The 223,551-nt window shown below is 66.6% G+C and carries 214 protein-coding genes, 4 pseudogenes and 2 riboswitches (2 of these 220 running past the window's edge); of the genes and pseudogenes, 128 read left to right on the top strand and 90 right to left on the bottom strand.

The genetic code is table 11. From position 1 onward, the window contains the following. Window positions 1–85: the 5' portion of an alanyl-tRNA editing protein gene (locus M9799_RS18265; protein WP_231043814.1), read on the bottom strand. Its footprint begins 410 nt before the window's first position; 85 of the gene's 495 nt are visible here — the first part of the coding sequence; it begins with the start codon at window positions 83–85; the stop codon falls past the left edge of the window. 587 nt (window positions 86–672) lie between these two features. Here M9799_RS18265 and M9799_RS18260 point away from each other — a divergent pair. Next, window positions 673–2,442, top strand: coding sequence for an alpha/beta hydrolase domain-containing protein (locus M9799_RS18260; protein WP_231043815.1), 1,770 nt, complete (start codon window positions 673–675; stop codon window positions 2,440–2,442). On the opposite strand, the gene M9799_RS18255 is transcribed toward M9799_RS18260, so the two are convergent. Then, window positions 2,439–3,434, bottom strand: coding sequence for a DMT family transporter (locus tag M9799_RS18255; protein WP_255662644.1), 996 nt, complete (start codon window positions 3,432–3,434; stop codon window positions 2,439–2,441). The genes M9799_RS18260 and M9799_RS18255 overlap by 4 nt on opposite strands. A 76-nt stretch (window positions 3,435–3,510) precedes the next feature. On the opposite strand from M9799_RS18255, the gene M9799_RS18250 reads away from it, so the two are divergent. From M9799_RS18250 to M9799_RS18240, 3 genes are all read left to right on the top strand, one after another. After that, window positions 3,511–4,410: a LysR family transcriptional regulator gene (locus M9799_RS18250; protein ID WP_231043816.1), complete on the top strand. Its 900-nt coding sequence runs from the start codon at window positions 3,511–3,513 to the stop codon at window positions 4,408–4,410. Window positions 4,411–4,425: 15 nt separating this feature from the next. After that, complete coding sequence (locus M9799_RS18245) at window positions 4,426–5,670, top strand: SGNH/GDSL hydrolase family protein (protein ID WP_231043817.1); 1,245 nt, start codon at window positions 4,426–4,428, stop codon at window positions 5,668–5,670. Between the two features lie 209 nt (window positions 5,671–5,879). Next, window positions 5,880–6,356, top strand: a complete 477-nt coding sequence (locus M9799_RS18240; protein ID WP_231043818.1) for a DUF3046 domain-containing protein — start codon at window positions 5,880–5,882, stop codon at window positions 6,354–6,356. A gap of 65 nt (window positions 6,357–6,421) precedes the next feature. On the opposite strand, the gene M9799_RS18235 is transcribed toward M9799_RS18240, so the two are convergent. From M9799_RS18235 to M9799_RS18215, 5 genes are read right to left on the bottom strand one after another with little or no spacing between them, the layout of a single operon-like run. Continuing rightward, window positions 6,422–7,210, bottom strand: a complete 789-nt coding sequence (locus M9799_RS18235) for an enoyl-CoA hydratase/isomerase family protein (RefSeq protein WP_231043819.1) — start codon at window positions 7,208–7,210, stop codon at window positions 6,422–6,424. Between the two features lie 8 nt (window positions 7,211–7,218). Beyond that, a complete protein-coding gene (locus M9799_RS18230; protein WP_231043820.1) occupies window positions 7,219–8,382 on the bottom strand; it encodes an acyl-CoA dehydrogenase family protein in 1,164 nt (387 codons plus the stop codon). Next, window positions 8,379–8,780: a cupin domain-containing protein gene (locus tag M9799_RS18225; RefSeq protein ID WP_231043821.1), complete on the bottom strand. Its 402-nt coding sequence runs from the start codon at window positions 8,778–8,780 to the stop codon at window positions 8,379–8,381. The genes M9799_RS18230 and M9799_RS18225 overlap by 4 nt, the downstream gene beginning before the upstream one ends. Window positions 8,781–8,794: 14 nt before the next feature. Beyond that, window positions 8,795–10,021 carry a CaiB/BaiF CoA transferase family protein gene (locus M9799_RS18220; RefSeq protein ID WP_231043822.1) on the bottom strand — a complete coding sequence of 409 codons (1,227 nt, stop codon included), beginning with the start codon at window positions 10,019–10,021 and terminating at the stop codon, window positions 8,795–8,797. 2 nt (window positions 10,022–10,023) lie between these two features. Next, window positions 10,024–10,986 (bottom strand): Bug family tripartite tricarboxylate transporter substrate binding protein, encoded by a 963-nt coding sequence (locus M9799_RS18215; RefSeq protein WP_231043823.1) that lies wholly within the window; start codon window positions 10,984–10,986, stop codon window positions 10,024–10,026. 140 nt (window positions 10,987–11,126) lie between these two features. Here M9799_RS18215 and M9799_RS18210 point away from each other — a divergent pair, with 140 nt between their 5' ends. From M9799_RS18210 to M9799_RS18200, 3 genes are all read left to right on the top strand, one after another. Next, window positions 11,127–12,020 carry a LysR substrate-binding domain-containing protein gene (locus M9799_RS18210; RefSeq protein ID WP_231043824.1) on the top strand — a complete coding sequence of 298 codons (894 nt, stop codon included), beginning with the start codon at window positions 11,127–11,129 and terminating at the stop codon, window positions 12,018–12,020. 276 nt (window positions 12,021–12,296) lie between these two features. Continuing rightward, window positions 12,297–12,506, top strand: coding sequence for a hypothetical protein (locus M9799_RS18205; protein ID WP_231043825.1), 210 nt, complete (start codon window positions 12,297–12,299; stop codon window positions 12,504–12,506). 95 nt (window positions 12,507–12,601) lie between these two features. Further along, window positions 12,602–12,949 (top strand): RNA recognition motif domain-containing protein, encoded by a 348-nt coding sequence (locus tag M9799_RS18200; protein ID WP_231043826.1) that lies wholly within the window; start codon window positions 12,602–12,604, stop codon window positions 12,947–12,949. A gap of 173 nt (window positions 12,950–13,122) precedes the next feature. Here M9799_RS18200 and M9799_RS18195 read toward each other — a convergent pair whose 3' ends face one another. The 4 genes and pseudogenes from M9799_RS18195 to M9799_RS18180 form a co-directional block, all read right to left on the bottom strand. Further along, window positions 13,123–13,521 carry a YkvA family protein gene (locus M9799_RS18195; protein WP_231043827.1) on the bottom strand — a complete coding sequence of 133 codons (399 nt, stop codon included), beginning with the start codon at window positions 13,519–13,521 and terminating at the stop codon, window positions 13,123–13,125. A gap of 138 nt (window positions 13,522–13,659) precedes the next feature. Beyond that, window positions 13,660–14,538: pseudogene (locus M9799_RS18190) on the bottom strand (class I SAM-dependent methyltransferase); the annotation flags it as partial. A gap of 316 nt (window positions 14,539–14,854) precedes the next feature. Continuing rightward, window positions 14,855–16,132, bottom strand: coding sequence for a chromate efflux transporter (gene chrA, locus M9799_RS18185; RefSeq protein WP_231043829.1), 1,278 nt, complete (start codon window positions 16,130–16,132; stop codon window positions 14,855–14,857). Window positions 16,133–16,239: 107 nt separating this feature from the next. Continuing rightward, window positions 16,240–17,202, bottom strand: coding sequence for a DMT family transporter (locus tag M9799_RS18180; protein WP_231043830.1), 963 nt, complete (start codon window positions 17,200–17,202; stop codon window positions 16,240–16,242). An 89-nt stretch (window positions 17,203–17,291) separates the two neighbouring features. Here M9799_RS18180 and M9799_RS18175 point away from each other — a divergent pair, with 89 nt between their 5' ends. Continuing rightward, window positions 17,292–18,230 (top strand): LysR family transcriptional regulator, encoded by a 939-nt coding sequence (locus tag M9799_RS18175; protein ID WP_231043831.1) that lies wholly within the window; start codon window positions 17,292–17,294, stop codon window positions 18,228–18,230. Between the two features lie 42 nt (window positions 18,231–18,272). On the opposite strand, the gene M9799_RS18170 is transcribed toward M9799_RS18175, so the two are convergent. The 7 genes from M9799_RS18170 to imuA form a co-directional block, all read right to left on the bottom strand. Beyond that, on the bottom strand, window positions 18,273–18,443 hold the full coding sequence (locus M9799_RS18170; protein ID WP_231043832.1) for a hypothetical protein: 171 nt from the start codon (window positions 18,441–18,443) through the stop codon (window positions 18,273–18,275). A 70-nt stretch (window positions 18,444–18,513) separates the two neighbouring features. Then, the gene (locus M9799_RS20710; RefSeq protein WP_263726222.1) at window positions 18,514–18,639 is read right to left on the bottom strand and encodes an HVO_A0114 family putative DNA-binding protein; all 126 of its coding nucleotides are present in this window, start codon (window positions 18,637–18,639) and stop codon (window positions 18,514–18,516) included. Next, window positions 18,594–18,836 carry a hypothetical protein gene (locus M9799_RS18160; protein ID WP_231043833.1) on the bottom strand — a complete coding sequence of 81 codons (243 nt, stop codon included), beginning with the start codon at window positions 18,834–18,836 and terminating at the stop codon, window positions 18,594–18,596. Before M9799_RS18160 ends, M9799_RS20710 begins: the two co-directional genes overlap by 46 nt. Before the next feature lie 143 nt (window positions 18,837–18,979). Then, on the bottom strand, window positions 18,980–19,576 hold the full coding sequence (locus M9799_RS18155; RefSeq protein WP_231043834.1) for an alpha-ketoglutarate-dependent dioxygenase AlkB: 597 nt from the start codon (window positions 19,574–19,576) through the stop codon (window positions 18,980–18,982). 10 nt (window positions 19,577–19,586) lie between these two features. Further along, the gene (locus M9799_RS18150; RefSeq protein ID WP_231043835.1) at window positions 19,587–22,700 is read right to left on the bottom strand and encodes an error-prone DNA polymerase; all 3,114 of its coding nucleotides are present in this window, start codon (window positions 22,698–22,700) and stop codon (window positions 19,587–19,589) included. Window positions 22,701–22,706: 6 nt separating this feature from the next. Further along, window positions 22,707–24,011 carry a Y-family DNA polymerase gene (locus M9799_RS18145; RefSeq protein ID WP_231043836.1) on the bottom strand — a complete coding sequence of 435 codons (1,305 nt, stop codon included), beginning with the start codon at window positions 24,009–24,011 and terminating at the stop codon, window positions 22,707–22,709. Further along, on the bottom strand, window positions 23,956–24,753 hold the full coding sequence (gene imuA, locus M9799_RS18140) for a translesion DNA synthesis-associated protein ImuA (protein ID WP_231043837.1): 798 nt from the start codon (window positions 24,751–24,753) through the stop codon (window positions 23,956–23,958). Before imuA ends, M9799_RS18145 begins: the two co-directional genes overlap by 56 nt. Before the next feature lie 222 nt (window positions 24,754–24,975). Here imuA and M9799_RS20675 point away from each other — a divergent pair, with 222 nt between their 5' ends. From M9799_RS20675 to M9799_RS18130, 3 genes and pseudogenes are all read left to right on the top strand, one after another. Then, a complete protein-coding gene (locus M9799_RS20675) occupies window positions 24,976–25,167 on the top strand; it encodes a class I tRNA ligase family protein (RefSeq protein WP_422692690.1) in 192 nt (63 codons plus the stop codon). 294 nt (window positions 25,168–25,461) lie between these two features. Further along, window positions 25,462–25,947 (top strand): annotated as a pseudogene (locus M9799_RS20670) (class I tRNA ligase family protein); the annotation flags it as partial. Window positions 25,948–26,162: 215 nt separating this feature from the next. Continuing rightward, window positions 26,163–26,507: a hypothetical protein gene (locus M9799_RS18130; protein ID WP_231043938.1), complete on the top strand. Its 345-nt coding sequence runs from the start codon at window positions 26,163–26,165 to the stop codon at window positions 26,505–26,507. On the opposite strand, the gene M9799_RS18125 is transcribed toward M9799_RS18130, so the two are convergent. Continuing rightward, a complete protein-coding gene (locus M9799_RS18125) occupies window positions 26,501–26,962 on the bottom strand; it encodes an Rrf2 family transcriptional regulator (RefSeq protein WP_231043839.1) in 462 nt (153 codons plus the stop codon). The two genes, M9799_RS18130 and M9799_RS18125, sit on opposite strands and share 7 nt — an antisense overlap. A 97-nt stretch (window positions 26,963–27,059) precedes the next feature. Here M9799_RS18125 and M9799_RS18120 point away from each other — a divergent pair, with 97 nt between their 5' ends. From M9799_RS18120 to M9799_RS18110, 3 genes are all read left to right on the top strand, one after another. Further along, on the top strand, window positions 27,060–27,950 hold the full coding sequence (locus M9799_RS18120; protein WP_231043840.1) for an FAD-dependent oxidoreductase: 891 nt from the start codon (window positions 27,060–27,062) through the stop codon (window positions 27,948–27,950). A gap of 413 nt (window positions 27,951–28,363) precedes the next feature. Next, the gene (locus M9799_RS18115; RefSeq protein ID WP_231043841.1) at window positions 28,364–28,948 is read left to right on the top strand and encodes a DNA-3-methyladenine glycosylase; all 585 of its coding nucleotides are present in this window, start codon (window positions 28,364–28,366) and stop codon (window positions 28,946–28,948) included. A 36-nt stretch (window positions 28,949–28,984) separates the two neighbouring features. Beyond that, entirely contained in the window at window positions 28,985–29,686 is a 702-nt protein-coding gene (locus tag M9799_RS18110) for a response regulator (RefSeq protein ID WP_231043842.1), read from the top strand. Window positions 29,687–29,708: 22 nt separating this feature from the next. Here the strand turns inward: M9799_RS18110 and M9799_RS18105 are convergent, their stop codons facing one another. After that, the gene (locus M9799_RS18105) at window positions 29,709–31,037 is read right to left on the bottom strand and encodes a sensor histidine kinase (RefSeq protein WP_231043843.1); all 1,329 of its coding nucleotides are present in this window, start codon (window positions 31,035–31,037) and stop codon (window positions 29,709–29,711) included. Between the two features lie 168 nt (window positions 31,038–31,205). Between M9799_RS18105 and M9799_RS18100 the strand changes: the two genes are divergently transcribed. Then, complete coding sequence (locus tag M9799_RS18100) at window positions 31,206–31,598, top strand: diacylglycerol kinase (protein ID WP_231043844.1); 393 nt, start codon at window positions 31,206–31,208, stop codon at window positions 31,596–31,598. Window positions 31,599–31,622: 24 nt separating this feature from the next. Here the strand turns inward: M9799_RS18100 and M9799_RS18095 are convergent, their stop codons facing one another. From M9799_RS18095 to ku, 5 genes are all read right to left on the bottom strand, one after another. Continuing rightward, entirely contained in the window at window positions 31,623–33,218 is a 1,596-nt protein-coding gene (locus tag M9799_RS18095; RefSeq protein WP_231043845.1) for a phosphoethanolamine transferase, read from the bottom strand. Next, a complete protein-coding gene (locus tag M9799_RS18090; protein WP_231043846.1) occupies window positions 33,218–33,901 on the bottom strand; it encodes a phosphatase PAP2 family protein in 684 nt (227 codons plus the stop codon). Before M9799_RS18090 ends, M9799_RS18095 begins: the two co-directional genes overlap by 1 nt. A gap of 57 nt (window positions 33,902–33,958) precedes the next feature. Next, on the bottom strand, window positions 33,959–36,496 hold the full coding sequence (ligD, locus tag M9799_RS18085) for a DNA ligase D (protein ID WP_231043847.1): 2,538 nt from the start codon (window positions 36,494–36,496) through the stop codon (window positions 33,959–33,961). A 6-nt stretch (window positions 36,497–36,502) separates the two neighbouring features. After that, window positions 36,503–36,685: a DUF3606 domain-containing protein gene (locus M9799_RS18080; RefSeq protein ID WP_231043848.1), complete on the bottom strand. Its 183-nt coding sequence runs from the start codon at window positions 36,683–36,685 to the stop codon at window positions 36,503–36,505. 180 nt (window positions 36,686–36,865) lie between these two features. Further along, the gene (gene ku / locus M9799_RS18075; protein ID WP_231043849.1) at window positions 36,866–37,741 is read right to left on the bottom strand and encodes a non-homologous end joining protein Ku; all 876 of its coding nucleotides are present in this window, start codon (window positions 37,739–37,741) and stop codon (window positions 36,866–36,868) included. A gap of 135 nt (window positions 37,742–37,876) precedes the next feature. Here ku and M9799_RS18070 point away from each other — a divergent pair, with 135 nt between their 5' ends. Further along, window positions 37,877–38,158, top strand: a complete 282-nt coding sequence (locus M9799_RS18070) for a hypothetical protein (RefSeq protein WP_231043850.1) — start codon at window positions 37,877–37,879, stop codon at window positions 38,156–38,158. Window positions 38,159–38,161: 3 nt separating this feature from the next. Here M9799_RS18070 and M9799_RS18065 read toward each other — a convergent pair whose 3' ends face one another. Further along, window positions 38,162–39,181, bottom strand: coding sequence for an SDR family oxidoreductase (locus M9799_RS18065; RefSeq protein ID WP_231043851.1), 1,020 nt, complete (start codon window positions 39,179–39,181; stop codon window positions 38,162–38,164). A 188-nt stretch (window positions 39,182–39,369) separates the two neighbouring features. Here M9799_RS18065 and M9799_RS18060 point away from each other — a divergent pair, with 188 nt between their 5' ends. Continuing rightward, complete coding sequence (locus M9799_RS18060; RefSeq protein ID WP_231043852.1) at window positions 39,370–39,693, top strand: hypothetical protein; 324 nt, start codon at window positions 39,370–39,372, stop codon at window positions 39,691–39,693. Here M9799_RS18060 and M9799_RS18055 read toward each other — a convergent pair. The 6 genes from M9799_RS18055 to M9799_RS18030 all read right to left on the bottom strand — a co-directional run bounded on the left by M9799_RS18055 (window position 39,690) and on the right by M9799_RS18030 (window position 47,757). Continuing rightward, window positions 39,690–41,231 (bottom strand): superoxide dismutase family protein, encoded by a 1,542-nt coding sequence (locus M9799_RS18055; protein ID WP_231043853.1) that lies wholly within the window; start codon window positions 41,229–41,231, stop codon window positions 39,690–39,692. The genes M9799_RS18060 and M9799_RS18055 overlap by 4 nt on opposite strands. A gap of 42 nt (window positions 41,232–41,273) precedes the next feature. Continuing rightward, window positions 41,274–42,563, bottom strand: coding sequence for a PQQ-dependent sugar dehydrogenase (locus tag M9799_RS18050; RefSeq protein ID WP_231043854.1), 1,290 nt, complete (start codon window positions 42,561–42,563; stop codon window positions 41,274–41,276). Window positions 42,564–42,967: 404 nt separating this feature from the next. Further along, window positions 42,968–45,154: an aldehyde oxidoreductase molybdenum-binding subunit PaoC gene (gene paoC, locus M9799_RS18045; RefSeq protein ID WP_231043855.1), complete on the bottom strand. Its 2,187-nt coding sequence runs from the start codon at window positions 45,152–45,154 to the stop codon at window positions 42,968–42,970. Then, window positions 45,151–46,107 (bottom strand): FAD binding domain-containing protein, encoded by a 957-nt coding sequence (locus M9799_RS18040; RefSeq protein ID WP_231043856.1) that lies wholly within the window; start codon window positions 46,105–46,107, stop codon window positions 45,151–45,153. Before M9799_RS18040 ends, paoC begins: the two co-directional genes overlap by 4 nt. After that, on the bottom strand, window positions 46,104–46,760 hold the full coding sequence (gene paoA, locus M9799_RS18035; protein WP_231043857.1) for an aldehyde dehydrogenase iron-sulfur subunit PaoA: 657 nt from the start codon (window positions 46,758–46,760) through the stop codon (window positions 46,104–46,106). The genes M9799_RS18040 and paoA overlap by 4 nt, the downstream gene beginning before the upstream one ends. A gap of 130 nt (window positions 46,761–46,890) precedes the next feature. Continuing rightward, window positions 46,891–47,757, bottom strand: coding sequence for a LysR family transcriptional regulator (locus tag M9799_RS18030; RefSeq protein WP_231043858.1), 867 nt, complete (start codon window positions 47,755–47,757; stop codon window positions 46,891–46,893). Window positions 47,758–47,890: 133 nt separating this feature from the next. On the opposite strand from M9799_RS18030, the gene M9799_RS18025 reads away from it, so the two are divergent. From M9799_RS18025 to M9799_RS17965, 13 genes are all read left to right on the top strand, one after another. Further along, on the top strand, window positions 47,891–48,229 hold the full coding sequence (locus M9799_RS18025; RefSeq protein WP_231043859.1) for a DMT family transporter: 339 nt from the start codon (window positions 47,891–47,893) through the stop codon (window positions 48,227–48,229). 3 nt (window positions 48,230–48,232) lie between these two features. Beyond that, window positions 48,233–48,562, top strand: coding sequence for a multidrug/spermidine efflux SMR transporter subunit MdtI (gene mdtI, locus M9799_RS18020; RefSeq protein ID WP_231043860.1), 330 nt, complete (start codon window positions 48,233–48,235; stop codon window positions 48,560–48,562). A gap of 82 nt (window positions 48,563–48,644) precedes the next feature. After that, the gene (locus tag M9799_RS18015) at window positions 48,645–49,409 is read left to right on the top strand and encodes a YdcF family protein (RefSeq protein WP_231043861.1); all 765 of its coding nucleotides are present in this window, start codon (window positions 48,645–48,647) and stop codon (window positions 49,407–49,409) included. 94 nt (window positions 49,410–49,503) lie between these two features. Continuing rightward, window positions 49,504–52,059 (top strand): excinuclease ABC subunit UvrA, encoded by a 2,556-nt coding sequence (locus M9799_RS18010; RefSeq protein WP_231043862.1) that lies wholly within the window; start codon window positions 49,504–49,506, stop codon window positions 52,057–52,059. Between the two features lie 133 nt (window positions 52,060–52,192). Beyond that, entirely contained in the window at window positions 52,193–53,143 is a 951-nt protein-coding gene (locus M9799_RS18005) for a DMT family transporter (RefSeq protein ID WP_231043863.1), read from the top strand. Window positions 53,144–53,168: 25 nt separating this feature from the next. Continuing rightward, window positions 53,169–53,645 (top strand): GNAT family N-acetyltransferase, encoded by a 477-nt coding sequence (locus tag M9799_RS18000; RefSeq protein ID WP_231043864.1) that lies wholly within the window; start codon window positions 53,169–53,171, stop codon window positions 53,643–53,645. Window positions 53,646–53,677: 32 nt separating this feature from the next. Beyond that, window positions 53,678–54,214 (top strand): antibiotic biosynthesis monooxygenase, encoded by a 537-nt coding sequence (locus M9799_RS17995; RefSeq protein WP_231043865.1) that lies wholly within the window; start codon window positions 53,678–53,680, stop codon window positions 54,212–54,214. Window positions 54,215–54,322: 108 nt separating this feature from the next. After that, window positions 54,323–55,558 carry an exonuclease subunit SbcD gene (gene sbcD, locus M9799_RS17990; protein ID WP_231043866.1) on the top strand — a complete coding sequence of 412 codons (1,236 nt, stop codon included), beginning with the start codon at window positions 54,323–54,325 and terminating at the stop codon, window positions 55,556–55,558. Continuing rightward, entirely contained in the window at window positions 55,555–58,974 is a 3,420-nt protein-coding gene (locus M9799_RS17985; RefSeq protein ID WP_231043867.1) for an AAA family ATPase, read from the top strand. The genes sbcD and M9799_RS17985 overlap by 4 nt, the downstream gene beginning before the upstream one ends. A gap of 79 nt (window positions 58,975–59,053) precedes the next feature. Further along, window positions 59,054–60,640, top strand: a complete 1,587-nt coding sequence (locus tag M9799_RS17980; protein ID WP_231043868.1) for a sensor domain-containing diguanylate cyclase — start codon at window positions 59,054–59,056, stop codon at window positions 60,638–60,640. Window positions 60,641–60,682: 42 nt separating this feature from the next. Further along, entirely contained in the window at window positions 60,683–61,102 is a 420-nt protein-coding gene (locus M9799_RS17975; protein WP_231043869.1) for a lysozyme inhibitor LprI family protein, read from the top strand. Window positions 61,103–61,281: 179 nt separating this feature from the next. Beyond that, a complete protein-coding gene (locus tag M9799_RS17970) occupies window positions 61,282–64,104 on the top strand; it encodes a bifunctional diguanylate cyclase/phosphodiesterase (protein ID WP_231043870.1) in 2,823 nt (940 codons plus the stop codon). A gap of 134 nt (window positions 64,105–64,238) precedes the next feature. After that, window positions 64,239–64,745, top strand: coding sequence for a GAF domain-containing protein (locus M9799_RS17965; protein WP_263726178.1), 507 nt, complete (start codon window positions 64,239–64,241; stop codon window positions 64,743–64,745). Between the two features lie 28 nt (window positions 64,746–64,773). Here the strand turns inward: M9799_RS17965 and M9799_RS17960 are convergent, their stop codons facing one another. The 13 genes from M9799_RS17960 to M9799_RS17900 all read right to left on the bottom strand — a co-directional run bounded on the left by M9799_RS17960 (window position 64,774) and on the right by M9799_RS17900 (window position 77,697). Further along, on the bottom strand, window positions 64,774–66,126 hold the full coding sequence (locus M9799_RS17960) for an amidase (RefSeq protein ID WP_231043872.1): 1,353 nt from the start codon (window positions 66,124–66,126) through the stop codon (window positions 64,774–64,776). 27 nt (window positions 66,127–66,153) lie between these two features. Further along, window positions 66,154–67,143 carry an ABC transporter substrate-binding protein gene (locus M9799_RS17955; RefSeq protein WP_231043873.1) on the bottom strand — a complete coding sequence of 330 codons (990 nt, stop codon included), beginning with the start codon at window positions 67,141–67,143 and terminating at the stop codon, window positions 66,154–66,156. Window positions 67,144–67,165: 22 nt separating this feature from the next. Next, complete coding sequence (locus tag M9799_RS17950; protein WP_231043874.1) at window positions 67,166–67,984, bottom strand: ABC transporter permease; 819 nt, start codon at window positions 67,982–67,984, stop codon at window positions 67,166–67,168. A 61-nt stretch (window positions 67,985–68,045) separates the two neighbouring features. Then, window positions 68,046–68,858, bottom strand: coding sequence for an ABC transporter ATP-binding protein (locus M9799_RS17945; protein ID WP_231043875.1), 813 nt, complete (start codon window positions 68,856–68,858; stop codon window positions 68,046–68,048). 338 nt (window positions 68,859–69,196) lie between these two features. Then, window positions 69,197–70,177 (bottom strand): Bug family tripartite tricarboxylate transporter substrate binding protein, encoded by a 981-nt coding sequence (locus tag M9799_RS17940; RefSeq protein WP_231043876.1) that lies wholly within the window; start codon window positions 70,175–70,177, stop codon window positions 69,197–69,199. Between the two features lie 89 nt (window positions 70,178–70,266). Next, a complete protein-coding gene (locus M9799_RS17935) occupies window positions 70,267–71,208 on the bottom strand; it encodes a dihydrodipicolinate synthase family protein (protein WP_231043877.1) in 942 nt (313 codons plus the stop codon). A gap of 145 nt (window positions 71,209–71,353) precedes the next feature. Further along, window positions 71,354–72,025, bottom strand: coding sequence for an amino acid ABC transporter permease (locus M9799_RS17930; protein WP_231043878.1), 672 nt, complete (start codon window positions 72,023–72,025; stop codon window positions 71,354–71,356). Between the two features lie 3 nt (window positions 72,026–72,028). Beyond that, on the bottom strand, window positions 72,029–72,709 hold the full coding sequence (locus M9799_RS17925; RefSeq protein WP_231043879.1) for an amino acid ABC transporter permease: 681 nt from the start codon (window positions 72,707–72,709) through the stop codon (window positions 72,029–72,031). Further along, window positions 72,706–73,446: an amino acid ABC transporter ATP-binding protein gene (locus M9799_RS17920; protein WP_231043880.1), complete on the bottom strand. Its 741-nt coding sequence runs from the start codon at window positions 73,444–73,446 to the stop codon at window positions 72,706–72,708. The genes M9799_RS17925 and M9799_RS17920 overlap by 4 nt, the downstream gene beginning before the upstream one ends. Continuing rightward, entirely contained in the window at window positions 73,446–74,285 is an 840-nt protein-coding gene (locus M9799_RS17915; RefSeq protein WP_231043881.1) for a transporter substrate-binding domain-containing protein, read from the bottom strand. The genes M9799_RS17920 and M9799_RS17915 overlap by 1 nt, the downstream gene beginning before the upstream one ends. Window positions 74,286–74,341: 56 nt before the next feature. Then, on the bottom strand, window positions 74,342–75,817 hold the full coding sequence (hydA, locus tag M9799_RS17910; RefSeq protein ID WP_231043882.1) for a dihydropyrimidinase: 1,476 nt from the start codon (window positions 75,815–75,817) through the stop codon (window positions 74,342–74,344). Between the two features lie 10 nt (window positions 75,818–75,827). Then, entirely contained in the window at window positions 75,828–76,607 is a 780-nt protein-coding gene (locus tag M9799_RS17905) for an SDR family oxidoreductase (RefSeq protein ID WP_231043883.1), read from the bottom strand. 172 nt (window positions 76,608–76,779) lie between these two features. After that, complete coding sequence (locus M9799_RS17900) at window positions 76,780–77,697, bottom strand: LysR family transcriptional regulator (protein ID WP_231043884.1); 918 nt, start codon at window positions 77,695–77,697, stop codon at window positions 76,780–76,782. Window positions 77,698–77,835: 138 nt separating this feature from the next. Here M9799_RS17900 and M9799_RS17895 point away from each other — a divergent pair, with 138 nt between their 5' ends. The 3 genes from M9799_RS17895 to M9799_RS17885 are packed head-to-tail and all read left to right on the top strand — an operon-like array spanning window position 77,836 to window position 80,728. Continuing rightward, window positions 77,836–78,495 (top strand): aspartate/glutamate racemase family protein, encoded by a 660-nt coding sequence (locus tag M9799_RS17895; protein WP_231043885.1) that lies wholly within the window; start codon window positions 77,836–77,838, stop codon window positions 78,493–78,495. Between the two features lie 3 nt (window positions 78,496–78,498). After that, on the top strand, window positions 78,499–79,914 hold the full coding sequence (locus tag M9799_RS17890; RefSeq protein WP_231043886.1) for an FAD-binding oxidoreductase: 1,416 nt from the start codon (window positions 78,499–78,501) through the stop codon (window positions 79,912–79,914). Window positions 79,915–79,942: 28 nt separating this feature from the next. Then, on the top strand, window positions 79,943–80,728 hold the full coding sequence (locus M9799_RS17885) for an SDR family oxidoreductase (protein ID WP_231043887.1): 786 nt from the start codon (window positions 79,943–79,945) through the stop codon (window positions 80,726–80,728). Window positions 80,729–80,927: 199 nt separating this feature from the next. On the opposite strand, the gene M9799_RS17880 is transcribed toward M9799_RS17885, so the two are convergent. Continuing rightward, a complete protein-coding gene (locus tag M9799_RS17880; protein ID WP_231043888.1) occupies window positions 80,928–81,833 on the bottom strand; it encodes a nitroreductase family protein in 906 nt (301 codons plus the stop codon). A 29-nt stretch (window positions 81,834–81,862) separates the two neighbouring features. Here M9799_RS17880 and M9799_RS17875 point away from each other — a divergent pair, with 29 nt between their 5' ends. From M9799_RS17875 to M9799_RS17855, 5 genes are all read left to right on the top strand, one after another. After that, a complete protein-coding gene (locus M9799_RS17875) occupies window positions 81,863–82,762 on the top strand; it encodes a LysR family transcriptional regulator (RefSeq protein WP_231043889.1) in 900 nt (299 codons plus the stop codon). Between the two features lie 88 nt (window positions 82,763–82,850). Then, a complete protein-coding gene (locus M9799_RS17870; protein ID WP_231043890.1) occupies window positions 82,851–83,414 on the top strand; it encodes a GNAT family N-acetyltransferase in 564 nt (187 codons plus the stop codon). 80 nt (window positions 83,415–83,494) lie between these two features. Beyond that, window positions 83,495–83,968, top strand: a complete 474-nt coding sequence (locus M9799_RS17865) for a MarR family winged helix-turn-helix transcriptional regulator (protein WP_231043891.1) — start codon at window positions 83,495–83,497, stop codon at window positions 83,966–83,968. Between the two features lie 33 nt (window positions 83,969–84,001). Continuing rightward, window positions 84,002–85,213 carry an MFS transporter gene (locus M9799_RS17860; protein WP_231043892.1) on the top strand — a complete coding sequence of 404 codons (1,212 nt, stop codon included), beginning with the start codon at window positions 84,002–84,004 and terminating at the stop codon, window positions 85,211–85,213. Then, window positions 85,210–86,388, top strand: a complete 1,179-nt coding sequence (locus M9799_RS17855) for a multidrug effflux MFS transporter (protein ID WP_231043893.1) — start codon at window positions 85,210–85,212, stop codon at window positions 86,386–86,388. The genes M9799_RS17860 and M9799_RS17855 overlap by 4 nt, the downstream gene beginning before the upstream one ends. Window positions 86,389–86,846: 458 nt before the next feature. Here the strand turns inward: M9799_RS17855 and M9799_RS17850 are convergent, their stop codons facing one another. After that, on the bottom strand, window positions 86,847–87,545 hold the full coding sequence (locus M9799_RS17850) for a hypothetical protein (RefSeq protein ID WP_231043894.1): 699 nt from the start codon (window positions 87,543–87,545) through the stop codon (window positions 86,847–86,849). Here M9799_RS17850 and M9799_RS17845 point away from each other — a divergent pair. Both M9799_RS17845 and M9799_RS17840 read left to right on the top strand, forming a co-directional pair. Next, complete coding sequence (locus tag M9799_RS17845) at window positions 87,480–89,129, top strand: hypothetical protein (protein WP_231043895.1); 1,650 nt, start codon at window positions 87,480–87,482, stop codon at window positions 89,127–89,129. The genes M9799_RS17850 and M9799_RS17845 overlap by 66 nt on opposite strands. 137 nt (window positions 89,130–89,266) lie before the next feature. Continuing rightward, window positions 89,267–89,755, top strand: a complete 489-nt coding sequence (locus tag M9799_RS17840) for a hypothetical protein (protein ID WP_231043896.1) — start codon at window positions 89,267–89,269, stop codon at window positions 89,753–89,755. A gap of 123 nt (window positions 89,756–89,878) precedes the next feature. On the opposite strand, the gene M9799_RS17835 is transcribed toward M9799_RS17840, so the two are convergent. From M9799_RS17835 to M9799_RS17820, 4 genes are all read right to left on the bottom strand, one after another. Further along, window positions 89,879–90,298, bottom strand: a complete 420-nt coding sequence (locus tag M9799_RS17835) for a hypothetical protein (RefSeq protein ID WP_250621342.1) — start codon at window positions 90,296–90,298, stop codon at window positions 89,879–89,881. 247 nt (window positions 90,299–90,545) lie between these two features. Then, complete coding sequence (locus M9799_RS17830; protein WP_231043898.1) at window positions 90,546–91,517, bottom strand: thaumatin family protein; 972 nt, start codon at window positions 91,515–91,517, stop codon at window positions 90,546–90,548. Between the two features lie 225 nt (window positions 91,518–91,742). Next, window positions 91,743–92,555: a class I SAM-dependent methyltransferase gene (locus tag M9799_RS17825; RefSeq protein ID WP_231043899.1), complete on the bottom strand. Its 813-nt coding sequence runs from the start codon at window positions 92,553–92,555 to the stop codon at window positions 91,743–91,745. Between the two features lie 173 nt (window positions 92,556–92,728). Beyond that, a complete protein-coding gene (locus M9799_RS17820; RefSeq protein WP_231043900.1) occupies window positions 92,729–93,430 on the bottom strand; it encodes an SDR family NAD(P)-dependent oxidoreductase in 702 nt (233 codons plus the stop codon). On the opposite strand from M9799_RS17820, the gene M9799_RS17815 reads away from it, so the two are divergent. The 7 genes from M9799_RS17815 to otsB are packed head-to-tail and all read left to right on the top strand — an operon-like array spanning window position 93,429 to window position 98,656. Continuing rightward, window positions 93,429–93,725, top strand: a complete 297-nt coding sequence (locus M9799_RS17815) for a hypothetical protein (RefSeq protein WP_231043901.1) — start codon at window positions 93,429–93,431, stop codon at window positions 93,723–93,725. The two genes, M9799_RS17820 and M9799_RS17815, sit on opposite strands and share 2 nt — an antisense overlap. Further along, window positions 93,688–95,103 (top strand): alpha,alpha-trehalose-phosphate synthase (UDP-forming), encoded by a 1,416-nt coding sequence (locus tag M9799_RS17810; RefSeq protein ID WP_231043902.1) that lies wholly within the window; start codon window positions 93,688–93,690, stop codon window positions 95,101–95,103. The genes M9799_RS17815 and M9799_RS17810 overlap by 38 nt, the downstream gene beginning before the upstream one ends. After that, a complete protein-coding gene (locus M9799_RS17805; RefSeq protein ID WP_231043903.1) occupies window positions 95,100–96,047 on the top strand; it encodes an acyl-CoA dehydrogenase family protein in 948 nt (315 codons plus the stop codon). Before M9799_RS17810 ends, M9799_RS17805 begins: the two co-directional genes overlap by 4 nt. 1 nt (window position 96,048) lies before the next feature. Next, window positions 96,049–96,723, top strand: coding sequence for a PIG-L deacetylase family protein (locus M9799_RS17800; RefSeq protein ID WP_231043904.1), 675 nt, complete (start codon window positions 96,049–96,051; stop codon window positions 96,721–96,723). Further along, window positions 96,713–97,294, top strand: coding sequence for a class I SAM-dependent methyltransferase (locus M9799_RS17795; RefSeq protein WP_231043905.1), 582 nt, complete (start codon window positions 96,713–96,715; stop codon window positions 97,292–97,294). The genes M9799_RS17800 and M9799_RS17795 overlap by 11 nt, the downstream gene beginning before the upstream one ends. Then, window positions 97,291–97,980 (top strand): glycosyltransferase family 2 protein, encoded by a 690-nt coding sequence (locus M9799_RS17790; RefSeq protein WP_231043906.1) that lies wholly within the window; start codon window positions 97,291–97,293, stop codon window positions 97,978–97,980. Before M9799_RS17795 ends, M9799_RS17790 begins: the two co-directional genes overlap by 4 nt. Before the next feature lie 4 nt (window positions 97,981–97,984). Continuing rightward, window positions 97,985–98,656, top strand: coding sequence for a trehalose-phosphatase (gene otsB, locus M9799_RS17785; protein ID WP_231043907.1), 672 nt, complete (start codon window positions 97,985–97,987; stop codon window positions 98,654–98,656). An 81-nt stretch (window positions 98,657–98,737) separates the two neighbouring features. Here the strand turns inward: otsB and M9799_RS17780 are convergent, their stop codons facing one another. Continuing rightward, a complete protein-coding gene (locus M9799_RS17780; protein ID WP_231043908.1) occupies window positions 98,738–99,283 on the bottom strand; it encodes a ferritin-like domain-containing protein in 546 nt (181 codons plus the stop codon). Window positions 99,284–99,666: 383 nt separating this feature from the next. Between M9799_RS17780 and M9799_RS17775 the strand changes: the two genes are divergently transcribed. Then, window positions 99,667–100,530, top strand: coding sequence for a transglutaminase-like domain-containing protein (locus M9799_RS17775; protein ID WP_231043909.1), 864 nt, complete (start codon window positions 99,667–99,669; stop codon window positions 100,528–100,530). Between the two features lie 39 nt (window positions 100,531–100,569). On the opposite strand, the gene M9799_RS17770 is transcribed toward M9799_RS17775, so the two are convergent. Continuing rightward, window positions 100,570–101,484, bottom strand: coding sequence for a LysR family transcriptional regulator (locus M9799_RS17770; protein WP_231043910.1), 915 nt, complete (start codon window positions 101,482–101,484; stop codon window positions 100,570–100,572). Between the two features lie 162 nt (window positions 101,485–101,646). Here M9799_RS17770 and M9799_RS17765 point away from each other — a divergent pair, with 162 nt between their 5' ends. The 5 genes from M9799_RS17765 to M9799_RS17745 all read left to right on the top strand — a co-directional run bounded on the left by M9799_RS17765 (window position 101,647) and on the right by M9799_RS17745 (window position 109,061). Next, complete coding sequence (locus M9799_RS17765; RefSeq protein WP_231043911.1) at window positions 101,647–102,489, top strand: alpha/beta hydrolase; 843 nt, start codon at window positions 101,647–101,649, stop codon at window positions 102,487–102,489. Between the two features lie 167 nt (window positions 102,490–102,656). Then, the gene (locus M9799_RS17760; RefSeq protein ID WP_231043912.1) at window positions 102,657–103,856 is read left to right on the top strand and encodes an efflux RND transporter periplasmic adaptor subunit; all 1,200 of its coding nucleotides are present in this window, start codon (window positions 102,657–102,659) and stop codon (window positions 103,854–103,856) included. A gap of 27 nt (window positions 103,857–103,883) precedes the next feature. After that, window positions 103,884–107,102, top strand: a complete 3,219-nt coding sequence (locus tag M9799_RS17755; RefSeq protein ID WP_231043913.1) for an efflux RND transporter permease subunit — start codon at window positions 103,884–103,886, stop codon at window positions 107,100–107,102. 16 nt (window positions 107,103–107,118) lie between these two features. Continuing rightward, the gene (locus M9799_RS17750; protein ID WP_422689171.1) at window positions 107,119–108,570 is read left to right on the top strand and encodes an efflux transporter outer membrane subunit; all 1,452 of its coding nucleotides are present in this window, start codon (window positions 107,119–107,121) and stop codon (window positions 108,568–108,570) included. Window positions 108,571–108,704: 134 nt separating this feature from the next. Continuing rightward, window positions 108,705–109,061 (top strand): PRC-barrel domain-containing protein, encoded by a 357-nt coding sequence (locus M9799_RS17745; RefSeq protein WP_231043915.1) that lies wholly within the window; start codon window positions 108,705–108,707, stop codon window positions 109,059–109,061. Between the two features lie 215 nt (window positions 109,062–109,276). Here the strand turns inward: M9799_RS17745 and M9799_RS17740 are convergent, their stop codons facing one another. The 4 genes from M9799_RS17740 to M9799_RS17725 form a co-directional block, all read right to left on the bottom strand. Continuing rightward, window positions 109,277–110,872 carry a DHA2 family efflux MFS transporter permease subunit gene (locus tag M9799_RS17740; protein ID WP_231043916.1) on the bottom strand — a complete coding sequence of 532 codons (1,596 nt, stop codon included), beginning with the start codon at window positions 110,870–110,872 and terminating at the stop codon, window positions 109,277–109,279. Window positions 110,873–110,892: 20 nt separating this feature from the next. After that, entirely contained in the window at window positions 110,893–112,161 is a 1,269-nt protein-coding gene (locus M9799_RS17735; RefSeq protein WP_231043917.1) for an HlyD/EmrA/EmrK family protein, read from the bottom strand. A 73-nt stretch (window positions 112,162–112,234) separates the two neighbouring features. Further along, window positions 112,235–113,683: an efflux transporter outer membrane subunit gene (locus tag M9799_RS17730; protein ID WP_231043918.1), complete on the bottom strand. Its 1,449-nt coding sequence runs from the start codon at window positions 113,681–113,683 to the stop codon at window positions 112,235–112,237. Between the two features lie 48 nt (window positions 113,684–113,731). Then, window positions 113,732–114,223 (bottom strand): MarR family winged helix-turn-helix transcriptional regulator, encoded by a 492-nt coding sequence (locus M9799_RS17725; protein WP_231043919.1) that lies wholly within the window; start codon window positions 114,221–114,223, stop codon window positions 113,732–113,734. 159 nt (window positions 114,224–114,382) lie between these two features. Here M9799_RS17725 and M9799_RS17720 point away from each other — a divergent pair, with 159 nt between their 5' ends. Beyond that, complete coding sequence (locus M9799_RS17720; RefSeq protein WP_422692686.1) at window positions 114,383–115,669, top strand: multidrug effflux MFS transporter; 1,287 nt, start codon at window positions 114,383–114,385, stop codon at window positions 115,667–115,669. A gap of 240 nt (window positions 115,670–115,909) precedes the next feature. Then, a complete protein-coding gene (locus M9799_RS17715; RefSeq protein WP_231043921.1) occupies window positions 115,910–116,182 on the top strand; it encodes a hypothetical protein in 273 nt (90 codons plus the stop codon). Between the two features lie 30 nt (window positions 116,183–116,212). Here the strand turns inward: M9799_RS17715 and M9799_RS17710 are convergent, their stop codons facing one another. Beyond that, complete coding sequence (locus tag M9799_RS17710; RefSeq protein WP_231043922.1) at window positions 116,213–117,106, bottom strand: LysR family transcriptional regulator; 894 nt, start codon at window positions 117,104–117,106, stop codon at window positions 116,213–116,215. A 112-nt stretch (window positions 117,107–117,218) separates the two neighbouring features. On the opposite strand from M9799_RS17710, the gene M9799_RS17705 reads away from it, so the two are divergent. The 10 genes from M9799_RS17705 (at window position 117,219) to M9799_RS17660 (ending at window position 129,399) form a co-directional block, all read left to right on the top strand. Continuing rightward, window positions 117,219–119,336, top strand: a complete 2,118-nt coding sequence (locus M9799_RS17705) for a 3-hydroxyacyl-CoA dehydrogenase NAD-binding domain-containing protein (protein WP_231043923.1) — start codon at window positions 117,219–117,221, stop codon at window positions 119,334–119,336. Between the two features lie 336 nt (window positions 119,337–119,672). Then, the gene (locus M9799_RS17700; protein ID WP_231043924.1) at window positions 119,673–120,854 is read left to right on the top strand and encodes an acetyl-CoA C-acyltransferase; all 1,182 of its coding nucleotides are present in this window, start codon (window positions 119,673–119,675) and stop codon (window positions 120,852–120,854) included. A gap of 9 nt (window positions 120,855–120,863) precedes the next feature. Continuing rightward, window positions 120,864–122,072 carry an acyl-CoA dehydrogenase family protein gene (locus M9799_RS17695; protein ID WP_231043925.1) on the top strand — a complete coding sequence of 403 codons (1,209 nt, stop codon included), beginning with the start codon at window positions 120,864–120,866 and terminating at the stop codon, window positions 122,070–122,072. 10 nt (window positions 122,073–122,082) lie between these two features. Beyond that, a complete protein-coding gene (locus M9799_RS17690; protein ID WP_231043926.1) occupies window positions 122,083–123,222 on the top strand; it encodes an acyl-CoA dehydrogenase family protein in 1,140 nt (379 codons plus the stop codon). Beyond that, the gene (locus M9799_RS17685; protein ID WP_231043927.1) at window positions 123,219–124,022 is read left to right on the top strand and encodes an oxepin-CoA hydrolase, alternative type; all 804 of its coding nucleotides are present in this window, start codon (window positions 123,219–123,221) and stop codon (window positions 124,020–124,022) included. The genes M9799_RS17690 and M9799_RS17685 overlap by 4 nt, the downstream gene beginning before the upstream one ends. A gap of 131 nt (window positions 124,023–124,153) precedes the next feature. Next, the gene (locus tag M9799_RS17680) at window positions 124,154–125,395 is read left to right on the top strand and encodes a CaiB/BaiF CoA transferase family protein (RefSeq protein WP_231043928.1); all 1,242 of its coding nucleotides are present in this window, start codon (window positions 124,154–124,156) and stop codon (window positions 125,393–125,395) included. Window positions 125,396–125,462: 67 nt separating this feature from the next. Then, window positions 125,463–126,470, top strand: a complete 1,008-nt coding sequence (locus M9799_RS17675; RefSeq protein ID WP_231043929.1) for a tripartite tricarboxylate transporter substrate binding protein — start codon at window positions 125,463–125,465, stop codon at window positions 126,468–126,470. 37 nt (window positions 126,471–126,507) lie between these two features. Continuing rightward, the gene (locus M9799_RS17670) at window positions 126,508–127,257 is read left to right on the top strand and encodes an electron transfer flavoprotein subunit beta/FixA family protein (protein ID WP_263726148.1); all 750 of its coding nucleotides are present in this window, start codon (window positions 126,508–126,510) and stop codon (window positions 127,255–127,257) included. Window positions 127,258–127,403: 146 nt separating this feature from the next. Continuing rightward, window positions 127,404–128,336: an electron transfer flavoprotein subunit alpha/FixB family protein gene (locus M9799_RS17665; RefSeq protein ID WP_263726147.1), complete on the top strand. Its 933-nt coding sequence runs from the start codon at window positions 127,404–127,406 to the stop codon at window positions 128,334–128,336. Between the two features lie 82 nt (window positions 128,337–128,418). Beyond that, window positions 128,419–129,399 (top strand): Bug family tripartite tricarboxylate transporter substrate binding protein, encoded by a 981-nt coding sequence (locus M9799_RS17660; RefSeq protein WP_231044941.1) that lies wholly within the window; start codon window positions 128,419–128,421, stop codon window positions 129,397–129,399. 208 nt (window positions 129,400–129,607) lie between these two features. On the opposite strand, the gene M9799_RS17655 is transcribed toward M9799_RS17660, so the two are convergent. After that, window positions 129,608–129,775 carry a hypothetical protein gene (locus tag M9799_RS17655; protein WP_231044940.1) on the bottom strand — a complete coding sequence of 56 codons (168 nt, stop codon included), beginning with the start codon at window positions 129,773–129,775 and terminating at the stop codon, window positions 129,608–129,610. A gap of 95 nt (window positions 129,776–129,870) precedes the next feature. On the opposite strand from M9799_RS17655, the gene M9799_RS20605 reads away from it, so the two are divergent. Beyond that, complete coding sequence (locus M9799_RS20605) at window positions 129,871–131,577, top strand: methyl-accepting chemotaxis protein (protein WP_304505214.1); 1,707 nt, start codon at window positions 129,871–129,873, stop codon at window positions 131,575–131,577. Window positions 131,578–131,632: 55 nt separating this feature from the next. Here M9799_RS20605 and M9799_RS17645 read toward each other — a convergent pair whose 3' ends face one another. Both M9799_RS17645 and M9799_RS17640 read right to left on the bottom strand, forming a co-directional pair. After that, window positions 131,633–131,791: a hypothetical protein gene (locus tag M9799_RS17645; protein WP_231044939.1), complete on the bottom strand. Its 159-nt coding sequence runs from the start codon at window positions 131,789–131,791 to the stop codon at window positions 131,633–131,635. Then, on the bottom strand, window positions 131,788–132,807 hold the full coding sequence (locus tag M9799_RS17640; protein ID WP_231044938.1) for an Lnb N-terminal periplasmic domain-containing protein: 1,020 nt from the start codon (window positions 132,805–132,807) through the stop codon (window positions 131,788–131,790). Before M9799_RS17640 ends, M9799_RS17645 begins: the two co-directional genes overlap by 4 nt. 157 nt (window positions 132,808–132,964) lie before the next feature. On the opposite strand from M9799_RS17640, the gene M9799_RS17635 reads away from it, so the two are divergent. Both M9799_RS17635 and M9799_RS17630 read left to right on the top strand, forming a co-directional pair. Further along, window positions 132,965–133,162, top strand: a complete 198-nt coding sequence (locus M9799_RS17635; protein WP_231044937.1) for a hypothetical protein — start codon at window positions 132,965–132,967, stop codon at window positions 133,160–133,162. After that, a complete protein-coding gene (locus M9799_RS17630) occupies window positions 133,159–133,638 on the top strand; it encodes a DUF2243 domain-containing protein (protein WP_231044936.1) in 480 nt (159 codons plus the stop codon). Before M9799_RS17635 ends, M9799_RS17630 begins: the two co-directional genes overlap by 4 nt. Window positions 133,639–133,921: 283 nt before the next feature. On the opposite strand, the gene M9799_RS17625 is transcribed toward M9799_RS17630, so the two are convergent. Continuing rightward, a complete protein-coding gene (locus tag M9799_RS17625) occupies window positions 133,922–135,013 on the bottom strand; it encodes a DUF561 domain-containing protein (RefSeq protein ID WP_231044935.1) in 1,092 nt (363 codons plus the stop codon). Window positions 135,014–135,085: 72 nt separating this feature from the next. After that, complete coding sequence (locus M9799_RS17620) at window positions 135,086–136,105, bottom strand: zinc-binding alcohol dehydrogenase family protein (protein WP_231044934.1); 1,020 nt, start codon at window positions 136,103–136,105, stop codon at window positions 135,086–135,088. Window positions 136,106–136,293: 188 nt separating this feature from the next. On the opposite strand from M9799_RS17620, the gene M9799_RS17615 reads away from it, so the two are divergent. Both M9799_RS17615 and M9799_RS17610 read left to right on the top strand, forming a co-directional pair. Beyond that, window positions 136,294–137,211 (top strand): LysR family transcriptional regulator, encoded by a 918-nt coding sequence (locus M9799_RS17615; protein WP_231044933.1) that lies wholly within the window; start codon window positions 136,294–136,296, stop codon window positions 137,209–137,211. A 198-nt stretch (window positions 137,212–137,409) separates the two neighbouring features. Continuing rightward, window positions 137,410–138,387 carry a Bug family tripartite tricarboxylate transporter substrate binding protein gene (locus M9799_RS17610; protein WP_231044932.1) on the top strand — a complete coding sequence of 326 codons (978 nt, stop codon included), beginning with the start codon at window positions 137,410–137,412 and terminating at the stop codon, window positions 138,385–138,387. A 107-nt stretch (window positions 138,388–138,494) separates the two neighbouring features. Here M9799_RS17610 and M9799_RS17605 read toward each other — a convergent pair whose 3' ends face one another. Beyond that, entirely contained in the window at window positions 138,495–140,933 is a 2,439-nt protein-coding gene (locus M9799_RS17605) for a membrane-bound PQQ-dependent dehydrogenase, glucose/quinate/shikimate family (protein WP_231044931.1), read from the bottom strand. Window positions 140,934–141,395: 462 nt separating this feature from the next. On the opposite strand from M9799_RS17605, the gene M9799_RS17600 reads away from it, so the two are divergent. After that, window positions 141,396–142,049 carry a cysteine hydrolase family protein gene (locus M9799_RS17600; protein WP_231044930.1) on the top strand — a complete coding sequence of 218 codons (654 nt, stop codon included), beginning with the start codon at window positions 141,396–141,398 and terminating at the stop codon, window positions 142,047–142,049. Beyond that, the gene (locus tag M9799_RS17595; protein WP_231044929.1) at window positions 142,036–143,022 is read left to right on the top strand and encodes a Bug family tripartite tricarboxylate transporter substrate binding protein; all 987 of its coding nucleotides are present in this window, start codon (window positions 142,036–142,038) and stop codon (window positions 143,020–143,022) included. The genes M9799_RS17600 and M9799_RS17595 overlap by 14 nt, the downstream gene beginning before the upstream one ends. 24 nt (window positions 143,023–143,046) lie before the next feature. Here M9799_RS17595 and M9799_RS17590 read toward each other — a convergent pair whose 3' ends face one another. Continuing rightward, window positions 143,047–144,165, bottom strand: a complete 1,119-nt coding sequence (locus M9799_RS17590) for an MBL fold metallo-hydrolase (protein WP_231044928.1) — start codon at window positions 144,163–144,165, stop codon at window positions 143,047–143,049. 191 nt (window positions 144,166–144,356) lie between these two features. Here M9799_RS17590 and M9799_RS17585 point away from each other — a divergent pair, with 191 nt between their 5' ends. Beyond that, on the top strand, window positions 144,357–145,025 hold the full coding sequence (locus tag M9799_RS17585; RefSeq protein WP_231044927.1) for a response regulator: 669 nt from the start codon (window positions 144,357–144,359) through the stop codon (window positions 145,023–145,025). Then, a complete protein-coding gene (locus M9799_RS17580; protein ID WP_231044926.1) occupies window positions 145,022–146,455 on the top strand; it encodes a sensor histidine kinase in 1,434 nt (477 codons plus the stop codon). Before M9799_RS17585 ends, M9799_RS17580 begins: the two co-directional genes overlap by 4 nt. On the opposite strand, the gene M9799_RS17575 is transcribed toward M9799_RS17580, so the two are convergent. After that, window positions 146,424–147,407 (bottom strand): tripartite tricarboxylate transporter substrate binding protein, encoded by a 984-nt coding sequence (locus tag M9799_RS17575; RefSeq protein ID WP_231044925.1) that lies wholly within the window; start codon window positions 147,405–147,407, stop codon window positions 146,424–146,426. The two genes, M9799_RS17580 and M9799_RS17575, sit on opposite strands and share 32 nt — an antisense overlap. Window positions 147,408–147,545: 138 nt before the next feature. On the opposite strand from M9799_RS17575, the gene M9799_RS17570 reads away from it, so the two are divergent. After that, window positions 147,546–148,547 (top strand): Bug family tripartite tricarboxylate transporter substrate binding protein, encoded by a 1,002-nt coding sequence (locus tag M9799_RS17570; protein ID WP_231044924.1) that lies wholly within the window; start codon window positions 147,546–147,548, stop codon window positions 148,545–148,547. On the opposite strand, the gene M9799_RS17565 is transcribed toward M9799_RS17570, so the two are convergent. From M9799_RS17565 to M9799_RS17545, 5 genes are all read right to left on the bottom strand, one after another. Further along, complete coding sequence (locus M9799_RS17565; protein ID WP_231044923.1) at window positions 148,534–149,061, bottom strand: vWA domain-containing protein; 528 nt, start codon at window positions 149,059–149,061, stop codon at window positions 148,534–148,536. The genes M9799_RS17570 and M9799_RS17565 overlap by 14 nt on opposite strands. Window positions 149,062–149,192: 131 nt before the next feature. After that, a complete protein-coding gene (locus tag M9799_RS17560) occupies window positions 149,193–150,221 on the bottom strand; it encodes a magnesium chelatase ATPase subunit I (RefSeq protein WP_231044922.1) in 1,029 nt (342 codons plus the stop codon). Beyond that, window positions 150,218–154,030 carry a cobaltochelatase subunit CobN gene (gene cobN, locus M9799_RS17555; protein WP_231044921.1) on the bottom strand — a complete coding sequence of 1,271 codons (3,813 nt, stop codon included), beginning with the start codon at window positions 154,028–154,030 and terminating at the stop codon, window positions 150,218–150,220. The genes M9799_RS17560 and cobN overlap by 4 nt, the downstream gene beginning before the upstream one ends. Beyond that, window positions 154,030–155,088 carry a cobalamin biosynthesis protein CobW gene (gene cobW, locus M9799_RS17550; protein WP_231044920.1) on the bottom strand — a complete coding sequence of 353 codons (1,059 nt, stop codon included), beginning with the start codon at window positions 155,086–155,088 and terminating at the stop codon, window positions 154,030–154,032. The genes cobN and cobW overlap by 1 nt, the downstream gene beginning before the upstream one ends. A gap of 106 nt (window positions 155,089–155,194) precedes the next feature. Next, window positions 155,195–155,409, bottom strand: a riboswitch (cobalamin riboswitch). Window positions 155,410–155,441: 32 nt separating this feature from the next. Next, on the bottom strand, window positions 155,442–155,942 hold the full coding sequence (locus tag M9799_RS17545; protein ID WP_231044919.1) for a GNAT family N-acetyltransferase: 501 nt from the start codon (window positions 155,940–155,942) through the stop codon (window positions 155,442–155,444). A gap of 145 nt (window positions 155,943–156,087) precedes the next feature. Then, a riboswitch (cobalamin riboswitch) is annotated at window positions 156,088–156,285 on the top strand. Between the two features lie 121 nt (window positions 156,286–156,406). On the opposite strand from M9799_RS17545, the gene M9799_RS17540 reads away from it, so the two are divergent. The 5 genes from M9799_RS17540 to M9799_RS17520 are packed head-to-tail and all read left to right on the top strand — an operon-like array spanning window position 156,407 to window position 161,011. After that, a complete protein-coding gene (locus tag M9799_RS17540; protein ID WP_231044918.1) occupies window positions 156,407–157,417 on the top strand; it encodes an ABC transporter substrate-binding protein in 1,011 nt (336 codons plus the stop codon). Between the two features lie 13 nt (window positions 157,418–157,430). Continuing rightward, a complete protein-coding gene (locus tag M9799_RS17535; protein ID WP_231044917.1) occupies window positions 157,431–158,456 on the top strand; it encodes a FecCD family ABC transporter permease in 1,026 nt (341 codons plus the stop codon). Continuing rightward, window positions 158,453–159,247 carry an ABC transporter ATP-binding protein gene (locus M9799_RS17530; protein WP_231044916.1) on the top strand — a complete coding sequence of 265 codons (795 nt, stop codon included), beginning with the start codon at window positions 158,453–158,455 and terminating at the stop codon, window positions 159,245–159,247. Before M9799_RS17535 ends, M9799_RS17530 begins: the two co-directional genes overlap by 4 nt. After that, entirely contained in the window at window positions 159,237–159,677 is a 441-nt protein-coding gene (locus M9799_RS17525) for a pseudoazurin (RefSeq protein WP_231044915.1), read from the top strand. Before M9799_RS17530 ends, M9799_RS17525 begins: the two co-directional genes overlap by 11 nt. A 5-nt stretch (window positions 159,678–159,682) precedes the next feature. Next, window positions 159,683–161,011: an OprD family outer membrane porin gene (locus tag M9799_RS17520; protein WP_231044914.1), complete on the top strand. Its 1,329-nt coding sequence runs from the start codon at window positions 159,683–159,685 to the stop codon at window positions 161,009–161,011. Here the strand turns inward: M9799_RS17520 and ada are convergent. Then, window positions 160,999–162,090, bottom strand: coding sequence for a bifunctional DNA-binding transcriptional regulator/O6-methylguanine-DNA methyltransferase Ada (gene ada / locus M9799_RS17515; RefSeq protein WP_231044913.1), 1,092 nt, complete (start codon window positions 162,088–162,090; stop codon window positions 160,999–161,001). The two genes, M9799_RS17520 and ada, sit on opposite strands and share 13 nt — an antisense overlap. Window positions 162,091–162,385: 295 nt before the next feature. Between ada and M9799_RS17510 the strand changes: the two are divergent. After that, window positions 162,386–162,863 (top strand): annotated as a pseudogene (locus M9799_RS17510) (VOC family protein). A gap of 1 nt (window position 162,864) precedes the next feature. Here M9799_RS17510 and M9799_RS17505 read toward each other — a convergent pair. Continuing rightward, window positions 162,865–163,689, bottom strand: a complete 825-nt coding sequence (locus M9799_RS17505) for a GNAT family N-acetyltransferase (RefSeq protein ID WP_231044912.1) — start codon at window positions 163,687–163,689, stop codon at window positions 162,865–162,867. A 63-nt stretch (window positions 163,690–163,752) separates the two neighbouring features. Beyond that, window positions 163,753–164,655, bottom strand: a complete 903-nt coding sequence (locus M9799_RS17500) for a LysR family transcriptional regulator (protein ID WP_231044911.1) — start codon at window positions 164,653–164,655, stop codon at window positions 163,753–163,755. Between the two features lie 108 nt (window positions 164,656–164,763). Between M9799_RS17500 and M9799_RS17495 the strand changes: the two genes are divergently transcribed. Continuing rightward, window positions 164,764–165,531, top strand: coding sequence for an SDR family NAD(P)-dependent oxidoreductase (locus M9799_RS17495; protein WP_231044910.1), 768 nt, complete (start codon window positions 164,764–164,766; stop codon window positions 165,529–165,531). A 45-nt stretch (window positions 165,532–165,576) separates the two neighbouring features. Here the strand turns inward: M9799_RS17495 and M9799_RS17490 are convergent, their stop codons facing one another. From M9799_RS17490 to M9799_RS17475, 4 genes are all read right to left on the bottom strand, one after another. After that, window positions 165,577–166,554 (bottom strand): Bug family tripartite tricarboxylate transporter substrate binding protein, encoded by a 978-nt coding sequence (locus M9799_RS17490; protein ID WP_231044909.1) that lies wholly within the window; start codon window positions 166,552–166,554, stop codon window positions 165,577–165,579. Window positions 166,555–166,639: 85 nt separating this feature from the next. Beyond that, window positions 166,640–167,404: an SDR family oxidoreductase gene (locus M9799_RS17485; protein WP_231044908.1), complete on the bottom strand. Its 765-nt coding sequence runs from the start codon at window positions 167,402–167,404 to the stop codon at window positions 166,640–166,642. Continuing rightward, the gene (locus tag M9799_RS17480; protein ID WP_231044907.1) at window positions 167,401–168,129 is read right to left on the bottom strand and encodes a fumarylacetoacetate hydrolase family protein; all 729 of its coding nucleotides are present in this window, start codon (window positions 168,127–168,129) and stop codon (window positions 167,401–167,403) included. The genes M9799_RS17485 and M9799_RS17480 overlap by 4 nt, the downstream gene beginning before the upstream one ends. A gap of 10 nt (window positions 168,130–168,139) precedes the next feature. After that, entirely contained in the window at window positions 168,140–169,093 is a 954-nt protein-coding gene (locus M9799_RS17475; protein WP_231044906.1) for a 2-hydroxyacid dehydrogenase, read from the bottom strand. A 108-nt stretch (window positions 169,094–169,201) separates the two neighbouring features. Between M9799_RS17475 and M9799_RS17470 the strand changes: the two genes are divergently transcribed. Beyond that, window positions 169,202–170,368 (top strand): citrate synthase family protein, encoded by a 1,167-nt coding sequence (locus M9799_RS17470; RefSeq protein WP_231044905.1) that lies wholly within the window; start codon window positions 169,202–169,204, stop codon window positions 170,366–170,368. A 110-nt stretch (window positions 170,369–170,478) separates the two neighbouring features. Here the strand turns inward: M9799_RS17470 and M9799_RS17465 are convergent, their stop codons facing one another. From M9799_RS17465 to gntR, 5 genes are all read right to left on the bottom strand, one after another. Next, complete coding sequence (locus tag M9799_RS17465) at window positions 170,479–171,618, bottom strand: hypothetical protein (RefSeq protein ID WP_231044904.1); 1,140 nt, start codon at window positions 171,616–171,618, stop codon at window positions 170,479–170,481. Between the two features lie 192 nt (window positions 171,619–171,810). Beyond that, window positions 171,811–172,347 (bottom strand): P-loop NTPase family protein, encoded by a 537-nt coding sequence (locus tag M9799_RS17460; protein ID WP_231044903.1) that lies wholly within the window; start codon window positions 172,345–172,347, stop codon window positions 171,811–171,813. 66 nt (window positions 172,348–172,413) lie between these two features. After that, complete coding sequence (locus M9799_RS17455) at window positions 172,414–173,667, bottom strand: hypothetical protein (RefSeq protein ID WP_231044902.1); 1,254 nt, start codon at window positions 173,665–173,667, stop codon at window positions 172,414–172,416. Window positions 173,668–173,801: 134 nt separating this feature from the next. Then, window positions 173,802–174,887 carry a hypothetical protein gene (locus tag M9799_RS17450; RefSeq protein WP_231044901.1) on the bottom strand — a complete coding sequence of 362 codons (1,086 nt, stop codon included), beginning with the start codon at window positions 174,885–174,887 and terminating at the stop codon, window positions 173,802–173,804. Between the two features lie 308 nt (window positions 174,888–175,195). Continuing rightward, window positions 175,196–176,224, bottom strand: a complete 1,029-nt coding sequence (gene gntR / locus M9799_RS17445) for an HTH-type transcriptional regulator GntR (protein ID WP_231044900.1) — start codon at window positions 176,222–176,224, stop codon at window positions 175,196–175,198. Between the two features lie 210 nt (window positions 176,225–176,434). Here gntR and M9799_RS17440 point away from each other — a divergent pair, with 210 nt between their 5' ends. Genes M9799_RS17440 through eda form a run of 7 tightly spaced genes read left to right on the top strand, consistent with a single transcriptional unit; the run spans window position 176,435 to window position 183,047 of the window. Next, window positions 176,435–176,935, top strand: coding sequence for a gluconokinase (locus M9799_RS17440; protein WP_231044899.1), 501 nt, complete (start codon window positions 176,435–176,437; stop codon window positions 176,933–176,935). Window positions 176,936–176,950: 15 nt separating this feature from the next. Beyond that, window positions 176,951–177,463, top strand: a complete 513-nt coding sequence (locus M9799_RS17435) for a TRAP transporter small permease (protein ID WP_231044898.1) — start codon at window positions 176,951–176,953, stop codon at window positions 177,461–177,463. A gap of 10 nt (window positions 177,464–177,473) precedes the next feature. Next, window positions 177,474–178,754 carry a TRAP transporter large permease gene (locus tag M9799_RS17430; RefSeq protein ID WP_231044897.1) on the top strand — a complete coding sequence of 427 codons (1,281 nt, stop codon included), beginning with the start codon at window positions 177,474–177,476 and terminating at the stop codon, window positions 178,752–178,754. A gap of 58 nt (window positions 178,755–178,812) precedes the next feature. After that, the gene (locus M9799_RS17425) at window positions 178,813–179,820 is read left to right on the top strand and encodes a TRAP transporter substrate-binding protein (RefSeq protein WP_231044896.1); all 1,008 of its coding nucleotides are present in this window, start codon (window positions 178,813–178,815) and stop codon (window positions 179,818–179,820) included. 2 nt (window positions 179,821–179,822) lie between these two features. Then, window positions 179,823–180,587, top strand: coding sequence for an SDR family oxidoreductase (locus M9799_RS17420; RefSeq protein ID WP_231044895.1), 765 nt, complete (start codon window positions 179,823–179,825; stop codon window positions 180,585–180,587). 16 nt (window positions 180,588–180,603) lie between these two features. Further along, window positions 180,604–182,412 carry a phosphogluconate dehydratase gene (gene edd, locus M9799_RS17415; RefSeq protein WP_231044894.1) on the top strand — a complete coding sequence of 603 codons (1,809 nt, stop codon included), beginning with the start codon at window positions 180,604–180,606 and terminating at the stop codon, window positions 182,410–182,412. After that, window positions 182,409–183,047, top strand: a complete 639-nt coding sequence (gene eda / locus M9799_RS17410) for a bifunctional 4-hydroxy-2-oxoglutarate aldolase/2-dehydro-3-deoxy-phosphogluconate aldolase (RefSeq protein ID WP_422689539.1) — start codon at window positions 182,409–182,411, stop codon at window positions 183,045–183,047. Before edd ends, eda begins: the two co-directional genes overlap by 4 nt. A 38-nt stretch (window positions 183,048–183,085) precedes the next feature. Here eda and M9799_RS17405 read toward each other — a convergent pair whose 3' ends face one another. Next, the gene (locus M9799_RS17405) at window positions 183,086–184,030 is read right to left on the bottom strand and encodes a 2-hydroxyacid dehydrogenase (protein WP_231044893.1); all 945 of its coding nucleotides are present in this window, start codon (window positions 184,028–184,030) and stop codon (window positions 183,086–183,088) included. Next, window positions 184,027–184,440 (bottom strand): VOC family protein, encoded by a 414-nt coding sequence (locus M9799_RS17400; protein WP_231044892.1) that lies wholly within the window; start codon window positions 184,438–184,440, stop codon window positions 184,027–184,029. Before M9799_RS17400 ends, M9799_RS17405 begins: the two co-directional genes overlap by 4 nt. A 130-nt stretch (window positions 184,441–184,570) precedes the next feature. Between M9799_RS17400 and M9799_RS17395 the strand changes: the two genes are divergently transcribed. The 4 genes from M9799_RS17395 to M9799_RS17380 all read left to right on the top strand — a co-directional run bounded on the left by M9799_RS17395 (window position 184,571) and on the right by M9799_RS17380 (window position 187,247). Beyond that, window positions 184,571–185,455 carry a LysR substrate-binding domain-containing protein gene (locus M9799_RS17395; protein WP_231044891.1) on the top strand — a complete coding sequence of 295 codons (885 nt, stop codon included), beginning with the start codon at window positions 184,571–184,573 and terminating at the stop codon, window positions 185,453–185,455. A gap of 187 nt (window positions 185,456–185,642) precedes the next feature. Continuing rightward, a complete protein-coding gene (locus M9799_RS17390; protein ID WP_231044890.1) occupies window positions 185,643–185,993 on the top strand; it encodes a hypothetical protein in 351 nt (116 codons plus the stop codon). A gap of 179 nt (window positions 185,994–186,172) precedes the next feature. Continuing rightward, window positions 186,173–186,763 (top strand): hypothetical protein, encoded by a 591-nt coding sequence (locus tag M9799_RS17385; RefSeq protein WP_231044889.1) that lies wholly within the window; start codon window positions 186,173–186,175, stop codon window positions 186,761–186,763. Then, window positions 186,747–187,247 (top strand): hypothetical protein, encoded by a 501-nt coding sequence (locus tag M9799_RS17380; protein WP_231044888.1) that lies wholly within the window; start codon window positions 186,747–186,749, stop codon window positions 187,245–187,247. Before M9799_RS17385 ends, M9799_RS17380 begins: the two co-directional genes overlap by 17 nt. Window positions 187,248–187,279: 32 nt before the next feature. Here the strand turns inward: M9799_RS17380 and yghU are convergent, their stop codons facing one another. Further along, a complete protein-coding gene (gene yghU, locus M9799_RS17375) occupies window positions 187,280–188,059 on the bottom strand; it encodes a glutathione-dependent disulfide-bond oxidoreductase (RefSeq protein ID WP_231044887.1) in 780 nt (259 codons plus the stop codon). A gap of 184 nt (window positions 188,060–188,243) precedes the next feature. Here yghU and M9799_RS17370 point away from each other — a divergent pair, with 184 nt between their 5' ends. The 3 genes from M9799_RS17370 to M9799_RS17360 are packed head-to-tail and all read left to right on the top strand — an operon-like array spanning window position 188,244 to window position 189,120. Beyond that, the gene (locus M9799_RS17370; RefSeq protein WP_231044886.1) at window positions 188,244–188,417 is read left to right on the top strand and encodes a hypothetical protein; all 174 of its coding nucleotides are present in this window, start codon (window positions 188,244–188,246) and stop codon (window positions 188,415–188,417) included. Between the two features lie 12 nt (window positions 188,418–188,429). Next, on the top strand, window positions 188,430–188,561 hold the full coding sequence (locus M9799_RS17365) for a hypothetical protein (protein ID WP_255662808.1): 132 nt from the start codon (window positions 188,430–188,432) through the stop codon (window positions 188,559–188,561). Window positions 188,562–188,568: 7 nt separating this feature from the next. After that, entirely contained in the window at window positions 188,569–189,120 is a 552-nt protein-coding gene (locus tag M9799_RS17360) for a flavin reductase family protein (protein WP_231044885.1), read from the top strand. 498 nt (window positions 189,121–189,618) lie between these two features. On the opposite strand, the gene M9799_RS17355 is transcribed toward M9799_RS17360, so the two are convergent. Beyond that, window positions 189,619–190,512: a LysR substrate-binding domain-containing protein gene (locus M9799_RS17355; RefSeq protein WP_231044884.1), complete on the bottom strand. Its 894-nt coding sequence runs from the start codon at window positions 190,510–190,512 to the stop codon at window positions 189,619–189,621. 99 nt (window positions 190,513–190,611) lie between these two features. On the opposite strand from M9799_RS17355, the gene M9799_RS17350 reads away from it, so the two are divergent. The 16 genes from M9799_RS17350 to M9799_RS17275 all read left to right on the top strand — a co-directional run bounded on the left by M9799_RS17350 (window position 190,612) and on the right by M9799_RS17275 (window position 205,156). Beyond that, window positions 190,612–191,799 carry an MFS transporter gene (locus tag M9799_RS17350; protein ID WP_231044883.1) on the top strand — a complete coding sequence of 396 codons (1,188 nt, stop codon included), beginning with the start codon at window positions 190,612–190,614 and terminating at the stop codon, window positions 191,797–191,799. A 25-nt stretch (window positions 191,800–191,824) separates the two neighbouring features. Beyond that, the gene (gene dkgB / locus M9799_RS17345) at window positions 191,825–192,640 is read left to right on the top strand and encodes a 2,5-didehydrogluconate reductase DkgB (protein WP_231044882.1); all 816 of its coding nucleotides are present in this window, start codon (window positions 191,825–191,827) and stop codon (window positions 192,638–192,640) included. A gap of 187 nt (window positions 192,641–192,827) precedes the next feature. Then, window positions 192,828–193,205, top strand: a complete 378-nt coding sequence (locus M9799_RS17340; protein ID WP_340163031.1) for a helix-turn-helix domain-containing protein — start codon at window positions 192,828–192,830, stop codon at window positions 193,203–193,205. A gap of 186 nt (window positions 193,206–193,391) precedes the next feature. Then, the gene (trbB, locus tag M9799_RS17335) at window positions 193,392–194,351 is read left to right on the top strand and encodes a P-type conjugative transfer ATPase TrbB (RefSeq protein ID WP_231044880.1); all 960 of its coding nucleotides are present in this window, start codon (window positions 193,392–193,394) and stop codon (window positions 194,349–194,351) included. 70 nt (window positions 194,352–194,421) lie between these two features. Then, window positions 194,422–194,796: a conjugal transfer system pilin TrbC gene (gene trbC, locus M9799_RS17330; protein WP_422689532.1), complete on the top strand. Its 375-nt coding sequence runs from the start codon at window positions 194,422–194,424 to the stop codon at window positions 194,794–194,796. Window positions 194,797–194,799: 3 nt separating this feature from the next. Then, a complete protein-coding gene (locus M9799_RS17325; RefSeq protein WP_231044879.1) occupies window positions 194,800–195,111 on the top strand; it encodes a conjugal transfer protein TrbD in 312 nt (103 codons plus the stop codon). Then, window positions 195,108–197,645 carry a VirB4 family type IV secretion/conjugal transfer ATPase gene (locus M9799_RS17320; protein ID WP_231044878.1) on the top strand — a complete coding sequence of 846 codons (2,538 nt, stop codon included), beginning with the start codon at window positions 195,108–195,110 and terminating at the stop codon, window positions 197,643–197,645. Before M9799_RS17325 ends, M9799_RS17320 begins: the two co-directional genes overlap by 4 nt. Continuing rightward, the gene (locus tag M9799_RS17315; RefSeq protein ID WP_231044877.1) at window positions 197,642–198,385 is read left to right on the top strand and encodes a conjugal transfer protein TrbF; all 744 of its coding nucleotides are present in this window, start codon (window positions 197,642–197,644) and stop codon (window positions 198,383–198,385) included. The genes M9799_RS17320 and M9799_RS17315 overlap by 4 nt, the downstream gene beginning before the upstream one ends. A gap of 12 nt (window positions 198,386–198,397) precedes the next feature. Continuing rightward, on the top strand, window positions 198,398–199,288 hold the full coding sequence (trbG, locus tag M9799_RS17310; protein ID WP_231044876.1) for a P-type conjugative transfer protein TrbG: 891 nt from the start codon (window positions 198,398–198,400) through the stop codon (window positions 199,286–199,288). Then, window positions 199,285–199,761 carry a conjugal transfer protein TrbH gene (locus tag M9799_RS17305; RefSeq protein ID WP_231044875.1) on the top strand — a complete coding sequence of 159 codons (477 nt, stop codon included), beginning with the start codon at window positions 199,285–199,287 and terminating at the stop codon, window positions 199,759–199,761. Before trbG ends, M9799_RS17305 begins: the two co-directional genes overlap by 4 nt. Before the next feature lie 2 nt (window positions 199,762–199,763). Then, window positions 199,764–201,107, top strand: a complete 1,344-nt coding sequence (locus M9799_RS17300) for a TrbI/VirB10 family protein (RefSeq protein WP_231044874.1) — start codon at window positions 199,764–199,766, stop codon at window positions 201,105–201,107. Between the two features lie 11 nt (window positions 201,108–201,118). Then, a complete protein-coding gene (gene trbJ, locus M9799_RS17295; protein ID WP_231044873.1) occupies window positions 201,119–201,901 on the top strand; it encodes a P-type conjugative transfer protein TrbJ in 783 nt (260 codons plus the stop codon). An 11-nt stretch (window positions 201,902–201,912) separates the two neighbouring features. Beyond that, a complete protein-coding gene (trbK, locus tag M9799_RS17290) occupies window positions 201,913–202,224 on the top strand; it encodes an entry exclusion lipoprotein TrbK (RefSeq protein ID WP_231044872.1) in 312 nt (103 codons plus the stop codon). A gap of 12 nt (window positions 202,225–202,236) precedes the next feature. After that, a complete protein-coding gene (gene trbL, locus M9799_RS17285; protein WP_231044871.1) occupies window positions 202,237–203,964 on the top strand; it encodes a P-type conjugative transfer protein TrbL in 1,728 nt (575 codons plus the stop codon). An 18-nt stretch (window positions 203,965–203,982) separates the two neighbouring features. After that, window positions 203,983–204,555, top strand: coding sequence for a TrbM/KikA/MpfK family conjugal transfer protein (locus M9799_RS17280; RefSeq protein ID WP_231044870.1), 573 nt, complete (start codon window positions 203,983–203,985; stop codon window positions 204,553–204,555). 7 nt (window positions 204,556–204,562) lie between these two features. Beyond that, complete coding sequence (locus M9799_RS17275) at window positions 204,563–205,156, top strand: transglycosylase SLT domain-containing protein (RefSeq protein ID WP_231044869.1); 594 nt, start codon at window positions 204,563–204,565, stop codon at window positions 205,154–205,156. Here M9799_RS17275 and M9799_RS17270 read toward each other — a convergent pair. Continuing rightward, window positions 205,139–205,453, bottom strand: a complete 315-nt coding sequence (locus tag M9799_RS17270; RefSeq protein ID WP_231044868.1) for a DUF5710 domain-containing protein — start codon at window positions 205,451–205,453, stop codon at window positions 205,139–205,141. The genes M9799_RS17275 and M9799_RS17270 overlap by 18 nt on opposite strands. 110 nt (window positions 205,454–205,563) lie before the next feature. Between M9799_RS17270 and M9799_RS17265 the strand changes: the two are divergent. From M9799_RS17265 to M9799_RS17240, 6 genes and pseudogenes are all read left to right on the top strand, one after another. Beyond that, window positions 205,564–206,500 (top strand): annotated as a pseudogene (locus M9799_RS17265) (diguanylate cyclase domain-containing protein). 1,345 nt (window positions 206,501–207,845) lie between these two features. Then, window positions 207,846–208,910: a ParA family protein gene (locus M9799_RS17260; protein WP_231044867.1), complete on the top strand. Its 1,065-nt coding sequence runs from the start codon at window positions 207,846–207,848 to the stop codon at window positions 208,908–208,910. Window position 208,911: 1 nt separating this feature from the next. After that, on the top strand, window positions 208,912–209,916 hold the full coding sequence (locus M9799_RS17255) for a ParB/RepB/Spo0J family partition protein (protein WP_231044866.1): 1,005 nt from the start codon (window positions 208,912–208,914) through the stop codon (window positions 209,914–209,916). Beyond that, on the top strand, window positions 209,909–210,448 hold the full coding sequence (locus tag M9799_RS17250) for a hypothetical protein (RefSeq protein WP_231044865.1): 540 nt from the start codon (window positions 209,909–209,911) through the stop codon (window positions 210,446–210,448). The genes M9799_RS17255 and M9799_RS17250 overlap by 8 nt, the downstream gene beginning before the upstream one ends. Window positions 210,449–210,639: 191 nt before the next feature. Beyond that, complete coding sequence (locus M9799_RS17245; protein WP_231044864.1) at window positions 210,640–211,554, top strand: helix-turn-helix domain-containing protein; 915 nt, start codon at window positions 210,640–210,642, stop codon at window positions 211,552–211,554. Window positions 211,555–212,049: 495 nt separating this feature from the next. Further along, window positions 212,050–212,604, top strand: coding sequence for a DUF3455 domain-containing protein (locus M9799_RS17240; protein ID WP_231044863.1), 555 nt, complete (start codon window positions 212,050–212,052; stop codon window positions 212,602–212,604). Window positions 212,605–212,631: 27 nt separating this feature from the next. Here M9799_RS17240 and M9799_RS17235 read toward each other — a convergent pair whose 3' ends face one another. After that, complete coding sequence (locus M9799_RS17235; RefSeq protein WP_231044862.1) at window positions 212,632–213,564, bottom strand: LysR family transcriptional regulator; 933 nt, start codon at window positions 213,562–213,564, stop codon at window positions 212,632–212,634. Window positions 213,565–213,673: 109 nt separating this feature from the next. Here M9799_RS17235 and M9799_RS17230 point away from each other — a divergent pair, with 109 nt between their 5' ends. The 9 genes from M9799_RS17230 to M9799_RS17190 all read left to right on the top strand — a co-directional run bounded on the left by M9799_RS17230 (window position 213,674) and on the right by M9799_RS17190 (window position 223,226). Continuing rightward, on the top strand, window positions 213,674–214,507 hold the full coding sequence (locus tag M9799_RS17230; RefSeq protein ID WP_231044861.1) for a DODA-type extradiol aromatic ring-opening family dioxygenase: 834 nt from the start codon (window positions 213,674–213,676) through the stop codon (window positions 214,505–214,507). A gap of 104 nt (window positions 214,508–214,611) precedes the next feature. Further along, window positions 214,612–215,178, top strand: coding sequence for a sigma-70 family RNA polymerase sigma factor (locus tag M9799_RS17225; protein ID WP_231044860.1), 567 nt, complete (start codon window positions 214,612–214,614; stop codon window positions 215,176–215,178). Further along, a complete protein-coding gene (locus tag M9799_RS17220) occupies window positions 215,175–215,924 on the top strand; it encodes an anti-sigma factor (RefSeq protein WP_231044859.1) in 750 nt (249 codons plus the stop codon). The genes M9799_RS17225 and M9799_RS17220 overlap by 4 nt, the downstream gene beginning before the upstream one ends. Before the next feature lie 149 nt (window positions 215,925–216,073). Beyond that, window positions 216,074–216,370: a TrfB-related DNA-binding protein gene (locus tag M9799_RS17215; RefSeq protein ID WP_231044858.1), complete on the top strand. Its 297-nt coding sequence runs from the start codon at window positions 216,074–216,076 to the stop codon at window positions 216,368–216,370. Beyond that, window positions 216,367–217,140, top strand: coding sequence for a ParA family protein (locus tag M9799_RS17210; protein WP_231044857.1), 774 nt, complete (start codon window positions 216,367–216,369; stop codon window positions 217,138–217,140). The genes M9799_RS17215 and M9799_RS17210 overlap by 4 nt, the downstream gene beginning before the upstream one ends. After that, entirely contained in the window at window positions 217,137–218,231 is a 1,095-nt protein-coding gene (locus M9799_RS17205) for a transcriptional repressor gene korB (RefSeq protein ID WP_231044856.1), read from the top strand. Before M9799_RS17210 ends, M9799_RS17205 begins: the two co-directional genes overlap by 4 nt. A gap of 150 nt (window positions 218,232–218,381) precedes the next feature. Further along, window positions 218,382–218,882 (top strand): nucleoside 2-deoxyribosyltransferase, encoded by a 501-nt coding sequence (locus tag M9799_RS17200; protein WP_250621348.1) that lies wholly within the window; start codon window positions 218,382–218,384, stop codon window positions 218,880–218,882. Window positions 218,883–219,191: 309 nt separating this feature from the next. Then, window positions 219,192–220,742 carry a M28 family peptidase gene (locus tag M9799_RS17195; RefSeq protein WP_231044854.1) on the top strand — a complete coding sequence of 517 codons (1,551 nt, stop codon included), beginning with the start codon at window positions 219,192–219,194 and terminating at the stop codon, window positions 220,740–220,742. A gap of 330 nt (window positions 220,743–221,072) precedes the next feature. Continuing rightward, window positions 221,073–223,226 (top strand): putative bifunctional diguanylate cyclase/phosphodiesterase, encoded by a 2,154-nt coding sequence (locus M9799_RS17190; RefSeq protein WP_231044853.1) that lies wholly within the window; start codon window positions 221,073–221,075, stop codon window positions 223,224–223,226. A 2-nt stretch (window positions 223,227–223,228) separates the two neighbouring features. On the opposite strand, the gene M9799_RS17185 is transcribed toward M9799_RS17190, so the two are convergent. Next, on the bottom strand, window positions 223,229–223,551 hold the 3' portion of the coding sequence (locus tag M9799_RS17185) for a guanylate cyclase (protein ID WP_231044852.1). It continues 148 nt past the right edge of the window; only the last 323 of its 471 coding nucleotides appear in the window; its start codon lies beyond the right edge, outside the window — the gene reads right to left on this strand; the stop codon is at window positions 223,229–223,231.

Here is a 223,551-nt window from a genome sequence, read left to right as displayed (position 1 = left end):
CTTCGACGCGAACTATGCGTGTCAAAGCTTCGCACAAGAAGAAGTCTTGATAATACAGACGCTGGGTATTTCCTGAAAAAATCATTTTTCAATGCGAGATTGGTTGGTGTTCAAGCGCTGTGCGCAGGGATTTTTCCACCAGGACGGCTTTTATTTTCCAAAGTGCTGCGAAGAAAGCATGCGCTGATATCGCTTGTTTCATTGCAAGACATATGCGTTTCGATGGGCAAATTGCATCGAATTGTCACAGCTCCATTGCGGCGGCCCGTTGCTTCCCATAGGCAGATTACTGTTTGCTACCTCTGTCGGCAGGCGAAAAACTGCAGATTCCGGTTCTGCCAGCCGCTGCTGGCATCGATGCGAGAGTTCAGGGCAATGGCTCGATCAAGGTATACCCTATAACTGATTCGTGATATGGAAATTAGGATGCGCATATCGGTTGGGATAGCGCTATCCATTTAAATGCTCCGGCCGGTAACTGCGGTTCGAAGAATATATCGGGCCAGCCCGCAATGCGCGTGATGGTCGCGGATAAGTGCGTCCTTGAAATTCTCCCAATTTCCGGGATAGCGCTACCCTGACTGTTTCGATATCAATGTCATATTCCAGAGGAAATATATGAAACCGATTTCAAGGCAGTGGAAGCACGCAACTCTCCTCGTCGCGGTCATCATGGGATTATCTGCATGCGGGGGCGATGGGGACGGCTCGGCGCCAGCTCCGGCACCCGCGCCAACCCCGGTGCCGGGGCCGGTGGCAGATGCCTATCCGCTGATCGAGACGCCCAAGGTGTCCGCGCCGCTGCCCAGCGAGAGTTTCTCCAGCGCCAGCAGGAACTACACCTTCTTTGCCACCGATATCGCGCTCGGAAGCCTGGGGTACAAGGAAGAGGAGTTCTACCTCGAGGGCCGCGCGAAGGCCTACGGCACACCCAGCAGCACCCCGGTGATCACCAACGCCGGTACCACCGAACCCGTCCAGAATGCCGAGGTCATCGCCTCCGATATCCCCTACAAGACGCGCTTCGTCGTGCGGCGGCCGGTGGATGCAGCGAAATTCAACGGCACCGTCGTGGTGGAATGGCTGAATGTCACGGATGGATTCGATGGCGAGTATTTCTGGGTGCAGGCCAAGGACTACCTGCTTCGTGCCGGTTATGCGTATGTGGGCGTGTCCGCGCAGAACAACGCCATCTCCAACCCAACGCTGGGACTCAAGCAGTTCAGCCCCGAACGCTATGGATCCCTGGACGTGACCAACGGCGCAGCGGTGGCGCAGGATGCGCTGTCGTTCGACATCTACTCCCAGGCCGTGAAAGCGGCCCGCACCCTCCCTGGCGTGATGGGCGGCCTCGAGGTCAAGCGCGTCATCGCCGCCGGCATGTCGCAGTCCGGCAGCCGGATGGGCACCTACGCCAACTACGTTCACCTGCGCGCGCCGATCGTCGACGCCATGCTGATCCAGGTATCCAATCCGGTCGTGCGCGATGACCTGCCCACGCCCATGATCAAGGTGCTCAGCGAGTCCGAGGCAAATGCCGCCAACCTGGTGCGCACGCAGCCGGATACGCCCACCCGGCGCACATGGTGGATCGCAGGCAGCGCGCACGGCGACGCGATCCAGCGCATCGGCCGGACGGCGGTGCGCCTGCGCGACCTGGGCCCGGCAAAGACCGGCAATGACAACTGCCTGAACGGCACGGTGGCAACGCGCACCCGCACGCCGCTGAGCCATGTGGTCAGCGCCGCGGTCCATCATCTGAATCGGCAGATCGAGACCGGCGCACAGCCGCCCAGCGCCCCGGCGTTGACGCTCGCAGGCACGGCACCCGAGTCGGTGGCGCGCGACGTCTACGGCAATGCGCTTGGCGGCATCCGCCTGGCAGCGATGGAGGTGCCCGTGGCGCGCGCCGACGGCATCCAGTGCGGCAATATCGGTGCATGGGTACCCTTCAGCGACGAGCAGATCGCTGCGCTCTATCCGACGCACGCGGATTACGTGTCGAAGGTCAACACCGCCGTTCAATCGTCGATTGCCGCCGGCTTCGTTCTCCCCGAGGATGCCGCCAGGACGGTGGCCGACGCGCAGGCTGCGCTGTATGGCCGGAACCTGAAATGCGGCGCGCTGTGCCTGAGCGCCGGCCACTTCCGCGCCGATTACTCGACCACCGGCCTGCTGCGCGACAACCTGGCCTATTACAGCGTCGTGCGCGGTGAGGACCTGATGCAGGCGGTGGACGATGCCCACCGCTGGGTCGCCGCCAGCGAGACGGAAACCGGCGCTGCTGCCGCCTATGACCGCAACTTCGCCATCGCATCGCTGGAGCGCTTCACGGCGCTGGCCCAGAAGGCCGTGGATGAAGAGCGGCTCACCACCACCGCGGCGCAAGTGCTCACCAGCCAGGCCAATACCATCGTCCAGGCACTGAGGCAGGTTCCTTAAGCGGAAGCGGAGGTGCGGCACGCAGCTTCGCCGCACCTCCCGGCCCGCGCGCGCGCCTCGCGCTGCGCATACCAGATCGCCAGCCCCATCAGCGCGATCCCGGCCATCTGCAGACCGCTCAGGCGGCGATCGAAAAACTGCCAGTCGATGAGGATCGCCACGGCGGGATAGGCAAACTGCAGCACCGCGATGCGGCCGGTGCCGAGCCGGGCCATTCCCGCATAGATCCAGGTATAGGCCAGGCCGGTGTGGATCAGCCCGAGGCCTGCAAGCCAGAGCCAGGAAGTTCCCAACGCTGGCCAGCCGTGCTGCATCGGCCATACCCATAGAACCGCCGCGCCGACGGCGCACTGCCACCACGCCAGAACTCCCGCGGGGAGCTCGCGCAGCCGGCGCGCAGTGACCGTCACGCAGGCGGTAAGGAATGCTCCCAGCAGGCAGAACGCCACTCCAGCCCAGTAGCGCGTGTGGCTCTCGCGCGCTTCGGCGGCGGAGAACTGCTCCAGTACCCCGGTCGCAAGAAACAGCCCGGCCATGGCCGCGGACACCGCCGCCAGGCTGCGCTTTCCCGGGCGCTCGTGCAGCCACAGCGCGCCCAGCAGCATTACCCACATGGGCTGCGTGTGGTAGAGCACCACGGCCACTCCGGCGGAGGTGCGCTCGATGGCGCTGAAGAACAGCCCCCAGCCGATCACCATCAGGGCCGCAGCAAGAAGCAGCCATGGCGCGGTGGAGCGGGTGGGGCGCAGGGCTCCGAGCTGCCTGCGCCACGTGAACCAGACTGTGAGCCCCAGCAGCCCGAACGCACAGCGGAACCAAGTGGCCGTGAGTGCGCTCGTCTGGGCCATGTGGACGAACACGCCAATCGTTCCCAGCAGCGCGTTGCCGGCAAGAAACGGCAGCACCCCCGCGAGGCTGCCAGGGCGTGCCCTTGCATTTTGTTGCCTGCGGGCCGTTACATCGGTGCCCGCGTCAAGTCGATCTGTGCTCATGCCCGCAGTCTGCAGCGCGGACAAGGAATCGAAAAGCGCATAATTTTGCTGGCAACCATCTGATTATCGAAACCGTATGAACGTCACGCAGCGCGATTTCCAGCTCGACTGGCTCAAATGCTTTGTTGCCGTGGTGGATGCGGGTTCGCTGTCCAGCGCGGCGGGAGAAATCCATCGCTCGCAATCGGCAGTGAGCATGCAGCTCAGGAAGCTCGAGGACGCTGCGGGCCACCGGCTGCTCGAGCGCGACAGCCGCAGTCTGGAGCTCACGCCCGAAGGGCACAAGCTGCTGGGCTACGCGCGCCGCATGCTCGACCTGCAGGCGCAAGCGCAGGCCGCCCTGAAGGACGAGGAGCTCACGGGATCGGTGCGCCTGGGCGTGCCCGACGACTATGCCGCCAAATACCTCACGCCGGTGCTCAGGCGCTTTGCGCCCCGCCATGCGGGAGTCGACATCGTGCTCAGCTGCGAGCAGTCCACCGCTTTGATTCCACGCGTGGCCGCGGGCGAGCTGGACCTGGCGCTGATTTCACGCGACAACGCACGCCGCGGCACCTTGCTGTTCCACGAGCCCATGGTGTGGGTGGGTTCCGAGCAGTTCGAGCTGTGGCGCCGCGACCCCCTGCCGATTGCCGTCTACGAGGAAGCCAGCCTGGCGCGCCGCAGCGTCCTGAAGGCGCTGGCACTGCAGGGGCGCAACCACCGCGTGGTCTACAACAGCTCCAGCCTGGCAGGGCAGATCGCCGCGGTGGAAAGCGGGCTGGCGGTGGCGGTGCTCACGCAATGCAGCGCGCCACCGCATCTGCAGGTGCTGGGCAGCCAGCATGGGCTGGGTCCGCTGGAGCCGATGGAGGTGGCTGTCTACCGAAGCCGTGCCTCGCGCGGATCGAAGGCCGTGGACAGCCTGCACGCGCTGCTGGTCAACACGCTGAGGATTGGAGAGGCTGCCCTGGCACCGTCTCCCGGGCGACAATGAACCGCGGCATCCCGCTTGGAAAACAAACCACAGAGCCAAAAATCATTTGTATCATTTGGTAACTTCTGTTTAAACTGCTTTCACGTCCGAAGTTCCGGTTTCGGGGCCCAAGTCCCCGGCTTCATTGATCAATTGTCGTTGGCCACTGTCGGTCGTGTGGTCGGTGTGCTTCCGATTGGAGAAGGAGTCATCATGCGCGATGCTTGCCTGGACACTCCGCTGACCGCATCTTCCACAGCCGATGGCGGTGCAACCGTGGCCCTGCACCCCGGTCCGGTGGAGCCCGCCGTCATCCCGCGCGACGAACCGCGCTTTGCCACCCAGATCGTGTCTGGCGACAGCCTTTCGGATGTGGACACCTATGCGGTCGGGCCCGTCAAAGCCCTGGGTGGCGGCAAATTCACCATCGATGGCGACCACAGCGCCGTCAATCCGGCGCTGAGCGGACAGAACTGGGTGGGACAGCTGGCCAGGTTGGTGGAGCTGCAGGCACCGTGCGCTGCCCAGAGCGGCCTGGATGGCGACGCGGCGCTGGCCTGCAATGCCTTCGATCCCGCCGTGGCGGCTTTGGCGATCCGCGAAGCCATGGCACGCGCCCGCGCTGTGCCGGGCAGCACCGAGGAAAACGTGGGTCGGGCCACCATTGCCTCCGCCACTGGCCTGCCCGGCAATGCGGTGGGCGCCAATCCAACGCTGCACGTGCCCATGGTGGCAAAGGCAAAAAGCGACGCAGAGCTGGCGGGCAACCAGTGCCTGAGAGACGCCATGCAGGCGCTCGTGGCCGCAATGGGCACTGCAGGTGCCGAACTGGCCGTATCGGTGAAAGAGCAGATTCTCTCCGACGGCGCCGAATACGTGGTCGTCAACAATCTGCCGGATGCAGCCCTGACGCCCGCGGGCCGCGCGATGGGGCCCAAGATCCAGGCCTTGATCGCCCACATATGCCAGACCTTCAACGCGCGATTGCGCAACGCGCTGGCGCAGGACGCCCGGGTGCTGCTGGTGGATGCCTATGCCTTGACGCAGGCTGCCGCGGCCAACCCCGCGGCCTATGGGCCGACCAACATCCCCGATACGGCTTGCGACCTGTTTTCGCAGAAGAACCCCTTGCGCAGCTCGCTGGGCAGCAGTGCCTCGAGCCTGAAGGCGGGCGATGTCAGCCGCCATGCCTGTGCCGACGGCGAACATCCGACACCGTTTTTCTATGGCGTGCTGGCCAACCATGTGAGCGAGAGAATGCGGCAGCACCACTGGCTTTAGGCAGTGCCGGATCGGTGCATCGAACGCAGGTGAGGGCATGTGATGAGCTTGCGCAGCGGCCCTGTCGCCTGCCTCCAGAACTTGAACCGGGACGTTCATCCTTCGGTGGGGCCGCCCAGGCAAACTCAGGATCAGTACAAACGGCTTGTGGCGTTGTGGTCACCGATACAGGCAGCTTTGCGCTTGGAAGCGCTCTTGATGAAGATCTTATGAAAACACTTTCCCCAACATCGACCGTGACCGGGCCCCAGCGTTCGCCCTGCGATCCCGATGCGGTTGCCGATCCGTCTTCCTTTGTACCTGTCGCCCCGACCAGGACCCTGCTGGCCGGTAGCCTGGCTGCCCGGATGGCCCGCCTGGAATCCGATGACATGCTCAGCACCGATGGGGCCGCCGACCTGGTGGGTACCACCCGGGTGACCATCAATGCCTGGATCGCCAAAGGGCGGGCCATTGGATTGACCCAGACCCGGCGCGGTTTCAAGCTGCCCAGCTGGCAGTTCGAACCCGCCGTCTGGGAGGCTGTGCCCCAGCTTTCCAGGGCCTTGGGCACCCGTGAGGGCTGGGCACTGCTCACCTTCCTCGAGACGCCGCTGGGCGCCCTGGACGGCCGGACGCCGCGTCAGGCCATCGAGCAGGGACATGCGGCACGTGTTGTTGCACTGGCGGGCGTCGAGGGTTCGTGACCCTCGTTTCATGAAGCCTGCAGATATTCAATACCTCTCTCGTCTCTATCTGCCGGCACCCCAGCTCATTGCGTCACCCACCCGGCTGCCCGCTTCTCCAGGAAAGCCGCCACCCCCTCCCGCCCTTCATCGCTAGCCCTGACCTGGGCAATCAGGCCGGCGGTTTCGGTGATCAGCTCCTCGTCCAGCGAGCGATGGGCCACGCTGTGGATCAATGCCTTGGTCCGCGCCAGCGCCCGGGGGCCGCCGGCGGCCAGGGCCTGCGCGATGCGCGCGACGGTGGCGTCGATCGCGCCTTCCTCGCTCAGGGCCTGCACGAACCCCAGCCGGTGCGCTTCCTGCGCGCTCAGGCGTTCTGCCGTGAGCATATAGCGCTTGGCGGCCTGCACGCCCAGGGCCTGGAGGATGTAAGGCGAGATGGTCGAAGGGATCAGGCCGATGCGCACCTCGGAAAGGCAGAACTCTGCCGTGGGCTCCGCCACCACCACATCGCACGCGGCCGCCAGGCCCATGCCGCCGGCAAAGGCCGCGCCATGCACGCGGGCGATGGTCGGCTTGCCGATGCCGTGCAGCGTTTTCAGCATCTGGGCCAGTCCCATCGCGTCGGCCTGGTTCTGCGCGTCGCTGTAGCTGGCCATGCGCTTCATCCAGTTCAGGTCGGCGCCCGCGCAAAAGGCCTTGCCCCGGCCGGCCAGCACCAGCACGCGGACGGCGTCGTTGCGCTCCAGTTCATTCACGGCCAGGGTCATCTCGGCCAGCAGCACTTCATCGAGCGCATTGCGCACGGCAGGGCGGTTGAGCCAGAGCGTGGCGACCGGGCCCTGGATTTGCACTTCAAGGTTCTGATAGTTCATGGCATGGCTCAATACGACTTGGGCAGGCCCAGCACCTTCTCGGCGATGAAGCACAGGATCAGCTGCGGGCTCACGGGCGCCAGGCGCGGGATCCAGGATTCGCGCAGGTAGCGCTCGACGTGGTATTCCTTGGCATAGCCCATGCCGCCGTGCGTGAAGATGGCGTTCTCGCAGGCGTGGTAGCAGGCCTCGGCCGCCAGGTACTTGGCGCTGTTGGCCTCGGCGGCGCAGGGCAGGTGCTGGTCATAGAGCCAGGCGGCCTTCTGCACCATCAGGTGCGCCGCTTCGAGCTCCATCCAGGACCTGGCCAGCGGGTGCTGGATGCCCTGGTTCTGGCCGATGGGACGGCCGAACACCTCGCGCTCGTTGGCGTAGCCCGCGGCGCGCTGCAGCGCCGCGCGGCCCAGGCCCACGGCCTCGCTGGCGATCAGGATGCGCTCGGGGTTCAGGCCGTGCAGGATATAGCTGAAGCCCTTGCCTTCCTCGCCGACGCGGTCCTCGGCGGGAATGCGCAGGCCGTCGATGAACACCTGGTTGGAGTCCACGCACTTGCGGCCCAGCTTCTCGATCTCGTGCACCTCGACCTTGCTGCGGTCCATGTCGGTGTAGAACAGGCTCAGGCCTTCCGTGCCCTGGCATTCCTCGATGGGCGTGGTGCGCGCCAGCAGCAGCATCTTGTTCGCCACCTGCGCCGTGCTGATCCAGACCTTCTGGCCGTGCACCACGTAGTGGTCGCCATCGCGCACCGCGCGCGTCTTGAGCTTGAGCGTGTTGAGCCCGGTGTTGGGCTCGGTCACGCCGAAGCAGGCGCGGTCGGTGCCGGCGATCAGCGGCGGCAGCCAGCGCTGCTTCTGCTCGTCAGTGCCGAACACCACGACCGGGTGCAGGCCGAAGATGTTCATGTGGACCGCGGATGCACCGGAGAGGCCGGCGCCGGTCGCCGAGATCGTGTGCATCATCAGCGCCGCCTCGCTGATGCCCAGGCCCGCGCCGCCATAGGCTTCGGGCATGGCGATGCCCAGCCAGCCGGAATCGGCCAGCGCGCGGTGGAAATCATCGGGGAAACCGCCTTCCTGGTCCTTGCGCAGCCAGTAGTCGGCATCGAAGGGCGCGCAGACGCGCTCGATGGCGCCCTTGATCTGTTCCTGCTCGGGAGTCAGTGCGAAATTCATGCGGCAACTCCCGTGGCAGCAGGGCGGATCACCTTGTCCGGCGATTCGCCGTAGGGCGGGCTGTAGATCACCAGCAGCTTCACCGGCGTGTCGCTGGTGACGGTGAAGACATGCATCTCGTCCGCGGGAAAGAAGCAGGTGTCGCCGGGCACCATGTCGAAGGACTGGCCTGCCACCTCGACATGGGCCGTGCCTTCGAGCAGATGGCACGACTGCTCGATGCCCGGATGGGCATGGGGCAGGGCGCCGCCGCCTTTGTGCAGCGTGCCCAGCAGCACTTCCATCTGCTTCGCGCCCACGGTTTCGGGGCCGATCAGGCGCTGGTTGTAGGTGTGGTGGTGGTTGGCGGGTTGGTAGGCCGGTACATCGGCCAGGCGCACGAGGTAATTGGGGTGCATGGGGTATGGTTCTTTCAGGTGCTTGCGCGGCAAGCGCCTTGCGCGAGCAGGTTGTCGATAAGCTCCGGCGTGTAGCCGGCTTCTTCCAGCAGTTCACGGGTGTGTTCACCCAACTGCGGCGCGGGCGAGAAGCTGCGCGCCGGCGGCGTGGCCGACCATTTGGTGGGGTGGGCCAGCGCGTGGATCGGGCCTTCCGTCGGATGCACCGTGTCGCTGACGAAGCCCGTGGCGCGCAGCTGCGGGTTGTCCAGCAGGTCCTGCGGACTGTTCATCGGCATGTTGGGCACATCGGCGCTGTCGAGCAGCGCGCGCCATTGGGCAGTGGTGCGCGTGCGCATCAGACGCGCGACTTCGGCATACACCTCGTCGATATGCGCCGCGCGCGCGCCGTGCGTGGCAAAGCGCGGGTCGCGCGCCAGGCCTTCGCTCTCGCCAATCGCGGCAAAGAAACCCTTCCAGTGCTTGTCGTTGTAGATCAACACGCACAGCATGCCGTCGCTGGTCAGATAGGGCTTGCGGTGCGGCGTCAGCAGCCGGGCATAGCCAGGCTGGCCGATGGGCGGATCGAAGGTCAGGCCAGCCATATGGTCACCCAGGATGAACTGCGCCATGGCCTCGAACATCGGCACCACCACCGCCTGGCCCGTGCCGGACTGGCTGCGCGCATACAGCGCCGCAGTGACGGCGTACACGGTGTGCAGGCCCGTGACGCGGTCGGCCAGCGTGGTCGGCATATAGGCTGGCTCGGGCGCGCCGTATTGCTGCGTCAGCCACGGCACGCCGGTGGCGCCCTGGATCAGGTCGTCATAGGCGGGCCGGGCGGCATCGGGCCCGTCCTGGTCGAACCCGCAGCAGCTCACATGGATGATGCGCGGATTGCGCGCGCGCACCGCCTCGTAGTCCAGTCCCAGCCGCGCCAGCGCCTGGGGGCGCACATTGCTGATGAATACGTCGCAGCGCTCGGCCAGCTTCAGCGCGGCCTCGCGGCCCTCGGGGTGCTTGAGGTCCAGCACGATGCTTTTCTTGCCCGCATTGGCATGCAGGAAGATGGGCCCCATGCCGGCGTGGTTCATCGGCCCCACATGGCGCATGTTGTCGCCTTCGGGAGTCTCGACCTTGATGACCTCGGCGCCGAGCTGCGCCAGGATCTGGGTCGCAAAAGGGCCCATCACCACCGAGGTGAGATCGAGAATCCTGACGCCGGCCAGCGGTCCGGCGGCAGATGTCTGTGCAGCGGCCATGTTCATTGGGGAGTGATGCCGGCCTGCTTGACAAGGGTGGTCCAGTGGGCCAGTTGGTCGGACACGTATTTGGCGAACTCCTCGGGCGTCTTGGTCGGCCAGGTCTCGAAGCCCAGCTGGCCCAGCGACTTCTGCACCTCCTGGTCGGCCAGCACTTCCTGCAACTCCAGGTTCAGCTTGTCGACGATGGGCTTGGGCATGCCGGCCGGCCCGAAGATCCCGTTCCAGGAGGTGAGGTCGAAGCCCGGCACCTCCTTGACGATGGGCACCACATTGGGCATCGACTTCAGCGGCTCCTTGGTTGTGACGCCCAGCACCTTCACGCTGCCGGCGTTGATCATGCCCATGCCCGAGCCCAGATCGACCACATACATCTGCACCGATCCGCCGATCAGATCGGTGAGCGCCTGCGGGCTCGACTTGTAGGGTATGGCGACCACATCCAGGCCGGCAATGCGCTTGATGGTCTCGGATGCCACCAGCGAGGTGCTGTTGGGCGTGGCGTAGGAAAGCTTGCCGGGCTGGGCCTTGACCTGCGTGATCCACTCCCTGAGCGTCCTGGCCGGGTTGTCCTTGTTCACCACCAGTGCAAAGGGCAGCTCGCCCACCCGCGCCACCGGCGTGAAATCCTTGATCGGGTCGTACTTCAGGTTGAGCGTCAGGCTGGGATTGGCCGAGTGCGAGGTGTTGGTCGTCATGAACAGCGTGTAGCCGTCGGGCTTGGCCTTGGCCACGTACTGGGCGCCGATCTGGGCGTTGGCGCCGGCGCGGTTGTCGATCAGCACCGGCTGCCTGAGCCGCTCGCCGAGCTTCTTGGCCACCACGCGCGCCACGGCATCGGTGCCGCTGCCGGCGGCAAAAGGCACGACCATCGTGACCGGCGCGGAAGGGTAGGGTTGGGCGAGCGCGGCCGAGGCCGCCAGCAGGCTGGCCGCAAGGGCCAGGACGCGAGGAAGAAGTTGCATGTCTTGTCTCCGTTGTAATTTGTTGGCGCACCGTCCCGTCATGCGGTGCGTGGCCATCTTCCCTGGCGCGATCATTCGCGTCCAATCCTGTTTTTGGTTAGTGCGATTCATTTCGTGAATCGTTGGGAGACAATCAGGCCATGAAGCTTCACTTCCTGCGCTACTTCGTGGTCCTGGCCGAAGAGCTGCATTTCGGCCGCGCCGCCAGCAAGCTGGCCATCACCCAACCGCCGCTGAGCAGCGCCATCAAGTCGCTGGAGGAGGAGCTGGAGGTGCAATTGCTGATACGCGACAGCAAGCATGTGGAGCTGACGCAGGCCGGAGAAGCCTTCCTGGAAGAGGCGCGCCAGATCCTGGAGCAGGTGGCGCGAGCGTCGAGCGTGGCGAAGATCGTTGCCCGGGGCATGCGCGGGCGGCTGGAGATCGGCATGACCGGCTCGCAGGTCTACCGCGAGGTGCCGGAGATCGTGCGGCAGTTCAACGCGCAGATGCCGGATGTGGATGTGGTGCTCAACGAGATGTCCAGCGCCGACCAGATCAATCAGCTGCTGCGCGGCCAGATCCACGCCGGGTTCGTGAATGCCTCCACGGTGCCGCCGCAGCTCGCCTGCCTGCCCATGCATGAGGACGAGTTCGTCATCTGCCTGCCGCAGGGCCATCCCCGGGCACGCAGCAGTTCGGTGGAGCTGAAACAGCTGGAGCACGAGCGCTTCGTGATGTTCTCGCGGGACGTGGCGCCGGCCAACTACGACAACGTGATCGCCATCTTCTCGCGCGCCGGCATCCACCCGCAGATCGCCCACGCGGCGCGCCAATGGCTGACGATCATCGCCATGGTGGCCAATGGGCTGGGTGTTTCGGTGGTGCCCAGCACCCTGGCGCGCTCGCGGGTGCACGGGGTGCGGTTCGTGAAGATCAAGGGCGAGCAGGTGCTGGCGCCGGCGATGCTGGTGTGGAATCCGGCTTATTGCCCGCCTACGCTGCGGAGTTTCATTGGGTGCTCGCAGGGAGTGCTGGCGGCGGGGCAGGCATGAAGCCGCGCTTTTCAAGCAGCCATGAAGACAAGTCTTTTAACCAGTAATAATATAGATAAACAGTTTTATATAAAACTTGGTATAATTGAGCCAGGTGTCACGATGCGATGTTGATCGTCGTACAGCGCCTTCTTCGTACCGCTGCGCCAATGCACGGTCCCTTGCGACCTTGTCGCCCGTTGTCTGTAGAGCTGCAGCCAACCGAATCCTTGAAGCTCACGCAGCCGATTCATGCTGTGTTCCTGATTGAAGCAGATTCCACAGAATTTCATCTCCATGGGCAAGTACGTCGTCACGCCCGCGACACACCAGACCGCATGTGGCCGCTTTCGCGCCTCCTTCGCGGTCCAGCGGGCAAAGGGCAACGGCAGCTACTGCCGCGTGTTCCGCTTCGACAAGACCTTTGCCTCGCGCGAAGCCGCGCGGATCTTCGCGGTGACCCAGGGCTGGCTGCAAATCAGCATGCCGCAGACCGCCGAGTGCTGATGGCCGGCGTCCCATCCCCGCTGCGCACTCCCCTGCGCACAGCTGTTCCCACGGTGCATCGTTCGCCCTGCACCAGCATCAAAGAAAGCATTTCCATGAGCACCAAAATCTACGTTGGCAACCTGCCTTACTCCGTGACCAATGACAGCCTGGAAAGCAACTTCGCCGAGTTCGGCAGCGTTTCCTCCGCCAGGGTCATGATGGACCGCGAAACCGGCCGCTCCAAGGGCTTCGGCTTCGTGGAGATGGCCACTGCCGAAACCGCCCAGGCGGCCATCGATGCGCTGAACGGCGTGTCCGTCGACGGCCGCGCGATCACGGTCAACCTGGCCCGCCCCCGCGAAGAAGGCCGCTCGGGCGGCCGCAACGATGGTGGCTTCACTGCCAGCAAGCGCTCCGGTGTGGGCTATGGCAACGGCGGGTTTGGCGGCGGCCGCTACTGAGCCACCAACTTCGGTCAAAAGAACCGGCCCCCGCAGGCCGGTTTTTTTTGTCCTGGCCTATCTGTGCTCCTGGCTCACCCGGTAGCCGCGAAGCTGCACCATGGGACGATGCATTCGGCCGTGGTGCGGGTGCGCTGGCCGTGGCCGGGATTCCAATCGGTCTGGGCGGCCCTTCACGAACGCAGGAAGGGCGACCACCAGAGCCACGCGGCGATTCCCATTGCCATCCACAGCGCGATGATCAGGACGGCGCCCGCCCTGCTGCTGGGCTTTTTGCCGTTTTCAGCCATCCATGCATCGGCTTGAAGACGGCATTCGGAAAGCACCGCTGGTGGCAACAGCTTGACCGCCAGCCAGATGAGCGCCGGAAGCAGCAGGATGTCGTCCACGTATCCCAGCACCGGTATGAAATCCGGGATGAGATCAATGGGGCTGAGCGCATAGGCCACCACGAAAAGGCCCAGGGCCTTCGCATGCCAAGGCGTGCTGGGGTGCCTGCCCGCGAACCAGAGCGTCACGCCGTCGCGCTTGATGCGCCTTGCCCATACCTTGAGGTTGTCGCCGATGCCCATGGAAAATCCTGAAGAGGAAGCGAATCTTCTCATGGTTGTTTCTGGGCGGAAGCTTTCGTAAGCTGCCCGCAGACAGCTGCCATGCAGCGGTTGCGCAAGATGGCGATCCAGATGGTCGACGGGCCTCAGGCCATGAGGTCATACGGTGGCAAGCACCAGACGCGTTGAAACTCCTCCGATGCGCAGCCCATCGCAGCGGTTCGCCAGGTAGCGCTGGTTCAGCTCCTCGGGGGTCCAGGCATGGCAGTTGCTGAAACCCGATGCGGTGAGCATCGCGGACAGGGCAGCCGGCTCGAAGAAGCTTTTCCAGGGTTCGCCACGCTCGGCGATCTGCGCGATGAGCTGTTCCATGGCAGTGCGCACGGCGGGCGGCAGGCCCTGCAGCGGCAGGGCGTACTCCAGCAGCACGGCGCTGCCTTTGGCGCAGCCGCCGATGAAGCGCAAGGTTTGCTGCACCGCGGCCAGGTCGAGATACATGGTCACGCCGAGCCAGCTGAAAATGGCGGGTGCGTCCGTGTCGAAGCCGGCAAGTGCCAAGCCCTGCGCAAGGCCGACGCGCTCGAAATCGACCGGAACGAAGCGCAGCGACGGGGGCAGGGCAATGCCTGCCGCCTGCAGTCGCGCCTGTTTCCATTGCTGCATGGCGGGCAGATCGACTTCGAAGATGCGGCCCGCCATGCCGGGTTGGCGATAGGCGCTGGTATCGAGCCCTGCGCCGAGGATGACGTACTGCCCGATGCCGCGCCCGTTCGCCTCGAGCCAGACATCGTCGGCGAGCCGGCCGCGCACGACCACGGCGCCGCGCAGATCCAGCGACGCCTGATGGCGCAAGCTGCCCGGATTGTCACGCAGCGACTGCGCTTCGGCCGAATCCAGCAAGGCCAGGGCGACGGGGTCGTCGAGCACCAGGGGCCGGTCCAGCAGCTGGTGCGCGGCACGCTGCATGGCCACCAGCGTGGCGCTGGGCTTGGGGCCGGCGTTGGGGGTGGCCATGAGGTGACCGGCCATGCGGGCCTCGCGCCCAGGCCCGCTGGCGAGGAGCGTGCCGGGCTCATCATCGCCTGGATGTTTTTGGCACATGTTGATGCGCTCCTGAGTGCTCTTCCAGTCCATCGTCGTGCTCCCACTGTTCACGTCGATCATGTTGACGGGATGAGGCAGGCGGCGGATGGGGTGCTGTGCCTTCAATGCTTGTGCTTGCAGTTCGGCAGCGTGGCGTCGCGAAGTTCCCGGCGGCGTGCGGTCCAATGGCGCATCGGGGCAGGTCTTGGAGTCCCCCAGCGGCTTGCGGCCAGGCTGCACTGCCGGTATGCGCCCTCGGCGCTCACTGGCCTCAGAGTGACAGCAGCCACCCAGCAAGCGCCGTCAGCAGCACCACGAGCACCGGCGATAGCCGGGCGTAGACCAGCAGCCCAAAGGCAGCCAGAGCCAAGCCGAAATCGGTTCTCGAATGGATTGCATTCGTCCACACTGGGTCATAAAGTGCCGCGGCCAAAATCCCGACCACCGCCGCATTCACGCCTGCCATGGATCTTTGCACCCCCGCATGCCGGCGCAATGGCTCCCAATAGGGCAGTGCGCCAATGACCAGCAGGAAAGCGGGAAGAAAAATCGCTGCCAGCAGAGCGAGACCACCCATCCACCCGCCGAAAGGAGCGGGCATGGCCGCACCCAGGTAGGCGGCAAACGTGAACAAGGGGCCTGGCACGGCCTGTGCCGCACCGTAACCTGCAAGAAATGCCTCGTTTGATACCCCGCCGTCTGGCACCACGCTTGCTTGCAGCAAGGGGAGCACGACATGCCCGCCGCCGAACACCAAGGCTCCCGCCTGGTAGAAATCACTGAAAACGCTCAGGGCTGGAGAATGGCCCAACGAGTCTATGAGAGGCGGCAGCGCAAGCAGCAGCACAAAGATTCCCAGCAAGGCAGCTCCTGCCATCTTGCTCACTCCATAGTCGCGGTGCTGCGCCATGGGCAGCTGGTTCAGCTTCAGCATCCATCTGCCGACCGCACCACCCAGGGCAATGGCCGTGATCTGCCCGACGGCCGAAGGTACGGCAAGCACCAGCAGGGCTGCCGCAATAGCCAAGCCGGCGCGCAGACGGTCGGGACAGAGGGATTTGGCCATTCCCCACACGGCTTGCGCAACGACCGCGACCGCCACGACTTTCAGCCCGTGCAGGGCTCCGGGTTGCGCAAGCACTGCCCATTGCGAAACCCCGATGGCAAAAAGAATGAGTGCAATTGCCGAGGGAAGCGTGAACCCGAGCCACGCGGCCAGGGCTCCGCCCCAGCCGCAACGGCCCAATCCCAATGCCATGCCTACCTGGCTGCTGGCGGGGCCAGGCAGAAACTGGCACAACGCCACCAAATCCGAGTAGCTTCTGTCGTCAAGCCATTTTCGGCGATCCACGAACTCCGTACGAAAGTATCCCAGGTGAGCGACAGGCCCGCCAAATGACGTCAGGCCCAGCTTGAGAAACACCAGCAAGACTTCGAGAAACGAGCCTCGTGTATCGCCTGGGTTGGAGCCTTCATCGTCTGGGCGCGATGAATTGGCTTGGCCTGGATCAGGGCGTTTCGGATGGTTCATAAGGAAGAAATTGTCCATGCATTTCAAGCCTGGGGCTTGACCTTTGGCGTCCAGAACAATTTCAACGTGATCCAGCGTCCAACGCTTGCCCGCAGTGATGGTGCAGGCAGGCGCCGCCTGTGCTTCTATGGCTCCAGCGGCCGGCGGCGAAGACCTTTCATCACGGCTTGAAGCGGCAGCTTCGCAGTGCAGATGACAAGGCCTGCCAGGATCAACAGCGTGCCTTGCAGGTGATAGGGGCGCACTGTCTCGCCCAGGAGCACGGAGCTGAGGACGATGCCGAACACCGGCACGAGGTGGATGCACAGGCCCGCCCGGTTCGCACCGAAGGCACGGACCGACGAGGCATAGAGAAGCGTGGCCACGATCGAGCTGCCCACGGCCACATAGGCGATCGCGGCACCGGCGGACCAGCTCCATGCAGGGGCCTTGCCGCTGTAGAGCTCGAACAGAGCCAGTGGCAGCATGAGCACGGTGGCGATGAAGATCTGGGCGCAGAGCACGCTCAGGCGGTTCAGCGCCGGCGGTATGTCGCGCAGCCAGATGGAATACAGCGCAAAGGAGGCCACGCCGGCAAGCACCAGCAGGTCTCCTCCGGAGAACCGCAGATGCAGCAGCGTCTGCAGGTCGCCCCGTCCGACGATGGTCAGGATGCCTGCAGTGGAGACGGCCAGCCCCGCCGCTTGCCTGAGCGTGAGACGCTCGCGCAGCAGGACGAGCGACAAGGCACCGATCAGCAGCGGGATGGCGGAGTTGAACAGAACGGCATTGTTGGCCTCGGTCGACTGCAGGCCGAAGTAGAGCAGCACGTTGAACAGGACCATGCCGCACAGCGCAGTGCGCGCGAGCGCGTGGCGGGCCTGCCAGAACAGGGCCGCATCCTTGCGCAGATTGCGCCAGCAAAAGGGCAGTAGACAAGCCAGGGCAAGGAGGTGCCGCGCGAACGCCAGGGTGCCTGGGGGCAGGTCGTCGCGTATACCTCGGCCCACGATGAAGTTGCCGGCCCACAGCAGGGGCGGAAGCAGCAGCGCGAGAAGCGTCAGGAGGCGCGGCGCACCGTTGAAGGCACCTCTGGATGAGCGAAACATAGGGAAAACACTGAGCTGGACCAAAGGGCGCATTGTCCAAACATTCTGTGGAAGCAACAATGCGACTTCGCTTGAATGAATATTGCGTAATGCGTAAAAAACTTGATACCGGTCTGTTGCATGCGATGCAGGCCTTTCTTCGTGTGGTGGACAGCGGGAGCTTCAGCGCTGCCGGACATCAAATGGGCCTGACCACCGCACAGATCTCGCGCCTCGTGTCCGATCTCGAGGAGCGGCTGGGCATCAAGCTGCTGCAGCGCACCACCCGCCAGCGCGCGCTGACGGAAGCGGGTCAGGCCTACGCCGAGCGCTGCCGGGAGGTCATAGCCCTGGTCCAGGATGCCGAGGCCGATGCATCGGGCGCAACGATTCGCCCGCGGGGCAGGCTCCGGGTGCAATGCATGGCCAGCTTCGGCCAGCACTATGTCGCGCCGGCCCTGGCCGGCTTCTGCGCGAGCCATCCCGAGCTGGTGGTGGAGTACAGCGCGTCGCAATACGAGCCCGACTTGCTGGCGCGCGGCGCCGACGTCAGCCTCTACCTCGCGGAGACCCTGCAGAATTCCGGCACGGTGGCGCGCCGCATTGGCACCACTTTCGCCGTGCTGTGCGCGTCGCCGGCATACCTGGCCCTGCATGGCGAACCAGGCAATCCCGAGCAGTTGCACGGCTACGACTGCATCCGTTTAGTGAACCCCTCCATCACCACGGAATGGCGGCTGACCACTGGCGACGGCCGGGTCACCCCCCTGGAGCCCAAAGGCCAGGTCATTGCGGACACGCCGGAATTGCTGGTCGAGGTGGCCATGCGCGGCGGCGGCCTTGCCTTGCTGCCCCTGTTCTCGGTCATCGACCAAATCCGCGCCGGCCAGCTCAAAAGGGTCTTGCCGCAATGGCGCTCGCCGGACATTGGCGTGTATGCGCTCTACCCGACGCGCCATTTCATGGATGCGAAGACCCGGGCCTGGCTGGAGTGGGTGGATGCGGTGGTGGCGCCTCGGGTGCAGGCGGACGCGGCGTATTTTCTTTGAGGGTGGTGCTGGGCGGGGGCGGTGCGGGGCCCGATGCAGAACTCAAAGATTGCGCATCGTGCTTTCCATCTGGCCAAGGCGCACAGGCAATCGGTCCAGCAGCATGAGCTTCAGCAGTTCCCCATTGCCCAACTGCCAGTCGAAGAAATCGGAGAAGTCCTGGCGAGCAAGCGCACGAATGGTTCTGGAAACGAATCCATGCGCGACAAGCACGACGATCTTTCCTCAATTTTGCTTAAAGTACGACGCTGAGCGTGATTTTTTCAGCGACAACCTGAGCTTTCTAAATGATGCCGTGACCAGGATGCGGACGCGTTTTTACCGAAACGATTCCAGCCTTTTCCAGGATGGTCAGATCCCTGCTTACCGAGCTGCGGTCGCGATTGACGCGCTCTGCGAGTGCCGTAATGGAATCCGTTGGACTCGAAGCGCTTTGAACAGCTCCAGACGCTTTGGTGTGGACACCGCCAGCATATCCGCAGGGTCTGCAAAGGTCAGGAGATGGGTCTCTGGAATGGCTTTGCCTGCATCGGCAGCCTTGGCGATGTCGCGACCACGCTTGAAGAATTCGGCTTCGGTGCCGGTTTGGGTTTTCAACTGGGTCATCTTGTTTCCTTGAATACAAGCCAGTCAGCTTCAAATTTTTCTTCTGTATCTTCAAAGCTAACAAAGGGTTCTGGCGTCACGTTTCCAAAATAATGCTTGTGGTGATATCCATGGCCATTGAGTTGCCAATCGTCGATAGAAAATCATCCTTCAACTGTCCTCCCTCGAAAGTCTCTAAATGTGATTGACCACCTCAACCCCCGCGTAGCCTCTACGCAATGCTGCCACCCCCACCGCGCCTCGTCAGCCATCACATAGACAGACCGCGGCTGCACGCAAAGCTCCACCACTTGCCGCGGAACCTCAGCCCGATACGGATAAGGCCGAAACCGCAGCGTAGCCTCGCTCCCCAGTGAAATCCCGATAATCCGCTCGAAGTTAGGCACATCCCTATGCCACCCCAGTGGTGTGCCTGGCGCGTACTCGGCCACGAGCGCATGCACCAGCGATTCGGCAGGAACCCCTTGCCAGGCGGCGACGCGATCCCGCAGCGGCAGCAAACGCGCATCCAGCGAAGAAGCGGGGAGGAGCTGATTGGTATCGAAGTCATAGGACCCGCCAAAGCTCATCACTCGCCGCCGCGCCAGGTATTGCTTGTACTTGGCCGCGTGAAGAGGCAGCGTGCAGATGGTGTCGATAAGTTCCCGCTCCTCTTCGACGCTCAGAAATTCCGGCTGGTAAACCAACCCCGGAATCGAGGCGTGCACCTCCTCATTGCCAAATAAACTGCTTTGGTTCATGGGTAGTAACTCATTTGAAGTTTCGGCTCTCGGTACGCAAGCGGCCCAGCAGATGCGAAAGATCCGCCACCCGCTTGGCAACCAGATTGCAAACCATCCCCTCCCGCTGCCACCGCCCTTCCACAGCCAGCAGCCGGGCGCCCAGCAAGGTTTGGCGATGGTCCTCGCGCACGTCCTTCCAGACGATCACCTGCGTCACCCCATGCTCGTCCTCCAGCGTGATGAACAGCGTGCCCTTGGCGGTAGGCGGCTGCTGCCGCAGGGTGACGATGCCCGCGGTGCGCACTACGCGGCCATCGGGGGTGCGGCGCAGTTGCTGGGAGGTCTTGAGCTTGTGTCTGTCGAGCCTGGGCCGCAGCAGTTGCATGGGGTGGCTGCGCAGCGTGAGGCCGGTGGAGGCGTAGTCCCATAGCACCTCTTCGCCCTCGGGCGCCTCGGGCAGTTCCAGCAGCGTTTCGTCGACAGACGCCTGGGCCAGCAACCGGGGCGGTGCGTGCAGTGCTGCAGCATCCCACACCTGCTGGCGGCGATGCCCGGAAAGGGTTGCGAGGGCGCCGGCAGCGGCCAGGGCCTTCATTTCGGGCTGGTCCAGGCCGCAGCGCTGCGCCAGCTCCTGCGCGCTGTCGAAGGGGGCCTTTTGGCGCTCGGCTTCAATAGCCTGGGCGCTGCTGCTGCGCAGGCTGGCGATCATGCGCAGGCCCAGGCGCACGGCGGGGTGGTGGTCGATGTCTTCCAGCGTGCAATCGACGGCGCTGTGCATCACGTCGACGGGCCTGACCTCGACGCCGTGGCGGCGCGCGTCCTGGGTCAGCTGGCTGGCGGAGTAGAAGCCCATGGGCTGGCTGTTGAGCAGCGCCGCCAGGAAGGCCGCAGGTTCGTGGCGCTTGATCCAGCTCGATGCGTAGACCAGCAGCGCGAAGCTCGCCGCGTGGCTTTCGGGAAAGCCGTATTCCGAGAAGCCTTTGATCTGCTCGAAGATCTGCTCGGCAAAGCTGCGCTCGTAGCCGCGCGCCAGCATGCCGTCCACCAGCTTGCCGTGGTATTTTTCCAGGCCGCCCTTGCGCTTCCAGGCGGCCATGGCGCGGCGCAGGCCGTCGGCTTCGCCGGGGGTGAAGCCGGCGGCGATCATGGCGATCTGCATGACCTGCTCCTGGAACACCGGCACGCCCATGGTGCGGCCCAGCGCTTCCTTCAGGGCGTCGTTGGGATAGGTCACGGGCTCGAGGCCCTGGCGCCGGCGCAGGTAGGGGTGGACCATGCCGCCCTGGATCGGGCCGGGGCGCACGATGGCGACCTCGACCACCAGGTCGTAGAACTCCTTGGGGCGCAGGCGCGGCAGCATGCTCATCTGCGCGCGGCTTTCGATCTGGAAGACGCCGATGGTGTCGGCGCGGCTGATCATCTCGTAGGTCGCGGGGTCCTCGGCGGGGATGTCCTGCATGCTGAAGTCGAAGCCGCGGCGCCGGCTGATGAAATCCAGCGCGCGGCGGATGGCCGAGAGCATGCCCAGCGCCAGCACGTCGACTTTCAGCAGGCCGGCGGCGTCGAGGTCGTCCTTGTCCCATTCGATGACCGTGCGCTCCGCCATCGAGGCGTTTTCGACGGGCACCATGCGGCACAGCAGGCCGCGCGTGAGCACGAAGCCGCCGGTGTGCTGCGACAGGTGGCGCGGGAATCCGATCAGCTGCTCGGTCAGCGCGATCAGCTGCTGCACGGCCAGCGTGTCGGTGGCGATGCCCAGCTCCTCGAAGCGCTCCAGGCGGATGCTCTCGCCATCGAACCACTGCTGGCCCTTGGCGATGGCATCGAGCGTGTCGAGCTCGAAGCCCAGCGCCTTGCCGACGTCGCGGATGGCCGAGCGCGGGCGGTAGCTGGTCACGGCGGCGGCCAGGGCGGCGCGGTCGCGGCCGTATTTGCCGTAGAGGTACTGGATGACCTCCTCGCGGCGCTGGTGCTCGAAGTCGATGTCGATGTCCGGGGGCTCGTTGCGCTCGCGCGAGATGAAGCGCTCGAACAGCACCGACATGCGCGCCGGGTCGACCTCGGTCACGCCCAGGCAGTAGCAGACCACCGAGTTGGCGGCCGAGCCGCGGCCCTGGCACAGGATGCCGCGCGAGCGCGCGAACAGCACGATGTCATAGACGGTGAGGAAGTAGGGCTCGTATTTCAGCTCGCAGATCAGCTCCAGCTCGTGCTCGATCTGCGTTTGCACCGGGGTGGGAATGCCCTCGGGCCAGCGCCGGCCCGCGCCTTCGTAGGTCGCCTGGCGCAGGTAGCTGGCAGCGGTGTGGCCCGCGGGCACGACCTCGTCGGGGTATTGGTAGCGCAGTTCGTCCAGGCTGAAGCGGCAGCGCGCGGCGACCTGCAGCGTCTGCTCCAGCAGATCGGGCGTGAAGGTCTGCGCCAGCCGCAGCCGGCTGCGCAGATGGCGCTCGGCGCTGCGCAGCAGGGCGTAGCCGCATTCGGTCAGCGGCCGGCCGATGCGCGTGGCGGTGAGCACGTCCTGCAGCGGCTTGCGCGAGCGCACATGCATATGCACGTCGCCCACGGCGACCAGCGGCAGCGCGGTGAGCGCGGACAGCTCGCGCATGCGGTGCAGCCAGAGCTCGTCGTCGAGGCGGCGCGCGAGGTCCACGCCGATCCAGCAGCGGCCGGTGAATTCGGTCAGCGTCCAGCGGCCCATGGCTTCGAGCTGCGCGCCGCTGGCCTGGCGCTCGGGGCACAGCAGCACCACGCAGTTTTCGAGCTCCTGGCCGGTGATGTTGTCGAGGTCGAGGAAGTACGTGCCTTTGTCCGATGCGCGGCGCAGCTTTGTGATGAACTGGCACAGGTTGCCATAGCCATCGAGGTTCTGCGCCAGCACCACCAGCGTGAAGGGCGCTTCATCCTCACTGCGCGGCTGGATGCAGAACTGCGCGCCGACCAGCAGCGCGATGCCCTCCTGCTTGGCCGCGACATGCGCGCGCACGATGCCGGCCAGCGAGCATTCATCCGTGAGGGCCAGCGCGCCGTAGCCCAGCGCCTTGGCGCGCTTGACCAGCTCATCGGGCTGGCTCGCGCCGCGCAGGAAGGTGAAGTTGGAGATGCAGCGCAGCTCGGCATAGGCGGGCAGGGCGTGGTCCATGGCCGTTCATCCGTAGTGGCCGTGCAGGAACCAGGCGGTCTCGTCGCCGGCCAGCCGCGCCTGGAAGACCCACAGCAGGCCCGCGTGCTCGCTGCGCGCGAGCCAGTAGTCGCGCTGGACATTGCAGCTGATCTCGCTGCCGTCCGCCTGCGTGCGATGCCACCAGCCGCCCTCGACGCGGTCCGGGCCGAGCAGCAGCTGCAGCGGTCCCTGGTAGAGCGGACGGTTGAAGCGCTCGACCAGGCGCAGCGGGGTATCGAGCACCCAGGTCGGCAGCGGCAGGCCATGCAGCGGCTGGGGCCTGGCATTGCGGCGCGGCTCGGCGGAGGTCCACTGCTGCATCCATTCCAGGCGATGGTCGGCGCCGAGCTGCGGGCGGCGGATGCAATCCTCGCCCAGCCGCGCCTGGATGCGCTCGAGCGCGAGCCGTGTCGAGGCGCCCTGGTGCGCGGCGTCGGGGATCAGCGAGCGGCTGGCTTCGACCAGTGGCTCGACCTGGGTGGCGACGAGGATCAGCTCGCCCGCGGGCGCCAGCAGCTCGGTCTTGTCCAGATGTTCGCCCAGCAGCCGCGCGAAATGCTCGACGTTCTGCGTGGCCTCGGCGGTGCGGATCTGAAGTTCGCCGCCTTCGCCCGCGGCGCGCGAGCGCATGGCATCGTGGAGCCAGCGCAGCGTGAAGGCCGTGGCGCCAAGCTGGCGCGCGCGCAGCCAGCCGGCCATCTGCAGCAGCAGCACGCGTGCGCCCGCCAGCAGCTCGGGCGCGGTTTCCACGCGCGACATCAGCTCCAGCCGCACCTCGAAGTTCTCGGGCAGGCTGGTCCAGTCATAGGCCTCGGGGCGCAGGCCATAGGCCTGGTCGAGCGCGGCCAACAGCTGCGCATCGAAGCGCCGCGCCATGCCGCCGCGCGGCAGCGCGCGCACCTGGCCCAGGGTGCGGCAGCCGACGCGCGCCAGGGTTGCCTGGTGGCGCGCGACGGCGCTCAGGTGTTCGAGCGGCAGCGCGTCGAGCAGCGTGGCGAGCGGCCCGGCAAAGCCATCGTCCCGCCCCTGGCGCGCAAGGGCCAGCGCCGCCAGGCCCGTGGGCGCCCAGGCGACCTGCGCGCCGAGTTCGCTGGCGCCGCTTTCCACCAATGCATGCAATGCTTCGATCCCGCCAAACAGGCGCAGGCTGGCCTCGACCTCCAGCAGCACCGCTTCCTCGACGCTGGCCACGCGCGGCGTGAACTGCAGCGCCCACACGGCCAGCGCCCGCGGCTCAATGGGCGATGCGCAGCCGGGCAGCGGTCGCGGTAGCAGGGCGGCCCAGTGCATGGGTCTCCTCCTGGGGCTGCATCCCGGGCGCGGGCAGGGCGCGCAGCCGGGGGGGAAGAACGGAATGCAGGTTGCCGGGCACGGCCTCCAGATGCAGCACCGCGTCGGTGCTGGCGCCGCGGCGCTTGCGGATGCGCACCTCCAGCCCCCAGCTCTCGCCCAGCGCCACCGACACCCGCAGCGGCGCGGGCGAGGCATCGCGCAGGGCGGACTCGGGGCGGAACAGGAATACCGGCGCATCGCAATGCAGCGCCAGCACCTGCAGCCGCCGCACCTGCTCGGGCCGCGCCTGCGGCAGCCAGGCCAGCACTGCGCCCGAGGCTTCGGACTTGATCAACTGCTCGGTCACCCACAGGCTGTCGGCCGGACCCTGTACGTCTATCCAGACCAACTGCTCGGGCGCCAGGCCCAGCTGCGCCAGGCCCATGGCATGCGGTGCTTTTGGCGGGGCGACTAGGTAGATGCGGCTGTTCCTGTCCGCCAGAAAACCCGGCAGCGCGGGCCCCAGCAGCCGCCATTCGCATAGCGCGGCTTGCGCCAGCAGCACCTCGCTCAGGCCCTGGGTGGGCCAGCCGCCTCCTGGCAGGGCTGCGTCCAGCGCTTCGTAGCCCGTGGATAAAGCGCGCCCGTTGGTGCCTCCCAGCTCCGTTCCGCGCCAGACCGCCTGCGCCACATGCGCAGGCAGCTGCCAGCGGTCGAAGCCGCTGGCAGTGGGGGGCAGGGTGTGGACAATGGCGTTCATGATCGAATACTGTATTTAACCACAGTATATCGACCAAGTTGAAAATTTGTATCAAGGTTTTGCGTGCTTGGTGGCCAAGCCGGGCAGGAAATGACGGGTCTGATTAATCCGCTTCAGTCTTCCTGGAAGTTGGTTCCATTGGGGAAAGCATGGGAAGAAATGCTGGCAATCCTTATGCACCGGAAGCTGCCGTTGCTATAGATTGAAGTGAGTTCCAAGTAAATCGGCAGTCGTTTATCGATAGATCAACGCTTTTTCCATGCGGTACCTCATCACCAGTGGCATGCGCGCCAGGCGGATATCTATGCGCGCTTCAATATCGGCTTTGACCATTTCGGCCGCTCCTCCTCGCCAGCCAACCATGCGCTGACGCAGCAGATCTTTTTGCGCCTGCGCGAGAACGGCTTCATGTAGGAGCGAATCGGCCAGCAGTTCTTCTCCAAAGTGGGTAATCGCTTTCTTTCTGACCGCTATATCGTCGGGACCTGCCCGCATTGCGGTTATGGGGCGGCACGCGGCGACCAGTGCGATGGCTGCGGCCAATTGCTCGATCCTTTGGAACTGATTCAGCCAAGGTGCTGGCTGAACCCGAATGGAGAATTGGAGCTGCGCGAGAGCCGGCATATCTTTTTGAAGCTCGACGCGTTGCAGCCGGAGCTTCAAGACTGGATAAGCACGCGCAAATGCTGACCGCAGAACGTACGCTCCATTGCCAGGAAATGGCTCGATGCCGGGCTGCATTCGCGCAGCATCTCGCGGGACCTGGAGTGGGGCGTCGCGGTCCCGCTCGAGGGCTGGGAGGGCAAGGTCTTCTATGTCTGGTTCGATGCGCCCATCGCCTATATCGCCATGACCCAGGATTGGGCGCGAAAGCAGGGCGATCCGCAGGCCTGGCGGCAATGGTGGCAGCGGCCTGAAGAAGTCCGCCTGGTGCAGTTCATGGCCAAGGACAACGTGGCCTTCCACAGCATCTTCTGGCCGGCGATGATGCTGGGCACGCGCCAGCCCTGGACCATGGCAGACACCATCAAGGGCTACAGCTGGTTGACCTACGAGGGCCGCAAGTTCTCCACCAGCGAACAACGCGGTATCTTCACCGACGACGCCATCGGCCTGTTCAGCGCCGATTACTGGCGTTATGCGCTGATCTCGATGCTGCCCGAGTCGGACGATGCGGACTTCTCGTCTGCACGCTTTGCGGCCGCCATCAACAAGGATCTTGCCGACGGGCTTGGCAACCTTTTGCACCGCGTGTATATGCTGGCCAAGCGCCATTACGGCGGGCGTATTGCGCCATGCGGTGCGCCGCTTGCGGAGAGTGAGAAGGCACTGCTGCTGCAGCTGCGCAGCACGGCCGAGAACTATCTGGCCGCCATGAGCGCTATCAAGCTGCGCCAGCCCAGCAGGCGCTGCGCCGCATCTGGAGTCTGGCGGACGGGTTCATCACGCGCGAACAGCCCTGGCGCACGGTCAAGACCGATCCTGTGGCTGCCGAGCGCACCCTGGCGATGTGCCTGCATGCATTGCGCCTCGGCGCGGCCTTTGCCGCACCATTCATACCCGATGCGGCTGCGGCGGTCTGGCACTTCCTGGGACAGAAGGGCACGGTGCAGGGAGTGGCGCCAACAGCTGCACTTGCCGGCAGCCTGGAGCGCGTCGACGCGCCCTGGGTGCTGGAGGGCGCGCCACCGATGTTCGAGAAAATCACGCCGGAAGTCTGCAAGCAGCTTTCCGGGCACTTTGCAGGTCAGTGACCGTGCTGCTGGCCCCGGGCATGCGCCGGCTGCGCCTTGCACAGCCCATCGAATTCCTCGGCCAGATCGCCAAGCTTCACCGCGGCCAGCCGCTTGACCAGCAGTGCCTGGGCCTGCGCCAGCGCATCGTCCAGGGCCGCGTTCACCACCTTCTCGACACCGCATTCGGGGTTGTCGGTGGTATTGCCGATCGCAAAGATGCGCGGCCCGCCCACGGCCTCGTGGATGTCGAGCAACGAGACCTTGGCGAGATCGCACGACAGCTTCCAGCCGCCGCCATGGCCTTTTTCCGATTGGACATAGCCGGCTTTCTTCAGGCCGGCCATGGTGCGCCGCACGACAACCGGGTTGGTGTCCAGCATCCGGGCCAACTGTTCCGAGGTGAAGGGCGCCTCCTGGCGCGCCATGTGCAGCAGCACATGCAGCATGCGGGACAGGCGGCTATCGCTTCTCATGGGCATTCCAATTCAATGTCATGAAGCATTGTAGGTTGCATGAAAATCGGCATTGGGCTTATCATGAAACTACGAAAGTTTCTTGAGAGGATTTCCCATGGTCTATGACGCACTCATCATTGGTGGCAGCTACGCCGGTCTGGCTGCCGCACTGCCCCTGGCGCGCGCACGGCGCAAGCTGCTGGTGGTCGATGCCGGCCAGCGCCGCAACCGCTTTGCCGAGCATTCGCATGGCTTCCTGACCCAGGACGGCAGCAAGGCTGCCGATATCGCGGCGCTGGCGCGCGCGCAGCTCATGGCCTATGAAACCGTCGAATGGCTGGATGCCATGGTGCTGGGCGCGCAGCGCAACGGGCAGGACTTCCAGGTCGACATCGAGGGCGGGCCCGCGCGGATGGCCAAGCGGCTGGTGCTGGCCCTGGGGGTGGTCGATACGCTGCCCGAGGTGCCCGGCCTGGCGCAGCGCTGGGGGCAGCATGTGTTCCATTGCCCCTATTGCCATGGCTACGAACTGCAGCAGGGCCGCATTGGCGTGCTCGCCACCTCGGAGCTGTCGTTGCATCAGGCGCTGCTGCTGCCCGACTGGGGCGCGACCACGCTGCTGCTCAACGGCAGCTTCGAACCCGATGCGCAGCAGCGGGCGCAGCTGCAGTCACGCGGTGTAACCATCGAGGCCACTGCGGTGCGCGAGATCACCGGACATGCCGATGTCATCTTGGAGGATGGCCGGGTGCAGGCATTCGATGGCCTGTTCATCGCTCCGCGCAGCCATGTCGCCAGCCCGGTTGCGGCGGCGCTGGGCTGCGAGTTCAGCGAAGGCCCGATGGGGGCGGTGATCCAGACTGATGCCATGAAGGCTACGACAGTGCCCGGTGTGTTCGCCTGCGGCGATGCCGCCCGCTTTGGCGGCTCGGTGGCGCTGGCCGTGGGCGATGGCACGCTTGCGGGGGTGGCGGCGCATCGGTCGCTGGTGTTTGGCGGGCATTGAGTCAGAGTGAGAGGATTTAACCGTTCTTGGTGAGCCTGTCGAAAACCGTTCGTGGTGAGCCTGTCGAACCATGGACGTCCTGTCCTCAAACTTGACCGCAGGCCCGTCATCCTTCGACAGGCTCAGGACGAACGGATCTTGACGGGCCGCCCAGGCGGCTCAGAGCGAGTCGAGTTACACGTCCGTGGTGAGCCTGTCGAAAACCGTTCGTGGTGAGCCTGTCGAACCAATGGACGTCCTGTCCTCAAACTTGACCGCAGGCCCGTCATCCTTCGGCAGGCTCAGGACGAACGGATCTTGACGGGCCGGCCAGGCAAGCTAAGAACGAACGGTTTCACCGCATTTGACCTTCGCTTGCAGGTCAACGAAGATGGCGGCGCAAACTGTCCTGCCTCTGCTTCAACGATTCCTGCATGCTTGCTTCCATAGATTTTTCCGCCCCCGCCCACGAAGTCGCGCGCCTGCTGATCGGCGTGACGCTGCTGATCGATGGCGTGGGCGGCCGCATCGTCGAGACCGAGGCCTATGACCAGACCGACCCGGCCTCGCATACCTATGCCGGGCAGACGGCGCGCAATGTCTCCATGTTCGGCCCGCCGGGCCATGCCTACGTATACCGCTCGTATGGCCTGCACTGGTGCTTCAACACCGTGTGCCGCGAGGCGGGCCATGGCGCGGGGGTGCTGCTGCGTGCGATCGAGCCGACGCATGGCATCGAGACCATGCGCGCGCGCCGCGGCCTGCAGGAGCTGAAGCTGCTGTGCGCCGGGCCGGGGCGGCTGGCGCAGGCGCTGGGCATCGATTCGCGGTTGAATGGGCAGTCTCTGTCCGAACCACCCTTCGAGCTGCTGGCGCGCGAGGCGGGCGAGATCGAGGTGCTGACCGGGCCGCGCATCGGCATTTCCAAGGCGGTGGATGTGCCCTGGCGCTTCGGGCTCAGGGGCTCGCGCTTCCTGAGCCGCGGATTTGCGGCGGAGCCCGGGACGCAGCAGCGATAGCTGCCGCGGCACGCCACCTGCGGGCAGAATCCGCCCATGCGAATCCTCATTGTCGAAGACGATCCCGGCATTGCCGCGGGATTGCAGGAAAACCTCGAGCAGCGCGGCTACGCGGTCGATGTCTGCGGCAACGTGGCGCAGGCGTGGAGCGCGCTGTGCACCGAGCCTTTTTCCGCGGTGCTGCTGGACCTGGGCCTGCCGGACCAGGATGGCGCCGCGCTGCTGCAGCGGCTGCGCAGCAGCCCTGAAGCGCCGCCGGGAGGGCAGCGCTTGCCCGATCGGGCAACCCCCGTGCTCATCATGACGGCCAGGGACCAGGTGCATCAGCGCATCGCCGGGCTGGATTCGGGTGCCGATGACTATCTCTCCAAGCCCTTCGATGTGGCGGAGCTCGAGGCCCGGCTGCGCGCGCTGCTGCGGCGCTCCGCGGGCCGGGCGTCCCCGACGATCACCCACGGGGACCTCACGGTCGATCCAGCGACCCGGACCGTGCACCGCGCCGGGGTACCGGTGGACATGTCGCCGCGTGAATTTTCCGTTCTGCTGGTGCTGCTCGAAGCGCGCGGGCGCGTGCTCTCGCGCCAGCAGCTGGAGGAAAGGCTCTACAGCTGGCAGACTTCGCTGGACAGCAATGCCATCGAGGTGCATGTCCATCACCTGCGCCGCAAGCTGGGCAACGAGCGCATCCAGACGATGCGCGGTGTGGGTTATTTCATTCCCTGGGAAAGCGAAGCGTAGAAGATGCGCGGCGGCTGGCGTGTCAACCGCCTTGCCCTATATCCCGCAGCGGGCCCATCCTGTAGCCGGCCACGGCGCCATCCGCATGGGAGGTCTTGACGAAGTCCGCGCCATGGATGGCCGCCACCTTCTGCACGACCTGGTGGCCCAGGCCGAGGCCGAGAATTCCTTGCGCTGGAGCAGCCTGCAGCCCGGCTTGCGGGGTATCGCGCACTTCGACCGACACCGGGTCCGCTTCCACGCGCACTTCCACCAGGGTGCCGGCGGGCGTATGGGCCAGCGAGTTCTCGATCAGGTTGCGGATGGCGATTTCCAGCAGGGTGCCGTAGCCCCTAAGCAGCACCGTATCCGGTGCCGATACGCAAAGCTCATGGCGTGACTTGTAAGCCTTCTCGCCATAGTCGGCCGCGATCTTCCTGACGAGATCCGCCAGGTCGAAGCTGGCGGCAGCCTCTGCCAGCTGCGTGCGGCTGGCGCGCGCCAGCGCCAGCAGATGGTGGATGACCGCTGCGCTGCGCTGGGCATCCTTGTCCAGCTGCTGCACGATCGCGGGCAAAGCGCCGGGTTCCGCCGTCTTCAGCAGTTCGACCTGCAACTGAAGCGAAGCCAGCGGTGTCCTGAGTTCATGGGCGAACTCGTTGGCCAGCGCACGCTCGCGGTGCAGCGCCGAGGTATAGCGGCTGGACAGGGTCTCGATGGCCTTCACCATCGCCTGGAACTCCTCATGCGGCGGAGCCTGCAGCTCGAAGGCCTGCCCGACCTCGAGGGAGCGCACCTGCTCGCTGAGCCGGTTCAGCGGCCGCAGCCCGCGCCTGACGGCCAGCACCAATACCAGCGCCACGACGGGAAGCAGCCACAGCCCCGGCGTGGCGACCTGCTCGGCGATGTCCGTGGCCAGCGCATCGCGTTCTTCGATCGAGAGCAGCACGGCGACGCGCCGCGCGCGCTCGCCCTCGTTCCAGCGCACGAACAGGCGCCAGGGCTGGCGCTGCGGGCCCAGCTCCACGGTCTGGAATCCATCGGCCAGCTGGAAATCGGGCATCGGGGCTTCGCCGGTGCGCGCCAGCACCCGGCCGTTGCCGTCCCAGATCACGACACTCATCGAGTGCTGGTAGTCGTGGGCCTTGAGGCCCGGGCTGCTGAGCGCGGCCGCGTCCGGCCGGCTGCTGAACGCCTCGGCACGCTGGGCCAGCAGCAGGGAGGCGACGCTGGCCAGGTGGCCGTCGGTCAGCTCGTCGGCTTCATGCTCGCCGGTGAGATAGCCGAAATAGATAAAGGCCAGCCAGACCGCCACCAGGCCGCCCAGGGTCCATGCCAGCAGCTCGCGCTGCAAGGAGGGTCGGTATTTCATCGAGATCTCTGAAAGGATGCCCGCAAGCGTACCCGCACGGCCGCGCAGGGCGCAAGAAACCGGCGGATACAGAGCGATGATTAATGCGGGCTTAAGCTGCGCGCGCGAATCTCCAAGCTGTGGCCTTGCGTGGCAAGGCCTTTTATTCAAAAGCTTCAAGGAATATTCATGATCGCCGCACAACGAAAGCTCCAGGTCCCGCCCAAGCGCAAGGGGCTCACCCGGCTGTGGTTTGCATTGAACCATTCGCTCAGCGGCATGCAGATCGCTGCAAAGGAGCCCGCGGTCAGGCTGGAACTGGCGACGGCTGCGGTCCTGGTGCCCGCAGCGTTCTGGGTCGGAAAAGGCCCGGTCGAGCAGGTGCTGCTGCTGGCATCCGTCGTTGCCGTGCTGGTGGTCGAAGTGCTGAACACCGCCATCGAAGCCGCCATCGATCGCGTGGGTGCCGAATACCACCCCCTGTCCAAGGCGGCCAAGGACCTGGGCAGCGCCGCGGTGTTGCTGGCGATCGCCATGGCCTGCGCCACCTGGGGCATCATCGGGCTTTCGCACGGGGCTTGAGCCAGGGCCCCAGGGCAGAGATTTCTACCCCCGGCATGGCTGGTAGAAGTCCAGCGCCGGCTGGTACTCCCTGGCCGTGACCCCCGCCAGGCCCAGCACGGCATGGAAGTAGCTGTCATGCGTGACCTGCTCGCCGGCCTTCCTGCGCAGGCATTCGGACGAGAGCCTGCTTTCGCGCTCGAATTCCGGCGACAGCCAGGTGATCCACGGCACCTTCCTTTGCGTGGCCGGCGCGAAGGCATATGGCAGCCCATGCAGGTAGACGTTGGACTCGCCCAGGGATTCGCCATGATCGGAGACATACATCATGGCCGAGTTGCCGCCGCGGGCCTTGAGCCAGTCGATGGACTTGGCCAGGAAGTGATCGGTGTAGCGGATGGAGTTGTCGTAGGCGTTGCGCACCGACTCCTGGCTGCAATCCTTCAGCGCGTTGGTCGTGCATTCCGGCAGGAAAGCCTTGAAGTCCTGCGGGGAGCGCTTGTAGTAGGCCGGCCCATGGCTGCCCATCTGGTGCAGCACGATGACCGTGCCCTTGCTGCGCTGGCGTTCATCCATCGCCTGCAGGCGCTTTTGCACCGCGTCGAGCATCGCTTCGTCGAAGCATTCCGCATTCCCGCAGGTGTCGGTGACTTTCACAACCGGCACCCGATTGCAGACCTCCTTGCAACCCGACTGGTTCTCGGCCCACAGGACGTTCAACCCGGCCTTCTGCAGCAGGTCCAGCAGGTTTTCGTAGTTCATCTTCCGGCTGTTGAAGTCCTCGCGCCCGAGATGAGCGAACATGCAGGGCAGCGACTCCGCGGTGCTGGTGCCGCAGGACCAGGCGCTTTGCTGGCTGATCACGCCGCGCTGCTGCAATTCGGCATTGGTCTCGCGCTCGTAGCCATTGAGGCTGAAGTGGTCGCTGCGCGCGGTCTCGCCCACCACCAGAAGCAGGGTCAGCGGTTTGGCGCTGGCGCGCGCCCTGGCATCCTCTCCGATCGGATGCAGCACGCTGGGGTCGAGCTCCCAAGGCTTGAGCGCGACGCGGGCCGCGGAATAGACGCCGGCCAGCGGATTGAGCAGATAGCGCAGGTCCTTGTGGTTGCGCATGGTCGAGGCCATCGACTGGTAGGAAAGCGCGAGCAAGGCCATGATCGCCACAAGTGACAGCGCCACGGCGGCGAAGTTCTTCCAGAGCTGCCTGCCCAGCGTCCCGTAGGCGACCGGCTGGCGCCAGATCAGCCAGATGGGGATCAGCGCCAGACACAGCACGTTTGCCGCCAGGCCCAGGTTCAGCAGGGCGCTGGTTTCGCGCACGTCGGTCTGCACCGCGTTGGTCACCATGCTGGGGTCGATGACGATGCCGAAGCTGTTCATGAAGTGGCTGGCAAAAGCCGTCACCAGAAGGAGCACGGTCAATACCGGCTTGAGCGAGCGCTTCCATGCAAAGAGCGCAAGGATACCGGCCAGCGATGCCAGCAGCAGACCGCCCAGCGCCAGAACGAAGCCCAGGCCGGAGAGGCTTTTCATCAGCCCCAGGGCGGCGAGCCTCTGCCACAGGGCGCTGTTGCCGGCAAGGGTCATCCACAGGCTGGCGGCAAGGACAAGCCACAGGGAATGGATTTTGCGCCTGGTCATCAGCGGCTCCCTGGCGCAGCCTGCATGCGGCGTGAAAAGAGCGGGTCCGTGATCCAGCCGAGCAGCCAGCAGATCCAGCCGGTCCACAGGGTATGGCTCATGAAGTGCGCGCCGCGCAGCTGCTGCGCACCGCCGAGCAGCAGGCCGAGGGCAATCGAGCAGGCCAGCCAGATCCTTGCCAGCTCGGGCTTGTCTGCGCGCAGCGCAAAATAGCCGGCAATGAAAGCAAAGCCCGTGGAGGCATGCCCCGCGGGAAAGCAATGCCCGCCGCCGCCATCCGTGCGCAGCCATCCCGCCCAGTGCGAGACAGGAGTGGCGACCCCGCCGAATTGCTGCAGGTCCCAGGGGCAGCTGGTGTGGTTGCCGATCTTGAGCAGCGCGATCACGCCGCTGGCGGCGAGGGTGACAAAGGCCAGCTGGAGCCGGCGCGCAAAGGGGAGATCCCGGAACGGGCCCCAGGGCCAGACGGTCGATGCCGCCAGGGCCAGGACGCCCAGCCAGGCCAGATGCCTTGCCCCGTCATGGAAGACCGCTGAAAGGATCCAGCTGTCCCTGAGCGGAAATCCGGCGGAGGAGCCCGCCAGCCGGGCCAGCGAAGTATCGAGGCCCGAGGCATCCCACAGGGCGATCAGGCAGAAAACGGCCAAGGCACCGAGGCGCTGGCGATCCAGGTATCTGTTCATGCCCTGGAGTGTTGGACTCCGAGCTTAACGCCGTCTTAAGGCGCCAGGCAGCAGGGCTTACTTGAGCAGGCGCAGCCCTTCAGTGATGGTCTGCCTCGTCTTCCAATACGCGCTCCACGGGTCCTGCTCCCGCTGTTGCAGGTAATTGAGGGCAGTGAGCACCGTCCAGTGCGCGCCACCCGTGATGGTGGGCAACTGCTCCCAGGAGATGGGCATCGACACCCCCATGCCCGGGCGCGCGCGCGCCGAGAAGGCGGCCACCGTGGTCTGGCCCTGGCCGTTGCGCAGGTAGTCGATGAAGATCTTGCCGACGCGGTTCCTGTCGCCGGCCACCGCGACGAACTTCGACGGGATGACGCGCGCCATGTGCTTGACCAGCGCCTGGGTGAAGGCCTTGACCTGGGGGAAGTCGCGGCGCGGCGTGATCGGCACGACCACATGCAGGCCCTTGCCGCCGCTGGTCTTGAGCCAGCTCTCGAGGCCCAGCTCGGTCAGCATGACGCGCGTGAGTCCGGCGGCTTCGACCAGCATTTCCCAGTCCACGCCTTCGCCCGGGTCGAGGTCCAGCACGAAGCGGTCGGGGCGGTCGATGCGCGCGACCTTGGAATTCCAGGTGTGGAACTCGACGACATTCATCTGCGCCGCGCCTGCCAGCGCCTGGGCGCTGTCCACCGCGAGCAGCGGCTCGTGCTCGGGCCACAGCGCGGGATCGAGCTCCTTGATGCCGGTGAGCTTGCCCTCGGCATGCTTCTGGAAGAACAGCGCCTTGGCAATGCCCGAGGGCGCGCGCACCAGCGAGACCGGGCGCTGCTGGAGGTGCGGCAGCATCCATTGGGCAATGCTTTCGTAGTAGCGCACCAAGTCGATCTTGCGCAGGCCGGTGCTGGGGTCGATGATGCGCTGGCCATGGGTGACGGTGACCGGGCCGGAGTCGGTGCGCACTGCGCGCCGGGCCGGTGCGGGCGCCGGCGCAGTGCGAGCTGGCGCGGTGCGGGCCTCGGCTTTTCTTGCATATTCGCGCACGATCTCGTGCACCGGCTTGTCGGTGCGCAGGCCGCGGAACACGGCGTGGCGCACCTGGTGGTCCGGGGTCCAGGCGCCAAAGGCGACTTCGACCACTATCGATGGAGTGACCCAGCGTTCGGTGCCGGCCTTGCGCCGCGGCCAGCGCCCGGAGCCGGCATGCTGCACGCCAGCTGGGGACTTGGGGATCTCCAAGGGATGCAGCAGATCGTGCAGCTGCCTGCCGACCACCGAATCCCAGCCGGTGCCGACCGCGCCCGCGCTGCGCAGCACGCCATCCTCGTAATAGCCCAGCAGCAGGCTGCCGATCTCGCGCGCGGCGCCGGTGCGCGGCATGTAGCCGATCACCACGAATTCCTGGCGCAGCTGGCACTTGAGCTTGAGCCAGCTTTCGGTGCGCCCCGAGACATAGGGGGCGTCGGCGTTCTTGACCATCACGCCCTCGAGGCCGAGCTTGCAGGCGGCGCTCAGCAGATCGTCGGGCGTGGCGTCGATGACCTGGCTCAGCCGCAGATTGGCGCTCTCGCGGCCTTCGAGCAGCTGCTGCAATACCACGCGGCGCGCGCGCAGCGGCAGGTCGCGCAGGTCGCTGTCGCCCAGGTAGGGAATGTCGAAGGCGAACAGCACGATGTCCGAGGCCTGGGCGCTGTCGATGGCGTTCTGCAGACGGTGCAGGTTGGGCACGCCGTTGTCTTCCAGCACCACGATCTCGCCGTCGAGCCAGGCATTGGTGAGGCCCAGCGAAGCCACGGTGCGCGCCAGCGGCTTGAGCTTGTCCGTCCAGTCGTTGCCGTTGCGCGTGAACAGGCGCACGTCCTCGCCCTCGATGCGCGCCAGCACGCGGTAGCCATCGAATTTGCTCTCCACCAGCCAGTTGCCCTCGGGAATCTCCGAGACCAGCGTGGCCAGCTGGGGCTCGAGGGTGGCGGGCAGGGGGGCCTTGCGGGCCACGGGCGCTGCCGGTGCGCGCGGCTCGCGCTGCGAGAGCAGGCCCAGCGGGTTCTTGATGACGCTCTCGGGCAGCGCCGTGATCACCTCGTATTCATGGCGCAGGCGCGCCCACTCGTCGCGCTTCTTGAACAGCAGCCACTGGTTCTGCCTCGTGTCGCCCTTCCTGGAGATGCGCACCAGCTCCCACAGGCCGGCCAGCTTGTGCCCGTCCAGCGAGAAGACCAGCTTGCCCTTGGCCAGGCCCGCGCGCGGGTCGCCCACGGGCTCCCAGGTGCCATGGTCCCAGACGATGACGGTGCCGCCGCCGTACTGGCCCTTGGGGATCTCGCCCTCGAAAGTGTTGTAGCTGACCGGATGGTCCTCGACCTGGATGGCCAGCGACTTCACGGCGGGATCGAAGGACGGCCCCTTGGGCACGGCCCAGCTGAGCATGACGCCATCGAGCTCGAGACGGAAGTCGTAGTGCAGGCGCGAGGCCCAGTGCTTCTGGATGACGAATTTGAGCGCCGCATCCCTGGCCCCGCGCGCGAGCTTTCCCGCGGGTTCGGCCGTCTTGCCGAAATCGCGCTTGGCGTTGTAATCGGCCAGCGGCCCGGCCGCGGGAGCGCTCTTGCGGGGCATGGGGTGTCAGCGCTGCTTCTTCAGATGCTCTTCCACATCCTTGGCCTCGTTGCCCACCGCCTTGACGGCGGCCTTGAGCTGTTCTTCCGAGACATTGAACTTCTTCGACCAGTCGCGCACTTCATAGTCCTCGCTGAGGCTGATGCGGGTACGATCCTGGCCGCCGGATTGGGATTTGTTGTCTGCCATGGTTGCTCCTTGGGGTTGAAAGTTAAGGCAAATTTGAACAAACCGTTCATGGTGAGCCGTGCCGAACCACGGACGTCTCTTTGTCGGCCAGGTCGTTCATCCTTCGACAGGCTCAGGACGAACGGAATCGACCGTTCGTGGTGAGCTTGTCGAACCATGGACGTCCTGCCCTAAAAAACCTCAAGCAGCCTTTTTTTGGGTCGCGGAAGCCCGTCCACTGCTCTTCTTCGCCGCCGCCTTGGCCGGCTCCTTCGCAGGCGCCTTGCCCCCGCGCAGGCTGCGCTGCAGCAGCGCCGTCAGATCCAGCACCTCGCCACCCTGCGGCGCTTCCTCTTCGGGCTCAATCACGGTGCGGCCCTCGCCGGCCTTGGCTTTCTTGGTCACCAGCTTCATGACTTGGTGGCGGAATTCATCCTTGAAATCCTCGGGGTCCCATTTCCCGGACATCTCGGCCACCAGCTGCTTGGCCATCTTCAGCTCGGCGGCGCTGATGCTCTTGCTGCCCTCGGGAGGCAGGTCCAGCGATTCCAGGGTCTTGACCTCATCGCCCCAGCGCAGCAGGTTCAGCACCAGCGCCGGACCCGAGGGCACCAGCGCCGCGAGATGCTGCTTGGTGGAGATGACCACCTTGGCCAGGCCGATCTTGCCGGTCGCGATCAGGGTCTCGCGCAGCAGCGCATACACCTTGTCGCTCTTGTTGATCGGCGCGACGTAGTAGGGCTTCTCGAGGAAGATGAAGGGCATCTCGCGGGCGTCGATGAAGCGCTCGATGTCGATGACCTGCGTCGTGCGGGGGAAGACCGCCTCGATCTCCTCGGGGCTGATCAGCACGTACTTGCCTTCCTCGTATTCGACGCCCTTGACGATGTTCTCGCGGTTGATCTCGCGGCCCGTGCGCTTGTTGATGCGCTTGTAGCCGACCGGGTCCATGGAGCGCTTGTCCAGCCAGTCGAAGTCCACCCCCTGCTCGGTGGCCGCGGTGTGCAGCCCCACGGGGATATGCACCAGGCCGAAGCTGATGGCGCCTTTCCAGAGAATGCGGCTTCCAGTGGCCATGCGGTGCGACTCCTTTGGGACTTCGTTTGGTCAAAGTGTGCGGCGGGCCTGTAGGGGCATCTGTAGGCCTTTGCTTGCATGCCCAGTAGGCGGCATGCCCTTCGCGTCCTTGCTGGATCGGCCTATGCTGGCGGCATGTCCAAGCTGCTGCGCTCCATTGCCGTCTATGTCGAGGAACCCAAGCGGGGCAGCTTCGCCTGGGTGCTGATCGAGCGCGAGAACGCCGACACCTGGCGCGAGATCGAGCGCGCCCACCACCATGCGGACAGCTACCACGGGGCCATGGCCGACGGGCTGCTGGCGCTGCAGGCCATGACCGAGGATCTGGACCAGGGGCCGCGCGAAAGCGCCGGACAGCGCTCGGCGGGCCATGCGGGCGGCGAAGCCAGCTTCTTTGGCTTCGGGCCCGCGCGCTGAAGCCTATTCCCCGTGCGGCAGGCGGCGCGGCGAGCGCCGGCCCAGCCACAGCGCCGCGGCCACTCCCAGCACGCCCAGCGCCACCACGGTGCCTGCCGCCTTCTGGTTGGCCTGGCGCTGGCCGCCGTCGATCTGCGTGCCCTTGGAGGCTTCGAACAGATTGCCGTCGGTGCGCGCGGCCGGATTCGCGCGCCCCAGCGCCCAGCGCATGGTGCGGTGCATGGTGGCGCCCACCCACTGCGGGGCAATGGCATGCGCCAGGCGGCCCGGAGCGGCGGCGGCGCCCACCCAGGTCAGGGCGCGCGGACGGTTCACCAGCGCCACCACGCAACGCGCCACGCGGCGCGGGTCGACCATGGGAATGCGCGGGCGGATGTTGCTGCCCGTGTAGTTGGCGCCATGCAGCAGGCCGGGCGAGTCGACGAAGGTCGGCGCCACGTCGCAGACATGCACCTTGGGCAGGTCGGACACTTCGGCGCGCAGCGCCTCGGACAGCCCGCGCAGCCCGAACTTGCTGGCGGTGTAGGCCGCGGCATAGGGCGCCGGCACCCAGCCGCCGATGGAGATCAGATTGATCAGCGTGCCGCGCCCGCGCTGGCGGAAGTGGCGCAGCGCGGCATGCGCGCCGTTCATGTGGCCGATGAGGTTGGATTCGACCACGCGGCGGTGCGCGGCCAGCGGCGTTTCATCGAACAGCCCCACGGCGCCGACGCCGACCCCGTTGATCCAGACATCGATATGCCGGTGCTGGGTGATCGCCGCCTGCGCCAGTTTTCCCACGGCCTCGGCATCGGTGACATCGGTGGGCACGACCAGCGCCGAGGCCGCGCCCGCGCTGCGGCAGGCCTCGGCCACGGGCTCGAGCGTGTCGGCGTCGCGCGCCGCCAGCACCAGGCGCGCGCCGCGCTCGGCAAAGGCCAGCGCGGTGGCATGCCCGATGCCGCTGGAGGCGCCGGTGATCACCACCACCAGCGGGGAATGGGCGGCGACGAGGCCGGCGGAATGGGGTTCTGCTTGAGTCATGGTGTGGTTCGGTGAAAAGGAGAAATGAGACGCTGCCGGGACGCCAATGCCCCGGCTGCTGGCGCTGCGGTGTTCATCAAAGGTTGTATGCGCCGTGCCGGGGCCGCGCTGTAGGACGGCGGCGAGAACCCGGGAAGTGCTCTGCGAAATGGGCGATAAAGGAAGCCCTTGCATCCCCCTGGAACCCCGTGCCGCCTCTGAAAACCCCCGACGGAAGATATATCGTGGTGCGCGGGCGCCTGTGGCGCACCAGCAATCCGCATCTGGATGAAGCGCAGCGCGCGGCGCTGGTGCATGCGCTGTCCGCCGCGCGCCGGGAAGTGAAGGCGGCGCTGGCGCAGGAAGATGCGCCGCGCCTGGCGGCGGCCCGCGCTGCAGTCCATCAGGCCAAGCTGGGCCTGGGCGAGCGCGGCGCGCCATGGTGGACCGATGGCGCGCCGGACTTCAACCGCTTCCTGGCAAAGAACACGCCCTATGCGCAGTGGTATGCGCAGTCGGGCGAGGGGGCCTAGCGCGGCAGGCCGATGCTCAGCACGTCGAAGGGCAGCAGGGGCGGCGGGTCCTTCTGCTTGTCGGTCTGGCCATTGACCACCATCAGCGCATTGTCGGCCATGGCCGCCGTCGTCGGGTACTTCAGCCGATGGTCGCGCAGGCGCTGCTCGACGCGCGCGCTGCCCCAGCCATTGGCCAGCGACACGCGCACCAGTTCGTCGTCGGCATTGCGCACCACATACAGCTCGTTGGCGCCGTTCAGCACCAGGCCGTCGCCGTTGACCAGCGAGCCGCCCTCGACGCGCACCTCGCTCACGGCGCGGTTGCCGGTGTCGATACGCCAGAGCTGGCCGGTGGCCTGCTGGATTGCGAGCAGCCAGCGGCCGTCGCTTGATGCCACGATGCCGTTGAAGTTGTACTGGTTGGGCTGGTAGCGCACGGGGGTGTTGCGCAGGTCCAGCCAGGGCTCCAGCACCATGGCGGCGCCGGGCGCGGCATTGATGCGCCACAGCACAGGACGGAACGAATCCGTCACATAGGCATGGGTCGAGGTCAGCACCAGGTCGTTGAGGAAAGGCTGGCCTTCCTTGGGACCTTTCACCACGGCCAGCGTGGCGGCGCGCTGAGGATCGACGATGGCCACGGCGTTGGACGGGCCGCCCGCAACCCACAGGCGTCCCGAGGCATCGACCTTCATGCCGTAGGCGTTCAGGCGCCCGGCCGAGCCGCCCATCTGCAGCATCTCGGCCTTGGTGGCGCCCTTGGCGATCTTGTAGATATGGCCTTCGGTGCTCGAGCCCACATAGGCGGTACCGTCGCGGCTGTCGATGGCAATGCCTTCGGGGAACACATTGGCGCCCTCGAAGATCGTGCGCCCCTGGACCATGCCCGGTGCGGTGGACTCGATGATGCCGCAGGCAATGCGGCCGCCGGAGTTGCCGGCCGGATCGCTGGCGTAGTCGTCCTCGCGCTCGTGCACGATCAGCGTGCGGCCCATGACCGAGGTCTTGCCCGGCTGCAGCGTCACATGCGGATTGGTGAAGCGCAGCGTGCCCTGGCGGTTGGCGCCGACCGAGATGTTCGGCGCCTCGCCGGCATGGGCCTCGTGCGGGGACTGGCCGGGGCGGCCGTGGTTGCGCGTCATGTGCGGATCGAAATGCCCGCCGGCGGCGCCAAAGGCAACGATCTGCCCGGTTGCGGCATCGGGGCCGGGGGAGCAGGCGCCATGGGCATGGATGTGGAAGCCATGCGGGCCGGGCGCCATGTCGCGCACTTCGATGGCGATTTCCACGCCGCCGCCATTGGGCAGCTCGCGCAGCATGGCGTTTCCGGCGGGCTGGCCGGCGGGAGTCATCAGCGCCACACGGGCCTGGGGCATCTGGGCCTGGGCCATCGGCGTCTGTGGCGTGGCGCTGCCCAGGGGGGCCGTGGTGGACACCGGCGCCGGCGTGCCGGCCGCGGGCATGTCGTAGTTGCCGCTGGCGGCGCAGCCGGCGAGAAGGGCGGCGATTGCAGAGACCAGCACGCTGCTGGCGGACACGAAGGGACGTTGTTTCATGGCGGCAGATTCCTGGAGTGTTCGTTGGGTGGGCACAGGCATTTACCGGCCCGCGTAGCGAATGCGGTAGATCACGCCGTTCTGGTCTTCGGCCAGCAGCAGCGAGCCGTCACGTGCCTGGACCAGGCCTGCCAGGCGGCCGAAGTGCGCCGGGCGCTGGGACTTGGCCTTTTCCGCGGGCGTGCCGGCCGCGCCGGGCTGATTCAGCGCCGGGGGCAGCTGCGACATCAGCCAGCCGGTGGCGAAATCCTCGCTGCCTTGCGGCTGGCCATTGGCGTCGAAGCGCACGCGCACCACCTTGTAGCCGCTGGGCTGCGAACGGTTCCAGGAACCGCGGAAGGCCACGAAGGCATCGCCGCGGTACTCGCTGGGGAACTGCTGCCCGGTGTAGAACACGAAGCCTAGGGGCGCGGCATGCGCGGTGTAGTGCAGCGCCGGCGCCGTCGTGGTGGGGCAGAAGTCGGCCTTGGTGGTCTGCGGCGGTTCGTTGAACTGGATCGGCGTGACCTTGCGGTCGCCCCAGCAGAAGGGCCAGCCATAGTGCTGGTTGGGCTTGATGGCGTTGAGTTCCTCGGGCGGCTCGTTGTCGCCCTGGAAGTCGGAGCCATGGTCGAAGCCGTAGAGCTGGCCGCTCGTGGGATGCCAGCCGAAGCCGATGGTGTTGCGCAGGCCCTTGGCGTAGATCTCGCGCGCCGAGCCATCGGGGCGCATGCGCAGCATGGTGGCCGATTCGGGGTTGGGCTCGCGGCAGTTGTTGCAGGTCGAGCCCACCGTCACATAGAGCCAGCCGTCGGGCCCGAAGTCCAGCGTGCGGTTGGGGTGCTGGCCGGCATCGGGCAGGTCGTCCACCAGCGTGGTGGTCATGCCCAGCGTGCCGTCGGGCAGCACCGGCGCCATCAGGATCTTCTTGTCGGTCACGGCATAGAGGCGGCCCTCGCGCAGCGCCAGGCCGTTCACGTACATGACGTTCTGCATCACGATCTTCTGCTCGTCGGCCTTGCCGTCGCCATTGGTGTCGCGCAGCAGCAGCACGTCGCCCTGCTCGCGGCGGCTGGCGTAGACATCGCCGTTCGGCGCCACCACCAGCCAGCGCACGTTCTTCAGGTCCTTGGCAAACACCGAGACGCTGAAGCCTGCGGGCACGCGCAGGTTGGGCAGGAGGTTTTCATTGAATGGCACAGGCGTGGGTTCGACCACACCAGCCGTGACCTGGACCGGGCCATCGCCAGGCTGCAATTGCGCGCTGGCGGAGACAGCAATTGCCGCGAGAAGCAGGCCAGCGGCGCTGGCCCGCAGGCGTTGGAAGTCCGAGGTGGGAGGGCGTTGTGTCATATGAAACGGAGGGTAAAAAGGGTTGAAGGGCCGTATCGGTCGCTACAGCGCTCTATCCTGCGCATGCATGGGCAAACCCGGGCAGGATCAGTTCTTGATGCTTTGTAGGACGCTGGCGGGGGCGGGAATTCAACAAACCGTTCGTTCTGATCCTGGGCTCGACGAAGGATCGAAAGATGGGCGGCGTACTCTTGAGCCTACGGGCGTCGTCCTGGATATTGGATCTGGAGACACCCTTCGACAGGCTCAGGGCGAACGGGGAAAGGGGCGTGCGAGGATCAGCGGACGGAGCCTGGAATGAAGCACGCCAGAAAACCGTTCGTCCCGAGCTTGCCTGGGCGGCCCCGTCGAAGGATGGACGGCCTGCCCTCAGACAGAACGCAGCCGCCGCCCGTCCCTCAGCCTCAAGCCTTCGGCATCTTCTCCAGCAGCTTGTCCAGCGTCACCGGATAGTCCCGCACGCGCACCCCGGTCGCGTTGTAGATCGCGTTGGCCACCGCCGCGCCCACGCCGCATAGGCCCAGCTCGCCCACGCCCTTGGCCTTCATGGGCGAGGAGATCGGGTCGGTCTCGTCGAGGAAGATCACCTGCATGTGCGGGATATCAGCATGCACCGGCACTTCATAGGCGGCGAGATCGTGGTTGACGAAGAAGCCCTTGCGCTTGTCCACGGCGAGGTCTTCCATCAGCGCACCGCCCACGCCCATGGTCATGGCGCCGATCACCTGGCTGCGCGCCGACTTGGGGTTGAGGATGCGGCCCGCGGCGCACACCGACAGCATGCGGCGCACGCGCACCTCGGCGGTGTAGGCATCGACGGCCACCTCGACGAAGTGGGCGCCGAAGGTCGACTGCTGGTAGCGCTTGTCCAGGTCGCCAAACTCGATGCTGTCGGCCACCGAAAAGCCCTTGTCGCCCGCGATCTCGGCCAGCGTCCGGCTCTGTCCGCCGGCGCGCACCATGCCCTCGGCGAACTCTGCATCCGCGGGGAAACCGGCGCGCTGCGCGATGGCCTCGCGCAACTTCATGCAGGCCGCGTACACGCCCGAAGTCGAACTATTGGCGCCCCACTGGCCGCCCGAGCCAGCGGAGACGGGAAAGCTCGAATCGCCCAGTTCGACCACCACGCGATCGAGCGGCACGCCCAGCATCTCCGCCGCGGTCTGCGCGATGATGGTGTAGCTGCCGGTGCCGATGTCGGTCATGTCGGTCTGCACCGTGACGATGCCGCGGTTGTCGAGCAGCACCCGCGCGCCCGACTTCATCACCAGGTTGTTGCGGAAGGCCGCCGCCATGCCGATGCCGATCCAGGCATCGCCCTCGCGCCGGCTGGCGGGCTTGGCGCTGCGCTCGGACCAGCCGAACTCCTTGGCGCCGGTGCGCAGGCATTCCACCAGGCGGCGCTGCGAAAAGCGGCGCTCGGGCTTGGACGGGTCGACCTGGGTGTCGTTGCGCACCCGGAACTCGATCGGGTCCATGCCAAGGCGCTCGGCCATTTCGTCGATGGCGATCTCCAGCACCATCATGCCCGGCGCCTCGCCCGGCGCGCGCATCGAATTGCCCTCTGGCAGATCGAGCACCGCCAGCCGCGTGCCGGTCAGGCGGTGCGCGCCGGCGTAGAGGAACTGCGTCTGCTGCGTCGCCTCCTCGGGCTCGCCGCCGGGCAGATTGCCGGACCAGCTTTCATGCGCGATGGCGGTGATCTCGCCGCTTTTGGACGCGCCCAGGCGCACGCGCTGGATGGTTGCCGGGCGGTGCGTGGTGTTGTTGGCGATCAGCGGGCGCTGCAGCGTCACCTTGACCGGGCGCTGCGCGATGCGCGCGCCCAGGGCGGCCAGCAGCACATCGGTGCGCAGGAACAGCTTGCCGCCGAAGCCGCCGCCGATATAGGGCGAGATCAGGTGCACGCGGTCCTTGGGGATGCCCAGCGTCTTCGCCAGGTCGCTGGCGAACCAGTCCACCATCTGGCTGGAGGTCCACACCGTGAGCCGCTCGCCGCGCCACATCGCCGTGGTGGCATGCGGCTCCATCATCGCGTGCGACTGGTCCGGCGTGGAGTAGGTCTGGTCCAGCTGCACCTCGGCGCGCGCGAAGGCGCTGTTGAAATCGCCGACCTTCTTGTCCTTGTCGATGGTCTTGGCGCCAGAGCTGCGCGCCTGCTCCAGGTCGTATTTGCCGGCCGTGCTTTCGTAGCGCACTTCCAGCAGCTTTGCGGCGCTGCGCGCCTGCTCGAAGGTTTCGGCCACCACCAGCGCCACGGCCTGGTGGTAATGCTCGACATTCGGTCCGGCCAGCAGCCTGGCGATGTTCTTCTCGCCCTTGCCCAGCTTGCCGGCGTTCCTGGCGGTGACGATGGCGATCACTCCGGGCGCGGCCTCGGCGCGGCTCTGGTCGATGGAGGCGATGCGGCCCTTGGCCACCGTGGCGCCCACGACGTAGCCATAGGCGGCGTCGGGCGCCACATCGTGGCGTTCGTAGGCATAGGGCGCGGTGCCGGTGGTCTTGAACGGCCCGTCGATGCGGTCCACGGGCTGGCCGACGACCTTGAGCTGGTCGATCGGGTTGGTGGTGGCGGGGGTGTCGAATTTCATGCTTGGCTCCGTGCGGTGGCGAGCACGGCATCCAGCGTGCGCTCGACCAGCGTGATCTTGAAGGCGTTGTGCTCGGTAGGGCGGGCGCCGGCCAGCAGCAGGCTGCTGGCGGCTTTCGCGCCCTGGGGCAGCGCCTGGTCGGCAGCCTCGACGCGCCACGGCTTGTGCGCCACGCCGCCCAGCGCCACGCGGCCCGAGCCGTCGGGCTGCAGCACCGCGGCCACGGACACCAGCGCGAACGCATAGGAGGAGCGGTCGCGCACCTTACGGTAGATGTGCTTGCCGCCCAGCGGCGCGGGCAGGGTCACCGCGGTGATCAGCTCGCCCGGCGCCAGCGCGGTCTCGATATGCGGCGTATTGCCCGGCAGCCGGTGGAAGTCGGCGATGGGAATGGTGCGGCGCGCGCCGTTCGGCTGCAGCGTCTCGACGCCCGCGTCCAGCAGGCGCATGGCCACCGCCATGTCGCTGGGGTGCGTGGCGATGCAGGCCTCGCTCGAACCCACCACGGCGTGCTGGCGGCTGATGCCGCCGATGGCCGAGCAGCCGCTGCCCGGCTCGCGCTTGTTGCAGGGCTGGGCGGTGTCGTAGAAATAGGGGCAGCGCGTGCGCTGCAGCAGGTTGCCGGCCGTCGTTGCCTGGTTGCGCAGCTGGCCCGAGGCACCGGCCAGGAGCGCGCGCGACAGCACGCCATAGTCGCGGCGCACGCGTGCGTCGGCCGCGAGATCGGTGTTGCGCACCAGCGCGCCGATGCGCAGGCCGCCTTCGGCCGTGGCTTCGATCTTGTCGAGACCCAGGCCGTTGACGTCGATCAGGTGCTGGGGCGTCTCGATCTCCAGCTTCATCAGGTCCAGCAGATTGGTGCCGCCGGCAATGAAGCGGGCGCCGGGCGTGCGCGCGGCCGCGGCCAGCGCCTGTGCGGGCGAGGCCGCGCGTTCATAGGTGAAGGCCTTCATGCTTTCACCCCGCCGACTTCGCTGATCGCATCGATGATGTTGCTGTAGGCGCCGCAGCGGCAGATATTGCCGCTCATGCGCTCGCGCAGTTCGGCGGCCGACAGCAGCGGCTGGGCCGTGAGGTCCGCCGTGACATGGCTGGGAATGCCCTGCTTGACCTCCTGCAGCACGGCTGCCGCGGAGCAGATCTGCCCGGGCGTGCAGTAGCCGCACTGGTAGCCGTCGTGCTTGACGAAGGCTTCCTGCAGCGGGTGCATCTGCCCGGGCTGGCCCAGGCCCTCGATGGTGGTGACTTCGGAGCCCTCCTGCATGACGGCCAGCGTCAGGCAGGAATTGATGCGCCGCCCGTTGACGATCACCGTGCAGGCGCCGCACTGGCCGTGGTCGCAGCCCTTCTTGGTGCCCGTGAGGTGCAGGTGTTCGCGCAGTGCATCGAGCAAGGTGGTGCGCGGGTCGACGGCCAGGCGCTGTTCCTTGCCATTGACCTTGAGATGGACGGACATCGGCACGCCGGGGCGGCCGTTCTCCGCGGGAGCGGCCGGGGCGGAGGCGGGCGCGGCGGACGCGGCCAGCTGCGCAGGCACCGTCAGCGAGACGGCACCGGTCTGCAGCAGGCCGCGCCGCGACAGGGTGAATTCGGCGGGGTGATTCATGGGCGTGGGTCCTTGGTCTGGCCGGCCTTTGCTGCAAGCGCAAGGCCGGAATGGTTGTGAACCCATCCTAAAGGCGGGTTTTTACCAATCACGTCAGAAACCACCCCGTCCTGCGCCCGATTTCCGGTGGCTAGCGCAGCAGTTCGGTGAAGCGCGCCTGCACCCAGTTCGCCGCCGGGCCGGGCTGCCAGCCCTGGCACCAGAGCACGCGCACCGACAGCTGCGGCAGCGCCAGCGACGGGCAGTCCAACTGCTGCAGCGGCTGGCGATAGGAGTCATGGGTCGCGATGTTGACCGGAAGGATAGCCCAGCCCAGGTCATAGGCGACCATCCGCGCCAGCGCGTAGAAGCTGTCCGCGCGCCAGACCTTGGGACTGTAGGCGGTCTCGTGCACGTCATCGGCATGCAGGATCAGCTGGCGGTAGGGCACCAGGTCCCTGCGCTGCACCGTCTCGTTCCTGGTGAGCGGGTGGCCCATGGGCACGAACAGGCCCTGGGAAACGGTGCCCATGTGGCGCTGGTCGAAGCGTGCGGGGAGGGCGCCGCGCACGAAGTGGATCGCCATCTGCGCGCGCTGCTGGTCGACGTACTCCGCCACCTCGGTGGCCGTGCCGTTGAGCAGCGTCAGCTCGAGATCGGGAAAACGCTGCGCGATCTCGCGGATCAGCGTCCCCACCGCGGTGTCGGGCAGGGCCTCGTCCAGCGCCAGCGTGAGCTTGGCCTCGCCGCCGGCGCTGAGCGACAGCGCGCGCTGCTCCAGCGACTGCCCCTGGCGCAGCAGTTCGCGCGCTTCCAGCAGCAGCAATGCGCCGGCATCGGTGAGCTGCGCATTGCGCCGCGAGCGGTCGAACAGTTCCACACCCAGGTCGGCTTCCAGCAGCCCGATGGCCGTGCTGACGGCCGATTGCGCACGCCCCAGCCGGCGCGCGGCTTCGCTGAACGAGCCGCTTTCGGCCGTCAGCACGAACTGTCGAAGCTGGTCGAGGGTCCACTGCATGGCGCGTTATATCAATTTTTTAGATGGATGTTGACTTTTTCGATTCCGATGGAGCTTGGAAAATTCCCTCAACGCGCTGCAAGCCCGTGCCAACCCACTGACCGATGCGCCCTTTTCCACATGGAGGATTGCCATGACCTTGCGTCCCTGGATCTTTTTGCTGGCCGCCGTCGCCACCGAGATTGTCGGTGTCAGCGTCATGAAGCTGGTGTCGCAGGAGACGGCCTGGACGGCGCTGCTGTTCATGTACCTGATGATCGGCCTGTCGTTCTTCCTGCTGGCCACGGCCATGGAGCATATCCCCATGGCAGTGACCTATGCCACCTGGGAAACGCTGGGCCTTGCGGCCGTGGCCTTCATCGGCTGGCAGTTCTTTGGCGAAAGCCTGGGAGCTTTGAAGCTGCTGGGCATGGCGCTGCTGATGGCGGGCGTGGTGCTGGTCAACGCGGGCGGCCACGCGGCAAAGGAGTGACGCATGCAGAACGCCCAATTCATCCATTACGCCTTCATGGGGCTAGCAGTGCTGCTGGAAGTGGCCGCCAACGTGTTCATCAAATGCTCGGCCGGCTGGCGCCGCAAGGTCTGGGGCGTGCTGGGCATTGGCTGCGTGCTGGCGTCCTTCACCGCGCTGTCGCAGGCCGTCAAGGGCATCGACCTGTCCGTGGCCTATGCGCTGTGGGGCGGCACCGGCATCGTGCTCACCACTGCCGCCGGCCGGCTGTTCTTCCAGCAGGCACTGGCGCGCCGCGGCTGGGCGGGCATTGCGCTGATCGTGCTGGGCGTGCTGCTGCTCAAGTTGTCCTGAGCCTGGCTTCCCTGTCTTCCATCGAAGGAGTCCCCATGCGAGCCATCCGCCCCTTTTTCCTTCCCATGACCGCGAGGTGCCCATGATCCTGAGTCTGCTGATCATCCTCGCCCTGCTAGGCGCGGCCTGCATGGCCCGGTGCCGCAAGCGGATGGGGCAGATGCTGTACGCGCTGGCGCTGGGGCTGTTCTTCGCCGTGGGCTGCGGCGTGGTTCCCGCGTGGCTGTTGCAGGATCTGCAAAGCGCATACGAGGTCAAGCCATCCCATGCCTGGGGCCAGCGCAATGCCATCGTGGTGCTGGGCGGAGGCATGGAGCGCGTCGCAGCGACCGGCGGCCTGGAGCCCGGCCTGTTCTCCTATGCACGCCTGGTCGAGGCTGCCGCCTTGCAGCGCGAATGCGTGCGCAGCGGCGGGCAGTGCAAGATCCTTTTGAGCGGAGGCGACGCGCAGCGCACCGGAAGCTCCGAGGCCATGGTCTACCGCCAGGCGTTGCTGGCGCTCGGCCTGGCGGGCGACGATGTGCTGATCGAGCCCATCAGCATGAGCACTTGGCAGCATGCGCGCTACGCCAGTGACGTGCTGCAGCACTTCTGTGCCGACCATGTGGTGCTGGTGTCCTCGGGCGTGCACCTGCGCCGCAGCCAGCTGTATTTCGCGCATTTCGGCATCGAGGCCACGCAGGTACGCGCGGACTACCTGTGCGCGCAGAAGTCGCTGCTGCCACGGCCACACAATTTCGTGCTGGCCGATGCCGCGCTGCATGAGTACCTGGAGATCGCACGCTACAGGATCTACATCGCGCTCGGCGAGAGGGCGCCGCCGCCCGCGCGGCTTGCGGCGGGCTAGGGCATGCGCCCGGCGAGGATCGTCAACCTTCGGCATTGGATGACGCGCAGGGCGCCGCGGGCTGTGGATACTGGGACCAGAACGGAGGTCCCGCTTGTCCACCAAATCCTCGCCACAACCCAATGCTTTCATCCAGGTCCGCGGCGCCCGTGAGCACAATCTCAAGGACGTCGATGTGGACATCCCCCGCAACGCCCTGGTTGTCTTCACCGGCGTCTCGGGCTCGGGCAAGTCATCCCTGGCCTTCGGCACCATCTACGCCGAGGCGCAGCGCCGCTACTTCGAGTCGGTGGCGCCGTATGCGCGAAGGCTCATCGACCAGGTCGGCGTGCCGCAGGTGGAGAGCATCGAGGGCCTGCCACCGGCGGTGGCGCTGCAGCAGCAGCGCGGCGCGGCCACGGCGCGCTCCTCGGTGGGCAGCGTCACGACCATCTCCAGCCTGGTGCGCATGCTGTATTCGCGCGCCGGCACCTACCCCCGGGGCCTGCCGCTGCTGGTGGCCACCGAGTTCTCCCCCAACATGCCGCAGGGCGCCTGCCCGCATTGCCATGGCCTGGGGCGCATCTACGACGTGAACGAGGCGTCGATGGTGCCCGACGACTCGCTCACGCTGCGCGAACGCGCCGTGGCCGCCTGGCCCGGCGCCTGGCAGTTCCAGAACCTGAAAGACATCCTGACCAGCCTGGGGCACGACATCGACGTGCCCTGGCGCGACCTGCCGAAGAAGCTGCGCGACTGGATCCTGTTCACCGACGAGCAGCCGCAGGTGCCGGTGTACGCCGGCCTGCCGCTGGCCGAGGTGCAGCGGCTGCGCCGCGCCAAGCAGCCGCCGAGCTACATGGGCACCTTCATCGGCGCGCGCCGCTATGTGATGCAGACCTTCGCCACCAGCCAGAGCGCGATGATGAAGCGCAAGGTGGCGCAGTTCATGGTGGGCACGGCCTGCCCGGTGTGCCATGGCAAGCGGCTCAAGCCCGAGGCGCTGTCCATCACTTTCGACGGCCTCGATATAGGCGACTTCACGCACCTGCCGCTGGACACCCTCGCCGAGCGGCTGCGCCCCTTTGCGGAGGGCGCGGGCGCTGACCTCCCGCCGGAAAAGCAACTGGTCGCCCAGCGCATCGCGCAGGAGCTGCTGGGACGCATTGGCGCATTGACCGGGCTGGGCCTGGGCTACCTGTCGCTCGACCGCGCCACGCCCACGCTGTCGCCCGGCGAGCTGCAGCGCCTGCGCCTGGCGACGCAGCTGGCGTCGCAGCTGTTTGGCGTGGTCTATGTGCTCGACGAACCCTCGGCCGGCCTGCATCCCGCTGACAGCGAGGCGCTGCTGACGGCGCTGCTGCGCCTCAAGGCCGCCGGCAACTCGATCTTCGTGGTGGAGCACGACATCGCCACCATGCGCCGCGCCGACTGGCTGGTGGACGTGGGGCCCGACGCCGGCGAGCGCGGCGGGCGGGTGCTCTACAGCGGGGCGCCCTCCGGCCTCGCAAAGATCTCCGAATCCCGCACCCGGAAATATCTTTTTGCCACCGACGCGCGGCCCAGCCGCTCCCGGCGCGCGCCCCGGGACTGGCTCCTGCTGCAGGGCGTGCAGCGCAACAACCTGCACGGCATCGATGCCGCCTTTCCCATCGGCTGCCTGACCTCCGTGACCGGCGTGTCGGGATCGGGCAAGTCCAGCCTGGTGAGCCAGGCGCTGCTGGAGCTTGTCAGCGCGCACCTCGGGCAGCGCCCGCCGGTCGCGCAGGAGGAGAGTCCCGACGATATGCCGCCCGATGCATCAGCGGGCGATGACGACCCGGGCGCGCTGTCCGCCGTGGACGATGCCATGCGCGGCACGCTGGGCGGCGCCACCGACCAGATCCGCCGGCTGGTGCTGGTCGATCAAAAGCCCATCGGCCGCACGCCGCGCTCCAATCTGGCAACCTACACCGGCCTGTTCGATGCCGTGCGCAAATTGTTTGCCGCAACTCCCGCTGCGCGCAAGAAGCACTTCGATGCAGGACGCTTTTCCTTCAATGTCGCCAAGGGCCGCTGCCCGACCTGCGAAGGCGAGGGCTTCGTGAAAGTGGAGCTGGCCTTCCTGCCGATGGCCTACGCGCCGTGCACGACCTGCCATGGCGCGCGCTACAACCCCGAGACCCTGGCCGTCACCTGGAACGGCTTGAGCATCGCCGATGTGCTCGGCCTGACGGTGGAAGCCGCCTGCGAGGCCTTTGCCTCGGAGCCGGCGGTGCTGCGCCCGCTGCAGGTGCTGCGCGACATCGGCCTGGGCTATCTGCGCCTGGGCCAGCCGGCCACCGAGCTCTCGGGCGGCGAGGCCCAGCGCATCAAGCTGGCGACCGAATTGCAGCGCACGCAGCGCGGCCATACGCTGTATGTGCTCGATGAACCCACCACGGGGCTGCACCCGGCCGATATCGACCGCCTGCTGCAGCAGCTCGATGCCTTCGTGCAGGCCGGCAACACCGTCGTGGTGGTCGAGCACGACATGCATTTCGTCGCGCGCAGCGACTGGGTGATCGACATGGGGCCGGGCGCGGGCGCCCAGGGTGGCAGCATCGTCGCCAGCGGCACGCCGGAGGAGGTGGCGCGGCATCGGGGTTCGCGCACGGCGCCGTATCTGGCGCAAAGCCTGGCTGGGCGTTGACGCCGCGACTGCAGGCCAGCGGCGCAGTCAGATAAAGCGCGGGAGCGCTTCGTCCTGCGCCCGAAACGGTTAGGCTTGCGCCCTGCCTGCGAAGACTGGCTATTGCCCGCAGGCGCCTGTCTCGAGCCCGACCATGCCCTCTACTTCCGCTTCCATCCGCACCACCCACCTGCGCCTGCTCGGCATGGCCGCGCTCTGGGGCGCCTCCTGGCCCTGGGGCCGGGTGATCGCCCAGACCATGCCGCCACTGGCCGCCGCCAGCCTGCGTTTCGTCCTTGCCAGCCTGGCGCTGCTGCTGTGGATGCATTGGCGCGGCGGCCTGCAGCCCTTGCTGCGCCTGACCTCAAAGCAGTGGCTGGGCCTGGCCTGCGCCGCGGCGTTCGGCGTGCTGGGGTATTCCACCTTTTTCATGCTGGGCGTGCAGCTGGTGCCGGCCGGCAAGGCCTCGATCGTGGTGACGCTCAACCCCGCGGCCACGCTGCTGCTGGCGGCGCTGCTGTTTGGCGAGCGGCTCAACGCGCGCATCGCGCTGGGCATGGTGCTGGCCGTGGTCGGCGCCTGGATCGCCATTGCCGGCGGCGTCTCCATGGACAGCTGGCTGGAGCATTCCGGCCGCGGCGAGCTGCTGCTGCTGGGCTGCGTTGCCAGCTGGGTGGCCTATACCCTGATCGGGCGCGTGGTGCTCAAGGGGCTGGACGCGCTGACCACGACCACCGTCACCTCGCTGATCGGCGCCGCGATGCTGGGCGGCACGAGCCTGGCCATGGAAGGCACCGCCAGCTGGGGCCGCCTGGCCGCCACGCCCTGGACCTCCTGGGCCTGCCTGGCAGCGCTGGCGCTGGGCGCGACGGCGGTGGCCTACGCCTGGTTCTTCGACGGCGTGAAGACCCTGGGCGCAGGGGCCGCGGCCGGCTATATCTCGCTGGTGCCGGTGTTCGGCATCCTGTTTTCCAGCCTCTGGCTGGGTGAGGCGCTGCATCCTTCGCTGCTGATCGGTGGCGGCATTGCGGTGGCGGGCATGGCAATCATGCACTTCGCGCGCTACGGCTGGCCGCGGCGCCAGATCGCGGCGGCAAACACCTGAAGTTCGAACCGCCGAAGGGGTCGTCATGGCAGCACAGTTTCACTGGTCCCGGCTGGAATCGCTCACCGCCCTCGAGCTGCATGAGATCCTCATGGCGCGGGTCGCGGTATTTGTCGTCGAGCAGAACTGCCCGTACCAGGAGGTGGACGACATGGACCGTCAGGCCTGGCATCTGCGCATGCGCCTGGAGGGGGAGCTTGCGGCCTATATCCGGGTCGTGGACCCGGGGGTGAAGTATCCCGAGCCTTCCATCGGCCGCGTCATGACGCTGCCAAGGTTCCGAGGCCACCGGCTGGGCCGGGCGTTGATGGCAGAAGCCATCCGTTTCACGGAGCTGCAATACCCTGGCGCGGCAATACAGATCGGCGCGCAGGTCTATCTGCGGAGGTTCTATGGGTCGTTTGGCTTCGACGCCGTGGGCGAAGCTTATGACGAAGATGGCATCCCGCATGTCGATATGCTGCGGGCTGCCGGCAGCACGCCGCATCCGACCGGCGCATAGAATCACGCGCTTGCTGAATACGGAGTGCAAGTTTGATCGAGAAAACCCCCGTGGCGCGCATCCTGCGCTGCCACGCCAAGCCTGGCCGCGCAGAAGATTGCATGGCGCTGCTGGAAGGCCTGCTCCAGGGCTCGCGCCAGATCCCCGGCTGCGTCTTCGCCAGCCTGATTCCACCGGCCGCCGAGCGCGAGCCCCATCAGTTCGTTCAGCGCTTTGCCACGCTGCAGGATCTTGCGCGCTGGCAGGAGTCGGCCGGGCATGCGCAGTGGCGCGAGCGCCTGGAGCAGATGGCCGAGGTGGTGGATGCAGGCCCGATCGAAGGCCTGCAGGTCTGGACCGCGCCCCCGGTGCCGGTGGCGGTGCCACCCAAGTGGAAGCTCACGGTGGTCAGCTGGATGGGCATCTTTCCGCTGGTGGCAGTGAGCCTGGGGCTGCTGACGCCGCTGCTGCAGTCATGGCCTTTTCTGGCGCGGATCCTGCTCGTGACGGTGCTGGTGGTCTCGCTGATGTCGTATGTGGTCATGCCGCGGCTGGTACGCTGGATGGGCTGGTGGCTGCGCGGCAAATAGCCCAACCGCGCCGAGGGCTGGCGCGGGTGGGCAGGGCACAATAGGCGTTTTCTGCCCGGCCACCGAGCACCGGGCGCAGCGCCCGCCGGCGCCTTTTCTTTCCCTTCCATGCGCATCCTCCACACCTCCGACTGGCATCTGGGCCAGCATTTCATGGGCAAGAGCCGCGAGGCCGAGCACCAGACGCTGATCGACTGGCTGCTGGTGCAGGTCGAGGCCCAGGCCGTCGATGCGGTACTGATTGCCGGCGACATCTTCGACACCGGCGCGCCGCCGAGCTATGCGCGCGCGCTCTACAGCCAGCTGGTGGCGCGGCTGCATGCGGCGGGCGTGGCACTGCTGCTGCTGGGCGGCAACCATGATTCGGTCAGCGTGCTCGACGACAGCCGCGCGCTGCTGGCGTGCCTGAACACCACAATGATCGCGGCCGTCGGCGACGCCAATGCGCATGTCGTGACCCTGCCCGAGCGCGGCGGCCAGCCCGGCTGCATCGTCTGCGCGCTGCCTTTCATCCGCGCGCGCGACGTGGTGCAGAGCCAGGCGGGCCAGAGCGCCGAGGACAAGCAGCTGGCGCTGCAGCGCGCGATCCAGGCCACCTACCAGGCGGTCCACGCCAGGGCGCAGGCGCTGCAGGCGCAGCTGCTGGATTCGCTCGGACGCCGGCTGCCGATCCTTGCGACCGGGCATCTCACCACCGTGGGCGCGAGCAGCAACGAATCGGTGCGCGAGATCTATGTGGGTGCGCTCGAGGCCTTTCCCACCAGCGCCTTTCCCGCGGCCGACTACATCGCGCTGGGCCATATCCACCAGCCGCAGAAAGTGGGCGGCTTCGAGCACATCCGTTACTGCGGCTCGCCCATCGCGCTAGGCTTCGACGAAGCCCGCCAGGCCAAGCAGATGCTGCTGGTGGATGTCGGGCCCGAAGGGCTGCAGGCGGTCACGGCGCTGCCGGTGCCGGTGTTCCAGCCCATGGCCGCGCTGGCCGCAGACTTCGGCGCGCTGCCGGCGCTGCTGCAAGCCGCGGCGCAGCAGGGTACCGCCGAGCGCCCGGTATGGCTCGAAGTGACGGTGCAGGGCGATGACTATCTCAAGGACCTGGCAAGCCGTGTCGAGGCGCTGCTGCAGGGATTGCCGCTCGAGCTGCTGCGCATCCGGCGCGCGCGCGGCGCTGCGGCGGCGCAGCTCGGCGGCGCGGCGCGCGAATCGCTGGACGAGCTCTCCCCCGAGGAGGTGTTCGCGCGCCGCCTGGCCGAGGAGGCGCTCGCGCCCGAGCTGCATGCCGCGCTCAGCGAACGCTACCGGCACGTGCTGGCCGGCCTGCACGGCGAGGGAGCGGGCGCATGAGAATCACCCGGCTGCGCTTCAGGAACCTGAACTCGCTCAAGGGCGAGTGGGAAATCGACTTCACCCGGGCGCCGTTCACCGACAACAGCCTGTTTGCCATCACCGGCCCCACGGGCGCCGGCAAATCCACGCTGCTCGATGCGATCTGCGTGGCGCTCTACCACGAGACCCCGCGCCTGAACACCCTGAGCGCCTTGACCAACGAATTGATGACGCGCCACACCAGCGACTGCCTGGCGGAAGTGGAATTCGAGGTCAAAGGACAGCACTACCGCGCCTACTGGAGCCAGCGGCGCGCGCGCGACCGCGTCGATGGCGCGCTGCAGGCACCCAAGGTGGAGCTGGCGACGCGTGACGGGCAGATCCTGAGCACCCAGATCAACGACAAGCGCCGGCGCATCGCCGAGATCACCGGGCTGGACTTCGCGCGCTTCACCAAGTCCATGCTGCTGGCCCAGGGCGGATTCGCCGCCTTTCTCACGGCCAGCGCCAACGAGCGCGCGGAACTGCTCGAGGAGCTCACGGGCACGGAAATCTACGGCGAGATCTCGATTGCCGTGTTCGAGAACGCACGCGCCGCGCGCCAGCAATTGCAGCAGCACCAGGCGCAGGCCGATGGCGTGCAGCTGCTGTCCGACGAGGAGCGCGCGGCCCTGCAGGCCGATGACGCGCGGCTGCAGCAGGAACTCGCGCAGGTGCAGCAGGCCCATGCGCAAGCCCTGGGGCAGCAGCAGTGGCAGCAGCAGTTGGCGCACGCCCAGGCTGCCCTGCGCGCTGCCGGCAGCGACTGCGCCCAGGCCGGCGATGCGCTGGCCGCGGCCGCGCCCGAGCTGCAGCGGCTGGCGCTGGACGCGCCGGCACAGGCGCTGCAGCCCATGCACCAGGCCTGGCAGCGTGCCCGGGCGGCGCGTGCCGAGGGCCAGGTGCGGCTCGAGCAACTGACCGCTGCGCAGCAGGCGCAGCGCATGGCACAGGCCCACCATTACCGCCATGCGGCCGCGCTTTCGGCCCAGGCTGCCGAGGCCGCGCAGCTGCACCTGCAGCGCCTGCTGGCCGAACAGCAGGCGCTGCAGGATTACTGCCGAAGCCACGCGGCCGATGCCCGCCTGGGCGAGCAGCTGAGCGGCTGGCGCCAGCAGTTCGCGCAGCGTGCCGCACTGCAGCGGCAACACCAGGCAGGGCAGCAGGATTTGCAGGCACTGCAGCAACAGCTGGAGCAGGCGCAGCAGCGGGCGCAGGCCGCGGCAGGCAGGATTGCGTCCGCCACGCAGGCACAGGCCGATGCCGATTCCGCGCTGCGCGCCGCGCAGGCTGCCGTGCCCCCCGAGGACAGCAGCCTGCTGCGCACGCGCTGGCAGCAGCTGCAGGCCCAGGCGCACATCTGGCAGGACGTGCAACAACGTACGCAGGAGCGGCAACTGATCGCGCAGCAATTGCAGGCCCTGGCACGGCAGGAGCGCGAAGCCGCGCAGGCGCTGCAGGCCCATGGCGCCGAGCGCGCGCAGCTGCGCAGCCAGTGGAAGCTGCTGAACGAGCTGGTCGCCAGCCAGCAGCAGCTGCTCGAACGCGAGCAGCTGATCCAGAGCCTCGCCGAGCACCGCCAGGCGCTGCAGCCCGGCGAGGCCTGCCCGCTGTGCGGCGCGCTCGAGCACCCGGCCGTCGCCAGCTATGCGGCGCTGGATCCTTCGGCCACGCGCACCCAGTTGGCGCAGCGCCGCGCCGAGCTCGATCTGCTGCGCCAGCAGGGCGAAGCCGCAGCCACGGCGCTGGCGCGCTGCGAGAGCACCCAGCGCGCACTGCAGCAGCAGCGCGGGCAGCTGGCGGACGATCTGCAGTCGCGCTGGCTGCCGGCCTGGACGGCATTGCTGCAGCAGCTGCCGCCCGATCAGCGGCCCGATGCCGATGCCTGGATGCAGCCCGATCAGTTGGGCCAGGCCCAGGCGCAGTGCGCGCAGGCGCTGGGTGCGCTGGGCGAGGCATTGCAGGCGGCCGAGCGCGCCGAGCAGCGCCTGCGCGCCGCCAAGGATGCCTTCGGCCAGAGCGACAACGCGCTGCTGGCCGCACGCAGCGCCGATGCCCTGGCGCAGCAGGCGGCGCGGGAGCTGGCAACGCGCGCGCAGGCGGCAGCAGCCGCACTGCACGCCCAGGCCGAGGCGGGCGCGGTGCTTGACGCGCAGCTGCAGGCATCGCTGGCCGATGCCGGTCATGCCGCGCTGCCGGCGCCGGAGACGGCTGCGCAGTGGCTGCAGGCCCGGCAGCAGGCTTGGCAGCGGTGGCAGAGCAGCGAGGCGCAGCTGCAGCAACTGGCGCCGCAGATCGCGCAGCAGCAGCCCGCATGCGCGGCGGCGCAGGCCGAGGCGCTGCGCTGGGCCGAACATTGGCAGGCGCACCGGGAGCAAGCCACCGGGCCGGCGCCCACGCCCGCCGCGGATCTGCACGCCTGTGTGCAGCTGATCGAGCAGGGCGCGCAGCAGCTTGCCGGCCTGCAGGGCCAGGCGCAGCAGGCGCAGGCGATGCAGGAGGCCCAGGACACCGGCGCGGCCCAGGCCGAAGCCGCCTGGCAACAGGCGCTGCGCGACAGCCCCTGGACCGACGAGCCCGGCTACCTGCAGGCACTGCTGGCGCCCCATGAGCGCACGCGGCTGGCGGCGCTGCACGAGCAGTTGCAGACCGCGCTGCAGCAGCGCCAGGCATTGCAGGCCGCGGCGCATGCGCGCCATGCGGAGCTCCAGGCGCAGGCACTGACCGATGCGCCTGCCGAACGGCTGAGCGAAGCGCTGCAGCGGCTCGAGGAGCAGCGTGCCGAGCTGGCGGCGCAGCGCGGCGAAGCCCGCGCCCGCCTGGCCGACGATGCCCGGCGCCGCGCGGGCCAGCAGGAACTGCTGGCACAGATGGCGCTGCAGGCGCGCGACTGCGAGCTGTGGCAGCACCTCGACGGGCTGATCGGCTCGGCGCGCGGCGACAAGTTCCGCAAGTTCGCCCAGGGGCTGACGCTCGACCATCTGCTGCACCTGGCCAACCGCCATCTGCTGCGGCTGCATGGCCGCTACCGGCTGCTGCGCAAGCCCACGGGCGCGCTGGAGCTCGACATCGTCGACGGCTGGCAGGGCGACATCGCGCGCGACACGCGCACGCTCTCGGGCGGCGAGTCGTTCCTGGTCAGCCTGGCGCTGGCCCTGGCGCTGTCGGACCTGGTCAGCCGCAAGACCTCCATCGATTCGCTGTTCCTCGACGAAGGCTTCGGCACGCTCGATGGCGATACGCTGGAGGTGGCGCTCACGGCGCTCGATGCGCTCAACGCCAGTGGCAAGATGATCGGCATCATCAGCCATGTGGACGCGCTCAAGCAGCGCATTCCGGCGCAGATCCGCGTGGAAAAGGGAGGTGGAGTGGGGTATTCACGCCTGGTGGTGTAACATCATGTAACCCACGCTGTATGCCCGGCAGTTGCCGCGGTCCCTTCCCCTTCTTCCTCAAGACCCACCTATATCGCCCATGAACCTGAAGTCGATCGCCAAGATGGATCTGGGGCGCCTGATCCTGGCACTGACCATTGCCAGCGTGCTGGTCTCGCTGGCCAATGCGCTGCATGCCAGCTACCAGGTGCAGCGCCAGCAGCTGATCGACGCCGAGCTCAAGAGCAACCACGCCTATGCCGCCAAGATGGCGGCCAGCACCGATGACTTCTTCGACGAGGTCATGCAGCAGCTTGGCTACGCGGCGCAGATCATCGGGACCGATTTCGACAACCCACGCTTCCTCGCGGCAGAATCCGAGCGCCTGTTCCTGCAGACCGACAGCTTCAACTCGATTGCCATCATCGACAGCCACAATCAGGTGCTGGCGAGTTCGCCGCAAAGCCTCAAGCTGGTGGGCCGGCAGCTCAACACGCCGGGTCCGGTCGAGGCCAACGCGCGGCGCAAGCCGGTGATCAGCCAGCCGTTCCTGTCCGCCGTCGGCAACCTGCTGGTTTTCATCTCGCAGCCAGTGGTCGACGCCCAGGGCAACTACCTCGGAGCGGTGGCCGGCACGATCTACCTCAAGCACGAGAACTTCCTCAGCCGGCTGCTGGCCTCGCATTATTCCCAAGACGGCACCTACCTCTATGTGGTGGACCAGCAGCGGCGCCTGATCTACCACCCCGACAACGAGCGCGTGGGCACGGCCGTCAAAGGCAATGCCGCGATCGAAGAGGTCATCGACGGCATCTCCGGCAGGATGCAGGTCGTCAACAGCCAGGGCATTGCCATGCTTGCGGGCTATGCCACCATCCCGGCGACCGGCTGGGGCGTCGTCTCGCAACGGCCGCTGCAGGCCACGCTGGCGGCGCTCGACGCGCTGATGCTGCGGGTCCTGCTCGCCTCGCTGCCCCTGGCGCTGGCTTCGCTGCTGTTCATCTGGTGGTGCGCATGCCGCATCGCGCGGCCGCTGCAGCAGCTCGCCAGCGGCGCGCGCGCCATGGACGACCCGGCAACGGCCGAGGAGATCCAGCGTGTGAAGTCCTGGTACTACGAATCCGCGGAGCTGAAGAAGGCCATGCTCCTGGGCATCGGACTGCTGCAGAAGAACATCACCCGGCTGCGGCAGGACGCGCACACCGATCCGCTGACGGGCCTGGGCAACCGCCGCGCACTGGAGCAGACGCTGCAGTCCTGGGAGCGCGAACAGACACCGTTCACGGTGATGAGCGTGGACGTGGATTTCTTCAAGCGCGTCAACGACACCCATGGCCACCACGTGGGCGATGGCGTGCTGCGCCAGCTCGCGCAGCACATCCGCGAATGCGCGCGCGAGGACGACGTCTTCTGCCGCGTCGGCGGCGAGGAGTTCCTGGTGCTGCTGCCGCGCACCGGACCTCAGGTGGCGCTGCGGGTGGCCGAGCGCCTGCGCCAGCAGGTCGAGCGCGCCGACATGTCGCCCGTGCCCGGCGTGACGGTATCCATCGGCATTGCCCATTGGCCCGGCAGGGGCGCGAAGATGGCCGAGGTGCTGCAGCGCGCCGACGAAATGCTCTACCAGGCCAAGCGCGAAGGGCGCAACCGCATCGAGGTGGATGCGCTGGCCGCGCCCAGCGAATCGTGAAGCACGCGCGCGGGTAGGATGTGGGCAATCGAGGCCCCTACCATGCACTTACCCCTGCCATTCCCGAGTTCCCTGCGTTCCTCCCTCCTGCTGCTGTGCGGCGCCGCGGCCGTGCTGCCGGCGCTGGCGCAAGACAGCGAAATGTCCGCGCAATACACGGCCTGCATGGACAAGGCCGGCGGTGTCACGCTGTCCATGGTGGAGTGCATCGTCGCCGAGCATGGACGCCAGGACAAACGACTGAACACCGTCTACACCGCATTGATGGCCGCGCTCGAGCCGCCACGCAAGAAGCAGCTGCAGGCGGCGCAGCGGCTGTGGCTGCAGTACCGCGAGGCCAATTGCAGCTTCTACATGGACCCCGAGGGCGGCAGCCTGGCGCGCGTGGCCGCCAATTCCTGCCAGCTGCAGATGACGGCGCAGCGGGCCCAGGAGCTGGCCGGCCTCAAGCCCATGCGCTGACCTGCCTGCGCCATGGCCGCCAACCGTCCGCATTGGATTACATCGGCTGCATGGACCGCGTTCTACGATAACGACAAGCCATTGACAATGGATGGCATGTGTGGGCATTTACCGTAATATTGGGCTGGACAGAAAATCCAGGATGGATTGGATCCCTCCTTGTCTAGAAGGATGCATTAGTGATATTTCGCGCCGCAGCCGATGCCAGCCCGTCCCGGGGGAAGGCGCGCGCCCGCGGGGATTTTCTCGAGGTGCGGCCGGCATTCAGCGTCAAGGCGCTGGCGGTCGCGGTGCTGGCGACCCTGGTGGCGGCAGTGCTGCCGTCGGTTTACTGGATTTCCAGGAACCAGCTTGCCGACCAGGACTTGCGCAGCGGCATCGCCATGCAAAGCAGCAACATCAAGTATCTGCTGCAAAACCAGTTCAATGGCTTCGAGCTCATCGCGCGCAGCGTCAAGGGTTTCATCGATGGCTCCGAAAACGTCACGGCCCAGGAATTCCACGTTTTCATCGATTCCCTGAACCTGCAGATGATTTCACCGGGATTGCAGGGCGTGGGCTACGTGCGCTGGGTCACCGGGGAAGACGCGCCAGCGCGCGCCCTCGAGCTCGTGCGCAGCAAGCAAGGCAGCAGCGCATATTCGATCAGGCCGGCGGGCGAGCGCCCGTCCTATGCGCCCATCATTTTCATGGAGCCGGTCAAGGGCAACGAACATGCCATCGGTTTCGATATTTTCTCCGTCCCGGAAGCCAGGCTTTCCGCCGAACTCGCACGCGAGACCGGCGACCTGATCTCCACCGAGAGTATTCCGCTGGTCCAGGACGCGACCCAGCGCAAGCTGCCGGGATTCGTGCTGTATCTTGCCGCGTTCATTCCCGGTCCCGCCCAGGTCGCCGAGCTGCAGGAACTGCGCGGCTGGGTGGATCTGCCGTTCCGGCTCGATGATGTGCTGGCGCCGATTGCCAAGACGCTGGAGCCCGGCTTGCAGCTGGTGTTCTTCGAACGGCAGAATTCGAAGAACGTGCTGTTCTCGCATGGTTTTCCTCCCGGCGCATCAGCGGCGAACGCCAGTGCCGAGGAACTGGAGTTTTCCAGGACCGATTACCTGGCCTTTGCCGGCAGGCGCTGGTATTTCCAGGTCATCCCCACCGAAGCCTATCTGGAGAACAAGCACAAGTCCACGCACCACTGGATCGCCTCCATCGGCATCTTGCTGAGCGCCTCGCTGGGACTGATCCTGTTCCTGCTGCTGACCTCGCGGGACCGCGCGCGCGCGCTGGCCCTGGAGATGACCTCGAGCCTGCGCCAGACCACGGCCGAGCTCAACGGCACGCTCGATGCGATTCCCGATCTGCTGTTCGAGATGGACCTGGAAGGGCGCTACCTCGCCATCCGCACCAGCAACCAGGCCAGCCTGAACCTGCCTGCGGACCAGGTGCTGCACAGCACCGTCCATGACGTGCTGCCTCCGAAGGCCGCGCAGGTGCTGCTCAATGCCATCAGGGAAGCGCATGTGCTGGGACGCAGCACCGGCAACCGCCTTGAAACCGAGGTCCACGGCGAGCAGCGCTGCTTCGAGCTCTCGGTGGCGCGCAAGCAGGGCGTGGTGGGCACGCCGCCCAGCTTCATCGTGGTGTCGCGCGACATCACCGAAAGAACGCGCGCCGAGCAGCAGGTGCAGCAGCTGGCCTATTTCGACGTATTGACGGGCCTGCCCAACCGGCGCCAGTTCCTTTCCATTGCATCGCGCCTGATCGAGGACAACTCCGCGCGCGATGGCTATGGGGCGGTGCTGCTGGTCGATATCGACCATCTGAAGATGATCAATGACCACTGGGGCCACCAGTGCGGCGACGAGGTGCTCAAGCATGTGGCCTCGCGCACCAGCCGGGTGCTGGATCCGCGGCACGTGGTGGCGCGTTTTGGCGGCGACGAGCTGATCGTGGTGCTGAACCATCTGGGCCCGGCGTTCGAGCAGGCCAAGCATGCCGCCGAAAAGGCCTGCCAGGACATCCTGGGCAGCATTGCCGAGCCCGTGGCCTTCGACTCGCGCGAGTACCACGCGTCCGTGAGCATCGGCGTGGCACTGTTCGACGGCGACGGCAGGACCATGAACGAGATCATCAGCGGCGCCGACTCCGCCATGTACCAGGCGAAGAACGACGGCCGCAGCACCTACCGCTTCTTCGACCGGGAATTGCAGCGCGCCATGGCCGAGCGCATGGCGCTCGAGCAGGACATGCGCACCGGCTTGCATTCCGGCGAGTTCTATCTGGTCTACCAGCCGCAGCTCGACTCGCGCGGCCAGGTCATCGGCGCCGAGGCGCTGTGCCGCTGGAAGCACCCGCAAAAGGGGATGGTCTCGCCGGCGGTGTTCATCGACATCGCCGAGAAAAGCGGTTTCATCCTGCAGCTGGGCCAGTGGGTGCTGGAGCAGGCCTGCCGGACGCTGTACGGCTGGAGCATGGACCCAAGGCTCGCGCGCCTCACGCTGGCCGTGAACGTGAGCGCCCAGCAGTTCCACCACCCGGATTTCCTGCCGCAGACCCTGGACCTGATGCGGGAATGCCGGATCAATCCGGCGAAACTGGAGCTGGAGCTGACGGAAAGCATCTTCGCGCAAGACGTGGAGCAGATCGCCGAGAAGATGCAGGCGCTCAAATCCCTGGGCGTGTGTTTCTCGCTCGACGATTTCGGCACGGGATACTCGTCTCTGAATTACCTCAAGCGGCTGCCGCTGGACCAGCTCAAGATCGACCAGTCGTTCGTGCGCGATGTCATCACCGACAGCTTCGATGCCTCCATCGTGGTGGCAATGATCTCCCTGGGTGAAAGCCTGGGCCTCAAGGTGCTGGCCGAAGGCGTGGAAACCGAGAGCCAGCTGGAGTTCCTGCGCGGCAAGGGCTGCAGCCTGTTCCAGGGCTACCTTTTCGCCAAGCCACTGTCGGAGGCGGAATTCCAGAGCTATCTGCAGCAGGGCGGGCCGCAGGTCCACGCGTGAAGGGAAGATGGACGGCGCGGAAGCCGTTGCGGCATCCCTGGGGAATTCCTTCCGAATGGGGGAGCCGCCCGTCACCAATGGTCACAAGCCGGTAGCCAACCTGCCCTGCGGGTGCATTTAGACTCGACCGCATGATGATGGACTACGACCCCAACGATATCGACGTCAAGATTTCCGAACTGCTGGTGGCGACCAGTGACGAGGCGGATCCTGAGCTTCCGTCTGCCGTACCCGAGGTGTTGAGGCTGATCCGCAGCAAGCTGAACATGGATGTGGCATTCGTGTCCGAATTCACCGATGGCCGGCGCACCTTCAAGGCAGTGGACAGCGCGCCGGGGTTCACGCCGCATCTCGAAGCCGGCATGTCGGATCCGCTGGAAGAAAGCTGGTGTCAGCGTGTCGTCGAGGGCAGGCTGCCCGAGGAGATCCGGGATGCCGCGCCTTACGTCGCATCCGGGCAGGCGCCAAACCCGGGTTTTCCGATTGGCACCCATCTGAGCACGCCGGTGCGGCTGGCCGACGGCACGGTCTATGGCACGCTGTGCTGTTTCAGCCGGGGCGTGAAAGCCGAAGCCGACGCCGATCTCCTGCGGCGTACAGCCAATGTGCTTGCTGCCAAGTTGAGCGCCGGCAGGGGCTAGCCTGCAAAGCTTTGCAAGCGCGCCGAGTTCATCGTGCCACGGGCGGCCGCTGCAAATGCCAGTCGGTCGATTGCTGATAGAAACATCCCATGTCGATCAGCCGCTGCTCCTGCAGATGCGGCGCGATCAGCTGCATTCCGAGAGGAAGCGCATTTTCTGGGCTGAAGCCGATGGGCAGCGTGAGCGTAGGCACGCCCAGGTGGGTGAAGGGCAGGTTGAAGACGGGCGAGCCGGTGGCGCCGATGCCCGCCGGTGCGGTGCCCGGCGCCGTGGGCGTGACCAACAGGTCGGCCTCGGCGAAGGCCCGGGCAAACTCCAGGCGGTAGCTGCTACGCGCCGATTGCGCCTGCAGATACTGATCCGCGGTGATCTTCAGTCCCTCCCCGATGAAGGCCTGCAGGCTGGGGTCGAACAGTTCTCCCCGGGTCTTGAAGTTCTGCGCATGGTAGCTGGCCACTTCGGCCTGCATGGTGAGCTGCTGCGCCTTGGCCGAGTCCGCGAAGCCGGCGGGTGCCTTGACCCGCACCACCCGCACTCCGGCTTGCTGCAGGTGCGCCAGCGCCTGCATCATGGCGTCCACTGCCACCGCGTCGGCCGCAGCGAAGTAGGGATCTTCCAGAATGCCGATGGTGTAGTCCTTGCTGCTGCGAAGGCACAGGAGCTGGTGGGGAAGATGGTGCGTGCTTTCGTCCAGCGGGTCGGGGCCGGACAGGGCATTGAAGACCAGCGCCGCGTCTTCGGCGCTGTGCGTGAACGCCCCCACATGGTCCAGGCTGCGGCCGCAGGGAAACACCCCGGTCTTGCTGATGCGGCCAAACGTGGCTTTCAGGGCCGTGACGCCATTGAACGCCGCCGGCCGCGAGATCGAGCCCGCGGTCTGCGTGCCCAGCGTGAACAGGGCCATGCGCGCGCCCATGGCGGCGGCCGAACCGCTGCTCGAGCCGCCCGGGGTATGGCCGGGATTCCAGGCATTCGTCGTCGGCGGCGGATTGCCGAGGTTGGCGAACTCGGTGGTGGTGGTCTTGCCCAGCAGGACGGCATGCTGGGCCTTCAAGGTCTTGATGACGGTCGCATCCTCGTCGGGGACATATCCTTTCAACAGCTTGGAGCCCGCTTCCGTGGGAATCCCGGCGGTGCAGATGATGTCCTTGGCCCCGTAGGGAATACCGAACAGCAGCGGAAGCTCATCGAGCGTAGACAGCTTCTGGTCCAGGATCCTGGCCTGGGCCCTGGCTTCTTCCAGACGCAGCAGCTTCCAGGCCTTTACCTGCGGCTCTGCGGCCTCGATATTGCGGATGAATTCCTCCAGGAGTTCCGAAGGGCTGATGCTTTTGGTTTGAAGTAACGCCCGGGCGGCGGTGAGCGTGCTGGGTGAAGTCATGGGTATCTAGTCCTCGGAATGCTGTCGTCACTTCGCCGCCATCACGCTTTGCGTGAACGCGCCCTGGACGATGTCGCCATAGTGCATGTCGGTCTTGATGTTGCCGACGAATTTCTGCATGTCGATCGCCGTCTTGAACGCCTTCTCGGTGATCTGCACGTTGGCCGGGTAGACATTGCTGTCGAGCATGCGCTGCACCGCCGAGTTGACGACCGCCGCGTCGAGCGAAGCGAATTCCTTGCGTGCCACGGCCTTGGCTGCGTCTGGATTAGCCCGCATGTACTTCAGCGAGTCGTTGATGGCTTGAACGAAGCGGCCCACCAGGGCAGGGTTCTTTTCAATCAGCTGCTGCGAGGTATTGATGGTCGAGAACGCATATTCGGGATATTCGCCGGTGAAGGCATGGACCATTTTCATACCCTGGGCCAGGCCCTGCTCGACCTGGGGCTGGTAGGCGACGCTGAAGTCGGATTGGCCGGCCAGCACCGGGCCGAGCTCCGAGCCGTTCTGGACTTCGGTGACGGTGACGTCGGTCTTGTCCTTGAGGTTGTTGGCGATCAGGAAGCGCTTGAGCAGCGTATTGGAGGTGCCGGGCGCGAGGCCCACGGTGACGCGCTTGCCCTTCATGTCCGACGGTTTCTGGTAGGCCACATCCTTGCGCGCCAGGATCCAGACCGGCGCGCTGTTGGCCACGGCGCTCACCGCCTTGGCCTTGCCGCCGCGCTGCTGGGCGAAACCGACATGCTCGGGCCCATGCACGGAGAACTGGGCTTCGCCAGCCAGCACCGAGGCCAGCGCCGTGGGACCGGAGCCTGCCGAGCGCACGACCGGCACGTCGATGTTGTGCTTCTGGAAAATGCCCTCGTGCTTGGCGACATAGACCGGAAGATAAAGCAGGCTGTGGAAGGCTTCGGTCACAAGCACCTTGTCCACCGGTTTCCCCGCCTGCGCCAGGGCGGACTGGGATATTCCAAAAGCAATCAAGGTGCTGACAACGATCTTCGCAAGAGCTTTCATGATCAACCTTTCAGTGAGAGATTTACTTGGAATTCCAGGGGAGGATGTTTTTCTCGACGCGCGAGACGATGGCATAGAGCGTCACGGCCACGGCCATGAGCATCATGATTCCGACCCACACGGCATTGAGGTTGAACAGGTTGCCGGAGACGAAAATCATTCGGCCCAGGCCCCTGTCGGAGGCAATGAATTCACCGCCGATTTCGGCAATCAGCGCGAAGCCGATATTCAGGCGGAAGGAGGCGATGATCCAGGGCAAGGTGGCGGGTATCACCAGCTTCAGGAATATCAGCCTTTTGGTGGCGCCCAACGAGCGCATCAGATTCACCAGGCTGCTGTCGATCTGGTGCGTGCCTTGATAGGCGGACAGCAGTGAAACGATGAAGGTGGCGACAAATGCCAGCGCCACCTTGGACAGCATGCCAGAGCCGAACCAGATGATGATCATCGGCGCCAGCGCGATTTTCGGCAGGCCGTTGAGCGCGACAAAGAACGGGTCGAGAATTCTCGCCACATAGGGGAAGCACCACAGCAGCAAGCCGAAGAAAGCACCGGACAGGCTGCCGACAAGGAAGCCGATGATGGTCGCGTGCACGGTGGCAAAGGTGTCCTGCCACAGTTGACCGGTTTCCACCAGGCGCAGGGCCTCCTTGTAGATGCCGGCGGGCGAGCCCATCAGAAACGGATTGATCGCGCCCTGGTCGGCGGCGATCTGCCAGGCCGCCAGCACGGCGGCAATCATGGCAATGCGCAGCAGGTTGGCGATCCAGAAGCTGTTTTTCCATTGGAACGGCTTGCGTTTCCTTGGCGCGGCCTTGACGGCGGCGGCTGTGGAGGCCACCGCTTTGGTGGGTGAAGCCGAGGCAGGGATGGCGGCGGAGTGAGTGGCAATTGACATCGAGTCACCGTCCAATCTGAATGTCGAGGTCGGCCCAGATGGCATCGAAGAATTTCGAATACATGGGATCGTTGCGCGCCTTGAGGCAGGAGCCGTGCTTGCGCGAGAGGCCGACGTCGTAGACCTTCTTGACCGAAGTGGGGCGCTGCGTCATGACGGCCACCCGGTCCGACATGGCGATGGCTTCGCCGATATCGTGGGTGATGAGCACCACGGTCTTGCCCGATTCACGCAGGATGGAAACGATCTCCTCCTCCAGCACCAGGCGGGTCTGGTAGTCGAGCGCGGAAAAGGGCTCGTCCAGAAGAATGATGTCGGGGTCGGTGATCAGGGTCCGGATCAGCGCCACGCGCTGGCGCATGCCGCCCGACAGGGTATGCGGATAGGCATTGGCGAAATCCGCCAGCCCGTATTTGTCGAGGTACTCCAGTGCTTTCTTCTTGCGTATATCGGCCGGAATACCTTCTATTTCCAGCCCCAGCACCACGTTCTCGATAATCGTGCGCCAGGGAAAGAGCAGATCGCGCTGGAGCATGTAGCCGATGTTCGTGCCCACGCGCTTGTAGTTCATCTTGCGGTGAACTATGTCGCCGCTGCTCGGTGGCAGAAGATTGGAAATGATATTGAACATCGTCGTCTTGCCGCAGCCGCTGGGCCCGACGATGCTGATGAATTCGGATTCCTTGACATCCAAAGTGATATCCCTGATCACTTCGACCTCGTTGCCTTGTGCATCTTCGAAAGTCTTGTGGACTTTCTTCAATGAAAAGGCAACCTGCGCCTCGGCAACCGCCAAATCCTTTTCCAGAGTTTCCATGTGCTCTCCCGGGTTAGCGTCAGATTCACAGTCGTTCCGGGATCGATGGAGCAATTGACGTGCCAGCTTTTGTTCCTGAATATCGGTCGATATTTGCGGCATTTGCACCAGTTCAGCCCAACGCAGGCCGCAGGTGGAAAAGGCATGTGGCCAGGAGAGCGCACGGGGAGAAGCGCTGCCTATTCACGGCAGCGAATCAAGAAAGCAGCCTGTATTTTTCGGTGCGCACCGGTCGTTGATGGTGCGCCCGAAGTCCGGGAAGGCGCAGCCGGGGATTGCGCGCAATGCAGATCATCGTTGCACCTGCCCGGCACTGGACGCAGCCGGGCGCCTGGCCCTCACTGGCCCAGCGCGGTACCGAGTTGCGCCACCACCGGCTTCCACTTTGCCGTCTCGGCCTTCACATAGGCCGCGGCCGCGGCATCGCCAATATGCAGATCGGCGAAGATCCCCTGCTCGCCGAGCGTGGCCGCCATGGCCGGCGAGCCCATGACGGCCCTGGTGGCGTCCGCGAGCGTCTTTTTGACAGCAGCCGGCGTGCCGCGGGGCGCCGCCAGCACGTTCCACAGCATGGCCTCGAACGGGGCAGCGAGGTCTGCGGATTCGGCAATGGTGGGAATGTCCGGCGCCAGCGCCAGGCGCCTGGCGGTGGCCACGCCCACGATATGCATGCGGCCGCTGCGGTGAAAGGGCAGCATCACGCCCAGCGTGCCCACGGCCATTTCGGTGGCGCCGCCCATCAGGTCCTGCATCGAGGGACCGGTGCCCTTGTAGGGGATGTGCATCAGCGGCGCGCCGGTGAGCTGCTTGAAGCGCTCCACGGCCACATGCATCAGGGTGCCGGTACCGGGGGAGCCATAGTTGTATTTGCCGGGGTTGTGCTTGGCGGCAATGACCAGTGTCTTGAGCGTCTTGGGCATGGACGGAGCCACGGCAAATGCCACCGGCGCGCCGCCGAGCACGCCGATGTAGTCGAAGTCGTCGGCGGCGCTGTAGCGCGGCTTGGGCTCGGTCAGGTTGTACAGGGCATGGGTCGAGGCCGTGGCAAACAGCAGCGTATAGCCGTCAGCGGGGCTATTCTTCACCTCCAGGCTGCCCAGCGCGCCCGAGGCGCCGCCCTTGTTCTCCACCACGACCGCCTGGCCCAGCTGCTTGCCCATGGCTTCGGCGTAGAAGCGCGCGAAGCTGTCCACCGGGCCGCCGGGCGGGAAGGGCACGACCATGCGGACGGGTCGGGCCGGATAGGACTGGGCGCGTGCCGGCAGCGCGGCTGCGAAGGGGGCAGCGCTCGAAGCCTGCAGGAAATGTCGACGTTGCATGGCGCACTCCTTGAATCTCCAGCCGGCAGGCGCCGGTGGGTGGAAGAAAAGGGCACGCAGCGGTATGCAAGTCGCGTGCCCATGCGGGCTCAGAGGCCGCGTTCGCGCAGCAGTCTGTCCTGGCGCTCGATCAGGCGGCCGAGCTCGGCCATGTCGGTGGCGTTCAGCACCGGGCCGGGACGGCGCACATAGGCCGAGCGGATCGCGCCGCGGCGCTTGAGGGTCTCCTTGCGCAGCGCCAGGCCCAGGCCGTACTGGAACTCGTGGCGCAGCAGCGGCAGGTAGAGGTTGAAGAGGTCTTCGGCTTCCTCGCCGCGGTCCTGGTCGAACAGCGCGCACGACTGCACCAGCATCTCGGGGTAGGCAAAGCCGGTCATCGCGCCGTCGGCGCCGCGCAGCATTTCCTGGGGCAGGAACAGGCCGCCGTTGCCGACCAGGATGCTGATGCGCCGGCGCGCCGCAGCCGTGCTTTGCTCGCGCACCTCGCTGAGCTTGCGCATGCCAGGGAAATCCTCGTGCTTGAGCATGACGATCTGCGGGAAATCGTCGATCAGCTTGAGGATCACCGCCACCGACATGTGCACGCCGGTCACCTGGGGGAAGTCCTGCAGGCAGATCGGGATGTCGGGGCCGAGCAGCCTGGCCACCGTCGCGTAGTAGTTGTAGACCTGCTCGTCGGTCTTAAGGTTGGCGGCGGGCGCCACCATCACCCCGGCCGCGCCCTGGTCCATGGCGGTCTTCGACAGGCGCTCGACATGGCGGTTGGAGGCATGGCTCACGCCCACCACCACCGGCACGCGGCCGTCGATCCGCTTGAGCACGCGATCCATCACCGTGAGCGTCTCTTCCTCGGTGAGCTTGGGCGCCTCGCCCATCATGCCCAGGATGGTGAAGCCGGTGACGCCCTTCTCCAGATAGAAGTCGGTCAGGCTGTCGGTGCTCTCGAGGTCCAACTCGCCGCTGTCGGTGAAGGGAGTGGCGGCAATGATATAGACGCCCTTGGTTGTCTCGCTGATCTTTTCGGTTTGCATTGGGTTCCTTTGGGAAGAAGGGGGAGGGATCTCGAACCGTTCGTCCTGAGCTTGCCTGGGCGGCCCCGTCGAAGGATGGACGGCCCTCCCTCCAGTAGAGAGCTGGCCGTCCATGGTTCGACAGGCTCACCACGAACGGTTTTATTTACCGCCGCACGCGCCGGTGCTCCAGGCGGCCGAGCCAGCGCGTCAGCGGCCACAGCAGCGCCAGGTACATCAGCGCGGCCAGCATCACGGGCGAGGGGTTGTAGACCAGCGACTGCGCATCGCGCGCCGCGCGCAGCAGCTCGGGCATGGCGACGACGCTGGCAATGCTGGTGAGCTTGACGACCTCGATGCTGTTGCCGACCAGGTCGGGCAGCACGTTCTTGACGGCCTGCGGAATCACCACATGGCGGATGGCCTGGGCGCGCGTGAGGCCGGTGGAGCGCGCGGCTTCCATCTGCCCTTTGGCCACGCCTTCGAGCCCGGCGCGAAACACTTCGGCGTAGTAGCTGGCGTTGTTGAGCACGAAGGCCAGCGCCACGGCGGCCACCTTGCCCAGCTCCAGGCCCAGGAACGGACCGCCGAAATAGATCAGGATCAGCAGCACCAGCGGCGGAAAGGCACGGAAGAAGTCGATGTAGCCGATGATGCTCCAGCGCAGCCAGCGCCGGCTGGACTGCGTGAGCCCCAGCGCCAGCGCCAGGCCGGCGGCCGCGCCCAGCGGAATGACCAGCGCCGCCAGCCAGATCGTGGTCCACAGGCCGTTCAGCAGATGCGGAAACACCTGCGCGTAGACCTCGAGGTTGAAGAAGTTGTGAATCAGCGTTTCCACGTGCTACCTCTGCTGCCAGTGTTGTTCGAGCCAGCGCGAGAAGATCACCAGCGGCAGGAAGACGAGCAGATAGGCGCCCGCGGCCATCATCAGCGGCGTCGGATTGCCCGCATGGCTGCTCGCGCCCTGCGCGTTGTTGAGGATCTCGCCCAGCGCCACCACCGAGCCCAGCGCGGTGTTCTTGGTGATCGAGATCACGCGGTTGGTGAGCGGCGGCAGCGCGCGGCGCAGGGCCTGGGGCAGCACCACCAGGCGCATGGCCTGCGTCCAGCGCATGCCGGTGGAGCGCGCGGCCTCGAGCTGGCCGCCCGGCACGGCGCAGATGCCGGCCCAGATGCTTTCCTCGGCGTAGGCGGCCAGCACCAGCGACAGCGACAGCCAGGTCACGGCAAAGGCCGACAGCGGCAGGCCGAGCGCCGGCAGCCCGAAATACAGCACGATCAGCACCACCAGCGCCGGCAGCGAACGCATGATGTCGGCAAACGCGATGATCGGCAGCGATAGCGCGCGCAGTCCCAGCGCACGCACGATGGCCAGCATCAGCCCGAGCACGACTCCAGTGAGCACCACCGCCAGGCCCACGCCCACCGTGACCAGCGCCCCCGAGGCGATGACCGGCCAGTACTGGCGCGCCACCTCGAGGTTGAAGAAGGTGAAGAAGAAACCGCTGTCTGCGACTGTCATGTCAGCCGGCTCCCGTAGCGCGCCAGGAAGCTCTGCGTGCGCGCCTCGCGCGGATGCTCGAACATCTCGGCGGCCGTGCCCTGCTCGACGACCACGCCGCCGTCCATGAACACCACGCGGTCGGCGGCGGCATGCGCGAACGCCATCTCGTGCGTTACCACCAGCATCGTCATGCCACGGGCGCGCAGGTCGCGCATCACATTGAGCACATCCTCCACCAGTTCGGGATCGAGCGCGCTGGTCGGCTCGTCGAACAGGATCACCTTGGGCTTGAGCGCCACCGCGCGCGCAATGCCCACGCGCTGCTGCTGTCCACCCGAGAGCTCGGAGGGATAGGCTCCGGCCTTGGCGCCCAGGCCCACCTGCTCGAGCGCGGACTGCGCCAGCATGTGCGACTCGGCTTTCGAGCGGCGCTGCACGGTGCGCAGCGCCAGCGCCACGTTGTCGAGCGCCGTGAGGTGCGGGTAGAGGTTGAATTGCTGAAACACCATGCCCACGTCCTGGCGCAGGCGGTTGATGTCCACGGTGGGTGCGGTGACTTGGTGGCCGTTGGCCAGGATGGTGCCGCCGGTCGGAGTTTCCAGCAGGTTGCAGCAGCGCAGCATGGTGCTCTTGCCCGAGCCCGAGGGCCCGATCACGCACACCAGCTCGCCGGCGTTGACCTTCAGATCGACGCCGCGCAGCACCTGGTTGTCGCCATAGGACTTGTGCAGCCCGGAGATTTCAAGGATCGGCATCAGGCACACTTCGGCGTGACGGGGGTGGGGTCGTAGCCTTCGGTGCCGGGCACGCCGGTGCCGGGGGCGATCTTCACCGCGGCGTCGTCGGCGCCGGGCTGGAAGCCGAACCACTTCACCGCCAGCTTGGCCACCGTGCCGTCCTTCTTCATGCACTTGAGCGCGTTCGATGCGGCATCGCGCCCGGCCTTGTCGTCGGCGCGGAAGGGCAGCGCCCAGACCAGGCCGGTCTTGATGGTGTAGCTGGTTTTGAGCGCGGGGTTCTGCTTGGCGGCCCAGGCGACCACCGTGGTGCCGGCCAGGTTGTAGTCGGCGCGGCCCGACTGCACGGCCTGCACCGCGTCGGCATTGGCGCCATAGACGTCGTACTTGAAGCCGTACTTGGCGGCGTTGTCGCGCGCCCAGCCCTCGTAGTTCGAGCCCTTGTTCACGGCCACGGTCTTGCCCTTGAGGTCTTCGAGCTTCTCGATGGCGGGAGCGGCCTTGGTGCCGAGGAAGGTGTAGTCCGTGTCCAGATAGCCTTCGGTGAACAGCAGCGATTTGGCGCGCTCGGGCGTCACGGTGACGGGGGCGACCAGGAAGTCATAGCGCTTGCTGTTGAGGCCTGGAACCAGGCCCGAGAACTCCGCGCCCTCGATCTCGATCTTGCGGCCCAGGCGCTTGGCCAGTTCCTCGCCCAGATCGACGTTGAAGCCCTGCACGCCGCCGCCGAGCTTGGCCATGGCATGCGGCGCAAAGGTGGCATCGACGGCGCTGCGCAGCGGCGCCTGGGCAGTGGCGGCGGTGGAGGCAAGGCCCAGCAGCGCAAGCAGGGACAGGCCAAAGACGGAAGACTTCATGGTGCAACTCCTGGAGTGATCTAAAGAGGGCCGTGCGGCCCGGAAACAAAAGAGGGTCATTCGGCGCGCTGCAGGCCGACGAGTTCGCTGAAGCGCCCTCGCTCGAGCGACTGCGCCGGGCGGTTGCTCAGCGGATCGGGACGGCCGCGCGCGAGATACTTGCCGCTGCCGCGCTCGACCTGCAGCGCGTTGTCGCGTACGACGCAGCGGCCGCGGCTGAACACCTGCTCGGGCCAGCCCTGCAGCACGCGCCCTTCGTAGGGGGTGTAGCCGACGTTGTCATGCAGCATGCCGGCGCTGACCTCGACCCGGCGCTCGGGATTCCACAGCACGATGTCGGCATCTGCGCCCACGGCAATCGCGCCCTTGCGCGGTGCCAGCCCATACATGCGCGCATGGTTGGTGGAAGTCAGCGCGACGAATTCCTCGATCGTCATGCGTCCGGCCATCACGCCCTCGGAGAACAGCAGCGGCAGGCGCAGCTCGATGCCGGGCACGCCATTGGCCATTTCCTTGAAGGTGGTGGCATCGCCCTTGGGCAGCTTGCCCGAGGCATCGAAGCGGTAGGGCGCGTGGTCGGACGAATAGACACCCAGCGTGCCGTCCTTGAGGCCGTCCCAGACGGCTGCCTGCGAATCGGCATCGCGCGGCGGCGGGCTGCAGCAGAACTTCGCGCCTTCCATGCCGGGCAGGTCGCTATCCTGAGCTTCGAGAAACAGGTACTGCGGGCAGCTCTCGGCGTACACGGCGGCGCCCAGGCGGCGCGCATTGCGGATCACCTCCACGGTCTCGCGGCCGGCCACATGCACGATCAGCACCGGCACATCGGCCAGGCGTGCCAGCGCGATCGCGCGGTTGGTGGCTTCGGACTCGGCCAGCTTGTCGTGCGCCACCGCGTGGAACTTCGGCGCGGTATGGCCGCGCTCGAGCAGGCGGTGCGCGATCCAGCGGATCATGTCGTGGTTCTCGGCGTGCATCATGATCAGCGCGCCTTCCTCACCGGCGACCGACATGACTTCCAGCAGCTGGTAATCGTCGAGCTTGAGCTTGTCGTAGGTCATGTAGACCTTGAGCGAGGTGATGCCGTTTCGTATCACCTGCGGCAGGTGCTCGCGCAGCGCCGTCTCGTCCGGGTTGGTGAGGATCAGGTGGAAGCCGTAGTCGATGACCGCCTTCTCGGCCGCGAGCTTCGAGTAGGCCTGCACCACCTCGGGGATCGAATCATTGCGGTGCTGCGCCGCGAACGACAGGATGGTGGTGGTGCCGCCGAAGGCCGCCGACACCGTGCCGGAATAGAAGTCGTCGGCGCACATCACGCCCATGCCCGAGAGCTGCTCGATATGGCAGTGGCTGTCGATGCCGCCGGGCAGCACCCAGCGGCCGGCGGCGTCCACGTCCTGCGCACCGGGCGCCAGGTTCGGAGCGATCTCCACGATCACGCCGTCGCGCACGCCGATGTCGGCTTGGAAAGTGCGGTCGGCATTGCTGATGCGGCCGTTGCGGATCGTCAGGTCGAAAGGGGTAGCAGTCATGGCGTGAAACTCAGAAAGTGCCGGGGTACGAACCACCGTCCAGAAGCAGGTTCTGTGCCGTGATGAAGCCGGCCTGCGCGCTGCATAGAAAGGCACAGGCATCGCCGAATTCATGTGGCAGGCCGAAGCGCCCGGCCGGGTTGGCGGCGCGGCGGCGCGCCAGCACCTCGTCCTCGGGCAGGCCGTTGTCCTTCGCCCACTGGCGCGCGGTTTCCAGCAGGCGGTCGGTCTCGAAGGGGCCGGGCAGCAGGTTGTTGATGGTGACGTTGTGCGCCACGTTCTGGCGCGCGATGCCGGCGATGAAACCGGTCAGGCCCGAGCGCGCTCCATTGGACAGGCCGAGGATGTCGATGGGCGCCTTGACGGCGGCCGAAGTGATGTTGACGATGCGGCCGAAGCGCCGCTCGACCATGCCGTCCAGCGTGGCGCGGATCATCTCGATGGGCGCCAGCATGTTGGCGTCCAGCGCGGCAATCCAGGTGTCGCGGTCCCAGTCGCGGAAATGCCCGGGCTTGGGGCCGCCGGCGTTGTTCACCAGGATATCGGGCGCGGGGTGCGCGGCCAGCGCGGCGGCGCGGCCTTCGGCAGTGGTGATGTCGGCGACCACCGCATGCACCGTGACCCGATGCGTGCGGCGGATGTGCTCGGCGGTTTCCTCCAGGGCTTCACGGCCGCGCGCCAGCAGGGTCAGGTTCACGCCTTCTGCCGCCAGCGATTCGGCGCAGGCCCGGCCCAGGCCGCGGCTGGAGGCGCAGACCAGGGCGTGGCGGCCTTCGAGTCCGAGCTTCATGCGGCCACCCCGGCACCCGATTCAACGGAGGTGAGAGCAGGCGCAGGGCAGGCGGTGTGGGGGCGGTGGTGAAGCATGGAGCGCGGCCTTGGATGCGTGGAAGTTGCAACCATTATTCCGAGCACCCTCGGCCATGTCGTGTGACACTTTGACCGTCGTCATTAACACTGTGTTAATGGTCTTCAGTGGAAACCCGGAAGCCCTCGCGCTCCATCACGCGGGCAAGCACCTCGACGAAGGCCTGCGCCGGCTGCGACATCGGCTCGGTGCGCAGCCGCACCAGGGTGGCTTTGAGCACTGGCGCGTTGAGCACCGGCCGCACCACGAACTTGCTGGCCGCCCAACTGCTGGCCGAGAATTCGTCGACCAGCGCGATGCCCGCGCCGGCCTGCACCAGCGCGCAGGCGTTCTGCGGCGAGCCGGCCTCGATGGCAGCGCGCGCGTTCTCCCCGCTGGCGGAAAACAGCGCATGCACCATCGCGCCAAAAGGCGACTCGCGGTCATAGCCGATCAGCGGATAGGGCAGCAGGTCGGCGACGCTGAGCGTGGCGCGCCGCGCCAGCGGGTGGTTGTAGGGGCAGATGCAGACCAGGCGGCCGCTGCCCATCTCCTCCATCTCCAGATTCGGGTGGTTCACGGGGAGGATGGTGACGGCGAGGTCGGCCTGGCGGTTGAGCAGCCGCTCGGTCAGCGGCGCATGGCCCAGGTACTGGAAGGTGAGCTTGACCTGCGGGTTGCTGTGGCGGAACTCGGCCATGGCCAGCGGGATCACCGCCTGCCCGACGCTGGGGCTGGCCACCAGGTTCAGGATGCCCTCCTGGTGCTCGCTGAGCTCGCGCGCCAGTTCGTTCACGCGCTTGACGCCGGCATAGACCTGCTCCACCTCATGGAACAGCTTCTTGGCCTCGGGCGTGGCAAACAGCCGCCCCCGGATGCGCTCGAACAGGGGAAAGCCGACGCGGGCCTCGGTATGCGACAGCAGCCGGCTCACGGCGGGCTGCGACACGAACAGCAGCTGCGCCGCGCCGCGGATCGAGCCGGTGATCATGACGGCGCGGAAAACCTCTATCTGGCGGAGATTGAATGCCATGTGAAATGCGCTTGTGAATAACAAGGTGTTAATCATGACGCATGAATTGGCAAGTGTCGAAGTCCTGTTGCGCTCCTACACTGCAAAACCCCGGAGCCCGTTTCAAAGGCTCCAGCCAGATTCCAGGAAGGCCGTCCCATGCGCGACACGCTCTATGTCATCAATCCCAACAGCAGCCAGGCCGTCACCGCCGGCATCGACGCCGCCATGGAGCCGCTTCGCCGCGCCGGCGGCCCGCGCATCGAGTGCGTGACGCTGGCCGACGGCCCGCCGGGCGTGCAGACCCAGCAGGACGTGGACCGCGCGGCGCTGTCGGTGCTGCGCTTCGCGCAGGAGCACCAGGACAAAGCCGCGGGTTTCGTCACTGCCTGCTTCAGCGACCCGGGCCTGCACATGCTGCGCGAGCTGCCGGGCGTGCTGTCGCTGGGCATCAGCGAATGCGGCGCGCTCACGGCCATGACGCTGGGGCAGCGCTTTGGCGTGGTGGCCATCCTGCAGGGATCCATCGGGCGCCACTGGCGCACCTGGGGCGCGATGGGTATCACCCAGCGCGTGGCCGGCGAGGTGGCCATTGGCCGCGGCGTGACCGAACTGACGGACCGAGAAGCCACGTTGAGCGCCATGATCGCGGCCGGAAAGCGGCTGCGCGATGAACATGGCGCGAATGTGCTGGTGATGGGCTGCGCCGGCATGGCGGCTTACCGCGCGCCGCTGCAGGACGCCACCGGCCTGCCGGTGGTCGAGCCCACCCAGGCCGCGGCATCGATGGCCCTGGGCCGCATCCAACTCGACTGGTGAACCATGAGCAATCTGCACCCCCAACTTCTCAAGCGCCTGCATGCGGCCGTCGGCGACGCGGGCCTGGTCATCGACAGCGAAGGCAAGGCACCCTATGAAACCGACTGGCTGAAGAAATTCACCGGCAGCAGCTCCATTGTCGTGCGCCCGGCCAACACGGCCGAGACCGCCGCGGTGATGTGCATCTGCCACGAGACGCACACGCCCGTGGTGACGCAGGGCGGCAACACCGGCATGAGCGGCGGCGCCACGCCCGACGGCAGCGGCGCGCAGGTGGTGCTGAGCACGGTGCGCATGAATGCCATCCGCGCGGTCGATCCGCTGAACAACACCTTGACCTGCGAGGCCGGCGTGCTGCTGGCGCATATCCAGGCCGCGGCGCAGGAGGTCGACCGCTTCTTTCCGCTGAGCCTGGGGTCGGAGGGCAGCTGCACCATCGGCGGCAATCTCGCCACCAACGCCGGCGGCATCGCGGTGCTGCGCTACGGCAATACCCGCGAGCTGGCGCTGGGCCTGGAAGTGGTGCTGCCCGACGGCCGCGTCTGGCATGGCCTGCGCGCGCTGCGCAAGGACAACACCGGCTATGACCTGCGCGACCTGTTCATCGGCTCGGAGGGCACGCTGGGCGTGATCACGGCCGCGGTGCTCAAGCTCTCGCCGCGGCCCGTGGCGCGCGCCACCGCCTGGGTCGGCGCGCGCGACATCGAGGCGCTGGTGCAATTGCTGGCGCAGCTGCGCGCCGATTGCGGCGAGCGGCTGGTGGCCTTCGAGATGATGTCCGCGCCCTCGCTGGCGCTGATCCTGGCGCATGTGGCCGACGTGCGCGCGCCGCTGGGCGAGGAGCATGCCTTCCACGCGCTGATCGAGCTGGCCGACACCCAGGGCGAGGGCCTGGCGTCGCTGCTCGAAGGCAGCCTGGAAAAGGCGCTGGAAAGCGGCAGCGTGCAGGACGTGGCGGTGAGCGCCAGCGGCGCGCAGACCCAGGCCTTCTGGAAGATCCGCGAAGGCATCTCGCAGGCGCAGATGCGCGCGGGCAAGGCCATCAAACACGACATCGCGCTGCCGATCTCGGCCATTGCCGGGTTCGCGCACCGGGCCGAAGCCGCGCTGCGTGCCGCCGACCCCGATGTGCGCATCATCAATTTCGGGCATCTGGGCGACGGCAACCTGCACTACAACGTGCTGCTGCCGCTGGATTCCGCGCCCGAGGTGCTGGCTGCCGCCACCGCGCGGTTCAACCGCATCGTGCACGACATGGTGGCCGAGGCCGATGGCTCGATCAGCGCCGAGCACGGCGTGGGCCAGCTGCGCCGCGACGAGCTGCGCCACTACAAGTCGGAGGTCGAGTTCGATCTGATGATGCGCATCAAGCAGTCGCTCGACCCGAACCAGATCATGAATCCCGGCAAGCTGATCTGAGCTTGCCGCCACAACACAAGGAAAACACATGGACCTCGGACTCAATGGAAAGACCGCGCTGGTGCTGGGCGCCGGCGGCGGCCTGGGCGGCGCGATCGCGCGCACGCTGGCACGCGAGGGCGCGCAGGTCGCGCTGGCCGACATCGACCTGGCCGCGGCGCGTGCGGTGGCCGATGAGATCAACGCTTCGGGCGCAAAGGCGATCGCGCTGCAATGGGATCTGGGCGACCTGGCGGTGATCGAGCCCAATATCCTGCACATCGAGAGCGAGCTCGGCCCCGTCGACGTGCTGGTCAACAACACCGGCGGCCCGCCGCCCACGCCCGTGGCCGGCCAGAGCAGCGCGCTGTGGAGCAAGCACTTCCAGAGCATGGTGATGTCGGTGATCGCCATCACCGACCGCGTGCTGCCCGGCATGCGCGAGCGCAGGTTCGGCCGCATCGTCACCAGCACCTCCTCGGGCGTGGTGGCGCCGATCGCCAACCTCGGCCTGTCCAACGCGCTGCGCATGACGCTGCTGGGATGGTCCAAGACCCTGGCGCGCGAAGTCGGCCGCGACGGCATCACCAGCAACATCGTGCTGCCCGGGCGCGTGGCCACGGCGCGCATCCAGTTCCTCGACGAACAGAAGGCGCAGCGCGAGGGCCGGGCGGTGGAGGAGGTGTCGCGCGAGAGCACTGCGGCGATTCCGGTGGGACGCTATGGCGATCCGCAGGAATATGCGGATGTGGTGGCGTTTCTGGCGAGCAGCCGGGCGTCGTATGTGACCGGGTCGGTGGTGCGGGTGGATGGGGGCCTGTTGGCGAATGTGTGAGTCTTGAGGCTGGCGCAAGCCCTGAAACCGTTCGTCGTGAGCCCGTCGAAGGATGAACGGCCTGCCCTCAAGATTGAGGCTGGCGCAAGCCCTGAAACCGTTCGTCGTGAGTCCGTCGAAGGATGAACGGCCTGCCCTCAAGAAAAAGGCGCTTTTCATGTTCGGGAATTCTGCCTGTCGACGGGCAAGCCACAACGCATCAAAGCAAGTTGAATCCCCGCTCCACCATCGCCTGCCGCAGCTTCTCCCGCCCGTCCATATAGTCGAACCGGTTGTAGTGGACCACGGATTCCTTCCAGCTCCTCCGCGCCGATCCCATGTGCTCGCGGAACTTGCCGAACTCGGCTTCGTAGTCATCGAGTCCCGCCATGGAGCGCTGGAAGTCATAGCGGTCATGGTGCAGCACCACCGATTGCGGCGGGCGCGGCCGCACCGTTTCGGGCTTGCCGGGTAGATCGGCGGGCTTGCCCACCACCAGCCCGAAGGCCACGAAGCTGTACCGCGGCAGATGGATGAGTTCTGCCAGCGCCTGGGCCTCGTTGCGCATCGCCCCGATATACACCACGCCCAGGCCCATCGATTCGGCAGCGACGACGGCATTTTGCGCCGCCAGCGCCGCATCGATGCTGGCCATAAGAAACGCATCGAGGTAATCATGGACCTGTGCATCGCCACCGCCGTCGCAAGTGATGGCATGACTGCGCGACAGGTCTGCCACCCAGAGCAGCACCAGGGGCGCATCATTGATGAACCGGTTGGCATCCTTTTTCCGGCCCGAAGCCAGTTCGGCCACCCGGGCCTTGAGGGCGGGGTCGCCGACGGCCACCACGCTCCACTGGTGCAGGTTGGATGAGGTGGAGGCCGATTGGGCTGCCGCCACCATCGCTTCGAGGGCGCCCTCAGGCAAGGCTTCGGGCAGATAGTTGCGCACGGAACGGTGCAGCAGCAGCGCCGCGATCTGCGCGTTCCAGGCCATCCGTGCCGGTTTGGTTTGCGCGCCGTAGCGCTGCTCAAGTAGGGCTTGGTGTTCGGTCATTGCATGTTCCATATCGATGGCTTGAGCGTACGCATCGGAAGTTTTTGCATTGGTCACCAAAGCCGGCATGTCTATCCATGGTTGTGGACAATGCATGCATGGATCAACTACTCAGCATCCGTGTGTTCCAGCGCATCGTCGAGGCCGGCTCGTTCACGCTGGCGGCCGCGCACCTGGGCATTCCTCGATCGACAATCAGCAAGGCCTTGCTGGAACTGGAGGCGCATCTGGGTACCCCGCTGCTGCGCCGTACGACCCGCTCGGTGACGCTCACGGTGGAAGGGGCCGAGTATTACCGCCGGGTCTCGGGCGTGACTGCCAGCCTCGATGAAGCGGACGAAACGCTGCGCCATATGGGCACGGCGGCCCAGGGGCGGCTGCGCATCGATGTGTACTCGTCCTTTGCCAACCATGTGCTGATCCCGGCGCTCGGCTATTTCAAGGCCGAGTTTCCAGGTGTGCAGTTGGCTGTGGGCATCAGCGACAGGCCGGTCAACCTGGTCGAGGAAGGTGTCGACTGCGTGATTCGCGCCGGCGCTCTGGCCGACAGCACGATGGTGGCGAAAACGCTCTTCAAGGACCGGTTGCTGACCTGCGCCAGCCCTGCGTATCTTGAGCTGCATGGGGTGCCAAAGACACCTGAGGAATTGAAGGAAAAACACCAGTTGGTCGGCTACTTCGGCGCGGCTGCCCGGGAGGTCTGGCCGTTGCGCCTGCAATTGGGGGCGCGCACCCATGTGTTCTCGAACTTCGACTTCTATTCCAACGACAGCGCGGGCCAGATCGGCATGATGGCCAGCGGCCTGGGAGTCGGCCAGACCCATGCCCTGGTCGCGCGCCCACTGCCCCAGTCGGGAGCGCTGGTATCGGTGCTGGAGGACTGGACCCGGCAGACGGTCCCGATCTCGGTGATGTATCCCTCGCCCAAGCGCCTTAATCATCGCACCCGGGTATTTGTCGACTGGCTGGTGAGGTATGTGAGGCAGTACGCCAAATGACTTTTCAATCTTGCGATCGGACGACTCTGCTGCCAAGTCAGCGTGCTGCACTTACTGCGTACCGCGGGGTTCTTCAGGGGAGTAATTGATGGGCCAAATCCACGAACTGGAAACACGGAGATTGCTGCTTCGGCAGTGGCGCGACTCCGATTCCGCCCGGTTTGCACAGATGAATGCCGATGCGGAGACGATGCGCCATTTTCCTGCTGTGCTGACGGTGCAGGAGAGCAATGCCATGGCGCAGCGCTGCCGCGAACTCATCGCACAGCGGGGATGGGGTTTCTGGGCAGTCGAGGAGAAAGTCTCCGGAGAATTCGTGGGCTTCACCGGATTGCATGTGCCAACGGCCGAGTTGCCCTTTTCTCCCTGCGTGGAAATTGGCTGGCGGCTGAATCGGTCATTCTGGGGCAAAGGCTATGCCACAGAGGGGGCCGGCGCTGCACTCGTCTTTGCATTCGACAGCTTGGGCCTGGCCGAAATAGTTTCTTTCACCGCGTTGGGCAATACGCGCTCTGAACGGGTCATGCAACGGCTGGGCATGCATCGTGACGAGCAAACGTTTGAACACCCAGCCTTGCCCATGCATCACCCGCTGCGCGAACACGTGTTGTATAGAGCATTCGGAACCAAAGAAGCTGGTCCGGTGCCATAAGCACAGCTGGTGGCGTGACTTCGAAAAGGTCTTTTGCAAGCCTCCAGCACTCCGGGTAAACCCGTGGCAAAATACTTTGCATGCAAACTAATTCCGTGGTCGATTCTTCCGACGCGCCTGGGTTCTCCCCGGCGCGTTCGCGTTTCGGGCTGCTCGTTGCCAGCGTCTACCGGCAGTGGCGCCGGCAGGTGGACCTGAGCTTCAAGGACCTGGGGCTGTCGGATGCCACGCGCACGCCGTTGTTGGCGCTCTACGAGCGCGGCGGGCCGATGCGGCAAAAGGATCTGGCCGATGCGCTGTACCTGGACAGTTCCTCGCTGGTGCGGGTGCTGGCGCAGTTGCGCCAGGCACAGCTGGTGGACTGGGATTGCGACCCTGCCGACCGGCGCACCAAGTGCATCGCGCTGACCGACAAGGGGCACGAGACCGCTGGATTGATCCTTGCCAAGAGCCTGGAGATCGAGCGCACGCTGCTGGCCGGTCTTTCGTCCGAGGAGCAGCAGGTCACGCGTGCAGTGCTGCAGAAGATTTCGCAACGCTTTGCGGCGCTCTGACGCGCTTCCAACGAGAAACCAACGGTAGAGAAAATGAAATTGAAAGCATCGCCCTTTGTCTGGGTGAGTTTCGCGATGATCGTCGGCGTGATGGGCACCGCGCTGATCAGCCCGCTCTATGCGCTCTACAAGGAGGCCTGGAACCTGCAGGCCAGCGATATCTCGCACATCTATGTGATCTACATGGGCGGCGCGCTGTGCACGCTGCTGTTCCTGGGGCGCCTGCCCGACCGCGTGGGCTTCAGACCGGTGATGCTGTTCGGGCTGGCGATGGCGTTCATCGGCACCTTCATCAGCCTGATCGCCTGGAACGTCGCGTGCCTGAGCGTGGGACGGCTGATCGTCGGCGTCGCCTCGAGCATGGTCACAACCAGCGCGACGCTGGGCCTGGCCAAGCTCTCGCCGCCGGGCAATGCGCAGCGCGTGGCGATGATGAGCGGTTTCCTGATCGCCTTCGGCTTTGGCATCGGACCGCTGGTGGGCGGCCTGATCGGCCAATGGGCGCCGTATCCGCTGGTGACCACCTATGTGCCGACGCTGGTGCTGGCGGCGCTGGGCATGCTGGCGCTGGCGAAGCTGGAGCTGCCCGACGAAGCGGTGCCGAAGGATCCGCAGCCGCTGCAATGGAAAGACGTGCTGCCCAGGCTGACCTGGCCTGCGGGCGAGGCTTCGAAGGCCTTTGCGCTGACCAGCAGCCTGCCTTTCCTGGCCTTTGGCGTTTTTGGCCTGTATGCCTCGATGTCGCCGCTGTTCCTCGACAAGCTCGTGCCCTGGCATGGCCCGGTGGTGAGCGGTACGGCCATCGCGCTGATCCTGCTGCTGTCGGCCTGCACCCAGATCCTTGCGGGCCGCCTGCCCACGCATTGGTGCGGCGCGCTCGGCCTCGCAAGCCTGGCGCTGAGCAACGCGCTGCTGATGATCAACCTCTGGGCCGGCTCGGCCACGCTGTTTGCGCTGGGCGTGCTGTGCACGGCCGCGGGCCACGGCATGAGCATGCTCGCGGGCATGAGCATGGTCAACCGCATCGCCACGCCCGCCAACCGCACCGGGCTGCTGTCGACCTATCTGGTCATCGGCTACGTCGGCTCGATGGTGCCGATGCTGGGCATGGGCTGGATTGCCGACCACTGGGGCATGGAGCCGGCAGTGCGCATCTTCTGCACCGCCGTCATCGTGCTGGGAATGGCCGCCGCCGCGCTGTTCCAGCGCCACCCGCGCATGCAGCCGGCGCTGGCCACCGCATGAACGCGCGTGCGCCGCTGTGGCTGCTGGTGCTGGTCACGTTCAGCGGCACCATGGCGATGCATATCTTCGTGCCGGCGCTGCCCGTGGCCGGCGCGGCGCTGGGCGCTTCGCCCGCGAGCATGCAGCAGACCATCACGCTGTATGTGATCGGGCTGGCGCTGGGGCAGTTGGTCTATGGCCCGGTTTCGGATGCGCTGGGCCGGCGCCCGGCGCTGCTGCTGGGGCTGTCGGTTTATTTCTGCGCGGGCGTGATGGCGTTGTTCGCGCCCACGCTCGAGTGGCTGCTGGTAGCGCGGCTGCTGCAGGCGCTGGGCGGCGCGGCGGGCATCGCATTGGGCCGGGCGATCGTGCGCGACACCGCCGAGCCGGCGCGCGTGACGCGGGAACTTGCGCTGCTGAACCTGTTGACGCTGGCCGGCCCGGGCCTGGCACCCATCGTCGGCGCCTACCTTGCCGACCACTTCGGCTGGCGCGCGATCTATGTGTTCCTGGTCGCCATCGGCAGCGCCATGCTGCTGTTCACCTGGCGCCTGCTGCCCGAAACCAACCTGAATCCGCGGCCGCTGCGGGTGGGCGCCATTGCGCGCGATTACCGCCAGCTGCTGGGCAACCCGGGCTTTGCCGGCTACACGCTGGGCGGCGCCTGCATCACCTCGGCGCTCTATCCCTATCTCGCGTCGGTGCCCTATATCGTGCATGGGCAGATGGGCTTGCCGGTCAGCGCCATCGGCTGGTTCGCGGCCAGCACCATCGTCGGCGCCAGCCTGGGTACCTTCCTCACGCGCCGGCTCTCGGGCCGCTGGCCGGCCGAGTCTTTCCTGTTCCTGGGCGCGGGACTCGGGTTGGCTATGGCCTGCACGCTGCTGGCTTTCCAGGCGCTGGGCTGGCTCACGCCTGCCTGGCTGATTGCCATCACCGTGACCATGACCTTTGGCGCGGGCTTTGCCAGCCCGGCGGCGCTGGGCAGCGCGCTGTCGGTGATGCCTACGCTGGCGGGCTCCGCCGCGGGGCTATATGGCTTCGGCCAGATGGCGATGGGTGCGGTGGGCACGTTGCTGGTCGGCCATGGCGACGACCCGGTGGTGTCGTGTGCCGTCACGCAGATCTGCATCACCGGGCTGGCCCTGGCGAGCTTCCGCCGGGCGCATCTGCAGGGCGCGCCTGCCACGCGATAGGCCTGCAAGGCCGCATCTTCCGCTGTTGAGCGCCGGCAACGATTTCTCAAATAATAGCTTTAAGCTATTGCAAGACTATTTTTAATAGTTATAGTTGCGTTTGGTTGTGGCAAGCCGCTGCGGCTTTCGATGTTCGAGAACCTGTGACACGGGTTCACCGAGGACAGGAAAGCGGGTAGTGCTGAAAGCATCCACGCACCTTGTGTTTGTGGCGGCAAGGTGCGTTTTCGAGGCCGGCCCGTTGCAGGGAACGGGCCGGCCTTGCTTTTTCGAATCGGAATGCCCCGCAGCTTTGCCCCGCGCGCTCTTGGCGTGGGCTCACCTGATTCCACAACAAGGACACCATCGTTGAAATAATAGTAAAAAGCTATTGATATTTTAGTATCGATACGTATATTGGTTGTGGATTCGTTCAGTTCCCGGCAAGGAGTTCCTGCGGTCCGTACGTTTCAAACCATCTATCGAGAGGAAAAAGCATGGCAAATGACATTCTTGAAGCATCGGCATCTGTGCCAACGCAGATTGCGGAGCTGGAGGCTAAGGCCGAAGCCGAAGCCGAAGCGGCGGCTGCCGCGAAGTCGCAGGCAGAAGCCGGAGCAGCGGCCGCCGCCCAGGCCCAGGCGGAAGCCTTGGCAGCGGCTGCCATTGCGCAGGCCCAGGCTGAAGCAGATGCCGCAGCGGCTGCCAAGGCGCAAGCAGAAGCGGCGGCCGCCGCCAAGGCCCAGTCGGATGCCGAAGCAGCAGCTGCCATTGCCCAGGCCCAGGCTGGAGCCGATGCCGCAGCTGCCGCCGAGGCTCAAGCGCAAGCCGATGCCGCCGCCCAGACCCAGGCGGATGCCTTGGCAGCGGCTGCCATTGCGCAGGCGCAGGCTGAAGCCGATGCCGCAGCGGCCGCCAAGGCCCAGGCTGAAGCCGATGCCGCAGCGGCTGGCAAGGCACAAGCAGAAGCTGAAGCGGCGGCCGCCGCCAAGGCCCAGGCGGATGCCGAAGCAGCAGCTGCCATTGCCCAGGCCCAGGCTGAAGCCGATGCCGCGGCCGCCGCCGAGGCCCAAGCGCAAGCCGATGCCGCCGCCCAGGCTCAGGCGGATGCCTTGGCAGCGGCTGCCATTGCGCAGGCACAGGCTGAAGCCGATGCCGCAGCGGCTGCCAAGGCCCAAGCAGAAGCTGAAGCGGCGGCCGCCGCCAAGGCCCAGTCGGATGCCGAAGCAGCAGCTGCCATTGCCCAGGCCCAGGCTGAAGCCGATGCCGCAGCGGCTGCCAAGGCACAAGCAGAAGCTGAAGCGGCGGCCGCCGCCAAGGCCCAGTCGGATGCCGAAGCAGCAGCTGCCATTGCCCAGGCCCAGGCTGAAGCCGATGCCGCAGCGGCCGCCAAGGCTCAGGCTGAAGCAGATGCCGCAGCGGCTGCCAAGGCCCAAGCAGAAGCTGAAGCGGCGGCCGCCGCCAAGGCCCAGTCGGATGCCGAAGCAGCAGCTGCCATTGCCCAGGCCCAGGCTGAAGCCGATGCCGCGGCCGCCGCCAAGGCCCAAGCGCAAGCCGATGCCGCAGCGGCTGCCAAGGCGCAAGCAGAAGCTGAAGCGGCGGCCGCCGCCAAGGCGCAGGCAGAAGCTGAAGCCGCTGCCAAGAGCCAGGCGCAAGCCAAAGCGGCGGCAGCCGCTGACAACCTGCAAGCCGATGCCGAGGCTGCGGATGTCGCCACGATACAGGTGAAAATCGAAGCAGCCGCTGCCGCCATCGCGCAAGCCGAAGCCGGCGCAGCCGCTGCCGACAAGGCACAGTCCGAGGCCCGCGCAGCAGCTGCCTTCAAGGTGCAGGCGCTGAACGACGCAGTCGCAGCCGCCGAGGAAAAGCTGCAAGCCGAAGAGGCGATGGTGGTCAAAACGCGCCTGCAGGTCGAGAAACTGAAATCCTTGCAGACCGATGCCACCGAAGCAGGCGAGGCTTCGGCGTTCTCAAGTCTCGAGGGCATCAAAAACTTCGCTGCCATGGCCTATGGCAGCGCAATGGAAAAGGCGCCTCAGGCATGGGACGCGGCCCGCAGTTTCACGGTCGCCAGCATCAAGAGCCTGGGCGAAAACCAGCATTTCGTTGCAGGGACGCTGCTGCTGTCCACCGCGGCAGGCGCGGCGGCTTCCCTGCTGCCCGTTCCGGTGAAGGCCGCCTACTATGCCGGGGCGGCGACAACGCTCGCGGCCATTGGGTCACTGCATTATGAGAACGGTGAGAATTCCGTCTACAGCTTTGTCAAGAGCGCGGGAGATTTCAGCCATCCTGCTACTGCAACAGTGGTCACTGCCGCCACGGGACTGGTATCGGCCGGTATTGGCTACCTTGACGGGAGCGCCAAGTACGAGCAATTTGTCAGTACTGTAGCCGTCACCTATCAAGAGAAATTGCAGGACGTGGGCAAGAAGGCCGCGCAGCGCCTGATGGAACAGAGGGCCGAGGAGTACGACAAATACCCCTTGCTCTCCGCCATGCGGGCGCACGGCGTGCACGATGCACTGCAGGAAACAGTCAAGAGTGCTGTCATCGGCGTGGCGACCTCGGCCACTGTCCTGGCCTTGAGCAAGCTGGCGCATTCGACGTATGCATACGTGACTGGAATTGATGATCTGGTCAGCGATATCCCACCATCCGATGCTGCCGATCCCTATGCCCTGGCTCCGGTTGCCCCGCCGGAGCCTGAGCACCTGCACGAAATGCCGGCGCTCATCGGCACCGCGCAAGAGCAATACGCATAAGCGCGAAGCTCCATGCACCTGGCTTTGCGGGCGAGGTGCGTATTCAAGGGGGAGCGTTCCAGGCAATGGCCGGTCCTCTTTTTCGCCGCTCGGGTGCGGTGCAAGGGCGCTTGATATCTGGATTGCAGGAGGACTCCATGGATTGGCTGACTTTCACTGCCGAGATCTTCAAGGCCGCGGCCTGGCCGCTGGCTGCCGTGGCCATTGCGCTGATGTTCCGGGCGCAATTGCGCGCGCTGCTGACACGCATGAACAAGGGCCGTTTCGGACCTGCGGAATTCGAGTTCGAGCAGACGCTGCAGACCCTGGTCGCGCAGTCGGCTGCAGCCGGAACCCTGCATTCCCCGGCCACTGCCGCAAGCGCCATGCGCACATCCGTCCCGCCGCGCGAGGCGATCGCCGTGGCCTGGCACGCGCTCGAGCATGCGGCGCAGGTGCGTGCGCAGACCGTGCCGCGCCTGCCGCCGCTTCAGGCACAGGACATGGCGCTGTACCAGCAACTCGAGGCATTGCATGAGCAGGCCATCGGGCAGTCGCAGTTCCATCCCTCGGCCCAGGCGGTGAACAACTATGCGCGGCTCGCGCGCGGCCTGCAGGCACGCATGAAGGGCGTGCCGCCCGGATGAGGCGGCGCGCGCGCAGGAGGCTGCGCGGCTGGAGCGGCGGTGCTCCGCGCCGGCTAGGAAAAGCTGGAAATGGCGTCCAGCCCGAATCTGGCGCCGTGGGCCCCAGGGGTGGACGCCGATGCATCAGGCAAGGGCCGGTGCCGTTGCGGTTTCGCAGGACTGGAGCCCGACCAGCGTGACATCGAGCGGCTCCGGCTCGGGCTCGGGCAGGCGGCCGCGGTCGCAGACGATGCGGGCCGGCTCCAGCTCGATCGGTGTGGTGTGCAGTTCCCCCGGCGAGGCCGGTTCCGCGGGCAGGTGCTTCAGATGCGCATCGGTGTTCTTGAACGCTGCCTTGATTTCCCTCGCCGCATCCTTGACTGCTGCCTTGACCTCGGCGGCATTGTGCTTAAGTTCGTGTTCGGTATGCCGCAGCTCGGCGCGGAAGTCCTTGAAGGCCGGGCCGTCAGCCAGTTCCTTGAACGTGTGCTTGGCATCGGCGACCAGCTTCTTGAAGTCGGAGACCAGTTTGTATTGCTTGTGGTGTCGAACGGGTTTTGTCATCGGAGCCTCTTTCATGATGGTTGAAGGACGGTGGAGGCCTGGGCTGGCAGGATCGCGGCCAGGGCGTCCATGGTGGATAGCCATACTCAAATCTATCTATTGAGTTTATAAAGGCAATAGGTAAAAACTATATAGAGTCCAACCGTTTGTCCTTCAGGGAGCCGGATTCTTTAGCGGCTAAAAAAGCGCACATGCGCGAGCCCCACGGCGACGCGGGGCTCGCACGCATGAGGGCGCGGGCAGGTGATCAGGGGCCGAAAGTCGTCGGGTATGCGGGCCGTGGCCTGGGCTTGGGCGCCGATTGGGGCAGCAGCGTTGCCGTGGGACCCGAGCCGGTGCCACCGCAGAACACGACTTCGTACTGGGTCTGCGCCGGGCATTTGTGCAATCCAACCCTGTCGTCATACGAATATGCATAGACATTCGGGCAGACCTTGTTGATGTACTGCACGTACTGGGTGCTCAAGACCGGTACCTGGCGGCATTCCTCGGGGGTAACTCCCTCGGGGCAGCACAGCATGAGCCCATGCTCATCGTTTTCCGGCAGGCCCAGCCCGAAGGGCGGTGGGTAGTTGTGCGCCTTGCAGGGCGAGAGGCAGCCCACCAGCTTGGAGCGATCGTCGGGGGCGAACACGCGCAGGTCCAGGGTGCGCTTGCCGATGCGCTCGTTGCTCGGGCATTGCAGCAGGTCGAGCGCATCACAGCGCGACTCCACGCATTGCTCGATGCCCGGCGTGCCCGGCGGCTGCACGCCCGGTCCCTTGGGAAACACCGAGATCGGCAGCGTGTAGCCGTCGACCTGGCTGGCGTTCCAGTAGGTCATGCAGCGGTAGCCTTCGTTGGCGCAGTCGGTGGCGGCAAACGTCGCCTCGAACTTCGATTCGATGGGAGGCATGCAGCCGGTGGCAGGGCAGGGCGGAGACGACATTCCGATCTTGCAGTTCAGACCGGCCGCGTCGCAGCCGGTCTTGGGCCAGAAGCGCGTGGCCTCCAGGCGGCCGGGAGGAATCGGGTAATCATGCGATTCGCCCGACTGCAGCTGGATCTGTTGCGGCCCAAGCACATTGCCCTGGTCGGACGCGCCCGAGCCCACGGCATACTGCAGCCATATCGGCTCGGTGCACTGGTTGGTCACGCGCAGCCGCGTGGGCTGCGCGCCGGTGGCGAAGGCGCCGGGCGGCCTGACTGGCGCAACGGGGGCGATGGATTGGTCGGGCACCTGCGGCGCGGCGGGAGCTCCGGGGCCGATGGCCGCAGGGGGCGCAGGGCATGGGCACGGTGCCTTGCACGCGGTGGCCCACAGCAGGCAGGAAAGAACGCAGAGCAGACGGATGCGGAACATGGCAGGCTTCTCCGGGCTGGATCTTGCGCAAATTCTAGGGAGGGCGATGCGCGCCCGTCCCATTGCCTGCACTGGGGGAAGTCTCAATGTCGCGGCGCAGCGTCAGAGATTGACGATCACCTTGAGAAAGGTGGCGGGAATGACCGTGGTGTGGGCGCGCGCGCTGGTGTTGTGCGCACTGGCCAGCGCCTCGAGTTCGCGCTGCAGCACGTCCTGGGTACCGGCTTTCGTGGCGGCCTCGAAGGCATTCATGGCCGGGCCGTAGAACTTGCGCAAAACCTCGATCAAGGCTGTGGGCTCCATCGGCGCCCGGAACAGATAGGTTTCGCGCGAACAGCGGATCTGCTCCGGTAGCACGCCCGCGGCGGCGAAGCGCCCGCGCACGTTGATTTCCGAACCCCAGGCCAGCGGACTGATGAAGCCCTCGGGCGGTGGCGGCGCATACCGGGCGCTGATCTTGAGCACCTGCGAGATGAAGCTGGGATCGTCACTGATCCAGTTGCCCATGACGATGCGTCCGCCGCGCCTGGTGACACGCACCAGTTCGCGCGCGACGGCCAACGGGTCGGACGCGAACATGGCGCCGAAGATGCTGAGCACCAGGTCCGCGCTGTGGTCCGCCACACCCACCAGGCGGGCCGCATCCCCCTGCTGGAAGCGGCAATCGTCCAGGCCCTCGGCCTGCGCGCGCGCGTTGCCCGCGGCCACCAGGCTGCGCGCGATGTCGATGCCCAGCACCCGCGCGCCGCGCCGCGCCGCCGGCAGCGCGGTGGTGCCGTCGCCGCAACCCACATCCAGCACCTGCATGCCCGGCCGTATGTCCAGTCCCTCGACCAGCGCTTCCCCGCTGTCGCGCATGAAAGCGGCGACTTGCGTGAAATCCCCCTTTTCCCATAACGCCTGATTGCTGTCCATGCATCCTCCGTTGCTGTGGTGCGCAATGCTTCGCACGACGAGGCATTCCATCGACAACAACTTAAGTGACGCACGCTATTTGCGAAATAGGCATTGACTATTAAGCCTGTAGGCGTCCATGCGCAAGGGATGCGGTCAACGATCCGCCCTGGATGAGTCCGGGTGCGCCCTGCCTAGAGCCGCTCGTCGGAGCGCGCGCCGCGCCCGAGCGTCACGGGCAGTGCCGCGCCGGTCACGGCCACCGCGCCCGGGCCGAGGAAAAACAGCACCACGCGCGCCACATCGTCGGCGCGCACCCATTGGCGCGGATCGGCGTCGGGCATGTCGCGGCGGTTTTGCGGGGTATCGATGATGCTGGGCAACACGGCGTTGACGTTGATGCCGGCCTCTGCAAGTTCGGCGGCCAAGGCCTCGGTGAGCTTGATGACGCCGGCCTTGGATGCGGCGTAGGCCCCCATGCCGGCCGCAGCCGACAGTGCCGCCGTGGCACCCACGTTCACGATGCGCGCCTGCGGCCGCGCGCGCAGCCAGGGCAGCGCGGCACGCGTGGCCAGCACGGCGGTCTTCAGGTTCATGGCATACATGCGGTCCCAGGCATCGAATGCATCGCCGCTCGAGGTCTGCCACTGGAAGCCGCCCGCGACGTTGACCAGCGCATCGATGCCGCCCAGCAGGCCCGAGGCCTGCTGCAGCGCGGCCTGCGCAGCGTCGGGATCGGTGAGGTCGATGTTGCCGATGCTGGGCAGGGGCGTATCCGGCGCGTTGCCGTGGCCGATGAGGCAGACGCGCGCGCCGGCGTCGGCCGCCGCCATGCCGATGGCGCTGCCGAGCGCGCCGAAGCCGCCGGTGATCACGATCGAGGGAGAGGAGCTCATGGGTGGTTTCCTGCAGACAGCTGCCAATGTGGAGCCCTTCGGGCGGCGCGTCAAGCACCCTGGCGCCAGGACATTTGACGGGTTCGCCCAGAAGCAGCGATATCCGCAGGCGGGGCTTCGATTCAGTTTTCCGTCAGGTTTTATAGGCTTTTTTCATCTCCCACAGGTACAGGGCGAGCTCTCCTACATCTGGATTTCCATCCACGTCAATAATGGGGAACCCCTGCAAATATCAACCGTCATCCTCGAAATAAAAAATGAAACTGATTATTGTCTCGAACCGAGTGTGCCATGATGAAAAACCCCAGGCGGGCGGGCTGGCAGCCGCGGTGCAAGACACGTTTTCGTCGGTGCAAGGCCTGTGGATCGGATGGAGCGGGGACGTCAGCGATTCCTGCAAAAGAAAATCCGGCACTGTGGGGAATATTGAATTCGAGGTTTTCTCCCTGACCGAAAAGGAATATCGGGATTATTATCTCGCATATTCCAACGAAGTTCTCTGGCCGATATGCCATCTGCGGCCCGACCACCTGCATCCGGATGAGGAGGCCTTCCGCACCTACCGGCAGGTCAATGAAAAATTCGCTGCCGAGGTGCTGGCGCATGCGCACGAGGATGACGTCGTCTGGGTGCACGACTACCACCTGCTGCTGACGGCGAAGGCACTGCGCGATCGCGGCCACCTTGGCACGGTGGGATATTTCCATCACATTCCCGTGCCGCCAATGGACCTGCTGCGCATGGTGCCGCAGCATGCGGAACTGTTTGGCGGGCTGTTGAGCTATGACGTGGTGGGCCTGCAGACCGGTGGCGACCTGAAGAACCTGGCCGATTATTTCCAGGCGCTCAAACGTAAGCATCCGGACATGCTGATCTTCCATGCGGGCAGCGAGATGTTCAACGTGCGCCACCACGGCCGCACCACGCGCTTTGGCGTCTACCCGATCTCCATCGACACGGCGCGCATCGAAGGCGTTGCGCCGCAGGCCCGGGCGGAGTCCGCCGTGCAGCAGCTCAAGGCCTCGCTGGGCGACAGCCCGCTGGTCATCGGAGTGGACCGGCTGGATTACAGCAAGGGCCTGAAGCGCAAGTTCCTGGCGTTCGAACGCTATATCGCGCAGGCCAGGCAGAGCCCCTCCGAGGAGCCGCCGGTGCTGCTGCAGATCGCCAGCAAGTCGCGCAGCGAGCTGTCGAGCTACCAGCAGCTGTGCACCGAGCTCGAGTCGCTGGCCTCGCGCATCAATGGCAGCCACGGCACGCCCACCTATGCGCCGATCCGCTATGTCAATGCCGTGTATGAGCATGGGCTGCTGACGGGCTTCTACCGGCTGGCGCGCGCCGCGCTGGTCACCCCGCTGAAGGACGGCATGAACCTCGTGGCCAAGGAATACCTGGCGGCGCAGGACCCGGACGATCCGGGCGTGCTGATCCTGTCGGAGTTCGCCGGCGCGGCGCATGAGCTGAGCGAGGCGCTGCTGGTCAACCCCTTCGACCTGGACAGCGTGGCGCAGGCCATCGAGCGCGCGCTGCAGATGCCGCGGCTGGAACGCGTGCAGCGCCACCGCGCCATGCTCAAGAGGCTGCGCAGCCATGACATCCAGTGGTGGCATCAGCGCTATCTCTCCGACCTGTTCTCGCGCCAGGGACAGGCGCTGGAGAAAACCGGCTCATGAGCAGGGCCAGCGCCGAACTGTTTCGCCTGGCCCTGCAGAGTTCACCGCGGCTGCCGCGCCCGGGCGGCGGCGCCACCCTCGAGCGCTGGCGCGCGCTGGCAGCGCTGGCGGCGCAGGACCTCGCCGCGTGCAAGCTGGCCGAAGCGCACTGGGATGCGCTGGTGATCCTGGAGGATCTGGGCATCGAAGCGCCACGGGATGCGCGCAGCTGGGGAGTGTGGGCTGCGGAAAATCCCAGGGCGCCGCTTTCGCTGCAGCGTGCCGGCGATGGCGACGTGCTGGTGGGGTGCAAGTCCTGGTGCTCGGGCGCCGATGTCGTGAGCCACGCGCTGCTGACCTGCGAAGACGCCGAGCGCGGCCCCTGCTTCGTGCTGCTGGACATGCGGGCGCCGGGCATTTCCCTCGACCGCCAGGGCTGGCAGGCGCTGGGCATGCGCCATGTGCACACGCCGCAATTGCGCTTCGACCACACCCCCGTGCGCCTGCTCGGCGAGCGCTCGGAATATCTGCAGCGCCCGGGCTTCTGGCATGGCGGCGCAGGCATTGCCGCCTGCTGGTATGGCGCGGCCTGCGAGATCGCGCAGCTGCTGCGCACGCGGCTGCACGAGGACCAGCCGCATGCCGCGGCGCATCTGGGCACGATGTTCACCCAGCTGCGCGCGGCGCGCTCCATGTTCCATCAGCTCGCGCAGCGCCTGGATGCGCAGCCGCACGAGCCCTGGGTCGAGGAAGTGCAGGCGCTGCGCAGTTTCGTGCGCCGCGTGGCCAGCGACACCATCGAGCGCAGCGCGCGCGCCATGGGGCCCGCGCCGCTGTGCAACGATGCGGCACACGCGCAGCGCTGCGCCGATCTGGCCGTGTGGTGTACCCAGCAGCATGCCGAGAAGGACGATGCCGAGCTGGCGCGCCTGACGCAGGCCCCGTCCGTGGTGTGGGAGCTCTAGCGTGCAGGCGCCGCCATTGCTCGCGCAGCGCCTGGGCGGCTATCGCACGCTGGTCGTGCTCGCGCCGCATCCCGATGACGAGGTGCTGGGCTGCTTCGGGCTGATCCGCCTGGCGCAGCAGCTGGGCCTTGCGGTCGAGGTGCACATCGTCACCGACGGCGAGCGCTGCTTTGGCGCCTTGCCCGCGTCCGAGGAGCAGGCGCTGCGCGAGGCGCGCCAGCAGGAGTCGCGCGCAGCGGCAACGCTGCTGGAATGCCCGCCGCCGCAGTTCTGGCAGCTGGGCGATTCGCAGCTGATGGAGCAGGGTCCGCTGCTCGACCGCCAACTGCTCAACCATTGGCGCGCCGATGCGCTGTATGTCGCGCCCTGGTGGCACGACGGCCATCCAGACCACGAGGCGGTCGCCCACTGCCTGCGCCGCATCGCCACGCCGCAGAACTGCCTGTACTACCCCGTATGGAGCCTGGTGGACCCGCTGCGCCGCGCGCGCTTCATGGCCCATCCCCGGATCCATACGCTGGCGCTGGCGCCCGAGGCCCTGCAGCACAAGCGCAAGGCGGCCGCGCTGTTCCAGACGCAATTCAGCCGCAATGGCGTCGCCGAGGGCGCCATCCTGCGCGCCGAGTTCCTCGCGGCATTCACTTCCGATCACGAGCATTATCTTGATGAAACCTGATTTCGACGCCCCGCACCTCGACCCCGATCCCTGGGGCTACCAGAAGCACTGGTACGAAAGGCGCCGGCGCCAGCTGATTGCCGCCATGCTCCCCAACGAGAAGCTCGGCTGCGTGCTGGAGATCGGCTGCTCCAGCGGCCTGATGACGCAGCTGCTGGCACCGCGCGCCAGCCAGCTGCTGGCCGTCGATGTCTCGGCCAAGGCGGTGGAGCTGGCGCGCGAGCGCCTGCAGGGCTTGCCCCAGGTGCAGGTGCTGCAGGCCGACATCACCCGCGACTGGCCGCAGCAGGCCTTCACCCATATCCTGCTGTGCGATGTGGCGTACTACCTGGAGCAGGCGCAGATCCGGCAGCTGGCACGGAACATCGCGCGGCAGGCCACGGGCGTGCTGCTGCTGGCGCACTGGCGCCACGCCTTCGAGCAGGTCGCCACGCCGGCGCAGGCCGCGCATGATCTGCTGCGCGAGGGCACCGGCTGGCATGGCCTGGCGCACTACGAGGATGAAGACCTGTTGGTCGACGTGCTGGGCGCGGACGCCACCAGCATTGCGCGCAAGGAGGGCATCGCATGATCGGCGTCGTCATACCCGCGCACAACGAGGAGCAGCACCTGCAGGCTTGCCTGCTGTCGGTGCGCAAGAGCGTGCAGCATCTTGCGCGCCAGGGCCTTTCGGCGCGCATCATGGTGGTGCTCGACGCCTGCACCGACGGCTCGGCGCACATCGCGCGCGCGCTTGCCGACCAGGTGCTGGAGATCACGCAGCGCAATGTCGGCGAGGCCCGGCGCGCGGGCGCGCAGTGGCTGCTGGAGCAGGGCAGCGAATGGATCGCCTGCACCGATGCCGACACCCAGGTGCCCGAGAACTGGCTGTACGCGCAATGGGCCTGCCAGGCCGACGTGTTCTGCGGCATCGTGCGCGTGGAGGATTGGGGCGACTATTCGCCGGAGGTCGTTCGGGCCTTCCATGCCAGCGTGCCGCAAGACGGCCATCCGCACATCCACGGCGCCAACATGGGGCTGTCGCGCGAGGCCTACCTGCAGTCGGGCGGCTTCCTGCCCGCCGCCGCGCACGAGGACGTGAGCCTGATCCGGCGCTGCGAGCTTGCGGGCCTGCGCATCGCGCGGCGCATCGAGCCCTGCGTCGTGACCAGCGCGCGGCGTGATGCGCGCGCGCGCGAGGGCTTTGGCGATTTCCTGCTCAAGCTCGAGCGCAGCGTGAATGCGGCGCCGGCGCATGCGGGAGCTGCGCTTGGCTGAACCGATGGCATTGTTCCTGGACCTGGACGGCACGCTGATCGAGATCGCGCCCACGCCGGATGCGGTCCACGTCCCTCCCGAGCTGCTGCAGGTCCTAAGCGCGCTTTCGGCGCGGCTCGGCGGGGCGCTGGCCTGCGTCAGCGGCCGCGCCTTCGGGGAGCTCGAGCGGCTGGTCGGCAGCTCGGGCATCGCGCTGGCCGGCAGCCATGGCGCGGAACTGCTCGCGCCCGCGCTGCCCGACCCGCGCATTGCGCGGATGGTGCGCGAGTGCAAGGACGCGCTGCAGGCCTGGCCCGGCGCACTGGTCGAGCAAAAGCCCTGCGGCCTGGCGCTGCACTGGCGGCTGGCTCCGGCGGCCGAGGGCGCGGTCCGCGCACTGGGCGCGCAGCTGGCACAGCAGCTGGCCACGCACCATCTGAAGGAAGGCAAGATGGTGCTGGAGCTGGTGCCGCAGGGCGCCAATAAAGGCAGCGCGCTGCGCGCGTTGATGCAGCAGCCGCCGTGGCGCGGCAGGCAGCCGGTGTTCGTCGGCGACGATTACACCGACATCAGCGCCATGCAGGCCGCACGCGCGCTCGGGGGCCGGGCCATCGCCGTGGGCCCGCGCGTCGCGGAGCATGCCGACGCGGTCTTCGACTCGCCCGCCCAGGTGCTGGCGTGGCTGCAGCAGCAATGAAAACAGGCCCCAGCGGGGCCTGCGGCGAGGATTCACAGCGCGCCGGGCCGATGGCCAACCCGTGGCGCTGCGGCGCGGGCCTCAGGCGCGCTTCATCCAGTCCGACAGTTCGTCGGCATGTTCCTGCTCCTCCTCGAGGATGTGCTCCATCAGGCGGCGCGTCGTGGGATCCTTGTCGCCGATCAGCTCGATGATCTGCGAATAGGCCTCGATGGCGACCCGCTCGGCGATCAGGTTGGAGCGGATCATGGAGTGCAGGTCTTCATCGTCGTTGTAGTCGGCGTGGCTGCGCGCGGTCAGCGTGTCGGGGTTGTAGTCGGGCGTGCCGCCGAGCTGCACGATGCGCTTGGCGATCTTGTCGGCATGCGCTTCCTCCTCCTTGGCATGGACCAGGAACTCTTCGGCGATGGCCGGGGACTCCAGGCCGGAGGCCGTGAAATGGTGGCGCTTGTAGCGCAGCGCGCAGACAAGCTCCGTGGCCAGCGAGTCGTTGAGCAGCTTGATGATGGGCTCGCGCCAGGGTTGCACCTCGGGCGTGACGGCGCCCTGGTCCAGGCTCTGCTTGACGGCTTCCAGCCGCTGATGGTCCAGGGTCATCTGACCGTGCATTTGCTCGTTGTTGTTCATTGCTCACCTCGTGGGATTGGAAAAAGAGTTCCGGGGCTGCAAGCGCACCAGAGCTTCCCAAGGTAAATGATCCGGCTGCATCAGGCTGTGGGAATGGAGCTTGTCATGCCATGGGTGGACGCCGCGCGGCGCGGGCCAGCCAAGCCGCTGGCTCCGGCGCCTGCGCCACGCCCCTCGCGAGCATTTGACTGGCATGGATTCCGGGGCACTTCCGGCTTGCCAGGCTGATAGCCGATGGTGGTGTTTGCTGACAAACCGCGCAACCACCACCCCGCATACTCGGCCGTAGCGCATGGACCATTTGCCAGCCGACATGCGTGGCGCAAAAGGAGCATTCATTGGCGCGGGAATCCTCCTTGTAACGCTGGCCGACAGATACGACGATGATCAGACTTCAACTCCAGCTCGAGTTGTCCTATACGGTACTTGCACCCGGTGCGGAATTCTTCTTTTTCTTTCATGCCGCAAACACATCCCATCAGAGGGTGATCGACGAGAACCTGGTGATCAGCCAGCCCGATGCCGCCTGGCAGCTGCAGGAAAGCGACTGCATGGGCCAGCGCTGCCTGCGCCTGGGCGCCCAGCCCGGCCCACTGACGGTGCGCTACACCGCCGGCGTGGAAATGCGGCACCATGTGGCCGACCCCGCGCAGATCCCCGAGGTGCCGGTCTGCGACATTCCGCACGACGTGCTGCAATACATCTACCCCAGCCGCTATTGCCAGTCCGACCGCCTGTACAACTTCGCCGGCGGGCTGTTCGGCGGGTTGCCCCGCGGCTACTCGCGTGCCAAGGCGATCTGCGACTGGGTGGGCCAGCATGTGACCTTCCGCTCGAACAGCTCCGATGGCACGACTTCCGCGGTCGACACCCTGATCGAGCGCGTGGGCGTTTGCCGCGATTTCGCGCACCTGATGATCGCGCTGTGCCGGGCGGTGAACATGCCCGCGCGCTTCGTCACGGGCACGGACTTCGGCGCCGACCCGAAGATGGGCCCGCCCGACTTCCATGCCTATGTCGAGGTCTACCTCGGCGGGCGCTGGTACCTGTTCGATCCCTCGCGCACCGCCATTCCCATGGGCATGATGCGCATGGCGACCGGGCGCGACGCGGCCGACGTGGCCTTCGCCACGATCTTCGGCAGCGTCTACAGCGACCAGCCGCGCATCCTGGTGGTGGCTGGCGAAGACGCCGAGGCCGGGTGGGAGTTTCCCGAGCACACCGACCAGGCGGTTTCAACGGCCTGACAGGTCTGCTTGCAGCGTGGCTGCCGTCAGCCGGCCTTCTCAGGCGCGCTGCAGCAGCGGGTGGCGTGCAAACAGCTCGGCTGCCCAGTCGACGAAGGCGCGCACCTTGGCGCTCAGATGCCGGTTGGGCGGATACACCACATAGACCGGCAGCAGTGGCTGCGGCCAGTCGGGCAGCAGGGCCACCAGTTCGCCGCGCTCCAGGTACGGCTGTGCCTGGAAGGTCGTGATCTGCCCGATGCCCTGGCCCGCCGCCAGCGCGCTCATATAGGCGTTGCTTTCGTTCACCGTGAGGTGCGCGGCGCCGCCGATCTCGATGAGTTCGCCATCGCGGTGGAATTCCAGCGGATAGCGGCGCAGCGACACCGGCGAGAAATAGGTCACATAGCGGTGTCCGGCTTCCAGCTCCCGCGGATGCGTGGGCGTGCCGTGCTGCGCCAGGTAGGCGGGCGTGGCGACGGTGACGAACTCCAGGTTGGCGATGCGCCGCGCGACGAGCGACTGGTCGGTGAGTTCGCCCCCTCGTATCACGCAGTCGACGTTGTCGCTGATCAGATCGATGGTGCGGTCGGTCACGCCCAGGTCGATCTGGATGTCGGGATAGCGCTGCTGGAACTGCGCCAGATGCGGAATGATCAGCAGCCGCGCGACCGAGGTGCCGACATCGACGCGCAGCCGCCCGCGCGGAGTGGCGCGGGCCTGGGTCATGCTCGCTTCCATGTCGTCGAAGTCGGCCAGCAGCCGCACGGCGCGGTCGTAGTAGGCGGCGCCATCGGTGGTCACGGTGACGCGGCGCGTCGTGCGGTTGAGCAGCTTCACGCGCAGCCGCTCTTCGAGCGCCTGCACATGCTTGGTGACGGTGGCCTTGGGCAGCTCCAGAGAGTCGGCCGCGTGGGTGAAGGTGCCAGCCTCGACCACGCGCACGAAGGTACGCATGGCTTGAATCTGATCCATGGGTGCTCCTTGTGTGGTGGTGGTTCAGCGGAAACGAATTCTTACATGCGCGCAGCGCTTTGATTGTTCGGGAATTTGAAACACTGCGGCAGCATTTACCGGGTTTATGGGGTGCAATGCAGCGTTTACATTTGTGGCTCCACGGTTCAACCGGATCTCACCATGCCTGCACCCTTGACTGTCCGTCCTGCGCCATCGACCCATACCGACAACGCCATTGCCCTGGCATGCGGTCAGGAGGTCGTCGTGCGCACCTATGGCAGCAAGAAAGCCGGCGAGACCCTGCCGCTGGTCGTGCATTTCCATGGCGGGGCGTTCATCTCCGGCACGCTCGACAACGGCTGCACGGTCGCGCATCTGTTCGAGGCTGCCGGTGCACGCGTGGTGTCGGTGGCCTATCCGCTGGCGCCCGAGCATCCCTTTCCCAAACCGCTGGAGATCGGCTATGGCGTGCTGCAATGGGCATTCAAGCACCGTGCGCGGCTGGCGGGCAAGGGCGCCCAGGTCTATCTGGCCGGAGAAGAAGCCGGCGGGAATCTGGCGGCCGGGGTCTGCATGATGGCGCGCGACCAGCGCCATCCGCCGCTGGCCGGGCAGATCCTGCTGTCGCCGATGCTCGATCCCTGCGTCGGCACCGCTTCGGTGCGTGCCGCCACCGGTGCCGCCACCGACTGCAAGTGGGCCCAGGGCTGGCACCAGTTCCTGCGCTCGGCCTATGACGCGGTGCATCCCTATGCGGTGCCCAGCGCGGCCCAGCGCCTGGCAGGCCTGCCGCCGACGCTGATGCTCGTGGGCCAGGACGACCCGATGCGCGACGAAGCGCTGGCCTATGCGGCGCGGCTTGAAGCGGCCGGGTTGTCCGTGACGCGGCATGTCTTTGCCAAGGCGCAGCAGTGGCCCGATGCGCTGCTTGCGCCCGACACGCGGCCATGCCCCTGTGCGAAGGAAGTGCAGGACCAGTTCCAGCGTTTCTTCGCGACAACCCGATGTCCGCCTTCTCCCTGATCACCTGATCGCTGCCGATTGAACGCACCGCGCCCTGGCTGATGCCAGCGCGCGCTGGCGGAGCCGTTATCCCCTCTTTTTGCTGATTTTTCCGACCTTTGCGCCGGAAGGCTGCGTTGCGTCCAGAAACGCCGCTTCTCCGCGCTTTTCCATTCGAGAGACCGACCATGAAAACCGATTTCCTTTCCTCCGCGCCGGGCAGCTGGCGCACCGCGGCCATAGCGACGGCCGTCATTGCCGCCTTGAGCGTCGGCGCCTTTGCCCTGCAGGCTTCGGCCCAGGCGCCTGCCGAGGCCGCTGCGCCGCAAGCCGTTCCCGTGGCGGTGGCGCGCGTGGTGCAGCAGGACGTGGCGCTGTGGGACGAGTTCTCCGGCCGGCTCGAAGCCGTGCAGCGCGTCGATATCCGCCCGCGCGTGGCCGGTGCCGTGCAGGCGGTGCATTTCCGCGAGGGCGCGCTGGTGAAGAAGGGCGATCTGCTGTTCACCATCGACGCAGCGCCCTTTGCCGCAGAGGTCGACCGCGCCCAGGCCCAGGTGGTCGCGGCCCAGGCCCGGCTGTCGTACACCGCCAGCGAGATGGAGCGCTCGACACGGCTGTGGCAGGAGCAGGCCATTGCCCAGCGCGAGCATGACGAGCGCGTGAACGCGCAGCGCGAGGCCGATGCCAACCTGCGCGCCGCGCAGGCCGCGCTGCAGGCCGCGCGGCTGAACCTGGGCTATACCCAGGTGCGCGCGCCCATTGCCGGGCGCGCGGGCCGCATCGAGGTGACCGAAGGCAATCTGGTGGCGGCGGGCGCGGGCGCGCCGGTGCTGACCACGCTGGTGTCGGTCAGCCCGATCTATGCCAGCTTCGACAGCGACGAGCAGGTCGTGGTGCGCGCGCTGGACGGGCTGCAGGCGGGCCAGGGCGGACGTTCCCGTATCGAGCGCATCGCGGTGCAGATGGGCACCGGCACGGCCGGCGGCACCCCGCATGCGGGCCATCTGCAATTGATCGACAACCAGGTCAATGCGCAAAGTGGCACGGTGCGCGTGCGCGCCATGTTCGACAACGCCGACGGGGCGCTGATGCCGGGCCAGTTCGCGCGCATCCGCATGGGGCAGGCGCGCAGCACCGAGGCGGTGCTGGTGAGCGAGCGTGCCGTGGGCACGGACCAGAGCCGCAAATACGTGATGGTCGTGGGCGAGGGCGACGTGGCCGAGTACCGCGAGGTGCAGCTGGGCGCGCCTTTCGACGGCCTGCGCATCGTGACCGCGGGCCTCAAGGCGGGCGAGCGCGTGGTCGTCAACGGCCTGCAGCGCGTGCGGCCCGGGGCCCACATCGCGCCTCAGGAAGTGCCGATGGCCGCCAAACAGCCCGCTGCCTGAGCGTGCTGAATCCACAAGAAGAACATCATGAATCTTTCCCGCTTTTTCATCGACCGCCCGATCTTTGCCGGCGTGCTGTCGGTGCTGATCTTCCTGGCCGGCCTGATCGCGCTGCGCGCGCTGCCGATCTCGGAATACCCCGAGGTCGCGCCGCCTTCCGTGGTGGTGCGCGCGCAGTACCCCGGTGCGAGCCCCAAGGTAATTGCCGAGACGGTGGCCACGCCGCTCGAGGAGTCGATCAACGGCGTCGAGGGCATGCTCTACATGGGCAGCCAGGCGACCACCGACGGCGTGATGACGCTCACCGTCACCTTCGCGCTGGGCACCGACCCGGACAAGGCGCAGCAACTGGTGCAGAACCGCGTCTCTCAGGCCGAGCCGCGCCTGCCCGAGGAGGTGCGCCGGCTGGGTATCACCACCGTCAAGAGCGCGCCCGACCTGACCATGGTCGTGCACCTGGTCTCGCCCAACGGCCGCTATGACATCGACTACCTGCGCAACTACGCGGTGCTCAACGCCAAGGACCGGCTGGCGCGCATCGAGGGCGTGGGCCAGGTGCAGATCTTCGGCGGCGGCGACTACGCCATGCGCGCCTGGCTCGACCCGCAGAAGGTCGCGCAGCGCGGGCTGTCGGCGGCCGATGTGGTGGCCGCGATCCGCGGCCAGAACGTGCAGGCCGCGGCCGGCGTGGTGGGCGCCTCGCCCGGGCTGCCCGGCGTGGACCTGCAGCTGTCGATCAATGCCCAGGGCCGGCTGCAGACCGAGGAGGAGTTCGGCGACATCATCGTCAAGACCGGTGCCGATGGCGCAGTCACCCGGCTGCGCGACGTGGCGCGCCTGGAGCTCGGCGCCGCCGACTACGCGCTGCGCTCGCTGCTCAACAACGAGCCGGCCGTCGGCATGGGCGTGTTCCAGGCTCCCGGCTCGAATGCGCTCGACATCTCGGCCCATGTGCGTGCCACCATGGCCGAGCTGCAGAAGAACATGCCCGAGGGCGTGGAGTTCCGCATCGCCTATGATCCGACGCAGTTCGTGCGCGCCTCGATCCGCTCGGTGATCACGACGCTGCTCGAAGCCGTGGCGCTGGTGGTGCTGGTCGTGGTGCTGTTCCTGCAGACCTGGCGCGCCTCGATCATTCCGCTGCTGGCGGTGCCGGTGTCGGTGGTCGGCACCTTCGCCGTGCTGCACCTGCTGGGTTTCTCCATCAATGCGCTGAGCCTGTTCGGGCTGGTGCTGGCGATCGGCATCGTGGTCGATGACGCCATCGTGGTGGTGGAGAACGTCGAGCGCAATATCGAGATGGGCCTGTCGCCGCGCGAAGCGACGTATCGCGCGATGCGCGAGGTCTCCGGGCCGATCATCGCGATCGCGCTGGTGCTGGTCGCGGTGTTCGTGCCGCTGGCCTTCATCAGCGGTCTCACCGGGCAGTTCTACCGCCAGTTCGCCGTGACCATCGCGATCTCGACGGTGATCTCGGCGATCAATTCGCTGACGCTGGCGCCCGCGCTCAGCGCGCTGCTGCTCAAGGGCCATGGCGCGCCCAAGGATGCGCTGACGCGCGGCATGGACCGCGTGCTGGGCGGTTTCTTCGCGCGCTTCAACCGCCTGTTCCAGCGCGGCTCCGACGCCTACAGCGGCGGCGTGCAGCGCGTCATCGGCCGCAAGGCGCTGATGCTGGCGATCTACCTGGTGCTGGTCGGCGCCACCTGGGGCCTGTTCAAGCTCGTGCCCGGCGGCTTCGTGCCGGCGCAGGACAAGCAGTACCTGGTGGGCTTCGCGCAGCTGCCCGATGGCGCCACGCTCGACCGCACCGACGAAGTGATCCGCCGCATGGGCGAGATCGTCAAGCAGAACCCGAACGTCGAGGATGCGCTGGCCTTCACTGGCCTGTCGATCAACGGCTTCACCAACAGCTCGAATTCGGGCGTGGTGTTCGTCACGCTCAAGCCCTTTGCCGAGCGCACCCGCGCCGACCAAAGCGGCGCGGCGGTGGCCGGGCAGCTGAACCAGGCCTTCGGCGGCATCCAGGAAGCCTTCATTGCGCTGTTCCCGCCGCCGCCCGTGGCGGGCCTGGGCACCACCGGCGGCTTCAAGCTGCAGATCGAGGACCGTGCCTCGCTGGGCTACGAAGCCATGGATGCGGCCGTCAAGGCCTTCATGGACAAGGCCTACCAGACGCCCGAGCTGGCCGGACTGTTCACCAGCTGGCAGGTCAATGTGCCGCAGCTCTACGCGAATATCGACCGCACCAAGGCGCGCCAGCTCGGCGTGCCGGTGACGGACATCTTCGAGACGCTGCAGATCTATCTGGGCAGCCTCTACGCCAACGACTTCAACCAGTTCGGGCGCACCTACAGCGTGCGCGTGCAGGCCGACGCCGCCTACCGCGCGCGCGCCGAGGATGTGGGGCTGCTGCAGGTGCGCTCGACCACGGGCCAGATGGTTCCGCTGTCGGCGCTGATGAAGCTCGAGCCCAGCTTCGGGCCGGAACGTGCCATGCGCTACAACGGCTTTCTCTCCGCGGATGTGAGCGGCGGACCCGCGCCCGGCTTCTCCTCGGGCCAGGCGCAGGCGGCCATCGAGCGCGTGGCGGCCGAGACGCTGCCGAAGGGCATCGGCTTCGAATGGACCGAGCTGACCTACCAGGAGATCCTGGCCGGCAATTCCGCGCTGCTGGTGTTTCCGCTGGCGATCCTGCTGGTGTTCCTGGTGCTGGCCGCGCAGTATGAAAGCCTGACGCTGCCCATCGCCATCATCCTGATCGTGCCGATGGGCCTGCTGGCCGCGATGACCGGCGTGTGGCTCAGCGGCGGCGACAACAACGTGTTCACGCAGATCGGGCTGATCGTGCTGGTCGGGCTGTCGGCCAAGAACGCCATCCTGATCGTGGAGTTCGCACGCGAGCTGGAGTTCGCCGGGCGCACGCCCGTGCAGGCCGCGATCGAAGCCAGCCGGCTGCGCCTGCGCCCGATCCTGATGACCTCGCTGGCTTTCGTCATGGGCGTGCTGCCCCTGGTGCTGGCCACGGGCGCGGGCGCCGAGATGCGCAGCGCGATGGGCGTGGCGGTGTTCTTTGGAATGATCGGTGTCACGGCCTTCGGCCTGTTCCTCACGCCGGTGTTCTATGTGCTGCTGCGGCGCATGGCGGGCAACCGGCCGCTGCTGCAGCACCCCTCCACCGATACCGCCGGGTCGGGCGCCGTGGCGCATCCCGTGCTGGCCGCGCCGCGAGGCAACCATGAATAAGAACAGGAGCCATGCGATGCAGGCCATCAAGACTTTTCCCTCCAAGGCGCTGTTGACCCCCCTGTTGGCCGCGCTGGTGCTGGCCGGTTGCGCCAGTGCGCTGCCGATGCCGGCCGAGCATGCGGGCGTCGCCGTGCCGGCGGACTTCAGCGGCACATCGGCCGCCGCGGCATCGGCCGGCGCGGCATCGGCCGCCGCGGCCACCGAAGCGCAGCCACGCGGCGCCTGGTGGCTGGCCTTTGGCGACGCGCAGCTGACGGCGCTGGTCGAGCGCGCGGGCGATGCCAATACCGATATCCAGCAGGCGGCGGCGCGGCTGGCCGAAGCGCGCGCGCTGCTGCGTTCGGCCGATGCGCAGCGCCTGCCGCAGCTCGGTGCGTCCGCAGGCGTGGCCCGCCAGGCGGGCGCCCAGTTTGCCAATGGAGCATCCCCGGCAACGCTGGGCACGGCCGGCCTGAACCTGTCGTACGAAGTCGATCTCTCGGGCCGGCTGTCGCGCGCCAGCGAAGCGGCGCTGCTCGATGCCCAGGCGCGCGCCGCCTTGCTGCAGAGCACCCGGCTGATGGTGCAGGCCGATGTCGCCCAGACCTATCTGCAGCTGCGCGCGGTGCAGGCCGAACGCGCGCTGGTGGCGCAAAGCCTGGATATCTACCGCGACAGCCTGCGCCTGACCACACGCCGGGCCCAGGCGGGCGATGCGGCGGAGCTGGATGTCGCGCGCATGCAGACCGAAGTCTCGGCGACCGAATCGGAGCTGCTGGCGCTCGATCGCCAGCAGGCGGCGCTGGCCCATGCGCTGGCGCTGCTGGCCGGGGATATCGCGGGCCGCCTCGAGTTGCCCGAGGGCGCTGCCCAGGCCACGCTGCCGGTGATTCCCGCAGGCGTTCCTGCCGCGGTGCTGGCGCGCCGTCCCGATGTCGCGGCCGCGCAGGCCACCGTGCAGGCCGAACTGGCGCGTGTGGGCATCGCCCAGGCGGCGTGGTTCCCGGATATCGCGCTGACGGCGCAGGGAGGCTATGCCTCGCCCGAGCTGGGCGATCTGCTGCGCTGGTCCGCGCGCTCCTGGGGCCTGAATGCGCTGCTGTCGCTGCCGTTGTTCGACGGCGGGCGGCGCGCGGCGCAGGAGGAGGGCGCAAAGGCGCGGCTGGAAGCGGCGGTGGCCGCGCAGCGCGGCCAGGTGCTCACCGCCTTGCGCGATGTGGAGGACCAGCTCAGCGCGCTGCGCCTGCTGGCCGCGCAATCCGAGGTGCTGGAGCAGTCGGTGCGATCGGCGGAGCGCGCAAGCCATCTGTCCGATGTGCGCTGGCGCAATGGCTATGTGAGCCAACTGGAGCTGCTGGACGCCCGGCGCAACGCGCTGCGCCAGCGGCGCAATGCGCTGCAGGTGCGCACCGCACAGTACACCGGCACCGTGATGCTGATCCGCGCGCTGGGCGGCAGCTGGGAGCAAAGCGGGGCGCCAGCGTAGCAGGGCGCAGGAGGACGCAGGAGCGCGCTGGTTGTTTCCTACGCGGCTGCCGGCCCGCTGACTACCCTGGCGGCGCCTGGCGAACGATAGCCTTGGGGTTTGAAGCCATCCCTTCACTCACGCAAAGGAAACGTATGAACACCCCCAATACCATCTCCAGCGTCATCTCGTCCGACCGCGTCAACGGCACCAATGTCTACAACCCGGCCGGCGAGAAGCTCGGCACCATCGAGACCCTGGTGATCGACAAGATCTCCGGCCAGGTGCGCTATGCCGTCATGGAATTCGGCGGCTTCCTGGGCATCGGCACCGACCGCTATCCACTGCCCTGGAACACGCTCAAGTACGAGCCCGAGATGGGCGGCTATGTCGTGTCGCTGGCGCGCGAACAGCTCGAAGGCGCGCCGCGCTATGCGCGCGATGACGGGCCCGAGTACACCGACGATTATGGGCGCCGGGTGAATGATTACTACGGCGTGCCTTATCTCTGAGGCGGACTTGATGGGGGCGAGGCTCTGGACGAACGGATCGGGACGCAGCGTCTACTAAACCGTTCGTCCTGAGCTTGTCGAAGGATGGACGTCCCTACCTCAAGTACCAGGCGGAGGCTTCCCTGCGGAGCTTTCGCCAGAAACTCGTGCTCAGGCCCTTCATCCTTCGACAGGCTCATGACGAACGGATTGGGACGCAGCACCCCATACACCTCTCAGTGCGCCCCACCCGCATCCGCCCCTGCCGTACCAGGCGTGGGCCGCTTCGTCAGCCAGATCAGCCCAATCAACAGCAGGAACAGATAAGACGATCCCAAAAAGATATCGTCCGCCGCCCGCGTGAAGGCCTGCTGGTCGATCAACCGGTTGATCTGCACCAGCGCCTGCTCCTTGCCCAGGCCTGACGCCTGCAGGTTCTGCAGCATCACGCCAAACACCCCCTGGCCTTCGACCAGTCCCTCGGTCAGATGCGCATGGTGCATGGTCGCGCGGTCGCTCCACAGCGTGGTGGCAATCGAGGTGCCCATGGCGCCGGCCGTGATGCGCACGAAGTTGCTCAAGCCCGCGGCGGCGGGAATGCGCTCCGGCGGCAGCCCGGCCAGCGTCAGCGTGGTCAGCGGAATGAAGAAGAACGCCATGGCCGCGCCCTGGATCAGCGTGGGCAGCAGGATGTGCGCGAAGTCGGTGTCGGTCGTGAAATGCGAGCGCATCCACAGCACCAGCGCGAACACGACAAACGCGGCGGTCGCCATCTTGCGCGGGTCCCACTGGCCGACCTTCTTGCCGACCAGCGGCGTCAGCAGGATGGCAAAGATCCCCACCGGCGCGAGCGCCATGCCGGCCGAGGTCGCGGTGTAGCCCATCCACTGCTGCAGCCACAGCGGCATCAGCACCACGTTGCCGAAGAACACCCCGTAGGCCACGGACATCGCCACCGACCCCGCGGCGAAGTTGCGCCGCGCGAACAGCCGCAGGTCCACCACCGGATGTGCTTCGGTCAGCTCCCAGACGATGAACACCGCCAGGCCGACCACGGCCACCACCGCCATGGCGATGATCTCGCCCGAGGCGAACCAGTCGAGCTCCTTGCCCTTGTCGAGCATCAGCTGCAGCGCGCCGACCCACAGCACCAGCAGCGACAGGCCCACGGTGTCGATGGGCAGCCGGCGCGTCGGCGTTTCGCGCTGGCGGTAGATGCCCCAGGTGAGCGCCGCGGAAAACAGGCCCACCGGCACGTTGATGTAGAAGATCCAGGGCCAGGAAATGTTGTCGGTGATCCAGCCGCCCAGCAGCGGCCCCACGACGGGCGCGACAAGCGTCGTCACTCCCCACAGCGCCAGCGCCGTGCCGGCCATTGCCGCCGGGTAGCTCGACAGCAGCAGGGTCTGCGACAGCGGGATCATCGGCCCCGCCACCAGGCCCTGCAGCACGCGGAAGAAGACCAGCATCTCCAGCGAATTGGCGAAGCCGCACAGCCACGAGGTCAGAACGAACAGCAGCACGCTCATGGTGAACAGCCGCACCGCGCCGAAGCGCTGCGTGAGCCAGCCGGTCAACGGCACCGAGATCGCATTGGCCACGCCGAAGCTGGTGATGACCCAGGTGCCCTGGGTCGGGCTCACGCCCAGGTCGCCGGAGATCGCCGGGATCGCCACATTGGCAATCGACGAATCCAGCACGTTCATGAAGGTCGCCAGCGACAGCGCCATGGTGCCCAGCAGCAGCGCCGGGCCATGCAGCGGCGACAGCCGCAGCGCCGGAGCAGGCGCGCCGGGGCGGGCCGCCGCGGGGGCGGTGGAAGAGGTACTCATGCGGATGCTTTCCTGCCTGCTCAAACGCCGGTCGTCGCCACGGGCGGCAGCGCCTTCAGCGCAGGCAGGACCTCACCGGCAACGATGCGCGCGATGCGCTCATCCGCGGCGTTCAGGCCGGTGTCATAGACTGTGGTCGAGGCCACGGGCGCGCTGCGCGGCACGCTGGCCAGCACCGCACCCGCTCCCTCCTGATTGCCCACATCGACCTTGGCCTCCATCGACAGCCCCACGCGCAGCGGGTGGCTGGAGAGGTCCGCGGGGTCGAGCGCGATGCGCACCGGCACGCGCTGCACCACCTTGATCCAGTTGCCGGTGGCGTTCTGCGCCGGCAGCAGCGCAAACGCCGCGCCCGTGCCCGCGCCCAGGCCCAGCACCTTGCCGTGGTAGGTCACCTTGTCGCCGTAGACATCGGCGGTGACTTCGGCCGGCTGGCCGATGCGCAGCCCGGCCAGCTGGCTTTCCTTGAAGTTGGCATCGACCCAGAGGTCATTGAGGCCGACCACCGTCATCACCGGTGCGCCCGCGGCAATGCGCTGGCCCAGCTGCACGCCGCGCTTGGCGACATGGCCTTCGACGGGCGACAGCAGGCGCGTGCGCTGCAGCGCCAGGTACGACTCGCGCACCTTGGCCGCAGCGCGCACCACGTTCGGGTGCTCCTGCGCGGTGCTGCCTTCGGTCTGCGCCTGCGCGGCGGTGAGCTGTGCACGTGCGGCGCGCACCGCGGCCTGGGCGGCGTTCACCGCATTGCGGCTGGCAGTCGCCTGGGTCTGCGCATGCTCGAACTCTTCCTTGCCGACGGCGCCGGTTTCCAGCAGCGGGCGGCGGCGCGCCACATCCTGCTGGGCGCGCGCCGCGTCGGCTTCCAGGCGCTGCAGCTCGGCTTCGCGCAGCGCCACCTGGGCCTGCAAAGGCGCGTTGTTGGCGTAGAGCGCGCGCACCTCGCGCACGGTCTGCGCCAGCTGCGCCTCGGACTGCGCCAGCGCCACCAGGGCATCGGACGCGTCGAGCTGCACCAGCAGCTGGCCCGGGCGCACATAGTCGGTGTCGTCGGCGCCGATGCTGACCACGGTGCCGCCCAGCTGCGGCGTGATCTGCACCACGTTGCCCGCGGCGTAGGCGTTGTCGGTGGTCTCGAAGTTGCGGCCGTGGCTCCAGTGCCAGGCGCCCCAGCCGAGGCCGGCGACGGCCACGGCGGCGGCGATCAGGGTCAGGCCCTTGCGGCGGGCACGGGGGTTGCCGGCAGCGGGAGCGGCGGGGGCGGCAGCGGGTTGTTTGGTGTCGGTCATGGAAATCGGCGCTTTGTTATGTCGAAGGTTTTTGCGTCCGGGGCAGCGGACTGCCCGTCGGGAAATCTTGGGATCAGCGTTGGCTCACCTGCAGCTGCGCGGTGGTGTCGCTCCAGCCGCCGCCCAGCGCCTGCATCAGGCCGATGCGGGTGTCGAGCTGGCGCGCCTGCAGGTCCACGGCCAGGCGGCGCTGGGCGATGACCTGGCTCTCGGTCTGAAGCACGACCATCTGGCCGCTCAGGCCGGCGCGGTAGCGCTGCAGCGCAAAGTCATAGGCCTGCTCGGCCTTGCGCACCGACTCGGTCTGCAGCTGCTGCTGACGGCCCAGCGACTGCACCGAGGCCAGCGCGTCGCCCGCCTGCTTGACGGCATCGAGCACCGCGCCGTTGTACTGCGCAATGGCCGTGTCGCGTTCGGCTTCGCGGCCGCGCAGCTGGGCGCGCAGGCGCGTGCCCTCGAAGATCGGCAGGCGCAGCGCGGGTGTGACGCCCATCTGGCGCGAGCTGCCCTGCAGCAGCTGGTCCAGGCCGATGGCGTTGAGGCCGATGAAGGCGCCGAGGCTGATGTCGGGATAGAAGTCGGCGCGCGCACGGGCGATGTCCTGGCCCGCGGCTTCGACGCGCCAGCGCGCGGCGACGATGTCCGGGCGCCGGCCCAGCAGGTCGATGCCCAGCTCGGCGGGCACCTGCTGCAGTGCCAGTGCGCCGAGCTGCGGCTGCAGGCCCCTCTGTGCGTCGGGCGCCTGGCCGCACAGCACGGCCAGCGTGCGGCGTGCCAGGGTGATCTGCTCGTCGAGCATCTCGATCTGCGTGCTGGCGTCGGGCAGCCCGGCTTCGGCCTGGGTCAGCTCGACCTGGCTGTCGAGGCCGGCGCGCGTGCGCTGCTGGCTCAGATCCAGCAACTGCTGGCGCTGCGCCAGGGTGCGCGTGGCGACCTCGCGCTGGGCCAGCAGCCGGGCAAGCGCCACATAGCTGCGTGCGACCTGGGCGGCCAGCTGGTTGGCGGCGGCGGCGCTGTCGGCCTGGGCGGCGCGCGCCTGGCCCAGTGCCGCTTCGAGCTCGGCGGCATGGCGGCCGAAGAAATCGGGCGACCAGCTCAGGCCGACCTGCGCATTGCCGCTGTCATAGGTGTTGCCGGCAATGGGCGCGGGCACGAGGCCATTGGCGCTGTAGTGCTGGCGCGTGGCATCGATGCCGAGGGTGGCATGTGCCTGGCCTGCGGTGCTGCTGGCCGTGGCCAACGCTGCAGCGCGCTCGAAACGCGCGTGGCTTGCAGCGAGGCTGGGGTTGCCCTGCAGCGCCTGGACGATCAGCGCATCCAGGCGCGGATCGCCCAGCGCGGTCCACCACGATGCGGTGGGCAGCGCCTCGGCGGCGCTGGAGGCATCGGCCAGGCCGGCAGCGGCGGGCGTGATCGGTGCCAGCGCCGTGTGCTCCGGCCCGGTCTGGGCGCAGCCAGCCAGGGCCAGCGCCGCGCACAGCGCCAGCAGCCGCGGATGGCGCAGCAAGGGAAGTGATTGCATGGTGATGTTGTAAGTGGTTATGCAAGAGGAAATCGGTGGCCCGGGGCTTCAGCCCGCGGCGTCGGCGCGCAGCGCCTCGCCGTTGTGCAGCATGCGCCGCAGCATGTCGATCAGCAGCCGGCACTCTTCATGGCTGAAGCCGCCCAGATGGGCATTGAGCACGCTGGCCATGGCCTGCGGCACCTGCGCAGCCACCTCGCGGCCGGCATCGGTCAGCTCCAGCTGCACCACGCGGCGGTCGGTGGTGGAGCGCTCGCGGCGCAGCATGCCCTTGGCTTCCAGACGGTCCAGCGCGCGCGTGACGGCCGCAGGATCGATGCCCAGGTCGCGCGCCAGGCCGGCGCTGGTGGTGTCGCTGCAGACCATCAGCTTGTACAGCGGCAGCCACTGCACATAGGTCAGATCGTGCACCGCCAGCTCGGCATCGGCCTGCTGCAGGATCGAACTCAGCACGCGGCGCATCAGGAAGCCCACGCTTTCACCCGGGGTGTAGACACCCGCCTGGTAGAAGTCGGAGGGGGGCAGCGGTGCAGAGGTCATGTATTCAAATGTGTTTGATTGCTTAGGCAACTATTGTCGTGCATATGATTGTTGCGGCATGGGGTTGACAAGCTCAACATGGTTGGCATCAGGGTTTCCCGATGTGCCATTGCGCGGGTTGCCTTACCTCGAGAATCCACCTTCCGGAAGACAGAGTGGATGCCTGCCTTTCGCCGTTTCCCCTCAAGTCCGTATTCCGCCTGGCCTCGGGCCAGCTTTCGTTCCATGCATTCCAACGCTTCCCCGACGCGTCCCACTTTTGGCGCACCCTTTCTCTTTCTGCTGGCGATGATCACTGCGCTGGACGCGATGGCCATCGACATGTACCTGCCGGCGTTTCCTTCCGTGGCACGCGAGCTCGGCGCCTCGGCCGGCCAGATACAGCAGACGCTGTCGATCTTTCTCGTCGGCCTGGCGCTGGGGCAGGGCCTGTACGGGCCGCTGCTCGACCGCTTCGGGCGGCGCTGGCCGCTGCTCATCGGGCTAAGCATCTTCGTGCTGGGCTCGTTAATCGCGGCGCTGGCTCCCACCGTCGAATGGCTGCTGGCCGCACGCTTTTTGCAGGCGCTGGGCGCAGCCGCGGGGCTGGTCGCGCCTCGCGCCATCGTTTCGGATGTCTGCACGGTGCAGGAATCGGCACGCGTGTTCTCGGTGCTGATGCAGGTCATGATGATCGCGCCGATCCTCGCCCCCGTGGCCGGCAGCTGGCTGCTGACCCATGGCGGCTGGCGCATGGTGTTCTGGACGCTGGCGGTGGTCGGTGCGCTGGGTACGGCCTGGAGCCTGCGCGCGATACCCGAGACGCTGGCACGCGAGCGGCGCGCGCCGCTGCACCCGGGCGCCATCGCGCGCGCCTATGCGCAGCAATGCCGCGATGCGGGCTTCATGGCCTATACGCTGGCGGGCGGCTTCATCCTGGGTGCGCTGTTCGTGTACATCAGCGTCTCGCCCTTCGTGCTGATCGAGCACTTCGGCATGACGCCCGCGCATTTCAGCTATTTCTTTGCGGCCAATGCAGTGGGCATCGTTGCCGCCGGGCAATTGAGCCTGTGGCTGACGAAGCGCTGGGGCGAGCAGCGCGCGCTGCTCGCCGGCATTGCGCTGCATGCGCTGGCCGGGCTGGCGCTGCTGGCCGCGGTGCTTTGCGATGCGGCGCCGCTGCCCGTCTATCTCGCGCTGGTCGGCCTGTCGATCTGGGTGCTGGGCCTGGTTTTTGGCAATCTGACCGCGCTGACGATGGCACAGGCCGGCGCCCAGGCGGGCGTGGCCTCGGCGCTGATGGGGCTGCTGCAGTATCTGATGGGCGCGGTCGTCGGCGCGCTGGTGACGCTGGCCGCGCCGGGGCTGGTGCCGCTGCCGGCGACCATCATGGTCTGCGGCGCGCTGGCGATGCTGTGTTGCTGGGGCGCAGCGACGGCGGTGAACCGCCGGGCACGCGTGGCTTGAGGTGGCGCAGCCTGCATCTCGCCGGATCGGCCAGCTCCAGATTCCCGCAGCAGCCTTCATACCGGCCGCTGCGAAAGCTTGACCATACCCGGCAACACCGCCGCCTCGCCATTACCTGGCCGCCGTAGAATTTTTCGAGGCGCGAACGTGAGCAACTTGACCCGAGGCTCATGAGCGTTCCAGTTCAGAGGATTCAACCATGCGCATCGATCTGGGGTGGCCATTGCGGGTGGCACAGACATGCAGATCACCGATAACCGGCTATTTGCGAAAAAGCAGAGTTGCGCCAATGTGGGTATCTACGCCTGGAATCAAAAGGCTGCCAGTTGCGACCGCGTCGAAGTCCGGGGCAATACCGTGGGCTGGACCAACAAGGATGGCGTAGCCAACCCTTGTTGGGATGGCGGCAATTGCGGGGCGATCAGGCTGTCCGGCGATGATTTCAAGTCGGCGTATCAGGTGCCAGGCATTTCCAAGGGGGGGCCCCACTGGGCGCAGCCCGCGGATTTCTAGCCGGCGCGGCGCGTGGCGCAATGCCGATGTTCATGCTGCAGGCTTGGCCCGGCCCAGCAGATAGTCGATGCAAGTCCGCACCGCTCGCGTCTGATGCCGCTGCGGCATGTAAAGCAGGTACATCTGCGTGCCGAAGATGCTCAGGCGCCAGTCGTCCAGCGTGGTGAGCACCTCGCCGCTGGCGATTGCGTCCTCCACCACGTAATCTGGCACCAGCCCCACGCCCAGCCCCGCAAGAATGCCCTGGCGCAGAAAGGGAAAGTGTTCGGAGATCAGCGTGGGCTCCAGCATCACTTCCTCGCGCTGGGTGCCCTGGTAGGCGCTCACGCGCAGCTGGCGGCCGACGACGCCGGCGGTGATCAGCGGCGCGCCGCGCAGCGCGTCGGGCGTGGCCGGCAGGCCGTGGGCCTCGGCATAGGCGCGCGAGGCGCAGGCCAGGTAGCGCACCTGGCCCAGGTCGCGCGCGACCAGCGTGGGCGGCGGCTCGGGCATGACGCGTATCGCGATGTCCACTTCTTCGCGGATCAGATCGTCGACGCGGTTCTCGAAGCGCACATCGAGCACGATGAAGGGGTAGAGCCGCTTGAAGTCGATCAGCCAGTCGGACATGACCATCTGGCCGTAGCCGCTGGGCACGCTCAGCCCCACGCGGCCCTGCAGCCCCTGGCCCAGCGTGGTGATGGTCTCGCGCGCGGCGCGCATTTCGTTTTGAATGGCGAGTCCGTGCGCGTACAGGCGCAGGCCCACTTCGGTCGGCTCGACGCGGCGCGTGGTGCGGCGCACCAGCTGCGCGCCGACCGATTTCTCGAGCTGGTTCAGGTGGTAGCTGACATTGGCGCGCGTCATCTTCAGGTTGCGCGCGGCCTGGCTCAGGTTGCCAGCGTCAAGAATGTCGACCAGCAGCGTGAGGGATTGAAGTTCCATGGCAAAAAGCTGTCAAAAATTGTTTGACAGTCTGTCAACGGGCCATGTAATTGTCAAGATTGTTTGGCGTGTCCACAATGGTGCCAATTACTGTCATTTCGGAGACTCGTCCATGGGCAATGCCCCACAAGCTCAAGCTGTCACCACCGCCCGCGATGGCGCGGTTCTGGTCGTGACCATCGACAATCCCCCGGTCAATGCGCTGGGCCAGGCGGTGCGCCAGGGCCTGGTCGCCGCGCTGCAGCAGGCCGAGGCCGATGAAGCCGTCAAGGCGGTGCTGCTGGTCGGCGCGGGCAAGGCCTTCATTGCCGGCGCCGATATCCGCGAATTCGGCAAGCCGCCGGTGCCGCCCTCGCTGCCCGAAGCCTGCGCCAGCATCGAGAACTGCTCCAAGCTGGTGATCGCCGCCATCCATGGCGCGGCGCTCGGCGGCGGCCTGGAAGTCGCCATGTCGGCGCATTACCGCCTGGCGCTGCCCGCCGCCAGCCTGGGCCTGCCCGAGGTGCTGCTGGGCCTGCTGCCCGGCTCGGGCGGCACGCAGCGCGCGCCGCGCCTGATGGGCGTGAAGCCCGCGACCGAACTGATGCTCGGTGGCAAGCCCCTGAACGCCAAGGCCGCGCTGGGCGCAGGCCTGGTCGACCGCCTGGCCGAAGGCACGGACCCCGTGGCCGCGGGCCTGGCCTATGCCAACGAGCTGCTGGCGCAGAACGCGCCGGTGCGCCGCACGCGCGATATTGCGCTGGCCGATCCGGCCGCGGCGCTGGCCGATCTGGAAGCGCTCAAGGCGGACACGGCGAAGAAAAGCCGCGGCCTGTTCTCGCCGCTGAAGATCATCGAATGCGTGCAGGCTGCCGTGCAGCAGCCTTTCGACGAGGGCCTCGCCTTCGAGCGTGCGCGCTTCGTCGAATGTCTGAACAGCCCGCAGCGCGCGGGCCTGGTGCATGCCTTCTTTGCCGAGCGCGAAGTGGCCAAGGTGCCCGAAGCCAAGCTGGCCGCGCCGCGTCCCTTCAAGGCCATCGCCATCATCGGTGGCGGCACCATGGGTGCGGGCATCAGCGTGGCGGCGCTGGACGCGGGCTTCGCCGTGACCATGATCGAGCGCGATGCCGAGTCGATCGCGCGCGGGCAGAAGAACGTCGAGAAGGTCTATGATGGCCTGATCGCCAAGGGCCGTCTCACGGCCGAAGGCAAGGCGGCGATCATGGCGCGCTACACGCCATCCACCAGCTATGACGACCTGGCCGATATCGATCTGGTGATCGAGGCGGTGTTCGAAGACCTCGAAGTCAAGAAGGCCGTCTTCCGCGAGCTCGACCGCGTCTGCAAGCCGGGCGCGGTGCTGGCGACCAACACCTCCTACCTCGACATCGAGGCGATTGCCGATGCCACGCAGCGCCCGCAGGACGTGATCGGGCTGCACTTCTTCAGCCCGGCCAACATCATGAAGCTGCTGGAGATCGTCGTGCCCGCGCGCGTGTCGCCCGACGTGGTGGCGACCGCCTTCGAGCTGGCGAAGAAGCTCAAGAAGGTGCCGGTGCGCGCCGGCGTGTGCGACGGCTTCATCGGCAACCGCATCCTGGCCGTGTACAAGCAGGCCGCCGACTATCTGATGGAGGACGGCGCCAGCCCCTACGAGATCGATGCCGCGGTGCGCGCCTTCGGCTACCCGATGGGCCCGTTCCAGGTCACGGACCTGGCCGGCGGCGATATCGGCTGGGCCACGCGCAAGCGCCGCGCCGCCACGCGCGACCCGAACGCGCGCTATGTCGAGATCGCCGACCGGATCTGCGAGCGCGGCTGGTTCGGCCAGAAGACCGGCCGCGGCTTCTACCTCTACCCCGAAGGCGCGCGCCAGGGCCAGCCCGACCCCGAGGTGCTGGCGATCGTCGATGCCGAGCGCGCAAGGAAGGGCATCACCCCGCGCAAGTTCAGCGAGGACGAGATCCTGCGCCGCTACATGGCGGCCATGGTCAACGAGGGCGCCAAGGTGGTGGAGGAGGGCATCGCGCTGCGTCCGCTGGACGTGGACGTGACCTTCATGTCGGGCTATGGCTTCCCGCGCCACCGCGGCGGGCCGATGAAGTGGGCCGACATGCAGGGGCTGCCGAAGATCCTGGCGGATATCGAGGAATTTGCCAAGGAGGATCCGCTGTTCTGGAAGCCGGCGGCGCTGCTGGTGCGGTTGGTCAAGGAAGGCAAGGACTTCGATAGTTTGAACAGGGCGGAGTAAACGCGCTGGCTCCGTTCGTGACAAGTTTTGCTTTGAGCCTGTCGAACCCTGTCCGGCCCATCTCCACTGGAGGTGGGGCCGTCCATCCTTCGACAGGCTCAGGACGAACGGTTTTTCCGCCACGCCGGGCGTGTACCTGAGGCGAGCCCCTGAGCCACAGCTGAAAACCGTTCGTGGGGAGCCCGTCGAACCATGAACGGCCTGTCCTCAAGCTAGCTGGTTGTCCTTCGGCAGAGCCCCCGGGCAGTTCAGAACCCAAAATTTTCCAAACCAGAGCTCGCGCTGCACGGCCACTCGCCCCAGACGCCAGCCAATATCCACCCAGGAGACAACCCCATGCGTGAAGCCGTCATCGTATCCACCGCCCGCACCCCGCTGGCCAAGTCGCACCGCGGCGAGTTCAATGTCACCCCCGCCGCCGAACTCGCGGCCTTCTCGGTCCGCGCCGCCGTCGAGCGCGCGGGCGTGGACCCCGAAAGCCTGGAAGATTTGGTCCTTGGCTGCGGCAACCCAGACGGGTTCCAGGGCCGCAACCTGGGCCGCCAGGCGGCGCTGCGCGCGGGCCTGCCGCTGTCGGTCGCCGGCATGACCGTGGCGCGCTACTGCGCCTCGGGCCTGCAGTCGATTGCCATTGCCGCGGGGCGCATCGTGGCCGAGGGCGTGCCGGCGCTCGTGGCCGGCGGCGTCGAGACCATCTCCGGCCTGCGCCCGGGCAACAACCTGCCCACCGATATCGATCCCTGGCTGTACAAGCACAAGCCCGAGCTCTACATGGCGATGATCGACACCGCCGATATCGTCGCCCACCGCTACGGCATCAGCCGCGAGGACCAGGATGCGTTCGCGCTGCTGAGCCAGCAGCGCACGGCGCTGGCCCAGGAAAAGGGCCTGTTCGACGACGAGATCATCGCCTGCGCCACGCGCATGGCCGAGAAGGACAAGGAAAGCGGCGAGGTCACGCTGCGCGATGTCGTTGCCACCAAGGACAACTGCAACCGCCCCGGCACCACGCTCGAAGGCCTGGCCAAGCTCGAGCCCGTCAAGGGCCCGGGGCAGTTCGTCACCGCCGGCAATGCCTCGCAGCTGTCCGATGGATCGTCGGCCAGCGTGCTGATGGAAGCCAGGGAAGCCGAGCGCCTGGGATTGCAGCCGCTCGGCGCCTTCCGCGGCTTCGCCGTGGCGGGCTGCGAGCCCGACGAGATGGGCATCGGTCCGGTATTTGCCGTGCCGAAACTGCTGGCGCGCCACGGGCTGAAGGTCGAAGACATCGACCTGTGGGAGATGAACGAGGCCTTCGCCTCGCAGGCGCTGTATTGCCAGCGCCGCCTGGGTATTCCGTCGGAGCGGCTGAACGTCAATGGCGGCGCGATTTCCATCGGCCACCCCTTTGGCATGACGGGCGCGCGCCTGGTCGGGCATATGCTGCTGGAAGGCCGCCGGCGCAAGGCGAAATATGGCGTGGTGACGATGTGCATTGCCGGCGGCATGGGCGCCGCCGGTCTCTTTGAAATTTATTGAGAGAGCCCCATGGATCTGAATTTCACCCCCGAAGAGCTGGCCTTCCGCGACGAGGTGCGCGCCTTCCTGCGCGACAAGCTCCCCGCGGAACTGGCCGCCAAGGTCAAGGCCGGCCAGCGCCTGAGCCGCGAGGACCAGTCCGATTGGCATGCGCGCCTCAACGAGCGCGGCTGGTATGCCAACCACTGGCCCGAGGCCTATGGCGGCCCGGGCTGGACGCCGGTGCAGAAGTTCATCTTCGACCACGAGTGCGCGCTCGCGGGCGGCCCGCGCATCGTTCCCTTCGGCGTCAACATGCTGGGCCCGGTGCTGATCAAGTACGGCAGCGAGGCGCAGAAGAACTACTGGCTGCCGCGCATCCTGAGCGGCGAGGACTGGTGGTGCCAGGGCTACTCCGAGCCCGGCGCGGGCTCGGATCTGGCCTCGGTCAAGACCACCGCGGTGCGCGGCATCGATGCCCAGGGCGAGCATTACATCGTCAACGGCCAGAAGACCTGGACCACGCAGGGCCAGCACGCCAACATGATCTTCTGCCTGGTGCGCACCGACCGCGAGGCGCGCCCGCAGTCCGGCATCAGCTTCCTGCTGATCGACATGAATACGCCTGGCGTGGAGATCCGCCCGATCCGCACGCTCGACGGCGACCGCGAGGTCAACGAAGTGTTCTTCACCGACGTGCGCGTGCCGGCCGAGAACCTGGTGGGCGAGGAGAACAAGGGCTGGACCTATGCCAAGTACCTGCTGACCTACGAGCGCACCGGCATCGCCGGCGTGGGCTTCTCGGTGGCCGGCTTCGAGAAGCTCAAGGCCATCGCCAGCCGCGTGCAGCGCAATGGCCAGCCACTGGACCAGGACCCGCAGTTCGCCGCGCGTATGGCCAAGGTCGAGATCGACCTGGAGAACATGAAGACCACCAACCTGCGCGTGATCGCGGCGGTGGCCGGCGGCGGCGTGCCCGGTGCCGAGAGCTCGATGCTCAAGATCCGCGGCACCGAGATCCGCCAGGAGATCCTGTCGCTGATCCGCCGCGCCATGGGCCCCTATGCGCTGCCCTTCGTCGAGGAGGCGCAGTACTCGGATTACGCCGGCGAGAGCGTGGGCCCGAAGGAAGCGGCGACGGCCGCGGCCAACTACTTCAACTACCGCAAGCTGTCGATCTTCGGCGGCTCCAATGAAATCCAGAAGAACATCATCTCCAAGATGATCCTGGGCCTGTGAGGCTGCCGCAATGAACTTTGAACCTACCGAAGACCGCCGCATGCTGGCGGACACGCTCGAGCGCTTCGTCACCGAGCAATATGGCTTCGAGACCCGCAACGCGATTGCCTATGGCGATGTCGGCATGGCGCCCGCGCTGTGGGGCCAGTTTGCCGAGCTGGGCGCGATCGGCGCGCTGTTCACCGAAGCCGACGGCGGCTTTGGCGGCGCCGGCTTCGACATCGCCGTGGTGTTCGAGGCGCTGGGCCGTGGCCTGGTGGTCGAGCCCTTCCTGGGCGCGCTGATGGTCGGACGCGCGCTGGCTGCGGCCGGCACGCCGGCGCAAAAGGAGCGGCTGGCCGGCCTGATCGATGGCAGCACGGTGGCCGCGCTGGCGCATGACGAGCCTGGCAGCCATTACGAGTTGAACCGCGTGGCCACGCGCGCCGAGCGCAATGGCGAAGGCTGGGCTCTGTCCGGCGCCAAGGCCGTGGTGGTGCAGGGCGATCACGCCGATCTGCTGCTGGTGTCGGCGCGCACCGCCGGCGCAATGGACGGTGAAGACGGCATCTCGCTGTTCCTGGTGCCGGGCAATGCGCCGGGCGTCACGCGCCGCGGCATGGGCCGCATCGATGGCGGGCGTGTGGCCGAGATCACGCTCGACCAGGTGCAGCTGCCCGGCGATTCCCTGCTGGGCGGCGAAGGCCGGGGCCTGCAGACGCTGGAGATCGCCATCGGCGCGGGCGTGCTGGCGCTGTGCGCCGAGGCCCTGGGCGCGATGGAGATCGCCAAGCGCGACACGCTGGAATACCTGCGCACGCGCAAGCAGTTCGGCGTGGCGATCGGCAGCTTCCAGGCACTGCAGCACCGCATGGCCGACCTGCTGCTGGAAATCGAGCAGGCGCGCTCGGCGGTGATCAATGCCGCCGCGGCGCTCGATGCCGACCGCCTCACGCGCGAGCGCGCGCTGTCGGCGGCGAAGTTCAGCATCGGCCGCATCGGCGCGCTGGTTGCCGAGGAAAGCATCCAGATGCATGGCGGCATCGGCATGACCTGGGAACTGCCGCTGTCGCACTATGCCAAGCGCCTGGTCATGATCGACCATGAGCTGGGCGACGAGGACCACCATCTGGCGCGCTTCATGGCGCTGGGCCGGGAGAGCGTGCAATGAGCAGCGAACGCAACGACGCCCTGATCACGCGCCGCGAAGGCGCGGTGCTGGTGCTGAGCAACAACAACCCGGCCGCGCGCAATGCGCTGTCGCCGGCCTTCTATGCTGCGCTGACCCAGGCGCTGCAGGACGCGAAGGACGACGCCACGGTGGGTGCCGTCGTGCTGACGGGCGAGGGCGGGCATTTCTGCGCCGGCGGCGACCTGCGCCTGCTGGCCACGCGCCGCGAGCTGGCGCTGCCCGAGCGGCGCGAGAAGATCGAGGCCCTGCATGACCTGATCCGCGCGCTGCGCGACTGTCCCAAGCCGGTCGTTGCCGCCGTCGAAGGCGCGGCCGCCGGTGCCGGCGTGTCGCTGGCGCTGGCCTGCGACCTGCTGGTGGCGGCGCGCAACGCGGTGTTCTCGGTGGCCTATGTGAAGATCGGCCTCACGCCCGATGGCGGCGCCACGGCCTTTCTTTCCCAGTTCGTCTCGCGCCAGGTGCTGACCGAGCTGTGCCTGACCGGCGAGCGCATCTCGGGCGAGCGCCTGCATGCACTGGGCGCCGTCAACCGCCTGGCCGAGCCCGGCGAGGCGCTGGCGCAGGCCGTGGCGCTGGCCGCGCAGCTGGCCGCCGGACCCGACGAGGCCATGGCACACATCAAGGAACTCTGCCACAGCGCCTATGGCAACACGCTGGAGCAGCAGCTCGACATGGAAGCGCAGTACATGGTGCATGCGCAGGCCGGCGAGGAGTCTCGCGAGGGCATCGGGGCGTTTCTGGAGAAACGGGCGCCGGATTACACCAAGCTGCGCGGCTAGGGCGTTTTCATGTTGACCGCCACGCCCTAAAACGCCCTTCGACAAGCTCAGGGCGAACGGTATTGGTCCGTTCGTCCTGAGCCCGTCGAAGGATGACGGGCAACGCTCTAGCACCGACGAAGGAGACAAAATTGAGCGACAACAACACCACAACGACCGACACCACCGACTTCCCCCTGGACGGCATCCGCGTCCTCGATCTCTCGCGCGTGTTCGCCGGCCCGATGTGCGGCATGGTGCTGGCGGACTTCGGCGCCGAGGTGATCAAGGTGGAGCACCCGGCGCGCGGCGACGACACGCGCGACTGGGGCATGCGCATCGGCAAGACCGAGACCACCTACTACAGCGCCATGAACCGCAACAAGCGCTCGGTGACGGTGGACCTGCAGACGCCCGAGGGCCTGAAGATCATCCACGAGCTGCTGCCGCAGTGCGACGTGGTGCTGCACAACTTCAAGACCGGTGGCGCCGAAAAGCTGGGCCTGGGCTACGAGCAGCTCAAGTCGCTCAAGCCGGATCTGGTGTACTGCGCCATTGCCGGCTACGACAGCTCGGGGCCCGAGGCCAGGCGGCCCGGCTACGACCTGGTGATCCAGGGCGAGAGCGGCCTGATGGCCATCAATGGCGAGGCGCAGCAGCCGCCGCTCAAGTTCGGCGTGGCCGTGGTCGATCTGATGACCGGCATGTATGCGGCGCAGGCCGTGCTGGCAGCGCTGTTCCGGCGCGAGCGCACGGGCCGGGGCCGCCTCATCGAGATGGCGCTCTATGACTGCGGCCTGACGGTGACCGGCTATTACGGGCTCGATGCCATGCAGCTGGGCCGCGACCCCGCGCGCTATGGCAACGCCCACCCGTCGATCGTGCCCTATGGCATGTTCGAGGCCGCCGATGGCCCGCTGATCATCGCCGTGGGCAACAACCAGCAGTTCGAGCGCTTTTGCCGCGACGTGGTGCTGCGCCCCGACATCCTGCAGGACGCGAAGTTCGCCACCAACGTCGAGCGCTCGAAGAACCGCGGAACGCTGCTGCCGCTGTTCACCGAGCTGATCCGCGCCCTGCCGCGCGACGTGCTGCTCGAGCGCATGTCGGCGCAGGGCATTCCCTGCGGCAAGGTCGCTGGCCTGCATGAAGCGCTGACCAGCGAACGCACGCGCGCTGCCGGCATGCTGCAGGAAATGCCGCATCCGGTGGCCGGCAGCACCCATGTGTTTGCGCCGCCCTACCGCCTCGACGGCAGGCGCCTGCCTATACGCAATGCGCCGCCCACGCTGGGCGAGGGCACCAAGGACGTGCTGCAGCAACTGCTGCAGCTGTCCGAACAGGAACTTCGGGACCTGCAGGCCCGGGGCGTGCTGACGCTGCCCGGCGCCTGAAACGCCCGATCCCGTGGCCCCTGGCCACGGGAGTTTCTTCCAAATCCATAAGAGACAGGAGACAAGCATGAACCCGCATGGCAATACCGCCTTCGCACGCTGCACCCGGCGTGCCCTGCTGGCCCTGGCCGCCGCCGCGCCGCTGCTGCCCGCCGCCGCGCTGGCGCAGGCCGGCTGGCCACAGAAGATGCTCAAGCTGATCGTGCCCTTTCCCGCGGGCGGCCCGACCGACGTGGCCTCGCGCATCGTCGGCCAGAAGCTGGGCGAGCGCCTGAAGCAGACGGTGCTGGTGGAGAACCGCCCCGGCGCCTCGGGCTCGATTGCCGCGGCGCAGGTGGCTTCCAGCCCCGCCGACGGCTACACGCTGGTGATGCTGGCCACGCCGACGCTGCTCGCACCCCATCTCTACAAGAGCGCGGAGTACGACACCGTCAAGGATTTCGCGCCCGTCGCCACGGTGTACGACCTGCCGATCGTGATCGTGGTCAACCCGCGGCTGCTGCCGGAGGTCACCGACATCAAGAGCCTGATCGCCCATGCCAAGGCGCAAAAGACGCCCATGAACTACACCAGCTCGGGCGCCGGCAGCTTTGGCCACCTGAGCATGGAACTGCTCAAGCAGATGGCCAGCTTCGAGATGCAGCATGTGCCCTACAAAGGCGGCCCGTCCGCGATCACCGACACCATTGGCGGGCAGGTGCCGGTCATGTATTCCGACCTGGTGGCCGCGCTGCCGCATATCCAGGCCGGCAAGCTGCGCGCCATTGCCGTAGGCTCGCCCCAGCGCGTGGCCATGCTGCCAGAGGTCAAGACCATCGCCGAGCAGGGCATGCAGGGCTATGACGCCGTGTCGTGGGGCGGACTGCTTGCCCCCCGGGGCACGCCCGCGCCCGTGATCGAGCGCATCGCCGCAGAGATCAAGCAGATCCTGGCCGAACCCGATGTGCAGACCCGGCTGCTCAATGCCGGCGCGATTGCGCACTTCCAGTCGCCCGCGGACATGGCCCGGCGCGTGCAGCAGGACTACGCGCGCTGGGGCCAGCTGATCCGCGACAAGCGCATTGGCGCGCAGTGAGCGCGCCTCCATTTACAAAACTTCGAGGAATACATTCATGAAAATCATTGTTCCCGTCAAGCGCGTGGTCGACTACAACGTCAAGGTCCGTGTGAAATCCGATGGCAGCGGCGTCGATATCGCCAACGTCAAGATGAGCATGAACCCGTTTGACGAGATCGCCGTGGAAGAAGCCGTGCGTTTGAAGGAGAAGGGCGTTGTGACCGAGGTCATCGCCGTCTCCTGCGGCGTGGCCCAGTGCCAGGAAACGCTGCGCACCGCGATGGCCATCGGCGCCGACCGCGCGATCCTGGTGCAGACCGATGCCGAGCTGCAGCCCCTGGCGGTGGCCAAGCTGCTCAAGGCCCTGGTCGACAAGGAACAGCCCGGCCTGGTGATCCTGGGCAAGCAGGCCATCGACGACGACGCCAACCAGACCGGCCAGATGCTGGCGGCGCTGGCGGATCTGCCGCAGGCGACCTTTGCGTCCAAGGTGGAAGTCAACGGTGACCAGGTATCCGTGACGCGCGAAGTCGACGGCGGCCTGGAAACCCTGTCTTTGAGCCTGCCGGCCGTCGTCACCACCGACCTGCGCCTGAACGAGCCGCGCTATGTGACGCTGCCCAACATCATGAAGGCCAAGAAGAAGCAGCTCGATACGGTCACTCCAGATGAACTGGGCGTGGACGTGGCGCCGCGGCTGAAGACGCTGAAGGTGTCGGAGCCCGCCAAGCGTGGCGCCGGTGTCAAGGTGGCCGATGTCGCGGCCCTGGTGGAGAAGTTGAGGAATGAGGCGAAGGTAATCTAAAGCCCTTCATATCCATAGGGCAGGCCGTCCACCCTTCGATCCTTCGACAGGCTCAGGATCAGGGCGAACGGTTTCCCCCGTTCATCCTGAGCCTGTCGAAGGATCGAGCGCCGCAGGCACGAACCTCCACACCCGAAAGAACTCCCATGACTTCCCTCGTAATCGCAGAACACGACAACACCTCCATCAAACCCGCCACCCTCAACACCGTCACGGCCGCAGCCGCCTGCGGCGGCGACGTGCATGTGCTGGTGGCCGGCGAAGGCGCGGCCGCTGCCGCCCAGGCAGCCGCCCAGATCGCCGGCGTCTCCAAGGTGATCCACGCCGACGGCGCGGCGCTGAAGAACGGCCTGGCCGAGAACCTCGCCGCCCAGGTGCTGGCGATTGCCTCCGGCTACAGCCATATCCTGTTCCCGGCCACGGCCTCGGGCAAGAACGTCGCGCCGCGCGTGGCGGCCAAGCTCGATGTGGCGCAGATCAGCGACATCACCAAGGTCGTGAGCGCCGACACCTTCGAGCGCCCGATCTATGCCGGCAATGCGATCGCCACGGTGCAAAGCGGCGACGCCACCAAGGTCGTCACCGTGCGCACGACCGGCTTCGATGCCGCGGCCGCCACCGGCGGCAGCGCCGCGGTTGAAACCACTGGCGCCGCGGCAGACGCGGGCAAGAGCCGCTTCGTGGGCAGCGAGATCGCCGCCAGCGACCGCCCCGAACTCACGGCCGCCAAGATCATCGTATCGGGCGGGCGCGCGCTGGGCTCGGCCGAGAAGTTCAACGAAGTCATCACGCCGCTGGCGGACAAGCTGGGCGCGGCCATCGGCGCCAGCCGCGCTGCCGTCGATGCGGGCTACGCCCCCAACGACCTGCAGGTCGGCCAGACCGGCAAGATCGTGGCGCCGCAGCTGTACGTGGCCGTCGGCATCTCGGGCGCGATCCAGCATCTGGCCGGCATGAAGGACTCGAAGGTGATCGTGGCGATCAACAAGGACGCCGAGGCGCCGATCTTCTCCGTGGCCGACTATGGCCTGGAAGGCGATCTGTTCACGGCCGTGCCCGAACTGGCCCGCGCGGTCTGAGCGCGGGCTTTCCATCCCGCCTCTGCCGGACCCGGAGACAACAGAGGCGATTTCATCCTTGGCAGCAACAGAAAGACAAACCATGTCGCCATCGACTACACGCCGTTCCTTCCTCCATGCCGCGGCTGCGGGCGCTGCCGTGGCATCCACGCCGGCCTGGGCACAGCCCGGCTGGCCGAACAAGCCGGTGCGCATCATCGTGCCCTACACCGCCGGCGGCTTCACCGACCAGATGGCACGCCTGCTGCAGGTCGGCCTGCAGAAGGCCCTGGGCCAGCCCATCGTCATCGAGAACAAGCCCGGCGCGAACAGCATCATCGGCGTGGACCAGGTCGCCAAGTCGGCACCCGACGGGCTGACCTTTGGCGTGGTGATCGCGGCCTTTGCCGGCAACACCACGCTCTACGACAAGCTGCCCTATCACCCGACGAAGGACATCGTCGGCGTGTCGCTGATGGGCGTGTCGCCGCTGGTGGCGGCGGTATCGAACAATGCACCGTTCAAGACCGCGCAGGAGCTGGTGGCCTACGCGCGAGCGAATCCCGGCAAGGTGAGCTTTGCCTCCTCGGGCGCGGGCTCGAGCGCGCATCTGACCACCGAGCTGCTGCAGCTGCTCACCAAGACCGAGATGGTGCACGTGCCCTACAAGGGTGCGTCGCCGGCGCTGGTCGATCTGATGGGCGGGCAGGTGCCGCTGTTCCTCGACCCGCCGCCCAACCTCATCGAGCCGGCCAAGGCCGGGCGCATCCGCCTGATCGGCGTGGCCAGCGAAAAGCGCATTCCCTCGCTGCCCGAGGTGCCGACCTTCATCGAGCAGGGCATCGACGGCCTGGTCGGCAGCACCTGGGCGGCCATGGTCGCACCAACGGGCGTGCCGCGCGAGATCCTGCAGCGCATGTCGGCCGAGGTGCGCAAGATCCTGCTGAGCCCCGAGGGCCAGGCGCGCCTCGCGGCCATGGGCACGGTGGCAGAGGGCTCGACGCCCGAGGAATGCGACCGCTTCATTGCCGCGGAAACGCAGAAATGGGGCCGGGTGATCCGCGACGCCAAGGTCACGCTCTGAGCGCAATGGGCCGATCCGCTGCGATGCGGATGCGGCATCTGGCTATCCTCCAACGCACAGAATGCTTTATTAGGGGAAACCCTTATTAATTTCCTTTGCCATGCGCCGAAAGCCCTGAGGTATTCCAGGGCTTTGTAATATCTATCCTACATGGTTTTTAAGAAGAAAATTTCTATCTATTATTGGGTGCGATGCTTCATATGCATGTTTAATATGCACCCGGTAAAAGATATTTGCGCTTTTGAATATTTTCGTTGAGCGCCATGCACCGGGACGGTGCGCTCGCCAGGCTGCTCGTTGACGTGGCGGTATGCGGGGCATTCTTGGGCCGCATTTGCAGCTCATCAGTGGAGTTGGTGGTGTCGCTTGCGCTCATGGCGCATTTTCCTCCCATGCAGGAACAGGTATTTGGCCCTGAAAACCGATTCAATCGCGCATTGAATCAACGCATTCCACTGGCAAAGGGAAACCATGAAATCCTGGAAAGATACGTCGGTCAAGGCCAAGCTAATCGGCAGCTTCGCCTTGCTGATTGCCGTCATCGTCGGCATCGCCGCCTATGCCATCCAGATGATGCGCGAGGACAACGCGCATTTCCGCGATTATGTGCACGGCATCCAGGCACGCGCCGACACCGCGCACAAGATGCGCCAGGCGGTCGACCGGCGCGCCATTGCCGCACGCAACCTCGCGCTCGTGACGAAGCCCGAGGACGCAGCGGTGGAGAAGAGCGCACTCGAGCAGGCGGTGGGCGACGTGCGCAAATACCTCGGCGAACTCCAGGCCATGTCGGCGCGACCGGGCGTGGCGGACGAAGTGCGCGCCAAGGTCGCGGACATCGCGCGCGTGGAAAGCCAGTACGAGCCGGTGGCGATGGCCATCGCGTCGCTGGTGCTGGGCAACCAGCGCGAGGCCGCCGTGCAAAAGATGAACGACGAATGCCGGGTGCTGCTGGCTTCGCTGATCCAGGCCACCGAGGCCTATTCCACCTTCACCGAAGCGCGCTCGCGCACCATGGTCGAGGAGGCGGAAAGCAGCAATCAGCGACGCCAGCGCATGCTGCTCATCTTCAGCATGCTGATGGTGGCGCTGGCATGCTGGGCGGCGCTCCTGATCGTGCGCGCCATCGTGCGCCCGCTGGACCTGGCGGTAGACCGCATCAACGAGATTGCGCGAGGCGACATCAGCTGCGCCATCCGCTTCGATTCGCAGGACGAGTTCGGCCGCCTGCTGGGCGCGCTGGCGAGCATGCAGCAGGGCCTGGTGGCACTGGTGTCCACCGTGCGCCAGGGCGCCGAGGGCGTATCGACCGCCAGCGCCGAGATCGCCCAGGGCAATCTGGACCTGTCGGCGCGCACCGAGAGCCAGGCCAGCGCGCTGGAGCAGACCGCATCGTCCATGGAGCAACTGGGCACCACGGTGCACCAGAACGCCGACAACGCGGGCCAGGCCAACCAGCTGGCGCAAAGCGCGAGCAGCGTGGCGCAGCAGGGCGGCCAGGTGGTCGAGCAGGTGGTGGTGACGATGCGCGGCATCAGCGATTCCAGCCAGCGCATGGCGGAGATCATCGGCGTCATCGACGGCATCGCCTTCCAGACGAATATCCTGGCCTTGAACGCCGCGGTGGAGGCGGCGCGCGCCGGCGAGCAGGGCCGGGGCTTTGCCGTGGTGGCCGGCGAGGTGCGCGCGCTGGCCGGGCGCAGCGCTGCGGCCGCGAAGGAGATCAAGCAGCTGATCGATGAAAGCGTACAGCGCGTGGCCAGCGGCTCGCAACTCGCGGACCGCGCCGGCAGCACCATGCAGCAGGTCGTCGGAAGCATCCGCCGCGTCACGGACATCGTCGGCGAGATCAGCGCCGCCAGCGCCGAGCAGAGCGCGGGCGTGGCCCAGGTCGGCGAAGCGGTGAACAACATCGACCAGGCGACGCAGCAGAACGCCGCGCTGGTGGAGCAGATGTCGGCCGCGGCCAGCAGCCTCAATACACAGGCCCAGGAGCTGCTGCGCGCCGTGGGCATCTTCCGGCTGTCGGACACCGACGCTCCGGCCTCGCGCCCGGCTGGCACAAGCCGTGCCACGCCGCTGGCTGCTGCCCGCGCCCCGGTTCCGGCACGTGCTTCTGCAGCTGCTCCGGCCATTGCTGCGAGAAAACCTGCGGATGGCGCCTGGGAGTCGTTTTGACATACCAATCATGCCTGGCTCGGAAAACTTCCACCCCGGCATGACCGGTGTTCGTTCAGGCAGGGGAGATGTCAAGAGCGGACCAAGACGCGTGCATCGCCCGGGCTGCGGTGGTCGCAGCCGGCAGCCGGCAGCCGGCAATTGGAATCAGTGCCAGCAGCAGAAACCACGCCCGCGCTGCAGGGAATGGGTTCGTGGCTTCGATGCGCTTCATGGCAGCACCGTCGCAGGCAGCGGCCGCCCCGTGCGTATGCGCGCCGAAAAATCCGGCGCCTGGTCCGCCGCCTGCGCCGCGGCGTTGATGTGCGAACGCGCGCGCAGTTCTTCGAATGGCAGCGAGGTGTCGATGATGCCGGCACGGTACAGATAACGGTCGCTGAAGCCATTGAGCACATGCCGTATGTCGAGCCGCCCCTCGCGCCCGATGCGGTTGGCGTAGCGCAGGATATTGATGGTGCAGTTGTTGCTGAGCAGGTGGTAGAACTCCGCACGCTCGGCCAGCGCGTCGATGCGTTCGGCATAGACCAGGAACAGCCGGCGCGCCGCATCCGAGCCGACATTGGTGCGGTACAGGTACACATCCTCCTTGCGGTAGTTGCTGCGCACGCGCACCAGATCGCGCTCGTCGCCCACCACATAGATGAGCTCGAAGTGGCTGAACAGCGAGGCCAGCGGGTCGAAGCCTTCGCCCACCTCCGGCCGGGTCTCGATGGAGATGCTGACCGGCGCGGCACCATCGAAGTTGAAGCTCAGGAAGGTATGCCCCACCGGCCCGGGGTGCCAGTAGGAAAGGAAGAAGTCCAGCGAGCGCAGCTGCGACAGGCGCAGCTCGCGCGTCTCGAAGCGCGGCGTGAATTCGTCCGGGCTGCGGTAGTCGAAGTTGCGGTAGCCGGTGATGCGGATGCGGTCGCCATACACGGCGATGCGCGGCATGACCGCCACCTCCGGACGCCAGTTTCGGTCCAGCGAGGGCTGCACCGACGTCCACGCCAGCCAGCAGCCAAACCACAGCGCCAGCACCGCTGCCTTGGGCCAGCGCCGCCGGCTGATCCACAGGCCCCAGAGGGAAAATGCCGCCACGGCTGCGGCCAGCGCCCAGCGCCAGGGCGCGGCCAGCAGCGGGAAATGCGCGATGGCCAGCACCTCCCAGGCCAGTGCCAGCGCCGCGAGCAGCTGAAGGCATCCGCGCAGCAGGAATCGAACGGGGCGAAGCCAATTCGCTGCGGTCATGGTCGGAGCACTCCTTCGAAAGCGTGCATCGAGAATAGGGGATCACGGATGGCGGGACAAACGCGCCGGCAGCGGCGTTGCAATCCGGTTGCAGCGCCTGTGTAGGCCGCAGGCCCGTTCGCGCCTGGCGCGGGCCGGGCTGAATTAGCATGGCGCGATGAAATTCCCACTCCTGCTGGCCTGCCTGCTGCTCGCGCCGCTGCAGGCGCTTGCCTGTTCCCCGTGCCGCACGATGGTCGTGGCCGGCGTGCTCGACGCGCACTTCGCGCTGCGCCTGCTGCTGCTCACCGTGCCGGTGCTGCTGCTGGTGGCATTTGCCGTATGGATGTACCGAACCCAGGAGGCTCCCCAATGACGCACCGCAGACCGCTGCTGGCCGCCGGCATCCTGATGGGTGCGGGCATGGGCGGATTCGTCGACGGCATCGTGTTCCACCAGATCCTGCAGTGGCACAACATGCTGTCGGGCGTGTTGCCGCCCACCAATCTCGTGGATGCGAAGATCAACATGGTATGGGACGGCCTGTTCCACGCCGCGGTGTGGCTCATGACCTTTGCCGGGCTGTGGATGCTGGTGCGGGCGTCGGGCCGCAGCAGCATGCCCTGGTCGCCGCGCCTGTTCTGGGGTGCCTGGTTCATGGGTTGGGGCCTGTTCAATTTCCTCGAAGGCGGCATCAACCATCTGATCCTGGGCATCCACCATGTCAACGAGTACGCGCCGAATCCGCTGGCCTATGACCTGGTGTTCCAGGCTTCGGGCGTGGCGCTGGTGTTGCTGGGCTGGCTGGTGCGCCCATCGCCCACGGCGGCGGAGGCAGGTCGGCGGGGCTGAAGAGGGTGGGCCGGTGTCAAGCGTGTGCGCGGCCGGCCGCGTTCCGCGCGAGCGCGCGGCTTACGCCACGGATAGAAGTCGGTTACTGGGCGCTGTGCCAGATGGATAGGATTGTGTTGGGCGTTGTGCCGGTGCCTTGCATGCGCCGGCACGGCCCATTGGCCCGAAGTCCCGCAATTCTTCCGAAAGGGGGCCTGGCGGCTCCTGCCAACGAATGCATGGCGCATAGCGAGCACTACTGCACACTGCCGGGCGTCCATCCATCCGGCATGGTTCACGAAGCTTATGCCTGACCGCTGCCCTGGCGCTGCATCAGTGCCTGCGCCTGCGCGGCGATGCTTTCGGTCAGAGCCTGCGCGCCGCCGTCGCGGCCCATGGGCGCACCCTGGCCCGCCCACAGCGGCGTGAAGTCGCCCGCGCCCCGCGCCTCGCTGGCGCTGCGCAGGGGGGCCAGTGCCCCGCCGGCCAGCGGAAACGCGGGTGCCAGTGGTGACAGCGGACCCAGCTCGGACATCAGCCGGTTGACGATGCCGCGCGCCGGCCGTCCGGTGAACAGGCGCGTGAGCGCCGTGGTCTCGGCTGCGGGGCTGCGCAGCACCGCCTGGTGCACGGGGCCCAGCCGCGCTTCGGGCGTGAAGAGATAGGCCGTACCCAGCTGCACCGCCGATGCGCCCAGGGTCAGCGCCGCCGACATGCCGCGCCCGTCCATGATGCCGCCGGCCGCGATCACCGGCACGCGCACTGCATCGACGATCTGCGGCACCAGCGCGAAGGTGCCGAGCTGGGTGCCGACGTCGTCCGTGAGAAACATGCCGCGGTGCCCGCCGGCTTCCACGCCCTGGGCAATGACCGCATCCACGCTCCGTGCCTCGAGCCAGCGTGCTTCCGCCACGGTGGTTGCCGACGACAGCACCTTGGCGCCCGCTGCACGCACGCGCGCCAGCAGCTCGGAGGAGGGCAGCCCGAAATGAAAGCTCACCACCGCCGGACGCAGCTCCTCCACCAGCGCGCAACTGGCTTCGTCAAACGGGTTGCGGCTCGATGCCGGCACTTCCATGTCTGGATCCAGCCCGAGCTCCACGTAGTAAGGGCGCAGCCGCTCGCGCCAGGCGGCCTCGCGCGCCGGGTCGGGCGTGGGGCTGCCGTGGCAAAAGAAATTGAGGTTCAGCGGCGCATCGGTCTGCGCGCGTATCAGTGCGACCTCGCTGCGTACCTGTGCCGCACCCAGCATCGCGCAGGGCAGGGAGGCCAGGCCTCCTGCCTGGCCGACGGCGATCGCCATCTCATGCATCGAAGGCCCGGCCATCGGGGCCTGCAGGATCGGCACCTGGATGCCGAGGAGATCGAGAATGCGGGAGTCGGGCCAGTTGGACATGGGGGTGCTCTCGGAATGGACAGAGCCGCCATGATGCCGCTTTTTGCGCCGCGGGCAAGGCCGCGGCGGCGCTCATTCCCAGTTTTCCAGCACCACCTTGCCGCGCGAACGGCCCGACTCGATCAGCGCATGGGCACGCTGGAGATTGGCTGCGTTGATGCTGCCGTAGTGCTCGGCCAGCGTGCTGCGCACCAGGCCGGCATCGACCAGCTCGGCGACTTCGTCGAGCAACCGGTGCTGCGCCTGCATGTCCTCGGTGCCGAACAGCGAGCGCGTGAACATCAGCTCCCAGTGCACCGACACCGACTTGCGCTTGAAGGGCATGATGTCCAGCGCCTGGGGATCGTCGATCAGCGCGAGCTTGCCCTGGGGCGCGATGGCTTCGACGATCTGCGCCAGATGCGACTCGGTCTGCGTCAGGCTGGCGATCAGGTCCACCGACGGGAACCCGATGCGGCGCAGCTCCTCGGCCAGGGGCTGGCGATGGTCGATCACATGGTGCGCACCCAGCTCCCGTACCCAGGCCTGCGTTTCGGGGCGCGAAGCGGTGGCGATGACGGTGAGGTTGGTGAGCCGCGCGGCCAGCTGCGTGAGGATGGAGCCCACGCCGCCCGCGGCGCCGATGATCAGCAGCGTCCTGCCATCAGGCTGCTTGCCGGGCGCGACGCCAAGGCGGTCGAACAGCATCTCCCAGGCGGTGATGGCCGTGAGTGGCAGAGCGGCTGCCTGCGCGAAATCAAGTGATTCGGGTGCATGCCCGACGATGCGTTCGTCCACCAGATGCAGTTCGCTGTTGGTGCCCTGGCGCACGATGGAGCCAGCGTACCAGACGCGGTCTCCGGGCTGGAACAGCGTGACCTCAGGGCCCACGGCCTTGACGATGCCGCTGGCGTCCCAGCCCAGCACCTTGTAGTCCTGGCCGGCATCGGGCGCCGCGCTGCGCCGCACCTTGGTGTCGACCGGGTTGACGGAGATCGCCTTGACCTCGACCAACAGGTCGCGGCCGCGGGCCACGGGGTCGGGCAGGGTGATGTCGAGCAGCGCGCCTGGCTGGTCGATGGGGCCGGGCGTCCGGTAGCCAATGGCTTTCATGGGAGTCCTTTCAAGGCAAGCAATCGATGGCTGGATCTTCGCCGGTTTGCCAACGGCGAAAAACCCCGGCCGTGTTCAAGCCGCTTTCAAAAATATCTTGAAGGCTGCGTGTGCAGACCGTGTTCTATGGACGGCAGATAGTTCAATGGATTTTTTAAAATGCGTGGCAAGTGCGCGATCATTGGCGCATGAAAGCCTTGAACCATCTCGATATCTTCGTGCGCACGTCGGACAACGGCAGCCTGTCCGCTACCGCGCGTGCGCTGGATATGACGCCAGCCGCGGCCAGCGCCGCGCTCAAGCGGCTGGAGGCCGAGCTGGGCGTGCAGCTGTTCGTGCGCTCCACGCGCAGCCTGCGGCTGACACCGCAGGGCGAGCAGTTCCTGGCGCAGTGCCGGCCGGCGCTGGCGGCGCTGCAGCAGGCTGGCGAGCAGCTGGCGGCCGGCGGGCAAGCGCTGCGCGGCGTGCTCAAACTGTCCGCGCCTTCGGATCTGGGGCGCAATGTGCTGCTGCCCTGGCTCGATGACTTCCAGGAACTGCATCCCGATGTCGACATCCGGCTGCAGCTTGCAGACCGCATGGCCAATGTCTACAGCGATCCGGTGGACGCTGCGCTGCGCTATGGCAAACCGCCCGATTCCAGCCTGGTGGCCTTGCCGCTGGCCTCTGCCAACCGCCGCGTGCTGTGCGCGTCGCCCGGGTATCTGGCGCGCCATGGAACGCCGGCGACGCCCCACGAGTTGAGCCGCCATCGCTGTCTTTGCTTCATGCTGGGCGAGGAGGTGCATGACCGCTGGCGCTTCCGGCAGGATGGCGATGCGCCGCTGACGGTACGCGTGCGCGGCGCCAATGTATCCAATGACAGCGATGCAGTGCGCCGCTGGGCGGTGCTTGGCAGGGGCATTGCCTACAAGTCAGGCCTGGATGTCGCAAGCGACTTGGCCGAGGGCCGGCTGCAGGCGCTGTGCACCGGCTGGAGCACCGAAGCCGCGCCGCTGTTTCTCGTGGTTCCCGGCCGCCAGCAGCTGACTCCGCTGCTGCGGCGCCTGCGCGAGTTCATTGCCCAGCGCTGTGCAGCGTTGGGCGAGCGCATCGCCCACGTCTGAAATAAGCGGCACCTTTACGGTGCATGCTGCGCTACAAGCACCGATTCGGTACATGGTTGTTGAACAATGAAAAGTTGATCCTAGTACAAACACCTACTGATTGAGCTGCACAAAAGGAGACATTGCCCTCTAATATCGCCGCCTTGGTCCGGATCTTGCATCCGGTGCAGCATTGCAATGCTCTTTTCGTTCTCCACCATGTTTGAATCCTCCCTGTCCCGGCGTCTTCTCCTAGCTTCGGCCGCCGCACTGATGGCTGCACCCCTGTGCGCCGAGCCCGCCTATCCCTCCAAGCCCATCCGCCTGGTCATCGGCTATGCGCCCGGTGGTTCGGTCGACATGGTCGGGCGCGTGATTTCCGACATCCTTACCAAGCATCTCAATGCCACGGTGGTGGTCGAGAACCAGGCCGGCGCCGCAGGTGTGGTCGCGGCCCAGCGCGTGGTCAGCAGCAAGCCTGATGGCTATACGCTGCTGGCGGGTTCGAGCAATGAGCTGGCCGGCACCAAGGCCGTGAACACCGCGCAGAAGTACGATCCGTCCAAGGACGTGACGCCGATCGGCCTAGCGGCGCTGGCGCCCAACATGTGGGTCGCTGGAGCCCATGTGCCGGTGAAGAACATCGATGAGTTCGTCGCGCTGGTGAAGAAGAACCCCGGCAAGTACAGCTACGGCAGCCCGGGCATCGGCTCCACGCCGCATTTCTCGGGCGAGCTGATCAAGAAGAGCGCGGGGCTGTTCATCACCCACATTCCCTACCGCGGCTCGGCGACGATGACCACCGACCTGGGCGGCGGCAATGTCGATTTCGCGATCATCTCGCCGCTGGCCGCCGCGCCTTTCCTGCAAAACGGCCGCATGAAGGCGCTGGGCGTCACGACGGCCAGCCGCCTGCCCACGTTCAAGGACGTGCCGGCGCTGGGCGAGCATCCGGCACTGAAGGGCTATGCGCTCAACGGCTGGTTTGCGCTGGTAGGCCCGAAGGACCTGCCGCCCGAGATCCTGGCCAAGCTGCAGGGCGCACTGCGCGCGGGCCTGGGCGATCCCGCCATCCGCCAGCGCCTGGAAGCCTCGGGCGCGATTCCCGCCAAGGGCGACGAGAACCTGGCGCAGGTCATCCGCACGGACATGGACAAGTACCAGGATCTGGCGAAGTTCGCGAACATTTCCGAGTAGGCGTTTCGGGCGCTGGCCTGGAAATGAAAAATGCCCCGGCGCTTGCGCCCCGGGGCATTTTTTCGTGCGGCAGTGCTCGGTACTGCCGCTTTTCGGAAAACCGAACCTTACTTCGGCAGCGCGTACGCGATCACATGGTCGCCGCGGTCGGGCGAGTTGCGCGCGCCGCCGGCGGAGATGAGCACGAACTGCTGGCCGGTCACGGGCGACCGGTAGCTGATCGGCGTGCCCTGGCTGCCCACGGGCAGGCGCGACTTCCAGACTTCCTTGCCGGTGCCGGTGTCATAGGCGCGCAGGAAATAGTCCTGCGTCGCGGCGATGAACACCAGGCCGCCCTGCGTGGCCAGCGTGCCGCCGATGGTCGGCATGCCGATGGGGATGGGCAGGCCCATCTTCACACCGAAGGGGCCGGTGTCCTGCACCGTGCCGACGGGCACCTGCCAGGCGATCTGCTGGGTCTTGAGGTCCACGGCCGTCAGCGTGCCGAAGGGCGGCTTCTGGCAGGGGATGTCCAGCGGCGACATGAAGCGCACCTTGGCGTTGATCGCATAGGGCGTGCCGTCGAGCGGCACCGGGCGGGTGATCGCGGCGGCTTCGTTGCCGTCGGACTTGGGGCCGGCTTCAGCTGGATCGGCCTTGATCAGCTGCACTTCCAGGCCCACGCGCATGTCGTTGATGAACAGGTAATTGTTCGTCGGGTCGACCGAGAAGCCGCCCCAGTTCATGCCGCCCAGCGAGCCGGGCAGGTTCAGCGACGGGTCGGTGCCCGGGGGCGTGAACAGGCCGGTGTAGCGCTTGGACTTGAACTTCACGCGGCACAGCAGCTGGTCGAAGGGCGTGGCGCCCCACATGTCGGACTCGCGCATGTCGGCGGCGCCGATGCTGGGCATGCCCACCGAGAAGGGCTGCGTGGGCGAGTAGGTCTCGCCTTCGATATTGCCCTTGGGCACGGCGCGCTCTTCCACCTTGGTCAGCGGCTGGCCGGTCTTGCGGTCGAGCACGAAGATCTGGCCGGCCTTGGTGCCGAACACCAGCGCGGGCGTGGTCTTGCCATCCGCGCCGGGGAAGTCGACAAAGCTCGGCTGCATCGGCACGTCGAAGTCCCACAGGTCGTTGTGCACGGTCTGGTAGACCCACTTTTCCTTGCCAGTGCTGGCGTCCACCGCCAGCATCGAGGCGCCGTACTTCTGGTCGAGCGCCGTGTGCTTCACGCCCCAGAGGTCGACGGCCGCGCTGCCCACGGGCATGAACACGGTGTTCGATTGCGCGTCGTACGACATCGGCGCCCAGACGTTGGGCGTGGAACGCGCATAGGTCTTGCCTTCGGCCGGCGCATTCTGGTCTTCGGGGTTGCCCGGGTCGAAGGCCCAGCGCTGCGCGCCGGTGATGACGTCGAAGCCGCGCACCACGCCGCCAGGCATGTCGGTGGCGACGTTGTCGGCCACGCGGCCGCCGATCACGAGCGTCGTGCCGGCCAGCGTGGGCGCGGAGGTGGGGTAGTACTGGCCCTTGTCGGCGCCCTTGCCCATGCCGGTGCGCAGGTCCACACGGCCATGCGTGCCGAAGTCTTCACAGAAGGCGCCGGTCTCGGCGTCCAGGGCGATCAGCTCGGGTGCCACGCTGTTGATGATGACGCGGCGCTGGCAGGCAGCGCCGGGGGCCACGGACACGGCCTTGACCGGCGTGGCGCCGGCTTCGGTCGGCTGGACCAGGGGCGCGGCCGCATCGAAGTAGGCCAGGCCGCGGCAGCGCATCCACTTCTTCTGCTTGGCGTTGATCTCGACCTTCCACAGCTCCTTGCCGGTGGTGGCGTCGAGCGCGATCACATTGTTGTGCGGCGTGCAAACGAACACGCTGTTGCCGATCTGCAGGGGCGTGAGCTGGTCCTCGGCGCCGCCGCCGCCAGGGCTGACGGGCGTGTCGCCGGTGTTGTAGCTCCAGGCGACCTGCAGATCCTTGACGTTGCTGCGCGTGATCTGGTCCAGCGCCGCAAAGCGCGTGCCGCCGGCGGTAGCGCCATAGTGCGCCCAGTCCGCGGCCTGCTGGCCGTCAGCCACCGGCTGCAGCGTGGTGCCGTCGGCCTTGGCGGCAACGCTGGCGTGCGGCACGAACATGCCGCCCACCGTGGCCAGGCAGGCCACGAGCAGCACGCCGGCAGCGGCGTAGGCAGCGCGGGGTTGAACCGCCTGGCCGCGCGCACGGCGCAGGGTGGGGTAGGCCAGCGCGACCAGCACGCCGAAGCCGGCGAACACCAGCAGGCGCGAGACCTGGGCCCAGAAGTCTAAGCCGGCGTCGGCCAGCGCCCAGACCACGGTGGCGACGAACATCACGCCGTAGATCAGCGCGCCGCTGGCGCGCACGCGCGCAATCTGCACGCCCGAGGCCACCAGGGCCAGGCCGGCCAGCAGGAAGTACCAGCTGCCGCCGAGCTTGGCCAGCTGCAGGCCGTTGGAGACGAAGAACAGGCCAGCGGCCAGAAGGCACAGGCCAAGGAGGATCAATCCGGCCCGGGCTGGCAGGGACGGAGGGGTTGGTTTGGAAGTCATATGGGGTTATTCCATGCACCACCCGGGCGCCGGCGCCGGGCGAACGGGAGGGGTCTTATGGATGATTGCTACAAAAATTGCAATAGGAATTATCCCTTGATATCTGTAGGCTGGAGTCGTTGCCACTACCTACACCTAGATAAGACCATGGACTTTGACGGCCAGGGCCCAGGCGGGCAGGGCGGCGGCGAGGGCGCGGATGCCGCGCGGAAAAGGGGGCGAGGCCTGCCGGCATGCAGGGCCATCCGCACGCTGGAGAAGAGCCCCGGGTTCTGCTTCCACCATCCTTTGCCAATGGGCTGGGACAGCGCCCAGCCGCTCTTCCCGCAAAAATCCAGCGCGGCCGTCCAGACATCAATTTATTTGACTGCGCAGTGAAGATTTCTTGGTTTGGGAAAATCCGCGATTGGCACGATCCTTGTGTGGCATTTCAATGAAATTCTTCACGCCACGGGATTCTTTGTGAAAACAGTCAACCGCATTACTTTCTGGGACCAGATACCGGAAATCATCGACCCGCGCCACACGGCATTGCTGGTGGTCGATGTGCAAAATGATTTCTACCACCCGGATGGGCTGTATTCCAAGAACGGCAAGCGCATGCAGCAGACCTACGGCACGCTGCCCGGCATCGTCGATCTGGTGAAGTTCGCGCAGGACAGGAACATCATGGTGGTCTTCCTGCAGCAGATCACCCTGCCCCATGGCCGCAGCGATTCCCCCTCGTGGATGCGCCTCAAGTGCCGGGACGGCAAGAACCCCGAATACACGCTGAAGAACAGCTGGGGCGCGCAGCTGGCGCAGGGGCTCGAGCCCACGCCCAACGACGTGGTGATCGAGAAATTCCGCTCCGATGCCTTCGTCAAGACCCAACTGGATGCGGTGCTGGACACGCAGGGGATCCGATCGCTGGTGGTCGTCGGTACCTCCACCGAAGGCTGCGTGGAGTCAAGTATCCGCGGCGCTTCCTATCACGATTATTACGTGGTCGCCGTGGAGGACCTGATCTGCAGCACCAATCCGGAGTTGCACCAGGGCTCGATGAATTTCATCAAGGCCAGGTATCCCGTCTGCCGGTCCGAAGAGATCCGGAAAATCTGGAATGACGCCCGTTGATCAGGAGAAACCCACCATGTTCAAGAAAATTCTTTTCTGGGGCGCAGCCCTGGCCATGGCCGCTCCTTCGGCCGCGCTGGCGCAGTATCCGGAACGCCCCGTCAAGCTGGTGGTCGGATTTTCCGCCGGCGGGCCCACCGATATTGCCGCGCGCCTGCTGGCCAAGCACCTGGGCGAGAACCTCAAGCAGCCCTTCGTGATCGACAACAAGGCCGGCGCGGGCGGCAACCTGGCGACCAACGAGGTGGCCAGGAGCCGCGCCGACGGCTATACCGGCATGGTCACCGGCATGAACCTGACCATCAACCCGTTCATGACCGAGGGATTGAAGGTCGACTCGCAGCAGGACTTCGAGCCGGTGCGGGTGTTTGCCACCTCGCCCACCATCTTGGTGGTGCGCAAGGATTTTCCTGCCGAGAACTTTGCTCAGTTCCTGCAGGAGCTGAAGAAGAACCCGGGCAAGTACGATGCCTCGGCGCAGGGCGCATCTCCGGTGCTTGCGATCCAGCTGTTCAAGACCAGCACCGGCACCGATATCTCCTCGATTCCCTACAAGGGCGCGGCGCCGGCAATGATCGATCTGGTTGCGGGCCATGTGGACCTGTCCTTTGCCTCGCTGGGCTCGGTCATGCCCTACCTGCAGTCGGGCAAGCTCAAGGCGCTGGCGATTGCCGCGCCCGCGCGCCACAGGGACCTGCCCCAGGTGCAGACCTTCACCGAGGTGGGGATGCCCGATTTCCGCTTCGACTCCTGGGTAGGCCTGCTCTATCCCAAGGGCACGCCGCCCGAAGTGCTCCAGAAGGTCGATGCCTCGATGGCCAGACTGGTGGGCACGAGCGAGTTTGCCAAGGCCCTGGACGCAGCAGGCATGCAGCCGGTGAAGGACAGCACGCCCGCTTCGTTCAAGCAATTGATCGACCAGGAAATGCAGCTCTACAAGCGCCTGGCGGCCGGCCTGGACAAGAAGGGCTGAGCCGGAGCCGGCGGCCTGCCGGGTTCAATCGCCCGGGCATTCCATGTCGCCGGCACGCGGGTTGGTGCCCTGCACGCCCAGGCCGACGCCCGAGGCCGGCAGTCCCATGGCCAGCTTCACTTCGGCGTTGGTATCGGGGCGCAGGCCCTTGGCGTCGTAGACGAACGCATCGAAGTAGTTCTTCGAGTAGAGCTGCGGAACCTGGGCGGTGGCCAGGAACTTCTTGAGTTCCGGCATCTCGTCTTCCACATACGGATAGTGCAGGCCGTTGGTGATGCTGAAGCCGCCGCGCGCGCCGAAGTGGTGGGGCATGAAGTACTTGACGCCGAACGCGGGTACCACGACGCGTGCCTGGTTCACGACGCGCGACTCGGGGCCGCCCTGCCAGACCTCGAAGCCGTCGATGCCCGCGTCGCGCACGGCGCGCGACAGATTGGTCAGCGGTGCGCCGCGGTTCACGCCATCGGTGTCGATCTGGTCGGTCGTCAGGTCCTTGCCGCCCGCGCCCGAGTCCGTCACATACCAGGTCAGGGTCTTTTCCTTGGTCTGCGCCGTGAACAGGTAGCCAAAGGTCTCTATGCCGCCGCCGTTTTGCAGCAGGCCGCAGCCGATGCTGTGCACCCAGCGCACGACGCGCATGGTGACATGGTCGTTCAGCTGCACCTTCTCGCCGCCATAGAGGGCGGTGCACTTGTTCGCCGCGATGCCGTAGGCCACGGCCTCGGCACATGCGCTCTTCGAGCCGTAATACTGCGCGCCGGTCTGCTTGGCCCATTCGGGGGTGTCGACCGAGTGGTCGCCATGCAGGTGTCCGAGCAGGACCACATCGATATCGCCCTTGAGCTTGAGCGCGTCATGCACCTTGGCGACCATGGCCGGGTTCGGGTCGCGCGCGGGATAGCCCACGGCGCCGTCCAGCAGGATGCCCAGTTCGCCCACCTGGTAATGCCAGTTGGTGACGCCAAACCAGGTCATGCGCACATTCGTGGGTGCGTTGTCCACGGGTGGTGGCGTGGGCTCGGCCACGGGGGGCGGTGGCTGCACGGCCGGCGGCGCAGCCGGGTCGTCAGCGCTGCCGCCGCAGGCGATCACCAGGCATGCGGCCGCGAGGGCGCTCAGGCCGTAGGGGCAGGGAATTTTCATGGGCTGTCTCCTTGTTTGCCGGCGAGGAATTGGCCGGGTCCTTGAGCACAAAGATAGGGGGACGCAGCTTTCAACGGGCTGTCGGAGACGCGGCCATTGCGCAATGGTTAGCCCTAGCTCCATGCCGGACCCCGACGACGCGGTGTCCGGCACAATGGCGCCCCTGTTCTGGACCTTTTGCGGAATACGGCATGCGACTCCTGTTGGCGGAAGACGAATCGGCGCTGGCCGACTGGCTGGTGCGCACCCTGGCGCAAAGCGGATTCCAGGTGGACTGGGTGGCCGACGGCCGGCTGGTGCGCCGCGCGCTGCGGGCCACGCGCTATGACGCGCTGATCCTCGATCTGGGCCTGCCCGGACTAGCGGGCGAGGAGGTACTGCTGAGCCTGCGCGAGGACGAGGACCCGGTGCCGATACTGATCCTCACCGCGCGCGACACGCTGGCGCAGCGCGTGGCGACACTGCGCGCCGGGGCCGACGACTTCCTGGCCAAGCCCTTCGAGGTGGAGGAGCTCGAGGCCCGACTGCAGGCGCTGATCCGCCGGGCCCGGGGCCGCGAGGCCACGCGCTTTTCCTGCGGCCAACTGGTGTACGACACGCAGACGCGGCGCTTCGAATGCGGGCTGGAGGCCTTCATGCTCACGCCGCGCGAGCATGCGCTGCTGGCCACGCTGATCCAGGCGCGCGGGCAGCCGCTGGGCCGGCGCGAGCTGCTCGAGCGCGTGTTCGTGGGCGACAGCGAGGTGTCGCCCGAAGCGGTGGAGGTGCTGATCCACCGGCTGCGCAAGCGGCTGCTGCCCACCGGCACGCAGATCGCCACCCTGCGCGGCCTGGGTTATGTGCTGGAAGCCGCGCCGTGAATCTCGATGCCCTGCACCGCGTCAGCCTGCGGCGCATGCTGATCGTGCTGCTGCTGGCCGGCGTCATGGTGGGCAGCCTGCTGCAGGTCTGGCTCACCTGGCAGACGGCACGCTCGGCCGTGAACGCGGCATTCGACCGCTCGCTGCTGGGTGCCGTCAAGGCCATCGATGCCAATGTCTCGACCGAAAGCGGGGGGCTGGCCGTGGAGCTGCCCTACGTGCTGTTCGAGTTCTTCGAGCTCACGGCCAATGGGCCGGTGCATTACCGCGTGGCGACGCTCGACGGCCTGGTGGAGATCGGCAGCCCCGACCTGCCGATGCCCGCGCAGCCGCTGGGCGAGCGCCAGCCGCATTTCGATACGGTGGAGTACGCGGGCGCGCAGGTGCGCATCGCCACCTACCAGCGCGCGCTGGCGCACCCCATTGGCGGCAGCAGCGATACGCTGCTGGTCATCCAGGTGGCCGAGCCTTTCGCCTCGCGCGACCAGTTCGGCCGGCGTTTCCTGATCGGCGCCATCGCCCGCGACGCCTTGCTGGCGGCGCTGGCCGCGGCCGCCGTGGCCGCGGCGGTGGCCTGGGCGCTGCGGCCGCTGCGCCAGCTGCGCCAGGAGGTGGCGCAGCGCGCGCCCGACGACCTCTCGCCCATGGACACCAGCCGCGTGCCGCGCGACGTGCTGCCGCTGGTCGAGGCCATGAACCAGCACATCCTGCGCAACCGCGAGCTGCTGGACGCGCAGCGCCGCTTCGTCGATGACGCCTCGCACCAGCTGCGCACCCCGCTGAGCACGCTGCAGACCCAGCTGTCGTTCGCGCAGCGCGCCAGCGACCTGCCCAGCGTGCAGGCAGCGCTGGCGGCCCTGCGCGAGCAGCTGCGCCACGCCATCCGCCAGACCAACCAGATGCTGGCGCTGGCGCGCGCCGACAGCTGCGATCTCGATACCGAAGCCGTCGATCTGGCCGAACTCGCCAGCGAGGTGACGCGAAGCCGGTGGCCGCAGGCGCGGGCGAAGGACATCGACCTGGGGCTCGAGACGCCGGAGCAATCCACGTGGGTGCAGGTGCAGCGCGAGTTGCTGGAGGAGGCTCTGGCCAATCTGATCGACAACGCCCTGCGCTACACGCCCGCGGGAGGAAGGATCACGGTCGAAGTCGCGGTGGATGCACGCGCCGCAAGCCTGGGCGTGCGCGACAGCGGGCCGGGCATTCCGCCCGCGGAGCTGCCGCGCGCCATGCAGCGCTTTTTCCGCGCCAGCAATGCGCAGGGCGCAGGCTCGGGGCTGGGACTGGCCATCGTGGCGTCCATCGCCAGGCGCCACCAGGGGCGGCTCGAGCTGCTGCGGGCACCGCAGGAGGGCGGGTTGTGGGCACGGATCGGCTTGCCGCGCGCCGGCGCCTTGCCTACGGCACCGTCTGCAGACCGAACTCCCTGACCAGTTCGCGGTACTGCGCGATCTGCGCATGGACGTAACGGTCGAGCTCCTTGCCGACCAATGCCATGGGAAACAGCCCGCGCTCGGCGCGCAGCTGCTGGAAGCCCGGCGAGGCCAGCATCCTGGAAAAGGCGTCGCTCCAGAGGGCGTAGTCGGCGTCCGATACCCCAGGACCCAGGTAGAAGCCGCGCACGATGGGCCAGGAAATCGCCGCCCCGGCCTCGCGCGCCGTGGGCACCTGCGACAGCGCGCCGGGCAGCCGCTGGTCGGACATGACGGCCAGGATGCGCAGCCGCGCGCCGGCCTGGATCTGCTGCAGCGTTTCTGCCGCATCGCCGCTGAACACCTGGATATGCCCGCCCTCGAGCGCGCGGATCGCCTCGCCGCCGCCTTCGAAAGCCACGAAGCGCATGCGCTTGGGGCTGGCGCCGGCCGCGCGTGCGAGCAGCGCGGCCTTCATCCAGTCCTGGCTGCCAATCGTGCCGCCCGCGCCCAGTGCCACCTTCGAGGGGTCGGCCTTCATGGCGCGCATCACATCGGCCAGCGTCTGGTAGGGCGAATCCTGCGCCACCACCACCGCCCCATAGTCCGTGCCGATGGCCGCCAGCCAGCGCACATCGTGCTCGGTGTGGCGCCCGAACTTGCGCTGCGCCAGGTTCAGCAGCGAGCCGCCGGAGAAAGCCACGATAGCGTTGGGCTGCGGCGGGCTCTGGGATATCACGCTGCTGTAGGCCACGGCGCCGATGCCGCCGGGCAGATAGCGCAGGTGCATCGGTGTGGTGATGAAGCGGCCGTCCAGCAGCCCGCGCTGCACCAGCTTGCAGCTCAGATCGAAACCACCGCCAGGCTTGGCCGGGGCGATGCATTCGGTCTGGTCCAGGGGGCCGGCGGCTGCAGCGCCCGTGGCGAAGGCGGCAGACGCAATGAGGGCGAGAGCAATGGGGTAGGGCATGGATGCCGAGCATATACAGGCCGCGCGTCCTCGCGCCGCCGCAAGGCGCGCAGCTAGGGTAAACACCGCGCGCTTGAAAGCCTCCTGAAAGGTGCTTGCGGGCAGCATCGGCTCCTCAAAAGTATTTCGGAGACAGACATGCACAGCCAGGAATTCTCTGCGGCCCCCACGCGCCGCCAACTGCTTGCGGCCGGCGGCGCGCTGGCGCTGACGGGCCTGCTGCCCGGCCTGGCGCGCGCCCAGGCGCCCTGGCCATCGAAGTCGGTGCGCTTCGTCGTGCCCTTCGCGCCGGGCGGCAGCTCGGAGATCGTCGCGCGTTCCACCGCGGCAGAGCTGTCCAAGACGCTGGGGCAAAGCGTGTTCGTCGACAACAAGCCGGGCGCGGCCGGCAATATCGCGATGTCCGAAGTGGCGCGCGCCGACGACCAGCACACCCTGATCCTTGGCCATATCGGCACGCTGGCCGTCAATCCCTATATCTTCGACAAGCTGCCCTGGTCGCCCAAGGATTTCAAGCCCGTCAGCCTGCTGGCCAAGGTGCCCAGCCTGTATGTGGTGCATCCCGACGTGCCGGCGAAGAATCTGCGCGAGTTCATCGCCTATGCCAAGAGCAAGCCCGGGCGCCTGAGCTATGGCTCGGCCGGCAACGGCAGCGCGGGGCAGCTGGCCTTCGAGTACCTCAAGATGACGGCCGATGTGTTCATGCTGCATGTGCCCTACCGCGGCACGGGCCCGCTGCTGACCGACCTGCTGTCGGGCCGCGTCGATGCCTCGGCGATCGGCGCCGCGGCCATCCTGCCCTTCATCAAGTCGGGCAAGGTGCGCTGCATCGCCACCGGCTCGTCGCAGCGGCTGCCGCAGCTGCCGGATGTGCCCACGGTGGCCGAGCAGGGCTTCCCGGGCTTCGAGATGACGCAGTGGTACGGCATGCTGGCGCCGGCCAACATGCCCCAGGCGAACATCGACAAGCTGTCGGCCGAGACCATGAAGGCCGTGAAGGCGCCCGATGCGCTGCGCCGCCTGCATGGCGACGCGGCCGAGGTCATTGGCGATACCCCCGCGCAGTTCGAGAAGTTCATCGCGGTGGAGCAGGAGCGCTGGAAGAAGGTGATCGCGCGCGCGAAGATCAAGCCCGACTGAGCTGCGCCGCCGATATCCACTGCGCCTCCCAGTCCAGCGCCAGCCTTTGGCAGCGCTGCAGCGCCACGGCCTCGTTCTCGAAGTCGACGATATGGCAGCTGTCGGCGAGAAGCGGGCGCGCGGGCAGGGCGGCAAAGCGCCCGTCGGTGAGCAGCCAGAGCGAAAGCGCCCGGCCCGAAGAGGCGGCGCGCGCGCGGCGCAGCAGCTGATGGGCCAGCGCCATGGCCGATTCCACAGGCGTGGCGCCGCCGCCGCGCAGCGGCTGGATCCAATCCGCATTGAAGGCCGCCACCTTGCCCGGCGCCTGCAGCAGTTGCGCGCTGGTGCCGGAAAAACCGATCACCGCCAGGTGTTCGCGCCGGCGGTAGAAGCTTTCCGTCAGGGCCAGCAGGCAGCCCTTGGCCAGCGCCAGTTTTTCGCCGCGCAGCATCGAGGCCGACATGTCGAGCAGCACGCAATGCAGCGCCTGGCTGCCCATGGGTTGCGGACGGTAATGCAGATGTTCCCGCTTCAAGGGCCGGCGGCCTTTATGCAACAGGGTCTTGACCCAGTCCAGGCGCGTCCCGGACGCGCCATTCAAACGTCCCTTGCGCGCGGTATTGCTGCCGCGCCCTGCCTTGGCCTGACCGGCCAGCGCAGGGCGCGTCAGGCTTTTTTTGGCGCAAGCGCCTTCAGGGGTTTGACCGCGCGCAGGGCGGTGGCCTGGGGTGGGGGCATCGCGCCCCAGTTCTGCTGCTGGCTTTCGCCCACGCCTGGGGCTGGGGTGTCATCGAGCCGCTGTGCAGGCGGCGGTGTCTGCTCGGGTGCGCCGGACGGTGGCGAGCCCGCGCCGGCTTCCTGGCTGCGCCGGTGCGCCAGCGCCAGTTCGGCCACTGCATCGACATCGGAAACCAGCACCTCATCGCGCCCGGCCAATGCCGCATGCGCCCGCGCCGCGCGCAGCATCACCAGATCGGCGCGCACGCCTTCGACACCGGCCTGCTGGCACAGCTGCGCCACATGCTCGTGCACGGCATCGGACCAGTCCAGCGATGCCACGATCTCCCGGGCCGTGGCCACACGCCGGGCCAGCGCCTGCTGTGCGCCAGCATGCTGCGCGGCAAAGCCTTCGGGGTCGGCATCGAAGGCCATGCGCGCCTTGACGATGGCCTTGCGCGTGGCGACATCGGGCACATTGGCCAATTGCACGAACAGCCCGAAGCGGTCGAGCAACTGCGGCCGCAGCTGGCCTTCCTCGGGGTTCATGGTGCCGATCAATGCGATGCGCGCCGGGTGCTGGTGCGACACGCCATCGCGCTCGATGCGGTTGATGCCGCTGGCGCTGACATCGAGCAGCAGATCGACCAGCCCGTCGGCCAGCAGATTGACTTCATCGACATAGAGAATGCCCTGGTGCGCCTGCGCCAGCAGCCCGGGGCGGAACTGCACGGCGGAGCTTTGCAGCGCGGCCTCCAGATCCAGCGAGCCCACCAGCTGCTCCTCGGTGGCGCCCAGCGGCAGGTTGACGAAGCGGCCCGCCGGCAGCAGCTCGGCAAGGGCGCGCGCGCTGGTGGACTTGGCGGTGCCGCGCGGGCCCTCGACCAGCACGCCGCCCAGCAGCGGATCGACCGCCACCAGCAGCAGCGCGGTCTGCAACTGCTGCTGGCCTTGAAGGGCGCTGAAAGGGAAGCTCATCGGTTCTCCAGAAATTGTTCGGCCTGCAGCAGCTGCTCTTCCAGCAGCGCCTGATGGCTGCTGCCGTCCTGCCACAGCCCACGCTGGATGGCTTCGAGCAGCCGTTCGCAGATGCCGTGGAAGGCGGCGGGATTGTGCTGCGTCAGGAAGTCGCGCGTGGCGGCATCGGCCACGAAGGCATCGGTCACGCGTGCGTACTGGTCGTCGCGCACCACGCGTGCCGTCGCATCGAAGGCAAAAAGATAGTCCACCGTGGCCGCGACTTCCGCCGCACCCTTGTAGCCATGGCGCTTGATGCCGTCGATCCACTTCGGGTTGGTGACGCGCGCGCGCACCACGCGGCTGATTTCCTCCTGCAGCGTGCGCATGCGCGGCGCCTGCGGGTTGCTGTGGTCGCCAAAGTAGAGATCGGGCTGCTGGCCGCCGAAGTGGCGCACGGCTGCCGCCATGCCGCCCTGGAACTGGTAGTAGTCGTCCGAATCCAGCAGGTCGTGCTCGCGATTGTCCTGGTTCTGCACGACCAGCTGCATCGCGCCGAGACGGCGAACGAAGGTGTCCGGCAGCGGCGTGCCGTCGTCCTGCTGGCCATAGGCATAGGCGCCCCAGTTGCGGTAGGCCGTGGCCAGATCCTCGTCGGTCTGCCAGTTGCCGCCTTCCATCAGGCCCTGCAGGCCCGCGCCATAGCTGCCGGGCTTGGCGCCGAACACGCGCAGTCCGGCCTGGTGGCGCGCCTCCTTGGCCTGCATGCCTTGGCTTTGCAGCAGCGCGGCTTCCTGCAGCACGCGTGCCCGGATCGGGTTGATGTCTTCGTCTTCCTCTTCGAGATCCGCCACCTTCTGCACCGCGGCGTCGAACAGCCGGATCACATTGGTGAAGGCATCGCGGAAGAAGCCCGACACGCGCAGCGTCACATCGACGCGCGGGCGGCCCAGCACCGCCATCGGCAGCACCTCGAAATCCACCACGCGCCAGCTGCCGTCGGCCCACTTCGGGCGCACGCCCAGCAGTGCAAAGGCCTGCGCGATATCGTCGCCGCCGGTGCGCATGGTGGCCGTGCCCCAGACCGACAGGCCCAGCGTGCGCGGGTAGTCGCCATGCTCCTGCGTGTATTTCTCGACCAGCAACTGCGCCGACTGCAGCCCCAGCGTCCAGCTGGTGGGCGTGGGCACGGCGCGCGTGTCGATGGAAAAGAAATTGCGTCCGGTGGGCAGCACATCGGGGCGCCCGCGCGTGGGCGCGCCGCTCGGGCCGGCGGGAACGAAGCGGCCTTCCAGCCCGCGGCTGAGCTGCAGGATTTCCTGCGGGCCGCAGTCCTCGAGGCGCGGGCGCAGGTCCTGCTGCACGCGCTCGAGGACCTGCAGGGTATCTGCCATGCCGCAATGGGCCGCCCTGATCTCGTCCAGCGCACGCTCCAGCCAGTCCAGCGCCAGCAGTTCCAGGCGCTCGCGCGTATCGCCCGTATGGCGCCAGGGCTGGGCATCGATCTGCGCCAGCACTTCGGGGCGCGGCCCGTTCCAGGGCGCTTCCCACGCTGCATCCAGCGGGTTGAAATCCTTGCCCAGCTGCAGGTCCCGCGCCATGGCCTGCACCAGGCTGCCGTTGGCGCCCTGGCCATTGCCCACCGGGTGCCGCGCCAGCGCCAGCAGCGTGTCGCGTGCCAGCCGCCCCGTGGGCGATTGGCCGAACACATGCAGCCCGTCGCGGATCTGGCTTTCCTTGAGCTCGCACAGATAGGCGTCGGTCCTGTTGAGCAGCAGCTGCTCCTCCTCGGCGCCGCGCGGCGCGGCCATGCCCAGATCCTGGTGCAGGTCATGCTTCACGATATGGGCAAGAATCTCGCGGCGCAGCAGCTGCGCGCGCCGGCCGTCCATGGTGATGGCCTCGTAGTATTCGTCCACCATGCGTTCGAGATCGCGCGTCGGGCCATAGCTTTCGGCGCGCGTGAGCGGCGGCATCAGATGGTCCACGATCACCGCCTGCGCGCGGCGCTTGGCCTGCGTGCCTTCGCCGGGATCGTTGACGATGAAGGGATAGAGATGCGGCATGGGCCCGAACACCAGATCGGGCCAGCAGGTATTTGACAGCGCCACGCTCTTGCCCGGCAGCCATTCGAGGTTGCCATGCTTGCCCACATGCACTATCGCATCGGCGTTCCAGTGGCTGCGCAGCCAGTGGTAGAAGGCCAGGTAGTAATGCGGCGGCACCAGGTCGGGGTCGTGGTAGCTGGCGGCGGGATCGAGCTGGTAGCCGCGCGCCGGCTGGATGCCCACGAACACCTGGCCGCAGCGCAGCCCGGCGATCATGAAGCGCCCATCTCGCACCATCGGATCGGCCTCCGGCGCGCCCCAGCGCTGCAGCACCGCCTCGCGGTTGGATTCGGGCAGGCTGGCGAAGAACGCCTGATAGCTCTGCAGCGCCAGGCTCTGCTGCGCAGGCCGCACGGCCCACGAATCCGGATCGTTGGTGATGCCCTGCTGCAGGAGCGCCATCAGCGCGTCGCCATCGGCGGGCAGCGCATCGATGGCATAGCCTTGCTGCTGCAAGGCTTGAAGTATGTGGATGACCGATGCCGGCGTATCCAGCCCCACGCCATTGCCCAGCCGGCCTTCCTTGGTGGGATAGTTGGCGAGGATCAGCGCCAGACGCTTGTCGCCATTGGCCTTGCTGCGCAGCCGGCACCAGCGCTGCGCCAGCTCCACGACGAAGGCCAGGCGCTCGGCATGCGGCTGGTATTGCACGACGTCGGACTGCGTGAGTTCGCTGCGGTGCGCGCGGCCCTTGAAGCTGATGGCACGCGTGATGATGCGGCCGTCGACCTCGGGCATGGCCACATGCATGGCGATGTCGCGCGGCTGCAGGCCGTGCGCGTCGTCGAGCCAGCTTTGCTCGTTGGCGCCGGACATGATGACCTGCAGCACCGGGATATCGCCCGCCAGCGCGTGGTCGCCCGGTGTCTCCAGGGACGACTGCGAAAACGAGGTGGTGTTGAGGATCAACGCCACATGACGCTCGGCGCACAGCTGGTGCAGCATCGCCATGCTGGCCGCGTCTTTCAGCGACAGCAGCGCCAGCGGCAGCGGGTTCATGCCGCGCGCCAGCAGTTCGCGGCTCAGCGCCTCGAACACCTGGGTGTTGCCCGACTGCAGATGCGCGCGGTAGAACGCGATCAGCACCACGGGGGCGCCGGGCAGCCATTGCAGCGGGCCGGGCTGCTGCCAGTCCTCGGCCGTGGCGGCATCGTGCGCCGGGTGGTACACGGCCACCGAAGGCAGCGGGCGCGGCGGCAGCGCCGGCTGCGTTCCGCCCAGGAAGGCCTGCCACAGATAGCGCAGCATCTCGCGCGCATTGGCTATGCCGCCCTCGCGCAGATAGCGCCACAGGGCGCGGCACTGCTCCACCTGGGCGGTGCTCTTTTGCAGCAGATTCAGGTCCTCGGTGGTATCGCCCGAGAACATCACCAGCGTGATGCCCTTGAGGCGGCAAATCTCGCGGATGCGCTCGGTGCCATAGGGCCAGTAGCTCTCGCCGCCGAGATGGTCGATGACGATCACGCGCGCATGCTGCAGCACCTCGTCCACATACAGATCGACGGAGGCCGGCTGGCGCAGGTGCATCAGATTGGCCAGGCGCAGCGTGGGCAACCGCTCACCATCCACCCCGGCGCGCAGCTGGGCGCAGGCCTCGGCCAGCAGCGCCAGCGTGGTGTCGGCCGCGCTCAGCACCACCACCTGCGCCGGCGTCTGGCCCAGGCTGGAAACAAAGGCCTCGTCATCGACGAAGCCCCCGGGCTGGACGGCAAGCAGATGCATCAGCGCGCTCCCAGGGAGGCGAGCTCGGCACGGATGCCGGCCTCGTCGAGATCATGGCCGATCAGCACCAGATGCGTCTGCGGCGTCTCGCCCGCGGCCCAGCGGCGGTCGAAATAGCTGTCGAAGCGCGTACCCACGCCATGCACCACCAGGCGCATCGGTTTGCCCGGAACCGCAACGAAGCCCTTCACGCGGTACACCTGGTGCTCCGACACGATGCGTTCGAGCGCGGCCAGCAGCCCATCGCGCTCGACCTCGGGCAGCTTCACGACGATGGAGTCGAAATCATCGTGGTCATGGTCCTCCTCGTCATGGCCATGGTGGCCCTGGCGCTCGTGGATGGTCTCCTCCGAGGCGCTGGACAATCCCAGCACCACGCCCAGATCGATGCGGCCCTGGTCCGCGGCGACGATCTTCACCTGCGCCGGCACTTCCTCGCGCACGATGGCCTCGACCTTGGCGCGGTCCTCGGCGTTAGCCAGATCGAGCTTGCTCAGCACCACCAGATCGGCCGACATCAGCTGGTCTTCGAAGAGTTCGTGCAGCGGCGATTCGTGGTCCAGATTCGGGTCCTGGCGGCGCTGGGCATCGACGGCGGCAGGGTTGGCGGCGAACTGGCCGGCAGCGGTGGCGGGCACGTCGACGACGGTGATCACGGCATCCACCGTGCAGGCGTTCTTGATCTCCGGCCAGTTGAAGGCCTGCACCAGCGGCTTGGGCAGCGCCAGGCCGCTGGTCTCGATCAGGATATGGTCTATATCCGCGCGCCGCGCGATCAGCTCGCGCATGACCGGATAGAACTCCTCCTGCACCGTGCAGCACATGCAGCCGTTGGCCAGTTCATAGAGCTGACCCGGCAGCTCCTCGCCGTTGTCGTCGCAGCCGATGCCGCAGCTGCGCAGGATGTCGCCATCGATGCCCAGCTCGCCGAATTCATTGACGATGACGGCGATGCGGCGCCCGCCCGCGTTCTCGAGGATATGGCGCAGCAGCGTGGTCTTGCCGCTGCCCAGGAAGCCGGTGACGATGGTGGCGGGAATCTTGGCGGATGGGGTCATGGGGTCTCCTGGTAGTAAAGCGCACCAGGGACGGGGACGGCATGCCAGGCGCCCGCGGGCGGGAGGCGGCCACGGGACATGAGCAGGCCGCCCACACCCCGGGGCAACGGCTGAAAGCCTACAGGTCGGTATTCTGGCTTGCCGTCACCCAGCGCACAGCACCTTCCCGGGCCGGCGCCCAGTGGCATTGCGTTGTGTCTGTCAGGCTTACAGCAGCGGGGGCTGCGCCGGAATGGCCAGGCAAATGCATGGGGTCACCGGTCTTCCCGTTTCACCCCGGCCGAGACTTCGGCGCGGGACTCCTGTACGGTGCGGGGATTATAGGAGGCGTCTTTCGACCTCTAGCGCGCAGGTCATTGGAGCGCGCATTGCATATGGATGGTCTGCCATTGTGGATCCGCATCCCGGCAGATCACCTCGAAGCCATGGCGCTGCCAGAATTCCAGGGCGCCGGGAAGGAAGGGATGGGTGTGCAGATATAGCACTTCGATGCCTTGCGCAATGGCCTGCTCCCACAGCGCCTGGAACAGCGCATCGGCAATGCCCTGGCGCCGGTATTCGGGTGCGACGAACAGACGCACCACTTCCACCACCTTCTTTGGGGAGAAATCCAGTTGCGCGAAGCGGCCGTCATAGGCGCGCCAGGCGATGGTGCCGATCAATTGGCGCGCGGGATCACAGGCGGCAAGCATCCGGCCGGTGCCGCTGGCGTAGGTCTGTTCGAAGCTTTGCAGATCCGGTGGGATGGTTTCAATATCGGCGCGTCCGGCAAACATCTGGGAGCGGGCTTGTTGGAGAAAGTCGAGAACGGGCGGGAGGGTAGGGACGGGTTCGATGTGCAGGATGCGGGACATGATGGAACTCTATGGCATTTGCGGCGCTGTAGGGGTGACACCCTTCGACAGGCTCAGGGCGAAAGGTATTACCCCGTTCGTCCTGAGCCTGTCGAAGGATGGACGTCCTGCCCTCCAACACCCCAGCAACCTCCCCCAAATCAGCTACATTAACCCCACCTCCGGTTCCGCAAGGACATGCATCGGCCCGTGCCGACACATGAGGGAATCCACGAAATGGAACTGCCCCCGCAACTGTAGGCAACGAGTGCCCCTGCACCAAGCCACTGAACGCACGTTCGGGAAGGCGCCAGGCGTGCGATGACTTGCCAGTCAGGAGACCTGCCGAGGATTAGACGATCACTGCCGGCGGGGTGTCCGGGAAGCGACCAATGGCGGGAATCCAGGCGTGCCGCAGCAGCGGCGGGCCGGGTCGTGCATGGCTGGCTTCCGGAAGCGCCCGCCTTTTCTGGAAAGATCCCTGGATGCTGCTTCGACGCCTCGCCTTCTCCCTGCTGCTGTCCGCGGCCCCGCTGGCTGCCAGCGCCACCGACTACCCCCTGCAGCTGCAAAATTGCGGCCACACCCTGAAATTCGACAAGGCTCCCGCATCCGCCGTGACCATCGGCCAGGCCGGCACCGAGATGCTCTATGCGCTGGGCCTCGGCGACAGGGTGTCCGGCACCTCGCTGTGGTTCAACGCGGTGCAGCCGCAGTTCAAGGCGATCGACGACAAGGTGCCGCGCCTGGCCGACAACGACCCGAGCTTCGAGGCCGTGATCGGCAAGCGTCCGGCGCTGGTGGTGTCGCAGTTCGAATGGATGGTGGGCAAGGAGGGCGTGGTCGGCACGCGCGAGCAGTTCCATGACCTGCGCATCGCCACCTATGCCATGCCCTCGGACTGCGAGGGCAAGAACAACCTCAGCGGCGCCGACGGCACGCGCACCGCGGCTTATGACGTCAATACGCTCTACAAGAGCATCCAGCAGCTGGCGCAGATATTCGACGTCGAGGCACGCGGCCAGGCGCTGGTGCAGGAACTCCGGCAACGCCAAGCCAAGGCCGTCACCCAGCTGCAGTCGCCCAGGCTGCGGAACATGTCGGCGGCGCTGTGGTTCTCCAGCGCGGATCTGTCCATCGACCCGTACATGGCAGGCCAGAAGGGTGTGGCCGGCTACATGCTGCAGACGCTGGGGCTGCGCAATATCGTCACTTCGGCCGAGGAATGGCCCACCGTGGGCTGGGAAACCATTGCCAAGGCCAACCCCTCGATGCTGATCATCGCGCGCATGGACCGCCGGCGCTTTCCCGCCGACGACTACCGGAAGAAGCTCGAGTTCCTGAAGAAGGACCCGGTCACGCGCCATATGGATGCGGTGAAGAACAACCGCATCGTGATCGTCGATGCCGATGCGCTGCAGGGCTCGATACGCATGGTCGATGGCATCGAGCAGATCGCGCAGGCGGCGCTCGAGCTGCAGGCGCCCGCGCGTTAAGAGCCTCACCGAAGTGCTGCGAATCCTTCTGCTGGGCGCCGCGGCGCTGGCCCTGCTGGCCGTTGCCGTGCTGCTGGGCGTGGCCATCGGCGAGACACGGCTGGCGCCAGCCACGGTCTTCCAGGTGCTGGCCAACCAGCTGCTGGGCGCCCGATACCCGGTGGATCCCATCGACCAGGGCATCGTCTGGAACTACCGGCTGGCGCGCGCGCTGGTGGCGGCCAGCTGCGGCGCGGGCCTGGCGATCTCGGGCGTGATCCTGCAGTCGCTCTTGCGCAACGCCTTGGCCGAGCCCTATCTGCTGGGCATCTCCGCCGGCGCCTCGACGGGGGCGGTGCTGGTGTCGGTGGCGGGCCTGGGCGCGGGCGCAGTGTCGATGACCACGGGTGCCTTCTTTGGCGCCGTATGCGCATTTGCGTTGGTGGCGCTGCTGGCGCATGCCGCGGGCAGCGGGGGCCTGCGCAACGGCGCGCAGATCGTGCTGGCCGGCATTGCCGGCTCGCAGCTGTTCAATGCGCTGACCTCGCTGATCATCACCAAGTCCGGCAGCGCCGAGCAGGCGCGCGGCATCATGTTCTGGCTGCTGGGCAACCTGAGCGGCGTGCGCTGGAGCGACACCCTGCTGACGGCCGGCGTGGCGCTGGCCGGCATGGCCGTCTGCGCCTGGCACGCGCGTGCGCTAGATGCCTTCACCTTCGGAACTGAATCGGCCGCCGCGCTGGGCGTGCCGGTGCGGCGGCTGCAGCTGGTGCTGCTGCTGGCGGCAGCGCTGATCACGGCGGTGATGGTGTCGATCGTCGGCGCCATTGGCTTCGTGGGCCTCGTGATTCCGCATGCGGCGCGCTTTATCGTCGGCGTGCGCCATCGCCGGCTGATCCCGGTCAGCGCCCTGATGGGCGCGGTGTTCCTGATTGCTGCCGATGTGATCTCGCGCACGCTGATTCCCGGCCAGGTGCTGCCCATCGGCGTGATCACCGCGCTGGTGGGCGCGCCGGTGTTTGCCGCGATCCTGCTCAGGGGCCGCGGAGGCCGCGTATGAGGGCGCCGGCCGCGCTGCAGGCGCGCGAGGTCGGCTGGGGCCCGCGTGGTTCACGCATCGTCGAGCGCGTGAGCCTGGAGGTGCAGCCCGGCGAGATGCTGGGGCTGATCGGGCCGAACGGCTCGGGAAAATCCACGCTGCTGCGGCTGCTGGCGGGCATTCTTGCGCCGACGGCGGGCGAGGTAATGCTCGACGGCCAGCCGCTGCAGCGGCTTTCGCGCAGGTCGCTGGCGCAGCGGCTGGCCTTTGTGGCGCAGATGGCGGATACGCAGGATGCCATCCATGTGCGCGATGCCGTCGAGCTCGGGCGCACGCCCTGGCTGTCGGCGCTCGCGCCCCTGTCCGCCGGGGATGGCCGCATCGTGCAGGAAGCGCTGGCCGCGGTCGGCCTGCAGCACCGGCAGCACAGTGCCTGGAACACGCTGTCCGGCGGCGAACGCCAGCGCGTGCATATCGCGCGGGCGCTGGCGCAGCAGGCCGGCGTGCTGCTGCTGGACGAGCCCACCAACCATCTCGACATCCACCAGCAGCTGTCGCTGCTGCAGCTGGTGCGCAGCCTGCCCATCACCAAGGTGGTGGCGCTGCATGACCTGAACCAGGCGCTGGCCTGCGACCGGCTGGCCGTGCTGCACCAAGGCCGCCTGGTGGCCCATGGCACGCCGCGCCGGATGCTCACGCCTGCGCTGCTGCGCGAGGTGTTCCGGGTGCAGGCCAGTGCGCTGATCGATCCCCAGGACGGCACGACCGTGCTGCGTTTCAAACCCCTCGATGACTTCCACCATGAACCATAAACTGGCCCGTCTGGGCGCCCTGCTGCTCGGGCTCTGCGCTGCGACTGCAGCTTGGTCCGAAACCTTCGAAGTGAAAATGCTCAATCGCGGCAGCCAGGGCGCAATGGTCTACGAGCCGGAGTTCATCCGGCTGCAGCCAGGCGACAAGCTGAAATTCCTCGCCAGCAGCAATGGCCACGATGCGGTGTCCATCGACGGCATGCTGCCCGCGGGCGCCCGCCCGTTCAAGGGCAGGATCAACGAGGAGATCGAGGTGACATTCACCGAAGCCGGGCTCTATGGCATCAAGTGCCTGCCGCATTACGCGATGGGCATGGTGATGCTGGTGCAGGTGGGCGATGCGCCCCTGTCCGCGCTGCAAATTCCCGCCGAGGCGCCCGAGCGCGCGCAAAAGCGCTTCCAGCACATCGCGGCGCGCGCGGCGCGTTGATCGCCATGGCAAGGCACCACTTCTCCTTGGGCGCGAGCATGGCGCTGCTGGGCATCTGCGGCACGGCGCTGGCTGGCGCACAGGATTCCGCCACCGGATTGGCCGCCGGCTCCACGCTGCAGCTGCACAACCGCCTGGTCTTCGAGCAGCTCGACTACCGCCATGGCAGCAGCTTTCGCGCGACCGATGGCCAGCGCGGAAGAACGCAGGCGCAGGAATCGGGCTATGGCCTGATGCTCAACTACCAGTCGGGCTACACGCGCGGACCGATCGGCATGGGTGTCGATGCCCATGCCTATGCCGGTCTCAATCTGGGCACTGATGCTGGCGGCGCCCGCGCCACTCCGCGCTATGTGGCGCGCGACGGGCAGGAGATCGCGCGCAGCTTCGGCCGCGCGGGCGCGGCGCTCAAGCTGCGTGTCTCATCCACCGAGCTGAAGATCGGCGAGATGCGCACGCGCAATCCCATCTTCAATTCCTCCGACACCCGGCTGCTGCCCGAGACCAACCGCGGCTGGCTGCTCACCAGCACCGATATCCCGGCGCTGGCGCTGCAGGCCGGCCGCTTCAGCGCCTGGGCCGACCGCAACAGCCGCAAGAATGGCGGCGACCTGCTGGCGAACTATTCCGGCGCCAACGCCGAGTCCTTCAGCTTCGCCGGTGGAACATGGACCACTCCGGTGAAGAACTGGAGCGTGAGCAGCTATCTGGGCCGGTACGAGGATCACTGGAACACCTGGTATCTGGGCAGCTTGCACAAGCGCGATCTCGCGCCAGGGCAGTCGCTGGCCTTCAGCTTCAACCTCTACCGCAACCGCAGCACCGGAGCGGCGCGCGCGGGAGAAGTCGACAACACCACCTTCAGCCTGATGACCAGCTATGGCATCGGCGTCCATAAGGTCGGTGTGGGCTACCAGAAGGTGGATGGCAGCACGCCCTTCGACTATGTGAACCGCGGCTCGATCTGGCTGGACAACGCGATGCAGCTGTCGGATTTCAACGGCCCGCGCGAAGCCTCATGGCAGCTGCGCTACGACGTCGATCTGGGGGCCATGCTCGCGCCCGGCCTGAGCGCGGGCGTGGCGTACACGCGCGGCTCGGGCATCGACCACAGCCGCATGAACAGTGTCTACGCCAGCTATCTGGGCTACGCCGGCACCGGCGGCCGGCACTGGGAGCGCGATCTGCTGCTGCGCTATGCCGTGGCCCAGGGCGCGGCCAAGGGCCTGGTCCTGCAGTTGCGCCATGGCGTGCACCGCGTGAACCGCACGCAGGGCGAATCCAATATCGACCAGATTCGCGTGCAGGCGGAGATGCCGGTTCAGCTGTTCTGATCGGGCAGCTCGCGTTGGCCGTGAGCCTCGCGCAGCAACAGGGCGCGCTTGCGCTCGATGCCCCAGCGGTAGCCCGAGAGATCGCCATCGCTGCGCAGCACCCGGTGGCAGGGAATGGCCACCGCCAGCGGGTTGGCGCCGCAGGCGCTGCCCACGGCGCGCACCGCCTTGGGCGAGCCGATGCGCGCGGCCAGCTCCGCATAGCTGACGGTGCTGCCCGGCGGCACTTCGCGCAGTGCCTGCCACACGCGCTCCTGAAACGCCGTGCCGCGCACATCCAGCGGCAGCTGCAGCCCCAGCGCCGGTGCCTCGATCAAGCCGACCACCTGCGCCACCAGTTGCTCGAAGCCCCTGTCCGCGCCTATCAGCTCGGCCTTGGGAAAGCGGTCCTGCAGATCGCGCACCAGCAGTTCGGCATCGTCACCCAGCAAGATGGCGCAGATGCCGCGCCGGCTCTGCGCCACCAGGATTGCGCCCAGCGAGCATTGGCCGATGGCAAAGCGGATCTCGGCTCCCGCGCCTCCGTCGCGGTAGTCGCGCGCGGGCATACCCAGGCGCTGGTCCGCGGTTTCATAGAAACGGCTGCTGGACTGGAAGCCCGCGCCGTAGATGGCATCGGTGACCGATGCCTCGGGCTTGGCCAGCTGCGCACGCAGCCGGCGTGCGCGCGCCGCTGTGGCATAGGCCTTGGGCGTAAGGCCGGTTTCGGCCTTGAACAGGCGGTGGAAATGGAACGCGCTAAGCCCAGCCTGGGCGGCGAGTGCTTCGAGTGCTGGCGCCGTTTCCGCCATATCGATGCTGCGGCAGGCCGCGGCCACGATATCGGCGCGCGCGGCGGAGTGCTTTTGCGGGCTCCGGCTTGCCCGGAAGCCTGCGGCCTCGGCAGCCTCTGGCGAATCAAAGAAACAGACATTCTCGCGCCGCGGCAGCCGCTTGGGGCAGCTGGGCTGGCAGTAGATGCCCGTCGTGCGCACGGCATAGACGAACTGCCCATCGGCCCGCGCATCGCGCGCCAGCACCGCCTGCCAGCGCTGGGCGTCGGTGGCGTAGGGGGAGGTGCTGGGGAGGGGGGAGGGCATGGGGAGTCCTTGGGGGCGGCAATGGGGGGGACGATAACGCTGAATGGGGGGTGGGGCACTCCGAATCTTGCGGGGGGATTATGTAGGGAGCAATCTCCCTGATGTGCGAGCGGCGGTGGTGAAGCTACGAGCGAAACAGGAAAATGCGGCTGGATGCGAGAGTTTGGAGTGCTTTTTTCTGCAAAGAGGCCGTCCGTCCTTCGACAGGCTCAGGACGAACGTATGAAAACCGTTCGCCCTGAGCTTGTCGAAGGGTGGAGGGCCCGCCTTCAAGCCACCTTTCAGGAGTCCCGCCATGCACTTCAAAAACACCATCTGCCTCTGGTTCAACAACACCGCCGAAGAAGCCGCCAACTTCTACGCAAAGACCTTCCCCGACAGCGCAGTCACCAAAGTCAATCGCGCCCGCCGACTACCCCGCCGGCAAGCAAGGCGATGTGCTCACGGTGGAATTCACCGTCGCCGGCATCCCCTGCATCGGCCTCAACGGCGGCCCCGAGTTCCAGCACAGCGAAGCGTTCTCGTTTCAAATTTCCACGCAGGACCAGGAAGAAACCGACCGCCTCTGGAATGCCATCGTGCAAAACGGCGGCCAGGAAAGCCAATGCGGCTGGTGCAAGGACCGCTGGGGGATTTCCTGGCAGATCACGCCACGCGCGCTGACAGAGGCCATTGCCGACCCCGATCCTGCCGTGGCGCAGCGCGCGTTCGAGGCCATGATGACCATGCGCAGGATCGACATCGCCGCCATCGAGGCCGCGCGCCGCAGGTGATTCAGGATTTCACGCGGTAGTGATAGCCATAGGCCGGCGCGAAGCCCAGGCTTGCATAAAGCCGCTGCGCCGCCCGATTGCCGTCACGCACCTGCAAGTCGGTATGCGTCGCGCCTTGCCGTGCCGCCCAGCGCAGCAGCGCCTGCAGCATCTGCCGCCCCAGGCCCTGGCCGCGGTGTGCGGGGTGGACCAGCACCTCATAGAGGCCTGCCGCATCCCGCTCGAACACCGCCAGGCCCCAGGCGCGGACCTCGCCCGCCTGAAGCAGTGATGCATAGGCGCAGCGCATCCCTATGGATTGCAGGATCATCCGGTGGGCATGCTGCAGGTGCGGCGGGTGCGCGCTGGCCGCGCAATGCCCCTCGAGCCAGCGCTGCCCAAGCTGCGCATCCAGCTCCAGTGTCAGGCCGGCTGCGGGTTGCCATTGCGCGTCGTCGGCCTGCGCCGCGCGCTGCATCACGATCGATGGATCGACGATGCGATAGCCTTCTGCGTGCAGCAGTTCATCTACACCGCCACCCGCCAGCGGGCTGAGCCGGAAAATGCACGGCAGCTGCTGTTGTGCATAGAAGTCCTCGATCTGCCGCAGCAGCTGCGCCGTCAACGCAGCGCCGGGCTGCAGCGCATTGGCGGAATTGGCGCGCTTGGTGTGCCCCGCGGCGCTGCGCAGCAGCCAGTCACCCACCACCGCGCTGCGCGGCGCGGGCCAGGCGTTGAGGCCGCGCTGCTCGAGCTGCTGCACGCTGGCCGCGCCCTGGTGGGGCAGGGGGCTGTGCAGGGGCAGGGCGGTGCAGGGATGGCTGGCAGGGGAAGCGGCAGTTTCCATGGTGGCGTCAAGGCGGCGGAGAAAGCCCGCCTATTTTGCTGGAACTCATGCACAGCGCCGCGCTCAGCGCGCCGCCAGGTGCGGCGTGACCACCCCGGCGAGCCAGTCCAGGCAGGCCGCCACGCGCGCCGGCAACTGCCGCCGGTGCGGATACAGCAGCGACACCGCCATCGGCGCGGGCGTGAATGCGGGCAGCACCTCCACCAGCCGGCCCTGGTCCAGCAGATGCTGCGCGCCGCGGCGCGGCGCCTGGATCAGGCCCAGGCCGGCCAGGCAGGCGGCCTGATAGGCATCGGTGCCATTCACAATCAGCGCGCTGGGCATGGGATGCAATTGCGTTTTCCCGCCTTCTTCGTATTCCCAGCCCGCGCCGCGCAGGCTCAGCTTGCCGGCGAAGTGGACCAGCCGGTGGTGCGCCAGATCCTGCAGGCTGTGCGGCGTGCCATGCGCGGCCAGGTAGGCGGGGCTGGCGAGATTGCACATCTGCAACCTTCCCAGCGGGCGCGCCACCAGCTCGGTGGCGCCCAGCGGGCCGACGCGCAGCACGCAGTCGAAGCCTTCGAGCACTGGATCCACGCGGTGGTCGCTGGTGCTGATGCCCACCTCCAGCAAGGGATGGGCCGCCAGGAAAGCGGGCAGCCGCGGGATGATGACGTCGCGGGCAAACACATTCGGCAGGTCGATGCGCAGGCGCCCGCGCAGGCCGCTGGCCGCGGGCTGGAACATGCCCTGCAGCTGCTCGGCGTCGGCAAGCAGCTCCTCGCAGCGCGCCAGGAACTGCACGCCGTCGCTGGTCAGGCGCACCTGGCGCGTGGTGCGCTGCAAAAGCCGCGTGCCCAGCTGGACTTCCAGGCGCTGCACGGCCGAGGACACGCGGCTCTTGGTGAGGCCCAGCTGCTGCGCCGCCTGGGTGAAGCTGGCCAGCGCGGCAACACGCGAGAAGATGCGCAATTCGTGGAGATCCATGCCGCGATTGTATGGATGGAGTGAACAGTGCGATCGCCAAACCGCGGTTTATCCGGCTGCGCAGAACAACTAAAGTCAACCCATCTTCACTTGCCAGCGAGACTTTCGATGAATAACTCTTCTCCCCGCATTGCCCTGATCACCGGCGCCAGCCGCGGCCTGGGGCGCAGCGCCGCGCTGCATCTGGCGGCGCAGGGCGTGCATTCGATCATCACCTACAAGGACAACGCCGCCGCGGCACGGGAGGTGGTGGCGCAGATCGAGGCGCAGGGCAGCCGCGCCGTGGCGCTGCGCCTGGATGTGGCCGACAGCCGCAGCTTTGCGGCTTTCGCAGGCCAGGTGCGGGCCGTGCTGGCCGACACCTGGCAGCGCGATCGCTTCGACCATCTGGTGAACAACGCCGGCGCCGGCTTCACGGCAAGTTTTGCCGAAACCACCGAGGAGCAGTTCGACCAGCTGGTCAATATCCATCTCAAGGGCACCTTCTTCCTGACGCAAAAGCTGCTGCCGCTGATCCAGGACGGCGGGCGCATCGTCAACATCTCCTCGGGGCTGGCGCGTTTCAGCCTTCCCGGCTACGCCGCCTACGCGATGATGAAGGGTGGCATGGAAGTGCTGACGCGCTATCTGGCCAGCGAACTGGGCGCGCGCGGCATCCGCGTCAACACCCTGGCGCCCGGCGCCATCGAAACCGACTTCGGCGGCGGCACGGTGCGCGACAACGCGCAGGTCAACGCGCATATCGGCAGCCAGACGGCGCTGGGCCGCGTGGGCCTGCCCGACGACGTCGGCGGCGCCATCGCGGCGCTGCTGTCGCCGGGCAATGGCTGGGTCAATGGCCAGCGCATCGAAGTCTCGGGTGGCATCCACCTGTGAGCGGGCGCACGCGGTGCGCCGCCAGGGCCTGCCTTGCGGCCGGCCTCAATCCGGCTGGATCCCCGCCTCCTTGACGACCTTGCCCCACTTGGCCAGGTCGGACTTGATCAGCGCCGCGTAGTCCTGCGGCGTGCCGCCCTGGATCTCGATGCCGGCGGCTTCGAGCTTGGTGCGCACATCGGGCATCTTCAGCGCCGCGTTGATCTCGGCATTGAGCTTGGCGATGATGGCCTTGGGCGTGCCGGCCGGTGCCAGGAAGCCGCCATTGGAGTTGGCGTCATAGTCCTTGAAACCCTGTTCGGCGGCGGTGGGAACGTCGGGCAGCGACTGGCTGCGCTTGCGCGTGGACACCGCCACGGCGCGCACATTGCCGCCCTTGACCTGCGCCTGGATCGCGCTGATGGTGTCGATGTAGAGCGCGGTGCGTCCCGCCAGCAGATCCGGGTGCGCGGCCGAGGAGCCCTTGTAGGGCACCAGCAGCATCGGCGCGCCGCTGGCCATGCGGAACATCTCGGCCGCCATCTCCTGCGCGCTGCCGCGCCCGGAGGTGGCGACCTTGGCATCGTTCGGGTGTGCCTTCATCCAGGTGACCAGCTCGGGCAGCGTCTTGGCGGGAATCTGCGGGTAGATGGCAAACACCAGCGGCACCTCGTGCGTGTAGACGATGGGCTCGAAGCTCTTCTCCGGGTCCCAGCCCAGGTTCTTGAACAGAAACTTGTTGATATTGTGGCTGCCGCCGACGATGCCGATGGTGTAGCCGTCTGGCGCCGACTTCGCCAGCGCATCCGTGCCCAGGTTGTTGGAGGCGCCGGGCTTGTTTTCCACGACCACCGCCTGGCCCATCGAGGCGCCGAGCTTGTCGCCGACGACGCGCGCAATGGTGTCGATGGCGCCGCCGGGCGGGGCCGGCACGATGATCTTGATCGGGCGGGCCGGATACCCGCCCTGGGCCGAGGCCAGGCTGGGCGCAAGGGCCAGGGCGGCCGACAGGGCAAGGGTCTTGAACAGGGCTTTGCGTTGCATGGATGTCTCCTTTTGTGGTCTTGTCAATCTTCCTCGCGCGCCAGGGGCTGTGGCGCTGCGGCGCTACGCGCTCTTCAACCAGCCCTCAGCCACGCCCCACATAGGGCATGGAGCTGGCCATGATGGTCATGTTCAGTACGTTGGCCGCCAGCGGCAGCGCCGCGACGTGGCGCACCGCGTCGGCCACATGCCGCGCGTCCATCATGGGCTCCGGCGCGGTCGCGCCATTGGCCTGCAGCACGCCGCGCGTCATGCGCTCGGACAATTCGGTCAGCGCATTGCCGATGTCGATCTGGCTGGCGACGATGCCGAAGGCGCGCCCGTCGAGCGCCAGCGCCTTGGTCAGCCCGGCCACCGCGTGCTTGCTCATGGTGTACGGCGCCGTGAAGGGCCGCGGCGTATGCGCCGAGACCGAGCCGTTGTTGATGATGCGCCCGCCCTGTGGCATTTGCCGCCGCATCAGCCCGAAGGCGGCGCGCGCGCACAGGAACATGCCGGTCACATTGGTGTCCAAGAGGCCGAACCATCTGTCCAGCGGCAGCTCGTCGATGGGCACCGCCGGAGCGTTCACACCGGCGTTGTTGAACAGCACGTCGAGGCGGCCGAAGCGCTGCTCGATGGTGCCGAACAGCGCCTGCACGCTGCCGGGGTCGCTGACATCGGTGGGCACGGCCAGCGCCGTCTGTGCGCGCGCGGCGGCCTCATCGGCCAGCGCCTGCAGCGGCTCGGCGCGGCGGCCCGCCAGCACGACGCTCCAGCCGTCTTCCAGCAGGCCAAGGGCCGTGCTGCGGCCAATGCCGCTGCCGGCGCCGGTAACGAGCGCGATCCGTGGGGAGGTAGAGGTGTTCAAAACGCAAACTCCTGTGATGTTTCCCGATGGGGTGTGGCAGCACGCTGGGCCACCGTCATGCAGAACCGGCCGATGCCTTCGACGCCGCCTTCGACGGCATCGCCGGGCAGCATGGGCCCCACGCCCGCGGGCGTGCCGGTAAAGATCAGATCGCCCGGCATCAGCGCCACCGAGCGCGACAGCATGGCCACCAGTTCCGGCACCGTCCACAGCAGTCCGGACAGATCGGCACGTTGGCGTTCGCTGCCATTGACCGTCAGCCAGATCGCGCCCTTTGTTGGATGGCCGCAGGCCGCCACCGGCACCAGCGGCGTGCAGGGCGCCGAGTGATCGAAGGCCTTGGCCGGCTCCCAGGGGCCGCCTGCCTGCTTGGCCTGTTGCTGCAGGTCGCGCCGCGTGAGGTCGAGCCCCGCGGCGTAGCCCCAGACATGCGCTGGCACCTGCGCCGGGTCGATGTCCTGCCCGCCGCGGCCGATGGCCACGACCAGCTCGATCTCATGGCAGAAGTCGCCGGTTTCAGGCGGGTAGGGCAGCTCGCCGCGGGCCGCGCACACCGCGCTGGCGGGCTTCATGAACCAGGCTGGCATCTGCGCGGGCGCGGCCTCGTGCGCGCTCCAGCGGTAGTTGCGGCCGATGCAGAACACGCGCGCCAGCGGGAAGGCGGCGGCGCTGCCGGCCACTGACAAGGCGGCGGGCGCCGGTGCGGGAAAGACGAAGTCCGTCATGTCCGCAGGCTCAGGTGGTCAGGCTCATGGCCGGGCGCTCGCCGGCCAGCGCCTGGGCAATGCCGGCCAGCACCATCTCGCCCATCGCGGTGCGCGTCTCCCAGGTGGCGCTGGCGCGGTGCGCCTGCAGCGTCACGGCGTCGGATTCGCGCAGCGCCAGCGGCACGCGCGGCTCGTCGACAAACACATCCAGGCCCGCGCCGGCGATGCGTCCTGCAGTGATGGCCGCACTCAGATCGGCCTCGTTGACCAGGCGCCCGCGCGCGACATTGACCAGAAAGCCGCGCGGCCCGAGCGCGTCGAGCACCGCCGCATCGACGATGCCTTCGGCCTTGTCCGCGGCCGCGCACAGCACCAGCGCGTCCGAGCCCTTTGCCAGTTCGATGAGATCGGGCACGAAGGGGTGCGCGATGTCGTTCATCGCCTGCAGGTCGGTGTAGCGGATCTCGCAGCCAAAGGCCGCGGCCCGCACCGCCACGGCGCGGCCCACGCGGCCCATGCCGACGATGCCCACGCGCATGCCGCTGAAGCGCCGTGCCAGCGGAATGGCGCTGGGATGGGGATACAGCTCCCACTGGCCATCGCGCACGAAGCGGTCGCCGGCGCACAGGTTGCGGCAGGCGGCAATCAGCAGGCCGATAGCCAGATCCGCCACATCCTCGGTCAGCGCCCCCAGCGTGGCGGTGACCGGCAGGCCGCGGCTGCGGCAGTAGGCGAGGTCCACTGCATCGGTGCCGACGCCGTTGATCGCCACGATCTTGAGGGCCGGCAGTTGCGCCAGCATGGCCTGGGAAATGCCGGTATGCCCGCCGGTGATCACGGCGTCAATGTGCTCGCCATGCTCCACCAGCCAGGCCTGCTGGGCCGCCAGCTCATAGAACTTGTGCATTGTGTAGAGCGACGCCAACTCCTCGTTGATGGACGGGATCAGGATGGGATTGAGTTGCAGCACATGGGGCTTCATCGTTCGGGACCAGGTTGTTTCAGCAGTGAATGCATCCTAGTTAACCATTGATAAACGGGTCAATATTGATGTATAAAATCAACACATATAAAGCATAGGTGTTTTCCCATGGCTTCCTGGATCTCGATGAAAGAGGCATGCGCCCGGCTGGGCGTGCAGCCGCAGACCGTGTACGCCTATGTCAGCCGCGGCAAGATCGAAGTGATGCCCGATGCGGCCGATACGCGCCGCAGCCTGTACCGCGCCGAGGACGTGGCCGGCCTGGCAAAGCGCAAGGAGGCGGGCCGCAAGCACGAGACAGTGGCCGCCAACACGCTTTTTGGCGCCGAGCCCAGTATCCCGACGGCCCTGTGCACCTTTGCACGCGGCCGCCCGTATTACCGCGGACAGGATGCGGTCGGCCTGGCCCGTTCGGCCACGCTGGAGGAGGTGGCGCAGCTGCTTTGGGGCGCCGAACAGGCCGTGGACTTCGGCGTGGCCCCTGCGCCGCGGCGTTCGGGCAAAGCCGGGCGGGAGGCCGCCTTCACCGTGCTGGCCGGACTGGCGGCCAGCGGCCATTCCACGCGCGGGCGCCTGACCCGCGTGCTCCATGCCGAGGCCCAGGGCCTGGTGGGCCAACTGGCCGATGCGTTTGGCGCCGCGCCGGCGGGCCAGCCCCTGCATCTGCGCTTTGCCAAGGGGTGGAAACAGCCGGCCCGGGTGGCCGAGCTGCTGCGCACGGCCATGGTGCTGCTGGTCGATCACGAGCTGACCAGCTCGGCCTTTGTGTCGCGCATCACGGCCTCGACGGGCGCCTCGCTGCCCGCCTGCCTGCTGGCCGGGTTGACCACGCTTTCCGGCCCGCTGCATGGCGATGCCTCGGGGCGGGTGCAGGCGCTGTTCAGCGAGGTGGAGCGCCTGGGTGCGGACCAGGTGCTGGAAAACCATCTGTCCAGCGGCCTTGCGTTTGCCGGCTTCGGGCACCACATCTATCCCGATGGCGACCCGCGCGCCGCGGCGTTGCTGGCGCTGTTCGAGCCGCCGCCGGTGATCGCGCGCTTCATCGGGCAGGTGAGCGTGCTGACCGGGCTGCAGCCCAATATAGACGTGGCGCTCGCGGCGCTGGTGGCGCACCACCGGCTGCCCCCGGACGCCGCCTTCAGCCTGTTTGCCACGGCGCGCAGCATCGGCCTGCTGGCGCACAGCCTGGAGCAGTTGCAGGTGGCGCAGGTGATCCGGCCGCGCGGGCGTTATGTGGGGGTTGTGCCGGAGACGGCAGAGGGGCACCGCCCGTAGCGTGAGGTCTGTGCATGCCGATGGTACCGGCATATGCCGAGCGCGGCACGGCGCCGAAGTTCAGGCGTCTGCAGCGGCCATGCCGGCGCCGGCGGCAGCGCTGATGGATCTCAGGGCGCAGGCGCAACGTTGGTCACGGCGAAGTTGATCAGCGTTGCAGCATGCTTGTCGTCACCAGCGCCCGCAGGGGACACGAAGCTGTCGTCATGCTTGATCCACCACCCCTCGTCGTCCTTGATGCGGATGACGTAGCGCGTGCCACTCCACATGACCGCTTCCTTGGCTGCCAGCGTCAGCACTATCTTCTGCTTGGTTTTCTGGTCGATGGCCGGGAGCGTGGCCGTATCGTTCAAGGAGTACGAGGTGTTTTCGGACGTTTGGCCCTGCAGCCAGATGGTCAAACGCTTGAAATTTTCCACATCGGGAATGCTTACCTGCCTGCGCACCTTCACTGCGGTGGCTTGCGCGTCGGCGTCGTTCCACTTCACCAGCGCTTCCTGGTCCGCATGCAGCAAATCCACGAGGGTCTGCAGCTTGAATGCCTTGAGGTCCTCGGATTTCACCCGGTTCAGCTGGACTGGCTGGAACATCTGGAAACTGTTCCTCGCACTGCGCTGCGCGCGCTCCTGTCCTTGGTGGATATGGGTCTCGTCGATATCGAAAGACCACCCCGGCAGGGTGTCCAGGCGGAACAATTGCGAGATCAGCGGCAGGAATCTTTCCGGATCCTGCTGCGTGAACGGGAAATCGCTTCGAAGCTTGAACTCCGAGTCGCCCGCAGCATTTCGCTTGTTGAAGGGTGCAAGCTCTTGAAGACCGAGGATGAATGCTTCGGTGTCCACACTCGCGTCGGCAGTGTAGGCCTTGTGGATGAGATCGATGAACTGTGCGGCGGCGCCGCTTTCCTCTGGAGTCCTGGCAGTTTTCCTGAAGTTTTCCAGGTGGTCCAGCAGGGGTTTGGGTCCAATGGCGCTGATCAGCAGCTTGAGCGATGCATTGGCATAGTCCAAGCGCCAGGCACGGAAGCCATTCATCTGATGGCGGTGGAAGTCTTCGGGAGCGGTGGGCCTGGCCGCGTCGGCGCCCACGGTGATGGTCACATTGGGAGATATGAATCCCGAGGGCCGGGTGGGGCCCGTGATCGTTTGCAGCGGCGTATCGCCGTCGCCTCCTGATCCCCCGCCGCATCCGGCGAGAATGCCGGTTGCCACGAGCAGGGCGCCCCATGGCAGGCGTTGGTTGGTCGACATGTCTGGACCTCCTGGCATAACGGTTGGCGCGCACCCTATACCCAGCAGATATTGCTGGCGTATCTGGCTCTCACCGCCATTGAACTTCGAGAGCGTCCACACGCATGCCCTCCAGTTGCCCCCAGGGCGCGGACGGCCCCGACCATCCGGCCGTCGGCGGCCACTGGCTTGGGATCGTGCACAGCCCTTGTTTCATGGCCGCGCAGGCACACGTGGCCCGCCTGGGGCCTGCAGCCATTGGCGTATGTGCGCCAGCCGCTGCCCGGTCGACATATCGCCTTCGAGCCGCAGCACCGGACAGCTGCGCGCCGCTAGCCATGCGCGCTGCCGCGCCAGGCTGCGCCCGCGCGGTGGGCCGGTGTCGTACTGCGCCGCCCATTCGATGAATTCGGGGATCACCTTGCCGTACAGTGCCTGTTCACGGGCTCGCAGGCGCTGCACGCGCAGCGCGGTGTCGACATAGAGAAACACGATGCCGTCGAACGCATCCTCCACTTCGGGACCCCAGGCGTAGACCGAGCCCGACACCACGCTGGCCGGGTGGCGCGCAAACGCCGTCAGCAGCAACGCGCACCGCTGCCAGGCCGGGCGGATGATCTGAAAGGGCGGGTCGGAGGGCTGCCAGAAGATATCGTCGGCCTCGATGAACGCTGCGCCAAGCTCCATGGCAAGCGCCCGGCCCAGCGTGGAAGTGCCGGATCCACAGGCACCGGTGACGTGCAGGCGCATGGCTCGGTCTCGCGGAGAACGCGCAGGGACAGCGTTGTTCTCTGCGAGAGCCATGCGCCATTTCCTTCAGGGGGCCGGTGCAATGTGTGTCACGGCGAAGTTGAGCAGCTCGACTTGATCCCCCATGTCACCGGGGCCCATCTCGGATACGAAGCTGTCATCGTGCGTCATCCACTTTCCGTGCTCGTTCCTGATGCGAACGACATAGCGGGAGTGGCTCCACATGAGCGCTTCCCGTGGAGCCATTGTGAGCACTACCCTCTGTTGGGTTTTCCGGTCGATAACGGCAAGCGTGACGGAATCGGCCAGGAAAATCGTCAACGGTCGTCCGGCAGGTCCCTGCACTTGAATGGTCAGGCGCTTGAACACTTGCGCATCCGCAATGCTGGGCTGCCTGCGCAGTTTCACGGTGGTGGGATTTGCGTCGCCCTCGTTCCACTTCACCTGTGCCTGTGCTTCGGCATACAGAAGGTCGACCAATTTCTGCAGGCTGAAACTCGCATAGTCCGCAGGTTTGACCTCGCTCAGCCGTACCGGCTGGAACATCTGGAAGCTGTTCCTGGCGACTTGGTGGGGGCGCTCCTGCCCGTGGTGCACATAGGTCTCATCGACGTCAAAAGACCAGCCGGGAAAGGTGTCGAAACGAAACGCCTCTGCGAGCAACGACAGGAACTTTGCCGGATCCTTGTGCCTCAGGTACGACTCGGTGTCGAGCTTGAATTCGAGCTCGCCCGCAGCATCGCGCTTGTTGAAAGGCGCGAGGTTCTGCAAGCCTGTGATGAACCCCTTCGTGTCGACGGGCTTCGAGTTGCGGTATGCGGCGTGGATGAGATCGATGAACCGGCTCGCGGCCGCGCTTTCCTCTGAATTCCTGGCAGCTTTTTTGAAACTCTCGAGGTGATCGAGCAACGGCTTCGGCCCGACCGCGCTTATCAGCAGCTTCAGGGGGGCATTTGCATAGCTGTAGCCCCAGGCGTCGAAGCCGTTCATTGGATGACGGTGGAAGTCTTCGGGATCAATGGCTTTCTTCGCGTCCTGACCTGCATTGTTCGCCAATGCCGGAGGTGCCGATCCCGGAGGCGGCTTGTCCGCTGACGGCGTTGCTGGCGCAGCCGGCGCTGCGGGCGTTGCGGGCGTCGCAGGTGCCGCTTGCGTTGGTGGCGCTACCGGCGTTGTCGGCGTTGCCGCGGCGGCGGGCGGTTTTTCCACGGCAGTCAGTCCGGCGGCCGATTCGTCACTGCCGCCGCCACCGCCGCAGCCAGCCAGCATGCCGACAGCCACGAACATGGCGCTCCATTGCAAACGTTGGTGGGACATCATGTGGAACCTCCAGGGCAACAGCGGTTGGGCAACAGGCAACCGGCAAGCATGCTGTATGCGGTCGGTCACCTCCATTGAACTGCCGGGGCTGGAATATGCATGCCAGCAAGGCGCATATCTGCAACGGCCGGCTGCTACCGCGCCACCGTCGGCGCCCGCCGATGCCCATGCCGGCGCACTGCGCCATGGCCCTGCCGCAGCGGCCGGAAAATCACTGTGCCGGCACCACGCCGATCACGGCAAAGTTGATGAGCCTGGCGACATTCGCATCGAACCGGGCGTGATCGGGCGAGACATTCCGGTCGGTGTGGGTCAGCCATTGCCCCTCGCGGTTTCTGATGTGGACTCCGTAGTTCGGGATGTTCAGCGTCACGACCTCCTTGGGCGCAAGCGTCAGCACAAGCTTGCGTCCGGTCTTCCGATCGAGGGGCCGGGAGGGTGACGGAATCGGGAAAGCCAGCGGGTATCACCACGGCCTTGCCCTGCGGCAGGCCGAGCGTCAAGCGCTTGAACTGCTCCACATCCGCGATGCACACCTGCCGGCGCACCTTCACCGTGGTGAAATGCGCGTCGCCCTCGCCCCACTTCACCTGCCGCTGCTGATCGGCATGCAGCTGGTCCACGGCGTTTTGCAGGTCGAAGGGCCGCAGATCCAAAGGGGCCCTGGGCTCCAACTCGACCGACTGAAACATCTCGAAACGGTTCCTGATGGGGTAGTTGATCTGTTCCTCGCCTTGATGGATGTAGGTCTCGTCGATGTCGAAAGACCAGCCGGGAAGGGTGTCGAGGCGAAACAGTTCGCAGAACAGCGGCAGGAATTGCCTTGGCTCCCTTTCCGGGGTGAACAGATCGCTTTTGACCAGGAAGTTCCATTTGCCCCGGCTGTTGCACTGATCGAAGGGCGTGAGATGCTGCAGGCTGTTGATGAAACTCTCGGTATCCACCATGCCGGACGGGTGGTAAGCCTGTTGGATGATGCCGATGAACTGCTCGGCAGCGGCAATTTCCTGCGCTTCAAGCGTATTTCTCTTGAAATTCTCCAGATGTTCGAGCAACTGCGGCGCGCCGATGGCGCTGATCAGCATCTTGATCGAGCTATGGGCGAACCCCTGGTTCCAGCCGGCGCGGAAAGCCTGCATACCATGCAGATGGGCCTCTGCGGGAGTCAGCGATCGATGGACCTCAAAGCCTGGGAAGGCACGCGCGCCGGGCTCGACCATGGCGTTTCCGAACGCATCCGCGTCCGCCGCAATACTCCTTGCCGGCCCGCGGTTGCTGCCAACCGGGGAAACCGCTGGGCACCAGCTTGGCCGCCCATGCAAGGCAGGGGTGGATTGGCATGCTTTACCTCCAAATCGAAGCCGTCGTGCACAAATAGCCTGCAAATATCGATTGCAGCATTCAAATAGACAGCTGATTGGATTGTGCAAGCCAGCACCGGCATGCCGGCGGGAGGCGCGCACTGCGTGGTCCGCTGCGACCGCGCGAGCGTCGGTGCCAATGGAGGCCCATGCCGGCGCCTGGCCCTTCAGGTGCTTTCGCGCACGATCAGCTCATAACCGAGCTGCACGCACTGCGCGGGCGCGGGCGTGCCGCGCATCATCCCCAGCAGCATGCTGGCACCTTCGCGCCCGACCTCGCTGCGCGGGGTGCGTACGGTGGTGAGCGGCGGCACCATCTGGTCGCTGCCGGCCAGGTCGTTGAAGCCGGCCACCGCGATGCGCGAAGGCACCGCAACGCCCAGGCGGTGCGCAGCCAGCAGCCCGCCCTGGGCGATGTCGTCGTTGCAAAAGAAAATCGCGTCGATATCGGGCATGCGCTGCAGCATCTGCTCGAAAAGGCGCGCCCCCAATGCAATCGACGAGCGCTCCGGGCTGAGCAGTTCGAGCCCGGGGTCGTACAGCCCGGCCGCGCGCAGGCAACGGCGGTAGCCCTCGGCGCGCTGCAGCACGCGCGGGTCGAGCTGCGCGCCGCAGAACGCGATGCGCCTGCGGCCCCGGTCCAGCAGGTGCTGGGTGATGGCCGCGCCGGCATCGGTCTGGGAAAATCCCACGCAGGCCACGCCTGGCGAGTCGCTGGTCTCCATCAGGTGCACGCAGGGCACGCCGCTCTGGGCAATGAGCTGCAGCGCGGTGTCGCTGCGGTCGAAGCCCGTGACCAGCAGGCCTGCAGGCCGGTGCGGGAGGTAGGTGCGCAGCAGCAGCTCCTCTTCGGCGCTGTCGTAGTGGGTGACGCCGATCAGCGGCTGGAAGCCCTCGGGAAACAGCGTGCGGTGCACGGCTTCCAGCAGGTCGACGAACAATGCGTTGGACAGCAGCGGCACCAGCACCAGCACCTGCGAGCTTTTCTGCGAGGCCAGCGCGCGTGCCGCCGGGTCGGGCACATAGCCCAGGGTGTCCGCGGCTTCCTGCACGCGCTGCACCAGCTGGGGGTCGACGCCGCGCTCGCCGCGCAGTGCGCGGGAGACGGTGATCGGGCTCACGCCGGCGTGGCGGGCAACGTCGGCAAGGGTGGTGCGGCCGCTGGAGCGGCGCGTGCGGCGCGGTGCTTGGGTCAAGGGTTTGTTCTGATGGCAGTGGAAGAGGTCGGGCTTATGATAGCGCTATCCAAGCCAGGCTCCATTGCTGTTTACCCGTGATGCGTCTTGCCACTTCGACCCCGCGAGGAACATCCACCTCGTTTTTTTATGCACCTCATGGATAGCGCTATCCCACAATCCGATCCCGTAGAAATTTCGCCTCCGCCAGGGCTTTGCGCCCTGGTGGTCATGGGCGTTTCCGGCTGCGGCAAGTCCAGCGTCGCCCAGCTGCTGGCCGCGTCGCTGGGCTGGACCCTGCACGAAGGCGATGCCTACCACGCGCCCGAAAGCGTGCGCAAGATGCAGTCCGGCATCGCGCTCACCGACGACGACCGCGAGCACTGGCTGCAGCAGCTGGCGCAGCTGCTGGCCCAGGCCAAGCCTGCAGCGGGCGTGGTGCTGACCTGCTCGGCCCTGAAGCGCAAGTACCGCGACCGCCTGCGCGAGGCCCTGCCGAATGCGGCCGTGGGCTTCGTCTTCCTGGACCTGGGCTTCGCCACCGCGCTCGAGCGCGTGCGCCAGCGCCCCGGCCATTTCTTCTCGCCCGATCTGGTGGCCAACCAGTTCGCCACGCTCGAGCGTCCCGATGCCGAGGCCGGCGTGGTCGGCGTGGACGCCACGCTGCCCCTGGCCGAGATCGTGCGCCGCGTCGACGCCTGGCGCACGGGCTGCGGCACCCCACAAGCATAAGGAAGGGAGAGATCCATGGATTCACATACAACCCCAGCCCCGCTCAAGCCGCGGCTGCAGCGCCTGGCCGAAATGTTCATGGTCGTGGCGCTGGCCGGCATGGTGGTGGCGGTGTTCGTCAACGTCGTGCTGCGCTACGTCTTCAACACCAGCATCGTTTCGTACGAGGAAATCTCGCGCCTGCTGTTCGTCTGGCTGGTGGCCGTCGGCTCCATCGTCGCAGCTTTCGAGTGCAGCCACCTGGGCTTCGACATGGTGACCTCGCGCGTGAACCCGGCCACGCGCCGCGTGCTGTTCTGGCTCACGCAGCTGCTGGTGGTGGCGTGCATGCTGATGCTGCTGTGGGGCTCCTGGGCGCAGGTCGAGGCCGGCCTGAGCAGCTACAGCACGGTGATGGGCTATCCGCTGGCGCTCGGTGCCTCGGCCACGCTGGTGCTGGCGCTGGGCATGCTGGTGGTGGCGCTGCGCGACATGCGCCGCGGCGCGCCCAAGCGCGATTGCGACGGCCCCGTGCTGGACATCGAATAAGGGCGCACAAATGATCGTGACCTTCATTTTCCTGTTCGTGCTGATCGGCGGCATGGTGATCGGCATGCCGATCGCGCATTCGCTGGTGCTCACCGGGGTGGCGCTGATGTGGCACCTCGACTTCTTCGACACCCAGCTGCTGGCGCAGAACCTGCAGGCGGGCTTCGACAACTTCCCGCTGCTGGCGGTGCCCTTCTTCATCCTGGCCGGCGAGCTGATGAACGCCGGTGGCCTGTCGCGGCGCATCATCGATCTGGCCAGCGCCTTCGTCGGGCACATCCGCGGCGGCCTGGGTTTCGTGACCATCGGTGCGGCGGTGCTGCTGGCCTCGATGAGCGGCTCGGCCATCGCCGACACCGCGGCGCTGGCGACCATCCTGCTGCCGATGATGCGCGACCAGAAGTACCCCGACAGCTACAGCTCCGGGCTGCTGGCCTCGGGCGGCATCATCGCGCCGATCATCCCGCCGTCGATGCCCTTCGTGATCTACGGCGTGACCACCAACACCTCGATCAGCAAGCTGTTCCTCTCGGGCATCGTGCCCGGGCTGATCATGGGCTGCTTCCTGGTGTTCGCCTGGTGGTCCATTGCGCGCAAGTACCAGCTCACCAGCGGTGCGCGCCAGCCCTGGGGCATGCGCTTCAAGACGCTGCTGCAGAGCTTCTGGGCGCTGATGATGCCGGTCATCATCCTGGGCGGCCTCAAGGGCGGGGTGTTCACCCCCACCGAGGCCGCCGTGGTGGCCGCGGTGTATGCGCTGTTCGTGTCGATGGTGATCTACCGCGAGATGAGCTGGGGCAAGCTCTATGACGTGTTCCTGGCCGCGGCCAAGACCACCGCCGTGGTGATGTTCCTGTGCGGCGCGGCCACCGTGACGGCCTACATGATCACGCTGGCCGACCTGCCGAACATGCTGGCCGACAGCTTCTCCGGCCTGCTGGGCAACCCGATGCTGTTTATGGCGCTGATGATGCTGTTCCTGCTGGTGGTCGGCACCGCGATGGACCTCACCCCCACCATCCTGATCTTCGGCCCGGTGTGTGCGCCGCTGGCGGCGAAGGCTGGCATCGACCCGGTGTACTTCGGCTTTATGTTCATCTATGTCGGCTGCATCGGGCTGATCACGCCGCCCGTGGGCACGGTGCAGAACGTGGTGGCGGGCGTGGGCCGGCTGCGCATGGAGACCGTGATCAAGGGCACGACCCCCTTCCTGCTGGCCTACGTGCTGCTGGCGGCGCTGCTGGTGGTGTTCCCGCAGATCGTGCTGGCGCCGCTGCGCTGGATGCATTGAACCGAAAAGATTTTCGAAACCGGGGGCAGGGAGCCCCCATATCAACCAGGAGACAGACATGCGAATCAAATTTGCCCTCGGTGCATTGGCCGTGTTGATGGCGGCGGGTGCCGTTCAAGCCCAGGACTTCAAGCCGCGCATCGTGCGCTTCGGCTATGGCCTGGTCGAGGATTCCAACCAGGGCCGCGCCGTGCGCCTGTTCGCCAAGGAGGTCGAGAAGGCCACCGGCGGCAAGATGAAGGTGCGCGCCATCGGCAATGCCGCGCTGGGCTCGGACACGCAGATGCAGCAGGCGCTGATCGGCGGCGCGCAGGAGATGATGGTCGGGTCCACGGCCACGCTGGTCGGCATCGCGCCGCAGATGGCGCTGTGGGACACGCCCTTCCTGATCAACAACACGCGCGAGGCCGATGCGCTGCTCGACGGGCCCGTGGGCGACAAGGTGCGCGCCACGCTCGAGCCCAAGGGGCTGGTGGGCCTGGTGTACTGGGAAAACGGTTTCCGCAACCTGACCAACAACAAGAACCCCATCAACCGCCTGGAGGACATGAACGGCATCAAGCTGCGCGTCATGCAGAACAACGTGTTCCTCGACAGCTTCAAGGCGCTGGGCGCGAACGCCGTGCCGCTGCCTTTCTCCGAGCTGTTCACCGCGCTCGAGACCAAGGCCGTCGACGGCCAGGAGAACCCGTACAACACGGTGGTGTCGAGCAAGTTCTATGAAGTGCAGAAGTACCTCACCGTCACCAACCACGTCTACAGCCCCTGGATCGTCACGGTGAGCAAGAAGTGGTGGGACGGCCTGAGCAAGGCCGAGCAGAAGGTGCTGATGGATGCGGCCAAGACGGCGCGCGATTTCGAGCGCAAGGACACGCGCGACGAAGCCGCCAAGGCGCTGGCTGACCTGAAGTCCAAGGGCATGCAGGTCAACGAGCTGCCCGCGGCCGAAGCCACGCGCATGCGCGAGAAGCTGACCCAGGTCCACGCCTCGGTGGCCAATGCCGTCGGCCAGGACCTGTGGAAGCAGACGCAGGACGAGCTGGCGAAGATCCGCGCCGCCAAGTGAGCATGACCGCCGCCTCACCCATCGAAGCCGGCGCTGCCGGCCGGCGCGTGGCCTGGGTCACCGGCGCCGGCACGGGCATCGGCCTGGCCGGCGCGCAGGCGCTGGCGGCCGAGGGCTGGCATGTGGTGCTGTCGGGCCGGCGCGAAGCGCTGCTGCTGGGCGCCGCCGCGGACATCGCCATGGGCGGCGGCAGCGCCGAGGCGCTGGCGCTGGATGTGGTCGAAGCGCACGCCTGCGAGGCGGCCGCCCAGCGCATCGCCGCGCGCCACGGCCGCATCGATCTGCTGGTCAATGCCGCGGGCATCAACGTGCAGCGCCGCAGCTGGGCCGACTGCAGCGCCGCCGACTGGGAGCGCGTGCTCGACATCAACCTCAAGGGCACGGTGCACACCATGCGCGCCGTGCTGCCAACGATGCGCGCGGCGCGCGCCGGCGCCGTCATCAATGTCGCTTCCTGGGCCGGGCGCTTCACCTCGTCCATGCCCGGCGCGGCCTACACGGCCAGCAAGACGGCCGTCGCCGCCCTGACGCACGAATTCAACATCGAGGAATTCCGCCATGGCCTGCGCGCCTGCTGCCTGCTGCCGGCGGAAGTCGCCACGCCGATCCTGCGGCAGCGCCCCGTGCCGCCCTCGGACGAAGACATGGCGCGCATGTTGCAGCCACAGGATTTGGGCCGCACCATTGCCTTCGTGGCGAACCTGCCCGCCCATGTCTGCGTGAACGAGATACTGATAAGCCCCACCTGGAACCGCATGTTCCTTTGACAGAGAGAATTTCCGCATGCCATTGAACGCCACCGTCGAAGCGGTCACGCGCCGCATCCGCGAGCGCAGTGCGCCCGAGCGCAGCGCCTACCTGCAGCGCCTGCAGGCCATGGCGCAGCGCCCGCCGGGCGCGCAGCGCCTGGGCTGCGCCAATGTGGCGCACGCCTTTGCCGGGCTGCCCGGCAACGACAAGCTGCGCATCGTCGCCGAGCGCGCGCCCAACATCGGCATCGTCACGGCCTACAACGACGTGCTGTCGGCGCATGCGCCGCTGCAGCACTACCCCGATCTGATCAAGGACGAAGCGCGCCGCCACGGCGCCACGGCCCAGGTCGCGGGCGGCGTGCCCGCCATGTGCGACGGCGTGACCCAGGGCACGCCGGGCATGGAGCTGAGCCTGTTCAGCCGCGATGTCATTGCCATGGCCACGGCGGTGTCGCTGAGCCATGACGTGTTCGACTCGGCGCTGCTGCTCGGGGTCTGCGACAAGATCGTGCCGGGGCTGCTGATCGGCGCGCTGCAGTTCGGCCATCTGCCCACGGTGTTCGTGCCGGCGGGGCCGATGACCTCGGGCCTGTCGAACAGCGCCAAGGCCAAGGTGCGCGAGCAGGCGGCCCAGGGGCTGGTCGGGCGCGGCGAGCTGCTGGCGGCGGAATCCGCCGCCTACCACAGCGAAGGCACCTGCACCTTCTACGGCACCGCCAACAGCAACCAGATGCTGCTCGAAGCCATGGGGCTGCACGTGCCGGGCACGGCATTCGTCAACCCGGGCCAGGCACTGCGCCAGGAGCTCACGCGCGAAGCGGCGCGCACGGTGCTGGCGCCGCGCTGCGCGCCCATCGGCCGGGTGGTCGACGAGCGCGCCATCGTCAACGCCATGGCCGCGCTGCTGGCCACGGGCGGCTCGACCAACCATCTGATCCACTGGGTGGCGGTGGCGCGCGCGGCCGGCATCCATATCGACTGGGACGACTTCTCCGAGCTGTCGGCGGTGGTGCCGCTGCTCTCGCGCGTCTATCCCAATGGCAGCGCCGACGTGAACCAGTTCCAGGCTGCGGGCGGGCCGGGCTATGTGATCCGCGAGCTGCTGGATGCGGGCCTGATGCACGACGACGTTCTGACGGTGCGCCCGGGCGGCATCCGCGAGTTCACGCGCGTGCCCCAGGGCGATGCCGACCATCGCCTGCACTGGCTGGACATCGGCGCCAGCCGCGATGACAGCGTGCTGCGGCCGGCCACTGCGCCGTTCAGCGCCACGGGCGGCCTGAGGCTGCTGCACGGCAACCTGGGGCGCAGCGTGATCAAGGTATCGGCCGTGCCCGAGGACCGGCATGTGATCGAGGCGCCGGCGCGCGTGTTCGACTCGCAGGCGGCGCTGCAGGAGGCCTTCCAGGCCGGTGCGCTGGACCGCGATGTGGTCTGCGTCGTGCGCTGGCAGGGGCCGCGCGCCAATGGCATGCCCGAGCTGCACAAGCTCACTCCGCCGCTGGCGGTGCTGCAGGGCAAGGGCTTCAAGGTCGCGCTGGTGACCGATGGGCGCATGAGCGGCGCCTCGGGCAAGGTGCCGGCCGCGATCCATGTCTCGCCCGAGGCCAGCGCCGGCGGGCCGCTGGCGCGCGTGCAAGACGGCGACATGGTGCGCCTCGACGCCGTGACCGGCACGCTCGATGTATTGGTCGATGCCGCCGAGTGGCAGGCGCGCGCGCCGGCGCAGATGCCGGCAGCGCAATCCGAGGACAATGCCTTTGGCTTTGGCCGTGAACTGTTTGCCGGATTCCGGCGCAATGCGCTCAGCGCGGAAGAGGGGGCCGGCTCGTGGCAGTGAACGATACATTGAGCGCGCGCGACGTGATGCGCGATGCGCCGGTCATTCCGGTGATCGTGCTGCATGCGCTGGAGCATGCCGTGCCGATGGCGCAGGCGCTGGTCGCCGGCGGCATCCGCATGCTGGAAGTCACGCTGCGCACGCCGCAGGCGCTGGCCTGCATCGAAGCCATCGCGCGCTATGTGCCCGAGGCGGTGGTGGGCGCGGGCACGGTGCGCAGCGCCGGCGACGCGGCCGCGGCCGCACGCGCCGGAGCGCGCTTTGCCGTGAGCCCGGGCTATACGCCGGCCGTGGGCGAGGCCTGCCGCGCCCAGCACCTGGCGCTGCTGCCGGGCGTGGCCACCGGCAGCGAGATCATGGCGGCGCAGGCCGGTGGCTTCGATGCGCTGAAGTTCTTTCCCGCGCTGCAGGCCGGCGGCAGCGCCATGCTCAAGGCCTGGGCCGGGCCCTTCGGCGATGTGCAGTTCTGTCCCACGGGCGGCATCCATGCCGGCAATGCCGGGGAATTCCTGGCACTGGCGAATGTGGCCTGCGTCGGCGGCTCCTGGCTGGTGCCCGCCGATGCGCTGGCGCAGGGCGACTGGGGGCGGATCACGGCGCTGGCGCGGGAGGCGAGCCAGCTGCCGCGCGGCTGAAGCCGGGAAAGCTCCGCCGCATTGTCGGTGGCGCGTGCTCAGTAGCGCCGCTGCTTGTCCACAGTCGCCGGCGTCGCCCCGGACTGCCGGTAGCGCCGGATATTCGCCGCCACGATCGCCGAAGCTGTGCCGCGGTCGGTGGGCGCCGAGATATGCGGCAGCACCGTGACCCGCGGGTGTTGCCATTGCCACTGCGCTGCGGGCAGGGGCTCCTGGCGGAACACATCCAGCACCGCGTGCTCCAGGTGCTGTGCATCCAGCGCGGCGCGCAGCGCCTCGTCATCGACGATCGCGCCGCGCGCGAAGTTGATCAGGGACGCTCCCTTGCGCAACTGGCCTAGGGCGCCAGCGTCGAGCATGCCTTGCGTCTCGGGCGTCAGGGGCAGCAGGCAGACGAGGATATCGGCGCCCGCCAGCAGCGTGGACAGCCCGCCTTCGCCGAAAAAGCATTGCACGCCGGGCACGGCCTTGGGGCTGCGGCTCCAGCCGCTGACCTGGAAGCCTGCGGCGCGCAGCCGGGCGGCGCTGGCCAGGCCCAGCTCGCCCAGGCCCAGCAGCGCCACCGTCTTGCGCTGCGGCGGTACGTAGTCATGCGCCAGCCACTGCCCAGCCGCCTGCTGGCGCGCATAGCGCGGCATGCCGCGGTGCAGGTACAGCGTCCAGGCCAGCACGGCTTCGGCCATGGTGTCGGCCAGCTGCGGATCGACCAGGCGCACGATCTCCACCGGGCTTCCCTGCAGGTCTTCGACCAGTCTTTCCACCCCGGCCCAGACGCTATGCACCCATTTCAGGTGGGGCAGCGCCTGCAGATCCCTGGGGTCGGGATTGGCGACGATGGCGACCTCGCAGTTCAGGCGCTCCTCGGCGTCGAGGGCTTCGATCGGCACCACGCGTTCCTCGGGCATCGCGGCCTGCAGCGCCGCGCGCCAGGCTTCGGCAAAAGGGTAGCCGGGCGCGCAGACCAGCGGCAAAACCCGACTCACGACGCGTAGACCTTGTCCAGATCCCTGAAACCCTTGACCTCGATAGGATTGCCGCTCGGGTCCAGGAAGAACATGGTTGCCTGCTCGCCAGGTTGGCCTTCGAAGCGGATCTGCGGCTTCAACACGAACTCGAACTGCTGCGCCGTGAGCCGGGCTGCGAGCGCCTGCCAGTCGTCCATGGCCATCACCAGACCCAGATGCGGCATGGGCACCATGTGCTCGCCGACGCGGCCGGTGTTGGTGACGGGGAAGGGCTCGCCCAGGTGCAGCGAGATCTGGTGGCCGAAGAAGTCGAAGTCGACCCAGGTGTCGGTGCTGCGGCCCTCGGTGCAGCCCAGCAGGCCGCCATAGAAGGCGCGGGACTGGTCGAGATCACGGACATGGTAGGCAAGGTGGAAGCTGGTGCGCATGGAAAAACTCTTGGATTCGGGCCCTGGCCGGGCCATTGGCGTGGAGGGCTGGAGATTAACGCGCATACTTCAAAAGACATAGGCAATATTTTTTTCACAACCAAAAGGAAGTCTTTTGGAGATCCGCTATTTGAAAAGCCTGTTGGCCGTGGTCGACAGCGGCTCGATTGCCGAGGCCGCGCGCACCGAGCACCTGACGGCAGCGGCCATAGGCCAGCGCGTGCAGGTGCTCGAGCGCGAGCTGGGCTTCGCGCTGCTGTCGCGCAGCGGCCATACCGCGCAGCCGACCCCGGCCTGCGAGCGGCTGATCGCGCGCGCGCGCCGGCTGGTGCGTGAAGCCGCGCTGCTGCAGGGCGACGCCAGCGCCGACGGCTTGGGCGGGAGCCTGCGCATCGGTGCGGTGTCGACGGCACTGACGGGATTGCTGCCCGGCGCACTGCGCCACTTCACCCGGGCGGCGCCCCAGGCCAGGGTGCTCATCGTGCCGGGCACTTCGCGCGCGCTGTACCGCATGCTGCAGGCCGGCGAGATCGATGCGGCGCTGATTGCCGCGCCGCCCTTCGACCTGCCCAGGACGCTGCACGCGATGGAATTGCGCCATGAGCCGCTGATGCTGCTGGCGCCCAAGGGCACCCGCGGCAGCCCGGCGGCGCTGCTGCGCAGGATGCCCTACATCCGCTACGACCCCAGCGCCTGGGGCGGCCGGCACGCTGCGCAGTGGCTTGCCGACCGGGAACTCGCGCCCGCCGTGCTGTGCGATCTCGATGCGCTCGAGGCCATCGCGCTGCTAGTGGCCGATGGCATGGGAGTCAGCCTGGTGCCGCAGTGGCCCGGCATCGAGCGCTTTGCCGGCGACTGCCGCGCGGTCGCGATTGCGGGCGCTGCGTATGCGCGCTCGATGCTTCTGGTGCGCGCGCTGGCGCCGGATTTCCCGCAGACCATGCAGCTTCTGGAGCGCTCGCTGCAGGCAGGCGGCGACGCGGGGGCGGCGGGTGCTCCGACACGCGCGCGCTGAACCCGGCATAGGGCAATCTGGGCGCGTGCGGCGCAGCCGCCCGGCAGCGCCACGTCCCTGGCTGCGCACGGGGGCTCTTCTTTCTTCGACAGGGCTGCGGCACTCTGTATGCTTCGCGCCGGCCCAAGCAACCCGTTTCACCTGCACCGGTGCCGTGCGCGAGCTGTTCAATGCGAGCGGTACAGCGTTGCCGCTGACGCGCCGCAGGCAATATGCGGTGACGGTATCGGCGTGCACGGTGGGCATCGCGGCGGACAACAACGCCACGATCGGCTTTGTCCACGGCGACGAGCGCAGCGGCATCTCCAGCACCCTGACTGGCCTGTCGCCCAGCGAGATCACTAAGGAGCCCGCGAGCCTGGACGTGGCGGCGGTGCAGTACGACGTCGGCGTCAGCGGCGGCGCGCTCGGCTATGAGCTCGAACGGCGCGTCAAGGCAGTGTCCACCGACGCCGGCGGCCTGTTCCTGTCCCTCGGCAGCGCCAACGCCACCGACTCGGCCTACGGCATCGACATCGTGGCCGGCACGCGCCGCTGATACGGCCGGGAACGCGGCATTAGCTTGCTCCCGGACGGGGCAATGCTTGATTTCCCGCACGCCCCGGCGCGACGATGGGTGCCTGGGAAGGGCGCAGCATGGAATCCACAGGCAACAGGGCGGCCCCGTGGCCCGGACCGCGAAGGGCCAGGGTCGCGCACCGGCTGAACACGGTGTCGATGGCGCTGCTTGGCGCGCTGCTGGCTTGCGCGCATCCAGATGCGCGCGCGCAGTGTGCGCCTGCGGCCCCCGCGACCGGGCTGGGTGCCTGCATGGACGCAATGGCCGGCAATTCGGCGCGCGTGGCCAGGCAGATCAATGCCCTGGGTTACCGCCTGCACTACGGCGCCGCCAGCTATACCGACTACGAGATGAAGCGCATCTACATCCTGGCCTACGATTGCCGAAAGGCGGAGACCACCGGCCTCTACGCCCGGGCGTCCCTCCTGGCGCATGAACTGGGCCATGCCGAATACGGCATGCGCCAGGACACCAGTTCCCGCGCTGCCTTCATCGCCTCCGCCTGCGACTCCGAAGGCCATGCGGTCATCAACAACATCCTGGCCCGCGCCGAAACGCTGCAATGCAGCGCGCAGAGCATGGACATCGGCCTGGCCGCCGCCAATGCCGCCGAATTGCTGGCCATCCACCGCGCCGACAGCGCCAACCTGCGCCGTATCGGCGAGGCCTTCTGCAGCAACAATTTCACCTCGACGACACGGCAGAACTACCGGGACTATTACGGAGCCTTCTATGACAGGCATCACTGAAGCCCTCAAATGCTGCCTGGCCGCGGCCGCGCTGGGCGGGCTGTCATTGCCGGCCGTGGCCGCGCCTGCGCCCGAGGCTTTCTGGAGCCTGGTCGGCAAGCTTGCCGCCGCGACCCCGCAGGGCGCCCAGGCCGTGGCCCGGCAATGGCCGGGCAAGCCCTTGGCGGCGGCCGGTGCCGCACAGGTCAGCAGCGCCCCCCTGGCGGTGGCGCCGGACCTGCAGACCGCCATTGCGGAAGTCCGCGTGGCCGAGGACGATGCCGTGCAGCTGATGGTGCTGGAACTGCGGGGCCGCTGCATCACGCCCGCCGATCTCGGCGCCCGCTACCGGCAGGTCAGGAATGCCGACTTTCCCCAGCCCGACAACCCCGATCCGGTGAGCTACCGCCGCGTGCAGATCGACGGCGTCAGGGTGTCGTTCGGCTTTCGCGGCGCGGCCCCCGGCTGCCTGTCGCACGTGGTCTTCAATCCCGCGCCCGACTGAGGCGGGCACGCACGGCTTTCAGGCCGCAAGGATCATTTGAACAGCGCACTGCCCAGGCGCACCGCCGCACGCGCGTCGATTTGATGCGCCCAACGCAGCAGGTGCGGATAGGCCTGTGCATCGAGGAATTCCGCGGCGTTGTACACGCGGCCCAGGGCCACGCAGCCATACCAGGGCCAGATCGCCATGTCGGCAATGGTGTAGTCGCCGCCGCAGATGTACTCATGCTTTTGCAGCTGCTGGTCCAGCACGCTCAGCTGGCGCTTGGTTTCCATCGTGAAACGGTCTATCGCGTACGGGATGCGCTCGGGCGCATAGACATGGAAATGCCCGAAGCCGCCGCCCAGGTAGGGCGCGCTTCCCATCTGCCAGAACAGCCAAGACAGGCACTGCGCGCGCTGCGCCCCGGCAGGCACGAAGTGGCCGAACTTCTCCGCCAGGTACAGCAAGATGGCGCCGGATTCAAAGACCGGCACCGGCTGCGCTTCGCTCTGGTCCACCAGCGCCGGAATCTTCGAGTTCGGGTTGATCTCGACGAAACCGCTGCCGAATTGCTCGCCCCGCATGATGTCGATGCGGTGCGCATCATAGGCCGCGCCCTCGACTCCGAGGGCCCTGAGCTCCTCCAGCAGGATGGCGACCTTGACGCCATTGGGCGTCTCCATCGAATAGAGCTGCAGCGGCTTGTCGCCACGCGGCAGCGCCTGCTCCTGCCGGGCGCCGGCCGTGGGGCGGTTGATGCCGCCGAACTTGCCGCCCAGCGCGGTGGGCGGGCTCCATACCTTGGGAATGTGGTTCGGATTTTGTTCCATGGGTTTCCTTGAATCGGCGCCCGCGGTGCGCACCGCAGGCATGCTGCGTTATATCCAATCCTCATGGTTTGTGCAGGACGACTCGCCAATGGCGGGAGACAGCGCCGGGTCCGGCAGTCGGCGTCGATTCTTACGCGCGGCGGGCCCGATGCGGCCGACACTGGGCGCCAAAGGAATTTCCATCATGGCACTCACCGCGCAGACCATCCCCGGCCAACCCGGCATCCGCCCGCTTCCCGCGGACCCCTCCAAGCCGGACCAGCCCGCCTTGCCGCCCGAGATTCCGGTGCCCACGGATCCACCGCTGGGCACGCCCCCGCTGGAGGTTCCGCCCGAGCAGGCGCCGCAGCATACCTGAGCCCGGCCCGCCATGCGCCTTGCCACACCGCCGCCGCCGGTCCCCGAGGAGCCGCTGCAGGAAAGCCCGCTGGCTCCCGCCGATGACAAAGACGTACCGCTCGACCCCGAGGTGACGCCGCCGCCCAGCGAGCAGCCGCGCTGAATCGCCAATGGCAGCAGCAAAGCATGATTTCCCGGTCGAGCAGATCCGCCGTTACCTCGAGCCCGGGCCCGTGGTGCTGGTGTCGTCGCGCTTCGGAGAAGAGACCGACATCATGGCCATGGGCTGGCACACGGTGATGGAGTTCTCACCCTCCCTGGTCGGCTGCGTGATCTCCAGCGCCAACCACAGCTTCGGGCTGGTGCGGCAAAGCGGCGAATGCGTCATCAACCTGCCCACCAGCGCGCTGGCCGATGTGGTCGCGAAGGTGGGCAACTGCAGCGGAGCGGAGGTGGACAAATTCGCGGCCTTCGGGTTGACGGCCGAGCCCGCGCAGCAGGTCGGCGCGCCCCTGATCCGCGAGTGCCACGCCAGCTTCGAGTGCAAGCTGGTCGACGACGCGCTGGTGGAGCGCTACAACTTCTTTGTCTTCGAGGTGGTGAAGGCGCATGTCGCGCGTTCGCCCCGGCGCCCGCAGACCCTGCATTACACCGGCGACGGCGTCTTCATGCTTTCGGGCAAAACCATGGTCCGCAAGGCGCTGTTCACCAAGGTTTGCTGAACCGCCGCCCTCCGGTATCTCAAGGCGCCGTCACCAGTCCTTCGCCTGCATCGGACTCATCGGTTTGCGCCACGAACACATTCTTGCGTGCATGGGCCATCAGCCGTGCCGCCACGTTCTTTGCCGTGGGCTTGATGCCGTTTTGGCTCAGGCACTGCCAACCACAGCGCGGCCACACCGGCTACATGCGGGCAGGCCAGCAGTTCGGCCACTGTCCGCTTGGACAAAGTTTCCATGGAGACCACGGGCAGAGCGTTTGCGAGCGAAGGGTCGCTTGAATCCGTCTCGCCGCTGCCCGGGGCAAGCGGGAAGGCACATTTCAAGAGGATACAGAGTTCCATATGTGCTCCAGACTGCTTCGAAGGATGGAGCCCATCGCAACCGCGGGCGGCCTGTCTGGTACTGTGAACCGCCCGCGGGCGATCGGCAATATCTTGAGGTTGTCCGTTGCATGGATGTGCCTGCCGAAGCCGCGGACCGGTCGCCGCCGCTGGCGGTTCAGTCCGCGCGCTGCAGCGCCTGTGCCAGATAGTCGACAAACACCTGGATGCGTGCCGCCAGCTCCGTGTTGCGGTAATACACCGCATTCACTGGCTGCAGCTGCTGCACCGTATGCGGCACAAGCACCTGCACCAGGTCGCCGCGCGCGCGGTCGGCCCGGGTCATGAAGTCGGCCAGGCAGGCAATGCCTTCGCCGGCCAGCGCCAGCTGGCGCAGCGTCTCGCCGCTCGAAGCGCGCAGCGCGGGCGTGATCTCCCAGTCCTCGCCGCCCGGGTGGCGCAGCGGCCAGCGGTTCAGACTTTCTGGCTGGGTGAAACCCAGCAGGCTGTGCTGCCGGAGATCCTCGACCTGGCGCGGACGTCCATGCGCCTTGAGGTAGGCCGGGGATGCCAGCACGCGCAGCGCGAAGCGCGCCAGCGGCCGCGCATGCAGCGTGGAGTCGCGCAGCGCGCCGATGCGCAGCCCGACATCGGTGCGCTGCTCGATCAGGTCGATCAGGTCGTCGTTGCTGTTGAGCTCCAGCTCGATGTCGGGAAAGCGCGCGCGAAAGCCGCTGAGCAGCGGCACCACGGCATGCAGCATGAAGGGCGACGCGGCATTGACGCGCAGCCGGCCCGCGGGATGCGTGCGGCGCGCCGCGATCTCCTCTTCGGCCGAGGCCACGGCATCGAGCACGCCGCGCGCGCGCAGCAGGAACAGGGCGCCTTCCTCCGTCAGCGCGAGCCGGCGCGTGGTGCGCCGCAGCAGCGTGGTGCCGAGCTTTTGTTCCAGCCGGCGCAGCGTGCGGCTCATGCCCGATACCGTCTGCGCCAGTTGCCCGGCCGCGGCGGTGATCGAGCCGGTGTCGATCACCGTGACGAAGGCCTGCATTTCATCGAGCGTGGTTTTCATGGATTGTTGATCTTGAATCAACATTATTGTGCTGATGCATGGCTTTTTCAGCAAGAAGTTCAAGCGCACAGTACGGCTTCCTCACTTCAACGCTCCGCCATGCCACTTGCCCTTCTTGCGCTGACGATCAGCGCCTTTGCCATCGGGACCACCGAATTCGTCATCGTCGGCCTGCTGCCCACCCTGGCTTCCGATCTTTCCATCAGCCTGCCCTCGGCCGGCCTGCTGGTCAGCCTCTATGCGCTGGGCGTGGCCGTCGGCGCCCCCGTGCTCACCGCGCTTACGGGCCGGCTGCCGCGCAAGTTGCTGCTGCTTGCGCTGATGGCGCTGTTCACCGGCGGCAACCTGCTGGCCTGGCAGGCACCGGGCTTCGCGGCGCTTGTGGCAGCGCGCTTGCTCACAGGGCTGGCCCATGGCGTGTTCTTCTCCATTGGCTCCACCCTTGCCACCAGCCTCGTGCCGCGCGAGAAGGCCGCCAGCGCGATTGCCATCATGTTCACCGGCCTCACGGTAGCCCTGGTGACGGGCGTGCCGCTGGGCACCTTCATCGGCCAGCACTTTGGCTGGCGCGAGACCTTTCTTGCGGTGTCACTGCTGGGCGCGCTGGCCCTTGTCGCCAGCCTGGTGTTCGTGCCGGGCCAGCTGCGCTATGCCCCACCTTCCTCGCTGGCCCAGCAGGCCCGGGTACTGACCGAGCCCCGTCTGCTGCTGGTCTATGCCACCACGGCCATCGGCTATGGCGGCAGCTTCATTCCCTTCACCTTTCTGGCTGCGATCCTTACCGAGATCTCCGGTTTCAGCACGGGCGCGGTGGGTTGGGTGCTGCTGGTATATGGCCTGTCGGTGGCCGTCGGCAACCTCTGGGGCGGCCGGCTGGCCGACCGCCGCGGCGCCACTGCCGCACTGAAGATCATCTTTGCCGCGCTGGCCGCCGTGCTGCTGCTGCTCAACTTCACCGCGCCGCACCCCTGGCTGGCCGTGGCCACGGTGCTGCTGTGGGGCGCAGTGGCTTTCGGGAATGTGCCCGGGCTGCAGGTCTATGTCGTCAAGCAGGCCGAGCGCTTTGCGCCCCAGGCGGTGGACGTGGCCTCCGGCCTGAACATCGCCGCGTTCAACCTCGGCATTGCCGGGGCGGCCTGGGCCGGCGGGCTGATCGTCAGCCGCTGGGGGCTGATGCATACCCCCTGGATCGGTGCGCTGGTGGTGCTGGGGTCGCTGGCGCTGACCCACTGGAGCGGCGCTCTGGACCGCCGCGATGGCTTGGCCCTGCGAGCGGCCGGCCAATGATTTTTTCTTTCCAACGGAGCTTCCAATGACATCTTCCTTTTCCATCCCCGACCTGGGCCTGGGCACCTTCCGCCTCACCGGCGGCACCGTGATCGACTCGGTGCGCAATGCGCTGGAGCTCGGCTACCGTGCCATCGACACCGCGCAGATCTATGGCAACGAAGCGGATATCGGCCAAGCCATCGCCGATAGCGGCGTGGCGCGCGAGCAACTGTTCCTGACCACCAAGATCTGGACTGAAAACCTGGGCCGCGCGCAGCTGCTGCCCAGCCTGCGCGAAAGCCTGGCCAGGCTGCGCACCGGCCAGGTCGATCTGACGCTGATCCACTGGCCATCGCCCGGCGGCGCGGTGCCGCTGACCGAAACCCTGGATGCGTTGATGCAGGCCAGGGAGCTGGGACTGACACGCGCCATCGGCATCTCCAACTTTCCCGTAGCCTTGCAGCAGCAGGCGATCGATGCGGTGGGCGCGCAGCACATTGCCACCAACCAGATCGAGCTGCATCCGCGGCTGCACAATCCTGCCGTGGTCGCGCATGCGCGCGCGCATGGCATCCGCATCACCTCGTACATGACCCTCGGTTATGGCCAGGCGCTGCAGGAGCCCATGCTCCAGGCCATCGCACAGGCGCGCGGCGCAAGCGTCGCCCAGGTCACGCTGGCCTGGGCGCTGGCGCGCGGGTTCGCGGTGATTCCGTCGTCGACCCAGCGCCCCCATCTGGCCGGCAATCTGGCGGCTCAGGAGCTGCGCCTGAGCGCCGGGGAGGTGGCGCAGATCGACGCCATGGACCGTGGGCAGCGCCTGGTGGATCCTGAAGGCCTGGCACCGCAGTGGGATTGAACACACGTCGGTGCGGGCAGGGCGCGCAAGCGCAGGCATGCACGCCACGCACCGACCCCGCCTCCTTGCATCCACGCTAAGATAACGGTCCGAGTGGCGCCTGCGGTTGCGGCGTTCATGCCGTGACCACCTCGCCCTCGCAAGAAGAAACTTCAGCGGCCAAAAGCCGGACAAGGGGGCGCAAGTCGTGTACTACGAGATTTTCATGGCCAATGTGCTGAGGTTGCTCGACGATAAGCAGATGACCAAGCAGACCCTGGCGCAGAAGGCCGGCATGTCGATTTCGTTTCTTTCCGATCTGACCAACGGCAAGGCCAACCCTTCGCTGAAGATCATGGCCGCCATCGCTGCCGCACTCGACGTTCCCCTGCCCGCGCTGCTCGAGGCCCCCGAAACCACTCCTGCGGTACATGAAACGGCGGGTAGGTACCGCCTGACGCGCCGTCTGCCCCAGGGGCTGTCCCAGGTGTCGGCCGTGCTCACGGATTACCAGGCTTTCAATGTGCGCCAGTGGGACGAGGCCAATCGCAAGGCCATTTCCAAATCCGGTGATGCTCCTTCTTGAACTTCCGGAAATTTAGCGGCTAAAAACCGGCGGAGATGCTTGCTGGTCAGCAAAGTGGCTTACGCCGATGGCCCGATGCCATCGTTGAAGGTCGGTAATTTCAAGTAACACTTTCTTTGAGCGAAAGCCGTTGTTGCGGCTTTTGTTTCGGTATATCGTTCGCCGAATTGCCATTCGGAGGGCGCGATGATCGAAGAGGACTTCTCCAGTCTCAAGGAACGAGCGAAACGCAAGCTCGAGCGCGACATGGGGCCCCTGCTGCTGGGGGCGTTGAACGATCCGCGCACCGTGGAGCTCATGCTCAATGCCGATGGGCGGCTGTGGCAGGAGCGGCTGGGGGAGAAGATGCAATGCATAGGTGCACTGCGCGCGGCGCAGTCCGAAGCCATCATCAAGACCATTGCCGGCTACCACGGCAAGGAGGTCACCCGCGGCAAGCCCGTGCTCGAGGGTGAATTCCCGCTCGACGGCTCGCGTTTCGCCGGCCAGTTGCCGCCGGTGGTGCCGGCGCCCACCTTTGCCATCCGCAAGCGCGCCGTCGCGATCTTCGCGCTGGCACAGTATGTCGAAGCCGGCATCATGACCCGGGCCCAGCACGATGCCCTGCAGGCCGCGGTGCGCGACCATCGCAATATCCTGGTCATCGGCGGCACCGGCTCCGGCAAGACCACGCTGGTCAACGCCATCATCCATGAAATGGTCCTGTGCGACCCCACGGAGCGCGTTTTCATCCTCGAGGACACCGGCGAGATCCAGTGCGCGGCGGAGAACTTCGTGCAGTTCCATACCTCGATGGACGTGCCGATGTCGGCGCTGCTCAAGACCACGCTGCGCATGCGTCCCGACCGCATCCTGGTGGGCGAGGTGCGCGGCGCCGAGGCGCTCGATCTGCTCGATGCCTGGAACACCGGGCACGAGGGCGGGGCGGCCACGCTCCACGCCAACAACGCCAGTGCCGGGCTGTCGCGGCTGCGTTCGCTGATCACGCGCAACGAGGCGGCGCCGGCAGACATCGAAGCGCTCATCGGCGAGGCGGTTCATGTCGTGGTGCATATCGCCCGCACCCCCGAAGGCGGCCGCCGGGTCCAGGAAATCCTCGGCATTTCCGGGCACGCGAACGGCCGCTACATCACCCAAGGACTGTGAGGAGTGCATTTCCATGCAACGCATTCGACTCTTTCCCCCTTCCTTCGCAATTCGGGCTCCGCACAGCCCGGTGCCACGCGGATTCTGGCTGCTGCTGTCATTGCTCATGCTGTGGCTGCTGGTCGTACCTGGGGCCTGGGCCGCGGAGGGCCAGGGCGGCGCGCTGCCCTACGAGAGCTGGCTCGGCAATCTGCGCAACTCCGTCACCGGGCCCGTGGCCTTCGCGCTGTCGATCATCGGCATCGTGATCGCGGGGGGGGTGCTGATCTTTGGCGGCGACCTCAACGGCTTTTTCCGCACCATGGTCTTCCTGGTGCTGGTCATGGCATTGCTGGTCGGCGCGCAGAACGTCATGGGCACCTTCTTCGGCCGCGGCGCTGAAATAGCCCAGGCCGCCACGCCGCAGCCGGCGGTGGCTGCCGGCCGGGCTCTTCTCCAGGGGTGAGCCATGGCACTGCGTTCCATTCCCATCCGCCGCTCGGGCAACCGCGACAACCTGTTCATGGGCGGCGACCGTGAGCTGGTGATGTTCTCGGGACTTCTGGCGTTCGCGCTGGTGTTCAGCGCACAGGAGCTGCGCGCCACATTTGCCGGTCTGGGGCTGTGGTTCGGCGCGCTGTTCGCATGCCGGTTGATGGCCAAATCCGATCCCAAGCTGCGCCCGGTGTATCTGCGCCATCGCCGCTACAGGGCCTATTACAGCGCGCGCAGCACGCCATTTCGCGTGAACCGCGCGGCGCATGAAAGGCTGCCGCGATGATCCCCGCCATCGCCGTTTCCATTGCCGTGCTGGGCGCGGTACTGCTGCTGTGGCTTTTGCTGCGCATCCGCGCCGTGGACGCCCAACTCAAGCTCAAGCGCCACCGTTGCGGCGACGCCGGGCTGGCCGACCTGCTCAACTATGCGGCCGTGGTCGATGACGGTGTCATCGTCGGCAAGAACGGATCCTTCACCGCCGCCTGGCTCTACAAGGGCGAAGACCACGGCAGCAGCACCGACGTGCAGCGCGAGGCCGTGTCCATGCGCATTAACCACGCGCTGGCCGGCCTGGGCAATGGCTGGATGCTGCACGTCGATGCGGTGCGCATGCCGGCGCCGCGCTATGGCGCCTCGGGGCTCTCGCATTTTCCCGACCCGGTCTCGGCCGCGATCGACGAGGAGCGACGCCGGCTCTTCGAGCGGCTCGGGACGATGTACGAGGGCTACTTCATCCTGAGTCTGACCTACTTTCCACCGCTGCTGGCACAGCGCAGGTTTGTCGAGCTGATGTTCGACGACGACACGCGCGCCCCCGGACACCGGGCGCGTACGCAGGGTCTGATCGAGCATTTCCAGCGCGAGTGCGTGGCCGTCGAATCGCGCCTGTCCTCGGCCATCGAGTTGCAGCGCCTGCGTGGCCAGAAGATCACCCAAGAAGATGGCTCGCGGGTCACGCATGACGACCTGCTGCGTTGGCTGCAGCGCTGCATCACCGGGCTGGACCACCCTGTGCAGTTGCCGCGCAACCCCATGTATCTCGATGCGCTGCTCGGCGGCCAGGAATTGCTGGGCGGCGTGGTGCCAAAGATCGGGCGCCAATTCATCCAGGTGGTGGCCATCGAAGGCTTTCCGCTGGAGTCCACGCCTGGCATGCTGACGGCGCTGGGCGAACTGGCCTGCGAATACCGTTGGTCGAGCCGCTTCATCTTCATGGACGGCATCGAGGCGGTGAAGCACTTCGACCGCTTCCGCAAGAAATGGCGGCAAAAGACGCGCGGCTTCTTCGATCAGGTATTCAACACCCATACCGGCGCCATCGATCAGGATGCGCTGTCGATGGTGGCCGATGCCGAGGCAGCCATTGGCGAGATCAACAGCGGGCTCGTGGCCGCCGGCTATTTCACCGGTGTGGTGGTGCTCATGGACCCCGATCGCGCGCAGCTCGAGGCCTCGGCGCGGCAGATCGAGAAGGCCGTCAACCGGCTGGGCTTCGCGGCGCGCGTGGAAACCATCAACACTCTCGATGCCTTCCTGGGCAGCCTGCCGGGCCATGGCGTGGAGAACGTGCGCCGGCCGCTGATCAACACGTTGAACCTTGCCGACCTGCTGCCCACCAGCAGCATCTGGACCGGGCTGAATGCCGCGCCGTGCCCCATGTATCCGCCACTGGCTCCGGCGCTGATGCACTGCGTGACGCAGGGCGCCACGCCCTTCCGGCTGAACCTGCATGTGCGCGACCTGGGCCATACCTTCATGTTCGGGCCCACCGGTGCCGGCAAGTCCACCCACCTTGCCTTGCTGGCCGCGCAGCTGCGGCGCTATCCAGGCATGTGCATCCATGCGTTCGACAAGGGCCTGTCCATGTATCCGCTGGCCAAGGCCGTGGGCGGCCGGCATTTCAACGTGGCGGCAGACGACGACAAGCTGGCCTTCTGCCCGCTGCAGTTCCTCGACACCCGAGCCGACCGGGCCTGGGCCATGGAATGGATCGACTCGCTGCTCGCGCTCAACCACGTGGTGAGCACGCCGGCGCAGCGCAACGAGGTCGGCAATGCGGTCATGAACATGCATGCCAGCGGCGCGCGCACGCTATCGGAGCTCACGGTGACGATCCAGGACGAAACCATCCGCGAGGCGCTGCGCCAGTACACCGTCGACGGCTGCATGGGCCATCTGCTGGACGCGCAGGAAGACGGTCTGCAGCTGTCGGACTTCACGGTGTTCGAGATCGAGGAGCTGATGGGCCTGGGCGAGAAGTACGCCTTGCCGACGCTGCTGTATCTGTTCCGGCGCATCGAACGCAGCCTCAAGGGCCAGCCCGCCGCCATCATCCTCGACGAGGCCTGGCTGATGCTGGGGCACCCGGTGTTCCGCGCCAAGATCCGCGAATGGCTCAAGGTCATGCGCAAGGCCAATTGCCTGGTGTTGATGGCGACCCAGAGCCTGTCCGATGCGGCCCAGTCGGGCATTCTCGACGTGATTGTCGAGTCGACGGCCACCAAGATCTTCCTTCCCAACGTGTATGCGCGCGATGAGGACACCGCCGCGCTGTACCGGCGCATGGGACTCAATGCGCGGCAGATCGACATCCTTGCTACGGCGACCCCGAAGCGGCAGTACTACTACGTCTCCGAAAGCGGCCGGCGCCTATATGACCTGGCACTCGGGCCGCTGGCGCTGGCCTTCGTCGGTGCCTCGGACAAGGAATCGCTGGGCACCATCAAGGGGCTCGAAGCCCGGCATGGCGCAGCCTGGGTTGAGCCCTGGCTCGCCGCGCGCAATCTGCAACTGAATGACTACAAGGAGGCGGCATGAACATTGCACACACCATCGGGGGCTGGTTGCATTCCCCCTCGAGTGCCGGGCCGGCGCAGGCACGCGGCGAAGAAAGCGACAACCCCTACCTGAACGCGCGGCGCGGCTGGAACGAACATGTCGGTGCGTTGGTGTCGTCGCGCCAGGCCTGGCAGCTGCTCGGGCTGATGTCGCTGCTGATCGTGCTGGCCGCGGTCGGCGGGCTGGTCTATATCGGCAGCCAGTCGAAGTTCGTGCCCTATGTGGTGGAGGTCGACAAGCTGGGCCAGCCGCTGGCGATTGCGCCAGCCGGGCGCGCGGCCGGCGCCGACCCGCGCGTGGTGCACGCGGCCGTGGCTTCGTTCATCAGCGACCTGCGCCTCGTGACGCCCGACGTGGCCTTGCAGCGCAAGGCGGTGTTCCGGGCGTACTCCATGCTGTCTGCCGACGATCCCGCAACTCAGAAAGCCAACGCTTGGCTCAACGGCAGCGAGGACAGCAGCCCGTTCAAGAGGGCGACCCAGGAAACCGTGAGCACCGAGATCCTGTCCGTGCTGCCGCAGACACCCGACACCTGGCAGGTGGACTGGGTGGAAACCACACACGATCGCCAGGGCGTACCCAAAGGCGAGCCGGTACGCATGCGCTCACTGGTGACGGTCTACACCGTGGCGCCTACGGCGCAAACCACCGAGGAGCAGGTGCGCAACAACCCGTTGGGCATCTATGCCCGTGATTTCTCCTGGTCCAAGCAGCTTTGAGAGGCAATCCATATGCACAAGGTCATTTTGGCGCTGTCGCTGGGCGCCCTGAGCACCGTCGGCGCGGCCGAGCCGCGGCTGAACGAGCTGTATTTTTCCAACGCCAACCCCCAACTCACGGCGCAGGAAAAAGCCGCCATTGCCATTGCCAACAAATGGCGCAATCCCGACGCGAAGGGCCTGCAGCCTGTGGCCGGCAGCGATGGAACGGTGCGCTTTCTGTTCGGCGCGCAGCAGCCGAGCATCGTCTGCGCGGTACTGCAGGTCTGCGATATCGAGCTGCAGGCCGGCGAGCAGGTCAACTCCATCCACCTGGGCGATGCCGCTCGCTGGACGGTGGAGCCGGCCGTCACCGGCAGCGGGGCCGCCGAAGTGCAGCACCTGGTGATCAAGCCCATGGACGTGGGTCTGGAGACCTCGCTGATCGTGTCCACCGACAGGCGCACCTACCATCTGCGCCTGCGCTCGCACCGCACGGCGTTCATGCCGCGCGTCGGCTTCACCTATCCAGAGGAAGCGTTGGCCAAATGGGATGCGCTCAAGACCCGCGCCAGCCAGGAGCAGCAGCAGCGCACCCTGGCTTCCACAGGCGAATACCTGGGCAACCTGGACTTTGCCTATGACATTGCGGGAGCGGCGCGCTGGAAACCGGTGCGCGTCTACAACGACGGCCGCAAGACCATCATTGAAATGCCGGGCGCCATGCAGCAAACCGAAGCGCCGGCGCTGCTGGTGGTGCGCAAGGAGGGGGGCCTGCTGCAGGGCGATGACACGGTAATGGTCAATTACCGCGTCCAGGGGGACCGCTACATCGTCGATTCGGTGTTCGACAAGGCGGTGCTGGTGGCGGGCGTAGGCCGCAGCCAGGAGCGCGTCACCATCACCCGGGGAGCACGGCCATGATCCGCTTCATCTACTGCACCCTGCTGCTGGCCAGCCTTGCCGGCTGCGCGGCAACAGGTGCCAACACTTCAGGCAACTTCAGCGATGCACCCGCGCCGGTGCAGCAGCAACTGGCAGATGCAGCGGTGAGGCAACTGGTATTGCTCTATCCGCCCGGAAGTACCCGCTTCAAGCTGCAGCAGGCCACTTCAGACCCCTTTGGCCAGCCATTGGCGGCTGGCTTGCGTGCCAGCGGCTATGCACTGGAGGATTTCAAGCCGGCATCCGATGCCCAGGCGGCTGCGGCCGCGCCGGCACCCGCAGCCACGCCGTCATCCGCCTCCGGTGTGCCTCTGGGCTATGTGCTCGATCAGGCCGCCGGCCCGGGGCTGTACCGCATCGGCCTGCTCGTGGGCAGCCAGACATTGACCCGCGTCTACCAGGCGCATGAAGGCCAGCTCGTGCCGGCCGGCGCCTGGGTGCGCAAGGAGTAGCCATGGCGGCCATAGACCGGATGTCCCCGCTGGGCTCGCCTGCGGGTATGGCCCGCGGCACGGGAGTGCGGCGTGTCAACAATCTGCCGCTGTACATCGCCATATCCGCCATGGCGGTGTTCCTGCTGATCATGGCGCTGGTGGCTGCCGACCGCGCTGCGGGGCAGAGCCACCCGGTCGCTGCGCCGGATGGAAAAACCGGCAGCAGCAATGCCTTCGCGCAGGAAATAGCCGGCGCGCGCAAGGGAGGCATCATCCAGGCCGAACATCGGCCGCCCCCGGAGGTTCCGATGCCGCTATCCATCGATATCGCGCGCCCGGATAACCTCGACGTACCGCCCCCGCCGCCGCAGGCCGCCGGTCCGGCTTCGGTCAACGAGGACGCGCAGCGCGTTCATATGCTCAAGCTGCAGCAGCTCGAGGAGGCCATCAAGGCCAAGACCGGCGTGCGCATGGAGGCTGCACGCAGCGCGGCCTCGGCTCCCGCCCGTGGCAGCGCGGCAGCATCGCGCGAAGAAGCGTTGGCCCGTTTGGCGGCAGCCCGCCAGCAGATCGATGCCCAGGCGCCGGGCGACCCAAGCGCTGCTTACCAGGCACGGCTGCAGCAGCTGCAGCGTGGTAGTGCCGCAGGGGCAGCAGCCGAGGGCAGCGGGCATGACGCGGTAGATGGCAACCCGGATTACGCGCAGTTCCAGCCACAGGGCAAGGGCGGCGATCGCTGGCAGCTCGACGAGCAGCCCGAGGCGCCGCGCAGCCCCTATCTGCTGCGCGCCGGCTTCGTGCTGCCGGCCATGCTGATTTCCGGCATCAATTCCGATCTGCCCGGCCAGATCGTGGCCCAGGTGAGCCAGGACGTGTTCGACACCGCCACCGGTAGATGGAGGCTGATACCGCAGGGCGCGCGCTTGGTGGGCCAGTACGCCAGCGAAGTGGCCTACGGCCAGTCGCGCGTGCTGGTGGCATGGCAGCGCATCGTGTTTCCCGATGGCAAGGCCATGGATATCGGCGCCATGCCCGGCGCCGATGGCGCTGGTCGGTCCGGTTTCCATGACCGCACCAACAACCATTACCTGCGGCTCTTTGGCTCGGCGCTGCTGATGTCGGGCGTCACCGCCGGTATCGCGATCAGCCAGCGCGATACCCAGTCGCCCTTCGGCAACGCACCCACCACCAGCAGCGCGCTGAGCGAGGCCCTGGGCCAGCAACTGGGCCAGGTCACGGCACAGATGATCGCCAAGAACATGGGCATCGCGCCCACCCTGGAAATCCGGCCGGGCTACCGCTTCAACGTGGTCGTCACCAAGGATCTGAGTTTTCCCCAGCCGTACCGGGCGTTTGACTATTGAGGAGGCACAGCATGAAGCGGCATTTCCCGAAATTTTTCGCGATCAATACGGCCGTGGCTTGGGCAGTGTGCGTCTGCGCCGCGCGGGCGGGTGGCATTCCCGTGTTTGATGCCGGCAACTTCGCCCAGACCACGAAGTCAGCCGTGGAGGCGGTAGCGCAGACAGCCAAGCAGATAGAGCAGTACGACCTCCAGTTGAAGCAGTACGCAAACATGCTGGAGAACTCGAAAGTGCCTCCCCGGTATGTCTGGGACCAGGCCCAGGTCACCATAAGCCGGCTGCGCACTGCCATGGGCACCCTGGACCACTACCGCCAGCAGGCTGGCAGTCTCGAGAAGCATCTGCAAAGGTTCAAGGATGTGGATGGTTACCAGTCATCGGCCTGTTTCAATACCGATTGCAGTGCGGCGCAGCGGGCACAGGTGTCCGAGGAGCAGGGGCGGCTGGGAGCGCAAACGCAGAAAAGCGCCAATGACGCGCTGTTGCGCAGCCTGGACCGGCAGCATCAGTCGATGCGAAGCGACGCGCTTCAATTGAAGGAGCTGCAAGAGGGCGCGCAGGGGGCCGCTGGACAAATGCAGGCGCTGGGCGCTGCCAACCAACTGGCCAGCCACGTCGCGTATCAACTGCAGCAGATTCGCGCTGTGCTGATTGCCCAGAGCACGGCACTGGCCGCACGCCAGCAGGTGCAAGCCGACCGTGAGGCGCTCGCGCAGGCTTCCCGCAAGGGTGCGCTGGCTCCACGTCTTGGCGATACCCCCAATCCGCTGAACTGGCTGAGCATCAAACGCTGAAGGAGACCGTCGTGGCTTCCCCCATCTGGACGCTTTCGCCGCTGCTGGCATTGGCTTTGACAGATTGCGGCATGCCGCAATGGCCCAAGGCCAGCGAGGAAAACTGCAAGCTCGTCAATGTCACGCGCATGGCCAACCCGAGCTGGCGCGCTGATTCCAAGCAATTTTGCAATTCCACACCACGCACGGCTCAGCTCGTTGAACCGCTGGAATGGCTTGCCCTGCCGCATGGAAAGCGCGTGGTCTTCCATAGGGAAGCAGCCAACGCTCAGCGTATGGGCTATATGCCCAACCCGCGCGACTGGCTGAGCATCAACCCCTGAGGAGGCCGCACCATGGCATCTCATGCCGCAATGTTGTCCATGCGATCCGGGCGCATCTGGTTGTGCTGTGGTGTCAGCCTGGCGTTGCTTTTGCTGGCAGGTCCGGCGCAGGCTGCGCTCGACAACATGGCCCTGCTCGACACGGTAGTGTCGAAATTTTCCGTGAAGGCCACGGCCTGGCAGGACGTGATGATGAAGGCTGCCACTTGGCTGTTCTGGACATTGGGCACGATTTCACTGGCTTGGACCGGCGGCATGATGGTGCTGCGCAAAGCGGATATCGGTGAATTCTTTGCCGAGTTCATCCGCTTCATCCTGTTTTTCGGATTTTTCCTCTGGCTGCTGAGAAACGGGCCGGCGTTTGCCTCTTCCATCATCGCATCGATGCAGCAGCTGGGGGCCAGCGCCGCAGGGCAGCAAAGCATCACGCCATCCGCCATCATCGATATCGGTTTCAAGATCTGGCAGCAGTCGGTGACCAAGATCTCGGTATGGGCGCCGGTGGAAAGCCTGGTTGGCATGCTGCTGAGCGCCGGCATCTTGCTGCTGCTGGCGGCAGTGGCCGTCAACATGCTGCTGCTGCTGGTTTCGGGCTGGATCCTGATGTATGCCGGCATCTTCTTTCTGGGCTTCGGCGGCAGCCGCTGGACCAGCGACATGGCCATCAATTACTACAAGAGCGTCTTGGGTGTGGGCGTGCAATTGATGACCATGGTCCTGCTGGTGGGCATCGGCAACGACCTGCTCAAGGGTTACTACGAGCAATTCAACAAGGCGGAGAACAACCTCAATGAGATGGTCGTCTTGCTGGTGTTCTGCCTGGTGCTGTTGATGCTGGCCAGCAAGCTTCCGGCGATGGTGGCGGGCCTGGTGACCGGCGGTGCTTCAAACGATATCGGCAGCTTTGGTGCAGGAGCAGTGATGGGCGCCGCGATGGGAGCGGCAGGCGCGGCAACGGCCGCGGCCGGCATGGCGGGCGCGGCCGTGCGATCGGGCGCTGCCCATGGAGCCGGCGGTGCCCAGGCGTTGATGGCTGCCTATACCCGGGCGGCAGGAGGCGGCGCCACGGGTGCCATGGCTGACATTGCGGGCAAGCTGGATAACAAAGGCTCAAGCGCATTTGCCGATATGGACTCTGGCAGGACAGTTGACAGCGGCACGGCTGACTCCAGCAGTAGCACCCGCAACGATGACCGGAGTGCCAGCGGTAGCGAGCACAGTGCCGACAGCGAGGAAGGCGGCAGGGGCGGCGGCAGTCCATCCGTCAGCAGCGCAAGCAGCGGCAGCGCTGCCAGCGGCGGCAACGACAGCGCCGATCGCAGTGGCAGCGGTCAAAGCGCAGGCAGCGATGGCACCCGCTCCATGGACGCCGGCACCACCAGAGAAGGCGCCGGAGCCGAGCTATCGGGTGGGCAGGCGACAGGCTCCGGGCAACCTGGCGCTGGCTCGGCCGATGTGTCAGGCATTGACCAGCGTGGGCACACCGGCTTCGGCCGTGCGCTTGCCACTGCAACAGGCACCGCCGGTTTTCTGGCCCAGGGGTCTCTGGCCGTAGGAAAGGAGAAGATGGCCAGGCTGCGCAGCCAGGCGCGCGAACGCATGGACGCGACCTTGGGCGCACGGGTTGCTTCGGCAATCGATCGTTCGGGCGCTCTACCCACAGGCAGCCGGGCAGGGGACCGCACGCAACGCGCCTCCGAAGTCGCGGCCTTCGTGCAAGGTGATTCAAGCAAGGGATGATTCCCTGAGGAGTGTTGTATGTGCAGCAGATATCTGGTCGTTTCAGCCATCGTTGCCGTGGCTGGCTTCGGACTCAACGCCTATGCGCAAGTGGAGCTTGAGGGCGATGTCCGGCTCGCGTGCGAAGCCGTTCTTTGCCTGTCCACTGGATCGCCGCCGCAAGAGTGCAATCAGGCGTTGCGCCATTACTTCAGCATCACGCATCGCAAGCTTGCGCAGACCATTCGCAAACGCAAGGACTTTTTGAATTTGTGCCCGGCTTCCCAGCAGACCGCACCGATGTCGGATCTGGTGGCAGCGCAGTCGGAGGCCGCTGGGCGTTGCGATGCCGCATCACTCAATGCCAGCGAAAGCCGCCCCACGGCATTGGCACCCGAGGTTTTTACCGTGAGCAACCGCATGCCGGCCTATTGCGAGGCTTATCTTGCGCATGCCTACAGCGACTGGGCCCGGGTGCTGCCGCGGTATGTGGGTGTGCCCGAGCGCGGCGGCTACTGGGTCGCGGCAAAGGACCATGCAGCCGCCCAGCGTGCCTGGCAGGCCCGGATACGGGCTGAGGACACAGCCGCAGCCGGTATTGCCCGCCGATGAGAAGCCAATGGACAGCGCTCCTCTGGCCGATTTGCCAGCTCCAATGCATGAGCGCGTGGTGTGCTCGATCTCGGCGGCCATGAAATACGAGTTGCCGGCCAATATCCTGCTGGCGGTGGCCGAGAAGGAGGGTGGCAAACCGGGTCAATGGGTCAAAAACACCAATGGTACGCATGACGTGGGCGCCATGCAGTTCAACACCCGATATCTCACCGAGCTGAGCCGCTATGGCATCTCGTCCGGCGATGTAGCTGCCGCGGGGTGCTATCCCTTCGAGCTGGCGGCCTGGCGGCTGCGCCAGCACATTCGCAAGGATTCAGGCGACCTGTGGACCCGGGTCGCCAATTACCATTCGCGCACGCCCCGGTACAACGCCAGGTACCGCAGCGATCTGATGCGCCGGGCCGCGCGCTGGGCCGACTGGCTGGAAGCGCGCTTCGTGACCCGCGACGTGGGCCGCGCGGCGACGCCCGCGCTGCCTGACAAAGTGAAGTCGCCTGAGACCAGTGCCCGAAGGGAGGACGGTCCAGGCAGCGCTATCCGGTTGCCTGAACGTCCTCGGGGCGCTCAGGTGGCTATGCGCTCAGTCCTCCCACGGTAACTTGTCCGTATGGTCCGGTGCGACCTCGTCCGGACCGGTGACAATGGCTGGCTTGGCCGTCATCACGCGTGCGGCGGGTGGCTTGCGCGCGATGACGGCGTCTGCGTTGTCCCGATGCCCGGCAGCCTCACCGCCTTGCCCTTTGAGAGAGTCCGGCCACCAAGCCTGGAACGGCTGGATATCCAGGCCAAATGGAACATACCAGCTGCGCTGCTGCGGGTCCCAGCGCGCCCCCAGGCCTTTGGCTTGGTCCTTGGCCGAGAACGCAACATTCAGTCGGAGTTGCACTTGCTTCATGGGCTGATCTTAAGCGCAGCGCGCACTTCCAAGAGCACGGTATGCGCTCGTCCAATCAGGCATAAGCTGGCCTTGCCTTCACATCCGAGTATTCAGAGGGCGTGGCACAAGTGAGCATTGCAACGGAGTTCAGTGACGACCCTCGGGTCTATCAGACACTGCTGAAATCGACCCGGGCCATTCCCTGGAAGATCGACTGGGCCAGCATGAAGTTTTCCTATATTGGTCCGCAGATCGAGCCACTGCTTGGTTGGAGCCGCGATAGCTGGCGCAGCGTCGAGGACTGGGCGCAACGCATGCATCCCGAAGACCGTGAAAGGGTTGTGAATTTCTGTGTGACGCAGTCGCAGTCTGGCGTCGACCATGAGGCGGATTACCGCGCATTGACCCGTGACAATGGCTATGTCTGGATCCGCGATGTGGTGCATGTGGTGCGCGATGCGCAGGGCGAAGTCGAGGCGCTGATCGGTTTCATGTTCGACATCAGCGAACGCAGGAAACCGAAGAGCGGCTGCTGACGCTCCAAAACGAGCTCGAAGCGCTGTCATTCAAGGACGGACTGACCAACATCGCCAACCGCCGGCGTTTCAACGCCAGCTTCGAGCAGGAGTGGGAAAATGCGCGCAGCCAGCCGCTGTCGCTGCTGATGATCGACATCGACTATTTCAAGCAATACAACGACCTGTACGGGCACCTGCGCGGCGACCAGTGTCTGGTCGAGGTGGCGCGGACGTTGAGTCTGGCGCTCGACGGTCCACGCGATCTGGTGGCACGTTTTGGCGGCGAGGAGTTCGTGGTTCTGCTTCCTGGCGCAGATACGGGCATGGCGTGGAAAGTGGCCGAGCGCTGCCAGCGCCGTATCGACAAGCAGGCCATCATTCATGCGCTGGCACCGCATGGCATCGAGTCATCAGTATTGGCGTGGGAACGGTGGTACCGACAGAAGAGGGCAAGTCCGCGGTATTTGCCGAGACCATCGATCAGCAACTGTATGCCGCCAAGAGAAACGGCCGCAACCGCATAGAGCGCCTGGATCCTGCAGCCTGAACCGGGCACCGCGGCCCAGCCGGCGATCATTGGTCCATGCCGAGGAAGCGCAGTGTGCATGTGCACGGTCGGCGCCGAGCGTACCAAGCCTGATGCTTCGATGTGCCGACCTGACCGCTCGCGAGGCATGCCTGCTGGCGGATGCCGCAGCGCTGAACTATGAGGCACACGCGTCCGCATGGCCACTCCATGGGTTGGTTCACACCATGGATCGTCGTGAGCTGTCACATGTAAGGCAATGGAACTGCACGATCGAAATGGATCATTTCCGCCGTCCTGCCAGTGAATGCAGCTTACATGAAGAGAGCAAATCTTTGCTGCTTTGCTTGCGATGCGCAAGGTGGAAGAGGAAACATCTCACACGACAGGCAATACAGGACGCTCGATCAGGCTTGGGAGGAAAGCTTTGGGTCGCTATGCTGCATCTGTGCGCTCACCAGCATCCCTGGCTTACGCTGATCGGGTAGCCAGCCTGCGTGCCAAGGTGCTGGCACGTCACCGTAGGGTAAAGAATGCTTCAGTACATGCGTGTGACGAATCACCATGGGGATGCAGCGGCAATAGCGTCGGCAGGCTGGCGAAGTCATCCAGAGCAATCCTCGTGCAACGCGGAGCAGAGCATGCCTTGGTGGTCCGCGCATGTAAGGACCTGCCCTTGTCACGTCCAGTGAAAGCTGCCGCGCTAGGCACACTGCAGAAGTAGGTCGCCTTAGCTGACACAACTTGTCCTAGGCAAACCGATTTGAACTGCGGCGTGGTTCTTCTCAACTAAGAAACCGAGGAAAAGCTAAACACCAATCGCTATGAATACAGCTTACATGAACTAAACCATATCTGTTACCAAAGAAATTGCACCAGCAACCTTAACATGTAAGCAGGATACAGGGGATCCCTGCCAATGCGATGCCTTCTGCGAAGCATCGACTGCCGATGCCTGGCATACATCCCCAGGCATCCTGATACCAACGGCATCTGCCATTCCATTCTTTTCGAATCCCGCTCATTCATCCAGATGGACCCCATGCAAGATACCAAGCTCACACCCAACATCTGAAACCGGAGTGACTGCTGCATGCATGCTGACTTGGCGGGCAATGCTTGCCAAATAACGCTCCCGCAGCGATTCGAAAGCATCCATCCGCGGACTATCCAAGACTCTTATCCAGTGACATGGCCCGGCATGGGACGCTGGACATTTGCGAAGCTTCAGCCTCTCCTATGTCAAAGCTTGCTCGAAGCACGCGACGATCATGAGTTTTTTTTGTCGAACTACGAAAAAACTTGTCAACATTGTACTTCCGCCTTATGCTTGCGTCCTCAAACATGAGATATGTTGGTTAATGCCATGGCGAGATCTATTCAATTCAAAACATCTGTAGCGACCGTGCTGTCGGGTCTGGATGTTTCCGCAAAAAAATTGCAGGAGTTGGTGGGTCGCGAGAAGCCTGCAGGCCAGCATCACATGAAGTACACACCTGCTGATCTTCGCGCTGCGCGTTATCGCGCCGCAGGCCTGGTTCCACCGACCACGCACGCATTGCCGCTGGGTTCGACGCAGCTTCCTCCAGTCATCGTGACGCGCATGACCAAAGGGGGCGTTGGCAAGACCAGTGTTTCCGTGAACGTCGCTGCATCCCTGGCCATGATGGGCTTCAGGGTGCTGGTCATTGACGCCGATCCGCAAGCATCGGCTTCCAATCTGCTGGGCGTTGATACAACTGGTTACGAAACCGACATCCGCCATATCGGCCACTTTCTGCGCAAGGCGGAAAAGGAACCCGATGCGGAATTGCCGTCGGCCATCAAGCATATCTATGAAGGCGGGTTTCTCGACCTGATTCCAGCGGACATCACTTTGGCCGAGACCGATGCGAGCCTGGTAGCCGTCATGGCCAGCCATGCACGGGCCCAACTGTTCCTCAATCGCAATGGCGCCTTCTTGTCTAGCGCTTATGACGTGATCATCGTGGATACGGCTCCGGGTACCACGCCCATCGGCCTGGCGTTCTCATTTGCTGCCAAGGTGTCGGGCAAGGTACTTACCATCGTCGAGCCTGAAGGCAGTTGCCTGCGCGCCCTGGATTCCCTGGCCTCGAACCTGGCTGAAATCCAGTCGGTGACGGGCGCCGAAGTGGGCATGGAAGTGGTCATCAACAAATACCACCCCAGCCTCAAGCATGTGCGCGAGAGCATGGGATTTCTGTATTCGAAGTACGGCTCGATGCTCAATGATTCGATCATTCCGCAGTTCTCGGGTTTTGCGCGCCAGCTCAATCCCAATGCGCGTGAAACCGCCCCTATGGTGGAAGTCGAGCCCAGCTCGGTGGGAGCCGCTGCTATCTATGACGTGGCGAAGAGCTTGATCCGCAGCTACCGCATCACCATGCCGGGCATGCCGGTGGGAGAATGACATGGGCAAGGCACCGCCAAAACTCTCGGGCTTGATCAAGAGCGGATCCGTTGTGCCGGCGGTGCCGTTGCATGCGCTACCTGACCTGCCTGCAGCGCGATCGGCTCAGGCTCGCGAAGCGGATGCTTCCGAGGGAGAGTCTGCTGCGCCTGCGGTGGTGGGCGAAAGGCATTTGCAGCAGATCAGCCTCGAGCTGATCGACCCCAATCCTTTGGCGCCCCGCGAAGTCTACACACCGGAGATGATCCTGCAGCGCGCAGAGAATCTGCGCACCCAGGGCCAGCACGATCCCATCCATGTGATTCCCCATCCTGATGTGCCCGGGCGTTTCATCATTTGCGACGGCTGGACACGGGTGCAGGCCTGCCGGGAACACAAGGTCTTTGCTTCATTGCTGGCAGAGATCCATCTTGATCTGAGCCTCGAGGAATCCGCCTGGTTCGGTTATGAGCAGAACGAATGCCGGCAGCAGCACTGCGACTTCGATCGGGCCATGTTCTATGAAAAGCTCATCGTGGCCGGCGAATCCGCATCGGACATTGCTCGGCGCGCCAAGCTGTCGAAGACATTGATGAGCTTCTACAGGGCCTATGCCCGGTTGCCGGAAGATCTGCTCGAACTGGTACGCCAGCATCCAGAGAAATTCGGCGCCAATGCAGCCTATCAGCTGTTGAAGGTACATGAGAAATGTGGACAACGCCGGGCAGTCTCGCTGGCGAACAAGTTCGCTGCCGAAGACCAGCCGCTGCGCTGGCTGTCGAACCAGGCGCAAGCGCTGTTGAATCCATCGGGCGCGAAGAGTGCCAGTCCTTCAAAGCAGATCAAGTATTCCAACGGCTACTACAAGCAGCGTGGCGATGTCTTCGAGGTGTCCATCGCGGTGCCCGACCACAAACGCCTGGCATTCGCCACAGCACTGGAGAATTTGCTGGATACCGTCGCTGTGGTGCTGGCGCCTGAGTCGGAGAAGACGGATGCAATGGACAAGCCGACTGCCCATGACTGAAGCTGTTTATACGCATAAACCCGCTGCCGTGCCTGCGCATGGTGGGCGGGCTTTTGCTTTTTTGCGTGACATCCAGGGGTTGGCTCCAGAGGGCCTCCAGGCTGTCGATACGCATGCACTTCGAAATCGTGGCGTGGTCTGCGGCATGTTGCCGATACCCGGAGTGCATGGGCAGCCACAGCAGGTCGCCGCGGCGCAGGCAATGCAGCGAGGCAAGGAGGCCAAGGCTGTTTATACGCATAAACTTTTGCTGACCGGATCTCGGGGCTGCCATCCAGGTGCTTGTGCCTCGATGGTTGTTAATGCGTATGAGGGGCGGTCAATCGTCATGCTTGCCGGCGCTGCTGTTCACCCCAAAGCGGTTTATACGCATAAACAGTTGCCTGAAATGCAGGCACCCTGGCTGGTCCCGTCATCGGGACATCGGCCACCTCCCACTGTTTATACGCATAAACCACCCCCACCGAACCCCGCCCAGAGCGGGGTTCGGTGCGTTTGGGGCCTGAAAAAACGGAGCACGGCCATGACCTGATACCCGCCACATTCGTTCAGACAACAAAAAACCCTCAAAGCGCCAACTTTGAGGGTTCCTTGTGAATCTTGATGATTCCTCGCAAATTCCCTTCAACCGACGGAAATCGGTCAAAAGCTCTCCGAATGAGCGAATAGTAAGGGAACCGCGAAGAAGTCGTCAAGGGATTTTCGTGTCCTTTGGAGACTGCGATGGAAAAGCTCGCCCCTACTGTTTACCCTTCGATGATCGCGCGCGCCTGTACGGCGCTGGACGAGTCCCCCCTGTTCAGGGACATGCCTGACGGCTACTTCCGGGTAATTTTCCGCATCATCAAGAAAATCAACCTGATTCGGCCGAATTCGCCCATCGTGGCCAGTCGTGCCACGATTGCCCAGGAATCGGGAAAATCGGTGGAAACGGTGCACCGTGTGATCAGGTGGCTGGAAGACCGGGCCTTGATCGAGCGGGTGCAAAAGGCCCGTGCCGGTTTGCGTGGTTCCAGTTCTCCTCTCATTCCCACCTCGAAGCTGCTCGATGCACTGCTGCTGACCGACAGAACCCATGCGGGCAAAACACCGGTGGTCATGCCTGCGCCACGACACGCAACAGTCTCGAACATTCCGACCGGTGCCTCTGCGGAGCAAGGCTCTGCCCGGTTCGAAAGCTTTGGAAAGCTCAAGCTGCCAGCGGATCTGGGCTGGCTGGTGCGTGACAACGGCCTGCAGAGCACGGGCGTGCTGCAGCTGATGAGGCTGGCAAAGCAGTCGAAACAACGTCTATCGGACGTCGTGGGCGCGACACGCAAGTACCTGGAGAAGCTTGAAGGGCGCCAGCTGTATGCCTATTTGCGCGCCCTGCTGGGCCGCAACCGCGACTTCGGCCCGCGAGCACAGGCAGCGAGCAGCGCGGCGCTCGAGCAGCAAGTGCAAGACTATCTGCAGGAAAAGGCCGCGGCATTTGCCGGGCAGACATTCCAAAACCGCGACGCCACATTGCTGGTGACGGTGGATGCCTGCGGCATGCTGCTTGAAGAACGCGCGGGCCGGCGCGCCGCGCGTCCCATGTGCCAGAGTTTCCTCGACGCCATCGCTGCCGGCCGCCTGATTGCAAGGCGCGATGCCTGAGCGGCAATGCATATGCGATGTGGATAACTTCGAGGCCACCAGACGTCAGCACTGACGCCTCTAAATCAGGGTTCCAAAACCACAATCTAAAGAAAACAACCGCGGGGCGTGATTTTTGATGTGCAATTTGCTGGCAATACGGCAGGCAGGCAGCACCGCTATGCACAGGGTGCACGAGGCTGAGGCAATCGCTCCTGAATCCGCCCAGCTTTTGTCGAGCTGGACCCGGGGATGCATGCTTGGCGGGCGCAATGGCGGCAGCGCCACTGGCTTGCCACTCAGGCCGCCGAGGGTCTTGAAGCAGACAGCTTGTGCGGCCAAGCCATGCCACACCGGTTCGGGGTCAGTCCCCTGCGACCGGTCCTGAAGACCCTGCCTGCGCGCCCACCACGAAAATTATTTTGCTTTTGCTGCATCCAGATCGCCTTCTCCCGGGTAGTGACAGCAGCAGCTCGCCGAGTTGCCTGCCTTCAACCACTTCATTGGAGAACCGTTATGAAAACGCTTTCTGCTTCCGTCCTCATGCCCGTCGGTGTGATCGCATCCGCAGTGCTGCTTACCGCCTGTGGCGCGATGTCCAGGACGCAAACCTTCGATCCCGCCAGCGTTCCGCAAAGCATCCGCGTGCCGGCAGGTAACCAGGTGGCATGGGAAACCACAGGCCGCGGCCAGATCACTTATGAATGCCGCGACAAGGCCAATGCACCCGGCCAGATGGAGTGGTTCTTCGTGGGTCCGCAGGCCGATCTGATGGACCGCACAGGCAAGAAAGTGGGTACTTACTATGGACCGCCGGCTACCTGGGAAGCGCTGGATGGCTCCAAGGTCACGGCTACGCAATTGTCTGTCGCGCCAGCAGGCGAAGGCAATCTGCCCTATCAACTGGTCAAGGCCAATCCGGCCATGGGCAGCGGCGCGCTCACCGGTGTGACCTACATCCAGCGCGTGGCCCTCAAGGGCGGCGTGGCTCCGGCCATGGCCTGCACCGCCGGCAACAAGGGCCAACGCCAGACGGTCATGTACCAAGCGGACTACATCTTCTGGAAGTAAGGAGTACACGCGCCACCGGTAGGCATCTCATCGTGCCGCTGGTGGCGCCGCAGCCACACCGGCCGGCGCAGCAGCCAGGCTTTCCACCAGAAAGTCGATCATCGCCCTGACCTTGGCCGACAGGCGCCGGTCCGGGGGGAACAGCACATGCAGCCCTCCCAGGTCGAGCGCCGGCTGGTCGAGCTCCAGCGCCTGCAGCCTGCCTTTGTCCAGCGCATCGGCCACGATGAATACGGGCTGGTAGATCACGCCCTGGCCGCCCAATGCGGCGGCAAGCAGCGCGTCGCCATTGTTGGCCGTGAGGTTGCCCTGCACCGGCACCTGGATCTCGCCTCTGGTGCCGAAGGCCCAGGTGCCGCCTGCCTGCATCGGCGACAGGGTGTAGCTCAGGCAGTTGTGTCCGGAGAGTTCGGCCACCCGCCGCGGCATGCCATGCCGGGCCAGGTAAGCCGGCGCGGCACAGACCCGCATGGGACAATCGCCCAGGCGCCGCGCCTTGAGCGCACTGTCCGCCAGATGGCCGATGCGGATGGCAAGGTCCCAGCCGCCATGGATCAGATCCTGCTGCGCATCGCTCAGTCCCAACTCGACCTGCACCTGCGGATAGCGCCGGCTGAATTCGGGCAAAAGCGGCGCAACGAAGCGCGTTCCAAAGGACAAAGGCAGATTCAGGCGCAGCCGTCCAACCGCTTCGATACGCTGCGCCGCCAATTCCGATTCGGCTTCGTTCAACTCCTGCAGGATGCGCCTGCACGCAGCCAGATAATCCGCGCCCGCGCCGGTCAGCGTCAGCCGCCGGGTGGTGCGGTGCAGCAGCTTGATGCCCAGCCGGGCCTCCAGCGCATCGACATGCTTGGTGGCCATGGCGGGCGACATGCCGGTCACGCGGGCAGCGGCCGACAGGCTGGCATGGGCGGCTGCCGCGACGAACACCTGCATGCCGGTCACGCGATCGAGCATTGATTTCTCACTCCTGGTAGGAGGTGTAAGTGAATAATGGATGATTCTATCTTTGGCAGATGGGAATATCATTCCAGGTCGCTCCCGTTTTTGCTTCAGAGACTCCGCCATGCCCGACGCTACCCCCGCTTCTGCCGCTGCCTGCGTTTTGCAGCCGGTGCTTTTCATTCCGCACGGCGCAGGCCCATGCTTTTTCATGGACTGGTCGCCCGCGGATACCTGGAACGAGATGGCGGAATTTCTCGCAGGTGCAGCGGGCACGCTGCCGGAGAAGCCGCGGGCCATCATGCTCATATCGGGCCATTGGCAGGCACCGGCTTTCAGCGTGACCGCCAGCGCATGTCCCGAATTGATTTATGACTACCATGGCTTTCCACCGCACACCTACCAGCTGGCCTATCCGGCTCCAGGCGATGCAGCCCTCGCCGCACGAATGGCGCATCGGCTCGCGGATGCCGGGCTTCAAAGCGCCCTGGATGCCGAGCGCGGCCTGGACCATGGGGTCTTCATTCCGCTCAAGCTGATGTTCCCCGCAGCCGATATACCGGTGGTGCAGCTGTCGCTGCGCGCCGATCTCGATCCTGCGGCGCACCTGGCGGCGGGTGCTGCCCTTGCCGGCCTGCGGGCCGAGGGCGTATTGATCATCGGCAGCGGCATGAGCTTCCACAATATGCGCGGCTATGGCGATGCGCGCTACACCGCGCCTTCCGAAGCCTTCGACGAGTGGCTGACGGACGCGGTGCAGGCCGATCCGCTGCAGCGCAACGCCTCGCTGCGGCAGTGGGACGGGGCACCCTACGCCCACCATTGCCATCCACCAGGCCAGGAGGAGCACCTGATGCCACTGCTGGTGGCTGCCGGTGCGGCCGGCAAGGACCGCGGCCGCAGGATCTACTCGCAGCAGGTGATGAAGACCCGGCTGTCGGCCTTCCGCTTTGGTTGAGGCAAGCTTGCCGCAAGCCCCGCGCCTCCATGGCATGATGCGTCGTTCGCGTGTCGCGCCGATGCCTTGCGCGCCATTCCATCCCTGCCGCCTGGAGTCCTCACTTGCCTGTTCCCGTGGAAGATTTCGACTATGAAGCCACCTTGCAGGCCTGCGCCGCGGGTGAGCGTGGCGCCATGCAAAGGCTCTACGAGCAGGAAGCCGCGCGCCTGTTTGGCGTGGTGCGGCGCATCGTGCGCGATGCTGCGCTGGCCGAGGACGTGCTGCACGATGCCTGCGTCAATATCTGGAGCCGCGCCGCGAGCTTCGATCCGGCGCGCGGCTCGGCACGCGGGTGGATCTACAGCGTGGCGCGCAACCTGGCCTTGAATGCCCGCCGCGACGACAGCCGCACTGCGGACGTGGCGCACGAGATCCTGCAGGTGATCGATGACCAGGCTTCGTTTGCCGCATGGGAGGCCATGAGCCGCTCGGGGCAGTGGGCCGACAGCGCCGAGCGCGTGGGGCACTGCCTGTCCGAACTCGAACCGGTGCGCCGCGATTGCATCCTGTACGCCTACGTCGAGGGGATGTCGCAAAGGGAAATCGCGGCGCGCGTTGCCGCGCCGCTGGGGACGGTGAAAGCCTGGATCCAGCGCAGCCTGTTGGCCTTGCGGGCGTGCATGTCATGAACCAGAACAACTCCGAGAATTTTCCGCTGGATGGCGACGCGCAGCTGCAGGCGCTGGCTGGTGAATATGTGCTGGGTACGTTGACACAGGAAGAGCGCCGGGAGGTCGAGGCACGGCTGCCAGGCAACCCTGCCCTGCGCGAGGCCGTGGCGGCCTGGGAGCAGCGTTTCGTGCCGCTGCTGTCATTGGTCGAGCCGGTCGCGCCCCCCGAGTATCTGTGGCAGCGCATTGCGCGCAGCCTGGAGCTGCAGCGTGCACCCGCGGCCCCCGCACGCGCCAGGCCACTGCCGTGGTGGCGCGACTTGGAGTCGCTGCGATTGTGGCGCGGACTGGCGGCGGGCGGCTTCGCGCTGGCATCGCTGCTGGCCGCGCTGCTGGTCGTGCAGGCGGCGGCGCCGCAGCCCGGCACGCGCTACATGGTGGTGCTGGTGGCTCCTGGCGACCGCGCGCCCGGCTGGGTCATGCAGACCAGCAGCGCCAAGCGCATCGAACTGATTCCGTTGGTCGCGGCAGAAATTCCCGAGGACAAGGCACTGGAGCTGTGGACCAAGGCCGACAGCTGGAACACACCGGTATCGCTGGGCCTGGTCGAGCCCGGACAGAGCGTGCAGATTCCGCTGGACCGGATCCCGGGTGTGCAGCCGAACCAGCTGTTCGAGCTGACGCTCGAGCCGCGCACCGGCTCGCCCACGGGCCGTCCGACCGGGCCGATCCATTTCATCGGCCGTTCGGTGAAGGTTTCCTGAACTGGACGGGATCCAGGAAAAACAACGCCCTGGCAGACCCGTGCACCGGCTTTTAGCAGCTAAAATCTGGCGCTTGGAATGAAGTTTAGCTAAACCTGTGCCCAGGAAGATCTCCCGGGTGCGGGCTCGCAACAGATCGGTGGAAGCCCATGGGAAAACGGCTTAGCGAGGCGCAGTTTCAGCAATGCATCGACGGCCTGGACGTGGGCGCGCAGACGTTGGAAATCGCCCATGGCGTGCTGGTGCGCGGGCTGACCCAGGCTTCGTTCGTGCAGACCCTGGGCCTGAGCAAGGGGGCGGTGTCCCAGGCAGTGCAGCGCATCTGGCGCGCGCACATTCCCGCCGGTCACGAGCGGGTGTCCGCCGTGCTGCCGCAGCACCAGGCATTCATCGTCAAGCAATGGGCCGAGCATGCGAAGGCCAGGAACAACGGATCAAAAATATGAAGACCTTGGTCGTAGCACAGCAAAAAGGCGGAGTCGGCAAGACCTCCAGCGTGGTGCACCTGGCGTTTGACTTTCTCGAGCGTGGCCTCAGCGTGGCGGTGATCGATCTCGACACCCAGGCCAATGCTTCCTACACGCTGGGGCAATACCGGATCGAGGCGCGGGCCAGCCAACTGTTCGGCCCGGTACCGGCCGACGGTTGGCAGCAGGCGGCACAGGCCGAGGGCGACGGCCCGCGCCTGGTGCTGATCGAGGCCGACCCGGAGCTGGCCAACGCTGTCTTCCTGCCGCTGCCCAAGGCCAAGAAGAACATGAAAGCGAACATCGAGGCGCTGGCGGACCAGGGCTTCGATATCTGCCTGATCGACACCGCACCGGGCCTGGGCGTGGCGCTGGTGGCGGCGCTGTATGCCGCGGACTGCGTGCTGTCGCCCATCGAACTCGAGGCCTACAGCATCCAGGGCATCAAGATGATGCTCACCACCATCATGAACGTGCGCAAGGAAAACAAGTCGCTGCAGTTCCTGGGCATGGTGCCGTCCAAGGTGGATGCCAGGAACCCGCGCCACGTGCGCCATCTGGCCGAGCTCAAGGCGGCCTACCCCCAATTGATCGTACCGGTCAGCATCGGCCTGCGCAGCAGCATCGCCGATGCGCTGGCTTCCGGTGTGCCGGTATGGAAGATCCGCAAGACCGCCGCCCGCAAGGCCACGCAGGAAGTGCGCAGCCTGGCGGCCCATGTCTTTGAAAAAATGGAGATTGCGCAATGAAAATTGCAGCGAAGAAGCAAACTGCGGCTGGCAAGGCATCCGCCATGGCAATGGGCGGCCTGGGCCTGGAGGAAATGGGCGACCTGTCGGCACTGCTCGCGGGCCCCGAGGCGCAGGCCGCAGGCGGCGGACCGCTGGCCCTGGAGATCGCGCTGATCGACGAGGACCCGCACCAGCCGCGCACCAAGGACAACCCGGGCTTTTCCGAGCAGAGCCTCGAGGAGCTGGCGGCTTCGATCCGCCTGCGCGGGGTCAAGACGCCGATTTCGGTGCGCGAGAACCCCGAGGCACCCGGCCGCTACCTGATCAACCACGGTGCGCGGCGTTTTCGCGGCGCGCAGCGCGCGGGGCTGGACAGCATTCCGGGCTTCATCGACAACGATTACAACGAAGCCGACCAGGTCGTCGAGAATCTGCAGCGCAACGAGCTGACGGCGCGCGAGATTGCCGACTTCATCGGCCGCGAGCTGGCCAAGGGCGTCAAGAAGGGCGACATCGCCAAGGCCATCAGCAAGTCGCCGGCGTTCATTTCGCAGCATGTGACGCTGCTGGACCTGCCCGAGCCGCTGGCCCAGGTCTTCAATTCGGGCCGGGTGCGCGATGTGACCGTGGTCAACGAGCTGATGACGGCCTACAAGAAGACGCCGCAGGACGTGAGCGCCTGGCTGGGCGATGCCAGCCAGGAAATCACGCGTGGCACGGTCAAGCTGCTGCGCGAGTTCCTGGACGCCAAGGACGCGCCGGCGCCGATGGCCGGTGCCGCTCCCGCGCCCGGACCCAATGGCCATGCCGCACCCCCGGCCGCGGCATCGGCTGCCGCAGCATCGGCTGCCGCAGCATCGGCTGCCGCAGCATCGGCTGCCGCAGCATCGGCTGCCGCAGCCCTCGCGGCCAAGGGCGGCAAGATTGCGGCGGCGGAAAAGCTCAGGAAAGCCGTGGTGCACGTGCGCCACGAGGACCGCATCGCGCGCCTGATGCTCGAGCGCCGCCCGCCTGCCGAAGGGGTGGCGTGGCTCCAGTACATCGATGACGGCCGTGAACTGCAGGCCAGCCTGCAGCATGTGACGCTGGTGGCGTTGCTCGAAGGCTAGAAACCGGCAGCGGCGCAGCCCGGCATGGCGCGTCGGTTTTTTCCGGCCGCAGGCAGCGCGTCGCCTGCTGCACACCGCGCGCCTGGGCAGGCCTAGCATGGACGGGGAGGCATTTGGCCATGCATATCGTTGTGAGGTGAGCGTATGTCCTTGAGCGTCTATCTTGCCGGACCCGAAGTGTTCTATCCCGATGCGCGCGCACATGGGCGGCGCATGCAGGCGGTCTGCAGCGAAGCCGGCTTCACCGGGCTGTTTCCGCTCGATGCACAGGCCGAGAGGCAATCGCTGGCCATCTATCAGGCCAACCGCCAGCTCATCGACCGAGCCGACGCGGTGGTCGCCAACCTGCGCGACTTTCGGGGTTTCGAACCCGACAGCGGCACGGTCTGGGAGGCCTCCTATGCGCTGGCCCGGGGCAAGCCGGTCGTGGGCTACTGCCCGACGCCGGCCACGATCGCGCAGCGGCTGCAGGCCAGCCCCCATGGCCAGTTGTTCGATGCGCAATGCGAGGTCGAGGATTTCGGCTTGCCGCTGAATCTGATGCTGGCCCATAGCCTCAGCGCCGTGGCCTTTGGCAGCGAGGATGGTTTCCTGGGCCTGAAGGCCGCACTGGCACGGTTACGTCAGTTGACACAGGAATTTAGCGGCTAAAACGAATGCGCGACGCCGGAACAGGCGCAGATCATGCACTGCGGATACCCGGCAGGCCGTCCGAAACATTCGGTAAATACGGCCTCCGATCGCAAGTGATTGATCCCCATCAAGCGCCCTTGACGAGGCGGACGCCCAACCTCGGCAAGGAGGTCCATCTCCTCTGGGCCGCACTCCCATGCAGCTTTGGAAGACTTGCAGCGCGCCTCATTCCCTGGCCCGCGCAGGGCTTGACAGGCGGGCAAGGTGATGCGCGTTGGCCGGCGCGGCAGGCTGCGATCATGCGGGCGCTTCAACCCGAGGAACCCCATGATCCACTTCAGCTCACCGCTCCCCATCCATGCGCGCCGCACGCACTGGTCCTTTTTCCTCCTGGCTGCGGCGACGCTGCAGCTGACAGGCTGTGGTGGGGACGACCCTCCAGGGGCCGCCTTCCCTACCGGCAATGACGCACCCGGGCTCGTGGCGCAAAAGTCCGCGCCTGCGCTCGAAGGCTTTGCCGCTGCCGGCATGGCGCCCCTGAACATCTGCGACACCCAGCCCAATGACACGCCGCAGCAGCTGCTGGAATGCGTGACGCTCGAGGGCGTGCGCGCGCACCAGGCCGAGCTGGCGAAGATTGCCCAGGCCCATGGGGGCACACGCCTGGCAGGCACGCCCGGCTACGATGCGTCGCTGGAATATGCCAGGCAGGTGCTGACGCAGGCGGGTTACCGCGTGACGGTCCAGCCCTTCGCGTTTCCGGTATCGCGCGTCGAGACCTCGGCCTTGCGCGCGCCGGGGCAGCTGGCGTCGCAATCGCTGCCGCACCGCGTGCCCGACTATGCGGGCAGCGCCGATCGCACCGCCCCGGCCAGCGCTCCTGCCGGCGCCGAGGGCTGCGAGGCCACCGATTTCCGGGGCTTCAGGCCAGGGGATATCGCGCTGATGCGCCGCGGTGGGTGCGATCTCGAGGACAAGGTGGCCGCCGCCGTGCAGGCCGGCGCCGCGGGCGCGGTCATCTACAGCCGCGACAATTCCCCGCCCGCGGGGGGGCTGTCCGCAGACACGCCGCAGGACTTTCCGGTGGTGCTGGTCACCCAGGATGTGGGCCGGCAACTACTCGAGCGTCCGCCCGGCAACCGCGCGCTGCATCTGCAGACCCGGACCTCGCGCAGCATGGCCACGACCTACAACCTGCTGGCCGAGTCCACCAGCGGCGACCCTGCGCATGTCACGATGGTGGGCGCCCATCTCGACTCGGTGCGCGCCGGCGGCGGCAACAACGACAATGGCTCGGGCGTGGCGGCGGTGCTGGAGACGGCGCGCCAGATGGCGCGGGTCAAGCCGCTGAACCAGTTGCGCTTTGCGCTGTGGGGCGCCGAGGAGCAGGGCCTGCTGGGCTCGCGCCACTATGTGCGCAATCTCGATGATGCCGAGCGTGCCAAGCTGGGGCTGTACCTCAATTTCGACATGATCGGCTCCCCCAACCCGATGTTCTATGTCTATGGCGGCGATGGGTCGGCCGGCCAGGAGGCCATCTCCAGCCCGCAGGCATCGGCGCGCATCGTCGACAGCTTCAGTGACTTCTACGCGGCGCGCCAACTCGCATCCAAGCGCATGAACTCCGGCGGCCGTTCGGACCACAAGCCCTTTGCCGACATCGGCGTGCCCTTCGGCGGCATCTTCACCGGCGCCGAGAGCATCAAGACCCAGCAGGAAGCCGACACCTGGGGCGGCACGGCCGGCGAGGCGCTCGATCCCTGCTACCACCGGGGCTGCGACAACCTGGCCAATGTCAACGAGGCGGCGCTTGACGTCAACGCCGATGCGGTCGCCCATGCGACGCTGTATTACGCCATGAACCGCCTCGAGCGTTGAGCAGCCTGCGCGGGCACGATGGGCCCGCGCACCCGCTTAGCCAGGGGCTTATGGCCTTCGCTGTCGCCAGCGCGCCAGGCCGGCCCGGCAATTGTTTCAATTTTTGCATTGCCGCGGCGGTCCGGCTCCATGCGAGAATTTTGTCCTCGCCATTGTCTGGGCTGTGTCCATGGAGCAATCTCAGTCAAGCCGGTTTACAGGCCGGTGTCTTGCCGTGCAGCGTTGCCGCGCCGGGCGTGCCATCCCGGCATCGCATGGTTCCTGCGCCCGGCACCGGCATGGCAGCGCCCGCTGCCAACCGCCCGCCTCCCACTGGAAACTTCCTCGCGAATGAATACGTTCATGCCCTCCGACCACAACCTGCTGGTGGTCGCAGCATCCTTTGCCATTGCCATGCTCGCCTCCTATGTCACGCTGGACCTGGCGCGGCGCGTGCGCAGCGCGCAGCGCCGCATGGGATTGGCGTGGTGGGGTGCGGGCTCGCTGGTCATGGGCACGGGGATCTGGTCCATGCACTTCCTGGGAATGCAGGCCTTCGAGCTGCCCATCGTCATCGGCTTTGCCAGCGGCCTGACGCTGCTGTCCTGGCTGGCGGCCGTGGGCGCGGCGGGCGTGGCGCTCGGCATTGCCAGCCGCAAGCATTTCGGGCCTCTGCAACTGGCGCTCGGGGCGCTGGTGATGGGCGCAGGCATCGCCGGCATGCACTACATCGGCATGGCCGCCATGAACATGGCGCCCGGCATTTTCTGGGACTGGAGGCTGGTGGCGCTGTCGGTGCTGATTGCGGTACTGGCCTCGGCCGCTGCGCTGATGCTGTTCAAGCTGCTGCGCCAGGTCAAGCCCGGCCAGCGCCTGGGCTACCAGCTGGCGGCCTCGTTCGTCATGGCCGTCGCCATCTGCGGCATGCACTACACCGGCATGGGTGCGGCGCATTTCGCGATGGGTTCGGTGTGCCTGAGCGCCGGCGAGCTCGGCGGCCCGGGCCTCACGGTGCTGGTGTTGATGGCCACCGGCATGCTGCTGATCAGCACGCTGTTCACCTCGATGCTCGATGCGCGGCTGCAAAGCACCGCCGAGCGCCTGACCGAATCGCTGAAGGAAAGCAACAACCGCCTCAAGGCGGCGAACGACGAACTGCAGCACCGCGCCTTTTCCGACCCGCTCACCGGGCTACCCAACCGCCTGCTGTTCGAGGACCGGCTGCGTCAGGCGCTGCTGCGCCTGGACCGCGCCAACCATGATGGGGTGGTGGACCGGCTGGCGGTGCTGTTCGTGGACCTCGATGGCTTCAAGCCCATCAACGATTCCTTTGGCCATGCAGCCGGCGACGTGATCCTGCGCTGCGCCGCCGACCGCCTGCGCCTGGAGGCCCGCGAAGGCGATACCGTGGCGCGCGTGGGCGGCGATGAATTCCTGCTGCTGCTGGAAAACGTCACCGACGAGGCGGCCTGCATCGGCGTGGCCAAGCGCGCGTTGACCGCGCTGTCGAAGCCCTTCGAACTCGCCGGCCGGCAGGTGCAGATTGCCTGCTCCATCGGCATTGCCATCCACCCGGGTCCTGGCGAGCGCAGCAAGCTGGTGGCCAACGCCGATGCCGCGATGTATGCCGCCAAGCGCGCCGGCGGCAGCTGCCATGTGCTGTTCGAGCCGCACATGGGCTCGGATGCCTCGGCACAGCTCGAGCTGCAGAACGACCTGCGCCACGCGCTCGAGCGTGGCGAGATGTCGCTGCACTACCAGCCCAAGATCGACGGCCAGGATGGCCAGGTCTGCGGGGTCGAGGCCCTGCTGCGCTGGTCGCACCCGCAGCACGGCATGGTGAGCCCGGCGGTCTTCATCGCGCTGGCCGAGCGCTTCGGCCTGATCGTGCAGCTGGGCAACTGGGTCATCGAGGAGGCCTGCCGCCAGATGGCCGAGTGGAAGCACAGCGGCATCGTCATCCGCGTGGCCATCAACATTTCCGCGCACCAGCTGCGCGACAACAGCCTGGTCACCCGCATCGAGCAGGCACTGGCGCGGCATGGCGTGCCGGCCTCGCAGCTGCTGTGCGAAATCACCGAAACCGTGGCCATGGAAGACATGCAGGCCACGCAGCGCACCTTCGACGGCCTGGCGCGCATTGGCGTGTTCCTTTCGATCGACGACTTCGGCTCGGGTTATTCCAGCCTGAACTATCTGCGCCAGCTGCCGGCGCGGCAGCTCAAGATCGATCGCAGCTTCGTCCACGACCTCGAGTTCAGCGAGGACGCGCGCTCGGTGGTCAACGCGGTGGTGAAGCTCGCGCACGCGCTGAACCTGGGGGTGGTGGCGGAAGGCGTGGAGACCGCGGGCCAGCGCGACATCCTGCTGGAGATGCAGTGCGATGAACTGCAGGGCTACTTCTTTGCGCGGCCGATGCCCGCGGATGCGCTGCTGGCCTGGTCGCTGGGCGAGCAGGGCAAGAGCCTGCTGGACAACGTCCCCCCGGTTGGATTGCTGCGCTGAGTTCAGGCGCCCGGGCGCAGCACGGGCTTGCCGAGATAGTCCGGCAGCAGCTTGGCCGCCTTGCTGAAGATCTCGAACTCCTCGTCGGCCAGCTCCAGGGCCCGTTCGTCGAAATGACAGATGGTGCCGTAGAGGCCTCCCTGGCCATCGGCCAGCGGCAGGCCGATATAGGAGCGCAGCACGCCCTGGTACTTGTGGCCGTCGAGGCTGGACTCGTGCGTGGAATCGGCGGTCCTGAACACGCCGTCGCGCATGGTGAGATGGCAGAAGCTGTCCGTCAGCGGCACCACCTGCAGGAATTCGGGAATGATCTCGCCGCGCTTGT

Source organism: Comamonas endophytica (assembly GCF_023634805.2).
GTDB classification, from domain to species: domain Bacteria; phylum Pseudomonadota; class Gammaproteobacteria; order Burkholderiales; family Burkholderiaceae_C; genus Comamonas; species Comamonas endophytica.
The sequence above is the reverse complement of the archived record's forward strand: the minus strand, read 5'-3'. Positions and strand labels throughout refer to the sequence as shown.

Excerpts from the sequence above, each read along its gene's own strand:
- M9799_RS18205 (WP_231043825.1), top strand. The coding sequence starts at position 12,297 with ATGGGCAAGTACGTCGTCACGCCCGCGACACACCAGACCGCATGTGGC.
- M9799_RS18175 (WP_231043831.1), top strand. The coding sequence starts at position 17,292 with ATGCGTAAAAAACTTGATACCGGTCTGTTGCATGCGATGCAGGCCTTT.
- M9799_RS17710 (WP_231043922.1), bottom strand. The coding sequence starts at position 117,106 with ATGGAACTTCAATCCCTCACGCTGCTGGTCGACATTCTTGACGCTGGC.
- M9799_RS17595 (WP_231044929.1), top strand. The coding sequence starts at position 142,036 with ATGACGCCCGTTGATCAGGAGAAACCCACCATGTTCAAGAAAATTCTT.
- M9799_RS17670 (WP_263726148.1), top strand. The coding sequence starts at position 126,508 with ATGAAAATCATTGTTCCCGTCAAGCGCGTGGTCGACTACAACGTCAAG.
- M9799_RS17385 (WP_231044889.1), top strand. The coding sequence starts at position 186,173 with ATGGCGCTGCTTGGCGCGCTGCTGGCTTGCGCGCATCCAGATGCGCGC.
- M9799_RS18005 (WP_231043863.1), top strand. The coding sequence starts at position 52,193 with ATGCCCTCTACTTCCGCTTCCATCCGCACCACCCACCTGCGCCTGCTC.
- M9799_RS17275 (WP_231044869.1), top strand. The coding sequence starts at position 204,563 with ATGGACAGCGCTCCTCTGGCCGATTTGCCAGCTCCAATGCATGAGCGC.
- M9799_RS17235 (WP_231044862.1), bottom strand. The coding sequence starts at position 213,564 with ATGCTCGATCGCGTGACCGGCATGCAGGTGTTCGTCGCGGCAGCCGCC.
- M9799_RS17470 (WP_231044905.1), top strand. The coding sequence starts at position 169,202 with ATGGCTTCCTGGATCTCGATGAAAGAGGCATGCGCCCGGCTGGGCGTG.
- M9799_RS17715 (WP_231043921.1), top strand. The coding sequence starts at position 115,910 with ATGCAGATCACCGATAACCGGCTATTTGCGAAAAAGCAGAGTTGCGCC.
- M9799_RS18145 (WP_231043836.1), bottom strand. The coding sequence starts at position 24,011 with ATGCACTGGGCCGCCCTGCTACCGCGACCGCTGCCCGGCTGCGCATCG.
- M9799_RS17660 (WP_231044941.1), top strand. The coding sequence starts at position 128,419 with ATGTCGCCATCGACTACACGCCGTTCCTTCCTCCATGCCGCGGCTGCG.
- M9799_RS18030 (WP_231043858.1), bottom strand. The coding sequence starts at position 47,757 with ATGCAGTGGACCCTCGACCAGCTTCGACAGTTCGTGCTGACGGCCGAA.
- M9799_RS17675 (WP_231043929.1), top strand. The coding sequence starts at position 125,463 with ATGAACCCGCATGGCAATACCGCCTTCGCACGCTGCACCCGGCGTGCC.
- M9799_RS17760 (WP_231043912.1), top strand. The coding sequence starts at position 102,657 with ATGAAAACCGATTTCCTTTCCTCCGCGCCGGGCAGCTGGCGCACCGCG.
- mdtI (WP_231043860.1), top strand. The coding sequence starts at position 48,233 with ATGCAGAACGCCCAATTCATCCATTACGCCTTCATGGGGCTAGCAGTG.
- M9799_RS17700 (WP_231043924.1), top strand. The coding sequence starts at position 119,673 with ATGCGTGAAGCCGTCATCGTATCCACCGCCCGCACCCCGCTGGCCAAG.
- M9799_RS17455 (WP_231044902.1), bottom strand. The coding sequence starts at position 173,667 with ATGATGTCCCACCAACGTTTGCAATGGAGCGCCATGTTCGTGGCTGTC.
- M9799_RS17575 (WP_231044925.1), bottom strand. The coding sequence starts at position 147,407 with ATGCCCTACCCCATTGCTCTCGCCCTCATTGCGTCTGCCGCCTTCGCC.
- M9799_RS17475 (WP_231044906.1), bottom strand. The coding sequence starts at position 169,093 with ATGAAGCCCCATGTGCTGCAACTCAATCCCATCCTGATCCCGTCCATC.
- M9799_RS17350 (WP_231044883.1), top strand. The coding sequence starts at position 190,612 with ATGCCACTTGCCCTTCTTGCGCTGACGATCAGCGCCTTTGCCATCGGG.
- M9799_RS17460 (WP_231044903.1), bottom strand. The coding sequence starts at position 172,347 with ATGCGCCTGCACGTCACCGGTGCCTGTGGATCCGGCACTTCCACGCTG.
- M9799_RS17915 (WP_231043881.1), bottom strand. The coding sequence starts at position 74,285 with ATGAAGTCTTCCGTCTTTGGCCTGTCCCTGCTTGCGCTGCTGGGCCTT.
- M9799_RS17745 (WP_231043915.1), top strand. The coding sequence starts at position 108,705 with ATGAACACCCCCAATACCATCTCCAGCGTCATCTCGTCCGACCGCGTC.
- M9799_RS17450 (WP_231044901.1), bottom strand. The coding sequence starts at position 174,887 with ATGGTCGAGCCCGGCGCGCGTGCCTTCCCAGGCTTTGAGGTCCATCGA.
- M9799_RS17260 (WP_231044867.1), top strand. The coding sequence starts at position 207,846 with ATGGCGAGATCTATTCAATTCAAAACATCTGTAGCGACCGTGCTGTCG.
- M9799_RS17365 (WP_255662808.1), top strand. The coding sequence starts at position 188,430 with ATGCGCCTTGCCACACCGCCGCCGCCGGTCCCCGAGGAGCCGCTGCAG.
- M9799_RS17570 (WP_231044924.1), top strand. The coding sequence starts at position 147,546 with ATGCACAGCCAGGAATTCTCTGCGGCCCCCACGCGCCGCCAACTGCTT.
- ada (WP_231044913.1), bottom strand. The coding sequence starts at position 162,090 with ATGCCCTCCCCCCTCCCCAGCACCTCCCCCTACGCCACCGACGCCCAG.
- M9799_RS17935 (WP_231043877.1), bottom strand. The coding sequence starts at position 71,208 with ATGCAAACCGAAAAGATCAGCGAGACAACCAAGGGCGTCTATATCATT.
- M9799_RS17790 (WP_231043906.1), top strand. The coding sequence starts at position 97,291 with ATGATCGGCGTCGTCATACCCGCGCACAACGAGGAGCAGCACCTGCAG.
- M9799_RS17215 (WP_231044858.1), top strand. The coding sequence starts at position 216,074 with ATGGGAAAACGGCTTAGCGAGGCGCAGTTTCAGCAATGCATCGACGGC.
- M9799_RS17320 (WP_231044878.1), top strand. The coding sequence starts at position 195,108 with ATGATCCCCGCCATCGCCGTTTCCATTGCCGTGCTGGGCGCGGTACTG.
- M9799_RS17840 (WP_231043896.1), top strand. The coding sequence starts at position 89,267 with ATGGATTGGCTGACTTTCACTGCCGAGATCTTCAAGGCCGCGGCCTGG.
- M9799_RS17190 (WP_231044853.1), top strand. The coding sequence starts at position 221,073 with ATGAATACGTTCATGCCCTCCGACCACAACCTGCTGGTGGTCGCAGCA.
- M9799_RS17560 (WP_231044922.1), bottom strand. The coding sequence starts at position 150,221 with ATGAGCTTCCCTTTCAGCGCCCTTCAAGGCCAGCAGCAGTTGCAGACC.
- M9799_RS20605 (WP_304505214.1), top strand. The coding sequence starts at position 129,871 with ATGAAATCCTGGAAAGATACGTCGGTCAAGGCCAAGCTAATCGGCAGC.
- M9799_RS18080 (WP_231043848.1), bottom strand. The coding sequence starts at position 36,685 with ATGGCAGACAACAAATCCCAATCCGGCGGCCAGGATCGTACCCGCATC.
- M9799_RS18180 (WP_231043830.1), bottom strand. The coding sequence starts at position 17,202 with ATGTTTCGCTCATCCAGAGGTGCCTTCAACGGTGCGCCGCGCCTCCTG.
- M9799_RS17985 (WP_231043867.1), top strand. The coding sequence starts at position 55,555 with ATGAGAATCACCCGGCTGCGCTTCAGGAACCTGAACTCGCTCAAGGGC.
- M9799_RS17545 (WP_231044919.1), bottom strand. The coding sequence starts at position 155,942 with ATGTCCCGCATCCTGCACATCGAACCCGTCCCTACCCTCCCGCCCGTT.
- M9799_RS18125 (WP_231043839.1), bottom strand. The coding sequence starts at position 26,962 with ATGAGAAGCGATAGCCGCCTGTCCCGCATGCTGCATGTGCTGCTGCAC.
- cobW (WP_231044920.1), bottom strand. The coding sequence starts at position 155,088 with ATGACCCCATCCGCCAAGATTCCCGCCACCATCGTCACCGGCTTCCTG.
- trbL (WP_231044871.1), top strand. The coding sequence starts at position 202,237 with ATGGCATCTCATGCCGCAATGTTGTCCATGCGATCCGGGCGCATCTGG.
- M9799_RS18200 (WP_231043826.1), top strand. The coding sequence starts at position 12,602 with ATGAGCACCAAAATCTACGTTGGCAACCTGCCTTACTCCGTGACCAAT.
- M9799_RS17500 (WP_231044911.1), bottom strand. The coding sequence starts at position 164,655 with ATGGATCTCCACGAATTGCGCATCTTCTCGCGTGTTGCCGCGCTGGCC.
- trbJ (WP_231044873.1), top strand. The coding sequence starts at position 201,119 with ATGAAGCGGCATTTCCCGAAATTTTTCGCGATCAATACGGCCGTGGCT.
- M9799_RS17605 (WP_231044931.1), bottom strand. The coding sequence starts at position 140,933 with ATGACTTCCAAACCAACCCCTCCGTCCCTGCCAGCCCGGGCCGGATTG.
- M9799_RS17740 (WP_231043916.1), bottom strand. The coding sequence starts at position 110,872 with ATGAGTACCTCTTCCACCGCCCCCGCGGCGGCCCGCCCCGGCGCGCCT.
- M9799_RS18100 (WP_231043844.1), top strand. The coding sequence starts at position 31,206 with ATGATCGCCGCACAACGAAAGCTCCAGGTCCCGCCCAAGCGCAAGGGG.
- M9799_RS18040 (WP_231043856.1), bottom strand. The coding sequence starts at position 46,107 with ATGAAGGCCTTCACCTATGAACGCGCGGCCTCGCCCGCACAGGCGCTG.
- M9799_RS18215 (WP_231043823.1), bottom strand. The coding sequence starts at position 10,986 with ATGCAACTTCTTCCTCGCGTCCTGGCCCTTGCGGCCAGCCTGCTGGCG.
- M9799_RS17625 (WP_231044935.1), bottom strand. The coding sequence starts at position 135,013 with ATGTCCAACTGGCCCGACTCCCGCATTCTCGATCTCCTCGGCATCCAG.
- M9799_RS17965 (WP_263726178.1), top strand. The coding sequence starts at position 64,239 with ATGATGGACTACGACCCCAACGATATCGACGTCAAGATTTCCGAACTG.
- M9799_RS17620 (WP_231044934.1), bottom strand. The coding sequence starts at position 136,105 with ATGAAAGCCATTGGCTACCGGACGCCCGGCCCCATCGACCAGCCAGGC.
- M9799_RS17280 (WP_231044870.1), top strand. The coding sequence starts at position 203,983 with ATGTGCAGCAGATATCTGGTCGTTTCAGCCATCGTTGCCGTGGCTGGC.
- M9799_RS17725 (WP_231043919.1), bottom strand. The coding sequence starts at position 114,223 with ATGACCTCTGCACCGCTGCCCCCCTCCGACTTCTACCAGGCGGGTGTC.
- M9799_RS17940 (WP_231043876.1), bottom strand. The coding sequence starts at position 70,177 with ATGCAACGTCGACATTTCCTGCAGGCTTCGAGCGCTGCCCCCTTCGCA.
- M9799_RS17495 (WP_231044910.1), top strand. The coding sequence starts at position 164,764 with ATGAATAACTCTTCTCCCCGCATTGCCCTGATCACCGGCGCCAGCCGC.
- M9799_RS17640 (WP_231044938.1), bottom strand. The coding sequence starts at position 132,807 with ATGACCGCAGCGAATTGGCTTCGCCCCGTTCGATTCCTGCTGCGCGGA.
- M9799_RS17440 (WP_231044899.1), top strand. The coding sequence starts at position 176,435 with ATGGGCGTTTCCGGCTGCGGCAAGTCCAGCGTCGCCCAGCTGCTGGCC.
- M9799_RS17325 (WP_231044879.1), top strand. The coding sequence starts at position 194,800 with ATGGCACTGCGTTCCATTCCCATCCGCCGCTCGGGCAACCGCGACAAC.
- M9799_RS17880 (WP_231043888.1), bottom strand. The coding sequence starts at position 81,833 with ATGCCGGCTTTGGTGACCAATGCAAAAACTTCCGATGCGTACGCTCAA.
- M9799_RS17610 (WP_231044932.1), top strand. The coding sequence starts at position 137,410 with ATGTTTGAATCCTCCCTGTCCCGGCGTCTTCTCCTAGCTTCGGCCGCC.
- M9799_RS18210 (WP_231043824.1), top strand. The coding sequence starts at position 11,127 with ATGAAGCTTCACTTCCTGCGCTACTTCGTGGTCCTGGCCGAAGAGCTG.
- M9799_RS17945 (WP_231043875.1), bottom strand. The coding sequence starts at position 68,858 with ATGGAAACTCTGGAAAAGGATTTGGCGGTTGCCGAGGCGCAGGTTGCC.
- M9799_RS17870 (WP_231043890.1), top strand. The coding sequence starts at position 82,851 with ATGGGCCAAATCCACGAACTGGAAACACGGAGATTGCTGCTTCGGCAG.
- M9799_RS17755 (WP_231043913.1), top strand. The coding sequence starts at position 103,884 with ATGAATCTTTCCCGCTTTTTCATCGACCGCCCGATCTTTGCCGGCGTG.
- M9799_RS17780 (WP_231043908.1), bottom strand. The coding sequence starts at position 99,283 with ATGAACAACAACGAGCAAATGCACGGTCAGATGACCCTGGACCATCAG.
- M9799_RS18090 (WP_231043846.1), bottom strand. The coding sequence starts at position 33,901 with ATGAACAGATACCTGGATCGCCAGCGCCTCGGTGCCTTGGCCGTTTTC.
- yghU (WP_231044887.1), bottom strand. The coding sequence starts at position 188,059 with ATGGAACAAAATCCGAACCACATTCCCAAGGTATGGAGCCCGCCCACC.
- M9799_RS17635 (WP_231044937.1), top strand. The coding sequence starts at position 132,965 with ATGAAATTCCCACTCCTGCTGGCCTGCCTGCTGCTCGCGCCGCTGCAG.
- M9799_RS17245 (WP_231044864.1), top strand. The coding sequence starts at position 210,640 with ATGGAAAAGCTCGCCCCTACTGTTTACCCTTCGATGATCGCGCGCGCC.
- M9799_RS18025 (WP_231043859.1), top strand. The coding sequence starts at position 47,891 with ATGACCTTGCGTCCCTGGATCTTTTTGCTGGCCGCCGTCGCCACCGAG.
- M9799_RS17685 (WP_231043927.1), top strand. The coding sequence starts at position 123,219 with ATGAGCAGCGAACGCAACGACGCCCTGATCACGCGCCGCGAAGGCGCG.
- M9799_RS18160 (WP_231043833.1), bottom strand. The coding sequence starts at position 18,836 with ATGACCCAGTTGAAAACCCAAACCGGCACCGAAGCCGAATTCTTCAAG.
- M9799_RS18050 (WP_231043854.1), bottom strand. The coding sequence starts at position 42,563 with ATGACACAACGCCCTCCCACCTCGGACTTCCAACGCCTGCGGGCCAGC.
- M9799_RS18120 (WP_231043840.1), top strand. The coding sequence starts at position 27,060 with ATGGTCTATGACGCACTCATCATTGGTGGCAGCTACGCCGGTCTGGCT.
- M9799_RS17825 (WP_231043899.1), bottom strand. The coding sequence starts at position 92,555 with ATGGACAGCAATCAGGCGTTATGGGAAAAGGGGGATTTCACGCAAGTC.
- M9799_RS17540 (WP_231044918.1), top strand. The coding sequence starts at position 156,407 with ATGCTGCTTCGACGCCTCGCCTTCTCCCTGCTGCTGTCCGCGGCCCCG.
- M9799_RS17720 (WP_422692686.1), top strand. The coding sequence starts at position 114,383 with ATGCCTGCCTTTCGCCGTTTCCCCTCAAGTCCGTATTCCGCCTGGCCT.
- M9799_RS17590 (WP_231044928.1), bottom strand. The coding sequence starts at position 144,165 with ATGAAAATTCCCTGCCCCTACGGCCTGAGCGCCCTCGCGGCCGCATGC.
- M9799_RS17975 (WP_231043869.1), top strand. The coding sequence starts at position 60,683 with ATGCACTTACCCCTGCCATTCCCGAGTTCCCTGCGTTCCTCCCTCCTG.
- M9799_RS17305 (WP_231044875.1), top strand. The coding sequence starts at position 199,285 with ATGATCCGCTTCATCTACTGCACCCTGCTGCTGGCCAGCCTTGCCGGC.
- M9799_RS18255 (WP_255662644.1), bottom strand. The coding sequence starts at position 3,434 with ATGAGCACAGATCGACTTGACGCGGGCACCGATGTAACGGCCCGCAGG.
- M9799_RS17270 (WP_231044868.1), bottom strand. The coding sequence starts at position 205,453 with ATGAAGCAAGTGCAACTCCGACTGAATGTTGCGTTCTCGGCCAAGGAC.
- M9799_RS17490 (WP_231044909.1), bottom strand. The coding sequence starts at position 166,554 with ATGCAACGCAAAGCCCTGTTCAAGACCCTTGCCCTGTCGGCCGCCCTG.
- M9799_RS17770 (WP_231043910.1), bottom strand. The coding sequence starts at position 101,484 with ATGGATCAGATTCAAGCCATGCGTACCTTCGTGCGCGTGGTCGAGGCT.
- M9799_RS18240 (WP_231043818.1), top strand. The coding sequence starts at position 5,880 with ATGAAAACACTTTCCCCAACATCGACCGTGACCGGGCCCCAGCGTTCG.
- dkgB (WP_231044882.1), top strand. The coding sequence starts at position 191,825 with ATGACATCTTCCTTTTCCATCCCCGACCTGGGCCTGGGCACCTTCCGC.
- M9799_RS17300 (WP_231044874.1), top strand. The coding sequence starts at position 199,764 with ATGGCGGCCATAGACCGGATGTCCCCGCTGGGCTCGCCTGCGGGTATG.
- M9799_RS17730 (WP_231043918.1), bottom strand. The coding sequence starts at position 113,683 with ATGCAATCACTTCCCTTGCTGCGCCATCCGCGGCTGCTGGCGCTGTGC.
- M9799_RS18225 (WP_231043821.1), bottom strand. The coding sequence starts at position 8,780 with ATGCACCCCAATTACCTCGTGCGCCTGGCCGATGTACCGGCCTACCAA.
- M9799_RS17890 (WP_231043886.1), top strand. The coding sequence starts at position 78,499 with ATGAGCAATCTGCACCCCCAACTTCTCAAGCGCCTGCATGCGGCCGTC.
- M9799_RS17195 (WP_231044854.1), top strand. The coding sequence starts at position 219,192 with ATGATCCACTTCAGCTCACCGCTCCCCATCCATGCGCGCCGCACGCAC.
- M9799_RS17205 (WP_231044856.1), top strand. The coding sequence starts at position 217,137 with ATGAAAATTGCAGCGAAGAAGCAAACTGCGGCTGGCAAGGCATCCGCC.
- trbG (WP_231044876.1), top strand. The coding sequence starts at position 198,398 with ATGCACAAGGTCATTTTGGCGCTGTCGCTGGGCGCCCTGAGCACCGTC.
- otsB (WP_231043907.1), top strand. The coding sequence starts at position 97,985 with ATGGCATTGTTCCTGGACCTGGACGGCACGCTGATCGAGATCGCGCCC.
- M9799_RS17435 (WP_231044898.1), top strand. The coding sequence starts at position 176,951 with ATGGATTCACATACAACCCCAGCCCCGCTCAAGCCGCGGCTGCAGCGC.
- M9799_RS18220 (WP_231043822.1), bottom strand. The coding sequence starts at position 10,021 with ATGGCCGCTGCACAGACATCTGCCGCCGGACCGCTGGCCGGCGTCAGG.
- M9799_RS17750 (WP_422689171.1), top strand. The coding sequence starts at position 107,119 with ATGCAGGCCATCAAGACTTTTCCCTCCAAGGCGCTGTTGACCCCCCTG.
- M9799_RS17615 (WP_231044933.1), top strand. The coding sequence starts at position 136,294 with ATGAAAGCCTTGAACCATCTCGATATCTTCGTGCGCACGTCGGACAAC.
- M9799_RS18015 (WP_231043861.1), top strand. The coding sequence starts at position 48,645 with ATGATCCTGAGTCTGCTGATCATCCTCGCCCTGCTAGGCGCGGCCTGC.
- paoC (WP_231043855.1), bottom strand. The coding sequence starts at position 45,154 with ATGAAATTCGACACCCCCGCCACCACCAACCCGATCGACCAGCTCAAG.
- M9799_RS17805 (WP_231043903.1), top strand. The coding sequence starts at position 95,100 with ATGAGCAGGGCCAGCGCCGAACTGTTTCGCCTGGCCCTGCAGAGTTCA.
- M9799_RS17820 (WP_231043900.1), bottom strand. The coding sequence starts at position 93,430 with ATGAGCTCCTCTCCCTCGATCGTGATCACCGGCGGCTTCGGCGCGCTC.
- M9799_RS17360 (WP_231044885.1), top strand. The coding sequence starts at position 188,569 with ATGGCAGCAGCAAAGCATGATTTCCCGGTCGAGCAGATCCGCCGTTAC.
- M9799_RS17655 (WP_231044940.1), bottom strand. The coding sequence starts at position 129,775 with ATGAGCGCAAGCGACACCACCAACTCCACTGATGAGCTGCAAATGCGG.
- M9799_RS17875 (WP_231043889.1), top strand. The coding sequence starts at position 81,863 with ATGGATCAACTACTCAGCATCCGTGTGTTCCAGCGCATCGTCGAGGCC.
- M9799_RS17885 (WP_231043887.1), top strand. The coding sequence starts at position 79,943 with ATGGACCTCGGACTCAATGGAAAGACCGCGCTGGTGCTGGGCGCCGGC.
- M9799_RS17380 (WP_231044888.1), top strand. The coding sequence starts at position 186,747 with ATGACAGGCATCACTGAAGCCCTCAAATGCTGCCTGGCCGCGGCCGCG.
- M9799_RS17585 (WP_231044927.1), top strand. The coding sequence starts at position 144,357 with ATGCGACTCCTGTTGGCGGAAGACGAATCGGCGCTGGCCGACTGGCTG.
- sbcD (WP_231043866.1), top strand. The coding sequence starts at position 54,323 with ATGCGCATCCTCCACACCTCCGACTGGCATCTGGGCCAGCATTTCATG.
- M9799_RS18195 (WP_231043827.1), bottom strand. The coding sequence starts at position 13,521 with ATGGGCATCGGCGACAACCTCAAGGTATGGGCAAGGCGCATCAAGCGC.
- M9799_RS17865 (WP_231043891.1), top strand. The coding sequence starts at position 83,495 with ATGCAAACTAATTCCGTGGTCGATTCTTCCGACGCGCCTGGGTTCTCC.
- M9799_RS17645 (WP_231044939.1), bottom strand. The coding sequence starts at position 131,791 with ATGAAGCGCATCGAAGCCACGAACCCATTCCCTGCAGCGCGGGCGTGG.
- M9799_RS17520 (WP_231044914.1), top strand. The coding sequence starts at position 159,683 with ATGGCAAGGCACCACTTCTCCTTGGGCGCGAGCATGGCGCTGCTGGGC.
- M9799_RS18000 (WP_231043864.1), top strand. The coding sequence starts at position 53,169 with ATGGCAGCACAGTTTCACTGGTCCCGGCTGGAATCGCTCACCGCCCTC.
- M9799_RS18110 (WP_231043842.1), top strand. The coding sequence starts at position 28,985 with ATGCGAATCCTCATTGTCGAAGACGATCCCGGCATTGCCGCGGGATTG.
- ligD (WP_231043847.1), bottom strand. The coding sequence starts at position 36,496 with ATGCCCCGCAAGAGCGCTCCCGCGGCCGGGCCGCTGGCCGATTACAAC.
- M9799_RS18155 (WP_231043834.1), bottom strand. The coding sequence starts at position 19,576 with ATGAACCAAAGCAGTTTATTTGGCAATGAGGAGGTGCACGCCTCGATT.
- imuA (WP_231043837.1), bottom strand. The coding sequence starts at position 24,753 with ATGAACGCCATTGTCCACACCCTGCCCCCCACTGCCAGCGGCTTCGAC.
- M9799_RS17920 (WP_231043880.1), bottom strand. The coding sequence starts at position 73,446 with ATGCCGATCCTTGAAATCTCCGGGCTGCACAAGTCCTATGGCGACAAC.
- M9799_RS17480 (WP_231044907.1), bottom strand. The coding sequence starts at position 168,129 with ATGACGGACTTCGTCTTTCCCGCACCGGCGCCCGCCGCCTTGTCAGTG.
- M9799_RS17315 (WP_231044877.1), top strand. The coding sequence starts at position 197,642 with ATGAACATTGCACACACCATCGGGGGCTGGTTGCATTCCCCCTCGAGT.
- M9799_RS17955 (WP_231043873.1), bottom strand. The coding sequence starts at position 67,143 with ATGAAAGCTCTTGCGAAGATCGTTGTCAGCACCTTGATTGCTTTTGGA.
- M9799_RS17900 (WP_231043884.1), bottom strand. The coding sequence starts at position 77,697 with ATGGCATTCAATCTCCGCCAGATAGAGGTTTTCCGCGCCGTCATGATC.
- M9799_RS17815 (WP_231043901.1), top strand. The coding sequence starts at position 93,429 with ATGGGTGGTTTCCTGCAGACAGCTGCCAATGTGGAGCCCTTCGGGCGG.
- M9799_RS17355 (WP_231044884.1), bottom strand. The coding sequence starts at position 190,512 with ATGAAAACCACGCTCGATGAAATGCAGGCCTTCGTCACGGTGATCGAC.
- M9799_RS18150 (WP_231043835.1), bottom strand. The coding sequence starts at position 22,700 with ATGGACCACGCCCTGCCCGCCTATGCCGAGCTGCGCTGCATCTCCAAC.
- M9799_RS18105 (WP_231043843.1), bottom strand. The coding sequence starts at position 31,037 with ATGAAATACCGACCCTCCTTGCAGCGCGAGCTGCTGGCATGGACCCTG.
- M9799_RS17465 (WP_231044904.1), bottom strand. The coding sequence starts at position 171,618 with ATGTCGACCAACCAACGCCTGCCATGGGGCGCCCTGCTCGTGGCAACC.
- M9799_RS17855 (WP_231043893.1), top strand. The coding sequence starts at position 85,210 with ATGAACGCGCGTGCGCCGCTGTGGCTGCTGGTGCTGGTCACGTTCAGC.
- M9799_RS17430 (WP_231044897.1), top strand. The coding sequence starts at position 177,474 with ATGATCGTGACCTTCATTTTCCTGTTCGTGCTGATCGGCGGCATGGTG.
- M9799_RS17905 (WP_231043883.1), bottom strand. The coding sequence starts at position 76,607 with ATGAAGCTCGGACTCGAAGGCCGCCACGCCCTGGTCTGCGCCTCCAGC.
- M9799_RS17735 (WP_231043917.1), bottom strand. The coding sequence starts at position 112,161 with ATGACCGACACCAAACAACCCGCTGCCGCCCCCGCCGCTCCCGCTGCC.
- M9799_RS17795 (WP_231043905.1), top strand. The coding sequence starts at position 96,713 with ATGAAACCTGATTTCGACGCCCCGCACCTCGACCCCGATCCCTGGGGC.
- M9799_RS17690 (WP_231043926.1), top strand. The coding sequence starts at position 122,083 with ATGAACTTTGAACCTACCGAAGACCGCCGCATGCTGGCGGACACGCTC.
- M9799_RS17925 (WP_231043879.1), bottom strand. The coding sequence starts at position 72,709 with ATGACAGTCGCAGACAGCGGTTTCTTCTTCACCTTCTTCAACCTCGAG.
- paoA (WP_231043857.1), bottom strand. The coding sequence starts at position 46,760 with ATGAATCACCCCGCCGAATTCACCCTGTCGCGGCGCGGCCTGCTGCAG.
- M9799_RS17695 (WP_231043925.1), top strand. The coding sequence starts at position 120,864 with ATGGATCTGAATTTCACCCCCGAAGAGCTGGCCTTCCGCGACGAGGTG.
- M9799_RS17425 (WP_231044896.1), top strand. The coding sequence starts at position 178,813 with ATGCGAATCAAATTTGCCCTCGGTGCATTGGCCGTGTTGATGGCGGCG.
- M9799_RS17420 (WP_231044895.1), top strand. The coding sequence starts at position 179,823 with ATGACCGCCGCCTCACCCATCGAAGCCGGCGCTGCCGGCCGGCGCGTG.
- M9799_RS17505 (WP_231044912.1), bottom strand. The coding sequence starts at position 163,689 with ATGGAAACTGCCGCTTCCCCTGCCAGCCATCCCTGCACCGCCCTGCCC.
- M9799_RS17525 (WP_231044915.1), top strand. The coding sequence starts at position 159,237 with ATGAACCATAAACTGGCCCGTCTGGGCGCCCTGCTGCTCGGGCTCTGC.
- M9799_RS18235 (WP_231043819.1), bottom strand. The coding sequence starts at position 7,210 with ATGAACTATCAGAACCTTGAAGTGCAAATCCAGGGCCCGGTCGCCACG.
- ku (WP_231043849.1), bottom strand. The coding sequence starts at position 37,741 with ATGGCCACTGGAAGCCGCATTCTCTGGAAAGGCGCCATCAGCTTCGGC.
- M9799_RS17220 (WP_231044859.1), top strand. The coding sequence starts at position 215,175 with ATGAACCAGAACAACTCCGAGAATTTTCCGCTGGATGGCGACGCGCAG.
- M9799_RS17230 (WP_231044861.1), top strand. The coding sequence starts at position 213,674 with ATGCCCGACGCTACCCCCGCTTCTGCCGCTGCCTGCGTTTTGCAGCCG.
- M9799_RS17765 (WP_231043911.1), top strand. The coding sequence starts at position 101,647 with ATGCCTGCACCCTTGACTGTCCGTCCTGCGCCATCGACCCATACCGAC.
- edd (WP_231044894.1), top strand. The coding sequence starts at position 180,604 with ATGCCATTGAACGCCACCGTCGAAGCGGTCACGCGCCGCATCCGCGAG.
- M9799_RS18055 (WP_231043853.1), bottom strand. The coding sequence starts at position 41,231 with ATGAAACAACGTCCCTTCGTGTCCGCCAGCAGCGTGCTGGTCTCTGCA.
- M9799_RS17860 (WP_231043892.1), top strand. The coding sequence starts at position 84,002 with ATGAAATTGAAAGCATCGCCCTTTGTCTGGGTGAGTTTCGCGATGATC.
- M9799_RS17210 (WP_231044857.1), top strand. The coding sequence starts at position 216,367 with ATGAAGACCTTGGTCGTAGCACAGCAAAAAGGCGGAGTCGGCAAGACC.
- trbB (WP_231044880.1), top strand. The coding sequence starts at position 193,392 with ATGATCGAAGAGGACTTCTCCAGTCTCAAGGAACGAGCGAAACGCAAG.
- M9799_RS18250 (WP_231043816.1), top strand. The coding sequence starts at position 3,511 with ATGAACGTCACGCAGCGCGATTTCCAGCTCGACTGGCTCAAATGCTTT.
- M9799_RS17775 (WP_231043909.1), top strand. The coding sequence starts at position 99,667 with ATGATCAGACTTCAACTCCAGCTCGAGTTGTCCTATACGGTACTTGCA.
- M9799_RS17370 (WP_231044886.1), top strand. The coding sequence starts at position 188,244 with ATGGCACTCACCGCGCAGACCATCCCCGGCCAACCCGGCATCCGCCCG.
- M9799_RS18260 (WP_231043815.1), top strand. The coding sequence starts at position 673 with ATGGGATTATCTGCATGCGGGGGCGATGGGGACGGCTCGGCGCCAGCT.
- M9799_RS17630 (WP_231044936.1), top strand. The coding sequence starts at position 133,159 with ATGACGCACCGCAGACCGCTGCTGGCCGCCGGCATCCTGATGGGTGCG.
- chrA (WP_231043829.1), bottom strand. The coding sequence starts at position 16,132 with ATGGACAATTTCTTCCTTATGAACCATCCGAAACGCCCTGATCCAGGC.
- M9799_RS18070 (WP_231043850.1), top strand. The coding sequence starts at position 37,877 with ATGTCCAAGCTGCTGCGCTCCATTGCCGTCTATGTCGAGGAACCCAAG.
- M9799_RS18230 (WP_231043820.1), bottom strand. The coding sequence starts at position 8,382 with ATGAATTTCGCACTGACTCCCGAGCAGGAACAGATCAAGGGCGCCATC.
- M9799_RS17705 (WP_231043923.1), top strand. The coding sequence starts at position 117,219 with ATGGGCAATGCCCCACAAGCTCAAGCTGTCACCACCGCCCGCGATGGC.
- M9799_RS17250 (WP_231044865.1), top strand. The coding sequence starts at position 209,909 with ATGACTGAAGCTGTTTATACGCATAAACCCGCTGCCGTGCCTGCGCAT.
- cobN (WP_231044921.1), bottom strand. The coding sequence starts at position 154,030 with ATGCATCTGCTTGCCGTCCAGCCCGGGGGCTTCGTCGATGACGAGGCC.
- M9799_RS18065 (WP_231043851.1), bottom strand. The coding sequence starts at position 39,181 with ATGACTCAAGCAGAACCCCATTCCGCCGGCCTCGTCGCCGCCCATTCC.
- M9799_RS17240 (WP_231044863.1), top strand. The coding sequence starts at position 212,050 with ATGAAAACGCTTTCTGCTTCCGTCCTCATGCCCGTCGGTGTGATCGCA.
- M9799_RS18115 (WP_231043841.1), top strand. The coding sequence starts at position 28,364 with ATGCTTGCTTCCATAGATTTTTCCGCCCCCGCCCACGAAGTCGCGCGC.
- M9799_RS17400 (WP_231044892.1), bottom strand. The coding sequence starts at position 184,440 with ATGCGCACCAGCTTCCACCTTGCCTACCATGTCCGTGATCTCGACCAG.
- M9799_RS17980 (WP_231043868.1), top strand. The coding sequence starts at position 59,054 with ATGAACCTGAAGTCGATCGCCAAGATGGATCTGGGGCGCCTGATCCTG.
- M9799_RS17530 (WP_231044916.1), top strand. The coding sequence starts at position 158,453 with ATGAGGGCGCCGGCCGCGCTGCAGGCGCGCGAGGTCGGCTGGGGCCCG.
- M9799_RS17255 (WP_231044866.1), top strand. The coding sequence starts at position 208,912 with ATGGGCAAGGCACCGCCAAAACTCTCGGGCTTGATCAAGAGCGGATCC.
- M9799_RS17810 (WP_231043902.1), top strand. The coding sequence starts at position 93,688 with ATGAAACTGATTATTGTCTCGAACCGAGTGTGCCATGATGAAAAACCC.
- M9799_RS17835 (WP_250621342.1), bottom strand. The coding sequence starts at position 90,298 with ATGACAAAACCCGTTCGACACCACAAGCAATACAAACTGGTCTCCGAC.
- M9799_RS17960 (WP_231043872.1), bottom strand. The coding sequence starts at position 66,126 with ATGACTTCACCCAGCACGCTCACCGCCGCCCGGGCGTTACTTCAAACC.
- M9799_RS18095 (WP_231043845.1), bottom strand. The coding sequence starts at position 33,218 with ATGACCAGGCGCAAAATCCATTCCCTGTGGCTTGTCCTTGCCGCCAGC.
- hydA (WP_231043882.1), bottom strand. The coding sequence starts at position 75,817 with ATGACTGCTACCCCTTTCGACCTGACGATCCGCAACGGCCGCATCAGC.
- M9799_RS17665 (WP_263726147.1), top strand. The coding sequence starts at position 127,404 with ATGACTTCCCTCGTAATCGCAGAACACGACAACACCTCCATCAAACCC.
- M9799_RS17895 (WP_231043885.1), top strand. The coding sequence starts at position 77,836 with ATGCGCGACACGCTCTATGTCATCAATCCCAACAGCAGCCAGGCCGTC.